Genomic DNA, 224,183 nt, shown 5'->3' on the forward strand with positions numbered 1-224,183 from the left:
TCGCCGCCCACGGAGTACCGGTTCTGCCGGGCGCCGTGGCAAGCACCCCGGAAGAAGCCAAGGCCGCCGCGGAGCAGATCGGCACCCAGGTCGTCGTCAAGGCGCAGGTGAAGGTCGGCGGCCGGGGCAAGGCGGGCGGCGTCAAGCTGGCCCAGACGCCCGACGAGGCGAAGGAGAAGGCGGAAGCCATCCTCGGCCTCGACATCAAGGGCCACATCACGCACCGCGTGCTGGTGGCGGAAGCATCGGACATCGCGTCCGAGTACTACTTCTCCTTCCTGCTCGACCGCGCCAACCGCACTTTCCTCGCGATGGCGTCGTCCGAGGGCGGCATGGAGATCGAGCAGCTCGCGGTCGAGCGCCCGGACGCGCTCGCCAAGATCCCGGTCGACGCGATCAAGGGCGTCGACAAGGCGACGGCGCTCGAGATCCTGAAGGCCGGCAACTTCCCGGCCGAGATCATCGACGAGGCCGCCGACGTCGTGGTGAAGCTGTGGGAGACCTTCGTCTCCGAGGACGCCACCCTGGTCGAGGTCAACCCGCTGGTCCGCGACCCGCAGGACAAGATCATCGCCCTCGACGGCAAGGTCACCCTCGACGAGAACGCCTCCTTCCGCCACCCGGCGCACGAGGACCTCGTCGACAAGCAGGCCGAGAACCCGCTCGAGGCGAAGGCCAAGGCCAAGAACCTCAACTACGTCAAGCTCGACGGCGAGGTCGGCATCATCGGCAACGGCGCGGGCCTCGTGATGTCCACTTTGGACGTCGTGGCGTACGCGGGCGAGAAGCACGGCGGCGTGAAGCCGGCGAACTTCCTCGACATCGGCGGCGGCGCGTCGGCCGAGGTCATGGCGGCCGGTCTGGACGTCATCCTCAACGACACCGACGTGAAGAGCGTGTTCGTGAACGTCTTCGGCGGCATCACCGCCTGCGACGCGGTCGCGAACGGCATCGTCGAGGCGCTGAAGATCCTGGGCGACGAGGCCAGCAAGCCGCTGGTCGTCCGCCTGGACGGCAACAACGTCGTCGAGGGTCGCCAGATCCTGGCCGACGCGAACCACCCGCTGGTCACCGTGGTGGACACAATGGACAACGCGGCCGACAAGGCTGCCGAGCTCGCCGCGGCAGGTGCGTGAGATGTCGATCTTCCTCAACGAGAACAGCAAGGTCATCGTCCAGGGGCTCACCGGCTCCGAGGGCATGAAGCACGCGACCAAGATGCTGAAGTCCGGCACCAACATCGTGGGCGGCGTCAACGCCCGCAAGGCCGGCCAGACGGTCACCATCGAGGGCAAGGACCTCACCGTGTTCGGCACGGTCGAGGAGGCCATCAAGGAGACCGGCGCCGACGTGTCGGTCATCTTCGTGCCGCCGAAGTTCGCGAAGGACGCGGTCATCGAGGCGATCGACGCCGAGATCCCGCTGGCCGTCGTCATCACCGAGGGCATCCCGGTGCACGACTCGGCCTACTTCTGGGCGCACGCGGTCGCGACCGGCAACAAGACCCGGATCATCGGGCCGAACTGCCCCGGCGTGATCAGCCCCGGCAAGTCGAACGCGGGCATCATCCCGGCCGACATCACCGGCGCGGGCTCGATCGGCCTGGTGTCGAAGTCGGGCACGCTGACCTACCAGATGATGTACGAGCTGCGCGACATCGGTTTCTCGACCGCTGTCGGCATCGGCGGCGACCCGGTCATCGGCACCACCCACATCGACGCCCTCGAGGCGTTCGAGAAGGACGCCGACACCAAGGTCATCGTGATGATCGGCGAGATCGGCGGCGACGCCGAGGAGCGCGCCGCGGCCTACATCAAGGAGAACGTGACCAAGCCGGTCGTCGGCTACGTCGCGGGCTTCACCGCCCCTGAGGGCAAGACGATGGGCCACGCGGGCGCGATCGTCTCCGGATCGTCCGGCACCGCCGCGGCGAAGAAGGAGGCCCTCGAGGCCGCCGGCGTCAAGGTCGGCAAGACCCCGAGCGAGACCGCGGTTCTCGCTCGCGAGCTGTACAACAGCCTCGGCTGACCAGCAGCGACTCCACCGGCGGAGGCCGGGCACCGACGCGGTGCCCGGCCTTCGTCGTTTCCGCCCGCAACCGATCCGGCGCTCGGTGCGTCCAACCTCGCGGACGCCAAGGGCGGATGCGCTAGCGTGCAGTCACTCGTGAGCGGGGGACGCCGCCGGCGCGCCCGGGCACCGCAGGATCTCGAACCGCCGGTCGATGAGACAGGAGACCTTCCGATGACCTTCCCCAGTGGCGGGCCCGGCTACCCCCAGCAGGGCCAGCCGTCCCAGGGACCGCCCCCGTCGGGCGGGTTCCCGCAGCAGCCCCAGCCGCAGCAGGGCCCGCCTGCCGCGGGTGCCGGAACGCCGCCGAACCTTCCGCTGCTGCTGTCCCTCGGCGTCGCCGGACTCGGGCTGGTGCAGTACTTCCTCGGCTTCGCCGCCGAAGCGGGCACGGCCGGGCAGGCCATTCTGTTCCTGCTCGTCGGCGGTCTGCTGTCGGCGATGAACCTGCTGCCCAAGGGACCGAAGACGCTGCCGTTCGCGGCGCTGTTCAGCGTGCTCGGCGGGCTGGGCGCGCTCGACAGTGTCATCTCGGGCCGTTCGTCTGCCATCGTGATCGTGGTGCTGATCCTCGGTCTCCTGCAGATGGCCGCGTCGGTCGCCGTGCTGCTGTTCGAATACGGCGTGCTCAAGCCGCCGGTGTCGCAGCCGGCCGCCCCGGCGTACCAGCAGCCCTACGGTCAGCCGGGCCAGTACCAGCCGACGCAGTACCAGCCTGCTCCCGGGCAGCAGTCGCCCCAGCAGGCTCCGGGACAGCAGCCGCCGTCCCCGCAGCAGCCGCCCGCCACGCCGCCTCCGGGCGGACAGGCCACGACGTACGCGCCGCAGCAGGGCCAGTTCTTCCAGCCGCCGGCAGACCAGAACAAACCGGGCACGCCGCCCGGAGGTTTCGGACAGCAAGGCTGATACCCCTTCGCATTACCCACCCGCTGTGACTCTCCGTGTCACAGCGGGTGTTTTTATTGCCCTCGTGCCACGACCGGGTGGGCGTTGGATTCGCCACGTCCGCCGGGCGGCGTGCCTCACCCGGACGGCCGAGCGCGGATGTCATGGTCGGGGACATGCAGGTGCTCACCAGTCCCGGACGCCCCGCGGGCGACGAGCCGGTGGGCGACTCCCTTGACCAGGATGTTCCCCGGTTCCGGGTGTTGCTCTCCGCGGCGCTCGGTCCGCTCGTCACCGGCTACGCGGCGGTCGCCACCCTGCTCGCGCTCGTCACGCTGACCGCCCAGCACGCGATCTTCTCCGCGGGCGGCGTGCTGCTGTCGGCGGGACCCGGCTGGCTGGCCGCCTACCAGGTCGAACTCGGGATCGGCGGTCATCCGCTCGGGATGCTGCCGCTGCTGCCGACGATCGGGGTGGTGCTGCTGGTCGCGCGGGCGGCAGCCAAGGCGGTGCGAAGCCTTCGCTGCGCCCGGCTGCGCCACGCGGTCCCGGTGATCGCCACGATTTCCGGCGCGCATCTGGTGTTCGGCGTGCTGATTTCGCTGCTGTCGATCGGCGAACCGGTACGGGCGAACTTCTGGCTCGCCGCGGTGGTGCCTGCCGTGATCTCTGGACTCGCGGCCACCGGTGGCGTGCTCTGGCGGTTCGGAATGCCGCAGGTGCTCGCCGAACGGCTCGACCCGCTCGCTCTTCGCGGTTTGCGCGCGGGCTTGCTCGGGTTGTTCGCATTGCTGGCCGCTGGTGCTCTGACGCTGACCGCCGCCACGGCGCTGTCCGCGCGGACGGTGTCCAGCCTGTTCGAGCCGTCGTTCGGCGGAAGCTTCGGACTGTTCCTGCTTTCCGTGCTGTACCTGCCGAACGCCGTGGTCGCCGCGATGTCGTTCGTGAGCGGGCCCGGGTTCAGCATCGGCAGCTTCGACGTGCACCTCATCGGCTACCGCGGCGGTTCCGTGCCCGGGGTTCCGCTGCTCGGCGGCATTCCCGAGCACGCCGCGTCGTGGTGGCCGGTGCTGCTGGTGCTGCCGCTGGCGGTCGGGGTGCTGGTCGGCTGGTCGGTCCGCGCGGTGGACGAGGACCCGGCGGCGCGGCTGCGGGTCGTGGTCGTCGCGGGAGCGGTCGTCGGGTTCGGCTGCGTGCTGCTGGGGACGCTCGCCGGCGGACGGCTGGGCGACGGTCCGTTCGACCCGGTCAGCGTGCCGGTCGGGGTGGCGTCGATCGTGGCGTTCTGCTGGATCGTGATTCCGGCGGGGTTCGTGGCGTTCTTCGCGGGGGCGCATTCTCCGATGCGGCCGGTGGGCTCGCTTGAGGTGGAGGACGAGGGCGAGGCTGAGCCGGAAGCCGAGACCGAGTCCGAGCCGGATGCGGCTGAGGACGCTGAGGATGCTGAGGATGCCGAGCCGGAGGAGTCCGAGTCCGATGAGGACGTCGCGGACTCCGAGGAGGACTCGGACCTGGCCGAAGACGCGTCGGACGACGAGGACTTCGATGCCGAGGCCGACGCCGAACTGGGCCTCGACCTGCCGGAGGACGAGCCGGAAACCGACACCGCCGCCGAGGATGACAAGCCCGGAGCCGAGCCCGAAACCCCCGCCGAAGAGCCGGACGCTGTGACCGAGTCCACCGAGGACTCCGGCGACGCGAAGCCCGCCGAGGACGACCGTTAGGGTTGAGGCGACCTGGTGAAGCGCCGTGCGCCCGAGGCGTACCGCCGTGCAAGGAGCCCGTTCTGGCCAGCCGCTTGGAACTGCCCACTCCGGTGAAGATCGTCGTGCTCGCGTCCGGTTCCGGCACGCTGCTGCAGGCGGTGCTCGACGCCGTCGGGCAGCCCGGGTTCCCGGCCTCCGTCGTCGCCGTCGGCGCGGACCGCACCGGAATCGAGGCGCTCACGCGGGCGGAACGGGCCGACGTGCCGTCGTTCACCGTGCGTGTCGCCGACCATCCGGACCGCGCCGCGTGGGACCGCGCGCTCGCCGAGGCCGTCGCGGCTTACCAGCCCGACCTCGTGGTGTCCGCTGGCTTCATGAAGATCCTTGGACCGGAGTTCCTGTCGCGGTTCGCGGGCCGCGTGATCAACACCCACCCCGCGCTGCTGCCGTCGTTCCCCGGGATGCACGCGGTCGCCGACGCGCTGGCCGCGGGCGTGCGCGTCACCGGATCGACGGTGCATTTCGTCGACGCAGGGGTGGACACTGGCCCGGTCATCGCCCAGGAGGCGGTGCCGGTGGAGACCGACGACACCGAAGACGTCCTGCACGAGCGGATCAAAGCCGTGGAACGCAGGCTGCTGGTTGAAACGATCGAGCGACTCGGCCGTGGTGGGTGCACCGTGGACGGACGAAAGGTGAGGTTTTCGTGAGCACAGCACAGGGGCGGCGCCCGGTCCGGCGCGCGCTGATCGGCGTCTCGGACAAGGCCGGCCTGCTCGAGCTCGCGACCGGCCTGCACGCGGCCGGCGTGGAGATCGTGTCGACCGGCGGCACGGCGAAGGTCATCGCGAACGCCGGGGTCCCGGTCACGCCGGTCGAGCAGGTCACCGGGTTCCCGGAGTCTTTTGACGGCCGGGTCAAGACGCTGCACCCGCGCGTGCACGCCGGACTGCTCGCCGACCAGGGCAACGACGACCACGTCGCGCAGCTCAAGCAGCTCGACATCGCGGCGTTCGACCTGCTCGTGGTGAACCTGTACCCGTTCCAGGCGACTGTCGCGTCCGGCGCGAGCCCCGAGGACTGCGTCGAGAACATCGACATCGGCGGTCCCGCGATGGTGCGCGCGGCCGCGAAGAACCACGGCAGCGTCGCTGTCGTCGTGGACCCGGCGCGGTACGCGTGGGTGCTCGAGCAGGTCTCCGCGGGCGGCTTCGAACTCTCGGACCGCAAGCGGCTCGCTGCGCAGGCGTACGCGCACACGGCTGCGTACGACACCGCTGTCGCTTCGTGGTTCGCCAACGCGTACGCGCCTTCGGACGACAGCGGCTTCCCGGACTTCCTCGGCGCGACATGGGACCGTGCGGACGTACTGCGCTACGGCGAGAACCCGCACCAGAAGGCGGCGCTGTACCGCAGCGCGCAGCCGGGCCTCGCGCACGCGGAGCAGCTTCACGGCAAGGCGATGTCGTACAACAACTACGTCGACACTGACGCCGCGCGTCGTGCCGCCTTCGACTTCTCCGAGCCGGCTGTCGCGATCATCAAGCACGCCAACCCGTGCGGGATCGCTGTCGGCACGGACATCGCCGAAGCGCACCGTAAGGCGCATGCCTGCGACCCAGTGTCCGCGTACGGCGGCGTGATCGCCACGAACCGTCCGGTGAGCGTCGCGGCGGCGGAGCAGATCGCCGAGGTCTTCACCGAGGTCGTGCTCGCCCCCGACTTCGAGCCGGAAGCGCTGGAGATCTTGCAGCGCAAGAAGAATGTGCGGCTGCTGAAGCTGCCCGCGATCGAGAACGCGTCCCCGGTGGAGTTCCGGCCGATCTCCGGCGGCGTGCTCGTGCAGACCGCCGACGCGATCGACGCCCCCGGCGACAACCCGGCGAACTGGGAGCTGGCCACCGGCTCGCCCGCCGACGAGCAGACCCTGGCGGACCTGGAATTCGCGTGGCGGGCGCTGCGCGCGGTGAAGTCCAACGCGATCCTGCTGGCGCACGAGCAGGCGACCGTCGGTGTCGGCATGGGCCAGGTCAACCGCGTCGACTCGTCGCGGCTGGCGGTCTCGCGGGCGGGCGACCGGGCGAAGGGCTCGGTCGGCGCGTCGGACGCGTTCTTCCCGTTCCCGGACGGACTCGAGGTGCTGATCGAGGCCGGTGTGCGCGCCGTCGTGCAGCCCGGCGGGTCCATCCGCGACGCCGAGGTGATCGCCGCCGCCGAGGCCGCCGGGATCACGCTGTACCTCACCGGGACGCGCCACTTCGCGCACTGATTTTTTGGTGGCCGGCCGGGACTTTCGGGTCCCGGCCGGTTTTTTCATCCCTCGCGCAGGATCGCGTAGACGACCTCGTCGCGGTAGCCGCCGTCGCGCCAGGTGACCTGGCACAGCAGCCCTTCGCGGTGGAAGCCGGTCTTCTCCAGCGTGTGCTGCCCGGTGACGTCCTCGCTGTCGACGAAGGCTTCGAGCCGATGCGCGCGAGTGTGCCGGAAGAGCTGGTCGACGAGCAGTTGGTACGCCTTCGCGTCGGTGCCGTGGCCGCGATAGTCGGGCAGCAACGCGACGCCGACCCGGAAGCACCCGCCTGCGGGCCCGCCCCGGTCGGCCGCCTCCCAGGTAGCCATCCCGGCGACGACCGAGTCGACTGTCACGGCGACCGCGCTTGAGGCCGGGCTGAGGAACCCGTCCTCGGCGAACCGGCGTCGGGCCTGCGGTCCGGTGAACCTCGTCCACTGGAAGGACCCGGCGCCGTCCGGGTCCGTGGAGAACCGGTCGAGCACCGGCAGGTCAGCTTCGGCGAAACCCCGCAGGGCGATGTGTCCTGTCTTCATCAGGGTTCCCAGTGTAAAGAGCTGTTTTCCTGGTGTCCCGGTGATCTTTCGGGTTCTTCCTCCGTCCGCGCTTGACAGCCGGGGAGGGGGCGAGTGAGACTAGGTGGTGTCGAACGAGTGTTCGATACTGTTCGGCGCAGTGGTGTGTTTTCGGGTGCGATTGTTGGGTGACCGTGCGGATTCCGCGCGGATGAGGATGCGGAACCGCCTTCCCCGCGGTGTGCCGGCGTCCGTCCCGGGCTGGGTTTGACGACCTTGCTCCCGGGGCGGGCTGTCGGTCGATCTCGGAGGAAGGAGGGAACCGGTGACGACCGGAGTGGCTTCGGGGGCTGCTTCTTCGGAGCTTGCTTTTTCGGGGGCTGCTTCGGAGGCCGCGGGAGAGACAGGAGCTTCAGAGGCCGCGGGGGCGGTTTTTGAGGCCGAGGGGACTTCTGCGGACGGTTCGGTCCCGGCTGGTTTTTCTGGAGCGGGTGCGGCTTCGGCGACGGCCGAGGACCTGGATGTGCCGGTCCTGCCTTCTCGCTCTGACTCGACCGATCTCCTTGGCATCGCGGGGATTCCTGCGAAGCCGAAGAAGCCCGCCAGGTCGTCTCGGAAGAACTTCTCCGACGCGGAAGTCATGGCTTCCGCCCCCACGAGCGTGCCGGAGGCGCGGCCGGCACGCTCGTGGGAAGTATCGGTGCCGTGGTCGGCGATCGAAGCGTTGGCGAAGGAGCGAACGCCGGTCGCCGCGATGTCCGCCGGTGTGTCGAGGTCGATGTTCTCGTTGGGGGAGAACGGATCCCGTGCTCGGTTGAGCTCTCTGGACGTGGCGTTCGAGCCATGGATGCCCTCCAGCTTCGGCCGAACGGCAGAAGCCGACTCGCCGACCGGGCTTCGTTCGCAGGCCCAATCCGGTCGCGAACCTCGTCCTGGTGCGTTTCCTGCCAAGGCCGCATCGTCTGCTGACCCGCGCGCGTCCAGCGAACCTGATTCACCGACTCCGCTCAAACCGGCGGCCCAGCATGGTTCAGCTGCCCGCCCGCAGCCGCCTGCTCGAGGTGCCCCATCTGCTGAACGCGATTCTCCGTCTCTGCCTGAATCGGGGAATCCGATCGAACCGCCCGCTCGGCTTCGTCCGGTAGCCCCGGCTGGGTCCGGTTCGGCTACTCCGCCTGACGCTCCGCTCGCTCCTCCGACTCAGCTGCACCCCGCAACTCGACCCGGCCCCGCAGCGCCACCCAGCCCTGCAGCGCCACCCAGTGCCGTAACCCCACCCGGTCCCGCAACCCCACCTGGCTCTGGTCCGAAAACCCCGCCCGAGACTCCGCTCACCCCTCCGACCCCGCTGCACCCCACGACTCCACCCGACCCGGCAACCTCACCCGACCTCGCAACCCCCGACTCCGCAACCTCCGACCCCGCAACCCCCGACCCCGCAACCCCCGACCCCGCAACGCCCAACCCGCCGAAACTCCGCCCCCCAACCCGGCTCCATCCCGCCGACCCGCCCTCACCCTCACCCGCCGACCCGTCCTCACCCGCGGACCCCTCGCACCCGCTGGCCAAACTGACCGCCCTCCCCGGCGTCAGCACTGCCAGCACTGTCGCGGCCGAGCGGGCTTCCCGGGCCGACTGGGGCCACGTCGCCGGGCGGATGCTCCCGGTGGCCCCAGCCCTGGCCGATCTCCTCCCCGGGGCTGGGTTGCGACGCGGAAGCGTCATCGCGGTCCACCACTCCACCTCGTTGCTGTTCGCGTTGCTCGCGGAGGCGACCGTCGCCGGGGCGTGGGCGGCGGTCGTCGGTGCTCCGTCTCTGGGGATTGTCGCGGCGGCTGAGCACGGGGTCGCCGTCTCGCGGCTCGCGCTGGTTCCTCAGCCTGGCGCCGAATACCAAGCCGTGATGGCCGCTCTGCTTGACGGCGTCGACCTCGTGGTCACCGAGCCCCGTTCGGTCCGGCCGGACGTCGCGCGCCGGCTCGCGGCGCGGGCAAGGCATCGCGGGGCGGTGCTGCTTTCGTTGGGGCCCTGGCCTTCCGCCGACGTCGAGCTGCACTGCACCCCGGGCGCCTGGACCGGGGTGCGAGAGCACGGTGCGGGACACCTCCGTTCCCGCCCGGTCGAAGTCCACGCCCGGGGACGCGGCGCAGCGGCCCGCCCTCGGTCGGCGGCGGTGTTCCTGCCCGGCTCGGACGGGCGGGTTTCCCGGGGCGAGAAGCGCGCCGCAGCACGGGAAGAGGCAGTCGGGTGACCAGTAGAGTCCACAAAGGACACAAGGATGCGCGTCGCCATCCGACGCGAATGCTGGTCCTGTGGTGTCCGGACTGGCCCGCGGTCGCCGCCGTCGCCGCGGCGGGGAGTGTGCTTACCCGGCCGGCGGCGGTGTTCCAGGCCAATCGGGTGGTCGCGTGCACCGCGGTCGCGCGGGCGCGGAACATCCGGCGCGGCATGCGGCGGCGAGAAGCGGAATCCCAATGCCCGGACCTGGCGGTGTTCGGCGTGGACGACGCTCGGGACGCGCGGTTGTTCGAGAATGTCGCGGCGGCGGTGGAGGAGCTGGTCGTCGGGCTGGAAGTGGTGCGGCCCGGCCTCCTCGCGGTTCCCGTCGCGGGTGCGGCCGGGTATTTCGGCGGCGAACCGCAGCTCGCGGAGAAGCTGGTGGACCAGGTGGCCGCGGCGGCTGGGGTCGAATGTCAGGTCGGTGTGGCGGAAGGGTTGTTCGCGGCGACCCTCGCCGCGCGGCAGGGTGCATTGGTCGAACCTGGGCGGACTGCCGAATTCCTCGCGCCGTTGCCGGTGCTCGAACTGGACCAGCCAGGCTCTGAGCGAGCGGATCTGGTCGGCCTGCTCGTCCGGCTCGGGTTGCGCACGCTCGGCGCCTTCGCCGAACTCGGCGAGCGGGACGTCGCCGCTCGGTTCGGGCGCACCGGGGTGCTCGCGCATCGGCTGGCCCGGGGGTTGTCCGACCGGCCGCCGTTGCGCCGCAGTCCGCCGCCGGAGTTGTCGCTCGCCGAATCGTTCGATCCGGTGCTTGCCCGGGTGGATGTCGCCGCGTTCATGGCCAAAAAACTCGGCGCGCGGTTCCATGCCGCGCTCGCTGATCGCGGGCTCGCGTGCACACGATTGGGTATATACGCGACCACTGAGAACGGAGAACAGCTCGGTCGCGTCTGGCGTTGTGCGGAACCACTTACGCCGCAAGGGGTTGCGGACCGGGTCCGGTGGCAGTTCGAGGGATGGCTCAAGGCCTCGCCCGGCGAACGGCCCACGGCCGGGGTCGCGCGGTTGCGGCTCGAACCGGAAGAGACTGTCGAAGGGAGGTCATTGCAGCTGGGGCTGTGGCGGGGGAGCGATCCCGGTGCCGGCCCCGGCGAGGACGAGGAAGTGGCTGCCGAACGGGCAGGCCGGGCATTCGTGCGGGTGCAAGGCTTGCTCGGCCCGGAAGGCGTGGTCACGCCGCTGCTCGACGGCGGACGCGATCCGGCGAGCCGGGTCCGGCTCATTCCGTGGGGCGACCCAAGGGAGGCCGTCGGACCGCCGGACGCTACGTGGCCGGCACGGCTGCCCTCCCCGTCTCCGGCGACGGTGCTGGAACAACCGTTGCCAGTCCAGGTCATCGACGAGCAGGGCCGCCCAGTCGGCCTCACCGCGCGCAAACGGCTGACCGCGCCGCCGCACGGGCTTCGCGTCGCGAACGGACCGCCGCGGCCGATCACCGGATGGGCCGGTCCGTGGCCGGTCACGTCGGGCCGTCGGTCGACCGGGCCGCAGCAAGCCCGGCTGCAACTGTTGCTCGCGGCGGGGGAAAACGAGGCACCGGAGGCGGTGCTCGTCCTCTGTTCCGGAACTGAAAATCCAGTGTGGACAGTGGAGGGAAGCTACGACTGAGGAAGCACGGATCCGCACCTGCTCGTAAATATTTGTGACAGCGAAAGGAAACTGATGAACCACGACCTGCCGGCGCCCCGCGTTCCGGTCGAACCCCCGTGCCCGTTCGACCCGGCGCTGATCGCGCTGCTGATCCCGGAACCCCGTCGATCCCCTGAGAACCGGGTGGACTGACGATGGGCTGGAACAACCCGCCGGTCCCGTGGAAGGACCTCGCGCGGGCGTTGTCGGGCGGAATGCCGCCCGGCGACCACGGAGACAGTCCGGCATGGGGACGCAAACGCGAGGCGTACCGCCGCCCGGCCGACATCCCGCCGCCGCGCAGCGACCTGGAAGCCGGGCCGCGAGTGGCGTACGCCGAACTGCACTGCCACTCCAACTTCAGTTTCCTCGACGGTGCCAGCCATCCCGAGGAGCTGGTGGAGGAGGCCGCGCGGCTGCGGCTCGACGCGATCGCGCTCACCGACCACGACGGCATGTACGGCGTGGTCCGCTTCGCCGAAGCGGCCAAAGAGCTAGGCGTCGCAACGGTATTCGGCACCGAGCTGAGTTTTGGGCTGTCCGGTCCGCAAAACGGCGTCGCCGACCCCGAAGGCGAACACCTTCTGCTGCTGGCCCGCGGCGACGACGGCTACCGCAGCCTGTGCCGCGCGATCACCGCCGGACAGCTGCGCGGCCACGAAGACGAAAAAGCGGAGCGTGCCGAAAAAGGCCGTCCGATCTACGATTTGTCCGCGGTGGCAGAGGAAGTCGCCGGGAAATGCGCGGTGCTTACCGGCTGTCGCAAGGGATCCGTGCGATCGGCGTTGGTGCGCGAAGGCCCGGACGCCGCGCTCGCCGAACTGCGCCGGCTGGTCGACCTCTTCGGCCAGACCCAGGTATACGTCGAACTGATCGACCACGGCCAGCCGCTCGACAGCGTGCACAACGACCTGCTCGCCGAGATGGCCAGCGAACTGAAACTGCCCACCGTCGCGACTACCGCGGCGCACTACGCCCGCCCGGAACGCGGCCGTCTCGCGGACGCGCTCGCCGCCATCCGCGCCCGGCGCAGCATCGACGACCTCGAAGGCTGGCTGCCCGGCGATGGCACCGCGTTCTTGCGCTCTGGCAACGAAATGGCCGAAGTCTTCCAGCGGTATCCGGGCGCGGTGCAGCGGTCGGCGTTGCTGGGCATGGAATGCGCCTTTCCGCTTGAGCTTCTCGCACCGGAACTGCCGCCGTTCGACGTCCCGGCTGGCGAGACCGAGACCACGCACCTGCGAAACCTCGTCAAGGCGGGCTTCGAAGAGCGCTACTCGGGCAAGGCCCACGAAGACAAGGCTTGGCAGCAGATCCAGCACGAGATGGAGGTGATCGAGAAGCTCGAGTTCCCCGGGTACTTCCTGATCGTCTGGGACATCGTCCGGTTCTGCAGGGAAAGCGGAATCCTGTGCCAGGGAAGGGGTTCCGCGGCCAACTCGGCGGTGTGCTACGCGCTCGGGATCACCAAGGTCGATCCCATCGAGTACCACCTGCTCTTCGAACGGTTCCTCGCGCCCGACCGCGACGGCTACCCGGACATCGACATCGACATCGAGTCCGACCGGCGCGAGGAGGCGATCCAGTACGTCTACGGCAAGCACGGCAGGCTCAACGCCGCACAGGTCGCGAACGTGATCACCTACCGCTCCCGCTCCGCGATCCGCGACGCCGCCCGGGCGCTCGGCTACTCGCCCGGCCAGCAAGACGCGTGGAGCAAGCAGATCGACCGCTGGGGCGCCTTGCAAAGCACGGAAAAGGACCACGACCACGACATCCCGCGCGACGTCGTGCAGCTCGCCTTCGCGCTCGAAGACTTCCCGCGGCACCTCGGCATCCACTCCGGCGGCATGGTGATGTGCCGGGAACCGGTGAGCCAGGTGTGCCCGGTCGAATGGGCGCGGATGGAGAACCGCAGCGTGCTGCAATGGGAGAAGGAGGATTGTGCCGCCGCGGGGCTGGTGAAGTTCGACCTGCTCGGGCTCGGCATGCTCTCCGCGCTGCACTACATGCTCGACCTGGTCGAGGAATACAAAGGCGAGGTGATCGATCTCGCCGAGCTGGACCTCAACGACGAGAACATCTACGAAATGCTTTGCCGCGCCGACGCGATCGGCGTGTTCCAGGTGGAGAGCCGGGCTCAGCTGGCGACGTTGCCGCGGTTGCGGCCGGAGACGTTTTACGACCTGGCCGTGGAAGTCGCGCTGATCCGCCCCGGCCCGATCCAGGGCGGTTCGGTGCACCCGTACATCCGCCGCAAACAGGGGCGCGAGGAGTGGGAGTACGACCATCCGCTGCTGAAGAAGGCCCTGAAGAAAACGTTAGGGGTGCCGCTGTTCCAGGAGCAGATGATGCAGATCGCCCTGGACGTCGCGAACTTCACCCCGGCCGAGGCCGACCAGCTGCGGCACGCGATGGGGTCGAAACGGTCGCAGCGGAAGATGGAACGGCTGCACAAACGGTTCCTCGACGGAGCCATCGCCAACGAGGTGGACGCGGAGCTGGCGGAGAAGATCTTCCAGAAGCTCAAGGCGTTCGCCAACTTCGGCTTCCCGGAAAGCCACGCGCTGAGCTTCGCGCATCTGGTGTTCGCGAGCGCGTATTTCAAGCACTACCACCCGGACGCGTTCTGCGCGGGTCTGCTGCGGGCGCAGCCGATGGGGTTCTACTCGCCGCAGTCGCTGGTGGCGGACGCGCGCAGGCACGGCGTCACCACGCTCGGTCCGGACCTCAACCTGAGCCTCCCGCACGCGACGTTGGAAGCGTTGCCGGGCAACGGAAAACTCCACGCGGTGCGCGGCGGGCTCAGCACTGTCCGGATGATCGGCGAAACGCTGGCCGAGGAGATCGTGGCGGAACGGCGGGCGAACGGCCGCTACGAGAGCATGTCCGACCTCGGCAGGCGCGTCCGGCTCACCACGCCGCAGCTGGAGGCACTGGCCACCGCGGGCGCGTTCAGCGCGTTCGGTCCGGATCGGCGGCAGGCGTTGTGGTCCGCGGGCGCGGTCGCACAGGACCGGCCGGAGAAGCTGCCCGGCACCGGCGTCGGCGTGGACGCGCCGATGCTGCCCGGGATGGACGGGCTCGACCTCGCCGCCGCCGACGTGTGGGCCACCGGGATCTCGCCGGACAGCTACCCGACGGAATTCATCCGCGACCGGCTCGACGCGCTCGGGGTGATCACCGCCGACCAGCTGCTGAGCCGGGGCGACGGGGAACGGGTGCTCGTCGGGGGAGCGGTCACGCACCGCCAGCGTCCGGCGACCGCCGGTGGAGTCACGTTCCTGAACCTCGAGGACGAGACCGGCATGGTGAACGTGATCTGCACCCTCGGGCTGTGGCAACGGTTCCACCGGATCGCGCGGGGCAGCGCGGCCCTGCTGGTGCACGGAGTGCTCGAAAAAGCGGACAGCGTGGCGAGCGTGCGCGCGCAGAAACTCGAGCAGCTGACGCTGCGGATTCCCACGAAATCACGGGACTTCCGATGACCGGCGGACAGTTCGTGGACACACGCCTTCCGGCGGCTCGCAACCACCCCGTCGACGAGGCGGCGCCGGGGCTGATGTCATCCTGTCGGGGTGACGGAGACCGGCGAGGACTACACCGAAGCACGACTTTCCGGCCAGTGGTGGGAAAAACGCCAGTTCGCGGGTTGCGACTTCACCGAGGCGGACCTGCGCGACCTGCGCACTCGCGGCTGCACCTTCGACAACTGCGACTTCACCAAGGTCGACCTCGCCGGCTCGCGGCACGACGCGTCGGCGTTCCGTTCGTGCACGTTCGACCGCTCGGTGCTCGCCGACAGCCGCTGGTCGTCGTGCTCGCTGCTTGGTTCGTCCTTTGTGGACTGTCGCTACACCGGGATCGCGCTGACCGAATGCGATCTGTCGCTGGCGTCGTTCGCGCGCGGCCGGTTGCGGAAACTGGACCTGTCGGGTCTGCGGATGCGGGAAGTGAATCTCAACGAGACGGATCTGACGGATTCCGATCTGCGGGGCACGGACCTGTCCGGAGCCCGGATGATCGGCGCGAAACTTCCCGGAGCCGACCTGCGCGGCGCGGTGGTCGACGCGAACGGGCTGGTGCAGGCGGATCTGCGCGGCGCGTACGTGGACGTCGAGCTGGCGGTGGCGTTCGCGGCGGCCCATGGCTTGGTCGTCAAGTAGCCCGTTTCCGGGCACGAAAAAGGGGCGAAGCCCGCTGGCCCCGCCCCTCTTCCGCGTCCTCAGTCGATCGGCGGTTCGCCCGGGTCGAGTTCGATCAGGTCGCCCTCGGCGAGCAGCTCTTCGATGCTCGCCGGAAGCAGGTACGCCGACCCGCCGCCCGGCTGGTTGAACCACGGGATCGCCACCCCGGCAAGGGTTTCGAGCGGCCGCTGCACGCGGTACACGTGGTACGGCCGGTTCACCCACTCCGGCACCAGCGAACGCTCCTCGAACGGGGTGCCCGCCGCGTAGGTCAGGTTGCCGTTTGGGCCGCCGAAGCGGTCCAGCTCGCTGCCCGCGGGCAGTTCGCGCAGTTCCTTGCCGCGGAACAGGGTCAGCGGCGGTTCCCCGGACAGCGGCGCGATCGGCCACTGCCCGCTGCCGCCGGTTCCGTTGGCGCGCACCGGTTCCTCGCGCCGCACCGGCGGTTCCCGCCGCTGCGGCGGGCTGACCGGCGGAGCGACCTGGGTGGGCGGAGCGCTGACCGGCGAGGCGATCTGCGTCGGCGGGGCGCTGACCGGAGGGGCCACCTGGGTCTGCGGGCTCACCGGTGCCGCGATCTGCGTCGGCGGGGCAGGCGGCGGGGTCTGCCGGGCAGGCGGTTCGTCGTCGGCCAGCAGCTGATCGGCGGGCGTGAACGCGGTCTGCTCCTGCGGCGGCACGTTCTCGCGGGGCCGGACCGGGAACGAACCCGTCGCGACCTCCGGCGACAACGTCGCCACCACCGGAGGCTTCGGCGCGTCCGCGACGGGCTCAGCCGGCGCGGGAGCTTCCGGCGCGACATACCCGTCGGGGTACAGCAGCACCTTGCCGAGCATGAACGCCGCGGCGTCCTCCGCGTCGCCGAACACGGCCGGGTTGATCAGCTCGCCGTCGTACCAGCCGACGCGCCAGCCTTCGCCCACCTGCTCGACGCTCCACCCGCGTTCGGTGGGGCCGCCGAGCCGGTACGCGGCGTCGGGCACGTTCAGCTCGTCGAGCTTCGCCTGCAGGTCGGCCAGCTCCGGTTCGGCGGGCTGCTCCCGCCGCGCCACCGGAGCCGGTTCGGTCTGCTCCCGTGCCGCGCGCCGCCCGCCGGACAGTGGAGGCACCGGCATCTCCGGCACCGGAAGCCCGCCGGGGATCTCGGCCCCCGGCATGATCATCGCGGTCGGCGGGCCCGAGTCGTACTCGGCCTCGCGGCGGTTGTCGTCCTCGTAACCGCTGGAGTGCGTGAACAGTTCGGCCCGCTGCTCGTCGTCGTCGCGGGACGGTTCGTTGCCGTGCGTGAAGAGCACCGGCTCGTCGCCGGCGTCGACCGGCTCGTGCACGTCGGTGTGGTCCTCGTCGTCCGGGTGTCCCGGACCGGTGCCGTTGCGACCGGGGACGAGGTCGTGGTGGACGTCGGTGTGGTCCTCGTCGTCGTAATGACCGTCGTGACCGTCGTCGTAGCGGTCGTACTGCGCGCCGTCGAAGTCCTGCTCGAACGGCGGCTCCGCGGGACGCTCCGGCGCGGTGCCGTGGCGACCCTCGGCCTCCTTCTCGCGCCCCCGGCCGTGCGCGGCCGCGATCCCGGCCGCAGCCAGGCCACCGGCCGCGGCGATCCCGGCCGCAGCCGCGCCGACGTGACTGCCGTGTTCGTCCGCCGGTTCGGCTTGGCTGTCGGGTTCCGCGCCGCGCCGTCCGCCGCTCTCGGCGTTCAGCCGCACGTCTTCCTGACGGCTGTCGTCCGCCTCGGCATCCGGCTGGGCTCGCCGACGGCCACCCTCCTGGTCGGCGTCCGCTGCCGCGCCGCGACGGCCCGCGTCCGGCTCGGCGGTGTGCCGGTTCGAGGCGGCGGGTTCGTCGGCGGAGTTGTCCGCGCCGATGAGCCCGTCGGCGCCGATGAGGCCATCCGCGCCGACAAGCCCGTCGTCGGTGCGGGGGGCGGCCGGCTGCTCGAACGCGCCGACGCCGGGGATCTTGCTCCCGTGCGCGTCGAGGTGCTCGTCTTCGTAGCCGCTCCCGGCGTCATCGGCGTGGTGCAGCTCGTCGTAACCCGCTTCGCTGTGCCCGTGCTGACCGGCGGCTTCGTCGTATCCGTGCGGCTCGGCGTACTGCTCGTGGGAGGCGGCGTCCTCGTACCCGTGCTGGTCGGAGTAGTCGCCCTCGTGGCCCTCGTACCCGTGCGGCTCGGCGTCGTATCCGCGGGCGTCGTGCGGTGCGGATTCGTCGTAGTCGCCGTGGGAGGCGGAGTCGCGGTAGCCGGACTCGTCGTAAGCCTCGTCGTGCTGGTTGTAGCCCTCGGCGTGGCCGGGCTGGTCGTAGGCCGAGTCGGGGTGACCTTGCTGGTCGTAGCCGTCGGCGTCGTGGTGGCCGGGTTCGGCGTAACCGGCGGGGTCGTGGGCCCGGTCGTCGTAGCCGGACGCGTCAGGGTGCTCGTCGTAGCCGGCCTCGTGCGGGTGGCCGGGTTCGGCGTGGGTGCCGTTCGCGTCGCGGGGGTCGGCCTGCTGGCCAGCCCCGCGCGAGGCAGCGAACCCGGCAGCTCCCACCGCGCCGGCGGCTCCCGCGGCTACACCCAGTCCGTGCGACCCAGCGGGGCTGTCCGGCCCGCCTCGCGTGCCCTGCGGACCGCCCTGCACATCCTGCGCGCCCACGCCCTGCGGACCAGGCCTGTCCGAACCGCCGCGTGCGGCTGGTCCGTTGGGCTCGAAGGGAGCGTCGGAACCGCCACGCGCACCGGGCCCGCCGCGGTCGTCGAAGCCGGATTCATCCGCTGCACTGCGCTCGTCGGGCCTGCCGAACCCGTCGGATCGGCCTGCTGCGTCGGGCCTGCCGGATTCGGGGCCGCCGAATTCATTGGCCGCGCCGAGGCCGTCGTGGCCGAAATCGTCTGGGCCGCTGGCCGCGCGGAGGCCATCGGCTGCGCCGGGCCTGCGGGAACCAGGGGCGCCGTATTCGCTTGCTGGGTCGTAGTTGTCGGGGTCAGCTGGCCGACCGGCCGTGCCGGGCCTGCCGGAGCCCGGGGCGCCGAACTCGCTCGAGTCGAAACCGTCGGGGCCAGCTGGCCTGCCGGAGCCGGGACCGCCGAAGTCGTCGGCGGGGTGGAAGTCGTCCGGCCTGCCGGGATTGCGGTTGTCGAATTCGTCGGCCGGACCGCGCCTGTCGGGGCCGCTGGGCCTGCCGGAGTCGGGGTTGCCGAAGTCGTCGGCGGGATGGAAGTCGTCGGGTCGGCCAGCGGCGCCGGGCCTGCCGGAATCGGGGGCACCGAATTCCTCGGCCTGGTGGAAGTTGTCGGGGCTTCCGCCCCTTCCACCGGCCGCGCCGAGTGCGGCTGCGCCCAGGCCGGCTGCGCCGAGTCCGGCTGCGGCTGCGCCAACTCCGGCCGCGCCAAGGCCGCCGGGTCCACCGGAACCAGCGCTGCCGGAGCCGGGGCCGTCAGCACCACCGGAACCCGGTCCGTGGGAATCGAATCCGCCGGGGCCACCAGGGCCGCCGACGCCGTTCGGTCCCACTGAGCCGTTGGGTCCGCCCGGCGCACCGGCACCGCCGGGGCCGCCAGCGTTACCCGCTCCGCCAGCGCCAGGCCCGCCAGGACCGCCCGGCGCACCAGCGCCACCAGGCCCGCCAGCGCCAGGTCCCCCAGCACCGCCCGGTCCGCCAGCGCCAGGCCCGCTCGGTCCGCCAGGAGCGCCCGGCCCGCCAGCCCCAGGAGCAGGTCGCTGCTGAGGAGCCTGGCTTCCGCGAGTCAGATACGCCGCCGCGCCCTGCAGGGTCAGCTCGTCCACCTGCGGAAGCTGGAACCCGTTGGCCCGGATGTGCTCGATCAGGTCCGCTTCCGGCGAAACGCCATACGTGCGGAGATAGAAGTTCACCGCGGCGGGCCAGATCCAGTGGCCGTCGCTGTGGAAGGCGACCGGCACCGTCGCTTCCGGAGTCTGGGCGAGCCGGTCGATGTCGTAGCCGCGGTCTTGGACCACGACAGGGGCGTGGTCCAGATAATCCAGCAGCCGGTCTTGCTCGTCGACGTCCAGGTCAGGACGGTTGATGACCGGGCGGCCGGCCGGGCCGATGGTGTCGAAGATCCGCGCGATGCGGAAGTGCGGGCCGGGCTGTTCCGGGCCTAGGCCGGACATCCGGCGGATCAGCCACTCGGGCACGTTCTCCTCGGTGCGCGGGAACATGCGCAGCTCGTCGGAGTACGCCTGGGGCGGCGGCGCGAGGTGCCAGCCGGGCTCGTCGCGGTTGTACTCGAGGTTGTAGCTGGAGGGGTGGTCCAGCTGGTAGCGCGCGTTGAACCAGGTGCCGCGGCCGTCTCGGTACATGCCCGCGCGGAGCCTGCCGAAGAGGGTCGCGATGTCGTGCGTCGCGATCCATTCCTGGGCGGTGCCGTCTTCGAGCACGATCTCGCCGGTCAGCTCGTGGTACCTGCCGACGGCTCGGTACTCCGCGGAGACTTTGCGCCAGTCGCGCGGGGCGGCGCGAAGCAGGGCCAGTCCGATCTGCTTGACCAGAGTGTCCTGCTCCGTCGCGTTCAGCTGCGTCGTCGGTTGTGCCACAGAGAACATTTTGACTGTTCGCGCGCGCGAACGCACCCCGCATAGGGCTTTTGCCACCCTCGGGCCGGTGGACGTGGCCGCTGACCTCGGCGGACGCGATATGGCACGGGTCACACGCCAGGGTGGGTGATGCGGTGGAGCCTCTCCAGCTTAAGACGAGGGACGCCTGATTCGACGGAAGACGCGCGGGCCGATCGGGTGGTGTCGCGGACACACAGAGTGCAGAACCCACTCCTGACCGGCAGCCCGCGGCGGCTCTGCGACAATGGCCGCCGTGACGGCGAAGATTCTCGACGGCAAGGCCACGAAGAACGCCATTTTCGCAGAGCTGCGCCCGCGAGTGGCCGCGCTCGCGGAGCAGGGGATCACCCCTGGGCTGGGCACGGTGCTGGTCGGCGACGACCCCGGTTCCCACTCCTACGTGAAGATGAAGCACGCGGACAGCGCGAAGATCGGCGTCAACTCGATCCGCCGCGACCTGCCCGCGGACATCACGCAGGAGAAGCTCGAAGCCGTCATCGACGAGCTGAACGCCGACCCGGCTTGCCACGGCTACCTCGTCCAGCTGCCGCTGCCGAAGCACCTCGACGCGAACCGCGTCCTGGAGCGCATCGACCCCGAGAAGGACGCCGACGGCCTCGCGCCGATCAGCCTCGGCCGGCTCGTGCTCGGCGAAAAAGGCGCGCTGCCGTGCACCCCGTACGGGATCATAGAGCTGCTCAAGCGTCACGGTGTCGAGCTGAACGGCGCGCAGGTCACCGTGGTCGGCCGCGGCATCACCGTCGGCCGCACGCTCGGCCTGCTGCTCACCCGTCGCAGCGAGAACTCCACTGTCACGCTTTGCCACACCGGCACTCGTGACCTCGCCGCCGAGGTGCGCCGCGCGGACATCGTGATCGCCGCGGCGGGCGTGCCCGGGATCATCAAGCCGGACATGGTCAAGCCCGGCGCGGCGGTGCTGGACGTCGGTGTTTCGCATGTGGACGGCAAGCTCACCGGCGACGTCGACCCGGCGGTCGCGGAGGTGGCCGGCTGGCTGTCGCCGAATCCCGGCGGCGTGGGCCCGATGACGCGGGCGATGCTGGTCACCAACGTGGTGGAGGCTGCGGAACGCGCGGCCGCCCGCTGATGGCGATGACCGGTCAACGGCAGCGCAGCGGTCGTCCCTGGCTTGTTCACGTGCCGTTCGCGGTGATCATGCTGCTGCTGGCGGCGGCCGTGGTGCGCGCGCTGCAGTACCACTGGCGCGAGGGAGCGGTGCTCGTCGGCGTGGCCCTGTTCGTGGCCGGTGCGCTGCGCGCGGTGCTGCCGGAGGAGCGCGTCGGGCTGCTCGCGATTCGAGGCAAGGCTGTCGACATCCTCACCTACGGCGCGTTGTGTGCCGCGGTGCTCTACATCTCGCTGACGATCGTCGGCGGCCCGTTCGACGCCTCCTCCTAAACGGCCCCGTCAGGACGCGAGCGCGAGTTCCTTCTGGACTCGCGCCTCGCGCCGGTCCAGCAAACCGGACACCGCGGCGATCGACACCCCGAGCACGGCCAGCAGCGCGCCGACCCAGTTCGGGGCCAGCAGGCCGAGGCCGCCCGCGATGACCAGGCCGCCGAGGTACGCGCCGATCGAGTTGGCGATGTTGAACGCCGACTGCACCGCGGCCGAAACCAGCGACGGCGTGCCGCCCGCCTTCTCCATGATCCGCGCCTGCATCATCGGGCCGATCATGAAGCCCGCGACCCCCACGAAAAAGATCGTGATCGCCGCGCCGACCTTGCCCTGCGCGGTCACGGTGAAGATCGCTAGCACGGTCGCCAGCGAGAGCAGCGCGACGTACAGGCTCGGCATCAGCTTCTTGTCCGCGAGCCGTCCGCCGAGGTAGTTGCCGATCGTCATGCCGACGCCGGCCAGCGAAAGCAGCACCGTGACGTTGGCGGGCGAGTATCCGGCGACGTCGGTCAGCATCGGCGCGATGTAGGACATGCAGGCGAACACGCCGCCGAGGCCGAACATCACGATCGCCAGCGCCAGCCACACCTGCGGGCGGCGGAACGCGCCCAGTTCGCCGCGGATCGACGGATCGGCCGGGCGGCCCTGGTGCGGCACCAGCTTCGCGATGGCGGCGATCGCGAGCAGGCCGATCACCGCGACGACGCCGAACGTCGCGCGCCAGCCGACCTGCTGGCCGAGCAGCGTGCCGAGCGGGACGCCGATGACGTTCGCCAGCGTCAGGCCCATAAACATCATCGACACGGCCTTCGCGCGCTGGCCCGGCTGCGAGAGGCTGGACGCGACGACCGCGCCCGCCCCGAAGAACGCGCCGTGCGGCAACCCGGCGAGGAACCGGAACGCGATGCCGAAGTCTTGGTTCGGCGAGAGCGCGAACAGCGCGTTGCCGACCGTGAACAGGCCCATCATCGCCAGCAGCATGGTTTTGCGCGGCAGCCGGACAGCCAGTGCGGTGAGCAGCGGCGCGCCGATCACGACGCCGAGCGCGTAGGCGGAGATGAAGTAGCCCGCGGACGGGATGTCGATGTGGAAGTCCGCGGCGGTCAGGGGCAGCACACCCATCATCACGAACTCGGTGGTACCGATGCCGAAGGCACCGACGGCGAGCGCGAGCAACGCGACGGGCACGGCTCTCCCTTCCTGGAGAAATCGATTGCTCAGCGCCTGGGTCACAGGCTTCTGAAGCGCTTTAGAACGAGGGCAAAAAACTAGACAGCCCCGACGTCGTCGTGCTGTCTCGCTCTAGTTGAACCGATGGAGGGCGGCCTTGTCATCCCGGTATTCGGGTGAGGCCCGCCACGTAGCGCGACCGCTCAGCGCGGCGCGGCCAGCACGCCGTCGAGCAGGCCGGGGAACAGCACGTCGAGATCGTTGCGGCGCAAGGAGTTGTACCGGGTGGTGCCGACCTGGCGGCCGACGATCACGCCTGCCTGGCGCAGGGTCGCGAGGTGATGGGTGAGTGTGGACTTGGTCACCGGCACCTCGAAACCGCTGCACGAGATCTCCGTTTCGGAGTTCGCCAGCTGCCGGACCATCGCCAGGCGGACCGGGTCGGCCAGCGCGCGGAGCACCGCTTCGACAGTGATCTCGTTGCGATCCGGGTAGACGAGCGGCGGGAGGGGCGCGGAACCGGGCATGCGTCCATAGTACGACGGCTGTCGAAATTGTCGGTGAGGCCGTGTACGGTCGTCATCGAACTACGACGTACGTCGAACTATTCGTTCAGGTCTCATTGGGGGGACATTCATGTCCAGCGTCTCGTCCTCGGCGGCGGCCCGGAACTCGGTGCTCGCGTTCGGGGCCTTCGGCGTCGGCACCAGCGGCTACATCGTGGCCGGGTTGCTGCCGGCGCTGACCTCCGAGCTGCACATCTCCGCGACGGCCGCGGCGCAGCTCGTCACCTCGTTCGCCATCGCGTACGCGGTGGGCTCGCCGTTGTTCGCCGCCGCCACCGGCCGGTGGGAACGGCGCACGCTGCTGGTCGCCGCGCTCGCGGTGGCCGCGGTCGGGAACATCTTCGCGGCCGTCGCGCCGGGGTACACCACGCTGCTGATCGCGCGGGTCGTCACGGCGATCGGGGCCGCCATCTACACCCCGGCCGCCACTGCCGTCGCCGCGGAGCTGACCACGCCGGAACGTCGCGGGCGAGCTGTTTCGCTGGTGTTCGGGGGACTCACCATCGCGCTGATCTTCGGTGTCCCGCTGGGCAGCGTGATCTCCCAGCAGTTCGGCTACGAGGGCGCGTTCCTGTTCGTCGGCATCCTCTCGGCGCTCGGCGCGCTCGGGGTGCGGGTCGCGTTGCCGAAGGTCGCGCCGCCGCCGGTGGTCGGGCTCGCCGAGCGGTTCGCGGTCGCGCGGGACAAGCGGGTCGTCGCGCTGCTGGTCACCACCACGCTCGCCTGCCTCGCCGCGTTCATGGTCTACACGCTGGTGTCGCCAGTGCTGTCCGCCACCGCCGGGGTTTCCGGCGGGACGGTCACGGTGCTGCTGTTCTGCTACGGCATCGGCGGCGCGATCGGCAACTTCGCCGGCGGTCGCGCGGCCGACCGGTGGGGCGCTCGGAAGCCGCTGCTGATCGTGCTCATCGGGTTCACCGCGGTGATGGTGCTGCTGCCGTTCACCGCGACGACCGTGGTCGGGGCCGGGATCACGTTGTTCGTGTGGGGCTTGGCGAACTGGTCGTTCAGCCCGCCGCTGCAGCACCGGCTCATCGAGCTGTCGCCGGGGCACGCCGGTCTCGCGCTGTCACTCAACGCGTCGGCGATCTACCTGGGCGTCGGCCTGTCCGGCGTCGTCGGCGGCGCGGTGCTGACCTCGGCGGGGGCGACTGTCCTGCCGGAGATCGCCGCGATCCTCGCCGCCGCGGCGGCGCTGGTGGTCGTGTTCTTCTGGGGCGCGCGGAAACGGGTTGAGGTCCGCGAGGAGGTCGCAGTCTGAGAAGCTGCCGGGCGTGGCGGAGGTACTGGAGACCGTGCCCGGGCACGGCGGAGAACTGGTGCTGCGGCGCGACGGCGCCGAGTTCGAGGTGATCGAAAACGGGATGTTCCTGATGGACACCCGAAACGGCGAGTCGGAACGGCTGCTCGTGACCGGAGCGGCCGACCGGCTCGCCGCCGGCGCACGAATGCTGATCGGCGGTCTCGGCGTCGGGTTCTCGCTGCGCGCCGCGCTGGATCACGGTGCGGTGGGCCAGGTTGTGGTGGTGGAACGCGAACCGGCGGTGATCGCCTGGAACCGCACCGGCCCGCTGCGCGAGGTCCACGGCGGTGCGCTGGACGATCCGCGGGTGACCGTGGTCGAGGCGGATCTGCTGGAGTGGCTGCGGACGACCGGCGAGACGTTCGACGCGCTGTGCCTGGACATCGACAACGGTCCAGAGTGGACAGTCACCGAGGGGAATGCCTCGCTGTACGCGGCTTCCGGCCTGGAACGGTTGTCTCAGCTGCTGCGTCCGGGCGGGGTGCTGGCGGTGTGGAGCGCGGGCGCGGCACCGGGGTTCACGGCTCGGTTGCGGGAGCGGTTCGCCGAGGTGGATGTGGTGGAGATTCCGGTGCCTCGCGGGGAACCGGATGTGGTTTGGTTCGCGCGGGGCTGAGTCAGTTCGCCTTGGCGGCAGCCTTCGCGGCCTTCTTGAACGCGCGCACCTCGCCGAGCGTCTTCGCGTCCGTCACGTCCGCAATGGACCGGCGGGAGCCGCGATCTCCGTACGCGCCAGCGGCTTCGCGCCAGCCCTTCGGGGCCACCCCGCGCTGTTTGCCCAGCAGTGCCAGGAAGATCTTCGCCTTCTGCTCGCCGAAACCGGGCAGCGCCTTGAGTCGCTTGAGCACCTCTTCGCCGTCCGGCTTGGGGCGGCCGTCGAGCCAGATGCCTTCGGTGCGGCCGTCGTAGTTCTCGATGATGTGCAGCGCGAGCGCGTGCACGCGACGGGCCATCGAGCCGCCGTAGCGGTGGATCGCCGGTGGGACGACGCACATCTCGACGAATGCCTCGACGTCGGTGGCGGCGATCTTCTGCAGCGAGAACCCGTCCATCCGGTCGGCGATCTTCCGCGGGCCCGCGAAGGCGTGCTCCATGGGGTACTGCTGGTCCAGGAGCATTCCGGTGAGCAGGGCGAACGGGTCGTCGTTGAGCAGCTTGTCGGCAGCCGGGTCGCCGGTCAGGTGCAGTTCGCGCAGCATGGGGTCATCTTCGCACAAACCGCCCGGTCAGCCGCGTGCGAAGCGGGCTGGGGTGGTGCCGAGGTAGCGGCGGAAGTGCCGGGTCAGGTGTGCTTGGTCGGTGAACCCGGCGGTGGCGGCCACGGCGGCGGGCGGGGTGCCGTCGAGCAGGAGGCGGCGGGCGTGGTCGACGCGGCGGCCGGTGACGTACCGGTGCGGCGGCAGTCCGAAGCGGCGGCCGAAGGCGCGGACCAGGTGGACGGGGTGTGCGCCTAGGACGGCGGACGCGTCGGCCAGCGTCAGCGAATCGGGCAGGCGTTCGTCGAGGAGGTCGCGCAGGTCGTCGGCCAGGGTGCGATCGGGTGGCGCGACGTCTGGGCGGCCGAGGTGCGTGCGAAGCCGCTGGGCGACTAGCGCGAGGCGGCTTTCGGCTTCCAGGGGTTCGGCGAGCGACTGGTGCAGCTGGTGGATTCTGGTGCGCAGCAAGGGATCCGGCAGGTTCGGCTGATCGACGGCGGCTCCGATCAGGTCGTCGCCGAGCACGTCGGCGTCGAGGTAGAGCACGCGTTTGCGGAAGCCCTGGCTGGTCGCGGCGCGGCCGTCGTGCGCGACGTTCGGCGGCAGCAGCGTGACGGCCGTGCCGAGTGCGCCGTGGTGGTGGCGGTCGAGGTCGTAGCTGATCGCGCCGTCGTCGACGATCAGCAGCGTCCAGGTGTCGTGCGTGTGCGCGGGGTAGGCGTGGTCGGTGAACCGGGCGTGGAACGCCTCGGCGATTCCAGGCACCGAAGGGCGCCAGGCCGACACCGTCATGTTCAGAACGTACAAGACCCGCGCGCGGTGCCGAGCCGATGCTGTCCCGCATGAACCGATTCGACACGAAGATCGCCGTGCTGCTGCGGGACGACCTGGCCTCGTGGCAACGGCTGAACGTCACGGCGTTCCTGGTGAGCGGCGTGGCCCACACGACGCCCGAACTGATCGGCGAGCCCTACCTCGACGCCGACGACACCGAGTACCTGCCGATGTTCCGCCAGCCGGTACTCGTGTTCGCGGGCACCGCCGAGACGCTCGCGCTGGCGCACCGCCGGGCGCTCACGCGGGGTCTGCGGTTCTCGATCTTCACCGACGAGCTGTTCCAGACCGGCAATGACGTCGACAATCGCGCGGCGGTGCGGGCGGTGCCGCGGGAGAAGCTGGCGTTGGCCGGGATGGCTGTGCACGGGCCGAAGAACGCGGTGGGCAAGATCCTCAAGGGCGCTCAGCTGCACGGCTGAACGGCATCGGTCGCGTACGCCGACCAGATCGGGTTCAGCTACACCTCGGAAGCCGGCGCGTACCCGTTCAAGGGCAGTGCTTCGTGGGGTGCGGGCGAGGTTACGGCGTGGGAGTACGGCGACGCGGTGAAGGTGGACGCCGAGCCGGCTGACGGCTGGGACTGGGCCCGGCTGGAACTCAGCGCGCCTGCCGGACAGCAGCTGCACGAGGGAACCTACTCGAACGCCGCTGTCCGGCCGCAGAATTCGCCGCAGCTCGCGACGCCCGGCTTCATCGCGTTTCGCGGGACCCGGGCGGGTGGCACGGGTGCTTGCGCCGAGCCGGGTTCCACCGCCGACTTCACCGTGACCCGCCTGGCCCGCGCGGCCGACGGAGCGGTGACCGACTTCGACGTCACCTTCGTCCTGCACTGCACCTCCGCCGCTGCCACCAACGGCGAGGCGCACTACCACCGCTAGGCCTCCGCGAAGACCGCGAAAACCTGCCGTACCCGGTCACCCTGATCGAGCGTCACGTGCTGTGCCGTCGCCGAGCTGAACCCGGCGTCGGTGGCCAGCGCGGCGGCTTCGTCGAGGGTGCCCGGGACGCGCAGGTCTCGCGGGAACACGTCGGCGAACTTGCCGGTCGGCTTGAAGCGCTCGGCCGAAACCACGCTGAACGCCAGCTTGCCGCCCGGACGCAGCACCCGCCGCCAGTCGGTCAACGCCCGCGCGCCCAGGAAGTGCAGTGCCGAGGCACAAACGACCGCGTCGGCCTCGCCGTCGCCGAGCGGCAGCGGTACCGCGGATCCGACGTGCCAGGAGATCCGTCCGTCCGGGTCGCGGTCGGCGGCTTTGCCCCGGGCGATCTCGATCATCGCGGGGGAGAGGTCGATGGCGAACACCGCGGCCGGGTCCAGGCGCAGCGCCGCGTAGGCAGCCGCGCCGGTGCCCGCGGCGACGTCGACCAGCAAGGTGGGCTTGGGGGCCAGGCCGCCGATCAGTTGCTCGGCCACGTACGGGTGGAAGGTGTCCTCGTCGTATCCCGCCGCGTCGGCGTCGAAAAGTGTGCTCACCTAGCCACCGTAGTGGGCTTGACCAGTGATTATCCGGGCAAGCGGCGACGGCCGGCGAAACCGAGGTCTGCGCGGTGGTACCAGGTCAGCTCGCGGTCGCCTTCGAGCCAGCAGAGCAGCACGTCGTCGCCGTCGAGCGAGGCCGGGAAGTCCACCAGCAGCGGGGCGAACCCCTTCAGCTCGGCCCCGGTCGCCTGGATCGCGGTCATCAGGTCGTCCAGCCGGGCCTGCGCGGCCTTCCACTCCGGCAGGCCGCCGAGACTGGTGTCCCGCCCGCCCGGACGCAGGGACGCGGCGAGCTCGGCGGCGTCGGCGCGGACCCGGATCAGTTCGGCGAGCACGGGAAGCAACCGGGCGAGTTCGGTGCGGGCCTCGGCTACGGTGAACAATCCCATCTGCAAATAGTCTCACCGGGCCCGCGTCGTTCCTCCGCTACCTGCGCCGACGCGTCAGCGTCGCCGCCAGACCCGTGCCGACCAGCAGGAATCCGGCGCCGAGCAGCGCGCCGGACACCAGCCAGCCGCCGAATCCGGCCGCCAGCTCGTTGCCCGGCAGCAGGCGCAGCAGGTCGATTCCCGTCCGCGGCGACACGAGCGTGACCACCCCGGGCAGCACGCCCCAGACCACTCCGCCGACGACCGGTCCGGCCGACGACCACGCTCCGAGCGCGGCCACCCCGACCAGCAGCAGCGCGCCGACCACCATCAGCGCGGCGCCGAGGCCGTCTCCGTGTTCGCCGAAGGTCGCCGACACCTGCGTCTGCTGGCGGTAGCCGCCGAAGGCCAGCACGCCGATCGCGATCGGCGTGAGGACCAGTCCGCACAGGCCGCTCAGCACGCGCGCGGCGGCGCGGCCGGCGGGCTGGCTGACCATCGCCGGTTGGGCGGGGTAGGGCGCGGGGTACGACATGGCGTGGCCTCCCAGGCTGTGGTTACGCGATGGGATGGTCGCCGGGCTCGTCCGGTTCCCCTCGCGGGCGTCTGGATCGTGCCCGGTCGGAGAGCCGCGTCAAGGGTGGTAGAGACTTGATTCCGACCACTTCTGGAACCATCCAGCTCTGTTAAGCAGTACGCTTGTACCGCTATCGGAGAGCGAAGAAGCGAACGCGAAGATCCGCGGAAGGAGCACCGCTGCTCATGGCCAAGATCAAGGTCCAGGGCACCGTTGTCGAACTCGACGGCGACGAGATGACCCGCATCATTTGGCAGTTCATCAAGGACAAGCTGATCCACCCGTACCTGGACGTCAACCTGGACTATTACGACCTGGGCATCGAGGAGCGGGACCGCACCGACGACCAGATCACGGTCGACGCCGCCAACGCCATCAAGCAGCACGGCGTCGGCGTCAAGTGCGCCACGATCACGCCCGACGAGGCGCGCGTGGAGGAGTTCGGCCTCAAGAAGATGTGGGTGTCCCCGAACGGGACCATCCGCAACATCCTCGGCGGCGTGATCTTCCGCGAGCCGATCGTCATGCGGAACGTGCCGCGGCTGGTACCCGGCTGGACCAAGCCGATCATCATCGGCCGGCACGCGCACGGCGACCAGTACAAGGCCACCAACTTCAAGGTCCCCGGCCCGGGCACCCTGACGATGACCTACACCCCCGAAGACGGCTCCGAGCCGATGGAGTTCCAGGTCGCGAACTTCCCCGAGGGCGGCGGCGTCGCGATGGGGATGTACAACTACCGCAAGTCGATCGAGGACTTCGCGCGCGCGTCGCTGCAGTACGGCCTCGACCGCGAGTACCCGGTCTACCTCTCCACCAAGAACACGATCCTCAAGGCCTACGACGGCATGTTCAAGGACGTGTTCCAGGAGGTCTTCGAGACCGAGTTCAAGTCGGACTTCGACGCCAAGGGCATCACCTACGAGCACCGGCTGATCGACGACATGGTCGCCGCGTCGCTCAAGTGGGAGGGCGGCTACGTCTGGGCGTGCAAGAACTACGACGGCGACGTCCAGTCCGACACCGTCGCGCAGGGCTTCGGTTCGCTCGGCCTGATGACCTCGGTGCTGCGCACTCCGGACGGCAAGACCGTCGAGGCCGAGGCCGCGCACGGCACGGTCACCCGGCACTACCGCCAGCACCAGCAGGGCAAGCCGACCTCCACGAACCCGATCGCCTCGATCTACGCGTGGACCCGGGGCCTCGAGCACCGCGGCAAGCTGGACGGCAACTCGGAGCTGATCGGCTTCGCGAACAAGCTGGAGCAGGTCGTCGTCGACACCGTCGAAGGCGGCAAGATGACCAAGGACCTCGCGCTGCTGGTCGGCAAGGACCAGGAATGGCAGACGACCGAGGACTTCCTCGCGACGCTGGACGAGAACCTGGCCAAGAAGATCGCGCAGGGCTGATCTCTCTTTAGCCGTTAACGAGAAGGGCACCTCGGAGGAGTCTTCCGAGGTGCCCTTCTTTTTGTCACTCTTCGTGTTGTGTCGATGACAGGATTGGCACCTCCGGGTGGAATGGGAGCGAGAACCTGTCCGGGCGACGGCGGACTGCCTACTCTGGACGAGGGGTTTTCGCGACTGAGGAGCGGCCGTGATTCTGGGTTTGCCCAAGAAGACACTGATTATTATCGGCGTCATCGCTGCGGTCGTGGTCATCTACGCGTTCGGCCAGAAAGGCCAGGCGGACGCGCAGGGATCCCCGACCGGCTGCAAGGTCTCGGTGACCGCAGACGTGCTCAACGCGCGGGAAACCGCCGCGGGGAACGGGAAAGTCATCGGGAAGTACCTGCGCGGGGCAGAATTCGACGCACAACCCGTGGTGCAGAACGGGTTCCGGAAGATCGCTGACGGCAAGTGGGTCGCGGACAGCTTCGTGACGCCGGTGTCCGGGGCCAAGTGCTGAGTCCGATTCGTACTGGTCTCTGGCCGAGGCGCTGATCGTCCTTTGTGCGGACGCCGGTCCGCGCGGACTGCTTGCGGTGCTTGGGTTCGTGTGGTTGCTGGGTTCGATGCGGCACGTGGTTCGCCTGGGACCGAGCGGTTGCTGAGCTTGGTTTCGGGTGAGTCCGGTCTGGCGCCTCGGCTCCGGCCGCTTTTCGTCTCATGTGGTGGGACGGCTTCGGTTGTCCAGTCGGGATTGCCGCCGATCGGTTGAGCCGATGCCTCCGTGTGGCTCGGAACTTTCGCGATCGCCGGATGCCTTTACGGCACCTGCTCCGGTTCGGCTTGCTTCGGTGAACTGCTCGGTGCCGGCGCGAAAAGGTATGGCGGGTGATCGCGATTTTTATGCGGCGCGCGATTATGCGTGATTCAGCATGAGTCCTTCTTCCGCGGCGAGCACTTCTCCGGAGAACTCGGCGCGGGCTTCGGCCACCGAAACCGCGCGGTCGGAACCTGGCCAGAAATGCGTGAGCAGCAGTGTCGCGACATTCGCCGCTGCGGCGAGCCTGCCTGCTTCCGCGGCCGTCATCAGGTTACGCGGGCCGTCCGGCGGTGTGCCCTGCAGAGTGGCTTCGCAGATGAGGACGTCGGCGTCGCGTGCCAGGTCGGTCAGTTGCGGAGCGGGACCGGTGTCCCCCGTGTAGGCGAGGGTGTAGCCGGGTGTGGTGAGCCGGACCCCGTAATTCGGCACGTGGTGCGGCAGGAGCGCGGTGATGAGCCGGAACGGGCCGAGGCCGGTCTCGGGGCCGAGGTCGTGGAGGTCGAAGATCTCGTCGGGGGCCGGGCTGGGCTCCATCGCGGCGAGCCGGCGCACGGTGCCGGGAGTGCAGTGCATCGGGAGTTTGCGGTCGGTCGTGTAGTGGCGGGCCCGGCCGAGCGCGCTGACGTCGGCGATGTGGTCGGGATGCTCGTGCGTCACGACGATCGCGTCGAGCCGGTCGGCGGCGACGTGCCGGAAGAGCTGCGGCGCGGCTCCGTAGCCGAGGTCGAGTGCGACGTGGAAACCCTCGTGGGACAGCAGGAATCCGGCGCAGGCGCGGCCGGATTCCGGCCAGGCGCCACAGCTTCCGAGGACAGTCAGACGGGGCATGGCGGTCATTCTGGACCTTGCCGGACCTGCCGTGCGCGGAAAATTGTCGGACCCGGCGGGTAGCGTGCGCGGGGTGCTGATCGTCTCCACTGTCAACGTCAATGGTCTTCGTGCCGCCGTCAAGAAGGGCTTCGTCGAGTGGCTGGCCGCCACTGAGGCGGATGTCGTCGCGTGTCAGGAAGTGCGGGCCGAGGCCGCGCAACTGCCCGCGTCCGTCGTCGCGCCGGAGGGGTGGTTCGCCGCGCACGCGCCCTCGGTCGCGAAGGGACGCAACGGGGTCTCGCTGTACAGCCGCGTCGAGCCGGACGAGGTGCGGACTGGGTTCGGCGAGCCCGAGTTCGAGGACAGCGGGCGGTATCTGGAAATGCACCTGCCCGGCGTGGTGGTGGCGAGCCTGTACCTGCCGAGCGGCGACGTCGGCACCGAGCGTCAGGACGAGAAGGAACGCTTCATGGCCGCGTTCCTGCCGTACCTGGTCGAGCTGCGCGCGAAGTCGGCCGCGGAAGGCCGGGAGGTCGTCGTAGTGGGCGACTGGAACATCGCCTACGACACGGTCGACCTCAAGAACTGGCGCGGCAACCAGAAGAACTCCGGCTTCCTGCCCGAGGAACGCGAGTGGATGGGCCGCGTCTACGAGGCGGGCTACATCGACGTCCAGCGTCGGCTCGACGCGGAGGGTCCCGGCCCGTACACGTGGTGGTCCTACCGGGGCAAGGCGTTCGACAACGACTCGGGCTGGCGCATCGACTGCCAGCTGGCGACTCCTGGCCTCGCGGAGAAGGTGACGTCCGTGGTGGTCGAACGGGCAGAGTCCTACGACCAGCGCTGGTCGGACCACGCGCCGGTCACCGCGAAGTACGACGTGCCGTTCCCGGGCTGAGCCTGGTTGTCCCGCTGGTGACCAGCTGGTGAATAACCTGCCGAGAGTAGTTCGGGTTTGTTCTGCGGGGTGATTCTGTCCGGTTTCGCCGGGGTTGAGGACACTGTGCGTGGTTCCGCGAGCCGCGCACAGCGCTGACCACCGACGACACCGAGACGGCAGGGGTGCCCATGGTTACTCCCCGAGTGGGCGCTAGCCTCGGCACCCGAGTTGATCAGATCCGACAGGTCTTGACACGCTCGGTAGTTTTCTGACCAGTAGCACGTCGAGAACTCATCCTTACGGGTGAGACGCTCGCTCAGAACAGTCACCTCGCGGGAGGCACTCCGGTGCGCAACGCAGGCCGGTTCGTGACACGGTCCACGCTGGCTTTTGGCCGTCCAGCGCTTCACGCGTCCGTCACCCCATCGGGGGTGTCCGGCGCGGAGGCGACCGAGCGGACTCCGGTTCGCGGCTCGGTGCGGGACGGTCGCGACGCTTTGGCGGTCGGCAGCACTCGTGCGGCGGCTTCCGGCCGCCGCATGGCGGTCGCGGGCGGACGAGTCCTGGCGGTGCTCGCGACGATCCTGGTCACGGCCGTCGGAACGGGCGCGACGGCCTTCGCGGACACCGGTGTCGTCCGCGCGGAGACGACGTCGACCGCGTTCGGGATGCTCGGACCGGTCGGGCTGGTCGCGGTGGGCTTCGGCATCATCGGGATGGCGCTGGGCGTCGTCCGGCAGCGGCGCAAGGCGCGCGCGAAGGCGATCGAGGCAGTGACCGCCGCCGGGGCTCTCGACGAGGAGCCGGCCCGGCCGCTGGAACCGGCTCCGGCCGCGCTGCCCCTGCGGCAGTCCTGAGCAGAAGGCTTCCGCGAGCCGCGCTGAACCTGGGGCAGTCTTAAGCGGAAGGCTTCCGCGGGCCGCGCTGGACCTGGGGCTGTCTTAAGCAGAAGGCTCCCGCAAGCGCGCCGAACCTGGGGCAGTCCTAGTCAGCGGGCTTCCGCGGCTCCGGAATGCCCGGCGGCGGTGTCTGCCGCCACCGTTTCCGCGCGGCCTGGGCGGTGCTGAATCGCCAGCTAGCCGCGGCGGTCCCGGTCACTCAGCTCCACCTCTGAATCCCCATCGTCTGCTTCCTCCCGAGACAGATACCCGGGCGGAAGCCACCGAAACGTCCCGTCTGTCCGTCCGCGCCGCGAACCGCCGGGCCCGCGGCGCCGCCTCCTCCGCAGCCTGAAAGAATCTCGGCGTGTCCGACGAACAGAACGGGCGCCTGCGGGTGCTTTCCGGGATCCAGCCGACTGCCGACTCCTTCCACCTCGGCAACTACCTCGGCGCCCTGCGTCAGTGGGTGCGGCTGCAGGACACCCACGAGACCTTCTACTGCGTCGTCGACCTGCACGCGATCACTGTCGAGCAGGACCCGAAGGTGCTGCTGGAGCGGACGCGGCGCTCGGCCGCGCAGCTGCTCGCGATCGGGGTCGACCCGGCGCGCAGCGCGCTGTTCGTGCAGAGCCACGTGCCCGAGCACGCTCAGCTGAGCTGGGTGCTCGAATGCCAGACCGGCTTCGGCGAGGCAGGCCGGATGACGCAGTTCAAGGACAAGGCCGCCAAGCAGGGCAGCGACCACGCGAGCGTCGGCCTGTTCACCTACCCGGTGCTGATGGCTGCGGACATCCTGCTGTACCAGACCAACGCGGTGCCGGTCGGCGAGGACCAGCGGCAGCATCTCGAGCTGACCCGCAACCTCGCGCAGCGGTTCAACAGCCGGTTCGGCAAGACGTTCGTGATGCCGGAGCCGTTCATCGTCAAGGACACCGCGAAGATCTACGACCTGCAGGAGCCGACGGCGAAGATGAGCAAGTCGGCGGCGACCGCCAACGGGCTCATCGAACTGCTGGAAGACCCGAAGCGCTCGGCGAAGAAGATCCGGTCCGCGGTCACCGACACCGGCCGCGAGGTCCGGTTCGACCGCGAGGAGAAGGCGGGCGTCTCCAACCTGCTCACCATCTACTCCGCGCTGACCGACCGCACCGTCGAAGACCTCGAAACCGCTTACGAGGGCAAGGGTTACGGCGATCTCAAGAAGGATCTCGCCGAGGTGCTCGTCGACTGGGTCACGCCGCTTCAGGAGAGCGTCCAGTCCTATTTGGACGATGTCGCCGAGCTGGACCGGATCCTCGCCGCGGGTGCCCACCGGGCACGCGAGGTCGCGTCGGCCACGCTCGCGTCGGTCTACGAGCGGATCGGGTTCCTGCCTGCCCGCTGAGCAAGGCGTACACAACAAAGTCCAGGGGGGACGGAATAGCGTGAAATTCACAATTGGTTTGTGGCCGATCAGTGTCGCGACGCTGGTGCTGGTCACGTCGTGCAGCGGAATGTCCGGATCGGACAGCGAGAACGCGAAGGACCCGAACGGCGACGGCCAGACCGTGCAACGGCCGGGTTATGCGAACTCGCAGTATCCGGACCCCGCTCCGATCAAGGAAAAGGCGAACCCGCAAGCGGTGCAGATCGGCGGCAAGCCGGTGGTCCAGGCGTGCAACGTGCTGACGGTTGCCGACCTCGTCGCGCTCGGGATCAGGGTCGACTCGCGGCCGGACCCGAACGGGGCCACCTTCGAGCGCCGCTACCTGGTCGGCGACGGTTCTGGACCGCTGCGGTCGTCCGAAAACACCTACGCCAAGGCGCTGACCTCGGGCGTAAACCACTGTGTGTACAGCCTGCAAGACGACCAGGGCAATCAAACACACGAGCACCTGGCGGTCGCGGTGTCCCAGCCGGCGTACGTGCCGACCGTGGACACCAAGCCCTACCTCGACGACGGGGACCCCAGCCTGACCGTCGGCCCGGTGAAGATCTTCTCGAAGCGCCGCAAGACGGAGAGCCCGTCGGACGCTTCCGGGGACGCCGTGCTGGTCCTGGGAGACACGCTGATCGACTTGGACTTCGAACTGAAGGCGGACAAGAGCGCGGGCAAGCTGCAGGATCTCGGCAAGAAGGTCGCCGAGAACTTCGCGAAGCAGGTGAGCGCGCCGGCCGGGGCGAACGTCATCGGTTACGACAGTGCGGCATTCCCGAAATCTGTCGCGCAGCCCTGCCCGATGCTCACCCCCGACGCGGTGACCCCGGCGATCGGCACCGAGGCTTCGCCGCTGGTCGCCGAAACCCCGGCCACCGCCGTCGGCGACATGATCATGACCAACAGCACCCAGCACAACTACGTGCAGATCGACTGCGAGCGCGGCACCGGCCAGGACAACGGCATCGACCGGCGCGCGCTGCACCTGAGCGCGATCAGTTTCCTCAGCGAAGACGCGGCGAAGAGCTACCTCGGGTCCGCACCGAAGGACGGCCAGTCCACGCCCGCCCAGGTCGGGGACGAGGGGCAGGTGTCCAGCAAGGGCCAGACCAACGGCGAGGTGCTGTTCCGCAAGGGCCGCTTCGTGTTCAAGCTCTACCTCGCCGACCACAACGCCGCACCGGACGGCATCAGCGGCGCGGACGCGACCCGGCTGCTGGTGCCCGCCGCACAGAAGATGGTCTCCGCCTTCCACGAGCAGTAACCGCGCGGGCACGCTCGCGTTGCGGCGCCCGGTCGCCGTGGTTAGCGTTTTCCGGTGGCGAAAGAGACCGGTGACAAGGAAAAGCTGCTGCCCCGGCTGCGGCGGAAGTACCCGTGGCTGGATCACCTGATCCGCGCCAACGACTCCTTCAACGAAAACTACGGCAACCATTACGCGGCGGCGATCACCTACTTCAGCGTGCTGTCGGTGTTCCCGATCTTCATGGTGGCGTTCGCGATCGTCGGCATGGTGCTCGGGCACAACACCGCGGTGATCGACCAGATCACGCACGGGATCGACAGTTCGGTGCCGGAGGGGCTGCGCGGCCTGGTCACGCAGATCACCGACGCGGCGCTGAAGTCCGGCAGCGGCATCGGGATCTTCGGGTTGCTGCTGGCGGCCTACTCCGGCATCGGCTGGATGGCCAACCTCCGCGACGCCCTCACCGCGCAGTGGGGCCAGGAGAAGAAGACGGAACCGTTCGTCAGCAAGACGGTCAAGGACCTGCTGTCGCTGCTCGGGCTCGGACTGGCGCTGGTCGTGTCGTTCGCGATCACCGCGGCGGGCAGCGGCCTCGGCGAACTGCTGCTGAAACTGGTCGGTCTGGAAGGCCAGGGCTGGGCGAAGTTCCTGCTGCACCTCGCGACGATCGTGCTCAGCCTGATCGCCAACGCGCTGGTGTTCCTGTGGGTGATCGCCCGGCTGCCGCGGGAGCACGTCGCGCTGCGGAGCGCGGTCAAGGGCGCGCTCATCGCCGCGGTCGGATTCGTGATCTTGCAGCAGGTCGCGACGGTTTACCTGGCGAGCGTCACGAAGTCCCCGTCGGCGGCGATCTTCGGGCCGGTGATCGGGTTGCTGGTGTTCGCGAACCTGGTGTCGCGGTTCCTGCTGCTGGTGACGGCGTGGACGGCGACCGCGAGGGAGAACCAGCGGCGCGTGGTGCAGCCGCCCGCTCCGGTGTTGCTGGAGCCTCGGGTGACGGTGCAGCACGGGCTGGGGCTCGGTTCCGTGGCTGGCGCGTTCAGCGCGGGCGCGCTGCTGGCGTGGCTAGGCAGGCGGAAGGGTTGACACAAAAGGGCCTCCTTGAGCGAATCAAGGAGGCCCTTTTTCCGCGGTTCGTTATGCGCGGGCGTTGCGTTTCCGCTGATAGCCGACGACGAACCCGGCCACGATGATCACCAGCACGAGCACCGTCAGCACCCAGCCGGTCGTGCCGAACGGGTCCGGCTTCTCCGCCGCCGCGGTCGTCGCGCCCGCGGGGGTGACCTGCTTGTCCGACATCGGGGCGGCGTCGGCGCTCAGCGGCTGGTAGGCGATCTGACCGACTGGCTGCGCGCCGTTCTTCTCCAGCGCGAAGCCGTAGTCGAGCAGCTTCGCCGCCTGGTCGACCACCTTCGTCGGGCGCTGTTCGGCCCGCATCATCACGATCGCGAGGCGGTGGCCTTCGCGTTCCGCGCCACCGACGTAGGTGTGCCGCGCGTCGTCCGTGAAGCCGGTTTTCCCGCCGAGGAAACCGGGATACACGCCGAGCAGCTTGTTGTCGTTGAACACCGGGATCGGCGGCTTCCCGTCGATCGCCGGGATCGTGTAATTCTTCGTCGCGACCGCCTTGGCGAATTCAGGCTGCTTCATCGCGTAGTGGAAGACGAGGCTCAGGTCGTACGCCGAGGTCGACATGCCCGGTCCGTCGAGGCCGGACGGGGTTGCCGCGCGAGTGTCGGTCGCGCCGATGCGGGCGGCGAGCGCGTTCATCTTGGCGACTGCCGCGTCGACGCCGCCCAGCGTGGTCGCGAAGGCGTGCGCCACGTCGTTGCCCGAGTGCATCAGCAGGCCGTGCAGCAGCTGGTCCACCGTGTAGTGCCCGCCCGCGGTGATGCCGACGCAGGTGCACTCCTGCTCGGCGTCCTCCTTCGTCGGGACGATGACCTGGTCCGGCTTCAGCTCGGTGACCACCACCAGCGCCAGCAGCGTCTTGATCAGCGACGCAGGCCGCTCCCGCGCGTGCGGGTCCTTCGCCGCGACGACCGCGCCGGTGTCGAGGTCCTGCAGGACCCACGACGCCGAGGTGTCGCCCTCGGGCAGCGCGGGCGCGCCCGGCGGGAGGATCGGGCCGCAGCCGCCCAAACGGTCGCCGCCGACCGGCTGGGCGGGCACCGGAAGCGGCGGCGGGACGGTCTGGCCCGGCTTCGGCTTCTCCGAGGTGTCCACCGGAGCCGGCGGCGCGGCGTGCTCGGTGCATTGCTCCGCCAACGCCGGTGCGGCGAAGGCGACAGGCGCGGCGACGGCTACGAGGGCTGCGGCGAGTGGTGCGGCGAATGCTCGCAGCGACCGGGCGAAAGCAGGGTGCACCCACGCAATCTAGCGCCGATGGTCCGGCGGCATACTCGAGACATGCGCATTTCACGAGGTACAGCGATGGCCTTGTTCGCTTTCGGCATCTGGTCCTGGATCATCTGGATCACGTTCGCGAAGAATCTGTGGGCCAGCAACCAGTCCTGGGCGGTCGACGGTTCACCCACTGGGTACTTCATCGTGCACGCGGTGCTGACGGTGGTTTCGTTCGTGCTCGGCACCGCGATCGGGGTGCTCGGCTGGCGCGGCATCCGGGCGACGTCGAAGGACCGCGCGAACACCTGATGAGGGGATGAGTCCTTTGGTCGGTGGCGGGACGCGTCCGGGCTGGCTTAGTTTCGGGCGTCCGACCATGGAGGCTAAATGTCCCGTTTACGTCGATTGCTCGTTCCGATCGCGGTGGCTGGGATTGCCGCCGGTGCGATAGCCGTGCCGGCGTCCGCCGCGCCCGCGCCGTCGTGTGACACCACCAGCACGCAGTACAGCTACGTCGTGCTGTACCAACCGGGCGAGAAGCAGCGTTCGGTCGACGCGGAGCTGAGCGCCAAATGCGGCAAGCGGATCGCGTACTACCCGGAGATCGGCGTCGCGGTCGCCAGCTCGCGCAACGCGGATTTCGCCGACCGGCTCGGCGTGAAGCGGGCGTACTCGGCGGGCAAGGACGTCGCCGCGAAGGCCGCCGCCCGAGCCGGATCGCGCTCGGCGATCGGCATGCTGGAGCGGACGGAGAGCGTCGCCGCCGGTGACGATTTGTCGACTCAGCAGTGGGACATGCGCGCCATCCACGCGCCGGAAGCGAACAAGATCAACCCCGGTTCGCGATCGGTCACCGTCGGGGTGCTGGATTCCGGCATCGACGCCAAGCACCCCGCTCTCGCGCACGCGGTGGACCCGCAGTCGTCGACCGGCTGTGTCACCGGCGCGCCTGATGCTTCCGCGTGGACACCGACGAACTCCGACCACGGCACGCACGTCGCCGGCACCATCGCGGGCAAGGACGCGTCGCGAGGTTTCACCGGCATCGCGCCGGGCGTGCGGCTGGCGTCGGTGAAGGTCGTGAACGACGACGGCTACATCTTCCCGGAGGCGGCCGTCTGCGGCTTCGTCTGGGCCGGGCAGCACGGCTTTCAGGTGACGAACAACAGCTACTACATCGACCCCGGGATGTTCTACTGCCGCAACGAAGCGGGCGACGCTGCCGCGTACGAGGCTGTACGGCGCGCTGTCACCTACTCGACGCAGCGCGGGACTCTCAACGTCGCTGCGGCGGGCAACTCCGGCTTCGACGTCCGTACGCAGACTGTCGACCCGAACCGTCCACACAAGATTGACTCTTCGTGCGGCATCCTGCCGAAGGCGATCGACGGTGTGGTGACGGTGTCTGCGGTTGGTTACGCCGGGACGAAGGCCTACTACTCCAACTACGGCTCGGTCACGGTCACTGCGCCGGGCGGCGATTCGGGGCAGGTGCCGCCTTCCGGGCAGGGCGCAGGGTGCCCGCTGTCGACGGTGTTTAACGGCGCATACGGCACTAAGTGCGGCACCTCGATGGCTTCCCCGCACGCGGCTGGGGTCGCGGCTTTGCTGGCTTCTACGCATCGGCACGCGCCGCCGCGGGCTTTGGCGGCTTTGCTTACGGCGGAGGCGGATCCGGTGGCTTGTGATGTTTCGGCGTGCGAGGGGTCGAAGCAGAACAACTCGTACTACGGACGCGGCTTGGTGAACGCGCTGGACGCGGTTCACTGACGCAGCAACGAAAACGGCCCTCGTCCCGAATGCTCGGGGCGAGGGCCGCTTTCACAGCTAAAAAATCAGACGCGCTTAAACAGCAGCGCGCGCTTCACTTCCTGAATCGCCTTCGTCACCTGGATCCCGCGCGGGCAGGCGTCGGTGCAGTTGAACGTCGTGCGGCAGCGCCACACGCCCTCACCGTCGTTCAGGATGTCCAGCCGCTCCTCGGCACCCTCGTCGCGGGAGTCGAAGATGAAGCGGTGGGCGTTCACGATCGCCGCCGGGCCGAAGTACGAGCCGTCGTTCCAGTAGACCGGGCAGGACGACGTGCAGCAGGCGCACAGGATGCACTTGGTGGTGTCGTCGAACCGGTTGCGGTCGGCCTGGGACTGGATCCGCTCGCGGGTCGGCTCGTTGCCGTAGGTGATCAGGTACGGCTTGATCGCCCGGTACGCCTCGAAGAACGGGTCCATGTCGACGTAGAGGTCCTTCAACGTCGTCAGGCCCTTGATCGGGGCGATGGTGATCTCGGTCTTCTTGCCGTTCTTCTCGAGCAGGTCCTTCAGCAGCACCTTGCAGGCCAACCGGTTGATCCCGTTGATCTGCATCGCGTCCGAACCGCACACGCCGTGCGCGCACGAGCGGCGGAAGGAGAACGTGCCGTCGATGTAGTCCTTCACGTAGAACAGCAGGTTCAGCACGCGGTCGGTCGGCTGCGCCGGGACGTCGTAGGTCTCCCAGTGCGGTTCCTGGTCGACCTCCGGGTTGAACCGCAGGATCTTCAGCGTGACCTGGATCGGCGTGTGCTCGTCGGACGCCTTGGCGGAGGGCGCCTCTGGGGTGGCCGTCGTCATCAGTACTTCCGCTCCATCGGTTCGTAGCGGGTGAAGGTGACCGGCTTGTAGTCGAGCCGGATGTCGGACGACAGCCCCTCGCCCTGCTTGTAGGCCATGGTGTGCCGCATGAAGTTCGTGTCGTCGCGGTTCGGGTAGTCCTCGCGGGCGTGGCCGCCGCGGGACTCCTTGCGCGCGATCGCGCCGACGACCAGCACCTCGGCCAGCTCCAGCAGGAAGCCGAGTTCGACGGCCTCGAGCAGGTCGGTGTTGTACCGCTTGCCCTTGTCCGCCACGGTGATCCGCTGGTAGCGCTCCTTGAGCGCCTGGATGTCGGTCAGCGCCTGCTTCAGCGTGTCCTCGGTGCGGTACACCGAAGCATGCGAGTCCATCGTCTGCTGCATTTCCTTGCGGATGTCGGCGACGCGCTCGTCGCCGTGCTCCGACAGCAGCAGCTCCAGCTGTTCCTCGACCAGCGTGGTCGGGCTCTCCGGGAGTTCGACGTGCTCGTGCGCCAGCGCGTACTCCGCGGCGGCGATGCCCGCCCGGCGGCCGAACACGTTGATGTCCAGCAGCGAGTTGGTGCCGAGGCGGTTCGAACCGTGCACCGACACGCAGGCGACCTCGCCCGCGGCGTACAGGCCCGGGATGACGTGCTCGTTGTCGCGCAGCGCCTCGCCGTGGATGTTCGTCGGGATGCCGCCCATGACGTAGTGGCACGTCGGGAACACCGGCACCGGCTCCTTGACCGGGTCGACGCCCAGGTAGGTGCGGGAGAACTCGGTGATGTCCGGCAGCTTGGTCTCGAGAACCTCGACCGGAAGGTGGGTCACGTCGAGGACGACGTAGTCCTTGTTCGGCCCGCAGCCGCGGCCCTGCAGCACCTCCTGGACCATCGACCGGGCGACGATGTCGCGCGGCGCGAGGTCCTTGATGGTGGGGGCGTAGCGCTCCATGAACCGTTCGCCGTCGGAGTTGCGGAGGATGCCGCCCTCGCCGCGCACCGCCTCGGAGATCAGGATGCCCAGGCCGGCGAGGCCGGTCGGGTGGAACTGGAAGAACTCCATGTCCTCCAGCGGAAGGCCCTTGCGGAAGATGATGCCGAGGCCGTCGCCGGTGAGGGTGTGCGCGTTCGAGGTGGTCTTGAAGATCTTGCCCGCGCCGCCGGTGGCGAACACGATCGACTTCGCCTGGAACACGTGCAGCTCGCCGGTGGCCAGCTCGTAGGCGACCACGCCCGACGCGATCGGGTTGCCGTCCTCGCCCTCGGACAGGACCAGGTCGAGCACGTAGAACTCGTTGAAGAACTCGGTGCCGTGCTTGACGCAGTTTTGGTACAGCGTCTGGAGAATCATGTGGCCGGTGCGGTCCGCGGCGTAGCAGGCGCGGCGCACCGCGGCCTTGCCGTGGTCGCGGGTGTGCCCGCCGAACCGGCGCTGGTCGATCTTGCCCTCGGGCGTCCGGTTGAACGGAAGGCCCATCTTCTCCAGGTCGAGGACGGCGTCGATGGCCTCTTTGGCCATGATCTCCGCGGCGTCCTGGTCGACCAGGTAGTCACCGCCCTTGACGGTGTCGAAGGTGTGCCACTCCCAGTTGTCCTCTTCGACGTTGGCCAGCGCGGCGCACATGCCGCCCTGTGCCGCGCCGGTGTGGGACCGGGTCGGGTACAGCTTGGTGAGGACCGCGGTGCGGGCGCGCTGACCGGACTCGATGGCCGCGCGCATGCCGGCGCCGCCCGCGCCGACGATCACCACGTCGTACTTGTGGAACTGCATAGGGAAAGACTCCGCTAGCTAGTGGTGGGTGCGCCTCAGGAGGCAGGCATCTCGGGGTCGAACGTGAAGATCACCATCGTGCCGACGGCCAGGATGAGCGCCATAGAGATGTAGAGCAGGATCTTCAGCCAGAACCGGGTGGAGTCCTTGCGCGCGTAGTCGTCGATGATCGTGCGCAGGCCGTTGCCGCCGTGGATCTCGGCGAGCCACAGCATCGCCAGGTCCCAGAACTGCCAGAACGGCGAGGCCCAGCGGCCGGCGACGAAGCCCCAGTTGATGCGGTGCACGCCGCCGTCGAGGATGTTCATGATGAACAGGTGGCCCAGCACCAGGATGATCAGCGCGAGCCCGGAGATGCGCATGAACAGCCAGCTGTAGAGCTCGAAGTTGCTGCGCCGGGCGGACGGCCGCCGCGGCGAGCGCGGCTTCTCGAGGATCAGAGCGTCGGCCATGGGATCAGGCACCCCCGAAAAGCGTCTCGACGGTGCGCTTCAGCATGAAGAACGCACCCGGAACCATCACGACCACCCACACGACGCCGATGACCCAGAGCATCGTCTTCTGGTACTTCGGGCCCTTGGCCCAGAAGTCGACCAGCAGGACGCGCAGCCCGTTGAGCGCGTGGAACAGCACCGCGCCGACAAGGCCGACCTCGAGCAGGTTCACGATCGGCGTCTTGTACGTCTCGATGACCTGGTCGTAGGTGTTCGGCGACACGCGCACGAGCGCGGTGTCGAGCACGTGCACGAACAGGAAGAAAAAGGTCAGCACGCCGGTGATGCGGTGAAGCACCCAGGACCACATGCCGGGGTCGCCCCGGTAGAAAGTTCCCTGCCGGCGTGAGGCACCCGCCCGATCGCTAGCTCCTGCCCCGCTTTCGGTGGCAGTGCTCGCCGTGGTGGACATCGGTGAACGGCCTCCAACGTCATGACTGTCGTGCCCGGGTGACCGGTGAGGTCCGCACCCGCGGCCGGGGTCGGTCCACTGGGGACAACTCCGGCGACGGTGCCGAGATCAGGGCCATCGAGCGTGGATGCATGGATGCTAGACCCGACCCCTACGCGCGGCTCACCTCCGGGTTCCTCTCTGTGACAGACCAGACACCGGTGACCACGGCAGACCACTCGGACGTGTGGTCTGGAGCACGTCCAAGCGGTCCGTGAGGGGAACCCTGAGGGCCTCTGATTCCCCCAGGGTTCCCTTCACGGACCTTTCCCAGGGAAAGCGGCACCACGGTGAGTGAGCGCGGCGGGCGGGGCGAGGGCTGTTGATCACGGTCGGCGCCGGAATGGTCGCGGATCGAGCCTCCGAGTAAACGTTTGTGTTACGTAGCGTGCCGTTCCTATGGCGGTTACCCGGCGGTTGGGTACGGTCTGCCAGTTGAGCCCGGGCGACCGTGACCGGGCCGTTCCTGGATCGTCCGCTGGATCAGCGGGGAGGGAGACACACGTTGCGTCGCATGCGTGGAACCGCGCTGGCCGCCGCGACCATGGCTGGGGTGCTTGCACTGGCCGGGTGCGCGAAGGACACCGGGGGAAGCAACAACAACGCGTCCGGTTCGGACGGCAATGCGGGCTCGAACTGCATCACCGCCCCGAAGCCGCCCGCCGCCGCTCCGGCCGCCGCCACGAGCAGCAGTGCCGCCTCGGGCAAGGTCGACGGCAGCAAGCTCAAGGTCGGCCTGGCCTTCGACGTCGGCGGTCGCGGTGACGCTTCCTTCAACGACGCGGCCGCCGCGGGCACCGACCGGGCGAAGTCCGACCTCGGCGTCCCGACCGTCAACGAGAGCACCGCGAGCGCGAGCGAGAGCGAAGCCGCCAAGCAGCAGCGCCTCGAGCAGATGGCGCAGCAGGGCATGAACCCGATCGTCGCGGTCGGTTTCGCTTACGCGCAGTCGGTGAAGGCTGTCGCCGCCAAGTACCCGAACACCAAGTTCGCGATCGTCGACGACGACTCGATCACCCTGCCGAACGTCACGCCGCTGGTCTTCGCCGAGGAGCAGGGCTCGTTCCTGGCCGGCGTCGCCGCGGCGTACAAGAGCAAGACGTGCCACGTCGGCTTCGTCGGCGGCGTGAACACCCCGCTGATCCAGAAGTTCGAGGCGGGCTTCCTGCAGGGCGCGAAGGCCGTTTCGAGCAAGATCAAGGTCGAGGACGAGTACCTGACGCCTGCCGGCGACTTCTCCGGTTTCCAGGACCCGCCGAAGGGCAACGCGAAGGCCGCCGCGGAAATCTCCCGCGGCGCGGACGTCGTCTACCACGCCGCCGGCGCCTCCGGTAAGGGCGTGTTCGACGCGGCGAAGCAGAACAACGCGCTGGCCATCGGCGTCGACTCCGACCAGTACAACCAGAAGACGGTCGCCGCCGACAAGGACATCATCATCACCTCGATGATCAAGCGCGTCGACGTCGCGGTGTTCGAGTACCTGCAGGCCGTCGCGAAGGGCGACCTGAGCACGGTGCCGAAGCGCTTCGACCTCAAGTCCGACGGTGTCGGCTACTCCACCTCCGGTGGCAAGGTCGACGACATCAAGGACGTGCTCGACGGGTACAAGGCCCAGATCGTTTCCGGCGCCATCAAGGTTTCGGACAAGCCGGCCAAGTAACGCTCACGACGCGTCAGGGCTCGGAAGGATCTTCCTTCCGGGCCCTCACGCGTTTCGACAGAACGGGATGTCCCCTCCGATGACCGAGATCGAGGCCGAAGCCGTCCCCGACCGGGGCGTGCCGGCCGTCCAGCTGACCGGGATCACCAAGCGGTTCCCCGGCGTCGTCGCGAACTCCGACGTCAACCTCACCGTCGCGGCGGGCGAGGTGCACGCGCTGTGCGGCGAGAACGGCGCGGGCAAGTCGACCCTGATGAAGATCCTCTACGGGATGCAGCAGCCCGACGAGGGCAGCATCGCCATCAACGGCGGCGAGGTGAAACTGCGCAACCCGCAGGACGCCATCCGCGCCGGGATCGGCATGGTGCACCAGCACTTCATGCTCGCCGACAACCTGACCGTCGCGGAAAACGTGTTCTTGGGCGGCGAGGCGCTGCACGGCATCGGCCGCGCGGCGCGGGCGCGGCTGGCGGAGCTGTCGAAGCGGACCGGGCTGCACGCGAAGCCGGACGCGCTGCTGGAGGAACTCGGCGTCGCCGACCGTCAGCGCGTCGAGATCGTCAAAGTCCTTTACCGCGGCGCGAAAATCATCATCCTCGACGAGCCGACCGCCGTGCTCGTTCCGCAGGAAGTGGACGCGTTGTTCGCGACCGTCCGCGAGATGCAGGCCGACGGTTACACCTTCCTCTTCATCTCGCACAAGCTCGACGAGGTGCGCGCGATCGCCGACACGGTCACCGTGATCCGGCGCGGCACCACGGTCGGCACCGCGGATCCGAAGAAGATCACCAGCCGCGAGCTGGCCGAGATGATGGTCGGTTCGGAGCTGCCGAGCCCGGAGACGCGCGAGTCGACGGTGACCGACCGCGAGGTGCTGCACGTGCGCGACCTGCGGCTGTCCGCCGAAGGATCCGAGCGCAACGTGCTGGACGACATCTCCTTCACCGTGCACGCGGGCGAGGTGCTCGGCATCGCGGGCGTCGAGGGCAACGGCCAGACCGAACTGGTCGAGACGATCATGGGGATGCGCAAGGCGTCCGGCGGCCACATCGAGCTGACTCCGCCGGACGGCGAGACGCACGATCTGGTCAAGCTGGGCACGCTGGCCCGGCGCGAGGCGGGCATCGGCTACATCGCCGAGGACCGCACGCGGCACAGTCTTCTGCTCACGCAACCGTTGTGGGTCAACCGGATTCTCGGCTACCAGACGCGTGAACCGGTGTCCGGCGGGCAGTTGCTGAACATCGCGGGCGCGCGCGAGGACACCGAGCGGATCGTGCGCGAGTACGACGTCCGCACGCCCGGCATCGACGTTCCGGCCGCCGCGCTGTCCGGCGGGAACCAGCAGAAGCTGATCGTCGGCCGCGAGCTGTCCGGGAACCCGGTGCTGCTGATCGCTTCGCACCCGACGCGCGGCGTCGACGTCGGCGCGCAGGCGTTGATCTGGGAACAGATCCGTCAGGCGCGCGCGGACGGCCTCGCCGTGCTGCTGATTTCCGCGGACCTCGACGAGCTGATCGGGCTGTCCGACACCATTCGCGTGATGCTGCGCGGGCGGCTCGTGAGCGAGGCGAATCCCGCCACTGTCACTCCGCAGGAACTCGGCTCCGCCATGACTGGCGCCGAAGAAGGTGAAGACTCATGAGTTCGTGGCGCACGCGGCTTTTGCCGCCTCTGCTCGCGATCGCGTTCGCTGTGATCCTGTCCGCGATCGCGCTCGTCATCTCCGGCGCCGACCCGTTGCAGGCGTACGGGACGATGATCGGCCAGCTGTTCAAGGGTTCCACCGCGGTCGACACGGTGAACCTCGCGACGGTGTACTACCTGTCCGGCTTGGCCGTGGCGATCGGGTTCCAGATGAACCTGTTCAACATCGGCGTCGAGGGCCAGTACCGGTTCGCCGCGGTGGTCGCCGCGATCATCGGCGGGGCGCTGCAGCTGCCGCCGGTCATCCACACCATCGTGATCCTGCTGGTGGCCATCGTTTCCGGCGCGCTGTACGCGACGATCCCGGCGGTGCTCAAGGTGACCCGCGGGGTCAGCGAGGTCATCTCGACGATCATGCTGAACGCGATCGTCGCCGGCATCATCGCGTTCCTCATCAACGCCGACCAGTTCGGCGTGCAGACCGGCAACAACATCGGGACCAGGGTGATCGCGCCGTCCGGCCGGATCCCGGGCATCCCGCTCGGTTCGGGCACGCTGTTCGGGTTCGTGTTCATCGCGATCGTGATCGGCGGCGCGTACTGGTTCATGTTGAACCGCACCAGGTTCGGCTTCGAGCTGAAGGCCAGCGGCGAGTCCTCGACAGCCGCCGCGGCCGGCGGCGTGAGCGCGAAGAAGATGACGCTCATCGCGATGCTGCTCTCCGGTGCGGTGGCCGGTCTGGTCGCCATGCCGGAACTGCTCGGCCGCGACTACAGCTACGGCATCACCGCGACCCAGATGTACGGCTTCACCGGCATCGCGGTCGCGCTGCTCGGGCGCAACCACCCCGGCGGCATCGCGTTCGGCGCGCTGCTGTGGGCGTTCCTGGACACCTCCGCGGTGTCGCTGGAGCAGATTCACGTGTCCAAGGAAATCGCGACGATCATGCAGGGCGTCATCGTGCTCTCGGTCGTCGTGGCGTACGAGATCGTGCGCCGGGCCGACCTCGCCGCGGAACAGCGAAGGGTGGGCAAGGCGCTCGCCGGCAACGGCCGCAAGGGCGCCTCGGTCGCGGAAGGCGGTGCGGTGTGACCACCACGACGGAGTTCTCCCGGCCGGGCCCGGAATCCGGGACGCCGATGCCGGTCAAGCGCAAGCGGCAGCGGATTCCCGGCTGGCTGCGCGGCGTGATCTGGGCCGTGGTCGCGATCGCGGTCATGTCCACCGCGTCGTACGCCACCGGCGTTTCGGCGCTGACGTCCAGCAACACCGCGTCGACCGCGCTGCGGCTGGCGCTGCCGATCCTGCTGTGTGCGCTGGGCGGGCTGTGGGCCGAGCGCGTGGGCGTGATCAACATCGGCCTCGAAGGCATGATGATCCTCGGCACCTGGGGCGCGGCCTGGGGTGCGTATTACGGCGGCGCGTGGGTCGGCCTGCTGGCCGCGATCGCGTTCGGCGCGCTGGGCGGCCTGCTGCACGCCGTGGCGACGGTGACGTTCAACGTCAACCACATCGTCTCCGGTGTCGCGATCAACCTGCTCGGGCTCGGTGTCGCGAAGTATCTGGCGAACCTGATTTTCGAGCCGCTGTCGGGAAACCCGCGCCAGTCGCCGCCGGTGCCGAAGTTCGACACCTATTCGGCGGCCGGATTGTCGGACTGGCTTGGCTCGCTGGAAAACCAGCAGCGCGTCGGGCTCTCTGACGTCGCGGGCATTCTGCGCGGGCTGGTGACCGGTGTCGCGCCGCTGACCATGCTCGCGATCGTGCTGGTCCCGGTGAGCTACTGGATTCTCTGGCGCACGCGGTTCGGCCTGCGGCTGCGTTCGTGCGGCGAGAACCCGGTCGCGGCGGAGTCGCTTGGCGTGAACGTGTACCGCTACAAGTACGTCGGCGTGCTGATTTCTGGCGGTTTCGCGGGCATGGGCGGTGCGTCGCTGGTGCTGCTCAAGGGCGGCGCGGACTACCTGGAGAACCAGACCAACGGCCGCGGTTACATCGGTCTGGCCGCGATGATCTTCGGCAACTGGCGGCCGGGTGGTCTCCTCGGCGGTGCCGCGCTGTTCGGGTACTCCGACGGTCTGCAGCTCGCCGGCGGCGGCGACGCAGTGCTGGCGTTGCTGTACGGCGCGGTGATTCTGCTGGCGATCATCGTGATCGTGCAGCTGATCCGGAAGCGTTGGCTCGCGGCTGCGCTCGGCGTGGTCGGTGCTGGGATCCTGTACGCGATCTACTGGACCAACAACACGCTGCCGAGCGACTTGATCCCGTACACCGCGCACTTCGTGACGCTGATCGTGCTAGCCGTTGCGTCGCAACGACTCCGGCCACCCAAGGCGGATGGTGCGCAGTATCGGCGAGGTGAGGGCGACTGATGTCCGAAGTGGACTGGGAGGCTTTGCGCGCGGCTGCGGTTTCGGCTGCTTCGCACGCTTACGCGCCTTATTCGGGCCTGCACGTCGGTGTCGCGGCCATTGTGGACGATGGTCGTCAGGTGACCGGGTGCAACGTCGAAAACGCTTCGTACGGCTTGGGTTTGTGCGCTGAGTGCACAATGGCCGGTCAATTGCGACTTTCCGGCGGTGGCCGTTTGGTCGCGGTGGCTTGCCGCAGTGGTGCTGGCGAATTGCTGATGCCGTGTGGCCGTTGCCGGCAGATTCTGTTTGAACTCGGCGGTTCTTCTTGCCTGGTCGACACTCCTCGCGGGGTGCTGCCGATGTCGGAGGTGCTGCCGGACGCGTTCGGTCCGGAGGATTTGCCGTGACGCCCGCCGACGCACTTCCTCCCGCGGAGGCGGCATCAGACCCAGTTGCGGTAGACGTCATCCGGACCAAGCGTGACGGCGGACGGCTGAGCGACGAACAGATCGACTGGGTCGTCGACGCGTACACCCACGGTGCCGTCGCAGAAGAGCAGATGGCCGCGCTGGCCATGGCGATTTTCTTGCGTGGCATGGACGACGGCGAGATCGCGCGCTGGACCGGCGCGATGATCGACTCGGGCTCGCGGCTGTCGCTGGACGTCGCGCGCCCGACCGTGGACAAGCACTCGACCGGCGGCGTCGGCGACAAGATCACCTTGCCGCTGGCTCCGCTGGTCGCCGCGTGCGGTGCCGCGGTGCCGCAGCTGTCCGGTCGCGGGCTCGGCCACACCGGCGGGACGCTGGACAAACTGGAGTCGATCCCCGGCTGGCGCGCGGCTTTGTCGTTGGACGAGATCGCGGCGCAGCTCAACTCAGTCGGTGCGGTGGTCTGCGCGGCGACCGAGGGACTGGCTCCGGCGGACAAGAACCTGTACGCGCTGCGGGATGTCACGTCGACCGTCGAGTCGGTGCCGTTGATCGCCAGCTCGATCATGAGCAAGAAGATCGCCGAAGGTGCTTCGGGGCTCGTGCTGGATGTGAAGGCTGGCTCCGGGGCGTTCATGAAGACCGTGCCGGAGGCACAGCTTCTGGCACGGACGCTCGTGGACATCGGAACGGCGCACGGGGTGGCTTGCACGGCGTTGATCACCGACATGAGCACGCCGCTCGGGCGGGCGGTCGGGAACGCGGTCGAGGTCGCCGAGGCAGTTGAGGTTCTTCGCGGCGGTGGCCCGGCTGACGTCGTCGAGCTGACGGTGGCGTTGGCTCGGGAAATGCTTGCGCTGGCGGGTATTTCCGTCGATCCGGCCGAGGTGCTGGCGTCTGGCGAGGCTTACGAGGTGTGGGCCCGGATGATCTCTGCGCAGGGCGGGGATCCTTCGGCTGCCTTGCCGCGCCCGGAGCATGTGCACGTGGTCGAGGCCCCTGCTTCGGGAGTGCTGACGTCGCTGGACGCCTACGCGGTGGGTGTTGCTGCGTGGCGGCTCGGTGCTGGTCGGGCGCGTAAGGAAGATCCGGTGCAGGCGGCGGCGGGGATTTTGTGCCACGCGAAGCCGGGGGATGCGGTGGTGGTGGGGGAGCCGTTGCTGGAGCTGCACACGGATACTCCGGAGGCAATCCCGGCGGCTCTTGCTGCACTGGAGAATGGGTTCGCGGTGGGTGCGGAAGCGCCTGCTTCGCGGGAGATCGTGCTGGACACCGTTCGTCCCTGACGCCGTTGAACGACGAAGCCCCCGTCCAGATCCTGGACGGGGGCTTCGGTCATTCAGAGGCGTCAGTCAGTCGACTCGTCCGTGTCGCCGCCGGCCTTGGCCTTCGCGTCGGCGGCCTTCGGCGACCGGCCGTTGCGCGAGCTGGCACGGCGCGGCTGACGCGGGGCGGGCGGCGGCGGGGCGATCTGCTGCACCGCGGGCCCGCCTCCGAGCATCAGTTCCGCGAACGTCGCCATCGCTTCGTCCAGCTGGCCCCCGATGCGGCGGACGGATTCGTCGTTGCTGCGGCGCACCAGCGAGTCGACCGAATCGGTGTCCGGCTGCTTCGACAGCGTGCTTTCGACCTTCGACAGTCCGCTGCGCACCGAGCCGTCCAGGTCGCCGATGCGGCCGGTGACGTCGTCCTCGACCTTGTCGATACGGCCGGACAGGTCGTCGAGACGCTGGGTGATCGTCTCGAGCTTCGTGCCCACCGAGTCGAGCCGGGCGGCCGGGTCGATCATCTCGCCGGTGTCGGAGACCGCGCTCTTGACGGCGTCGGTCGCGGTGGCGATGCGTTCCTTCGTCGCGCGGTCCAGTTCGTCCACGCGCGAGCGCAGTTCCTGGTCCGTGGTCTCGATCCGCTCGCGCAGCGAGGCCTCGGCCATCTCGATCCGGTCGCGGATCGGGCCCTGGGTGGCCTGCGGCAGCGACTCCAGCTTCGCGTCCTGCTTGTCCAGGTGCCCGCCCAGCTCGTCGAGCCTGCGGTGGATGTTCTGCAGCTTGTCCTCGAGCCCGTCCATCCGGCCCGCGACGCCCTCGAACCGCGCCGCCACGCCGTCGAGGCGTCCGTCGAGCTGGGCGAAGGGCTTCGCCAGCTTGTCGACGATGCTCTCCACCGCGTGCGTGAGCGCGGCGATCGCGTTGTCCTGGGACTCCAGCCGCGTCATCGCCTCGTCGAGGCGCTCCGCCAGCACCCCGACCTCGGTCCGGTCCGGCATTTCCGACAGCCGCTTGCGCACCGCGCCGAGGGAGTCCACCGGGGCGAGCCGGGCGTAGATGTCGTCGAGCGCGTCGAAGATCTGCTGCTGCTCGCTCTCACGAACCTCGGCCGCGCGCACCAGCATGTTGCGCATCCGGTCGAACGACGGTGCGGCAATGTGGTTGTCAGTGGTCACTGCGGTGTCCTTCGTCGGCGGGGAAAATGGAAGGGACTGACCCGAGCTTATCGATGAAGAAAATTGCTGTGCGTATGGCCCCCGGGGAACGCGGATAAGGGGCGCGCCACCCGGATGGCCGATTCCTTGCGCACAGTGCTGAGCAGAGGGTTGTTCCGGTGCTCTCGGTTACGGCCAGGTAGGGGAATGACAGCGAGGCTACCGTTGGAGCATGTCGGACGTAACCCCGCTGAGCGCGGAGATCCTGCGCCGTGCCCCCAAGGTCCTGCTCCACGATCACCTCGACGGCGGCTTGCGCCCGGGCACCGTCGCCGAACTCGCCGAGGATCTCGGCTACCGGGAACTTCCCGCGACGGATCCGGACGAACTCGGCCGCTGGTTCCGCGCCGCGGCCGACTCCGGTTCCCTCGTGTCGTACCTCGAAACGTTCGCCCATACGTGTGGTGTCATGCAAACGGAGGAAGCGCTGGTCAGGGTTGCCGCGGAAGCGGTGGAAGACCTGGCCGCGGACGGGGTCGTCTACGCCGAGTCGCGGTACGCGCCAGAGCTGTTCGTGGAGCGCGGACTGTCACTCGATGCAGTGGTTGAGGCCGTCCAGGAAGGCTTCGCCGAAGGGACGCGGAGGGTAGCCGCGGGCGGCGGGCGGATCCGGGTGCGGACGCTGTTGTGCGGGATGCGCCAGCACGCCCGCGCGCTCGAGATCGCCGAACTCGCGGTGCGCTACCGCGACGCCGGCGTGGCCGGATTCGACATCGCCGGACCGGAGGACGGATTCCCGCCCACCCGCAATCTGGACGCATTCGACTATTTGCGCCGGAACAATGCACACTTCACTATTCATGCCGGCGAAGCGTTCGGACTTCCGTCGATCGGCGAGGCAATCCAGTACTGCGGCGCGGAACGGCTCGGGCACGGCGTGCGGATCATCGACGACATCACCACGGACGCCGATGGAAATGTCCACCTTGGACGGTTGGCGGCCTACGTCCGGGACCGGCGGATCCCGCTGGAAATCTGCCCGTCGTCGAATGTCCAGACCGGAACCGTGCCGTCGCTGGCCGAACATCCCATCGGACTGCTCGCCCGGCTGCGCTTCCGCGTCACCGTCAACACCGACAACCGGCTGATGAGCGGCTGCACGATGACCAGTGAATTCGCCGCGCTGGCCGAGACGTTCGGCTTCGGCCTCGACGACTTCCGCTGGTTCACCATCAACGCCATGAAATCCGCGTTCCTCGATTTCGACGAGCGGCTCGAGCTGATCGAGAAGGTCGTCAAACCCGGGTACGCGGCGCTCGGCTGAATCCCGGCTCCTCGAACGCGGCCGCCTCCGAAAGGCGGTTGCGTTCGTTAGCTATGCCAACTATTGTTCACTATGTAAGACGTATTTCTCAAATAGTGAGACGGTGGACGGAATGGCGCAGGTCGAGACCGGGGAGCAGGTGCGGCAAAAGGGCAGCTCGCGGCGGTGGCTGATCCTCGCGCTCGGCCTCGCCGCGCAGACCGCCAGCTGCTCCTTCCTTTACGGGCTGCCGTTTCTCGTGCCCGCCATGCGCGAGGCTGACCATCTGACGCTGGCGCAGGCGGGCACGGTCGTCGCGGCCCCGAGCATCGGGCTGTTGCTGACGCTGATCGTGTGGGGCGCGGCTGCGGACCGTTACGGCGAGCGCCTCATCATGGCGCTCGGCCTGGGCGTTTCGGGGTTACTCCTCGTGTACGCCGCCCTGTGGCACCACCCGGTCAGCCTTCTCTTTGGGGTGTTCCTCGTGGCCGGTGCGTGCACGGCTTCGGTGAACGCGGCGAGCGGCCGGGTCGTGATGGGCTGGTTCGCCAAATCCGAGCGCGGCGTCGCGATGGGGATCCGGCAGACGGCGCAGCCGCTGGGCGTCGGAGTGGCCGCGCTCGGGCTGCCGCCGCTGGCCGCGCAATGGGGATTCCAGGCGGCGATGCTGCTGCCGGCCGTGCTGGCGATCTTCGTGGCGCTGTTGGTCGCGGCCTTCGTCGTGGACCCGCCGCGGCCGCCGCGTGCGGCGAAGGGGGAACGGCCGCCGTCGCCGTACCGCAAGCCGTGGCTCTGGCGCGTGCACGGCGCGAGTGCGCTGTTGGTGGTGCCGCAGTTCGCGGTGTCCGCCTTCGCGCCGGTGTATCTGGTGTCGCAGCATCAGTGGACCGCCGCGCAGGCCGGGGTGTTCGTTGCGGTGGCTCAGGTGCTCGGCGCGCTCGGGCGGCTGGCGTCGGGGTATTGGTCGGACCGGGTCGGCAGCCGGTTGCGGCCGATGCGGCAGCTCGCCGTCGCGAGTGTCGTCGTGATGCTGCTGGTCGCGGTCGGGGACGCGACTGGGCTGTGGCTCGTGTTGGCCGCGCTGGTGCTGGCGGCGGTGATCACGGTGGCGGACAACGGTCTCGGCTTCACCGCGTCGGCCGAGCTGGCGGGGGTCGCGTGGTCCGGCCGGGCGATGGGGACGCAGAACACCGCGCAGAATATCGCCGCGTCGCTGACGCCGCCGTTGCTGGGCTTGGTGATCGGGGACAGCCGGTATGCGCTGGCGTATTGCGTGGCTGCGGTGTTTCCGTTGCTGGCAATAGGTTTGGTGCCGGTACGGGCAGAGTCCGAAAAGGACTAAGCGTGAAGGCCGTCGAGAAAGAACGCCAAGTGCCGTCGCCAGGTTTCGGGTGATTCGCGGAGCAGCGGCGACATCGCGGAGACCAGCGGGGCGAGGTCCGCGGGTTCGAAATCGGTGCGCAGCTGGCCGGATTCCTTTGCCCGGTCAATGATTCGTGCTGCCTGCTCGAACCCGGTGCGGCACGCCTCCAGTACGGCGGGGCTCAGCGGCATCCGTCGGGCGAGGGCGTCGCTGAGTCCGTGATCCTTGGCCTGCAACGCGAACAGCCCGTCGAGGAATCCGGTGAAGCCCTGCCACGGATCCGCTTCCGCCGACGCCTTCGCCGCGAGGTCGTCCAACGCGGCGATTTGCGCGGGCAGGATCGCGTCGACAAAGGCGTCCCGGGTCGGGAAGTGCGCGTACAGCGTGCCGATGCTGACCCCGGCGCTGCGGGCGATCTGCTCCAGCGGCGCGTCGAGGCCGTGCTCGCCGAACGCGCGCGTCGCGGCGGCCAGCAGCTTGTCGCGGTTGCGGGCGGCGTCCGCGCGCAACGGCTTCGATCCGGTGGCCATGGGACCCATCGTACAAAGTCGAGGGCTCCCTCGGGTTTTGTGGTAGCTTGGCGAACGAAGTCGAGGGCGCCCTCGATTTAACTCCGGGGAGGAAGCCATGACCATTCGCCCGACCGCCGTCGTGCTCGGAATCGGCCCCGGCCTCGGGATGTCGATGGCCCGCCGGTTCGCCGACGAGGGGTACAACGTCGCGCTCGTTTCGCGTACCGCTGAGCGGCACCCGGCTTACCTGGCGGAACTCGAAAACGCCGAAGCGTTCGTCGGCGACGTCCGCGACGGGATCGGGGCGACGCTCGACGAAATCACCGAACGGTTCGGCATCATCGACGTCGCCTACTACGGTCCGGCCGCGATCGAACCGGACACCATGCCCACGGACATCACCGAAGCGACCGTTGGTGCCGTCGAGAAGGCGATGAGCTGGGTGTATCCGGCGGTCGAGGTGGTCGGCAAGCTGCTGCCGGGAATGCTGGAGCGCCGCAGCGGCGGATTCCTGTTCGCCGGCGGGCTCAGCGCGGTGCGGCCGATGCCCGCGCTCGGCGCGCTCGCGGTGTCTTCAGCGGCGCTGCGGAACTACGCGCGGACGCTGCACGAGGGGCTGGCCGGGACCGGGGTGTACGCGGGCAGCCTCATCATCGGCGGCCTGATCGAACGCGGCGACATTCACCGGATGGTCGCCGGGCAGCCGGAAAAATACGGCGACGCCGGCGGTCGCACCCTGGATCCGGATGCGATCGCCGGCGTCGCCTGGAAGATGTTCTCCGCCGGTGACTCGGCCGAGAGCGTGTTCGACGCTCTCTGAGAGGTTCAGACCACCGTGAGGCGGTTCTCGAAGTCCTCCACCAGCTTGCGCCAGGCGCTCTGCTCGGTGTCGAACGGAGCGCTCGGCTCGAGCCGGCTCGGGTCCGGCCGCAGCACGAACGACACCAGCCAGCCGAGGCTTTCGTTGGTGGCCAGCGCGGTTTCGACGGTGTCGTCGCCCGCCCATTCGGCGGCGTCGGTGATCAGCTCGACCGCCAGCTCCAGCTGGGTCGGGTCGATCGACTCCGGGCCCTCGGCGATGTCCTCGTCGAGACCGGGGAAGACGTAGGTGTTGTCGGTGTCGATCTCGACCTCCAGCTCGTCGGCCGCGGCCTTTTCCCGCACCTCGTCCCAAGTGGACACGCCGGCGATGTCGGTGTCGGCCAGTTCGTCGCCCGCCTTGATCGCCTTGAGCAGCGCCTTCGGCGAGCTGAACACGTCGATCTCGCCGTCGTTGCCGAGGAACACCGGCTTGTCGTCGAGGTAGCAGCGCAGCGTGTAGTACTCCGCGCCGGAGGTGACGATCTTGATCGGGTCGATGCCGACCTCGCCCCAGAAGCCGACCGGCTCGTCCTCGGCGTCCTCGTCTTCGGAGTCGACCGCTTCGAGGTCTTCCGGACCGCCGTCCTCTTCGCCTGCCTCCGCCTCGGCGGACTCCTCGTGGAAGGCGGCCAGCTCTTCGGCGGTCTGCTCCAGCACCGCGGCGTCGACGTCCGGCACGGTCACCAGGTTGTCGATCGCGTCGAGCACGGTGTCCCACTTCTCGGACACGGCCTTCGACAGGTCGTTCCAGAGCGCTTCGCCCTCGCGCCCGGTGAACGGCAGCCGGCCCTGCTCCAGCAGCGAGAAGCCCTCGTAGGCGTCGAGCACCTCGTGCACCTCGTCCAGCTCGCACACGTCGGCGAGCGAACGCACGATGCCGACGATCTCGGCGAGCTCGCCGATCGTCCACGAATCCGGCTCCTCGGCGACCAGCTCGGGCACGCCGACGAGGTCGTAGGAGTGGTCGTCGTCGGGGATCAGCTCGGGCACGTTCAGCGCGGGCACCGCGTCCCACGCCGGGTGGTCGAGCAGGTCGTGCTGCTCGGCCGTGCGCACGAAGGCGGCCAGGTGCGCGGCGTCCGGGAAGGCGTACAGGTCGTCCTCGTCGCCGAGGAACGCTTCCCACTCCTCGCCGTCCTCCCGCCATCGCGGGGCCCAGAGGGTGACCACGTCGCCCTGCGGCAGCCCGAGCTCGATCGGGATGATGTCCTGTGCCATTGCCGAATCCTCCGCGAGTACCGCCCGTGTGCGCGCCCGCCTGTCCGTTCCCCTCCGGCAGCGCGCGGTACCGGAAGCCTACGGGTTAGGGCAAGCACCCGCGATCTCCCCTGCACCTGCGGCCGGGGCCGGGATGGCACGATGGGTGCCGCGATGACTCTCACCGACCTCCTGCCAGCGGATCCCGACGCAGACGCCCTGTTCGAAGCCTTCACGACGTGGACGGCCGAACGGGGGATCGAGCTGTACCCCGCGCAGGAGGAGGCGGTGATCGAGGTCGTCTCCGGGGCCAACGTCATCCTGTCGACGCCGACCGGCTCCGGCAAAAGCCTCGTGGCGGTCGGCGCGCACTTCACCGCGCTCGCACACGGCAAACGCAGTTTTTACACCGCGCCGATCAAGGCGCTGGTCTCGGAGAAGTTCTTCCAGCTCATCGAGACCTTCGGGGCTGATCAGGTCGGCATGATGACCGGCGATTCGAGCGTCAACGCGGACGCCCCGATCATCTGCTGCACCGCGGAAATCTTGGCGAACATCGCGTTGCGCGACGGCGCCGAGGCCCCGGTCGGCCAGGTCGTCGCGGACGAGTTCCACTTCTATTCGGAACCGGACCGCGGCTGGGCGTGGCAGGTCCCGCTGATCGAACTGCCGAACGCGCAGTTCGTGCTCATGTCGGCCACGCTCGGCGACGTTTCGTTCTTCGAAAAGGACCTGACCCGGCGGACCGGACGGCCGACCGCGGTGGTCACGTCAGCTGAGCGGCCGGTGCCGCTGACCTTCCGGTACGCGCTCACGCCGCTGCACGAAACGATGTCCGAGCTGCTCAACGGCGGCCAGGCTCCGGTGTATGTCGTGCATTTCTCGCAGGCCGCGGCCATCGAGCGGGCGCAGACGCTGATGAGCATCAACGTCACGACCAAGGCGGAGAAGGAAGCGATCGCCGACCTGCTCGGCGACTTCCGGTTCTCCGCCGGGTTCGGCAAGACGCTCTCGCGGCTCGTGCGGCACGGCATCGGCGTGCACCACGCGGGCATGCTGCCGAAGTACCGGCGGCTGGTCGAAACGCTCGCGCAGTCCGGACTGCTGAAGGTGATCTGCGGGACGGACACGCTCGGCGTCGGCATCAACGTGCCGATCCGGACGGTGGTGTTCTCGGCGCTGACGAAGTACGACGGCGTGCGGCAGCGGCATTTGAAGGCGCGCGAGTTCCATCAGATCGCCGGACGCGCGGGCCGCGCGGGGTACGACACCGACGGTTACGTGGTCGTGCAGGCCCCGGATCACGTGGTGGAGAACGCGAAAGCGCTGGAGAAGGCGGGCGACGACCCGAAGAAGAAAAAGAAGATCGTCCGGAAGAAAGCGCCGGAGGGCTTCGTCAACTGGACCGAGAGCACGTTCGACCGGCTGATCGCGGCCGATCCGGAACCGCTCACGTCCAGCTTCCGGGTCAGCCACTCGATGCTGCTGAACGTGATTTCGCGCCCCGGCAACGCTTTCGACGCGATGCGGCACCTGCTGGAGGACAACCATTCGGACCGTCCGACGCAGCGGAAGCTGATCCTGCGGGCGATCGAGATCTACCGTTCGCTGCTGGCCGCCGGTGTCGTGGAACGGCTTCCCGAACCGGACGCCGAAGGGCGCATCGTGCGTCTGACGGTGGATCTGCAGTTCGATTTCGCTTTGAACCAGCCGCTTTCGCCGTTCGCGTTGGCCGCGGTGGAATTGCTGGACATGGAGTCGCCGTCGTACGCGCTGGACGTGGTGTCCATTGTGGAATCCACTGTGGACAACCCGCGGCCGGTGCTGTCGCAGCAGCAGTTCAAGGCCCGCGGCGAGGCCGTGCAGGCGATGAAGGCCGACGGCATCGAGTACGACGAGCGGATGGAGCTTCTCGAGTCCGTCACGTACCCGAAGCCGTTGGAGGAACTGCTTAACGCGGCTTATCAGTCTTATCGCGCCGGACATCCGTGGGTGGCGGATTACGAGCTGTCGCCGAAGTCGGTGGTGCGCGATATGTACGAGCGCGCGATGAACTTCGTGGAATACGTGGGCTTCTATCAGCTCGCGCGTTCCGAGGGTTTGGTCTTGCGGTACCTCGCCGACACCTACGACGCGCTGCGGCACACCGTGCCGGACGAGGCGAAGACCGAACCGTTGCAGGACCTCATCGAATGGCTCGGCGAACTGGTGCGCCAGGTCGACTCGAGCCTGCTGGACGAGTGGGAAGCGCTGCGGCACCCCGACGAGGAAGGTCCGGTTTCGCACCGTCCGCCCGCCGAGCCGCCCGCGGTCACGCGCAACGAGCGGGCGTTCCGGGTGCTGGTGCGCAACGAGCTGTTCCGCCGGGTGGAGCTGGCTTCGCGCCGGGCTTACGACACCCTGGGCTCGCTGGACGCCGGCTCCGGCTGGGACGCGGACGCGTGGGAAGACGCGATCGAGGACTACTTCGACGAGCACGACTCGCTGGGCATCGGCCCGGACGCGCGCGGCCCGGCGTTGCTGCTGATCGAGCAGGAGCCGGATGTGTGGCGGGTGCGGCAGATCTTCGACGATCCGGCCGGGGATCACGACTGGGGGATCAGTGCGGAGGTCGATTTGCGCGCCTCGGACGAGGTGGGCAGCGCGGTGGTCCGGGTCGTGGACGTCAATCAGCTCTGAGGATTCGCGGCCGGACCGTCCAGGATCGGTGGCTGCCAACGGGTGTAGCGCAGCATCGACCGGGCCATCACCGACGACGGCATGGCCCGGAACACCAGATTTCGCACCGCGATCCCGACGGGGTTCGTCAGCTGCTGGCCCATCCGGCCGGTTTGCCGGGCAGCTAGCGCGATGGCCTGGCTGCGCGGACGGCGTTCCGCGTCATACCGGGTGAGCGCGGCGTCGATCTCGGCGGACGACAGCGCGGCAGCCAGCGTCACGGCGTCTTCCAACGCCTGGCAGGCACCCTGGCCGAGATTCGGTTGCATCGCGTGCGCGGCATCGCCGAGGAGAGCGACCCGACCGGACACATAGGACGGCAGCGGCGTCACCAGCTCGTACACATCGTGGTGCAGAACGGCTTCCGGGTCGGTGGCGTCGAGCAACGCGGAGATCGGCTCGTGCCACGAACCGAAGCGACGGCGCATTTCGGCGATCGGGTCGGGATAGCGGGTGTCCGGCGGAATGGTCAGCACCGCGTGCCATTCCGCTCGGCCGTCCGCCAGGACGATGTGGCCGAACTCGACTCCTCGGCCCCAGGTGAGGTTGAAGTCCGAAGAGGACAGTTCGATCGGCTCGGCGGTGATCGCCCGGACGACCGACGATCCACTGTAGACAGAACCAGGGTGTGCGGGGAAGAAGCGCTTGCGCAATCGGCTGTTGACGCCGTCGGCGGCGATGACGACGTCAGCTTCGTGGCGACCGGACGCGGTGACCACGGTGTTGCCCTCGACGGCGGTGACCTCATCGCGCACCACCGGCGAGGGCAGCAGGGACCGCAACAACCGATGCAGTTCGTACCGTGCGATGCCGACGATCGGTGTTCCGGCGACGCGTTCGAGTTCGGCTCCGTCCATGCGGGCCAGCCAGGTGCCGCGCGGGTCGCGGGTGCTCACCGTGCGCTGGAAGCAGCCGGCGGCGCGGAGTGCGTCGCCGGCTCCTAACGCGTCCAGGGCTCGAACACCGTTGGCGGCCAGGGAAATACCGGAACCGGCGTCGTCCAGTTCGCCGGGCAGGCGCTCGAAGACCGTGGCCTTCCAGCCGATCCGCGACAACCCGATCGCCGCGGCCAGGCCGCCGATTCCGCCGCCGACGACTATCGCTGATCCGGGCACCAGGCCAGGATAGAGCGATTCAGGCGCTCATGAGCATGGAACGCGCGTCCAAGCCGTCGAACCACAGGCCGATCGCCAGCCCGGCGGCGGCTTCCAGCAGGGCGGCCCGGTCCAGGCCTCCGGCGGGCAGGGGAGTGCAGCCCAGGTCTTGGACCAGCTCCGTCGCCACGGCGACCGCGTCCGGGGCGCCGCACAGCGGGACGCCGAGCGGGCGGCCTTCGAACAGCGGCGGCGTCATTCGCCAGACGTCCACGTGGGCGAGGTTGAACGCCTTCACCACCGACGCACCCGGGGCGTATTCGGCGATTCGGGCGGCCACCGGTTCGCCGGTCGCGCCGGGGGCGTTGGTGCAGTCGATGAGGACTTTGCCGGTGAGATCCAGCGGTGTAAGCAGGGCTTCGAGGGCGGTGCTGGGGACGGCCAGCAGGATGGCGTCGGCACGGGCGGCGGCGTCGGCCCAGTCCAAGGCCTCGGCGCCGAGTTCAGCTGCCAAGGCGGCAGCGCCGGCGGGGGAGCGGCCGGAGACGGTCAGGTCGTGCTGGGTCCATTGGCCGCCGAGGGCGGACGCCATGCCGCCGGTGCCGAAGAGAGCGATGCGCATGGGAAGGTCTCCTGTCGTCGCGTGGTTGTACGAAAGCGACGTTATGGACCAGGGCAGGAACCGAAAGGTAACCATGGAGTTCATCGCCGACTGCCGCACCCGGCTCGCGTTCGACCTGGTGGCGAATACTTGGCATCCGGTTGTGTTGTGGGCATTGAAGAACGGCCCGCTGCGGCACGGTGAATTGCGCACGCGCATTGGCGGGATCAGCGCGAAGGTGCTCACTGAGGCGGTGCGCAAGCTGGAGCGCGACGGGCTCGTCGAGCGCGCGGAGGGGGCGTATCGGCTGACGGAGCTGGGAGTGAGCTTTCTGGGGCCGATCGAGGGATTCGGGCGCTGGGCGGCGGAGTACGGGGACCGGGTGGTGGAGGCACAGGGGCTCGTGAGTGGCGGCGCCGGTTAGAACCGGCGCCAGCACTCACGAGGGGTCCGGCAACGGCCTCGCGCGGGCCAGTTCCAGCAGTGGTACCGCCGCGGCGGCGTCGGTGACCAGCGTCGACACCAGGCCGGACCGCAGCACTGCGTCCACGGCTTCGGCTTTCGGGCGGCTGTAACCGATCGCGATCACCTCGGGGACCGCCATCAGCTCCTCGTGGCTGATCGCCAGCACGTGGTGCGCCAGTCCGGTGCCGAGCGAATTCCCGTCCGCGTCGAACAGCCGCGCGGCGACCTCGGCAGTCGCGCCCCTCGCGGCGATGGCGGCGCGTTCGGCCTCGTCCAGCGCGTCGTACACCGTCGATTCCCCGGCCTCCCACGAACCGATACTGACCACGGCCTTCGTGAGTTTTCCGAACTGCGCGAACGTTTCCGCGATGCCCGGCTGATGCCGCAGGATCTCCGTCGTCCGCCGGTCGGGCAGGACGAGCGGGCCGAAGATCGGGTAGGAATCGCCGCCGGACACCGACGTCACGCGGCTGACCGTTTCCACCGATCGGCCGCGCATGTCCATTCCGGCCTGCACCCCGCACAGCTGCACGATCGGGCAGCGCGGCAGCGTCCGGATCGCCTCGGTCATCGCGTTGACCGACCGCGCCCAGGACAGCCCGATGACGTCGTCCGGCGTCGCGATCTCCTCCAGCAGCCGGGCTGCCAGCGCGCCGACCTGCTTGCGGACGATCTCGCGCGGCTCGGTCTCGGATGCTCGTTCGAGCACGAGCACGCGGTCGAGCCGGTAGGCGCGGCGGAGGTCGTCGGACAGTTCGACGTCGATCGGCGCGGGCAGGTCGAACTCGATCCGCACCAGTCCGGAGTCGAGTGCCGCGTCCAGCATCCGCGCGACCTTGAACCGGCTCATGCCGAACTCGTCGGCGATCTCCAGTTTCGAGGCGCCCTGCACGTAGAACCGCCTGGCCATGGTCGCCAGCAGCAGCGTTTCGGTCAGCGGCAGTGGCCCCTTTTTCCTGCTCACATGAGCAGGATAGCGCAAAAATGAGCTTTGCCGGTTGACGGATCCGCAGGCAGGGGCCTGTAATGCCTACGCATGTTACCTACGGCATAAGTGAAAATCGCTCAAATGAGCATCTTGGAAGGTGATGACGCATGCGCGCCGCGATCGTGGACCGGCCCGGGGAGATCCGGGTCGGCGAGGTTCCCGATCCGAAGCCCGGGGAGCGTCAGGTCGTCGTGAAGGTGGGTGCCTGCGGGATCTGCGGCACGGACCTGCACATCGCCGACGGGCATTTCCCGCCGACCCCGTATCCCATCGTTCCCGGGCACGAGTTCTCCGGGGAGATCGTCGAACTCGGCGCGGACGTGCCCGCCGAGTGGAAGGTCGGCGACCGGGTCGCGGTCGACCCGTCGATCTACTGCGGATACTGCACCCCGTGCCGCTCCGGGCACGGCAACCTCTGCGCGAACTGGGCCGCCACCGGCGACACGGTCAACGGCGCGTTCGCCGAGTACGTCGCGGTGCCCGCCGACACCTGCCACCGGATGCCCGACTCGATGACCTGGGAACAGGGCGCGCTGGTCGAACCCGTTTCCTGCGCGGTGCACGGCGTGCGCCGGATCGGCGTGGAAGCCGGCGAACGCTTCCTCGTGGTCGGCGCGGGCACGATGGGCCTGATCATGCAGCAGCTCCTGCTCCGCGCGGGCGCGCACGTGACGATGGTCGACCGCAACGCCGCACGGCTGCCTCGCGCGACCGATCTCGGTGCCGCGGCAGTGGCTTCCGATGTGTCCGAATTGGACGATGAACGCTTCGACGCCGCTGTGGACTGCACTGGCGCGGCACCCGCCATCGAAGCCGCGTTCAACGCGCTTCACCGCGGCGGCCGGTTGCTCGTGTTCGGAGTCGCCCCGGCTGAGGCGCGGATTTCGCTTTCGCCGTTCCGCATCTACAACGACGAAATCACCGTCGTCGGTTCGATGGCTGTGCTGAACAGCTACGGCAACGCGCTCGACCTCGTCGCGAACGGCTACATCGACACCGAAGCGCTGATCACCGACACCCTTCCGCTCGAGCAGTACCCCGAGGCGCTGGCGAAGATGCGCAGCGGGTCCGGCCTCAAGATCCAGGTGCTGCCCGGAGGTGGTGGCGGTGCGTAAACTCCTGTGCCTCCTTGCCGCGACAGCGTTGTTAGTGACGGGATGCGCCGGAGCCGGGGCGCTCGGCACCGGCGGGCGGACACTGGTCGTCGCGATCGTGTCCAATCCGCAGATGAAGGACGCCATCTCGCTCAAGGGCGAGTTCGAGCAGGCCAACCCCGGGATCAAGCTGAAGTTCGTCTCCCTGCCGGAAAACGAGGCCAGGGCGAAGATCACCGCGTCCACCGCCACCCAGGGCGGCGAGTTCGACGTGGTGATGATCAGCAATTACGAGGCTCCGCAATGGGCGGCCAACGGCTGGCTGGAGAACCTCGAACCGCACATGAAGGCGACGCCGGGGTACGACGAGGCGGACTTCATCCCGAGCATCCGGCAGTCGCTGTCGTATGAGAACCAGATGTACGCGGTGCCGTTCTACGGCGAATCGTCCTTTGTGGTCTATCGCAAGGACCTGTTCCAGAAGGCCGGGTTGAACATGCCGGCGCACCCGACGTGGCAGCAGATCGCCGATTTCGCCGCGAAACTCGACGACAAGCAGGCCGGTGTCGCGGGAATCTGCTTGCGCGGCAAGCCGGGCTGGGGCGAAAGTCTCGCGCCGTTCACCACGATGGCGAACACCTTTGGCGGACAATGGTTCGACAAGGACTGGAACGCGAAGCTGACCAGTCCGGAGTTCACCCAGGCGGCGAACTTCTACGTGAACCTGCTGCGCGACCACGGCGAGGTCGGCGCCTCCAGCGCCGGGTTCACCGAATGCGGCACGAAATACGCGCAGGGCAATGCCGCGATGTGGTACGACGCCACGTCGATGACCGGCACCACGGAGGACCCGAAGACCAGCCACGTCGGCGGGAAGAACGGGTACGTCGCCGCGCCGGTGGAGAAGACGCAGGCGAGCGGCTGGCTCTACACCTGGTCGCTGGGCATCCCGAAGGTCGGCAAGAACAAGGACGACGCCTGGAAGTTCATGGCGTGGATGACGAACAAGGAATACGCGAAGAAGGTCGGCGAGACCTACGGGTGGAACCGGGTCCCGCCGGGCACGCGCAAGTCCACCTATGAGATCCCGCAGTACAAGGAAGCCGCGAAGGCCTACGCACAGCCCACTTTGGACGGTATCGCGGCAGCCAACCAGCAGAAGACGATGGTGAACCCGGTGCCGTACCCGGGCATCCAGTTCGTCGGGATCCCGGAGTTCCAGGACCTCGGGACGAGGGTGAGCCAGCAGCTGTCCGCCGCGATCGCCGGTCAGACCTCCGTCGCCGACGCGCTCGCGCAATCGCAGAAATACGCGGAATCCGTCGGAAAGTCCTATCAGGAGGTGCAGCGATGAGCACCCTCTCCGTCCCCGCCGGAACCGCGCCGGCGACCGCGAAGCCCGCTGCGAAGAAAGTGACCGGATCGACCGGGAAACGGCGGCTGCCGCTGCTGCCCGCGCTGATCTTCGTGATCGCGGTGACGCAGATTCCCTTCCTGCTCACCGTGTTCTACTCGTTCCAGTCGTGGAACCTGGTGCGCCCTGGCTCGCGGCATTTCGTCGGCTTCCGCAACTACGTCGACGTCTTCACCGACGCGACGTTCCTCGGCGCACTGCTGAACACGGTGGTCCTGACCGTGGTCTGCGTGTTCCTTTCGCTGCTGCTCGGGCTCGGGCTCGCCGTGCTGCTCGACCGGAAGTTTTTCGGTCGCGGATTCGTCCGCACGCTGCTGATCACGCCGTTCCTGATCCTCCCGGCCGCCGGTGCGCTGCTGTGGAAGACGACGGTGTTCGACCCGACTTTCGGGTTGCTGCACTTCGTGTTCGGCACGGACACCGACTGGCTTTCGCAATTCCCGATGGCCGCGGTGATGGCACAGATCATCTGGCAGTGGACGCCGTTCATGACGCTGCTGATCCTCGCCGGACTGCAGAGCCAGTCGAAGGAGGTGCTGGAGGCGGCCTCGGTGGACGGCGCGAGCCGCTGGCGCACCTTCGTGTCGATCACGCTGCCGCACCTGTCGCGCTTCCTGCAACTGGCCACGCTGCTCGGCGCGATCTACATCGTGAACAGTTTCGACGCGATTTTCCTGATGACGCAAGGCGGTCCGGGCACGGCCAGCACGAACCTGCCGTTCTACATCTACCAGCGCGCGTTCGAGGGCTTCGACATCGGACAGTCGTCCGCGATGGGCGTGGTGGTGGTCATCCTGACGATGATCGTGGCGACGTTCGCGCTGCGGCTGATGTTCCGCGCGTTCTCCGTGGACGGAGGAGTCAAGTGAGCACCGCAACCGCCACCGCCTCGCCCGCCGCGACCGACACCGCGCCGCCTCCTCGGCGGAAGGCCAAACGCCGCTACGGTCCGGGCACGCTGACCGTCGCGACCTGGATCATCGCGATCCTCTTCGTTTTCCCGTTGCTGTGGATGATTCTCACCGCGTTCAAACAGGAGAACGACGCCTACACCGACCCGCCGAAGCTGTTCTTCACGCCGACGTTCGACCAGATCTCCGGCGTGCTCAACAGCGGTTTCCTGCCGTACCTGGGAAATTCGGCGTTCGTCACGGTGATTTCGACGCTGCTGGTGCTGCTGCTGGGAATCCCGGCCGCGTACGCGCTGTCGCTGGCCCCGGTCAAGGGCACGAAGAACGCGCTGGGTTTCTTCCTGTCGACCAAAATGCTGCCGATCGTCGCGGCGATCATCCCGCTGTACGTGATCTCGCAGAACACCAATCTGCTGGATACTGTGTGGGCGCTGATCATCCTGTACACCGCGATGAACCTGCCGCTCGCGATCTGGATGATGCGGTCGTTCTTCCTGGAAGTCCCCGGCGAAATGATCGAGGCGGCGCGGATCGACGGGGCGAACCTCCCGACGCTGCTGCGCAAGATCATCATGCCGGTGGTCGCGCCCGGCATCGCGGCGACCGCGCTGATCTGCGTGATCTTCTCCTGGACGGAGTTCTTCTACGCGGTCAACCTCACCGCCGCCCGGGCCGGCACGGTGCCGGTCTTCCTGGTCGGCTTCATCACCAGCGAGGGCCTGTACTGGGCTCAGCTGTCCGCCGCCGCGCTGCTGGCCTCGCTGCCGGTGATGATCGTGGGCTGGATCGCGCAGAACCACCTGGTGCGCGGGCTTTCCATGGGCGCTGTCAAGTAAGGGAGAACGCAGATGTCCGCTGAAGTGATCTACGACAAGGCGTCGCGCGTCTATCCCGGAAACCCGGGCGTCCGCGCGGTCGACCAGTTGAGCCTCGAAGTGCCGGACGGCGAATTTCTCGTGCTGGTCGGTCCGTCCGGGTCGGGCAAGTCCACTGCGTTGCGGATGCTCGCCGGACTGGAGGACGTCAACGAGGGCGCCATCCGGATCGGCGATCGCGACGTCACCGACCTGCCGCCGAAGGACCGCGACATCGCGATGGTGTTCCAGTCCTACGCGCTGTACCCGCACATGACAGTCGCCGACAACATGGGTTTCGCGTTGAAATTGCGCGGTTTCTCGGCGGTCGACATCAAGAAGCGGGTCGACGAGGCGGCCACGATGCTCGACCTGTCTCGTTTCCTCGACCGCAAGCCGAAGGCGTTGTCCGGCGGGCAGCGGCAGCGGGTCGCGATGGGCCGGGCGATCGTGCGCGAGCCGAGCGTGTTCCTGATGGACGAGCCGCTGTCCAATTTGGATGCGAAATTGCGCGTCGAAACCCGGGCCAACATCGCGAAACTGCAGCAACGGCTTGGCACGACGACCATCTACGTGACGCACGACCAGGTCGAGGCCATGACGATGGGCGACCGGGTGGCCGTGCTGAAGGACGGCGTGCTGCAGCAATGCGACGCGCCGCGGTCGCTGTACGAGAAACCAGCGAACTCGTTCGTGGCCGGGTTCATCGGGTCGCCTGCGATGAACCTCGCGACGCTGCCGGTGTCCGACGGCGGCGTGCAGCTCGGTGATCTCGTGGTGCCGCTGCCCACGGCGGTGCGGACAGCGGCGGCTGGGTTGCCGGAGATCGTCTTCGGGATCCGGCCGGAGTCGCTGCGCCTGGTCGGCGAGGCGGACGAGGGCTTCGAGCTGGTGGTGGAGCTGGTCGAGGAACTGGGCGCGGACGCGTACCTGCACGGCAAGGTCGGCGACGACCGGTTCGTGGTCCGGGTCGACGGACGGACGCCGCCGCGGATCGGCGACAACGTCCGGGTGGCGTTGCGCGGCGAGGGCGAGACGCACGCGTTCGACCCGAAGACGACGCTGCGGTTGGGCTGAGCGGGAGTTGTCGGTGCCGGTTGTCCCGGCACCGACAACTAGCTCTCGCGGGGGAGGCGCTTCCCCCGCGCGTCCGATCCTTTCCGGCCCGGTTCGGGCGACGCTTGACGCATGTCGTTGAAGCAAGCCGAGTTGAGCAAATGGCCGGGTTACGTCGCCGCGGCCTGGGGATTGGCGTTCGCGATCCCCAGTTTCGTCTGGGCGACCGGCAACACCTTCGGCGCGACCTCGACGGTGTCGCCGTCGCTGGTCAAACTCGCGCAGGACCGGGTGCCGTGGTTTGTGGCTGTTCTGGTGATTACGGGACTGCTGAAGGTTTTCGGTGCCGTGATCGGCATCAGCCTGACGCGGCCGCGCGGCCAGTGGCTCAGCCGGACGATGGTGTTCTGCGGCGGTGGTGCGGCGATTCTGCTGACCTGGCACGGCGGGCTGTTCGTCGTGCAGGGCGTTCTGGTCAAGACCGGCGCCGTCGCCATCGACCCCGCGCTGTCCGACCTGATCAACTGGTATCTCTACCTTTGGGGCCCGTGGTTCATCGCTGGCGGTCTCGCGTTCGGCGGGGCTGTTGCGCTGTACGTCCGGCACCGCGCGGATCGAGGCACGCTGACGCGTTACGGGGTGGTCGGCGCGCTCGGTGCGTTGGCCCTGTCGGTGGCCGCGGTCGCGACCGGCATTGGGTGAGTCAGCGGAGGACTCCGGCGAGGACGGTGGCCGCCATCTGCCGCACAGCTTCCTCGCTGGGCGGCTCCCCGGTGCGATCGGCGAAGAGCAGATGGCCGGCTCCGATGAGCGTCGGAGCGAGCGTCCGCACGTCCGCGTCCGGAGCGAGCCGACCGAGATCTCGTTCCGCGGCAAGGTAATCCGCGAGCACGTTCGCCGCGTCGGTGGCCAGCGGAATCCCCGGGCCCGGCCGAGCGGCCCGGAGCCGGTGCCGCAGTTCGTCGCGGAAGGTGATCAGCGCGACGATCGACACCGCGACCGGCGAGAAGACTTCCGTGAGCACCTCGGCCACCGTCTCGACCAGGTCGCCGGTTCCGGCCCGCAGATCGTCCGCGCCGGCTTCGAGGCGATGGATCCGGTCGAGCACCAGCGCGGCGAGGAAAGCGTCGAAATCCTCGAAATGCCGGTGCAGCACGCCCTTCGCGCAATCCGCCTCGGCGGTGACGGCGCGGCTGGTGAGGCCGCTTGGGCCCTCGCGCAGCAAAACCCGTTCCGCGGCGTCGAAAAGCTGGGCGCGAACGTCGCGGAGATGGATCCCGGTGGGCAACTCGAAGGTCCTTTCTGGCCATAGTGGGCACTTGCCCACTATGGTGGGCACATGCCCACTTTACCTCGTCCCGAACCCCATCAGCACCGGACCATGGCGGAGTCGTTCGGCGTCGATCCCGAGCGCTACGACCGCGCCCGCCCGCGCTACCCGGACGAACTGGTGACCGCCGTCCTCACGGCGAGCCCGGGGAACGAAATTCTCGACGTCGGCTGCGGAACCGGCATCGAGGGGCGGCAATTCCACGCCCGCGGCGCCGTGGTGCTCGGCGTGGAGCCGGACGCGCGGATGGCGGAGTTCGCCCGGCGCGGTTTCCCGGTCGAGGTCGCGAAATTCGAGGATTGGGACCCGGCGGGGCGGACGTTCGACACCCTCGTGTCCGGGCAGGCGTGGCATTGGGTTGACCCGGTCGCGGGAGCCGCGAAGGCCGCGCAGGTACTCCGCCCAGGTGGCCGTTTCGCCGCGTTCTGGCACGTCTTCATGCCGCCGGAAGAAATTTCGCACGCGCTGGCGGACGCGTTGCGCCGGGCGATGCCGGATTCGCCGTTCAGCGGCAACTACCTGAAAAATCCCAGCGCCGACGCCTATCAGCCGATGCTCGACAAAGCCGCGGCCGGTTTGGCTGAGACCGGTGCGTTCGCCGAAGCGGAGTACTGGCGCTACGACTGGACGCAGGAGTACAGCCGCGACGAGTGGCTGGACCTGCTCGCCACCCAAGGCGGAGTCACCGTGGCGACGCCGGAGCAGCGCGACCAGGTGCTGGCTGAGGTCGGCACCGCGATCGACGCGCGCGGCGGCCACCTGACGACGAATTACTCGACCGCCATGGTGACCGCCGCCCGCTCGTCTTCGTGACCGCTGGTCACTCCTCCAGCGAAAGCGCCTGGCTCGGGCAGATGTTCACGGCCTCGCGCGCCTTCTCGATCAGTTCGCCGTCCGGAGTGTCGTTGAGGACGATGACCGTGCCGTCGTCCTCGCTCTGGTCGAACAGCGCGGGCTCGGTGAGCACGCACTGGCCGGCGCCGACGCACTTGCCGGTGTCCGCGATGATCTTCATGATGGCCTCTTCCTGGCTTGTGGTGGGAGCACTCTGATCTCTACCAGGTCACCGGCAACTGGTACAGGCCGAAGATCGTGGCGTCCTTCTTCACCGGCAGCTCGTCGGCAGGGAGCGTGCACGTGAGCGTTGGGATGCGGCGGAACAGCGTGTCGAACACGATCTGCAGTTCCATCCGCGCGAGGTTCTGCCCGAGGCACTGGTGCGGGCCGAACCCGAACGCGACGTGGTGGCGCGCGCCGCGTTCGAGGTCGAGCTTTTCCGGGCTCTCGAACACCTCCGGGTCCCAGTTCGCGGCGTAGCCCAGCACGAGCACGCCCTCGCCGGCCTTGATCGTGACGCCGCCGATCTCCACGTCCTCGGTCGCGACCCGCGCGGTCGCGCCTTCGACAATCGTGAAGTAGCGCAACAGTTCCTCGACCGCGAGGAGCGTCTTGCCCGGGTCGGCCTCGATCGTCGCGCGCTGCCCGGGGTTCTCCAGCAGCCCGACGGTGCCGAGCGAAATCATGTTCGCGGTGGTCTCGTGCCCGGCGACCAGCAGCAGGAAGGCGAGCCCGACCATCGCGTCGTGGTCGTACTTGCCTTCCTCGCGGCGCTTGACGATCTGCCTGCCGAGGAGGTCGTCGGCCGGGTCCTTTTCCTTCGCCGCGACGAGATCGCTGAGGTATCCGCGCAGCTCCTCGGACGCCTGCTTGCGATCGTCGACGCTGGTGCTGCGGCGGATGAGCGCCATGGTGCGCTCTTGGAAGTAGTCGTGGTCGGCGTACGGGACGCCGAGCAGTTCGCAGATCACCAGCGACGGCACCGGCAGCGACAGCTTTTCCACCAGGTCAGCGGGTTTCGGTCCGGCGAGCAGGTCGTCGATGAGGCCGTCGACGATCTCCTGGATCCGCGGCCGCATCGCCTCGACCCGCTTCACGGTGAACTCGCCGAGCACCTCCCGGCGGGCCTCGCCGTGCTCGGGCGCGTCCATCCCGATCATGGCCTTTTGCTTGGTATTGGTGAGGATCGCGGCCCCGCCCTCGGCCAGGAACGGGAAATTGGGCAGGAACCGGTCGGAGGAAAACCGGCGGTCGCCGAGGATCTGCCGCGCTTCCTCGTGCCGCGCGGCGACCCAGGCCTGCTTGCCGCCCGGGATCTGCACGCGGTGGAGCGCGCTTTCCTCGCGCATCCGGACGTACTGCTCCGGCTGAGCGAAGGGACAGGTGCGGGCGACCGGCATGCGGAGTTCTTCAGTGGCAGTCATCGTTTCCCCTTCACCAGGTCACCGGGAGGCAGTACAGCCCGAAGACGCCGGAGTCGTGTTTGAACGGCAACTGGTCGACCGGCGCGGCGAGACGCAGCGTCGGGATGCGGCGGAAGAGCGTGTCGAACACGATCTGCAGTTCCATCCGCGCGAGGTTCTGGCCGAGGCACTGGTGCGCGCCGAAGCCGAACGCGACGTGGTGCCTGCCGCCGCGGGTGATGTCGAGCCGCTCGGGCTCGGGGAAGACGTCGGGGTCGAAGTTCGCCGCGTAGCTCAGGCCGAGCACGCCTTCTCCCGCTTTGATGGTAACGCCCGCGATGTCGACGTCCTCGAGCGCGACGCGGGTGGTGGCGAATTCCGCGATGGTGAAGTAGCGCAGCAATTCCTCGACGGCGTCGAGGGTTTTGCCCGGATCCTCCTTGATCGCGGCGAGCGCGTCCGGGTTCTCGAGCAACGCGACGGTGCCGAGCGAGATCATGTTCGCGGTGGTCTCGTGCCCGGCGATGAGCAGCAGGAACGCCAGCGACACGAGGTCGTCGTGGACGTAGTCGCCCTCCTCGCGCTTCTTCGCGATCTGACGGCTGAGCAGATCGTCCGCCGGTGCGGTTTCCTTTGCGGTAACCAGATCGGACAGATAATTCTGCATCGCTTCAACCGACTTGCTGCGTTCTTCAAGCCCTGTTTCGCGGTTGAGGAGCCGCGAGCTGTGCTTCTGGAAGAACTCGTGGTCGGTGTACGGGACGCCGAGCTGTTCGCAGATCACCAGCGACGGCACCGGAAGCGAGAGCGCGGACACCAGGTCGGCGGGCTTGTCGCCGGCCAGCATCGCGTCGATGTGCTGGTCCACGATCTCCTGGATGCGCGGCTGCAACGCCTTCATCCGCTTGACGGTGAACTCGCCGACGACGCTGCGCCGTGCCGGTCCGTGCTCCGGCGCGTCCATCGCGATCAGCGACGGACGCAACTTCGGACGGCGTTGCTGGCCGTCCTTGAACAGGACCGGGAAGCCGGGGTTGAACCGGTCTGAGCTGAACCGCGGGTCGTTCAGCATCGCCCGCAGGTCCTCGTGCCGGTTCAGCACCCAGGCGCGCTGACCGCTGTGTTCGAGTTCGACATAGTGCGCGCGAGCGTCGCGGAAACGGTCGTAGCCCGGCGGCGGCGCGAACGGGCACGTCCGCTTCATCGGGAAAGCGGCCTGTTCCGGCTGGGTGCGGCTGGGCTGGGCGACTTCGGTCATCTGAACCCCCTGTGGTGGGTTTGCCCCGTTACGGAATGAATGTGGAGGATTACATTCCGGTTCAGTGCCCAAGGTACCGAAGTGGAGGATCGCCGTCCACTAGCAACGGGGTGACAATTGCTGTCCGGCCCGGCTGGCCGGCAGGCCCCCCGCAGTTGGCCGGGCATGCGAGAATGCGCGCCAACCGGAAGAGGGAAGGCCGGGTTATGAGTGCAGACCCCGAGACGCCGCTGCGGGCGGACGCGCAACGCAACCGCGACCAGATCATCGCCGCCGCTCGCGTCATTTTCGCCAGCCATGGTCCCGAGGTCCCGATGGAGGAGATCGCGCGCGCGGCAGGCGTCGGCGTGGGCACCCTCTACCGGCGCTTCCCGGACCGCGACGCGCTCATCCGCGCGGTGGCGGTGGACAACTTCGCGGGTGTGCTGGAGAATGCCAAGCGGCTGTCGGTGGAGGCTCCGTCCGCGTGGGAAGCGCTGGTGCAGTTGCTGTACCACGGTGCGGAACTGCAGTTGTCGATGCAGTTGGCCATGGTGTCGCAGCGGGCGCACGAAATTCTGAAGGACGATCCCGAGGTTGCCCACCTGCGCGAAGCGGTGCTGCTCGAGGTCGACCGCCTGGTGGTCCGGGCGCAGGCCGAGGGGGCGTTGCGGAAGGACGTGGGCGCGGGGGACGTCGCGGTGGTTTTCGCGCGCATCGTGCGGCAGTTGCCCGCCCATCGGCTGAAGTCCCCGGAGCTGGCGACCGCCCGCAGCATCGCCATCATGATCGACGGTCTGCGAGCCGGTCCGGCCACTCCGTTGCCCGGGCGTCCGCTCGGCAAGGAAGAATTGATCTGACCCTTTCTTCGGACGCGGCGGGCCGTCCGGGGTTGCTCCGATAGGGGTGATCACACAACGGGCCATCGGGATCCGGGCGGGGACGTCTTATCTCGTGAAAGCCGGTGCGGAGCCGCCGGAAAACGCGAGAGGGGACGAGATCATGAAGAACATCCGCCGAATTGCCATCGCTGTCGCAGTCGCCGGGGGCGCTGCCGCGGTCTTCGCCGGGACGGCCGGAGCCACGACCGCGAGCTCGGACTCGTCGGCGCTTCCGTGCACCGCGAACCAGTTCAGCACCAAGCTCGTCTACGGCGGGGCCGGCGCGGGCCAGCGTCAGGCTGCGCTGCAGTTCACCGCGAACGAGGGCGAGCGGTGCGTCCTGTCCGGCCGGGCCGACGTCAACCTGGTCGGCGCGCACGACGTCCTGGTCAACAATGAGGCGCCTGCCGACGCACCGCCGGTGCTGATCGCGAACGGTTCGTCGGCGTACGTGCCGCTGCACTGGACCGCGATCGGGTCCGACGACGAGCAGCAGACGCCGAACGCGGTGACCGTGACCGCTCCGGCGGACTCCAACCCGCACGGCGACCCGATCGACCCGAACGTGACGGTGGACTGGACCTTCGGCGCGGTGGACGCCGGCGCCGACAGCCACACCATCGACGTCGGCGCGCTGACCGCCGGCGAAGCGCCTGCGGCGTAAGGACTATCCGGGCGGGGCTGCGCGGGTGAGGGAATCGAGGACCCGCAGCAGCACCGCCCGGGCGGCGTCGCCCTCGGCCGCGACTGTCCACAGTAGATCCGCGACCTCGTGGTACGGGTCGGCGTCGCTCGCGATGTGCTCGCCCTCCGGGGTTTCGACCATCGCGACGTCGTCGACGACCCAGAAGTCCGCGGTGACCGGATAGGGCAGGACGACGTCCGCGGGGATGATGCCGAAGCGGATGTTCGGGGTGCCGAGCAGCGCGAGCAGCTTGTGCACCTGGGCGATCATCACCTCGTGCGGCGCGTTCGGATAGCGCAGCGCGGCCTCGGAGGTGAGCAGTTCGATGGTCCGGCCGGGTTCGTAGAGGATCTGCTGGCGCTGCATCCGCGCCCGGACCGCCTCGGTGATGTCCTGGGCACCGCCGTGGATCCGGGCGTGGGCGAGCAGCGTATGCCGTGCGTACTCGGGAGTTTGCAGTAATCCGGAGACAATTCGCAGATCGACCGCGCGAATTCGTAGCGCGCGAGCCTCTCTGGCTATGGATTCCTCTTGTCTGGCCCGATGTCCGTCCCGGACTTTGTCTTTCCAGCTGGCGTGCGCGTCGCGGACTCCGACGAGTTGCTCCCGCAGCTGTTCGGCCAGCTCCGGCGGCCCGCCGACGGCGGAGATCCAGGCGTCGAGGTCGTCGTCGCCGACGGTCTGCCTGCCGTTCTCGATTTTGCTGACCTTGGGCGCGTTCCAGCCGATGGCCTTGGCGAAATCCTTTCCAGTCTCGTAGCCCGCGTCGACCCGGAGCCGGCGCAGGCGGTCGCCAAGCTCTGCCCGGCGTTTCTCGAAACTGGTAGGCACTCGCCCTCGCTATCGCATGCGGAATTCCTCGAACCCGATGGCATCTTCCCACACCTGGGGTCGAGTTTCGAGAAATCCTGGGCGACTAGTGCGTCTGAATCGCCGGGAGACCTTGCCTTGGCTGCGCGGGTTCGTCGTGCTCAGGCTTCCTGCGGGAAGAACTTGAGCAGGCCGGCGGGGATTTCGACGGCTGTTTCGGAGTCCGGCATACCGCGTTCGTGCAGCTGCCGCAGCGCCTCCTCGTCGGTGACCCGGTAGCCCTGGACTACGAACGTGCCGCGATTGGTGCGATAAGCGTTGGGGCAGTTGCCGCCCGCGCTGGTGGTTCCGAGGAACTCGAGGGCGAGCGCTTCTTCGGGCTGAGCGGGGTGCAGGGTCATGCGGAGTCCTCCTGACGTGCTGGCGGCGCCTGAACCGGACACGGGGTGTCGAAATTTCCCCAATGACACATGTTGGCAGAGAATTTCGCGAAAGGATAGAGTCGTGGTGCGAAATGTTGCCGCGTCGTGGTCCTGGTTCAGCTGAGTTCGGCCAGCGTCAGCGCCAGCGCGTCGACGAGATGGGAGCGGGTGCCGGAGTAGACGTTGATCTGCAGCCCGCCGGCGCCGTCGGGGCTGACGAAACTCAGCACGCGTCCGCGCCCGGTGAGATCGATCGCGGACAGCGGCGTGCTGTGCGTCCGGCTGCCGTCCGGCCCGCGGACCGCGACGTGCATCAGGTGCACCGCGTCGCGCCGGGCCCGCATCAGGTGCCGCAATTCGTCCGCGCTGGCCGACGATTCGGCGAGCGGATCGGCGGACGCGCTGTCGTAGTAGTCCTTGGGCACCTTGAGCGGCCGGAGTTTCGCGGGATCGCAGCAGGGCAGCAGATCGACCAGGCTGGCGCCGATGTCGCGCGGAGAAACAGGTTCGAGCTGCACGGACCGGTTGTCCGTCACGAGCCGCACCGCCTCCCGCCCGGCCGCCGCGACGAGAATCGCCCCGTTGTCCCCGCGACGGTTGCCGAAATCGCTCCAGGAGTACACCTCGCGCCGGGCCTCGGCGAGAAGTTCGAGAGTGTCGCGCAGCCGCGGGCTGGGCGCGCCGCTCGCCGCGAGGCCGAACCGGGCCAGCAGTCCATACGACTGGATCCGGAGCTTCTCGGAGAACTCGTCGGTCATGAACATCGGCGCGTGCTCGACCACGATGGGCGGGTCGCCGAGTTTCTCGTGGCTCCACACGGCGAGGAACGCCAACCGCGGCATCCGGACCGGTCTCTCGAGGATCGGCATCGTGGCGACCCCCTTAGCCGCCGATGGTCGGAGGGGTCGGAGGCAAGCCGGTGCGGGGGTCGACGGTGCGTTCGCCGTCTTCGTCGGTGAGGGAGAAGGCGGAGTCGGTTTCGAGGCCGTATTTGCGGCGGTGTTCTTTGGAGTCTTCGTCTTTGCCGCGGGTTGGGGTCGCTCCGCCTATGCCTGGCGCGCCTCGGGAACCTTGGGCACCGCTTGTGCCGCGGGAGGTGTTGCTTGCCGCGCGGCCTTCCTCGCCTGCGCCGGTTCCTTTTCCGGTGTCTGGTCGTGCTGGACTGCCCGTTCGGCTGCGGGTTTCGGCGTCCCCGCCAGCCCGGCTGCTTCCGCCTCCGAGATTGCTCGCGTTTCCCCGTCCGCCCTGGACGGGAATTCCGCCGACTGGTCCCGACGTGGTGCCGCTGCTCCCAGGTTCGCCGGTGCGAGGTGTGACGGTGGGCGAATCCCCGGCGGCTGCTGGATCCGGTCTCCATCCGGAGGTCGCGGTCTGATCGCCGGTTCTCGGCCGCGGTGCCACGCTTGGCCCGGGTTTCTCGCCGGACCCTTGCGCTGGGGCGGCTCCCGGCCCGCTTACCGGTGGCGCGGAGGTCGGCGGCGGCCTGTCCGGTGGTGTGGAGGCTGACGGCGGCCTGTCCGGCGGTGCGGAGGCCGGCGGAGGTCCGTCCGGCGGTGCGGAGATCGGCGGAGGCCCGTCCGGCGAGTGCCCAAAGCTGCGAGGTTTCGGGAAATGCGGTGCCGTGTCCGTTCCTTGCCGCGCCTTCATCTGAGAGCCGGCTGTGGTGCTCCGCCCGCCGAAATCGTCGAGCCGTCCGTAGTCGGTTTGCAGCTGCTGGCTGCCCGTGCGGGCGTGCTGGACGTAAGCCTGATAGCGGTCGACGTTCTGCTGGGCTACCGCGTTGTAATGGCTGATCTCCCTCTCCGCGTCGGTCTCCCATGGAGTGGCCCGATCGAGAAAGGTCAGGTGCGGCGGCTTGTCCGGCATCGGCTGCAGGGAGGTTTTCATGGCGTCGAACCCGTGCGCGACGTCGGACAAATTGGCGCCGTTGGTGGTGTAGATCGCCGCGGACACGGACGCGATCTCCGCCAAGGCCCGAATCCGGGTCTGCGCGGCGTCCGCGGCCCGGCCGGTCCAGGCGGATTCCAGGCCGGCGCTCATGCGGGAGACCAGGTCGCTGGCCTCGTGGTGCTGGCTGCTGAGCTGGGCGGCTTGACTGGCACCCTGGTGCCAGACAGAGGTGCCTGGTCCGGTGAGCACCTTCTGAGCCAGCTCAGGAGCAGGTATGGCTTCGGCACCGGCGTCGCCGTGGAGGGCGACGGAGTAGAACTTGCCGAGATCGTCGATATGTTCGCCGACCCAGTGGCCGACGTCCTCGAGAATCTCCACGAAGCCCATCACGAACCCGCCCGTTGCCGAAGATTGGCGATGACCATGTCGGCGACCTTGGCGGTCAGCTCGCACGGGTCGGCTTTTCCCGCTTTGCTGTTGCCGAGGTTCAGCGCTGTATCGACGGTGTAGTCGTCCGCGATCCCCACGCTGACGTCGCAGGAATCATCAACGCCGACACCGGTGTAAATCGAGAACGCGACTGCGGGGAATCCCTGGACCAGCGGAAGCTGCCGCCACGTTGTCGTCTTGGGTCTGGTGTTCTGATAGACCGAGCTCAGGCCCTGGTGAGTGCGGATGTCGTAGAAAACATTCAGCCCGGCACCGGAGTCTGGATGGTCCCACCGGCAGGCTGGCCCGGTGGCCGGGAGGTTTTCGGATTTGGGCGGATTCGTGGCACCGAGGATTTCTTTGAGCTGCCCGGCGGTCAGCGCGTCGTGGCAGGGGTCGCCGGACAAGACCGACGACGGCAGGGGCCGGTCCACCTTCGGTGCTCCTGCGTAGGGCAGGGAAGCCGCCGCTGGCGACGGTGCTGAGGAGGCGGGAATCGCGGGAGCGTTGCCTCCCGAACAGCCCGCGGCGGTAACGACCGTGCCGACGGCGACGAGCAACCACGCTGGCGATCGGCGGTTCATCCGGCGAAACCCGTCGGGTCACCGGTCGCTTTTACCTCGGCCGCCGCGGTTTCATCGGAACTTTCGGTGATCCCGAGCGCTTGCTCCAGCTTCCGGACAAGCTCGTTCGCGTAGCCGCGCATGTGGTCGACATTCGTCAGGCCCGCCCTGAACGCGCCGTCGTCGGAGCCGTTGCCGGTCAAGCGCCTGTTGTAGTCGTTGCTCGCTGGCTCGTCCGCGGGCGGAGTCAGCCTGGCCAGGTACCTCGCGTGGCTCCGCATGTCGTTGAACTGATCGCGAGCCTGTTTGGCCAGGTTGAGCATGCTTCGGGCGTCGTCGCGGCTCATGGTGAAGCCGGGGCCGGGCGGTGCCGCTCCGGTGTCGGTGATGGTGAAGGTGAAGTCCGGCAACCAGTTCTTACCTGCGTCAGCGGCAGGCTGGTCCATGTCCTCGCCCTCCCCAAGACACGGCGGACATTTCGCGCAACGGTCGGTTCGGTGCCTCGCGGCGCTATTCACCGTAACCGATGGGGTGCGATAAGTCGTGGGGGTCGAACGGACTCTCAGGAAATCGGCAACTGATTCGCGAAATTGGGAGAATGCGACTGCGAGGAGGCGAAGCAGCTGCGGAAATCTTTGTGCGAAAAAACGGCGATACGGCTCGCTGGGCGTAGGGCGGTTCACTCTACTCCTTCTTGATCGGCCGCCCAACCTAAGTGCAGAGTCTGCCCTCCGCGCAATTTTTCGGAACGGTGGTAAACAAAGACCGCCGTTCCGGGGTTAACCGGAACGGCGGTCTGGGTGAACTCGGATGGGTGTCAGACGCCCATGGGGTGCCAGACGGTCTTTGCCTCCAGGTAGCGCCGAAGGCGGGACAGGTCCGGCTCGGCGGTCCAGTCCGGTTCGGCGTCGGGGACGGACAGGACTCGTTTCACGGTCCCGGCGGCCTCCTGGGCCAGGGCGACGCGGTCCTCGGGCGTGGCACCGGTCGGGTCGAGGGCGTTGACGTCTCCGTGGGAGGCCAGCCACGGGCCCAGTTCCGCGGCTCGGCCGGTGAGGATGTTGGCGGTGCCGCCGGGGACGTCGGAGGTGGCCAGGACCTCGGACAGCGTGATGGCGGGCAGGGGGCGGTCCGCGCTGGAGACCAGGACTGCTGTCGAGCCGGTGGCCAGGACGGGGGCCAGGACCGTCACCAGGCCCAGCAGGGACGACTCTTGCGGCGCCAGGACGCCGACGACCCCAGTGGGTTCTGGTGTGGTGAAAGAGAAGTACGGGCCGGCTACCGGGTTGGCGGCGCCCAGGACCGACGCGATCTTGTCGGTCCAGCCCGCGTACCAGACCCAGCGGTCGATGGCGGCGTCCACAAGGGACTCGGCCTTTTTCGCGGCGACGCCTTCGCTCGCGGCTACCTCGGCGGCGAACTGGGCGCGGCGGCCTTCCATGACCTCGGCGACCCGGTAGAGAACCTGGCCGCGGTTGTATGCAGTTGCCGACGACCAACCTGGGAACGCCTTGCGGGCGGCGGACACCGCGTCGCGCAGATCCTTGCGCGACGCGTGGGCCGCGTTGGCCAGGAAGGCGCCCTTGGAATCGGTGACGGGATAAACCCGGCCCGATTCCGAACGCGGGAATTTTCCGCCGATATAGAGTTTGTAGGTTTTCGCCACCGAAATTCGGTCAGACATTGAGGTAGGCCTCCAAACCGGTGCGTCCGCCTTCGCGGCCGAAACCGGACTCCTGGTAGCCGCCGAACGGGGCGGCGGGGTCGAAGCGGTTGAACGTGTTGGCCCAGACAACGCCTGCCCGGAGCTGGTTCGCCATCCACAGAATGCGCGAACCCTTCTCGGTCCAGATGCCCGCGGACAGCCCGTACGGCGTGTTGTTCGCCTTCGCCACGGCCTCTTCGGGGGTGCGGAAGGTGAGGACCGACAGCACGGGCCCGAAGATCTCCTCCCGCGCGATTCGCATCGACTGGTGGACTTCGGAGAACACCGTCGGCGCGAAGAAGAAACCGCGGTCCGGCACCGGGCACGGGCTGGTCCAGCGCTGCGCGCCTTCCGCGTCGCCGGATTCGACCAGGCCGCGGATTTTCGCCAGCTGCTCGGCCGAGTTGATGGCGCCGACGTCGGTGTTCTTGTCCAGCGGGTCGCCGAGACGCAGCGTCGAAACCCGGTAGCGGAGTTTCTCCATTACCTCTTCGGCAACCGACTCCTGCACCAGCAGCCGCGAGCCCGCGCAGCAGACGTGGCCCTGGTTGAAGAAGATCCCGTTGACGATCCCCTCCACCGCCTGGTCCAGCGGGGCGTCGTCGAACACCACGTTCGCCGCCTTGCCGCCGAGTTCCAGGGTCAGCTTCTTGCGGGTGCCCGCCACGGTGCGCTGGATCAGCTTGCCGACCTCGGTCGAGCCGGTGAACGCGATCTTGTCGACGTCCGGATGCTCCACAATGGACGCTCCGATGTCGCCGGCTCCCGGCAGGATGTTCACCACGCCCGGCGGCAGCTCCGCCTGCTGGCAGATCTCGGCGAACACCAGCGCGGTCAGCGGCGTGGTCTCGGCGGGCTTGAGCACCACCGTGTTGCCGGTGGCCAGCGCCGGCGCGATCTTCCACGCCAGCATCAGCAGCGGGAAGTTCCACGGGATCACCTGGCCCGCGACGCCGAGCGGCTTCGGGTCCGGGCCGTAGCCCGCGTATCCGAGCTTGTCCGCCCAGCCCGCGTGGTAGAAGAAATGCGCGGCCGCGGTGGGCACGTCGGAATCGCGCGACTCCTTGATCGGCTTCCCGTTGTCCAGCGTCTCCAGCACCGCCAGCTCGCGGGAGCGTTCCTGGATCAGCCGCGCGATGCGGAACAGGTACTTCGCCCGTTCCGTGCCGGGCATTTTCGACCAGACCGACGTGTACGCCTTGCGCGCGGCCTTGACCGCGGTGTCTACATCGGACACTGACGCGGTGCCGACCTCGGCGAGGGTCTCCTCGGTGGCGGGGTTGATCGTCTTCAGCGGTTCGCCCGAGCCGTCGACGAATTCGCCGTTGACGAACGGCTTGTAGTGCTCTTTCAGATTGGCCAGAGCGCGCGATTCCGGCGCGGGCGCGTATTCGAAGATGCCCATGTCAGTCCACCGTCACGTAGTCAGGGCCGCTGTAGTGGCCGTCCACCTGGGTGCGCCGCTGCAGCAGCAGGTCGTTGAGCAGGCTCGACGCGCCGAATCGGAACAGGTCCGGCGTGAGCCACTGCTCGCCCGCGACCTCGTGCACGGCGACGAGGTATTTGATCGCGTCCTTCGTCGTCCGGATCCCGCCCGCGGGCTTGACGCCGCGCAGTTCGCCGGTGCGCTCGTGCCAGTCGTGCACCGCCTGCAGCATCACGTGCGTGACCGGCAGCGTCGCGGCGGGCGACACCTTGCCGGTGGACGTCTTGATGAAGTCCCCGCCCGCCAGCAGCGCGAGCCAGGACGCGCGGCGCACGTTGTCGTACGTCGCCAGCTCGCCCGTTTCGAGGATCACCTTCAGGTGCGCCGAGCCGCAGGCCTCTTTCACGGCGCGGATCTCGGTGAACACCTCCAGGTAGCGGCCTTCGAGGAAGGCGCCGCGGTCGATCACCATGTCGACCTCGTCCGCGCCGGCCTCGACGGCCATCCGGGTGTCGGCCAGCTTGACCTCGCGGCTCGTGCGGCCCGCCGGGAAGCCGGTGGCGACGCTCGCCACCCGCACCCCGCTGCCCGCGAGCGCTTCGACGGCCGTCTCCACCAGGTCCGGGTACACGCACACGGCCGCGACGCGCGGGCAGTCCTGCCGCTCGGGGTCCGGCCGCATCGCCTTGGCGGCGAGGCCGCGGACCTTGCCGCGCGTGTCGGCTCCCTCGAGCGTGGTCAGGTCGACCATCGACACCGCGGTGTCGATCGCCCACCGCTTGGCTTCCTTCTTGATGCTCCGGGTCGCGAGCCCCGCCGCGCGCTGCTCGACGCCGACCTGGTCGACACCGGGCAGCCCGTGCAGGAACCGCCGCAGGCTCGCTTCGTCGCGAGTGACGTCCGTCAGCGGCGACGGGGTGTCCGGTGCCGCTGCCGGGCTGGTGGTAGCTGTCATACCGCTGAGTGTAGGTGCGCGACAGCAGGCGCCGGAGCGCTCACCGGAATCTGTGGACAGCTGGTCACGGGCTTGCGGTTGTCCACAGCCGCGGGCCGGGGGCGGCGGTTTTTGTCGGTGCTGTGTGCAGTCGGGTTCAGGACTCGATCTGCGGCGAGTGCACGTCCTTGGCCGGCTTGCGGTAGACCACGACGCCGCCCCAGAAGCCGAGGCCGTTGATCGTCACGGTCGGGGCGGTCGGCGGCGCCGGCGGCGCGCCGGACTTGTCCTCCAGCAGGAACGCGCCCATGAAGCCGATGCCGGTGACGTTCACGTTGATGTCGTCGGGGACGGTGATCTCGATCCCGCCCATGATCGCGACGGCGGTGATCGTGCAGGATTTCTCCGCGAAGCGGGCGCTGCGCAGGTCGATCTCGGCGCCGCCCCAGAACGCGAAAGTCGTGTGCTGCTGCGGCAGAACCCAGCTGCCCTTGCGCACGGCCCCGGACATCACGCCGATCGACACGGCCGAGCCGGGATGCCCGCCGACGCGGTTGTCCGGCAGCCCGAGCGCGCGCGAGGGGGCGGGCTGCAGCGCGGCCGAAGCGGTGGTGGCGACCGCGGCGCTGCCGGGCAGGTCCGCGGTCACCGGTTTCAGATCGGCGAACGTTTTCGCGGAGTAGACGCTGGAGAGCCGCTCTTCGAGCTCGTTGATCGTGATGCGGCCTTCGGACAGCGCCTGGTGCAGCACCTGCGCGACCTGCTCCCGATCAGCGTCCGAGACGCGCATCTGGTCCGGGCCCGGCGTGGCTGGGTCTTCACTCACCTGGGGCAGCCTAGCCCTGTCGAGACTGGCTCGGGTCCGTCTAACGGTGGATAGGGGGATCATGGGGTGATGGATTCTGCGTTGGTGGGGACTCTCGTGCTTCCGGACGGGGCTCGGTTGCGGGCGCGTGGGCTGGGGAAGCCGAAGCCGGAGGGGCCGGAGCCGGAGTTCGGGTTGTATTTGGGGTCGCGGCGGATGCGGGGGAAGTACGACTCGTCGTTGAGCTGGGAGCGTCGGTGGGTGTTGTGGCCGGACTTTCTGTTGCCTCGGGATTGGGAGGGGGCTCGGGGGGAGATTCTGGGGTTGCATGCTCGGGCGGTTGCTGGGGAGGCGGTGGAGGTGGCTTGTCTTGGTGGGGTGGGGCGGACTGGGACTGTGTTGGCTTGTCTCGTGACTGTGGGTGGGGTGGGGGCTGAGGAGGCTGTGGCTTGGGTTCGGAGGGAGCATCATCCGAGGGCGGTGGAGACGCCTTGGCAGCGGCGGTGGGTTCGGTGGTTTGCTGAGTCTCGGTAGGGGGCGGCTCGTCGCCTGGCGGCGACGTTGCGCCCGGTCGGTTGCGTGGGGCACCCCGAAGCCAAGTGTGCTGACGGTTCGGGGGTGCTTGTCAAGGCGGGAAAGATGCCTTGACAAGCACCCCCGAACCGCAGGGAGGCTTCGTATCGGGGTGCGGGGGAGGGGCTGGGTGCCTCGCGGTTTGGGTGCGCGGGGGAGGGGCTGGGTGCCTCGATGGTTTGGGTGCGCGGGGTGCGGGTCGGGCTGGGTGCCTCGATAGTGAGTGCATCGGCCGCGAGTTGGTGGGTGGGCTGTGAAGGGCTCCTTGAGGGAATCTGATTCCGTGAAGGGGTCCCTCACGACCTGGCGGTGGTCGTGAGGGGAACCCTGGGGGAATCAGGGGCTGTGAGGGTGGCCCTCACGGAAGTAATCGGGCCCACGAAAGGTGTGGGGAATGAGTGGCGGTCCCGCACTCGACAGCTAAGTTGTCGGCATGGATGTGCATGTCGTCGATCACCCGCTGGCCAAGGCTCGTCTTTCGACCATGCGGGACGCTCGGACGGACAGTGCTGCGTTCCGGGCCGCGCTGCATGAGTTGACTGTCATGCTCGTCTATGAAGCCACGCGGGATGCGCCGGTGCGGACTGAGCGCATCCACACTCCTGTCGCGCGCACTGATGCGTATCGGCTGGCCAGTCCGCCGTTGCTCGTGCCGGTGTTGCGGGCTGGGCTGGGGATGGCTGATCAGGCGCACAAGCTCATTCCGGACGCCCAGATGGGGTTCGTCGGGCTCGCTCGCGACGAGGAGACGCTCAAGCCGACTCCGTATCTCGAGTCGCTGCCCGAATCGCTCGCGGACCGGCCGGTGCTGGTGCTTGATCCGATGCTCGCGACTGGTGGGTCGATGGAGTACACGATCCGGCTGCTGACCGATCGTGGGGCTACTGACGTCACCGCGATTTGTGCGCTCGCCGCGCCGGAGGGGCTCGCGCATCTCGAACAGACTGGGCTGCCGGTTCGGGTGGTCACCTCGAGCATTGACGAGCGGCTCAACGACTCCGGGTTCATCGTGCCGGGGCTGGGCGACGCGGGGGATCGGCAGTACGGCGCTAGGTGAGCCAGCCGGAAGCGTTGGCGTGTAAGGCTTTCTCATACGCGTCGGAAACGCTGAAGCCGTCGGGCAGGCGGCCGGACAGTTCCAGCGAGACCAAGCCGTGCACGAAACCCCACAGGCTGACGGTGATCAGTTCCGGCGCGACGTCCTGGAACTGGCCGGACGCCACGGCGGCGTGGACCACTCCCGTCAGCGGGGCGAGGGTGGCTTGGGCGACTTCGTCGGCTTCGGCGTTCGGTTCGAAGCCTGGGACGGAGCGGCTGAACATGATCGCGTACAGGTGCGGGTCGGCCAGGGCGCTTTCGCGGTAGGCGATGCCTAGCCGCACGAGGTCGGTTACTGCGTCGCCGGACAGGGGGACCGTCGCCAGGCGGGCGCCGAAGCGGCGGAAGCCTTCGACGTACAGTGCGTTCACCAGGTCCGGTTTGCTGCCGAACAGCGAGTACACCGCGGTGGTCGACGTGCCGGAGTCGGCGGCCAGTTTTCGCAAGGACAACGCCTTGGGGCCGTCCGCGGAGATCAGCTCGCCCGCCCGGTCCAGGAGCTTCAGCCGGAGGGTTTCGTCGTGGGTACGGGGGCGAGGCATGTACCCAGCGTAACGCAACAACGTTATAAAACGCGACTGTGACCGTCGTTTTAAGATTTGACCTGGAGTGCACTCCAGGTCGTACTGTCAAGCGCATGAGCTACTCGATAGCGGAAGCCGCACGACGTAGCGGCCTGTCGATCGACACCCTCAGGTACTACGAACGGATCAAGCTTCTCGAACCGCCCGCTCGCGATTCGGCGGGGCGGCGCGCCTACTCCGACGAGGACCTGAACTGGCTCGGCTTCCTCACGAAGCTGCGGCTCACCGGGATGCCGATCAAGAGCATGCGCGAGTACGCCTCGCTGCGCAGGCATGGGGTCGCCAGCGCGGGACGCCGCAAGGCGATCCTCGTGGAGCAGCGGCAGTCGGTCGCCGACCGGATCGCCGAGCTGCAGGGTTGTCTCGACATTTTGGACTACAAGATCGCCAACTACGAGCAAATCGAGCGCAAGGCCTTCGGCGTCGCGCCCGAAATGGAGGGAATTTCCGCGTGATCGGTACGAGGAAGCTCGGCGCGCTGGAGGTCGGGGCACAGGGGCTCGGCTGCATGGGGATGAGCTCGGCCTACGGGGTGCGCGTCAACGACGGCGAGTCCGTCGCCACGGTGCACCGGGCGCTGGAACTGGGGGTGACCCTGCTCGACACAGCCAACGTGTACGGCGCGGGGGAGAACGAGAAGCTCGTCGGCAAGGCGATCGCGGACCGTCGCGACAAGGTGGTTCTCGCGACGAAGTTCGGCATCGTGCACACCGACGCGGGCATGACCGCGCGCGGTGACGCCGCGTATGTGAAGCAGTGCTGCGACGAATCGCTGCAGCGGCTGGGGATCGACCACATCGACCTCTACTACCAGCACCGCGTCGACCCGAATGTCCCGATCGAGGAGACCTGGGGCGCGCTTGGTGAGCTGGTCGAGGCCGGGAAGATCCGCTACGCCGGGATTTCCGAGGCGGGGGCGGAGACGATCCGGCGGGCGCACGCGGTGCATCCGGTCACCGCATTGCAGAGCGAATGGTCGCTGTGGACGCGGGGGATCGAAGACGAAATCCTCGGTACTTGCCGGGAACTGGGTATCGGAATCGTGCCGTTCTCGCCGCTGGGCCGCGGGTTCCTGACCGGCGCGGTCACGTCGGTGCAGGAGCTGCCCGAGGGCGACATGCGCCGTGGCCTGCCGCGGTTCGCCGAGGACAACCTCGCGCGCAACATGGCGATCGTTGAGGCGCTGCGTGCGCTGGCCGCGGCCAAGGGCGTCACGGCGGGGCAGCTGGCGCTCGCCTGGGTGCAGGCCAAGGGGGCCGACGTCGTGCCGATTCCGGGCACGAAGCGGCGGAAGTACCTGGAAGAGAACGTCGGCGCGGCCGAGCTGGAACTGTCCGAAGAGGACATCGCGGCGATCGAGAAGGCCGCTCCGGCCGAGGCGATCGCGGGTGCGCGGTATCCGGAGGCGCTCGCGCGCGTCACCGGCAAGTAGCAGCTGAAGCCGGGGCCTCCCGCCCCGCAGTAGTCCGTGAAGGGCCCCTTGAGGGAATCTGATTCCCCAAGGGGCCCTCCGCATCGCGGACCGCGCGGTCGGCGTCCCAGGGACCGGGTACGTTCTGAGGGATTTCTGAGATCTTCCGACCACTCTGATCGCCGTCAGATCAAGGCGACGCGGGAGGTCGGTTTCATGGCGGACGTGCTGGACTACCTGGTGGTCGGAGCCGGGCCGGCGGGATTGCAGCTCGGGCGGCAGCTGGGCGGGGCCGGGCGCAGCTACCTGGTCCTGGAACGCGGGTCCGTGCCCGCCGCGTTCTTCACGCGCTTTCCACGGCACCGCACGCTCATCTCGGTCAACAAGAAGTACACCGGCTGGACCGACCCCGAGCTGAACCTCCGGGTCGACTGGAACTCGCTGCTCGACGACGGGCCCGACCCGCTCGTCTTCACCGATTACAGCGCCGAGATGTTCCCGCCGGCGGAGGCGTTCCTCCGCTACACCGCCGATTACGCGGCGAAACACGACCTCAAAATTCGCTACGACACCGAGGTTACGCGAATTTCGCGTGCGGACGACGTCTTCACGGTCACCGCTGCCGACGGAGAAAAGTTCAGTGCGCGGCGGCTGATCATGGCGACCGGCGTAACCAAGCCGTATATCCCGGATGTGCCGGGCATGGAGCTGGTCGACCAGTACGCCGACTACGACACCGACCCGGAGCAATTCATCAACCAGCGCGTTCTCGTGCTGGGCAAGGGAAACTCCGCGTTCGAGACAGCCGACAGCATCAACGCCTACGCGGCGGTGCTGCATGTCGCCGGTCCGCGGCCGGTGAAACTCGCGTGGCGCACGCACTTCGTCGGACACCTCCGCGCGTTCAACGCCGGTGTGCTCGACATGTACCAACTCAAGCTGCAGCACGCGATTCTCGACGGTGACGTCCGCGAGATCACCAAGGACGACGACGGCTACCACGTCAAGTTCGCCTTCGCGCGTGCCAACGAGCTGGTCAAAGAAATTCGCTACGACCGGGTCATCGCGGCGACCGGATTCCGGTTCGACGCTTCGATGTTCGACGAGGGCTGCCGTCCGGAGATGACGATCAACGACCGGTTCCCGGCGCAGACCTCGTCGTGGGAATCGGTGAATGTTCCGGGGCTGTACTTCGCCGGGACGATCACCCAGGTCCGCGATTTCAAAAAGGCCACCAGCGCGTTCATCCACGGCTACCGCTACGGTGTGCGTGCGCTTTCCAAGGTCCTCGACGAGCGCTACCACGACACCGAATGGCCGAGCACGGCGGTGGCCGGCAAAACCAGCGAACTGGTCGACGCGGTTATCCAGCGGATCAACCGTACTTCCGCGCTGTACCAACAGTTCGGATTTCTCGCCGACGTGCTCGTGGTCGACGGCGACAAGGCTCGCTATTACGAGGAAATCCCAGTCGATCGGTTCAAGGACACCGCACTGGGGGAGAGCGCCAACGCGTTCGTGATCACCCTCGACTACGGGCCGGACCACGACAAGATCGATCCGTTCGACTTCACCGTCACGCGGGCGAGCCAGGACGTCGCGAACGATTCCGGCGAAGGCCATTACCTGCATCCCATCGTCCGGCATTACCAGGGCGGCGAATTGGTCGCGACGCACCACGTCACCGAGAACCTCGAAAACGAGTGGAACCGGCCGGTGCACGTGGACGCGTTGACGGCCTTCTTCACCAAGCAGCTCTGACATGCGCACGATCGCGGAGCTGGAATCCATCGCGCGGGAACGGATGGAACCAGCGCACTACGACTATTACGCCGGTGGTGCGGGCGAGGAAGCCACCTTGCGCGCCAACGAAGAAGAGTTCCGCCGCCGGGTGCTTGTGCCACGAGTGCTGCGCGGAGTCGGCAACCGCGACCTGACGGCGGAAGTCGCCGGGTCGCCGATGTCGATGCCGATTTTGGTGTGCCCGACGGCTTTCCACCGTCTCGCGCATTCGGACGGGGAACTCGCGACCGCGCAAGCCACAGCGGAGGCAGGCACCGTCTTCGTGTGCAGCATGGCCTCAACGACGGCTGTCGAGGACGTCGCCAAGGTCGCTGACGTGCTGTGGTTCCAGCTGTATTCGCAATCAGACCGGGAGTTCACCGAAGCGGTCGTCAGCCGGGCAGTGAATGCGGGAGCGCGGGCGTTGGTGGTGACGGTCGATTCCGCGGTGCGCGGACGGCGGGAACGCGACCACCGCAACGCTTTCCTCGATCTCCCGCCGGGGCTGGCCGCCGAGAACATGCGCGACGCCACCGGTCGCGTGCGGGACATCGAGATGCCCGTCGACCTGACCTGGGACGATCTCGGCTGGTTGCGCGAAATCGCGAAAATTCCGATCTTGCTCAAGGGCGTGGTGCACCCGGAGGACGCCCGTCGTGCGGTGGCAGCCGGAATCGACGGGATTTTCGTGTCCAACCACGGCGGACGGCAACTCGACGGCGCAATTTCGAGCCTGGCCGCCCTGCCGGAAATCGTGTCCGTTGTGGACGGTCAAGTGCCGCTGATCCTCGACGGCGGCGTGCGAAGCGGCGCGGACGTCGTCAAGGCGCTCGCCCTCGGCGCGGACGTGGTCGGTGTGGGCAGGCCGGTGCTGTGGGGGCTCGCTGCGGCGGGGCAGGAAGGGGTCGCCGAAGTGCTGGAACGGTTGCGCGAGGAGACGGACACCGCACTCGGGCTGTGCGGGGCGCGGACCCCGGGCGAGCTGACCGCGGACCTCGTCCGATGAAACGCCTCGTGCTCGCCGGTGCCGCGGGGGCCGCGGGGCTGATCGCGACCAGCCCGAGGTGGCTGCCGGGCCGGGTGGTCGCGATGCGGAACCGGATTTTCGCGCTGGTCAACGGGGACGAGGGCTACCAGGTGCCGGTCGAGGACTTCCGCCGGGTGTACGCCGATCCGGCGGCCGACGGACGCAGCGAGGGCGCCGCGCTGTCCGACCTGTTCTGGTACTGGCTCGCGCCCGGACCGCAGGTGCACCAGGAACATCTGGAGCCGGGCCCGCGGTACGACGAGGTCGCCAAAACCACCCGGAACATCCTGGTCAAGTCCAAGGCCGAATCGCAGGCGCTGACCGAACGGGTCGCCGCGCGCGTGCTCGACCGGATCGAAACCGGGCCGGGACGGCTGCTCCGGCTGCGCGACGAGATGATGCCGGTCTGGGCCGAGCTGTACTACGAGCTGGTGTTCGGGGAGGAGTGCCCGCCGGAAGCCCGGGACCTGATCGTCGGGCACGCCGATGACGTCGTGTCCGCGCTGAAGTGCGTACGCCCGCGCAACATGCGCCGTCGCGCCCGGCTCACTGAGTACCTGCGCCGCCGGCTCGACGACGTGCCGCATCCGCTGCCGAGCCGGCTCACCCGCGAGGAGCGGGTGTTCTACCTGCAGGGCACGTTTTTCAACACCGCGGTCGTGCAGATGTCCGAGGCGATGGCGCACCTGCTGATGGTGCTCGCCGAACATCCGCAGGTGCAGCGCAGGCTCGCGGAAAACCCGGACGACGACGAGTATTTCGACCGCGTGCTGGACGAATGCCTGCGCACCTACCCGCTGTTCGGCATCGCGCACCGCATCACCACCGGCGACATCGAACTGGCCGACCGGACCATCGACGCGGGGACCGTGCTGCTGTTCAGCTACCCGGAGTTCCATCACGCCGGAGTGGACCGTCCGGAGGAATTCGACCCGGAGCGCGGTTGCCCCGCGCACCAGCAGAGAAATTTCTTGCCGTTCGGCGTCGCGCAGAACCGGCCGTGCCCGGCGCGGGGCCTCGCCCCGGTGACGATGCGCGTGGTGACCAGGGAATTCCTGCGCCGGTTCGCCGTCACCACGAGCGCCGCGCACACCCGCTCGATCCCCAACCGCGGACCGGTTTTCGCCACCCCGCGCGGATCGCGGCGAAATCCCCGCTCCGCATTGGCCTATCTGGCGGTACGCGATCGCTGGGAAGACGTGTGGCGCAGCCTCGCGCAACTGGTGTTCGGCACCTACATGGTGCTTGACGCACGCCGGCTTCGGTTGTGCACCAAACACTTCCAGGGAGGAAACCGATGAGTGCCGTAGAAGCCGCACCCGCGTTTTTCCTGGCAGCGGTCGTGATCCTGGTGGCCTGCCGGGCGGTGAACGCGCTTGCCGTACGGCTCGGGCAGCCGCCGGTCGTGGGCGAGATGGTCACCGGCGTGTTGCTGGGCCCGTCGCTGCTCGGACTCCTGTTGCCGGGCGTGCAGGAATGGCTGTTTCCGGACTCGGTGCGCACGCTGCTCTACCTCGGCGGCCAGATCGGGCTGGTCATCTACATGTTCGGCGCGGGCTACGAATTTCGACTGAGCGCCCTGAAGGAAGGGAGGAAAACCGTCGCGGCGGTTTCCGCCGCGGGCACAGTCGTGCCGCTCGCGCTCGGCGTGGGGGTGAGCGTGCTCGGCGCGAACTGGGCCGGGATCCTGAAACCCGGGGTGTCGCCGGTGGTTTCGGCGGCGTTCGTCGCGGTGGCGCTCGCCATCACCGCGTTCCCGATGATGGCCCGGATCATCACCGAACGCGGCTTGGGCAACACCCGGTTCGGCTCGCTCGCGCTGGCCTGCGGCGCCCTCGACGACGTCCTCGCCTGGATCCTGCTGGCCGTCGTCCTCGGCATGCACGCCGGTACGGCCGGTCCGATCGCGATGGCCATCGGCGGCGGAGTGCTGTTCGTCCTGCTGGTGTGGCTGGTGGTCCGCCGGATCGTGGCGCGGGTGATGGACAACCCGCGCGCGCCCGTGGATCAGCGGATGCTCGTCACCGCCATGTTCCTGTTCGGCGCCGCGTGGTTCACCGACGTCATCGGCCTGTACGCGGTGTTCGGCGCGTTCATGCTCGGCTTGGTGTTCCCTCGCGGCGAAGCGTCCGACGCGGTGCTCGCGCGGATCATGCCGGTCGGCCGGGTCGTCTTCCTGCCGCTGTTCTTCACCTATTCCGGCCTCAACACGCGATTCGCGCTGCTCGCCGACCCGAAGCTGCTGCTGTTCGCGGTGGTCTGCATCGCGGTCGCGGTGGTCGGCAAACTCGGCGCCTCGTGGGGCGCGGCCCGGCTGACCGGCGAACCGCAACCGGTCGCGCTGCGGATCGGCGTGCTGGTGAACGCGCGCGGATTGATGCAATTGGTGGCATTGAACGTTGGGCTGTCCGCCGGAATCGTTTCGCCCGCTCTGTTCACCGTGCTGGTGCTCGTCGCGCTCGTCACCACGATCATGACCTCGCCGGTGCTCGGCTGGCTCGACAAACGCGACGCCCGCCGGTACGCCGACGGAGAAATGCCCGAATTTCTCCTGACTGGGCGCAGCTAGCCGATTGCCTACGAAAGTCGAGGGTCGGATGGCCGGATCACTGCGAGTATGGACCTGTGCACGATGAGGCAAAGACCCCGGCGGCTTCCCGGGTGCTCCTGGTCGAGGACGATCGCGATCTCGCCGGGATGCTCGTCGAATTGCTCGCCGGAGAAGGTTACGAGACCGAAGTGGCCCACGACGGACAGCGCGGCCTGCACCTCGGGCTCACCGGAAGGCACGCGGTGGTGATTCTCGACCGGCGGCTGCCGGTGGTCGACGGCCTCTCGGTGCTGGCCCAGCTGCGCCGCCGGGCGGTGCCCGCGCGCGTGCTGGTGCTGTCCGCGCTGGGCGAGCTGGCCGACCGGGTGCACGGCCTCGACACCGGGGCCGACGACTACCTGGTGAAACCGTTCGAGACCGACGAGCTGCTCGCCCGGGTGCGCGCGTTGTGCCGTCGCGACGCGGAGCACGCCGAGTCCCTTCCGCTCGGCGCGGCGGCGCTGGACCTGCAGCGGCACGAGGTCGTACTGCCGCGCGGCGAGCGGGTGACGCTGTCCGGACGCGAGTTCGAACTGTTGCGCACGCTCGCCCAGCGGCCCAAAGCAATCCACCCGCGGGCGTCCCTGCGCGCGGGAGTGTTCACCGAATCCGCCGCGGAGTCCATTGTGGACACCTATGTCTACTACCTGCGGCGGAAACTGGGGCGAGGCGTGGTGAAGACGGTGCACGGCCTTGGCTACCAGATCGGGGCGGTGTGACCACCGTCGTCGCCCCGGAGGCGCGGGCGCTGCGGCGCGCGCGGCGGACCATCGCGGGCCAGATCGCCGTGGTGATCACGATAGTCGTGCTCGCCGCGGGCGTGATCGCGTACTGGGTGCTGCTGCGCGGACAGTCCGCGGAGACCGAGCGGCAGCTGGAATTCGCTTTGGGACACGGGCTTTCCGCGACCCCGCCCGGATGCACCTACCTGGTGACGCCCCAGGGGCACGCGCCTGCCGGGCGGCTGCCGTTCACGCCCCCGCCGGTGCCGCAAGTGCCGCACAACGGTGACGTGGTGACGGAAGAACGCGTGCTCGACGGTGCGACGTACACCATCCGCACGGTGAATCGCGGCGGTGAAATCTGGCAGGCGTACTTCAACGAGCATTACCTGATATCTGACCGCGAACATCTGTTGTTAGGGCTCGGGATGGCCGAGCTGGTGGTGCTGATCGCGTCGGTGATCAGCGGATACCTGCTGGCCGGGCGCGCGATTCGGCCGCTGGGCGAGGCATTGCGCCGGCAACGGACGTTCGTCGCCGACGCTTCCCACGAGCTGCGTGCGCCGTTGACCCGGTTGCACACCCGCACGCAGCTCCTCGCCCGGCGCGGCGGCGCGGGGCCGGACGAGTTGCAAGCCCTGGTCGCGGGCACCCGCGAACTGGGTGCGGTGGTCGACGATCTGCTGTTGTCCGCGCAGGCCTGTGCCGAGCGACCGCAGCTGGAGCCGGTACAGCTGGCGGTGCTGGCGGAACAGGCCGTGGCGGCGGAATCGGTCCGCGCGAACGACCGGCAAGTGGACCTCCGGCTGAGTCGTTCGCCGGGGCTGGAGGACGTGGTGCCGGGCGTGCCGACGGCGTTGCGGCGGGTGCTGTCCGCGTTGCTGGACAACGCGATCGGACACACGCCGCCGGGCGGATCGATCGAGGTGATTCTCGCCAACCCGGACGCCCGGCACGTCGAACTGCGCGTGTGCGACACCGGAACCGGCTTCCCGCAGCATGAAGCAGAGCGGCTTTTCGAACGTTTCGCCCACGGCGCGCACGGCGAGGGGCGACGGTTCGGGTTGGGACTGGCGTTGGTGCAGGAAGTCGTGACGGGACACGGCGGGACCATTGCCGCGTTCGGAAAGCCTGGTGTCGGCGCGACGTTCACGTTGCGCTTCCTACGGGCTTGAGCTTTCGCGCCTGGAATTTCTTGTACAGGAAGAAATAGAGCTTGATGTACTGTCCGACCAGGACGGCGTTGATGATCGTTCCCTCCCGGATGAAATGCGGTCCGCCGAGGAAGATCAGCCCGATGCCCGCCGAAATCGCCAGCAGCGTGCAGTCGAAGACGGTCTTGATGTTTCCCCACTTGCGGCCGGTCTTCTTCTGCAGCGTGTTGACGAACAGGTCGATCGGCATCAGCACCAGATTGGCGCGGATCATCAGGAAGAGCCCGAACGCCAGCATCGCGTCGGCGAGGAACAGCAGCGCGAGATTGGCCGCATAAGGCCCGAGCGAGATCCACTTCGTCGCCATCAGGTTGAAGTCGAGCAGTGCGGCCAGAATCAGCGCCGGTACCAGCGAGAACAGGTTCTGGAGTTTGAACGCCCTTGGCAGCACCAGGAAAGTCAGGGCGAGCATGAGCACTTCGAGCATGAGATTGAACGTGCCCTGGCTGAGCGGCGGGAGCACGAGCGTCATCGTGCGGGTCAGGCTGCTTTGCGGGGAGATGCCGATCCCGGCCCGGATGGCCAGGCCGAGACCGAGCGTCAGCAAGTAGATGCCGGCAACGTAGGTGATCCAGCGCCGGACCACGTTTCCGTTGTCGATTACTCCCGCGTCTTTGTCGTAAGGCACGACCGCGACCTCCTCGTTGAGGGTTACTTCATGAATCCGAAACGGTCGAGCGAGATGAACAGGGTCAGGAGTTTGTTGACGACGGGCTCGCCTTCGTTGCGGTTGCCCAGTTTCTCGAGTGCGGCGTCGACGGAACGGGTCGCGTCGACGAGCTCGGCGAGGTTCATGTCGGCCATCACGCCGTAGAACTCCAGCGGCAGGCAGGCTTTCGTCTCGCCGTCCTCGGTCACGAGACAGCCGCCGACCAGCGTGTCCAACTGCTTGAGGTTGGCGCACATTTCCGCGCTGTCGCTGCCGACGCTCACGAAGTACGCCGACGGGGCGGGCCAGAACGTCGACACCGCACCGCGGTCGAGCGACACGCCCTTGAACAATCCGGTGACGATGTGCCGGTCGCCGGAGGCGTACCGCTGCACGACCGAAATCCGGTTGAGCCGCTCGCCTTCGTACTCGGGCACAACGGTGCCGTCGCGGAACGGCACCCAGATCTCTTGGGCGAACTTGAGATGTCCGCGTCCGTAGACGTCAAACAGCAGCACCTTCGCCTGGTCGCCGTCCGGCGAGATTTCGAGCGGCGTCAGGTCGAGTTGATCGGCGGTCAGATCGGCGAGACCCGGCTTGGGCTCCTTGGCCAGACTGGAGTAATCGATGCCGACGCGGTTGATCAGCTTGCGGTCGCGGGCAACGAGCTCGCCGCCCTTGAACACATACCGCGGGTTGATCTTGGCGAGGCTGTCGGTGAGGACGATGTCCGCGAAGCGACCCGGGCTGAGCGAACCGAGGTCCCGGTCCTTGCGGAACGAGCGGGCGGCGTACAGGGTGCCCATTTTGATCGCCTGGATCGGCGGCATTCCCATTTCGATCGCCAGCGAGATCACCCAGTCGATATGGCCCTGTCGCAGGACGCGGTCCACCGAGATGTTGTCGGCACAGAGCTGGAAGTTCTCCGCGGGCCAGCGCCGTTTCACGATGGCACGCAGCATAGTCCGGATGACCTCGGGACTTCCGACGCCGAACTTGATCTGCGTGTTCAAGCCGTAACGGACGCTCTTTTCGATGTCGTCCTCGTTCCAGACATCGTGATTGTTGTCGACGCCGATCGCGGGCATGTAGTTCAGCAGCATGTCCGACAGCGCCGTGACGCCCCAGTGGCAGTTCACGAACCCGGAATTCGCGCGGCCCAGCGCGGACTTGCGGAAATCGTCGGCGTCTCCGGTCATGTAGGACAGATGCGCCAGTTCGCCCAGCCCGATCACCGGATCCATCTTCAACATGGCCTCGGTGACGTCAGTCGAGGTCTTCTTCCCCGGTGCGAACGCGTAAAGCCGATACGGCAGCTTTTCGTGGTCAGCAAACAACGTTTGGACGGCTTCCACCGCCTCGTCCCCGGCCCCGCTGGCGAAGTCCAGGGTTTCCCCGAAGACCGTAGTCGTTCCACTCGGGACGATCGCCTCGCCGAACGCCGCCGGATGCGCCAGCTGCGACTCGAAATGCAGATGCGCGTCGATCAATCCGGGGATCGCGTAAAGCCCTTCGCCGTCGAAGACCTCGCGCACCCGCACGACCGACTCGTCGGGGTTCAGCGCGACGATCCGCTGCCGGTAAACGAGAAGCGAGCCGGGATAGACACTTTCCGTGTGCACGTCGACGATGTGGAGATTGCGCAGCAGCAGGTCCGCCTCCTGCTCGCCGGCGAGAATGCCGAAGACCGTCCGCACGTGATCTTCTTGCGCGGCAACGTCTTCGGCCGGGATCGGGGGATACGTCGTCGGATCCTGCACAGTGTCCTCGCTTCGCTGTCGTTGGTGCACTGATAGAACCCGGCGCATACCGTTGCTGACAAGCATTCATTTTCGTACGACGTGTACTCTTTTTTCGTACGCTAAGGAGGTCTGCCCGTGCTCCACTCCCGATTGCTGCAGTACATCGACGAAGTGGCGCGCCTCGGCTCGATCCGCGCTGCCGGGGCGCGGCTGCACGTCGCACCGTCGGCGATCAACCGGCAGATCCTGCTTCTGGAAGCGGAACTCGGCCAGCCGCTGTTCGACCGGCTGCCGCGCGGGATGCGTCCGACGCCGGCCGGGGAAGCGCTTCTCGCGCACGTCCGGCGCACGCTGCAGCAGTACCGCGAGACCGTCGCCGACATCCGCGACCTGCACGCGCTCGGCAGCGGCGAGGTCGTGATCGCCACGATGACCGGCCTCGCCAGCAGCGTCGTCGCCACCGCCGCGGCGGCGTTCCGGACCCGGCATCCGCGAGTCCGGATCTCGATCCGCACGATGACGACCCAGGACATCCTGCACGCGGTCGAGGCCAGCGAAGCCGACCTCGGGCTCGGCTTCAACGTCCCGCCGTCGGCGCACCTCGAGGTGTGCTGGCAGATGAACACCCGGCTCGGCGTCGTCGTCGCCCCGCACCATCCGCTCGCCGGCGCGGACCCGATCCCGCTCGCGCAGTGCCCGCCCTACCCGCTGATCTTCGCCGACCGCTCGATGGTCATCCACGGCATCGTCGCGGAAGCCTTCGCCAAAGCCGGTCTCGACATCGAACCGGCCTTCCACACCAACTCGATCGAGACGATGAAACGGCTCGCCGCCTCCGGCGACGCCATCGCGTTCCTCAGCGAATTCGACATCGCCGAGGAAATCCGGGACGGCCGACTCGTCTTCCGTCCGGTGCGCGACGCGTTCAGCAACAACGTCGTTTCGTTGGTACGACGGGAAAAACACGGCCACGGACTGGCGAGTCTCTTGCTGGCCGAGGACATCGTGGGAGCACTTACCCCCGCGCAGACTCCGCGGCCGTAACGCTCAATCGGTGAGAGTGTCCGTCGGCAGCAACGCCCGTAACCGCCGGGTCGTCGCCTCGTATTCGACGTACGCCCGCGAGTTTTCCGGACCGCCGGCCGCCATCAGTTCGTCGTGCGCGAGCGCTTGCTCGGCGATCACCGACGCGAGCTGAACGAGAAACCGCACCGACCGTTCGGAGCGGACCGCCATCTCGGCGGAACCAGGCAGGCCGCGCTCGGCGAACCCCTCGAACACAGCGGTGTTCTCACGCTGCTTCTCCGCCAGCAACCGGCAGGTCGCCGATTGCTGGCGGAGCTGGTCGGCATAAGCCGCCTGCGGCGAAGCGGCATCCCCGGGCTGGCTCACGCCCGACATGATGCCCGTTCTCCGCCGCGGACAGCCACCGGCTCGGTTTTTAGAGCACGACCACCGTGAAGACCGCGGAGACAGCGGCGGTGAACAGGGTGGATTCGGGGTGGAAGACCCGCAGCGTCAGACTCCCGGACACGTTCAGCCGGACGCCGAGGTCGAAGTCGTTGTCCGGCGAGCACGAGGTGGAGACGAGATTCACCCAGACTCCGGCCTGGGTTTCTTCCTGCAGGTACAGGATTCCGCCTTCGTCGGCGCGACCCGCCGGGCCGGTCGCGAAGTGCCCGTGGATCCGCAGTTGCTCTCCCTTGCGCACCTTGGCTTTGACCGGTCCGGCCTTGATGTGCACGGGTGTCTTCTTCCCCGCCTGGTGCGCGGCCGGAGCCGCCGGGGCGGCCTGCGCGGGCAGGGCGGTCGAGCAAAGGCCGCCGAGGGCGAGGGACAAGGCGAGACCGGCCCATCGGGCGCGTCGCCGCATCGAGGTCGTAGTCATGAACTTCAGCGCAGTCCACCGCCGCTCGCTTCGCCGCTCAAATCCCTCGACGGTCGGGGGACAGCCACCGGCAAGAGGGACGGCGTGACCGTCTCCAGAAGTTTCGTGACAGTGTTTTAAAACAGTGTTATGGTCGCTTTCGCACCCCAAGGAGGCGACCATGCACGGCCCAGTCCAGTTGTTCACTGTCATCGCGCTCGTATCGCTGCCGACCGTCATGTACGGCGGCTACGCGCTCGGCGGCGTCCTGCGCCGCGGCGACCTCACCGAGAAGCAGCGCGGATTTTTCCGCGCCGGACACGCGCACGCCGGTGTCCTGCTCGTCCTCACGCTCGCCGCGTTGCAGCTGGTCGAGCACGGCGGTCTCGGCGACACCGCGCGCTGGATCGTCTGCTTCCTGCTGCTGTTCGGCGTGCTCGCGCAGTCCGGCGGGTTCTTTCTCGCGATGCTGCGCACCCGCGTCGGCATGAGCGTCACCACCGGCGGAGCGGTGCTGCTCGGCGCGGCCATGCTGCTCACCGCCTACGGCGTCGCGTTCCCCTGACGAAATCGCTGGCGCCGGGTCGTTAAGCTTGATGACGTGCCTGAATACCTGTCAACTGCGCCTGTCAAGGGGACCCGAGACTTCCTCCCCGCCGAAATGTCCGTCCGCATGCAGGTGTTCGGCCATCTCTACGACGTGCTGGAGCGCTACGGCTACCTCCGCTACGACGGCCCGGTCCTGGAGCAGGCGGAGGTCTACGAGCGGAAGTCCGGCCAGGAGATCGCCGACCAGCAGCTGTACACGCTCACCACGCGCGGCGGCGAACGGCTCGCGCTGCGCCCGGAGATGACGCCCTCGGTGGCCCGGATGATCGCCGGCCACGCGAAATCGCTGTCGTTCCCGGTGCGCTGGTACAGCCACCCGAACTGCCACCGCTACGAGCGCCCGCAGCGCGGCCGGGTGCGCGAGCACTGGCAGATCAACGCCGACATCTTCGGTTCGGAAAGCGCGAATTGCGAGATCGAGATGTTCGAGCTGATCCACGACCTGATGGGCGCGGTCGGCGCGAGCCCGGACATGTTCGCGGTGCGCGTGAACGACCGGAACCTGCTGTCGTCGGCGCTGACCGACGTCGTCGGGATCTCGCCGGACCACCTGTCGCAGGTGTTCGCGCTCGTCGACCGGTGGGAGAAGACCTCGGCCGACGAGCACGCGGCGAGCGCGGCCGAGATCGGGTTGTCGGACAAGCAGTACGAGAAGCTCGCCGAGACGCTCGGCGCCGGCCCGGCGCTGCTCGACGAGCTGCCCGCGGAGGTCAAGGCCGAGTCGAACCTGGTCAAGGTGCTCTCCAGCAGCGCGGCGAGCCTGGTCCGGTACGAGCCGCTGATCGTGCGCGGGCTGGCGTACTACACGTCGACCGTGTTCGAGGTCTTCGACACCTCGCCGCAGAACCGCCGCGCGCTGTTCGGCGGCGGCAGGTACAGCAACCTCGCCTCGATGTTCACCAAGGAACAGATCTCCGGCATCGGGTTCGGCATGGGCGACGTGACGCTGATGGACTTCCTCGACACGCACGGCCTCACGCCGCAGCCGCGCAGCGAGGTCGACGTCACGGTCATCCCGGTCACCGAGGACCTGGCGGACCCGGCCCGCGACGTCGCGACGGCGCTGCGGAAGGCGGGCCTGCGCACGTCGACTCCGATCGAACTGCGCAAACTGGGCAAGGAGCTCACTCGCGCGGACAAGGCGGGCGCCGTCGCGGTCGTCATCGTGGGCGAGGAGGACTGGGCGGCGGGCCGGGTGACGGTCCGGAGCCTGGCCACCCGCGAGCAGCAGCAGGTCGCGCTGGCGGACGTGCCGGCGGCAGTGCGGGCGATGGTCTCGCCTGCTTGATTTTCCCTGAGGCGGGCGTCGGTCTCCGGACCGGCGCCCGCCTTCTTTGTCCGCCGAGTGGCGGATCCGGTGCGGTTTCGTCACTCACGGCAGTCGGGTGCCGATGAGTCGGCCACCCGGCTGGACGCTCCACAATGGACAGTCAAGATCGCCGCGCTCGCGCCGCGCGCCGCGGCCGATGGTCCACTGACTGGGACGACGGCCGGGCCAGATCCAGGTTTCTCCGGCTTCGCGGCCCTGGTCGGCGCCCTGGGCGTTGAATCGAGCACGCTTGGTTGCCGTTGCGGGGTCGTCATGATCGGTTCTTTGTAGTACCCTTGCGTAGTCGAGGTTGATCGCCTTCGTTGCGAACCCTTGACTTGGCCTGTTGCCGGAGGTCGACCCCCAGGGCTTCCGGTGACAGGCCTCTTTACTTCTCCCGCACAGGCTTTCGGCCCTGCTCAGCGGAGCGATCGCTGCTCACATGAGCGTCGCGGCAAGGGTTCCGCCGAGTTCGGTCACCGCTTCCAGCGCGGCCTTGTCCGGTTCGCCCGTGACGAGCACGGGCTCGGCCACCCGGGTCCAGCCGAGCCCGGTCGTGATCGCGTCGAGTTGCCGCACGGTCCCGGACGTGTCGTTGTTGCCGTGCACGTACGCCCCGAACGGACGGCCTTTCGTCGAGTCCAGGCACGGGTAGTACACGGTGTCGAAGAAATGCTTCAACGCACCGCTCATGCTGCCGAGGTTCGCCGGAGTGCCCAGAAGGTAGCCATCGGCGGCCAGCACGTCGGCCACCGTCGCGCCGAGCGCGGGACGGCGGACGACGTCGACGCCTTCGATGTCCGGATGCTTCGCACCGGCGAGCGCGGCCTCGAACATCGCCTGCATCGACGGCGACGGCGTGTGGTGCACGATCAGCAACGTTGGCATGGTTCTCCCGTCAGCGCAGCAGCGCGGTGATCTCCTCGCGGACCGCGTCGAGAACTTCCGTCGCGCTGCGCCGCGCGTCGGCCAGCTCGCCGGTCACCGGAGCCACCACTTGCAGGTACGCCTTCAGTTTCGGTTCAGTGCCGGACGGCCGCACTACGACGCGCACGCCGTCGCCGCTCAGCCGGAGGACGTCGGCGTCCGGCAGGAGGTCTTCGAGCGTCACCGGCACTCCGCCGAGCGTGGCCGGCGGGTTCGAGCGCAGCGCGGCCATGAGGCGTCCGCGCACGGAAAGGTCGGTGACCCGCAACGACACTTGATCGGTGAGGTGCACGCCGTGCCGGGTCGCGATCTCGTCGAGGACGTCCAGCAGGGTGCGGCCTTCGGCCTTGAGCGTGGCGGCCAGGTCCGCGCCCGCGACCGCGGCGGAGATGCCGTCCTTGTCGCGAACAAAACTCGGGTTCACGCATAGTCCGAGCGCTTCCTCGTACGCGAACACCAAACCCTCGCCGGCGCGGACCAGCCACTTGAACCCGGTGAGCGTCTCCGCGTAGCGCGCGCCCTTCTCCTTCGCCACCTCGCCGAGCAGCGACGAGGACACGATCGTGGTGGCCACCAACGGGTCTTGAATGTCCGTTGTGGACAGAACGTGCGACCCGAGCAGGACGCCGGTCTCGTCGCCGCGCAGCATCCGCCAGCCGTCGGGGCCGCGGACGCCGAGCGCGCACCGGTCGGCGTCCGGGTCGAGCGCCACCGCGAGATCAGCGTCCACTTCGGACGCCAGTGCCAGCAGGAGGTCGGTCGCGCCGGGTTCCTCGGGGTTCGGGAACGAGACGGTGGGGAAGTCGGCGTTTGGCTCGGACTGTTCGGAAACCAGGTGTACGTCAGTGAATCCGGCCCGCGAAAGCGCGGCACGCAGGGTCTCCGCGCCGACGCCGTGCAGTGCCGTCGCGGCGATCCGCAGCTCGCGCGTCGTGCCGCGCGGCAGCGCGCCGACCGCGGAAAGGTATGCCTCGCGCGGATCGACGACCTCGGCCCCGGGCTTGCGCGGGATGCTCCGGGTGGCCGGGGCAGACTGGATCGCGCGCTCGATTTCGCCGTCGGACGGCGGCACGATCTGCCCGCCGGTGGCGTCGTAAAGCTTGTACCCGTTGTCCGCGGGAGGGTTGTGCGACGCGGTGATCTGGATGCCCGCGACGGCGCCGTAGTGCAGCACCGAGAACGCCAGCACGGGCGTCGGCAACGGTTGCGGCAGCACCTTCACTGCGAATCCGGCGGCGGTCAGGACTTCGGCGGCCGCGGTGGCGAACGCTTCGGAACCGTGCCGCGCGTCGCGGCCGATCACGACCACGCCGCCCGCGTGCCCCTGCGCGGCGAGCCACGCGGCGACGCCCGCGGTGGTCCGCGTGACGACCGCGACGTTCATCCCGTTGGGACCCGCGCGCACCGGCCCGCGCAGACCAGCGGTGCCGAACTCCAGCGGTCCGGCCATCCGGTCGGCGATCTCCTCGGCCGCGCCGGGCTCCTTGCCCATCGCGCGGGCGAGAACGGCGGTCAGCTCCTCGCGCGACGCCGGATCCGGGTCGTCGGTGATCCAGCGGTAGACGGAATCGCGCAGGCGGGAATCGAGGCTGTCAGACACCCGGGCCAGCTTACGCGGATCCGGAAACTGGGTGGTGGCTGGCGATACGCTCGGGTGGTGCGCATTCTTTTCACTTCCCTCGCGTCTTACGGACACCTCTATCCGTTGCTGCCGCTCGCCGTCGCCGCGCGCGACGCCGGCCACGACGTGGTTTATGCGACCGCCCCCGACTTCCATCCGACGCTCGAGAAAGCCGGCCTCGAAACCGCCGCCGCCGGGATGACCCTGCAAGAGGCGTTCGGCCACCTGTTCACCGGAGACACCCGAAGCCGCCACGAGATCCCGGAAGCCGAGCTGAACCAGGCGATCGGCACGGGGTTCGGACGGCTGATGCCCACGCGGTTCATGACCGATCTCGGGCCGCTGATCGCGGAGCGGAAACCGGACCTGGTCGTGTACGAAATGGGCAATCCGGGCGGCGCGTTCGCCGCTCACCGGGCCGGGATTCCCGCGATCGGACACGGCTTCGGCCGGGTTTCCTCCGGCGGCCTGGTGGGGCACATCAGCGAGCAGATCGACGCGTTCGCCGCCGAACTCGGCCTCGCCGGCGACAGCAGGGTTTTCTGGGGCCAGCCGTTCGTGGACATCTGCCCGCCGTCGGTGCAGGCACCGGAATTCATCGCCGGGGCCCGGCGCGTGCCGCTGCGTCCGGTCGGCTGGAGCGAACCGGGCGAGTTGCCGTCCGGCATCGAAGGCCGCGACCGCAGTCGTCCGCTGGTGTATCTGACGCTCGGCACCACCGGAGCCAGCCAGGCGCATCTGCTGACGTCGGCGTTGCAGGGCCTGGCCTCGCTCGACGTGGACGTGCTGGTGGCCACCGGTCCGTCCGTCGACGTCGCCGCGCTCGGCGAGGTGCCGTCGAATGTGCGGCTGGAGGCGTGGGTGCCGCAGTCGGAACTGTTGCCGCACGTCGATCTGGTGGTGCACCACGGCGGAAGCGGAACCACGCTGGGCGCGTTCGCCGCGGGGGTGCCGCAGCTGGTGCTGCCGCAGGGTGCGGACCAGTTCACCAACGCTGCCGCGGTGGTCGAGGCCGGTGCGGGCGCGAAGCTCGTCGGCGACGAGCTGACGACGGACGCGGTTCGGGAGGCGGCCGGCCGGTTGCTGGGAGACAGCACGGTGGCGGACGTCGTGCGCGGGCTGGCGGCGGAGGTCGCGGGGATGCCTTCGCCGGAAGAAGTAGTCGCGCAGCTGCCGCAGTACGTCTGAGCGAGTGTTGGCGCCGGTTTGTCCCCGGCGCCAACACTCAACGCAGGCTCACGCGCGGGAGACGAGTTCCTTCAGCAGCGAGCCCATCCGCGTCGCCGACTGCCGTCCGGCCTCGAGGACTTCCTCGTGGTTGAGCGGTTCGCCGGTCATGCCCGCGGCCAGGTTCGTGACCAGCGACAGCCCGAACACCTCCAGCCCGGCCGCGCGGGCGGCGATCGCCTCCAGCACGGTCGACATGCCGACCAGGTCCGCGCCCATGGTGCGCAGCATCCGGATCTCGGCGGGCGTCTCGAAGTGCGGCCCGGGCAGGCCCGCGTACACGCCCTCTTCCAGCGAATCGTCGATCTCCCGCGCGAGGTCGCGCAGCCGCTTGGCGTAGAGATCGGTCAGGTCGACGAAGTTCGCGCCGACGATCGGGGAGCGCGCGGTGAGGTTGAGGTGGTCGGAGATCAGCACCGGCTGCCCGACGCTCATGCCCTCCCGAAGCCCGCCCGCCGCGTTGGTGAGCAGCACCGTCCGCGCGCCCGCCGCCGCGGCCGTGCGCACGTTTTGCACGACCGGGTCGATGCCCTTGCCCTCGTAGAAATGCGTACGGCCGAGCAGGATCAGTGCACGCTTGTCGCCGATCCGCAGCGACCGCACCGTGCCGCCGTGGCCGACGGCTCCGGGCGGGGTGAAGCCCGGCAGTTCGCCGAACGGGATCTCCGCGTCGGCGGTTCCGATCACGTCCGCGGCCGGACGCCAGCCCGAACCCAGCACCACGGCGATGTCGTGCTTCTCGACGCCGGTGCGCTCGGCGATGACGGCGGCGGCCGCCTCCTCCAGGTTGCTCATGCCGCCGAGCGTATCCGGGCGCTGCGCACCGCGAGGAACGCGACCAGGCCGAACGGCGACAGGAAGATCGTCAGCAGGAGAAGCGGGCTGAGCACCCACCACGGGATCCGGTGCGTGCGCGCCTCGAAGAACATCCAGCGCGCGATGAACAGGTCGAACGCGATGAGATGCGCCCAGACCAGCGCGGCCCCGTACGACGTGCCCAGAAACCCTTGCAGGACACCGAGATCCGGCCGTTGCATGGCGTGCCACAGCTCCCCGAAATGCGGGATGGCCAGCACGAAGTACCAGACCAGCGGCAGCAGCGGCACCCACGGCGAGGCCAGGATCCGGCGGGTGCCGCGCCAGCCGGGCAGGAAGATCATCAGCGCCCAGAACGGCACCGCGACGGGGAACGTCCAGGCGAAGACGGTCAGGTCGCTCACCGGACCGCCTTCCGGGCGGGCACCAGCACCGACGCCGCGGCAGCCGCCGCGACGACACCGACGAGCAGACCGGCGGCGGCCAGCGTCGTGCCGCTCGGGTGGATGAGCGGTTCGCCGCGTTCGGCCTGCCACAGGATCAGGCCGACGAGACCCGCGTAGCCGACCGAACCCGTCCACACGAGCCGCACGCGCACCGCGCTCTCGCGCAGCCGGGGCAGCCGGGCAGCGAGCACCGCGAGGCCGAAAGCCAAGAGCGGCAACGCTTGCAGCGCGTGCAGGCCGATGAAGTGCGGGATGCGCAGGTCGCCGCCGGTAGTGCTCCAGCCGAGCAGCGGAAGGCCCGGACCGCCGTCCGCGACGCCGACGCTGTGCGCGCCGATGAGGTCGGAATGGCCGGTGGCTTTGATCGCGGCCCGTTCGATCGGAGTCGGCTGGGTCATGGTCGCGCCGAGGCCGGCGCCGATCAGCGCGACGACCGCGCCGGTGCGCACCGCCCAGTACACCGCGCGGTCCTCGATCCGGGTGAACATGAGCACGACGGTGCCCACGAGCGTGGCCAGCCAGAGCCCCGCCACCATCACGCCCATCACCTGGAACAGCGCGGAGTCGAACGGGGACGTGTTCGCGAAGTGGCTCGGCCGGACGCGGGCCGCCTGGAAGGCCATCGCCACGTACTCGGCGGCGAACAGCACGACGGCGACGGTCGTGGCGACGCTCGCGACCTTGCGCAACCGGCCGCGCAGCAGCGAGACGAGCCAGCTCCAGGTGAAGAAGTAGAGCGCACCGGACACGGCGAACTTGAACAGCTTCGCCCACACCGGCGCGCCGAGCAGGGTCCGGTGGTCGATCAGCATCGCCGCGACGGACAGCACGGTCGCGACGGCCATCGCCCCGGCGAACCACAGCGACGGGCGGTGCCAGGTGCGCATCCGTGCGGTGTTCAGCCTCGCGGGCGGGTGGGTCGCGGGCGGGTCGACGGTGGTGGTCATGAGGTCCTCCCAGGATGGATAGTGATGCTCTCCACTATGGGAAGTTAAACTATCCATCCTGAGATGTCCTCAGGGTTTTCCCCGGAAGTCCGGAAGTAGGGTCGAGCGGGTGCGGATGGCAGAGCTGAGCGCCGAGTCCGGGATTCCGGTGGCGACGATCAAGTACTACCTGCGGGAGGGGCTGCTCCCGGCCGGCGAGCGGACCAGTCCGAACCAGGCTCGCTACGGCGAGGAGCACGTGCGGCGGTTGAAGCTGATCCGGGCGCTGGTGGAGGTCGGCGGGTTGTCGGTGGCGACGGTGGGGGAGGTTGTCGCGGCGGTTGATTCGGATCGGGCCGCCTACAACGTGCTGGGGGTGATGCAGCGGGCGTTGACCAGGTCCGCGGTGGATGTTTCGGCTGAGGATCGCGAGTGGGCGATGGGGGTGTTGTCCGAGCTGGCCCGGGAGCACGGGTGGAAGTTCGGGGCCGACAATCCGGTGGCGGATTTGTTGGTGGGGACTGTGTGCACTATTCGTGCGTTGGGGCATCAGCCGTTGCTGGATCAGATCGGGCGGTATGCGGATGTTGCCGATCGGATTGCTCGGGTTGATTTGGATACTATTGACGCGGTGGGGTCTATGGATCGGATTGTCGAGGCGGCGGTGGTGGGGACTGTGCTGGGGGATCGGTTGTTTGAGGGGTTTCGGAGGTTGGCTCAGGCTGCGGAGACTGGGCGGCGGTATTCGGAGGGGTGAGTTCTGGGCGGCTCGTCGCCTGGCGGCGACATTGCGCGCTGTTTGGTGGGGGCACCCCGAAGCTCATTGTGATGACGGCCGGAGGGGGTTTGTCAAGGCGGGAAAGATGCCTTGACAAACCCCCTCCGGCCGCATTTTTGGCTTCGTATCGGGGTGCGGGGTGGTGTGGGTGCGCTGGTGGGGGTGGGTGCGCGGGCTGCGGTTGGGGCGTGGGGGGGGTTAGGAAGTTGCTGGGAAAGAGAGGGTTGGGGCGATTTGGGTGAAGGTGGTGGAGGCGGTGTCTTCTTGTTCGGCTGGGACGGTGAGTGACAGTAGCCAGAGGGCGTTGTCGGTCTGTTTGATTAGGGCGAATGTTGCGCGGGTGATTACGGCATCCGGTTTGGCGGAGCGGTCTTGTGCGCGTTCGACCGAGCGGTAGGTGATTTCCAGGCCGTTGGGGGTTTGAACCGCGCCTCGGGCGACGCTGAATGAATCAGGCGAATGGGAGGTCGGAAGGGCTTCTATTCCGTCGGTCAGGGAATATTTTCCGGGGGAGCTGGGGATTCGTTCCAGGCGCAGGGATTGGCGGCCGTCCTGGGAGACGTATTGGACTACCGTGGATGTGCCGAAGGATGATTTCCTCGACGCGATGAAGCGTTTCCATCCTTCGGGCACCGAGACGGTGTATTCGCTGTCTCGCGAGACGTTCGCTGTCGAGCTTGCGTTGCCGTGCTGGGAGACCAGTTTCAGGGGCTGCGAAGAGCCTGCGACTGTGCCCAGGGTGGCCAGCGTTCCGGTTTCCGGGCCTTGTGGCGGCAGCAGGTTTTGGCCGCTCACCACGCGGGCCAGTGCGAAGCCTCCGCCGCAGGCCAGGGCGAACAGGACCATCGAGGCGACGGCCAGCATCGCCGTCGCCTTGCTGCTGCGGCGCGGGGGTGGCGGCGGCAACGGGGCGGGCAGCGGTGGCGGGGCTGGCAGCGGGGGAGCGGGGGTGAAGGCGGGCGCGGCGCCGGTGTTTCCCGAGCGCATGAACGGCAGCGGGCCCGGGTCCGCGGCGAGGGCGGCTGGCTGATCCGGGGTCGAGGGCTTCGGGGCGACCGTCTTGATCACCTGGGTGTCGGTGGCGTCCAGGTGCGCGGCCGTCTTCTTGCCGTCTGGGGTGCGGAACAGTTCTGGGCCGAACAGGTCGAGGGCGGCCTTGTTCTGCATCGGATACAGCCGGTGGCGCACCTCGCGCAGCGAGATCCGCTTTTCCGGCTCCTTCTTCATCAACGCGGTGATCACGTCAGCCAGCGGACCCGGCTTCGGGCGCGGGACCTTGCCGTTGACGACCTTGCCGACGGTTTCCAGCGGGTCGCCGTCCGCGTCGTACGGGGGTGCGCCTTCGACGGCGGCGAACAGCGTCGCGCCGAGGCCCCACAGGTCGGCATTAGGGGTGACTGCGCCGCCGGAAGCGACTTCCGGCGAGATGTAGGCGGGCGAACCGAGCATGATTCCGGTCCGCGTCATGGTGGCTTCGGAGACGTTGCGGGCGATGCCGAAGTCGGTGAGCTTGATCCGGCCGTCGCTGGCCACCAGGACGTTGCCCGGTTTCACGTCGCGGTGGGTGATGCCTGCGTCGTGGGCAGCTTCGAGCGCGGCGGCCACCGCGATGCCGACCGCCGCGGCCTGTTCGACGGTCAGGGGTCCGTGGTCGCGCAGCAGGTGGGCGAGGCTGCGCGACGGCAGCAGCTCCATCACGACGAACGGCGCGTCGTTCTCGCGGGCGACGTCGTGCAGCGTGATGACGTTCGGATGCGACAGCACCGCGATCGCGCGTGCCTCGCGCAGCGTGCGCTCGCGGAGTTCGTCCGCCTGTTCGGCCGGGATGCCCGGCGGCACCTTCATCTCCTTGACCGCGACCGGGCGGTGCAGGAACTCGTCGTAGGCCGACCAGACCGTGCCCATCGACCCCGACCCCAGAACCGACCGCAGGCGGTAGCGCCCGGCGACTACCCGCGGCTGGTCGCCGCCGGTCGACGGCTCGGCGTTCGCGGAGCCGGTGCTGTCGGTGTTGCCGGGCTGGTCCAGGTCGCTGTTCTCCGAGGGCACCCCATGATTGTGGCCCAAGCCGCCGACACTCTTCGACTCAGCACCGCTACCCCTGAGTTCACCCGTACGGGGGGCGAGCAGAGTCACAGGTGCGGGTGGTGGCCTGCCTCTACCATCACTGGGTATGACGAACGTGGCTGGTCCGGAGTCGGCGCCGACTTCCGAGCCCGGGCTCGCGCTCGCGGCGGAGTTCCCGACCGCGGACCGCGCCCAGTGGCAGGAGCTGGTGGCGGGAGTGCTGCGCAAGAGCGGCAGGCTCCCCGAGGATTTCGCGGGTGCGCCGGAGAGCAAGCTCGTCTCGCGCACCTACGACGGCATCGAAATCCAGCCGCTATACACCGCCGAGGACAACAGCGGCGACCTCGGCTTCCCTGGGTTGCCGCCGTTCGTGCGCGGGGCCCGGCCGGAGGGTGTCGTCGACACGGGGTGGGACATCCGGGTCCGTCACCAGCGGGAAGACGTCCGTGTGGCCAACGCGGCGATCCTCGCTGACCTCGAAGGCGGCGCGTCTTCGGTATGGCTGCGGCTCGGCGAGGGTTCTCTCCCGATCTCCGCGCTCGCGGACGCGCTGAACGAGGTGTACGTCGGCCTCGCGCCGGTCGTCCTCGACGCCGGTGCGGAGTACGAAACCGCAGCTCAGGCGCTTCTCGACCTGATCGCCGAGCGCGAGGTCCCGGCCAGCGAAGCCGTCGGCACGCTCGGTGCGGACCCGCTCGGCACCACGGCGCGCACCGGGCAGGCCCTGCCGCTTGGCCCGGCCGCCGAATTGGCCGCGAAGGTTGCCCCTAAGTACCCCAAGGTCCGCACGATCGTCGCCGACGGGCTGCCGTTTCACGAGGCTGGCGGCTCCGACTCGCAGGAACTCGGCGCGACGATCGCGTCCGGCGTCGCTTATCTGCGCGCGCTCACCGAGGCGGGCCTGGACGTCGCCGCGGCGGCCGCGCAGCTCGAGTTCCGGCTCGCCGCGACCGCCGACCAGTTCCTCACCATCGCCAAGTTCCGCGCCGCGCGCCGGCTGTGGGACCGGGTCCTCGAAGTCTCCGGCGCGGCCGCGGACGCGCGCGGGATGCATCAGCACGCGGTCACGTCGCCGTCGATGTTCACCCAGCGTGACCCGTGGGTGAACATGCTGCGCACCACCGTCGCCTGTTTCGCGGCCGGTGTCGGCGGCGCGGACGCGGTCACCGTGCTGCCGTTCGACGCGGCGATCGGCCTGCCGGACACGTTTTCCTCGCGGATCGCCCGCAACACCAACGCGATCCTCATCGAAGAGTCGAAGCTGGGCAGCGTGATCGACCCGGCGGGCGGCTCCTGGTACGTCGAGAAGCTCACCGACGAACTCGCCGAAGCCGCGTGGCGCGAGTTCACCGCGATCGAAGCGGCGGGCGGCATCGAGGCCGAGCTGGCGTCCGGCGCGCTGGCCGGACGGCTCGCACAGACCTGGGAGAAGCGCGCGAGCCGCCTCGCCACCCGGCGCGATCCGCTCACCGGTGTCAGCGAGTTCCCGAACCTGGACGAAAAGCCGGTCACCCGCGACCCGCTCCCGTCCACTGTGGACGGCGGGCTGCCGCGGCACCGGTACGCCGAGGAGTACGAGAAGCTGCGCGACGCCTCCGACGCTTACCTCGCCGAGCACGGCGAGCGGCCGAAGGTTTTCCTCGCCACGCTGGGTCCGGTCGCCGCGCACACCGGCCGCGCGTCCTTCGCGACGAACCTGCTGCAGGCGGGCGGTATCGAGGCGGTGAACCCCGGTGCGACCGACGATCTGCCGGGCGCGTTCCGCGAGAGCGGCGCGAAGGTGGCTTGCGTCTGCGGTACCGACGCGGCGTACGAGGAACAGGCCGCATCCGTCGCGGCGTCGCTTGGCGCTGACAGCGTTCTGTTGGCGGGCAAGGGAACCTACGACGGAATCAACGGCAATTTGTACGCCGGGTGCGACGCGCTCGAAGTCCTGACCAGCCTCCACGCACAGCTGGGAGTCGCTCAATGAAAACCATCAGGAAGCGTGAGGCAGCAATGCGCTCCGGCGCGTGTCTAAAGACGGTGATTTGATGAGCATCCCGAATTTCGCCGACATCCCCCTCGGCACGCCCGAGCCCGGCGACCGCGCGGCGTGGGCACAGGCCGTACAAGACGCCACCGGCAAGGGCCCGGACGCGCTGGCCTGGGAAACCCCCGAGGGCATCGGCGTGAAGCCGGTCTACACCGCCGCCGATCTGTCCGATGTGGACTTCCTGGGCACGTACCCGGGCATCGCGCCGTACCTGCGCGGGCCGTACCCGACGATGTACGTCAACCAGCCCTGGACGATCCGCCAGTACGCCGGATTCTCCACCGCGCAGGAGTCGAACGCCTTCTACCGCCGCAACCTCGCGGCCGGGCAGAAGGGCCTGTCGGTCGCGTTCGACCTCGCGACTCACCGCGGCTACGACTCCGACCACCCGCGCGTGTCCGGCGACGTCGGCATGGCGGGCGTGGCGATCGACTCGATCTACGACATGCGCCAGCTGTTCGACGGCATCCCGCTGGACAAGATGTCCGTCTCGATGACGATGAACGGCGCGGTGCTGCCGGTGCTCGCGCTGTACGTGGTCGCGGCCGAGGAGCAGGGGGTGAAGCCGGAGCAGCTCGCGGGGACGATCCAGAACGACATCCTCAAGGAGTTCATGGTCCGCAACACCTACATCTACCCGCCGCAGCCGTCGATGCGGATCATCTCCGACATCTTCGGCTACACCTCGCAGCACATGCCGAAGTACAACTCCATCTCCATCTCCGGCTACCACATGCAGGAGGCTGGAGCGACCGCCGACCTGGAGCTGGCGTACACGCTCGCGGACGGCGTCGAGTACATCCGCGCGGGCGTCGAGGCGGGGCTGGACGTCGACAAGTTCGCGCCGCGGCTGTCGTTCTTCTGGGCTATCGGCATGAACTTCTTCATGGAGGTCGCGAAGCTGCGTGCTGCGCGACTGCTGTGGGCGAAGCTGGTTAAGCAGTTCGAGCCGAAGTCTCAGAAGTCGCTGTCGCTGCGTACGCACTCTCAGACGTCCGGCTGGTCGCTCACCGCGCAGGACGTCTTCAACAACGTCACGCGTACGTGCGTCGAGGCGATGGCCGCGACCCAGGGACACACACAGTCGTTGCACACCAACGCTCTCGACGAAGCGCTGGCGCTGCCCACCGACTTCTCCGCGCGGATCGCGCGCAACACACAGCTGTTGCTGCAGCAGGAATCCGGCACCACGCGCGTCATCGACCCGTGGGGCGGCAGCGCGTTCGTCGAGAAGCTCACCTACGACCTCGCGCGCAAGGCGTGGGGACACATCACCGAAGTCGAAGGCGCGGGCGGCATGGCGCGCGCGATCGACGAAGGCATTCCGAAGCTGCGCATCGAAGAGGCGGCCGCGCGTACGCAGGCGCGCATCGACTCGGGACGACAGCCCGTCATCGGTGTGAACAAGTACCAGGTCACCGACGACGAGCAGATCGACGTGCTGAAGGTCGACAACGCGGGCGTACGCGCACAGCAGCTCGAGAAGCTGCGTCGGCTGCGCGAAGAACGCGACCCGCAGGCCACCGAGGACGCGCTGCGCCGTCTCACCGAAGGCGCGCAGAACAACGGCAACCTGCTTGAGCTGGCCATCAACGCCGCGCGCGCGAAGGCCACCGTCGGCGAGATCTCCGACGCGCTGGAAAAGAACTGGGGCCGCCACTCCGGCCAGATCCGCACGATCTCCGGCGTCTACCGGGAAGAGGTGGGGAAGTCGGACAACGTCGAGAAGGCCCGCGAGCTGGTCGACAAATTCGCTGAAGAGGAAGGCCGCCGGCCGCGCATCCTCGTCGCGAAGATGGGCCAGGACGGCCACGACCGCGGCCAGAAGGTCATCGCGACCGGCTTCGCCGACCTCGGCTTCGACGTCGACGTCGGCCCGCTGTTCTCCACCCCGGCCGAGGTCGCGCGCCAGGCTTCGGAAGCCGACGTGCACGTGATCGGCGTGTCCTCGCTGGCCGCCGGGCACCTGTCGCTGGTGCCCGCGCTGCGCCACGAGCTGGCCGAACTGGGCCGCGAGGACATCATGGTCGTGGTCGGCGGCGTGATCCCGCCGCAGGACTACCCCGAGCTGCGCGAAGCGGGAGCGGCGGCGATCTTCGGCCCGGGCACGGTGCTCGCGGACGCCGCGATCGACCTGCTCCAGCAGCTGGCCGCGCAGGAGTCCTGAACCTTGCCGCGGCGGATCGACGTCGGCGAATACGCCAAGGGCGTGCTCGCGGGCGACCGGGGGACCCTGTCCAAAGCCATCACGCTGGTCGAATCGCATCGGGAGGACCACCGGCGGCAAGCCCAGGAACTGCTGGTCGAGCTGCTCCCGCACGCGGGCGGCGCGAAACGCGTCGGCATCACCGGCGTGCCCGGAGTCGGCAAGTCGACATTTATCGACCAGCTCGGCACCGACCTCACCACGGCCGGGCACCGGGTCGCGGTGCTGGCCGTCGACCCGTCCTCGACCCGCACCGGCGGCTCGATCCTCGGCGACAAAACCCGGATGGCGCGGCTGGCGGTCGATCCGAAGGCGTTCATCCGGCCGTCGCCGACGTCCGGCACGCTCGGCGGCGTCGCCCGCGCGACCCGCGAGACGATCGTGCTGATGGAGGCGGCCGGCTTCGACGTCGTGCTGGTCGAGACGGTCGGGGTCGGGCAGTCCGAGGTGACCGTGGCGAACATGGTCGACTGTTTTCTCTTCCTGACCCTCGCGCGCACCGGCGATCAGTTGCAGGGCATCAAGAAGGGCGTGCTGGAGCTCGCCGACGTCATCGCCGTGAACAAGGCCGACGGCCCGCACGAACGCGACGCCAAGCGTGCCGCGCGCGAGCTGCAGGGCGCGCTGCGGATGATCTACGGCAAGGACGCGCTCTGGACCCCGCCGGTGCTCACGTGCAGCGGGCTCGAAGGCAGCGGCCTCGACGAGGTGTGGGCGGCGATCGGGAAACACCGCGAGGTGCTCACCGAATCGGGTGATCTTGGTGAACGGCGCAAACGACAGCAGGTTGACTGGACCTGGTCGATGGTCCGCGAGCAGCTGCTCGACCGGCTCACCGCGCATCCCGCCGTCCGCGCGCAAGTCGCTGACGTGGAACGAGCGGTGCGCGACGGAGAACTCACCGCGACGCTGGCCGCGCAACGGATCTTGGCCGCGTTCGCCGAGCCTTCTTCTTGAACGTTGTCCAAGAAGGGAAAACGCTCTGCGCACAAGTGTCTTTTGACCGTCCCGGGGGCTCATTGCGCCCGACGGTCGTCAGCATGGGGCGAGCGGACCCGGCTCCTCCGCGTGGCGGCTGACGCGCCGAAGCTTCGGCGGGCACAATGCACGGTGACGGCGTAGAAGGGAAGTCATGGCGAAGGTGCGGGGACTGCTGCTGGCCGGTTTGCTCGGCGTGCTGCTCACCGGAGTGGCGCCGGCGGCTGCGTCCGCGGCGACGCCGGCTCCCGCCGCGGTGACCGTGGCTGCTGAGACGGCGATCACGCAGGTGAACGCGGTCCATCAGGCACCGCCCGGCCCGGTGCTGGACCCGACCCAGACCGACAAGGCCAACGCCGACAAGACGAAGAAGAACCTCGTCGCGGGCGGGGCCGCGGTGGTGCTGCTCGCCATCGTGTTCTTCGGCCGCCGCCACCGCATCAAGCGCCGCAAGGCCCAAGGCGGCTGAGCTTTCCGGCGTTCACCCACGCCGAACTTCGTCAGCCGTTCGCCGCAGATCCGCTACCGGCCGTCTGGGTCGAACGGCAGCGCACCGCCGCTTGCCACCTGCATGGTGCACGATCGACTGCAATGCGTAAGACAGATCGATCGGCACGTTGCGTGTTCCCCTGCGCTCGTGTTGCGGGAGGAGGTGCGGCGTGACGGTGCTGGATTCACGGCCGGACGTTCCAGGTGACCACAACCCGATCGCGGCGCCCGGCGCGCTGCTCTCCGAAGCCGGCGTCAGCATGGCTCCGGTGGAAGACCTTGGCGCGGGCCGCGGCCCGTTCTGGCTGGACGACTGGCTGCGCGCGAACGCGACCGACGTGCTCGCGTGGCGGCGGCACATCCACGCCCACCCCGAGCTGTCGCGCGACGAGTACGCGACGACCGAGCTGATCGTCTCGCTGCTGCGCCGCGTCGGCCTCAAGCCGTGGGTGCTGCCCGGCGGCACCGGCGTGGTGTGCGACATCGGCAAGGGCGAGCGCTGCGTCGCGCTGCGCGCGGACATCGACGCGCTGCCGCTCACCGAGGACACCGGCCTGCCGTACTCCTCCACCACCGAGGGCGCGGCGCACATGTGCGGCCACGACGCGCACACCGCGATCCTGCTCGGAGCCGGTCGCGCGCTCGCCGGCGCGCCTGAGCTGCCCGGCCGCGTGCGGCTGATCTTCCAGCCCGCGGAGGAGGTCATGCCCGGCGGCGCGCTGGACATGATCGCCGCGGGAGCCCTGGAGGGCGTCGAGCGGATCTACGGCCTGCACTGCGACCCGCGGCTCGAAGCGGGCAAGGTCGGCACCCGGGTCGGCGCGCTGACGTCCGCCGCCGACCTCATCGAACTGCGCCTCACCTCGCCGGGTGGCCACACTTCTCGGCCGCACCTCACCGCGGACCTCGTGTACGCGCTGGGCACGGTCATCACGTCGCTGCCTTCGGTGCTGTCCCGCCGCGTGGACCCGCGGTCCGGCACGGTGCTGGTGTGGGGCGCGGTGCACGCCGGACAGGCCGCGAACGCGGTGCCGCAGGACGGTGTCCTGCGCGGCACGCTGCGGACCGCTGACCACGAGGTGTGGAAGTCGCTGGAGCCGCTCGTCGCGTCGTCGGTGGAATCGCTGCTGGCCCCGACCGGTGTCGGCTTCTCGCTCGACTACCGGCGCGGCGTGCCGCCCGTGGTCTCCGACGCGGAGTCGACCGCGCTGATGCGCGCCGGCGTCGAGGCTGCGGTGGGCGAAGCGGGGCTCGCCGGGACGGAACAGTCGTCCGGCGGCGAGGACTTCGGCTGGTACCTGGAGCACGTCGGCGGGGCCTTCGCACGGCTCGGCGTGTGGTCCGGTCCGCCCGCTCCGCAGGCCGACATCCACCGCCCGACGTTCGTGCTCGACGAGCGCGCGCTGCTCGTCGGAGTCCGCACTTTGGTGCACACCGCACTGGCCTCGCTGGCCTGAGTTATCCACAGGCGTCGCGCCGATGTGGATAACTCAGGCGGGTGAGAGGTACCCCTCGTGCGGGGGTGTCAGCGGGGAGTCACGCACTGTGGTCTAGACCGCCAGTGCCCTCGCCGCCGACCGTTTACCGAGAGTCATTTCAGACTTTTGCGCTGTCCGGGATCGACGGTTGGCCCTCGTCTGCCTCTGGCGGATTTCGTGTTGCGCGGCAACGGCTTCAGCGGAATCTGTGGCTGTCCGGGCTGATTCTCTGTCCTGAATCGTGCCGCCGTTTTTCGTAACGCGCTGCGATTTTTCCTGCGCTCCGCGGTGCCGGATGCCCGTGTGGGTGAGCCTCTGCCGTGTGGTATTGGGCGGCTGTCCGGTCGGGCTGTGGATCGTCCGGAGACGCAGAGTTATCCACAGGGCGGTGTCGTTGGGGACAATCTCGGGCCTCGGCTGGGGACGGTCCGGCGGGGCTGTGGATGACTCGGAAAACGAGCGTTCCGGGCTGCCGCCGCGAGGCTGGGCCGGTGCCGGAAGCGCGGGTTGGTTCGCCTCTCGAACGGCTGAAAGGCCGTGAGGGGAACCCTGGGGGAATCAGAGTCCGTGAGGGTGGCCCTCACGGACCGTCAAGACGGCAAGCGTCAGCCGCTGATCCCGGTGCACGGCCGGGTGCGTAGATCGTCGACGTAATCCACTGGGGCGCCGGCCGCCTCCGCGGCGTCCGCGAGCACCCCGAGATAGCGCGCCGAGGGCAGCCCGCCCTCGTAGGCGTCCAGGACGTAGAGCCAGGCCAGCACCGATCCGTCCATCGTCTGCACCCGCAGCCGGATCTTCGTGTGCATCCCCAGCTCGCCGCCTTCCCAGCGGTCGAGGCGTTCCTCGTCGAGCGCGGTCACGTCGTAGGTCACCACGAACACCCGCGACGACGGGTCTTCGACGATGGTGGCCAGCGCGCCTTCCCACCCGATGTCCTCGCCGCCGAAGGTCAGCCGCCAGCCTTCCAGCCAGCCGGTTCCCGCCATGGGCGAGTGCGGGGCGCGCTCCAGCATCTGGGCGGGCTCCATGTTGGATCCGTAAGCGGCATACAACGGCACGCGGCACAGCCTAGCGACCCATGTCCGCCGCGAATGGATGCACATGCCGTGTCCGGGCACTTCGTTTGCCGGTCAGGTTCGCCGCGTAGGGTCAGGACCACCGCCAAGCACGCGTACATAGGAGGACCCAGGTGACCAGGATCGTGATCATGGGTGGCGGCCCGGCGGGCTACGAAGCCGCCTTGGTCGCGGCGCAGCACGGCGCCGACGTGACGATCGTCGAGCGGGACGGTCTGGGCGGCGCCTGTGTCCTCTACGACTGCGTGCCGTCGAAGACGTTCATCGCCTCGTCCGGCGCGCTCGCGAAGATGCACGACCTCGGCGAGCTCGGCATCAACACCGACATGGCGGACACCACCGTCGACCTGCCGACTGTGCACGGCCGGGTGAAAGGCCTCGCGCTCGCGCAGTCGGCCGACATCCGTGCCCGCGTGCAGCGTGAAGGCGTGCGCGTGATCACCGCCGAAGCGCGGTTCGCCGACGACGAGCCGGGTTTGGCCACCCATACGGTGGAAGTCACGCACGCCGACGGGAAGGTGGAATCCCTGTCCGCCGACGTCGTGCTGATCGCCACCGGCGCGACCCCGCGCGTGCTGCCCGGCGCGGTGCCGGACGGCGAGCGGATCCTGGACTGGCGTCAGCTGTACGACCTCACTGAGCTGCCCGAGCACCTCGCGGTGATCGGATCCGGCGTCACCGGTGCCGAGTTCGCCTCCGCGTACACCGAGATGGGCGTGAAGGTCACCGTCGTGTCCAGTCGCGACCGCGTGCTGCCGCACGAGGACGCCGACGCTGCCGCGGTGCTCGAAGAGGTCTTCACGCAGCGCGGCACCACGGTGGCCAAGCAGGCCCGCGCGGAACGCGTCGAGCGCACCGAGAAGGGCGTCGAAGTTCACCTGGCCGACGGTCGCGTGATCGAGGCAAGCCACGCCCTGATGACCGTCGGGTCCGTCCCGAACACCGCCGACATCGGCCTCGACCGCGTCGGCATCGAACCCGGCCCCGGCGGCTTCATCGCGGTGGACCGGGTGTCGCGCACGAGCGTCCCCGGCGTCTACGCGGCGGGCGACTGCACCGGCGTGCTGATGCTGGCGTCCGTGGCGAGCATGCAGGGCCGCATCGCGATGTGGCACGCGCTGGGCGAGGGCGTCGCGCCGATCAAGCTCAAGACCGTCGCGGCGAACGTCTTCACCCACCCGGAGATCGCGACCGTCGGCATCAGCCAGCAGGCGATCGACTCCGGCGAGGTCCCCGCGCGCACGATCATGCTGCCGCTGGCCACCAACGCGCGCGCGAAGATGGAAGGCCTGCGCCGCGGTTTCGTGAAGCTGTTCTGCCGCCCCGCGACGGGTGTGGTCGTCGGCGGCGTGGTGGTCGCGCCGTCGGCGAGCGAGCTGATCCTGCCGATCGCGCTGGCCGTGCAGAACCAGTTGACCGTGGACCACCTCGCGCTGACATTCTCGGTGTACCCGTCGCTGTCCGGCTCGATCACCGAAGCGGGCCGTCAGCTCATGCGGCACGACGATCTGGACTGATTTTTCTCCTCCGGGCAACCCCGTGTCGCACACCGCGTCTAGCGGGATGAAGACGTGTGGCACGGGGAAGGAACGAGGGTGCGCAAAAGCGCGATTTTCGCGATGGCGGCGGCGATCGGACTGGCCGGGACAGCGGTCCCGGCGGTAGCGGCGGACGGTCCGGCCCCTGATCCGGTGACCGTGCAGCTGAACCAGGACACTGCGGTGCTGCACGGCCAAGTGAACGCCTACCAGCGCGGCTCGGACCCGAACCTGGCGCTCGCCTACTGCCCGGGCGCGAAGGCCGGTACGGCGACGTTCAGCTCGCCCGCGCTTGCGTTCTCTCAGTACTTCTACGGCGAGATGGTCGGGGTGAAGGCCACGATGAGCGCGCACGCGAACCTGGTGCCCGGCACCAAACCCGGCAGCTATCCGCTCACCGTCACGTGCGACGGGAAGCAGTACAACGCGACGTTCACCGTGCCCGCGGCGCAGGTTTCTCGGGTGCCCCAGGGAGCGGCGAAAGCGGGCGACGGAAGCCTCGCCAGCTAATCGTCCATGCTTCGAAAAACCGCCGGAAAATTGCTTCCGGCGGTTTTTTCGTTCCCGGGGCAACCCCGCTGCGGGTGGAGACGTCTTGGTTGTTGTCGGAACGAAACGCCCGAGCCGCAGGGGGAACTGCTGGCCGGGCGCGCATTCTCCGCCGTCCGCATGCGGCGGGAATTGCATTTTCATCAAGGGGAGTGTCATGAAGCGTACCGTTGTTTTCTCCGCCCTGGTCGCCGCCGGAATGCTTTCGGCCGCACCGGCTTTCGCCGCCGAGGCGCCCACCACGCCCACCACGCCGCCCGCGACGAGCACCGCCGCGCCGTCTTCGTCTCCCGCCGCAGAGGAGCCGACGGACGACAACGCCGGCGTGCCCAAGGCGTTCATCCGGGTGCTGCCGTCGTCGGGCCACGCCGGGGACCGCGTCACGGTGCGCGTCGGCTGCGAGGCCTCGGAAATCAAGAACCTGAACTCGGCGGCGCTGCAGTTCGGCAAGCTGCACCCGGTCGGTGCGCAGAACGACCCGTCGAAGGCTCCGATCTCGCAGGGCACCGCGACCGTCCGCGCGGGCGTGAAGCCCGGTGTGTACAAGGTGGCGTTCTCCTGCGGCAGCGCGGACCTCAGCACGAAGTTCACCGTGATGGGCGCGAAGCCCGCTCCGAAGCCGACGACTCCCGCGCCGAAGCAGGTCAGCAAGGTCCCGTCCGGCGCGCCGCAGACCGGCGGCACGGACGGTCCGGTCGTCGACAGCCAGTCGAACCTCGGCCTGCCGATCGCGGCCGGCGCGATGGGCGTGCTCGCACTCGGCGGCACGGGGCTCGTGGCGGCGCGTCGTCGCCGGCGTGGCTGACTAGTCTCCTGGGCCTGGCTGCTTTCTCGCGGCCAGGCCTGGGCGGATCGGGGGAATGATGATCAGGAAGACAATCGCCGCGTCGGCCGTCGCGCTCGCCGCGCTGCTGTCCGGATGCTCAGTCGGCTCGATGAGCGCGGCACCCGTTTCCAGCGTTCCGTCCACCTCGTCGGCCGCGATGCCGAAATCGCAACCGGTGTCGCTGGACATCCCGAGCATCGACGCGCATTCCAGCCTGGTGCCGCTCGGCCTCAATCCCGACAATTCGGTGCAGGTCCCGCCGGTCAGCACGCCGCTGCAGGCCGGCTGGTACGAAAACGGCCCGACACCCGGCGAGGTCGGCCCCGCGGTCGTGCTCGGACACGTGGACGGGAACAAGCACAAAGGGATCTTCTACCGGCTCAAGGAAATGAAGCCGGGAGACGACGTCGACATCGCCCGCCGCGACGGCTCCACCGCGCATTTCGAGGTGACCAAAGTGGACCAGGTGCCCAAGGACGTCTTCCCGAGCGACGCGGTCTACGGGGACACCTCGGATCCGCAACTGCGCCTGATCACCTGTGGCGGCGCGTTCGACCGGGCCGAGCACAGCTATGTGGACAACATCATCGTGTACGCCCACCTGGTGAACGGCGGGCATTGAACGGACGATTGAACGGGCATTGAACAAGACGCCCCCGATTTTGTCGGTCCCCGGTGCGACACTGTGGCGGTCGGCACAATTCCGGGAGGCGCGCATGATCACCAGGACTGAACCGTGGCCCGCGGGCACACCGTGCTGGGGCGACCTGATGGTGCCTGACCGCGACAAGGCGGTCACGTTCTACGAGGGTCTGCTGGGCTGGAAGGTCGAATCCGGCGGCCCGGAGACCGGTTTTTACGGAATGGCGCAGATAGCCGGAAAACCGGTCGCGGGCATCGGCCAGATCCCGCCGGAGCAGGCGGGCATGCCGCCGATGTGGACGACGTACCTGTCAGTGTCCGATGTGGACAAGACGGTGTCCGCGATCGCGGAGGCGGGCGGACAGGTCATCGCCCCGCCGATGGACGTCTTGACTGAGGGCCGGATGGCCATCGCGACCGACCCGACGGGCGCGACGTTCGGGCTGTGGCAGCCCGGTCGGCATTCCGGAACGCAGGCCACCCTCACGCCCGGTGCGCCCGCGTGGAACGAATGCATGACGCGGGATTTCGCCGCGGCTAAGCAGTTTTACGGGGATGTGTTCGGGTACGGGTTCGGGGACATGTCCGGGCCGGGCTTCACGTACGCGACGCTGGACGTGGACGGCCGGCCTGTCGGCGGCCTCGGCGAATTGTCCGCGGACAGCCCGGCGCAGCCCGGGTGGGCGACGTACTTCTGGACGTCGGACGCAGATGCGTCCGCGGCGCGGGTTATGGAGCTGGGCGGGACGGTGGTGAACCCACCGGTGGATACACCGCACGGACGGCTGGTGGTCGCGACGGACGACCAGGGGGCGGGGTTTTCGTTGATGGCGCCCAACGCCCAGTCGGGGACGCAGGACGGGTGGGGGTGAGGTTGGGGAGAGGCTTTGGGGCTCGCCGGACCGGCGGGGCGAGGTGCGGGGCTGGGTAAGGCGAGGTGCGGACCGGCAAGACGAGGCGAAGTGTGGGGCTGGGCTGGGCTGGCGACGTGCCGGACCGGCAGAGCGAGGCACCAAACCGGCAGAGCGAGGCGCAGGGCTGGGCGTTGAGAGGCGCCGGACCCGCTGGGGAGGCACCAAATCGGCAGAGCACCGGTGCGGGGCTGGGCAGAGAGAGGCACCGGACCGGCAGGGCGAGACGCCAAACCGACAGAGCGAAACGCGGGGTCGGGCAGGGCGAGGTGCCGGACCGGCAGGCGAGGCGCGGGGCCGGGCATTGCTGGGTGGCATTGCTGGGTGCGGCACCGGCTGAGCTGAGCCGACTGGTGCTGTGCGTTGGCGGGCCGAGCCGGATTGGCGCTGGGCCGAGCCGTGCGGCGGGTCGAGTCGTGCGTCGGCGGGCCGTGCCGTGCCGTGCGGTGCGGTGGCGGGTCGAGTCGCGCGGCGGCAGACCGAGCCGTGCGGTGCTGTGCCGAGCTAGCGCTGCGCCCCACTAGACCGTGTCGTGCCGGTCGTGCCGACTCGCGCGGTGCTGGGCAGGGCGAGTCGCGGCGAGCAGAGCAGGCCAAGCTGGTCCGTGCCGTGCCGTGCCGTGCCGTGCCGTGCCGTGCCGTGCCGTGCCGTGCCGTGCCGTGCCGTGCCGTGCCGTGCCGTGCCGTGCCGTGCCGTGCCCGCGCATGGGCATGGGCAAGAAGTCCGTGAGGGGAATCCCGAAGGAACCACCGTCCCTCAGGCTTCCCCTCACGTCCCTTCACCCAGCCAAACCCACCAGAAGGATCAGTCCTCCACCCAGTCGAAGGTCTTCGTAACCGCCTTCTTCCAGTTCCGGTATTCCTTCTCACGCCGCGACTCGTCCATCGACGGGTCCCACTGCTTGTCCTTCGCCCAGTTGGTCCGGATGTCGTCCTCCGACTCCCAGAACCCCACCGCCAGCCCGGCCGCGTACGCCGCTCCCAGTGCGGTCGTCTCGTTCACCACGGGACGGATCACCGGCACCCCGAGGATGTCCGCCTGGAACTGCATCAGCAGCTCGTTCACGACCATCCCGCCGTCGACCTTCAGCGACTTCAGCGGGACACCCGAGTCGGCGTTCATCGCGTCGATCACCTCTCGCGACTGGAACGCCGTCGCCTCCAGTACCGCCCTCGAGATGTGGCCCTTGTTCACGAACCGGGTCAGGCCGACGATCGCGCCGCGGGCGTCCGAGCGCCAGTACGGGGCGAACAGGCCCGAGAACGCCGGCACGAAGTACGCGCCGCCGTTGTCGTCGACCGTTCGGGCGAATTCCTCGATCTGGCTCGCCGACGAAATCAACCCCAGGTTGTCCCGCAGCCACTGCACGAGCGAACCGGTGACCGCGACCGAACCTTCCAGCGCGTACACCGTGTCGTTCGAGCCGATCTTGTAGCAGACCGTCGTCAGCAGGCCGTTTTCCGACAGCACCTTCTCCGTGCCGGTGTTCAGCAGGACGAAGTTCCCGGTGCCGTAAGTGTTCTTGGCCTCGCCCGGCGAAAGGCACGCCTGGCCGAACGTCGCCGCCTGCTGGTCGCCCAGGATGCCCGCGATCGGCACCTCGGCCAGTGCTCCGCGCGGGCGGACCTTGCCGTACACCTCCGACGACGACCGGATCTCCGGCAGCATCGACAGCGGGATCCCCATCTCCGCCGCGATGTCCTCGTCCCACTTCAGGGTGTCGAGGTCCATCAGCAGCGTGCGCGACGCGTTCGTCGGGTCGGTCACGTGCACGCCGCCGTCGGTGCCGCCGGTCATGTTCCACAGCACCCAGGTGTCCATGTTGCCGAACACCAGGTCGCCCGCCTCGGCCCTGGCCCGCGCGCCCTCGACGTTGTCGAGGATCCACTTGATCTTCGGGCCGGAGAAATACGTCGCGAGCGGCAGGCCGGTCTTCGAGCGGTAGCGCTCCTGCCCGCCGCCGAGCGCTCCCAGCTCAGCAGCGATCTTGTCGGTGCGGGTGTCCTGCCAGACAATCGCGTTGTACACCGGCTTGCCGGTCTTGCGGTCCCACACGAGCGCCGTCTCGCGCTGGTTCGTGATGCCCACCGCGGCGATGTCGGTCGGCCGAAGGTCGGCCTTGGCGAGCGCGCCCGCCGCGACCGCGCGGGTGTTTTCCCAGATTTCCTCGGCGTTGTGCTCGACCCAGCCCGCCTTCGGGAAGATCTGCTCGTGCTCGCGCTGGTCGACCGCGACGACACGGCCGGAGTGGTCGAAGATCATGCAACGCGTCGACGTGGTGCCCTGGTCGATCGCGGCCACGTACGAAGTCATGGATTTCCTCCAGGAAAGGGGATCAGGTCAAGTTGTGGACGGCGAGCCACACCACCGCGGCCAGCGCCGCGCCGACGAGCGGCCCGACGACCGGCACCCACGAGTAGCCCCAGTCGGGGTCGCGCTTGCCCTTGATCGGCAGCAGGAACGCGTACGCGAGCCGCGGGCCGAGGTCGCGGGCCGGGTTGATGGCGTAGCCGGTCGGCCCGCCGAGCGAGATGCCGATCACCAGCACGACGAACGACACCCCGGCGTAGCCGAGCGCCGAGTTGCCGAAGTCCGGCCCGGACGCGGCGGTCTTGAAGACCGGGGTGAACAGGATCCAGCCGACCAGCACGAAGGTGCCGATGATCTCGGTCACCAGGTTCCACGCCTTGTTCCGGATCTGCGGGGCGGTGGAGAAGATGCCGAGCGTCTCCTCGGGATTCGGGTGGTCGTCGAACTGGAGCTTGTACGCCAGCCAGCACAGCACCGCGCCGAGAATCGCGCCGAGCATTTCCCCGATCAGGTAATACGGCACGACCGTCCACGAGACTTTGCCCGAAATGGCGAGCCCCAGCGTGACCGCCGGGTTGAGGTGCGCGCCGGTCGGCGCGGCGATGCTGGCTCCCGCGAACACCGCGAAGCCCCACCCGAAAGTGATGAACAGCGTTCCGGCTTGGAAGCCGTTGTTCTTGCGCAGCACGACGTTGGCCACCACGCCGTTGCCCAGCAACAGGAGCACTGCTGTGCCCAGCAGCTCCCAGACGATGATCGCGCCCGGACTCAGACTTACGCTCACGCTCTCCGCACCTCCACACTGGACAGTCTGTGCAGGGCCGAACACGTCCGGCCACAGCCCCGTCGCCGACCCCAGTCCGCGGCACGTTACCGCCGCGTACGCGCGCAATCCATAAGCCGGGCGAAGCAATGTGACCATGATCGTCATGGGTTCCGCCACACGTGTCACCTCGGGGTCAGCAGACGATCACGCAAGCGTGCGATGCTGGGGAAGGTGGAGCACGAGGAGGAACGAGTGGTGACGAATCCGCAGAACGGCAGCGAGCCGGCCCAGCTGGGCCCGGCGGGCCGGGAGGAATCCTGGCGGCGCTTCGGCGACGAGACCTTCGACCTGGTCGTGATCGGCGGCGGCGTCGTCGGCGCGGGCACGGCGCTCGACGCGGCGACCCGCGGCCTGCGGGTGGCTCTCGTCGAGGCCCGCGACCTGGCGTCCGGCACGTCCAGCCGGTCCAGCAAGCTCTTCCACGGCGGCCTGCGGTATCTCGAGCAGCTCGAGTTCGGCCTGGTGCGCGAAGCGCTGCACGAGCGCGAGCTGATGCTGACGAAGATCGCGCCGCACCTGGTGAAGCCGGTGAGCTTCCTGTATCCGCTGACGCACCGGATCTGGGAGCGTCCGTACACCGCCGCCGGCTTGCTGATGTACGACACGATGGGCGGCGCCCGGTCGGTGCCGGGCCAGAAACATCTCACCCGGGCGGGTGCCCTCCGAATGGTCCCCGCGCTCAAGCGGTCCGCGCTGATCGGCGGAATCCGGTATTACGACGCGCAGTCGGACGACGCGCGGCACACGATGACCGTCGCGCGCACCGCCGCGCATTACGGCGCGGTGGTCCGGACCTCCACCCAGGTCGTCGGCTTCCTGCGCGAGGCGGACCGGATTTCCGGCGTGCGCGTGCGCGACGTCGAGGACGGCCGCGAGACCGAGATCCACGCCGGCGCGGTGGTCAACTGCACCGGGGTGTGGACCGACGAACTGCAGCGGCTGTCCGGCGGCCGCGGCCGGTTCCGCGTGCGCGCCAGCAAGGGCGTGCACATCGTGGTTCCGCGCGACCGGATCGTGTCGGAGTCGGGGATGATCCTGCGCACCGAGAAGTCGGTGCTGTTCGTGATCCCGTGGCGCAACCACTGGATCGTCGGCACCACCGACACCGACTGGAACCTCGACCTCGCCCACCCGGCGGCCACCAAGCACGACATCGACTACCTGCTCGAACACGTGAACTCGGTGCTCGCGACGCCGCTTACGCACGACGACATCGAAGGCGTGTACGCGGGGCTGCGCCCGCTGCTGGCCGGAGAGAGCGAAGAGACGTCGAAGCTGTCGCGCGAGCACGCCGTCGCGCGGGTCGCGCCGGGCTTGGTCGCGATCGCGGGCGGCAAGTACACGACGTACCGGGTGATGGCGGCTGACGCCGTCGACGCCGCGGTGGTCGACCTGCCGGGCCGCCCGCCGTCGTCCATCACCGACAAGGTCCCGCTGATCGGCGCGGACGGCTACCACGCGCTGGTCAACCAGGCGGATCACCTGGCTGCGGAGCACGGGCTGCACCCGTACCGCGTGCGGCACCTGCTCGACCGCTACGGCTCGCTGGTGCACGAGGTGCTGGCGCTCGCCGCGGACCGGCCGGAGCTGCTCAAGCCGATCGAGTACGCGCCGGATTACCTCGGCGTGGAGGTCGTGTACGCGGCGAGCCACGAGGGTGCGCTGCACCTGGAGGACGTTCTCGCCCGGCGCACGCGGATCTCGATCGAGTACGCCCACCGCGGCGTCGACTGCGCCGAGCAGGTCGCTCAGCTGGTGGGCGGCGTGCTGGGCTGGTCGGAGGAAGAGACGAAGCGCGAGGTCGAGGTCTACCGGGCGCGGGTCGAGGCGGAGCGGGATTCGCAGCTGCAGCCGACGGACGAGTCGGCGGACGCGCTGCGGGCGGCGGCTCCGGAGGCCCGGGCGGGATTGATCGAGCCGGTCAGCTGAGGTTTCCTCGTGAGTGCCGGAGAGATCCGGCGCTCACGAGGGCTTGAGCACCCACCGGATGAGCGTCTCCCCGCTGGGCGAGGGCCGGTCTTCGGGTCCGACGCGGCTGAATCCGGCGCGCCGGGCGACGATCTCGGACGCGGTGTTGCTTTCGTCGTGCCGGTAGGCGATCTCGTGCAGGCCGAGCCGGGCGAACCCGAACTGGATCGCGGCCGAAAGCCCCACTGCCGCAATGCCTTTGCCCCGTTCGGCCGGATGCGTCCACACCGATGCCTCGGCGGTGCCGAAGTCGAGGTCCAGGTCGCGCAGCCCGACCTCGCCGAGCAGCCGGCCGGTCGCCGGTTCGGCCACGGCCCACGAGCAGCGTTCGTCGCACGCCCACTGCGCGGCGCGCAGCGTCACGTATTCGGTGGCTTCGTCGGGCGTGCGCAGCCGGTAATTCAGCACGTACCGCCGATGCCGCGGGTCCGCGAACGCCTCCATCAAGGCGGGCCGGTCGTCGAGCTTCCGGTCCGCGCGCAGCTGACGCAGGTAGTACGCGCCCGCGTTGATTTCCACGGGTTCCACAACTCGAGCCTAACCGTCCGGAACCGGGAAACGGCTGCGTGCCGCGTCACCACCGGGGCGGACGAAGGGTGAAAAATCCTTGCCGTTTCGGGCAGCGCTGAGGGAAAAGCCGTCGCGGGCGATGATCACCCTGGCAGCGTTGCGGGTTATGCCGGACAATCTGACCCAGTTTGCCGTCGACCATTCCCGTCTGCACGGATGGGACGACCTTCCCGCTTTCCTCGCCGACGGCCGGACCTGGACGTTCGCCGAGGTCTACGCCGGGGCCGCGCGCGTCGCCGGCGGTTATCGCGCCGCCGGGCTGCGCCGCGGCGATCGCGTTCTGCTCGCGCTTCCGGACAGCATCGAAATGGTCTGGTGCCTGCTCGGCGCGTGGCAGGCCGGAATCGTCGCGATTCCGGTGAATGTCCAAATGAGCCACGACGATCTGACCCGCGACATCCGCACTGCCGAACCCGCGTTGATCGTCGTCGACCCGGAAACCGCGGGCTGGCTCGACGACGCCGGTCTCGCCCCGACCACCGGCGCGGATCGGCTGGCGAAGGCGGAACCGGAGACGGAGTTCGCGCCGGGCGGCGATCATCCGTCGCACGCGATGTTCACGTCCGGGACGACCGGTGCGCCCAAGCTGTGCTTCTACCTCCACCGCAACTTCGACCCGGCGATGCTCCGCACGGACGGCGTCGGGACGGTCGCGTTCTCGGTGTCGCGCATGTATTTTGCCGGCGGCCTCTACTCCTCGGTGATGGCGACGATCTGCACCGGCCAGACGTCGGTGCTCTCGCGACCGCGCGCGACCCCGGCCGCCGCACTGGAGTTGATCCGCCGCCACGACGTCGCGACGCTGTTCGCGCAGCCGAGTTTCTACGCACGTCTGCTGCAGGAGCCGGGGCACGCCGAGACGCTCGGGCAGCTGCGTGGCGCGATGTGTGCTGGCGAAGTGCTTTCCGCGCGGCTGCGCGAGAAGCTGGTGCCGATTTTCGGCGACCGGCTCACGAATCTTTACGGTTCCACCGAAGGGGGCGGATACGCCGTTGGCCGACCGGCGGACTACGCCGACCCCTCGGCGGTGGGGCCGGCTTTCGAGGGGCGCTCGGCGCGTGTCGTGGTCGACGGGCAGGAGGTGGCCGCCGGTGTGCAAGGCGAACTGCAGGTTCTGGTCCCCTTCGCCACAAGGGGTGTCGTTCGCGGCAGCCTCGGCCCGGATCAGGTGACCGACACCTGGTGGTCGACCGGAGATCTCGGGTCGATCGACGCACAGGGCGTCATCCACGTCTACGGACGGCTGGACGACGTCGAGGTGATCGGCGGGCAGAACGTGGTTCCCGGCGAGGTCGAACGGCTACTCGAAAGCCACCCGAAGGTGCGTGAAGCGGCGGTCAGCGCGGTGCGGCGCGAGGCAGGGGACACGACGCTGCGCGCGTACGTGGTCGCGACCTCGGGGCCTGGCGACGACGATTTGGGCGCTGAGTTGGTCGCGCTGACTCGCGAGCACCTGTCGTGGTACAAGGTGCCGCAGGACGTGACCTGGCTGGAAGCGTTGCCGCGCAACGCAAACGGCAAGGTGTTGCGGCGGCAGCTCCGTACCGCAGGCGGTCAATGACCTAAGCCAGGCGAAGGGATCGCCGGGAACTCCGCGTGCACGGCGGTCCCTTCTCCTCGCGCGGACTCGATAGTCAGCGCGCCCGCGACCCGTTGCACACGCTGACGCATCGCTTCGAGGCCGAAGCCGGTGCCGTCGCCGCGATCGCCGGGGGCGAAACCCCTTCCGTCGTCGCGGATATCGAGCATGACCAGGTCGTTGGTATAGGTCAGCGTGATGCCGATCCGGCGGGCACGCGCGTGTTTTTCCGCGTTGGCCAAGGCTTCCTGCGCCACCCGGTACATCGCCACCTCCAGCTCCGGCAGCAACGGACGCGCATCGCCTTCGACGTCGGCGGTCACCTTGGCACCCGAGGTGTCGGACACGCGATTCGCCAAGCCTGCCAACGCTTCCGGCAGGTGCGAGTCCGCCAATGGCTCTGGCCGTAATGCCTGTACCGCTCGGCGCGCCTCGGTGAGACTGTCCTTCGCCAGCGTGTGCACGTGGGCGAGATGCCGTTGCCGATCCGCGGCTTCGGTGGCCTTGTCGGCGGCTTGCAACTGCGTGACGATGCCGGTCAGTCCTTGGGCGACGGTATCGTGGATTTCGCGAGCCATCCGCTGTCGCTCGTCGAGCACCCCTGCCTCGCGGGCTTGAGTGAGCAGTTGTGCGTGCAGCGCCGCGTTTTCCGTCAACGCCGTTTCCAGCTGTGCGTTCGACTGCGCGAGTTTTTCGTTGGTACGACGGCGTTGCTCGTTCTCCGCACCGACGAACCACGCCACATACAGAATTGGCCCGACGATCGACACTGCGGTGATCCACGGCGGCGACGGCTGCCAGATTCCCTTGGCCAGCAACGGAACCACCGCTGTCGCCGCCGCGGCGAAGATGCTCCAGCGAGTTGGGAACAACACGAACGCGATCGGGTAGCCGATCGAGGCGAAGGCGGTGAACGGATCCAACCGTGAGGTGAGCACGGTCGCGCCGGCCAGCAAAACGACGAAGAATCCGATGGCCAGCCAAGGCTTTCGCGTGCGCTGCGGGAAAACCGGAATCAGTACCAGCAGCCACAGCCCGCTCACCGCGGCGAGAAGCAGCGTGGTGCGCCACTGCGCGGGAGTGCCGTGCGGCTGACCTGCGGCGATGATCGTGCACACCGCGAGCGCCACAATCCCGATCCCGGCGAACACCGGGCCCGCCCATCGCTCGGCCTTCGGATCGACCGAACCCGGCCGCAGCCCCATCATCGGGCTGAGCCGCGGTCCGCGTTCTCGCGGGCTCAGCGGCGTCGCCATCCGCTGAGCAGGATCAGCAGCAGCGGCAGTGCGAACACGATCAGCAGCCGTCCGCGCGTCACGATGAGCACGACGACCGCCAAGGCGATCGAAAGCGGCACCGAATAGCGCATCACGAACGAACCGAGCCTGCCGTTCCCGGCAGCCGGTACGACCGGTTGCGGCCGGGCCGTGGCCAGCAGCGCGCTCGGGCGCGGCGAGGGCAGGTCGTCGAACAGCGGCACCAGTTCGCTCACCAGCTTGGCTGACGTGACCTTCGCCGAACGGCTGCCGTATTCGTCGATGTCGAGGCGTCCGGTGCGGACGTGCTCGGAGAGGACGTCGAGCGCGTCCTGCCGTTCGTCGTCGCTCAACCGCAGGTCAGCCATGGTCCGCCTCAGCGGTCCAGACGGCGCTGCCGCCGGTGTTCGTCACGCATCGCCCGGAACTCCTCGCGGCGCTCCCGGTGCCGGTCGTGGTGGTGATGGTCATGGTGCTCGAAACCCTTGCCCCAGAGCGCGCGGCCGACGGCGGTGAGCGCGATCGGCGCGAAGATCACCGGCCAGCCCGCGGTGCCGGTGGCGATCAGGGCGATCGCCGCGATCCACACCAGCGGAATCAAGGCGGCGACGGCGCGTTGCCCGGCCGACCACTCCGGCTGCCGTGCGGCCACCTCGCCGGAAGCCGCGGGCTGCGGCACGGGCATCGGGGGCGGTGGCGCGGCCGACTCTGGCGCGGCGGTCGCGCCCGCGCCGAACACCGGATGCGGCACCGGCAGGTCGTTGAACAGCTCGCCCAGTTCTCCCCGCGTCTTGGCCGCGGTGATCCGGGCGGAACGTTCGCCGAACTCGTCGATGTCGATCCGCCCCGCGCTCATGTGCTCACCGAGCGCATTCAGCGCGGACTCTCGCTCCTGGTCGCTGATCCGCAGCTGCGGAGACGGAACCTCAGTCACGTAGTCGATGGTAGGCCGCGCGGGGGCGCGGCACCCACGACATTCAGCACAACTTCAGTCCTTGAGCTCCAAGAGTTGCGTTCCCTGCGTGACCGCGGAGCCGATCTCGACCGAAAGCCCGGTGACAGTGCCCGCTTTGTGCGCGGTTACCGGGTTTTCCATCTTCATCGCCTCGAGCACCACGATCAGCTCGCCGGCTTCGACGTGCTGGCCTTCCTCGACCGCGATCTTCACGATGGTGCCCTGCATCGGCGCGGTGACCGCGTCGCCACTCACCGCTGCCTTCGCGCCGCCGGCCCGCTTGCGGGGCTTGGCTTTCGTCGCCGCGGGCGCGCCGCCGCCTTCGAGAGCGAAGCCGCCCGGCAGCGACACCTCGAGCCGGCGTCCGCCGACCTCGACCACGACGTTCTGCCGCGGAGCCTCTTCCTCGGCCTCGATGTCCGGCGCGACGAACGGCTCGATCTTGTTGTCGAACTCGGTCTCGATCCAGCGGGTGTGCACGCTGAAGCCGTTGTCGTCGCCGATGAACGCCGGGTCGTTGACGATCACGCGGTCGAACGGCAGCACCGTGGCCATGCCCTCGACTTCGAACTCGGCCAGCGCGCGACGGCTGCGCTCCAGCGCGTTCTGCCGGTCCGAACCGGTGACGATGAGCTTGGCGAGCATCGAGTCGAACTGGCCGCCGATCACGCTGCCGGATTCGACACCGGAGTCGACGCGCACGCCCGGCCCGGACGGGGCCACGAACTTGGTGACCGTGCCCGGTGCGGGCAGGAAGCCGCGGCCGGCGTCCTCGCCGTTGATGCGGAACTCGATCGAGTGGCCGCGCGGCGTCGGGTCCTCGGTGATCCGCAGCTTCTCGCCGCGCGCGATGCGGAACATCTCGCGGACCAGGTCGATGCCGGTGGTCTCCTCCGACACCGGGTGCTCGACCTGCAGCCGGGTGTTCACCTCGAGGAACGAAATGGTGCCGTCGACCGCGACGAGGTACTCGACGGTGCCCGCGCCGTAGTAGCCGGCCTCTTTGCAGATGGCCTTGGCGGACTCGTGGATCCGGGCGCGCTGGTCGTCGGACAGGTACGGCGCGGGGGCCTCTTCCACCAGCTTCTGGTGGCGGCGCTGCAGCGAACAGTCGCGGGTGCCGACGACGATCGCGTTGCCGTGCTGGTCGGCCAGCACCTGCGCTTCGACGTGCCGCGGCTTGTCGAGGTAGCGCTCCACGAAGCACTCGCCGCGGCCGAACGCGGCCACCGCCTCGCGCGTCGCGGATTCGAACAGCTCGGGGATTTCTTCGCGGGTACGGGCGACCTTCAGGCCGCGGCCGCCGCCGCCGAACGCCGCCTTGATGGCGACCGGCAGGCCGTGCTCGTCGGCGAACGCGATGATCTCGTCGGCGTCCTTCACCGGCTCCTTGGTGCCGGGCACCAGCGGCGCGCCCGCGCGCATCGCGATGTGCCGCGCGGTCACCTTGTCGCCGAGGTCGCGGATCGCCTGCGGGCTCGGCCCGATCCAGGTCAGGCCCGCGTCGAGGACGGCCTGGGCGAACTCGGCGTTCTCGGAAAGGAAGCCGTAGCCGGGGTGGACCGAATCGGCACCGGCACGCTTGGCGGCGTCGAGGATCTTGTCGATCGCGAGGTAGCTCTCGGCCGCGGTGTTCCCGCCGAGGGCGAAAGCCTCGTCGGCGAGGCGCACGTGCGGAGCGTCGCGGTCCGGGTCGGCGTACACGGCCACGCTCTGCAGGCCCGCGTCCTTCGCGGCCCGGATCACGCGAACCGCGATCTCGCCCCGGTTCGCGACCAGGATCTTGGTCACCGGACCGCCTGTGCTCGCGGTGTCCTGCTCGCTCACCACATACCTCCCGTGCCCGTCGCCGCGCTGCTGGTCAACCGGGAGTCTACGGATCCAGGCAGGGCCTGGATTGAGAGGTGGACCACCCAGTTCGGTCCTGTTTATACCCGTCCGGCGGGAGCCTGATGCCGCAGTTCGGCCGGTAGTTCAGAGTCGAGCACGATGACGTCGTAGGGGTTGACCTGGTGCACCAGCGCCAGGTTTTCGGTGTTGACCAGGATCCACGGCTGGTGCTCGCCGCAGCAGTCGACGAGCCGGTCGAGCGCGGTGAAGGCGACCAGCGCGGTGCGGCCGTCGGGGGTGCGGCGCAGTTCGACGTTGGCTCCGGTCTGGCCGTCGGTGGTCGGGCCGGTGGGGCCGGTCGGCAGGTAAAGGGCCGGGGGCAGATTGGGGTTCGTCACTCCGACAACATAGACGGACACGGTGCGCAAGGTCGCTTACAGTCTCGGATATGGGGACTTGGCCGAAGCGCATCCCGCGATCCGCGCTGCTCACCGCCGTTCTCGCGGCGGTGGTGACGGCGGCGGCGCTCGTGGTGGTCGTCGCGCTGCGCCCGAAACCGGACGGCGCGGTGACCATGCCGCCGCGCGAGCCCGCGGCGGCTCCGGTCGAAGCACCGTCCTCGACCTGTGGAAACGGCCCGTGCCGCCAGTTGGCCGCGGTCAGCGTCGGCGGTACCCCGGTCATGTTGCTGGCCGACGCCGCGGGCAGCTGGGGCCGGGTCCAGATCGGGCAGCAGCCGTTCGAACTGGCGATCACGAACCTGGGCGCGAAGCTGACGGCAGGCTCGCTGCGCTGCGTCGACGGCGCGACCGCCGCGTGCCTGATCCGCGGCGACGCGGCCGGCGGCTCGTACGGCGAATTGCTCACCGAGTCCGGCGGGGTCTGGCGCGACTACGGCAAACCGTATTTCTCCGACGCGGGTTCGCTCTCGCTCTACGACGTCAGCCAGGACGGCCGTCCGGACGTGATCGTCGTCCGGCACGAATGCCCCCAGGCGGTCTCCGGAACGCCGCGCTGCCAGGCGGCTCCGGTGGTGGCGGAGGTGTACGAACTCGACGGCGAGGTGATGGGGTGCACGAGCACCGTCACCTCGCCGTCGAATTTCCGGGGCTGGCCGGACGTCGAGCTGAAGAAATCCCAGCTGCGCCGGTGTTCCGGCAACTCCTGAGCGGCGATTCCGGTTCTCACCGGCGTTGCCGCGCACGAGACGTCAGGCGGTCGCGGGACGGGCGGCGCCGCCCTCGTCGCGGTGGTTCGGGCGAGCGGTCTGGGTATTGAGGATTTCGTCGTCGAGCAGCCCTTCGCTGCGGGCGACGATCGTCGGGACCACGATCTGGCCTGCGACGTTCGTGGCCGTGCGCATCATGTCCATGATCGGGTTCACCGAGTAGATCAGCGCGATGCCGAGCGCGACCTGCTTGGCGTCGAGGCCGATGAACGCGGTGGTCAGGGTGAGCGCGGTCAGCCAGCCGGTGGTGCCCGCGGTGGCCAGCGCGCCGACGACGGCGACGACCACGATGCCGACGTACTGCCCGAAGCTCAGCGGCACCCCGGCGAGGTTGGCGATGAAGATCGCGCCGATCGCCGGGAACACCGCGGCGCAACCGTCCATTTTGGTCGCGCTGGCGAGCGGGGTGGCGAAGGCGGCGTACCCGGGGTCGACGCCGAGGTTCACCGCGGACTGCCGGGTCAGCGGGAGCGTCGCGGAGCTGGACTGCGACGCGAACGCGAACTGGATCGCGGTGCCAGCCTTGGCGAAGAACGTCAGCGGGCTCACCTTCGCGACGAGCTGCAGCAGGATCGGGTAGACCACGAACAGGATCAGCAGGCAGCCGACGTACACCGCGATCGTGGTCGACAGCAGCGGGCGGAACAGCGCGTCGCCGTAATTGGAGACCGCGGCGCCGATCAGGCCGATGATGCCGATGGGCGCGAGCCGCACGATCCAGCCCAGGTAGCGCTGGACGATTTCGAAGACGCTCGTGGTGAAGTCGACGAACGGCTTCGCCTTGTCGCCCAAGCTGTAGGCGGCGGCACCGATCACCACGGCCAGAAAGAGCACCTGCAGAGTGCTGCCCTCGGCGAAGGCGGAGAAGAAGTTCTCTGGCAGCAGGCCCTTGATGAAGGCGTCCCAGGAACCCCAGTGGCTCATGCTCTTCGCGGCCTTGTCGGCGTTCTTCGCGGTGGCCGCGACGCCCTCGCCGAGCCCGCCGGAGCCGGGGTTGAACAGCTTGCCGACCGCGATCCCGATCAGCGAGGCGATGAACGACGTGATCGCGAACCACAACACGGTCTTGCCGCCGAGCCGCGCGGCGGTGCGGCCGCCGCCGAGGCCGCGGAGGCTGTTGATGCCGACCACGATCGCGGTGAAGACCAGCGGGATCACCGCGATCTGAAGCAGGGTCGTGAAGATCGTGCCGATGTGGTCGAGGGTGTCGGTCAGCCAGCCGGCTTCAGTCGTCCGCGCGAGCACGCCGAGGCCGGCGCCCACGACAAGCGAGCCGAGCACGGCCGCGGCGAACACGCGCGGTTTGGTGTACGTCCCGATGAAGGACATGAGCCACCCCAGGGAGGTCGAGAGTTTCCGCTGGCCCGGGTGCGGGCCGGAATCGACTTTCCCTGATCACTCGTCCGAGTGACACATCGTCCCAATATGTGAACTATTTCCACATCTCGGTGACGCTGACGCCGACTTCGGCGAGGAGCTGCCGCAGAAGCGGGAGGCTGATCCCGATCACGCTCGACGGGTCCCCTTCGACGCCCTCGACAAACCACCCGCCGAGCGCGTCGAGCGTGAAGGCTCCCGCGACGTGCAGCGGTTCGCCGGTGGCGACGTAGGCGTCGATCTCGGCCTGGCTGGGGTTGGCGAAGTGCACGGTGGTGGACCGGGTGCCGGAGGCTTCCTTGGTGCGCTGCCCGCCGTCGAGCCGGACCACGGCGTGCCCGGTGAGCAGGACGCCGGAGCTTCCGGCCATCCGAGCCCAGCGCTGCTTCGCGACCTCGGCGTCGGCGGGCTTGCCGACCATCTCGCCGCCGATGGAAAGCATGGAATCGCAGGCGACGATCACGGCGTCGGGTTCGGAGACCATCTCGACGACAGCGTTGGCCTTGGCCTTGGCAAGCGCCGTGACGAGCTCGGCGGGCGCCGGGTCGGTGAGCGAGGCGGCGACGGCGTCCTCGTCGACACCGGACACGACGACGGCCGGGTCTAGACCGGCGCTGCGGAGTACGGAGAGGCGGGCGGGGGACTGGGAGGCGAGGACTAGACGCACGTGCGAACGCTACCTCGGTGGGGAGGGCGGGGGTTCGGGGGCGTGGCCCGGGGTGGAGGTGCCGTGTTGGGCGGAATCCGGGGGCGGGGTCGGATGGCAGGGTGCTGAGTTGGGCGATTCCGGTGTGCGGCGCGAGGGGCGACGGGGCGGTGCGCGGTGCGAGGGGGCGGTGCGACGGGCGAGGGGCGTGGGAGCGGTGCGGGGATGAAGGCGCGGTGCGAGGGAACGGTGCGCAGGGCAACGGCGCGGTGCGACGGGCGCGGTGCGACGGGCGATCGCGAGGGGTGGGGAGTTGCGAGGGCAACGGTGCGGTGCGAGGGGTGTGGGAGCGAGTACGAGGGGCGGGCTGCGATGTTGCTGGGCAGCGGGAGACCTCGCGGCCGCGTACGTGGCAGTCGCCGCAGACAGGTTTTGTGTTTCACCGCAACACCGCAACACCGCAACACCGCAACACCGCAACACCGCAACACCGCAACACCGCAACACCGCAACACCGCAACACCGCAGCTGCGTGACGCGGGCCGCGCTCGGGCCCGGACCCGGCTCACCCCGCCGGGCCTCCTGCTCGCGTTGCCCCTCCCTCGTCGCCTTCCCCGCCCCGGCTGGGTTCGCCCAGCCGGGGCCGTCGAGGTCAGGCGTTCATCGGGCCGGTTCCGGAGCGGGAGCGGTCGGTGCTGGCGTGTGCGACCGGGGCGTCACCCGGCGCAGGGCGGCTGCCGACAGGACTCCCAGCACCAGCACCGCGATCGGCAGGATCAGCGTCGCGCGGGCGGCGTCGGTGAGTCCATTGTGGACTACCTCGCCCGCGAGGCGGCCCGCTTGGGCGGCGAGGTCCGCCGGGAGGCCGGGGATCGGGGCCTGGCCGCCGGAGCCGCCGAATTCGCCGGTGGAGGCGGCGGCGTGGGCGATTCCTTCGGTGAACGGTGCGCGGTATTGCTCCGGCAGTTGCTGGGCCGCGGTGGTGGCCTCGCTGGTGATCGACGCGCTGATCCGTGCCTGCAGGAGCACGCCGATCGCGGCGCTGCCCAGGACTCCGCCTACCTGGCGGGCGGTGTTGAAGATGCCCGAGGCCGTACCGGTGAGCCGCGGTTCTACCGACGCCATCGTCAGGTTGCTCATCGGCGAGAAGATGCAGCCGACGCCGAGACCGCACACCAGCAGGGCCGGGATCAGTGCCCACGGGCTCGTGTCCGGACGTGCTTGCAGCGCGATGATGCCGACGCCCGCGGCCAGCAGGGCGAGGCCGCCCATCACCAGGTATTTGCCGTTGATCCGGTCCGAGGCGCGGCCTACGAACGGAGCGATCACGCCGGACAGCAGCGACATCGGGGCGGTGAGCAGGCCGGCCATGGTGGGGGACAGGCCGAGCACCGTCTGGATGTAGATGATCAGCGGCAGGAACATGCCGGTCATCGTGAAGCCGACCGTGGTCGCGGTGAGCGTGCCCGCGGAGAAGTTGCGGTTCGCGAACACTGCCAGCGGGACCAGCGGTTCGCGGCGGTTGTAGCGCTGCCACAGCACGAAGGCGACCAGCAGCACTACTCCGGCGCCGATGATTTCGAAGACCGTGATGCCGCCGAACACCGTGCCCCAGTCGTACTGCTGTCCATTTTGGACACCGAACACGATGCAGAACAGCCCGGCGGCGGACAGCAGAATGCCGAGCAGGTCGAACGAGTGCGAATGCTTCGGCTGCCAGTCCGGCACCAGCCACAGCGTCAGCGCGATGGCGACGACGCCGATCGGCACGTTCACGTAGAAAATCCACTCCCAGCCGAGGTGCTGCACCAGCACGCCGCCCAGCAGCGGGCCGGTGATCGTGGCCAGGCCGGCCACGCCGCCCCACGCGCCCATCGCCGCGCCGCGCTTCGCGGGCGGGAACAGGTGGCTGATGAACGCCAGCGTCTGCGGCGTCATCAGCGCCGCGCCGAGGCCTTGCACGGCACGGGCGGCGATCAGCATCTCGACGTTGCCGGACAGACCGCACCACAGCGACGACGCGGTGAACACGACGAGCCCGGCGACGAAGACGCGCTTCGGGCCGAAGCGGTCGCCGAGGCGGCTGGTGAACAGCATCGGCACGGCGTAGGTCAGCAGGTAGACGCTGATCACCCACACCACGGAGTTCAGCCCCGCTCCGAGGTGCTGCAGCATGGCGGGCACCGCGATGGACACGATCGTGGTGTCCAGCAGGATCATGAAGAACCCGATGCAGAGCGCGCTGAGCGCGGCCCACGGGTTAACCGGTCTTGCGTTCATGGTCTTCCTTGAGCTTGAGTTTCTTGTCCTGGAAAGGGATCCGGCCGCTGTCGAGGTCCGCGGACAGCTGCTCGATCCACGCGAGCTCGAACTTCCGCTGCGCCGCGCTGTAGCGGAAGTCGAGCCAGTAGATGTCGGGGGTGCCGTCGGATTCCAGCCGGTCGATGAGCACCTCGTCGGAGGCCACGGCCGCGCGCAGCCGGGTCAGGCGGTGCTCCAGTTCGAGCAGCGCCACGTCGCGCCCCAGATCGTCGATCACGGCGAGCCCGCTGAGTATGTCGCTGTAGTCCGGCACCACGTCGCCCAGCATTTGCCGGGCTCGTTCCTGGAAGGCGTCTTTGCCCGCGTCCGTCATGGCGTAGACCGTGCGCTCCGGCCGCCTGCCGTCTCGCTGGGTTTCGACGACGTCGACGAAACCGTTGCGCTGCAGCCGATCCACCGTGTGATAGAGCGAGCCGGCCTTGAGCTTCACGCGGGTTTCGACGTGTCGTTCCCGCATGAGCTGTGCCATTTCGTACGGATGCATCGGCCGCTCGTGCAGCAGCTCGAGCACGGCGACGCCCAGCGCCGTGAGCTTGGCCGCGACCATGACGGTGTTCCTCCAGGGATCCGATCGAGTGATACCAAGCGGGTTATTCCATGTGGACTATACGGTGTGGAGCAAGCTGTGGTCCAGTGTGATCTGCGCTGGTGAGCAGCTCGTGGCTGACGGTGATGGGTGCTGCGTTGATGGGGCGAGCGTAACCAGGACCACCGACGAAAACGGGGGATCGCCTGTTCGACGGCTACTTCCGGCCGGTGCGAGGCGGGCGGGCGGACTGCCGTGACCGGTGCCAGTCAACCCGGCCCGTTGCATGCGCCAAGAGGGCGATTACGCGGATGCCCGCCGGCGGTAAACTGAGCGACGGCGCAGGGCTGCCGCGCTGGGGGAGGGACTCTGATTCCCAGGCGGCCAAGGAGCGGGTGTTGGTGACTGCGCTGTCTTCAGGGGTGCTCTGGCCGACCGTCACGGTCGTCCTGGTTCTTGTGGTGCTGCTTGCGGTGTCCGGTTGTGTGGCGCTGGTTTTGCTGGCCAAGGCTTTGGCGTCACCGAAGGGGGAGAGTTCGGTCCGGGTCCTGGTGCGGGTGGTTCCGTGGCTCCGGATCGAGGTCGAGGCCAAGGCCGGAACGGACCGCGCGCGACGATGACGATCGCCTAGTCGACCGCATCGTTGCCCGGAATCGGCAACCCGGGCCAAGCTCGGCGCATGGGCAGTCGGCTGGGAAGGTTTCTTCAACACCCGAGACCTCGGCGGTCTCCCGACTCGATCCGGCAGCGACACCGGATCCGCGCGGTCCTACCGGTCCGCCGACGAACAGCTCGACGGAACCCCGCTGTACTGCCGCGTTTTCCTTGACCGCAAAGCAGAACGCTGCGCGACCGTCCTGGCCGACGTCGCCCGGAAACCATCGCCTCCGACTACGCCCTCTCGGCCGAAGCCGTACTGCCGCTGAACAAAGCGATGGGCGTCGAAGACCAAACCGCTCGCGACTACCTCGTCCGCGCCGGAATGGCCGCGGACGAGGTAGACCGTCTTCGGGACCGGCTCAGTCGGTGACCTCATGCAGCCGCCGCGCCCGGCGGCTGCCCAGCGAATACCAGCCAGCGATCCCGGTTCCGACGGTGAGCGCGGCCGCGCTGAGGCCCAGCGACCAGTGCACCCCGACCGCGGAACCGAGCAGCCCCACGGTGAATCCGCTGCCCGCGCGAAGGCCGTTGGCGGACACGCTGTACACGCCGATCACCCGGCCGCGTTCCTCCGGTTTCGCCAGCAACTGCACGACGGTCTGGCCGATCGACATCGACGCCAGGTTCGCCACGCCGCCGATCACCAGCAGCGCCACCGCGATCGGGTAGCTGGCGGTCATCGCGAAGAACAGGCTCGAGATCCCGTAAATCGCCGTGCTGATCACCGCCGCGGGCACGTTCGGTTTGATCTTTCCGGTCGCCTCCAGCAGGATTCCGCCGATCACGCCGCCCGCGCCGTTGGCGAACAGCAGCACGCCGTAGGCGGTTCCGGCGCTGCCCGCGCCGAGGTCCTGCGCGAAGATCGGCATCGAACTCTGCATCGAAGCGCCGACGAAGAACGCGCCGAGTCCGGCGAGGATGATCATCCCGACCATCGTCGGATTCCCGCTGATTTCCTTCAGTACCCGCACTGAATCCATCAGTCCGACCCGTGGCCGGCGGATGATTCCGCCGTCTCGCGTGTGTCCGGTGAACTTGGTGCGGAACAGGAACACGGTCAGCGGCAGGTAGAACGCGACGTTCACGAAGATGCCCGCCACCGGTCCGAGCCCGAGCAGCAGGGCCGAGCCGACGACCGGGCCGAAGAGAATGCCCAGGCTGCGGAAGGTGGCGTTGAGCCGGACCGCGCTGGGCAGTTCAGCGGGCCCGACGAAATCGTGCAGCATCAACTGTTCGCCCGGCCCCCAGATCGCGCCCGCGCAGCCGTGCAAAATCAGCAGTACGCAGGCACTCCACACCTCGAGGGTGTCGGTGAGGATCAGCACGCCCCACGCCGCGGACACCGCCATGAACAGCACCTGCGCGGCCTGGATGATCCGGCGGCAGTCGTGCCGGTCGGCCAGCCCGCCGAAATACACCGAGAACAGCAGGAACGGCACCCAGTGGCTGATGACCTCGAACCCGGTCAGCGCGGGCGACTGGAACTTCTCCCACAGCACCCAGTAGGTGATGACGTGTTCGACGTTGTCGGCCATCATCGCCAGGCCGGTGCCGATCAGGTACGGACGGCAATCCTTGTTGTAGAGCGCCGCGAATTTGCGCGGGGCTGCCGGGGCAGCCTCGACTTCGGGTTGGTGCGCCGGCACCCCGCACGCGGAACACATGACTGAGAACCCCCTAGTGAGCTGGTGCGCTCAACGCTAGACGAGACGTTGCGTCTTGGCTAGACTTCTTCACGTGGGCGACGTCACTGAGCCCGGCGAGCGCCGGCATCACGGGAACCGCTACGGCCGCAGCGAGAACGCGCGCCGCGCGGTGTTGCACGCGGTCGACGATCTGCTGGTGGAGGTCGGGTTCGCCCGGCTCACGATGGAGGGCATCGCGGCCAAGGCGGGAGTCGGCAAGCAGACCGTCTACCGCTGGTGGCCGTCCAAAGTGGACATTCTGCTCGAAGCCCTCGGCGACGACCTCGTCGAGGAACTCTCCCCGCCCGACTCCGGCGACCTCCGCAAGGACCTCTGCGCGCACCTCGCCGCGATCGCGTCCTTCCTGACCACCGCCGACGCCGGTGCGGTGTTCCGCACGCTGCTCGGTCAGGCCCAGCACGACCCGGATCTGGCGCGACGGCTGCGCGAGGACCACATCCGCGGCCAGCATGCGCGCGACCGGCTGCCCTTCGAACGCGCTGTCGCCCGTGGCGAACTGCCGTCGGACGTCGACCTGGACAGCGCGGTCGAGCAGCTCGTCGGGCCGATCCACTACCGCGTGCTGGTCACCGGCGCGCCGGTGCCGCCGGAGTTCACAGATGGCCTGGTTGAGCGATACCTCCGGGAGCATCAGCCCGAGTAGGCTCCTGGAAACATGGGAACGGTCTGGTGGCTGATCGGTCTGGCTGTGGCCGCCGTGGTCATGGCCGGGATTGTCTGGATTTTCCGAGACCGCGCGGGCGGTCTCGATCAACGGTTGCGCGCGGCCGAACAGGCCTCGCGCTGGCGATTCCTGCAGCAGCGGTGGGAATCGGAACCGATGGCGCGGCTCGCGACCGTCCAGCAGGTGCACGCGCTCACCCAGAACGGCGGCTGCCAGGTCCGGATCGTCTGGACCGACAGCTATCACGCCGAGGACGTCGAGATCGAGCACGACCAGGCCGACGCGGGCGACTATCTGTTGCTGCGCGGAGTCGGCCCGCTCGGCTCGATCACCCGGGAGGAGCTGCTGGCGCACGCGGGTGCGGACGCTCCGGAGTGGGCTCAGCGCGGACGTTGAATCACCAGCCGCTCATCCGCTGCCACGTGTCGATGACGCGGCCGTTCTCCACGATGCGGTAGCCGCCGTGTTGTGCGGCGGTGGCGCAGGCGTGGTTGGGCAGGACGCGCAGGCGGGTGCCGATCGGCAGGTCGGGCAGCGGATGTCCGGCGCGGGCGGTGAGGATTCCGTGTTCCTGGCTCGCGCCGGTCACCACGAGGCCGGGCACCAGGGCGCCGTCGAGGTCGGTGACCAGGCCGTATTCCTGGTCGACGGCTTGGTTCGCGGTGCCTCGGTCGCGCGACAACGCCATCCAGCCGCCGTCCGTGAGGATCCAGCCGTGCTCGGGGCGGTGTCCGATCACGGTGACAACTACGGACAGCGCAAGGTCTTCGACGCGGCAGACGCCCAGTCCGGCCATCACCAGGTCGAAGAAGACGTAGTTGCCAGCGCGGACTTCAGTGACGCCGGTGAGGTCGTCGGCTGCGTGTGCGGTGGGAGTCGAGCCGACGCTGACTGTGCCTGCGTACAAGCCTTCGTCGCGAAGGCGTTGTGCTGCAGCGACAGCGACGTCTCGTTCGTGCGCGGCGGCTTCGCGTTGCGCTGCAGGGGTTGTCGCGAAGTAGGACTCGCCGGCGTGTACGAGGACGCCGTCGAGACAGTCGTGCAGCTGTCGTCCGATGGCAAGCAACGCGGGGTCTTCGGGAAGTACGCCGCCACGGTGACCGTCGCAGTCGACCTCGATCAGCGACGGAATCCGTAACCCAGCTTCCCGTGATGCAGCGGTTATCGCAGAGGCTTGCGCGACGCTGTCCAGTAGCACGCGCACGGTGATTCCCCGTCGCAGCAACGCAAGCACGCGCGGGAGCTTGTGCGGATCGATGCCGACGGCGTACGTGATGTCGGTGTAGCCGCCGTCGGCGAAGGCTTCTGCCTCGGCCAGCGTCGACACCGTGATCGGGCCTGGCTTTCCGCCGTGCATCAACGCGGTCGCGGGTAATGCCTTCGCCGTTTTCGTGTGGGGGCGCAGGGAAACGCCGAGTTCGCGCATCCGCTGAGCGAGCCGTTCGGCGTTCCGCTGGGCGCGCGAAAGCTCGACGACGGCGAACGGAGTGTCCGGATCAGCCAGGGTTTCCTCAGACGGCGGCAATTGCCTGCACCTCGACCTTCGCTCCAAAGTGGAGGGTGCTTGACCCGGCGACCGCGCGCGCCGGGCGGTGGTCGCCAAGCCAGGCACGGTAAATCCGGTCGAACTCCGGCCAGTCGCCCATGTCGGTCACGTAGACGGTGACCGACACCAGCCGATCCCGGCTCGTGCCCGCCGTGGCGAGACACGCGTCGAGGTTGGCCAGAACTTGCTTAGCCTGCACGGAAAACGGCTCGTCCACCAGCCGGGTCCCGTCGCTGGTGATGGGCAGCTGTCCGGAGACGAACGCCATCCCGCCGTATTGCGCGGTGTGCGAGTAATGCCCGCCGGGCACCGACAGCTCAGGGCTGTCCCGCAGGACGATTTCGGTCATCGACGTGCTCATTTCGCGTAGTTGTAGACAGTCGCCCGGGATACGCCGAGCAGGTCGGCGATGATCTGGGCGGCGTCGCGGGATTCGAAGTACCCCTCGTCGCGCAGCCGGCGGACCAGGTCGCGTTTGGCTTGGCGGGAAAGGGAACGCGGGCTGCCGCCGGCCGCGCGTTCGATCCGTTCCCGCAGTTCGCGCGACGTGCGGGAACGCAGGTCTTCGACGACACCGGGCTGCCCGGCGTCAGTGGCGACCAGGCTGGTCAGCGTGTGCGAGAGCGGCGAAAGCACCGAGACGTCGAGGTTCAGGCACAGTGCGGCGATGTACTCGCCGTCGGCGTTCTTGATGCCGATCGACGTGCTTTTGACCGGCCGCCCGTCCGGGAACTGGTTCGCGTAGTTCTGCAGGACGCTCGGGTAGTCCGGGTCGCTGATCCGCTGCAGCCCCAGTTCGGTGGCCGGATCGCCGACCTCGCGGCCGGACAGGTTGTTCTCGATCGCGCGGATCGCGTGGTCCGGATCCCGCAGGTCGTGCAGCACGACCTCGCACAGCCCGGGGAACATCCGGCCGACCGCGACCGCGATCTTCTCGGTTTCCCGGATGAGGTGCTCGTCCATGCCGCCGCCTTTGACTCATTGTCCAACTTTAGAAAATGAGTCTAGCAGGTGGGCAAAAAGTTGATCCCGGCTCTCGAACCGGGATCAACAGGGACTTCAGCGAGGCAACGAGGAGGCGCGCCAGGCCCCGTCACCAGCGGCGATCGGCGCGTGCACCGCGGCAGGCCGGTCGCCCCACCACGACGTGCGACGCCGTGCAGGAGCAGGCGCCGAGGCCGAAGCGACAGTGGCCACCACCGCGGTGAGCGCGGCGAGTTCGGCGTCGTCCGGGTTGCCGCGGACGACGCGGAGCAGGGGAGTGTCCGTCATCGCGGCCTCACAGGGGGATGTTGCCGTGCTTCTTGGGCGGCATCGATTCGCGCTTGGTGCGCAGCAGGCTCAGCGCCTTGGCGACGTGACCGCGGGTGTGCGCGGGCACGATCACCGAGTCGACGTAGCCGCGTTCGGCTGCCGCGTACGGGTTGAGCAGCGTGTCCTCGTACTCCTGGATGAGGTCCGCGCGCAACGCGTCGACGTCCTTGCCTTCGGCGGCAGCGTTGGCCAACGTCTTGCGGTGCACGATGTTCGCCGCGCCCTGCGCGCCCATCACCGCGACCTGCGCGGTCGGCCAGGCCAGGTTGATGTCCGCGCCGAGGTGCTTGGAACCCATGACGTCGTACGCGCCGCCGTAGGCCTTGCGCGTGATCACCGTGATCAGCGGGACGGTCGCCTCCGCGTACGCGTAGATCAGCTTCGCGCCGCGGCGGATGATGCCGTTCCACTCCTGGTCGGTGCCGGGAAGGAAGCCGGGAACGTCCACAAAGGTCAGAACCGGGATGTTGAACGCGTCGCAGGTCCGCACGAACCGCGCGGCCTTCTCGGACGCGTCGATGTCGAGGCAGCCGGCGAACTGCGTCGGCTGGTTCGCGACGACGCCGACGCTCTGCCCGTCGACCCGGCCGAACCCGACCAGGATGTTGGGCGCGAACAGCTCGTGCACCTCGAGGAACTCGCCGTCGTCGAGCACGCGGGTGACGACCTCGTGCATGTCGTACGGCGTGTTCGGCGAGTCCGGGATGAGCGTGTCGAGCTCGCGGTCGGTGTCGGTGACGTTCTCGAAGAACCCGGCGGGCGGCGCGTCCGCGTCGAACTCCGGCGGCTCGGACAGGTTGTTCTGCGGCAGGTAGGAGAGCAGTTCCTTGACGTAGGCGATCGCGTCCTCGTCGTCGGAACCGAGGTAGTGCGCGACGCCCGACTTGGTGTTGTGCGTGCGCCCGCCGCCGAGTTCCTCGAAGGTGACGTCCTCGCCGGTCACCGTCTTCACGACGTCCGGTCCGGTGATGAACATCTGCGACGTCTCGTCCACCATCACGACGAAGTCGGTGAGCGCGGGGGAGTAGACGTGCCCGCCCGCGTTCGCGCCCATGATCAGCGAGATCTGCGGGATCACGCCGGAGGCCATGGTGTTGCGGCGGAAGATCTCGCCGTAGAGGCCGAGCGACACGACGCCTTCCTGGATGCGCGCGCCGCCGCCCTCGTTGATGCCGATGATCGGCCGGCCGGTCTTGATCGCCAGGTCCATCACCTTGACGATCTTCTCGCCGTAGACCTCGCCGAGCGCGCCGCCGAACACGGTGACGTCCTGGCTGAACACGCACACCGGACGTCCGTCGACGGTGCCGTACCCGGTGACGACGCCGTCGCCGTACGGGCGGTTCTTCTCCAGCCCGAAGTTCGTGGAGCGGTGCCGCGCCAGCTCGTCCAGCTCGACGAACGAGCCCTCGTCGAGCAGCAGGTCGATCCGCTCGCGGGCGGTTTTCTTGCCCTTGGCGTGCTGTTTCTCGATCGCGCGCGCCGAACCGGCGTGCACGGCCTCGTCGTAGCGGCGGTAGAGATCCGCGAGCTTGCCGGCCGTCGTGTGGATGTCCGGTTCTCCCTCGGGCGGCGTCCCGAGCGGCTGCGTCGCACTGCTCATGTGGCGGAGCTTAGCTACTGCGCGGTTGCCGCGCGTGTGGCGTAGGACTCCCTCTCGCGCGCGGCGCAGACCAGCACGCGTCCGTCGAGCGTGCCGATGACGAGCCGGTCCGGGGCTTGCGCGCTCAGCGACAGCGGGACGACCGGGTGTCCGTTGACCTGCAGGTGCTGCCGTCCGAGTTCGCGACCGTCAGCTGCGTCGAGGGCGACGAGCTCGCCGGAGTTGAACGCGACGTAGACGGTGTACCCGATGGTGTCTATCGCGGTGACCTGGTGATCGGCGGTGTGGACCCACTGGGCTTTTCCGTCGGGGTAGGAGCGGCGGACGACGCAGGAGGTGCCGGGTTGGAGCCCCGACCCGTGATGGACCGAGGTCGCATGGACGATCGAACCGTCGACGAACACGCCGGGGCCGCCGAAGAGGTGCCTGCCTTGGGCTGCGTCCCATTCCAGCGGAAACAGTCGCTCGGTTCGCTGCCGTGCGGGATCGAAGGCGACGACCCATTTGTCCTGGTGCGCTCGCGGGCCCATGCCTTGCAGGAACAGCAGCGCGGGCGCGCGGCGGATGTCGAAGAAGTGGTTGAACAGGTCGTAGCCGCCGAGGTCGACGCGGCTTTCCGAGGGCAGCACCTCGGTCGGCCCGGAAGGCGGACGGATGGCGAGCCGTCCGGTTTCGTCGGTGCTGAGCACGGCGGGGTGATCGAAGGTCCGGAACGCTTCGGAGCGTCCGTCGGCGAGCTGGACGCGTTCGACAGTCGAGCTGGAGAGGGTCCAGCCCGCCCAGGTGCTGAGGACAGCAGTGTTCTCCTCGATGTCGACGTAGAGCTGGCAGCCGACACCCGAGGCGGGCACGGACCATTCGCGTTCGCCGGTGGCCGACCAGCACTCCACGGCGACGTGCTCAAGGCTGGCGAGAATCCGTCCGTCGCTCAGCGCGGCGACTGCCCACACCTGCCGCCGGTGGTTTCCCTCGGCAACTGCGGCGAGTGGTTCGGCGGGTTCGGTCGCGAGGCCGTCGACCTCCAGCGAACGGGCCTTCACCGCTCGCCAGTCCGGTACGGCGATGGCGACGGCCATCGTGGAGAAGCCGCGCTGTTCTTCCTCCTGCTCGTCGAACACGGACACTTTTGCTTCGAGAGTCCGGTGATCGCGCCAGCGAAGTTCGGTGATCTCACGGCGTTCGCGCAGCAACGAGGTTGCGCGGCCGGACTCGAGGTCGAGGACGGTCAGCTCGCCTTCGTAGAAATAGCCGCCGTCGTACGACCCGGAGCCGATGGCCAGGATCGGCAGCTCAGGATGGAAAGCCAAGGCATTGACCGGCCAATGCAGGCTCACCAGGTGAACGCATTCGAGCGTGTCGGCGCGGTAGACGCCGACGCGGTTCCAGGCGGTCGGCTCGGACGAACTCTCCACGCTGTGCCCGGCCCACAGCGGACGCCCCAGCGCACCCCCGACGGCCACATAGCCCGTGCGGGCATCGGTCTCGGTCAGCCGCACCTCGCCGACTTCGGCGAACCGGTCGTCGCCGAGAACCTGCTGGACAGTCAGCACTTCGGAGTCGGTCACCAGCGAAGCCTATGCCGGGCGTCAGTTGAATTTTCGGCGTCGGCCTGGCCTTCGGCGGCGTTGTCGGGCCTAGGGTGGGGGGCGTGCTGCTCGCCGACGCCCCGGTCCGCTCGCTCGGGCCCGCCGACCTGTCCGCTTGCCTCGACCTCGGAACCGATCGCGGGTGGCCGCGCGAAGAGCGGAAATGGGCAATGTTGCTGGACGTCGGCCGCGGATTCGGCATCGACGCTCCGGACGGCGGCCTCGCCGCGGCGGCGGTGCTCACCCGGACCGGGCCGACCGCGAGTGTGTCGATGGTCGTCGTCGCGGAGCGATTCGCGCGGCAGGGGCTTGGCCGTCGCGTGACCGCGCGGGCGCTCGACGAAGCCGGTGACGCCGTGGTTTCCTTGCACACCACGGAAACCGCGCGTCCGCTGTACGAATCGATGGGCTTCGAATTCGACGGAGGCTGCAACGACCACCGTGGCCGATTCACCGACGACGACGGCCCGGCGGCACGGCCGATCGGTCCGGCGGACGTGGCGCGAGTGTACGAATTGGACAGTGCGTCGCAAGGCTTCGCGCGGCGGGAGTTGTTGAACCGCATGCTGTTCGAGGCCGAGCACGTCCACGTGACTGACGACGGATTCGCGCTCGGCACCGCGCAGGCCGGGGTGCTGGTGATCGGTCCGGTGGTGGCTGTGGACGAGGATCAGGCCCGCGCGCTGATCCGCGGCATCGCCCGCACCACGTCCGGCGATCTCCGGCTGGCGGTGGACCACCGGTTCCCGAAGCTGTCGGCGTGGTGCGAGGCGCGCGGGCTGGCCGTCCACGGTCCGGCGCCGCGGTTGGTGCTTCACGGAAAAGCGTTGCCTGGGCCTGCCGAGCTGCGTTTTTCGCCGTACAACACCGCTCTCGGCTAGCTGTATCGCTTCCTGACCTCGGCCCGCCGCTCCGCCGACCACGGCTCCAGTTCCACCTTGAACGTCCCGGCGAACAACGCGTTCAGCTGTTCATGCCGTGCCGTCAGCAAGTCCGGCAGCTGATCGGCAAGCTCCGCCGGAACGGTCTGAGTCAGCTCCAGCCGCACCCCGTCCAGCGGATCTGCCGTCACTTCCCACCGCACGCGTCCAGCCGGTTTTCCGTTGTGCAGCCAGGTGTAGGCCAGCACCTCCGGCGACCGCGACTCCAGCACCTCCGCCCCGTCTTCCGGCTGGGGCAGCCGCTTCCAGACGTCCTCGGCCGGCGGCCAGACCAGGTCGCGGCGAAAGCGGATCGTCCCGCCGTCCAGGACTTCGCCGTCCTCGAGACCGAATTCCTCGATGTAGTGCACCATCCGCGCGTGCCAGTCGGTCGGCATTTCCGGCGTCCGGCCGTCGAGCGAGGCTTCGAGGGAGTCCAGGCAGGCGACCCAGCCGGTGACGTGCCGTCCCGCGCCGAGCAACGCGAGGTCCGGCTCGCCGCGGTTGAAGACGTGCGTGAACGCGAGCTTGCTGCCCGTGCCGTCGGCCGACACCTCGATCCGGATCAGGTCCGAGTTCCAGGTGAACTCGAAGACCTCCGGCGGCCGGTAGCCGACGATCTCGCCCTCGCTGACGTCCCCGGTTTCGGTGAAGGTGAACGTGATCTTCCCGCCCGGAGCCGGGGCGTCGGGCAGGGTGACGGCGGCCGGGAACCAGTGCGCCAGCTCGCCGGGCGAGGTGACCGCGCGCCACACCTTCTCCGGCGGATGGGCCAGGGTCCGTTCGAGTTTCACGCTCGGTCGTCCGCCGGGAGTGGTTCGCAGGATCGCCATGCCCGTATATAACCACGGAGGTATATACGGGTCAAGCCGTCAGATGCACCCCGTACCCGGTCTGACCTGGGGCGACCTCGGGCAGCAGGACGAGCCGCCGGTCGTAGTCGCCGCCGTCCTGCGTGCGGTAGGGCAGCGGATCGGTCGTTTCCAGGGAGTGCAAACGTTTGCGCAGCTGCTCGGCGACGCAGTCGAACTTCTCCGGCGTCATGCGGTTCGTGCCGGTCACCTTGAGCGGTGGGAGGACCGTCATGCCGGTGTAGAAGAGCGTGGCGTGCTGGACGTTGAACAGCAGGTCGTCCAGCGAACCGTGCGCGCCGCGCGGGCCGAGGCTGTCCTCGTGCGCTCCGGCGGTGACGATCACCATCGCGCGTTTCCCGGCCAGCACGCCGTTGCCGTAGCGCAGTGTGTGGCCGGTTTCGTCGCGGTAGTCGTAGCCGTATCCCTGCACGAAAACGCGGTCGAACCAGCCCTTCAGGATGGCCGGCGTGTCCGCCCACCAGAGCGGGAATTGGACGACGACGGTGTCCGCCCAGTCGAGCTTTTCGTGCTCGATCCGGACGTCCTCGGGCACGGTCGCGATCTCGTCGACGATCGGGTTCCAGCGCATCGCGTAGAGATCGGATTCGCGCACGTCGTGGCCGAGGTCGCGAAGGGTGGTGACGCCCTCGTCGCGGAGCGCGCCGTTGAGCGAGGCGGGGTCGGGGTGGGCGTAGATCCACAAGACGTTCATGAGGCCAGGGTGCAACCGGCGAAACGGCCAAAACAGTGGCCCGATGGCCACCTTGTGCAAGAATCGGGCCATGGCTGTCTTTCGTCATCCGGAGCGGCACAAGGTCGCGGTGCTGGTACGGCACGGCATGCTCGTGATGGAGCTCGGCATCGTCCACCGGCTGTTCGGCCAGGCCAGATCCGCGGACGGCGAGCGGCTGTACGAGGTCGTCACCTGCACGCCGGAGCCCGGCGACATCCGCACCGATTCGGACTTCACGATCCCGGTCGCGCAGGGGCCGGAGGCGGTGGCCGAGGCCGACACGGTGATCGTGCCCGCGTCGTCGCTCGAGTACGAGCCCACCGGACGGCAGCTGACCCCGCAGCTCAAGCACGCGATGAGCCTGGTGTGCCCGGACAGCCGGATCGCCTCGATCTGCACCGGCGCGTACGTTCTCGCCGCGATGGGTCTGCTCGACGGCCGGCGCGCGACGACGCACTGGCGTTCGGCGTGCGAATTCCAGCTCGAATACCCGCGCGTGCAGCTCGACCCGGACGTGCTCTACACCGAGGACGGCAACGTCTTCACCTCGGCGGGCGTCGCGTCCGGCATCGACCTTTGCCTGCACCTGATCCGGCGCGATTTCGGCGCGGCGGTCGCCAACGAGGTCGCCCGCGGCACGGTCGTCTCGCCGCATCGCGAGGGCGGTCAGGCCCAGTTCATCCGCCGTCCGGTGCCGGAGCCGCGGTCGTCGTCCACCTCGGCCGCGCGGGCGTGGGCGCTGGAACACCTCGACCAGCCGATCACGTTGCGCGACCTGGCGGTGCGCGAGTCGATGAGCACGCGGACGTTCACCCGGCGGTTCCGGGACGAGGTCGGGATGTCCGCGCTGCAGTGGCTGACCCAGCAGCGAGTGGAGCGCGCGCGGCAGTTGCTGGAGGAGTCGGAGCTGCCGGTGGACCGGGTCGCCGCGGCGTGCGGATTCGGTACGGCGGCGTCGCTGCGTCAGCACCTGCAGGCCGCGCTCGGGGTTTCGCCGAGCGCCTACCGGACCACATTCCGCCGTCCGGCCTGAATGCGGCGGTCCGTGGCAGCGCTCTGTTCGCAAGCTGCCACGGACCGACCCCCAGCGGCACTCATCCTCGCGAGCGGGCTGGGGTGTTCGGTACCCCGGCGACCAGGTCTTACAGAATCTGACAGGCGTCAGGAGACGACCGTCACCAGTACATACACCGGGCGGCGGGTCGAGAAGAACTCCGCGCCCTTCGCGTCGACCATCTTCCAGCCGATCCAGCAGCGCCCCGGCGCGGGCGAGGCGATCAGCGGAACGCTCACCATCACGTGGTCGCCGGGCGGGGTGTCGCCGATCAGCACCCGGTCCGGGGTGCGGCACGAACCGGGGCTCGGCGGCAGGTCCATCCGCTGCAGGTACCGCTGATGCCAGGGCACCGAGCCGGTGTTCTGCAGTTCCCACACCTTCTGGACGGTTTCGCCGACGTGGATCACGGTGCCGTCGGGCACGGTCACGTCGCCGACGAACTTGGAGTTGTCGCCGGGGACTCGCGCACCGACGTCGACCAGGCTGCCGCTGTTCAGCTTCGGCACCACGATCGCGGCGACGGCGGCGAGCAGCACGACGACGAACGCGACCGCGGCCAGCGCGTACTTGCGACGACGCCGGGGTTTCTCCGGGGCGACCGGGTCCGAGGTGATCAGCACCGGTTCCGCCGACGCGACCGCGGCCGTTTTGACGATCTCGACTTCGGCCGTCGGGGCTTCAGGCTCGGACGGCACGCCCTTCAGCTCTTCCCAGCGTCGCCGCCACTGCTGTTCGTCCGCGTCGCATGCCCGGACGAACTCGCGCGTGGTGTCCCACGACGGGAACCGGGTGCCGCGAACTGCCTCGTGCAGCGTGGTGTGCGAGATCCGCCCGGAGCGGTCGGCCATCTTGCGAAACGACGGATTCCCGGCCCGCGCGCGGAGCGCCGCCAGTTCCGCGGAGAGCACCTTGGCGGCAGATTGCCCGTCGCCCATCGCTCTCCCTGGTTGTCAGATCCGCTGGTCGGACCAGTCTGACATTCCAGTTCGGCACAGCTGGGCGCACCCCGGTCGCGGCCCCGGCGAGGCAGCCGCGACCGGCGCGCGTCACTGCCAGGCGTCGGAGATCGGCGTCTCGTTCGCCGCGTTGCCGAGGCCGGGCAGCCCGTTCGCGGCCTCCATGGTACGCAGCACGGTGTAGTGGTTGATCGTCTCCGAGTAGTCGCCTTGCTTCACGTGCGCGCCGGTGAAGCTCGTGTAGATCTGGTTCGTCGAGGTGCCTTCGTCCTCGTCGAAGGTCACGATCAGCAGGCTGTTGTGCGTCTTGGCCCACTGTGCGTAGCCGTCGAGGTTGTTCTTCAGCCAGGTGTCGCCGGTGCCGACCGAGCAGTCGTGCATGTCGTTGCACATGTTCGGGGTCACGAACGCGACGCTGGGCAGTTGCGAGTAGTCCGACGGGAACTGCGAGTAGCGCAGGTTGCTCGACGCGGGCACGTTCGAGAAGTCGACCCAGCTGTTGTGCTTGCGCCGGTACTCGCCGGACGAGCAGCCGGTGTAGCCGTCGGACGGCATGGACTCCGAGTAGCCGGTGAAGGTCTTCCCAGCCCCGGCGAGCTGCGAACCGAGGTTGTCCACCGCGCCGAGGTTCTGCGGACAGGTGTCGTCGGTGACGCCCTGGGTGTCGCCCGAAAACAGCGCGACGTAGTTCGGCTGGCTCGGGTGGGTGATCGCGTGGGAGTCGGTGAAGTTCGCGCCTTGCGCGGCGAGCGACGCGAAGTAGGGCGCGGTGGTCGAGTCGATCGAAGTCGACGATTCGTTCTCGAACATCACGAGCACGACGTGGTCGAAGGTGGGCACGGACGCCGCTGCTGAGGCGGGTTGGGCGGCGGTTGCCGCACCGAGAATTGCCGTCGCGACGGCGGCCACGATCCGCTTGCGGAACACAGGTCCTCCAAGATCGGTCGGGAAATGCGCTCAGGTGGGAGCGGCATAGACCGTGCCACGGCGGAGGTGTCCCGGAGAGCGGTCGGTGGGTGAATTACTGGCGACCACTCGTCCGGGGCACGACTTTCGAAGGGTCAGCGTGCGAGCAGGTCCCGCAGTGATTTCGTAACGCTGGCAGGGGAAGTCTCGGCCATGAAATGTCCACTGTGTACGGTTTCGTGCACGAGGTCCGGTGCCCACGTCCGCCAGAGTGCGGCCGCGTCGAAGCCCAGCGCGTCGCCCCAAGCCTGCTGCAGCACCGTGGTCGGCATCTTCAATTGGGTGCCCGCGTCCCGGTCGGCGCGGTCGTGTTCGAGGTCGATGCCCGCGGAAGCGCGGTAGTCGGCGACGATCGACGGGACTGCGTTCCGGCTCGCTTCGAGGTACCGGGCGCGGATGTCGGCCGGGATGGCCTCCGGGTCGGCGCCCCATTGGTCGAGGAAGTAGCTGAAGAACGCGTCCGGGGCACCGCTGATCAGCTGCTCGGGAAGGCCGGGTGGCTGCGCCATCAGGTAGAGGTGGAAGGCGACGGCCGCACTGACGCCGTGCAGCACGTCCCACATGTCCAGCGTCGGCAGCACGTCGAGGATCGCCAGGTGGGACACGTGATCCGGGTGGTCGAGGCCGGCGCGGATCGCGACGAGGGCGCCGCGGTCGTGCCCGGCCAGCGCGAACTGTTCGTGGCCGAAGGCGCGGGCGAGGGTGACGACGTCGGCGGCCATGGTGCGCTTCGAGTAGGTCTCGCCGGTGTCGGCGGGCTTGTCGCTGTCGCCGTAGCCGCGCAGGTCCGGGCACAGGACGGTGTGGTCGGCGGCGAGGTCGGCGGCGACGTGCCGCCACATCAGGTGGGTCTGCGGGAAGCCGTGCAGCAGGACGATCGGCGAGCCGGAGCCCGCGACCGCCACGTTGAGGGACACGCCGTCCGCGACGGGCACCCGCTGGTAGTCGAAGTTCATGCGACCCAGCGTGCGCCGGGCCGATCAGCAACCGATCAGCAACGACCGAGCTGATTACAGTACGGAACCGATGACCATCTCGTTCTCGGTACTGGGCCCGCTGACGGCCCACGACGCGCGCGGGCCGGTGCCGTTGCCCGGGCCGCGGCATCGTGCGGTGCTCGCGCGGCTGCTCGTCGCGCGCGGACAGGTGGTTTCGACGGACGCGCTGGTCGACGCGTTGTGGACCGAGCCGCGTGCGGGCGCGCTCGGCGCGGTGCAGACCTTCGTCGGCGCGCTGCGGCGTTCGCTCGAACCGGACCGTCCGCCGCGGACGCCCGCGAAGCTGCTGGTCACCGAGGGGCCGGGGTATGCGCTGCGTGCTGAACCGGAGCAGGTCGACGCGTGGCGGTTCGAGGCGTTGCTGCGGGGGACGCCGTCGGTCGCGCAGTTGGACGAGGGCCTCGGCTGGTGGCGAGGCGAGCCGTACGCGGAGTTCGCCGACGAACCGTGGGCGCGCGCGGAACGGGCGCGGCTTGACGAACTGCGGTTGCTCGCGTTGGAACGGCGGGCCGCTGGCTTGCTGGATCTTGGCCGCGCTGCCGAAGCGGTGCCGGATCTGGAGTCCCTTGTGGACGCTCATCCGCTGCGCGAGGAAGCGTGGCGGTTGCTGGCGCTCGCGTTGTACCGCGCCGGGCGTCAGGGTGATGCGCTTGCCGCGTTGCGTCGGGCGCGGGCCGGGCTGGCGGCGGAGTTGGGGGTCGACCCTGGACCGGCGTTACGGCAGGTAGAGCAGGACATCCTTGCGCAGGCTCCGCAGTTGGTGCCGTCGGTGCACAGTCGGTTGGCTGGACGGGAAGCGGAGCTGGCGCGGCTTGCTGAAGTCGCGGCGGAAGTGGCTGACCGCAAGCGATTCCGGCTCGTGCTGGTGTCCGGTGAAGCGGGGGCGGGCAAGACTGCGTTGGTGGAGGAATTCGCCGCGCGGCTGGGCTGGGCCACGGCGTGGGGCGTGAATCCGGACGGTGCCGGGGTGCCGCCGGCCTGGCCGTGGACGCGGATTCTCGCCGCGCTGGGCGAACCGGTCCCGCCGCGGTCGACGGGCGGCGATCCGGCGGTGGCGCGGTTCGAGTGGCATCAGGCGATGACCGCGCGGATCGCGGACGTGGCGCGCCGGGGTCCGCTGCTGCTCGTCCTCGACGATTTACATTGGGCGGGCGAGGAAACCCTGGCATTGCTGACGTCGATGACCGCGGAATCGGTCCTCCTGATCGCGACGTATCGGACCACCGAAGTCTCCGCGGAACTGACTGCGACGCTGGGCAGGCTCGCGCGTGCCGACCCGGTTCGGCTGTATCTGAGCGGGCTTTCGGTCGAGGCAGTGGCCGAGTTGGTCGGTGCCGAGTCTGCTGCGGTGATTCACCGGCGGTCCGGAGGGAATCCGTTCTTCGTCAAGGAACTCGCCCGCGCTTTGGATGCCGAGGGCGGCCTTCCGGACGGAGTGCGCGACGTCGTCCGGAACCGGATCGCCGCGCTGCCCGACCACGTGCGTGCGGTTCTCGGAAAAGCCGCGGTAATCGGTGCGGACGTCGACCTCGGTCTGCTCGGCGACGTCCTGGATGAGCTGGAAACCGCTGTGCAGGCGGGATTCCTGACCGAAAGCGGACCGCGAGCGTTCCGGTTCGCGCATTCGCTGGTCCGCGACGCCGTGTACGACGACCTTTCGCTGGCTCAGCGCGCGCAGCTGCACCGGGAGGTCGGCGAGGCATTGGCCAGCCGTCGACCGTCCGAGATTTCCTTGCTGGCCCACCACTTTCTGCTCGCCGGAGACGATCGCGGTACCGCCTACGCACAAACAGCCGCGGAACGCGCTGAGCGAGAGTTCGCGCCGCACGAAGCACTTCGGCTCTGGCAAGCCGCTTTGGCGCAAGGGCCGCGTACTGTCGAATTGCTGATGGGACTCGCGCGGACCTCCGCGTTCACCGGTTCCTTGGCCGCCGCGCGCCGTTACCGCGCCGAGGCTTTAGACCTTGCCGGAGACGATTCCTCGTTGATCATCAGGGTATTGACCGCGTTCGACGTGCCGGGAATCTGGACGGAGAACGACGACCCGGTGCTGGCGCGCCGGATCGCCGACGCCGCCGAACGCGTGCATGCCACTGATCCGCACGTCCGCGCCCGGTTGCTCGCGACCATCGCGTTGGAACTGCGCAACGAAGGCGGTCAACGCGCCCACGACGCGGCCGTCGAAGCGGAGAAACTGGCTCGGTCCACGGAAGATCCGGCGCTGCTCGCGTTGGCGTTGAACGCCCGCTGGACGCAGACCTTCACCCGCGCCGGCCTGGCTCCGGAACGCGCCCGGATCGGCGAAGAACTGGTCGAACTCGCCGCCCGGCACCGGTTGGTGACGTTCGAGGTGCTCGGCCACCTGGTGCTGATGCAGGCCCGCTCAGCACTCGCCGACTTCGCCGCCGCCGACACCCACGCGACCGCGGCGGATCGGTTGGGGGAGCAGTACGACCTCCCACTCGTCAGCGTGTTCACCGACTGGTATCGCGCGCTCCGCCTGGCCGTCACCGGCCCGGTCGCCGCCGCGGAAGCCGCCTATCGCAGCGCTGCGGCCAGGTTGTCCGGCAGCGGAATGTCCGGAGTGGACCGTGGCCTGCTCCCGCTGGCCCGGCATTGCCTCTACGTCCAACACGGCCTGGAGTCCACAGTGGACTTCACGCTCCCGCCGGATCGCCCGGACCTGTTCCTGGAACTGCGCGCTTGCCTCATCTTCTCGACCGGGGACGCGGCTGAGCTTTACGCGCGACTGGCTCCGGCGGAGAACGAACTGGCAGGCGCCGGTTCCGGTGCGGTGACGCTGGGCCCGGTCGCCTATTACCTAGGCGAGCTGGCAGTCCGACTGGGATTGCCGCCCGAAGAGCACTACCGCAAGGCCGCCGAAGTGGCCCGCCGCGCCGGTGCCGTGCACTGGGTCAGTCGACTACGTACCATTTGCCGCCGCGCTTCCCCATAACCACGTCGCCGATGTCGCTTTTGGCGAACTTGACGGACGCCTTCACCGCGCTCGCCGGAATCTCGACCTTGTCGGCCCCGTCCTTGATCTTGGACCGGTCGACCGTCGCGGTCAGCATGGCCTTCTTCTGGGTGTCGGAGAGCATCTTGAACGACATCGGCATCGTCTTCTCGCACGGCCCGAAGCCCTCGTCTTCCGCCTTCTTGAGGGCCGGGCCGGCGATCTCGCACACCGTCGCGAGGTCTTGCTTGCCCGCCGCGTGCAGGAAGGTCTCATACCGCTCGACCGCGTCACCGCCGGTCGCCGCCGCGGCGGATGATGGCGCGGAGGACGACGGCGCGGCCGAGGCCGACGCCGGGGCGGACGTCGAGGGCGGTGCCGCGGAGGAGTTCGCGGGGGCGTTCGAGGATGCCGGAGAGGCCGTGCCGCCGCTTTCGCCGGAGCAGCTGCTGATCAGGAGAGCAGCGCCTACGGCGAGCAAAGGGAGCATACGAGCGGACATGGCGTGCCTTTCACGTCAGGAAGAATGCCCGGAGCATATGCGACAGACGGGCCCTGCGTGCGAAAACGGAAATCTTGCCGCTTGCGCCGAGCGCTCCCGCTAAGTGCAGCCGCGGCGATCCGCTCCGCCGCACAAGCGGTCGACCGGCTGCGCGGACACGGTGCGGGCGGACACGGTGCGGGCGGACATGGCGTGGGCGGACATGGCGTGGGCGGACATGGCGTGGGCGGACACGGTGCGGGCGGACGCGGTCTCAGCACGGGCGCGCTCGATGTCCTCGCCAGGCTGAGCGCCGGCCCCGAAGCGGGCCTCAGCATCGGCGAGCTCGCTCGCGCCGCAGGGGTCAGCTCGCGGAACGTCACCGGCTTGGTCGACACCCTCGCCCGCGATCAGCTGTCTTCCTTCCGCGAACCGACGCAACGTGCGATGGCCGCCCTGTTCCGCGGCTTCAGCCCGGAAGAACTCGCCCAGTACCGGCACTTGTGCCTTCGCCTGGCGGAAAACCAGCGCCAGATCGAGCACCATCTTTCCCAGGAGACACCATGACCGCGGAAACCCGACGCACCGTCCGGGCCTATCACGAAGCCCGGTTCCGAGGCGACATCGCGGCGGCCGCGGCCCAGATCGGCGAGGGTTTTCGCTTTCGCAGCCCGTTCATCGCCTCGGAAAGCGCGACGGGCCACCTCGACGGAATCGACGGAATGCTGTCCATAGTCACCGGCGTCGAGCTGATCAGCGAGCTGTACGGCGACGCCGAAGCGACCTTGGTCTACGACGTGCACACCGCCTCGCCGGTCGGCACCCAGCGCACCGCCGAACACTTCCGTCTCGCCGACGGGCGCATCACGTCGATCCTGCTGATTTTCGCCGCGACCCCGTGGCAAGCCGTGATGGCCGCGGCCGGACCCGCCTGAGGTCAGTTCGCCGGATGCCCCGCCCCGGCGTAATCGTCCCCGGGCCGGTGGAACGTGTGGATCTGGATCGCCTGGCCTTCGGTCGGCGCGTTGATCATCAGGCCGTTCCCGAGATACAGCCCCACGTGATGAATGTGCGCCGGGCTGCCGTAAAACACGAGATCGCCCAGCTGCGGTTCCTGCCCGCCCGGAACCGGCGGCATGGAACGGAACTGGCTGTCCGCCGTGCGCGGCAAGGAAACCCCGGCACTGTCGTAAGAAGCCTTGGTGAGACCCGAGCAGTCGAACCCGGCCGCGCCCGAGTCGGGACCGTTGCCGCCCCACACGTACGGCAGGCCGAGCTGTCCGAGCGCGAACCGCGCGGCGCGCACCGACGGTGCGTTCGACTTCGCCGGGTCGAGGGAAAGCGTCGCGTACAGCTGGGCGTAGCCGAGCACTCGCTGCCGGAACAGCTCCATGCCGCTGCCGCTCTCGTACCCGGCCAGTGCCTTCCACCAGCCGTTGCCCGCGGACAGGTCGACGCCGCTCGCGCACAGTGCGCGGCCCGCGGCGACGGAGGCGGCTGACGGGTCGGACAACGCCGGGTTCGCGATGCCGGGAATCTGCGCGCCGTACTTCTTCCACTGCGGCGTCGAAAGCCCCATCGCGGCACCGTCTCCGCGGCCGTGGTTGTTGCCGGCGACGCCGAGGCCCGCCAGCGTGACCCACGAGAGGTGGCAATCCGGACGCTCCTTGCGCATGGTCAGCTCGCCGTTGGCGTACCCGAGCAACGCGGGCGCCGGGATGTCCAGCGGCCCGGCGAGCGAATCCGCCCACTTCTGCAGCGGAGCCGGACCGCCGCCTCCGCCGGCCGCGCCCTGCGCCGGTTCCTGCGCTTGCACCGGAGCGCTCGCCTGCAGCACCGACGGACCGCTGACGGTCTGCGCGGGCACTGGCGCGGTGAGCGCGGCCTGCGCCGGAACGGGAGCGGGCTGATCGCGTCCGGCGACCAGCCAGCCCGCGGTGGCGAGTCCGGCGACCAGCGGCAACGCCACGAGCCCTCGATACAGCGCGCCACGAGCCCAAGTGGGCTTCTGCGGCGCGTCGGCGGTGGGGTTCTCCGGCGTCACGGCGTCCAATCTAGAAGAGCGCACCTCTGGGTAACGAGCGAACGGCTTGCACGTTAGGGGGACTCTCATATTGTGGGCACATGGCTGAACTCGACGCGGCGCGGCTGCGGGACGGACTCGGCGGCCGCTACGCCCGCCTCGACGTTGTGGAGACGACCGGTTCCACCAACGCTGACCTGCGGGAAGCCCTCACCGCGGGTGCCGAGGACCGGACCGTTTTGCTCGCCGAACACCAGACCGCCGGCGTGGGACGGCGGGCTCGCTCGTGGAGTTCGCCGAAGGGGGCCGGGCTGTACCTGAGCATCGCGCTGCGCCCTGCGGGAGTGCCGTTCTCCGCGCTCGGCTCACTGTCAGTTGTTGCCGGGCTCGCGGTACACGCGCTCGCCACCGATCTGGGGGTCGATGTCGCCCTCAAATGGCCTAACGACGTGCTCGCCGGGCCGGACCGGGCCAAGTGCGCGGGCATCCTCGCCGAGGCCGTCGGCACCGGCGACGCGGCCGTGGTGCTCGGAATCGGGCTGAACGTTTTGCCGCTCGGCGACGACGTCCCCGCCGGCCCGGGCGGCCTGCCCGCGACCTCGCTCGCCGAGCAGGGCGCGACGACCACCGACCGCACCGAGGTCGCGCTCGGCCTGCTGACCAGGTTCGACGATCTCGAACGCCGCTGGCGCACCGCGGGCGGAGACCTCACCGAGGCAGGCTTGCTCGGCGACTACCGCGCCCGCTGCGCGACGCTCGGCCAGGACGTCCAGGTGCAGCTGCCGGACGGGTCGACGCTCACCGGCCGCGCCGCGGACCTGGACGCGTCCGGCCAGTTGCAGGTCGATGTCGCCGACGGCCGGCGGCTGACCGTTTTCGCCGGTGATGTGGTGCACGTCCGCCCTGCTTGACCGGAACGGCGCGCGCCCGCGGGAGGCTCGCGCCGGTACGGTGGATCCACCACATCGGCACACATTCGCAGGGGAGCGCCCGCCGTGGCCTATCCGGACGATTTGCTCAGCCAGAACGAGCGCGTGGTGGTGCACAGCCACCCGCACTTCAAGATGCTGATCTTCCCGTTCCTGGCGTTCGTGATCACCGTCGGCGCGGCGGTGTGGCTGTTCCTGGTCACCAAGGGCCTGGCCGCGCCGTGGAACAACGTCTCGATGATCGCGATCGCGGTGGTGGCGCTGGTCCTCGTGGTCTGGCTGTTCCTCTCGCCGCTGGTCCGCTGGCGCACGACGCACTTCATCGTGACCACCGACCGGCTGATCGCGCGCGAGGGCGTGCTCAAGCGCACCGGCATCGACATCCCGCTGTCGCGGATCAACAGCGTGCAGTTCGAGCACGGCCTGATGGACCGGATCTTCGGCTGCGGCACGCTCATCATCGAGTCGGCCTCGGACGAGCCGCTGCGCTTCGATGACATTCCCCACGTCGAGCACGTGCACACGGTCATTTACCGCGAAGTCAACGACAATCCCTACGACGACTACCACGGCGCGCCCGGTCCGCAGGACACCGAACCTCTGCCCCCGCGCGGCCGGGAACCGCGCGGAAGGAGACGCTGACGTGGGTGCTCGAGAGGTCGGCCTGCCGGAACGGGTCCCCGCGGGCGGATTGCCGCCGCGGGTCGAGATCTGGGAGGTCGGGGCGCGCGACGGGCTGCAGAACGAGAGCTCGGTCGTGCCGGTCGAGGTCAAGCTCGAATTCCTGGACCGGCTCGCCGGCGCCGGGCTGACCACTCTCGAGGCGACCAGCTTCGTGCACCCGAAGTGGGTGCCGCAGCTCGCCGACGCCGAACAGCTGCTCGCCGGGCTGGACCGCCATGAAGGTGTCCGCTATCCCGTGCTGGTGCCGAACGACCGCGGCCTCAACCGCGCGCTCGACGCGGGCGTCGACCACATCGCGATCTTCGCCAGCGCCACCGAGACCTTCGCCCAGCGCAACCTGAACTCGACGTTCGACGACCAGTTCGCCATGTTCGAACCGGTGGTCACGCGGGCCCGCAAGGAGGGCATCGAGGTTCGCGGCTACCTGTCGATGTGCTTCGGCGACCCGTGGGAAGGCGTGGTCGCGGCGGAGCAGGTCGTGCGCGCGGGCAAGCGGCTGCTCGACTTCGGCTGCTCGCAGCTCTCGCTCGGCGATACCATCGGCGTCGCCACCACGAACCAGGTCACCCGGCTGATCGAGGCGTTCGGGGACACGTCGGCACTCGCCGTGCACTTCCACGACACCTACGGCCAGGCGCTGGCCAACACCGAGGCCGCGCTGCGCGCTGGAGTGTCCACTGTGGACTCGTCAGCAGGCGGTCTCGGCGGCTGCCCGTACGCCGAGTCGGCGACCGGCAACCTGGCGACCGAGGATCTGGTCTGGCTGCTGGAAGGGCTGGGCGTGGAGCACGGTGTCGACCTCGGCAAGCTGGTGGAGACCAGCGTGTGGATGGCCGGGCAGCTGGGCCGCCCGTCGCCGTCGCGGGTCGTGAACGCGCTTGCCGGATAACGCTCCCGAATTCGTCCCGCTCGGGGCCGAGACCTGGCCGTTGTTCGAGCGGCTCTTCGGCCCCGGCGGGGTGCAGGGCGGCTGCTGGTGCTCGTTCTTCCGGCTCAGCGGTCCGGACTACAAGGCCGCTGGCCGCGAGGGTCGCAAGGAGCACGTCCGCGGCGAGGCTCAGGACGGGAAACCGTTGGGGCTCTTGGGAATCGTGGACGGTGAACCGCTGGGCTGGGTGGCCGTGTCGCCGCGGAAGGACAATCCGCGGCTGGCGCGGTCGCGCGTGATGGCGTCGGACGAACCGGGTGCGGTCTGGTCGATCACCTGCTTCTACATCCACCGCCGCGGCCGTCGGCGCGGGCTGGCGACGGCGTTGCTGCGGGCTGCCGTGGACTACGCCGCCGAGCAGGGAGCGGAAAGCGTCGAGGGGTATCCGGTGGAGGCCGGACCTAAGTCGACCTCCTCGGACCTCTATCACGGCAGCACCGGCATGTTCACCGACGCGGGGTTCGAGGTGGTCGAGAAGCGCGGCCTGGCCCGCGCGTTGGTGCGGCGGCGCCTCCCCGTCGCCCGATAAGGTGGGTTTCCCGCTCGCGCGGAACCGTTCGTCGCGAGCAGGCGTCCGACCCGGTGCCGGCACGACCGAGAAGAGGGTGCCAGTGTCCGACCTGCCCGAACCCGCAGACACCGACGTCGCCACCGGCCCGGTGCGCGTGCCCGCGCAGTACGGCGGGTTGCTCGAACGCGGCTTCGACGAGGTGCCCACTCCGCCCGCGGGCACCGGCGTGCGGCCCGCGTACAGCCGTCCGCCGGTCGGTTCTCCGCGCACGGACCGGGAAAGCGTGCTCGCGCTGTTCGCCGTGCACATGTTCCCGCTCGGGCATTTGCCGGTGGCCGCGGACCGTCCGGACCGGCAGTTGCCGCTGCCCTCGGACGGGGTCGCCCGGCGTCCGCTGTTCGATCATCCGGAATCGGCGTTGCTGGACGACACCGCGGTGCTCGGCTACGTCAAGCAGGGCTTCCGCCGTTCGCCCGCGCCGCCGATAGATCCGGAGCCGCCCCAGGCGGTCGTCGAAGGCTATGCACCGCCGGAAGGTTCTGAGTGGGAGCGCCGGTTCGTGGTCGGCGCCGAGTACGTGTGGCCGCCTGCGGAAGGCGGCGTCGAAGAGCCGAACCCGGTGGTACTGCCGGAAAACACGCTGTTGGACCGCTTCGGCAGCGACCACGGCCGCGTGTTCGCGCCGGACGGCACGCCGTTCGCGGAGCGCGCTTTGCCGCCCGCCGCGCTGCGTTCCGGCTACCGCCGCTACCGCGTGCTGAAGCCGATGCCGGTGTGGCAAGCCACGTCGGCGGAGTGGTTCGACGGGCCGGGCGGCGGAATCCGCTACCGTGCGGTGCTCTCCGCGGACGAGTTGGTCACGCTGGGATTCCTGGTCGACGTCACGCGGGAGGCACGATGAACACCCAGTCGATTCGGAAGTGGCTGGACGTCATCGGAGTACCCGAGGAAGTCGTCTCGATCGGCCGGGAAGCGGACAACACGTGGTGCCTGCTGCCGACCTCCGACGGAGGCTGGGAAGTGTTCTGGCGCGAGCAGGGCAACCGCTACGACTGGGCCGCGTTCACCTCCGAACAGGTCGCCTGCCACTACCTCTTCGGCAGGCTGACCTGGTCACAGGTGGCGCGCGGCGCGGTCGGCGTGCTGCCCGGCGCTCACTGACGGCGCAGGATCGCCAGCGCCTCGTCGTGCAGGAGGCCGTTGGTGGACAGCGCTGAGCCGCCTTCGTAGGTCTCCGCGCCGGAAAGATCGGTGAACCGGCCGCCTGCTTCGGTGACGATCACCTGCGCGGCGGCGACGTCCCACGGGTTCACGATGCACTCGGCCGCGACGTCCATCGCGCCCTCGGCGACGAGGCAGTGGCTCCAGAAATCGCCGAACGCACGGGATTCCCAGCACGCCTCGGTGAGTGCGAGGTATTTCTCGCGGGAGTGGTACTCGGTCCAGCTGTTCAAGTCCGTCGTGGACAGATAGGCGTCGCCGAGCGTCGCCACCTTCGACACCGACATGCGCCGTTCGCCCGCCGCGTCGCGCAGGCGCGCGCCCTCGCCGCGAGCCGCCCACCAGCGCCGGCCCAGCAACGGCGCGCTGATCATGCCGACCACCGGCGTGCCGTCCTCGACGAGCGCGATCAGCGTCGCCCACACCGGGACGCCGCGCAGGAAGTTCTTGGTTCCGTCGATCGGGTCGATCACCCACGCCCGGCCTTCGCTGCCCGCGGTGCCGCCGCGCTCTTCGCCGGCGACGGTGTCGCCGGGCCGTTCAGCCGCGAGGATTTCGCGGATCGCGTCCTCGACGGCGGTGTCGGCGTCGGTCACCGGCGTGCGGTCCGGTTTCGCGGACACCGCGAGGTCGAGCGCACGGAAGCGGGCAGTGGTCAGCGCGTCGGCGGCGTCCGCCAGCCGGGTGGCGAGAGCGAGGTCATCCGAGTAGGCAGGCACGGTCACGATGGTTTCACGCCCGTTCGCCGTAAGGTTGGCCAGGTGAGCATGGTCCTACTTGCCGAAGACGATCCGGCCATCGCCGAGCCGCTGTCGCGCGCGCTGCACCGGGAGGGGTACGAGATCGAGGTCGTCACCGACGGACCGGCGGTGCTGGCCGCGACCGCCGCGCACCGCGTCGACCTGCTCGTGCTCGACCTCGGGCTGCCCGGGATGGACGGGCTGGAGGTGTGCCGCAGACTCCGCGCGAGCGGCACCGAACTGCCGGTGCTGATGCTCACTGCGCGCACCGACGAGGTCGATTTCGTCGTCGGCCTCGACGCGGGCGCGGACGATTACGTCGCCAAGCCTTTCCGGCTCGCGGAACTGCTCGCGCGGATCCGCGCGCTGCTGCGCCGCCGGGTGCCGGAGGTGCTGGAAGCCGGCGGCGTCCGGATGGATCTCGGCGCGCGACTGGTCACTGTGGACTCGCACGAGGTGCAGCTGGCGAACAAGGAGTTCGAGCTGCTGCGCGTGCTGATGAGCAGGGCCGGGCAGGTCGTCAGCCGCGACGAGATTCTCGCCGAGGTGTGGAACGACCTCGAGTCCAAGACGTCGAAGACGCTCGACATGCACATGTCCTGGCTGCGCCGCAAACTCGCGGTCGCCGCCGACGAGGCGGCGGGCAGGCAGGCGAAACCGGCGCACTCCGACGCCGAACGGCGCATCGCGACCGTGCGCGGCGTGGGATTCCGGTTCAATGTCGAGTAGCCGCCGATGAGCATGCGCCGCCGGATCCTGCTGGCGATCCTCCTCGCCGTGCTGGTGACCGCGGCCGTGCTGGGCATCCCGCTCGGCGTCACCGCGTGGCGGCTGGTGGAGAACCTCAACCGGGAAAGCCTGGCCGAACGAGCCCGCAACATCGCCGCGACGGTCGATACGCAGGTAGCGAACGGCCAGGAAATCGACCTGGAGCAATTCCGCGTCGGCGTTCCCGAGGGCGGCATGCTGATCGTGCGCGCCGAGGGCTTCAGCGAAAAGCACCTCGGCGCGAACCCCGGCCCGAACCCCGTGGTCGAATCGGTCCCGACCGCTCGCAGCGGCACCGTGATGCTGGCGATCCCGAGTGGTCCGGTGCGGACGAAGCAGACGCAGGTGACGCTGCTGGTCGTGCTGCTGGTTGTCCTTTCGGTCGGCACTGGCACGGTGGTGGCGACAGTGACCGCACGCCGCCTGGCGAAACCGCTGCGGCACGTCGCAGACCGCGCGTCCCGCCTGGGCGGCGGCGATTTCCGCCCCGACCCGAGCCGGTATCGCGTGGCTGAGCTGGACATGGTCGCGGAGGCCCTGGACACGTCGGGGTCCGCGCTGGCACAGCTCGTGCAGCGGGAACGGCAGCTGGTCGGGGATGTCTCGCACCAATTGCGCAGCCGGCTGACCGCTCTGCAGCTCCGGTTGGAGCCGTTGACCGGCCATGAAGATCCAGACGTCGCCGAGGAATCCCGGGCCGCGCAGGAACAGGCGGACCGCCTAGCCCAGGCCTTGGATGAGCTTCTGGCCGCCGCCCGCGCCGCCCGCGAGGTAGATGCCGAGCCGGTCGATCTGCCGGTGGCGCTGCCTGCTGTCGCGGAGGAATGGCGTCAGCTGCTGCGGGTTGAAGGCCGAAACCTACGCCTGAAGGTCGCGGACGGCTTGATGGTGCGAGTGACTCCGGCGCGGCTGCGCGAGGTGATCGGGGTACTGCTGGACAACGCCCTCCGTCACGGCGCGGGGACGGTGACCCTGTCGGCCCGCCGCGGCGATGCGGAGGGCACGGTGGTGATCGAGGTCGCGGATACCGGATCCGGAGTGCCGGACGAAATCGCACCGCACATTTTCGAACGCGGTTTTTCTGGCGGTGGTTCGACTGGAGTGGGCTTGGCTCTGGCACGTGCGCTCGTCGAGGCAGACGGCGGACGGCTGGAACTGTCGAATAAGCGTCCGGCGATTTTCAGTCTGTTCTTGAAGGTCCCGCGCCCGGACGAGGTGGGAGAATTGCGGTGGCCCGCGGAGCCGGTTCCTCGTTGAGCAGCAGGCGGACGGCTTGCCGCAGGTCAGTTGCGGTGCGGTGAGGCGGTTGCTGATCTTGCGGCCACGTGCGGCGGTGGCTGATCCAGAGGGTGCGAATTCCGGCGTTATGCCCGCCTGTGATGTCGAGGCGCGGGCTGTCGCCGATGAGCCAATCGTCGGGTGACAGCGTGGTTCCGCAGATTTGTGCGGCTCGATGGAAGATGCGCGGATCCGGTTTGCGCAGGCCGACGGCGTCGGAAATGCAGTAACCGTCGACCGCTTCGGCGAGACCGGTGCGCTGGAGTTTCGCTAATTGGTTGTCCTGCATCCCATTGGTGACAATGCCGATTCGCCACCCGGCGGCGCGCAGGGTGGCGAGATCGTCCAGCGCGTGCGGGAAGAGCCGCACCAGCTGCGGGATCCTCGCGCGGTAGTTCGCCCACAGCTGTTCAGCTGGCTCGGCTAAAGCGAACCTCTGGCGTACTTCGGCGAAGAACCGGTCCATCGGGCCTTCGCGCCGCGCGGAGACCAGCCAGGCCACCGCGTCCTCAGGAAGCCGGTACTGCGCGACGAATTCCCTGACCCAGCAGGAAAACGCCCCGCTGAGATCTGTCAGCGTGTCGTCAAGATCGACCAGCGCCAGCCGGGTCACCGGGGAAGCCGGGTAACCCCGTCCTTCCGCCGTTCTCCCAGCTCATCCGGGAAAACCCACTTCTTGAACCCCCAGAACCGGAACACCATCGCCAGCAGCATGCCGATGATCGACCCGCTCGCGAAGTCCGCGACCTCCTGCACGAAGCGCGACACGTTCGGCACTTCCAGGTGCAGCCAGTAGCGCGAGATCAGCAGCGGAATGAGGTTCACCACCACCGCGACCCCGCTGATCACGAAGAACAGCGTCGCCTCGTGGGCGCGTTCGCGGCCGCCCCGGGTGCGGAACGACCATTCGCGGTTGAGCACGTACGACACGATCGTCGCGACGATGATCGCGATCGCCTTCGCCGTGGTCGGTTTCGACTCCAGCACGCTGAGCTTCAGCACGTACCAGACGCCGTTGTCGACCAGGAAGGTCGTGCCGCCCACGATCGCGAACTTCAGCAGCTCCCGGTGCTTCACGAGCACGGAGCGCAATGGCTCGGGAGTGCGGGCGAGCACGGTTTCGACGACGGTCACGTATCGCAGTCTAGAGAATTCGAGGTCACGCCTGGTCTCAGGCGGCCTTACGGTCCGGAATATCCGGATTGTCATTCCGCCCCGGTTCCGTCCGGGCGCCCTCCGTAGGGAATACCCACTTCTTGAACGCCCACCAGCGGAACAGCGTCCCGAGCAGAGTGCCGATGATCATCCCGCTGACGAAGTCGGCGACCTCCGTGCCGACCACGCTCACGTGCGGCACCTGCAGCTGAAGCACGTACCGCGAAATCCACTGCGGCAACGCGTTCAGCCCAAGCGCGACCCCGCTGATCAGGAAAAACAGCGCGGCCTCGTGCGCGCGTTCCCGTCCGCCACGAGTGCGGAAGGCCCATTCGCGATTCGCGACGTAGGAAAAGATCGTGGCGACCAGCACACCGACGATCAGCGCCGTGACCGGATGCGTCCGCAGCACGGTGAACTTCAGGACGTAGGTGATCGTCAGCGTGATGACGAAGCTCGTGCCGCCGACCAGGGCGAAACGGACCAGCTCACGGTGCTTCGCCAGAAGTTCGCGCACCTGGCGGACGCTACTCCGTGAACCAGCCGAAGAACCCCCGGGGTTCGACCGACGGCGGACGGTTGTCGTGGTTATCGGGTTTGCCGGGCTTGCCGTTCGAACCCGGGTTCGGCGGCGCGCTCGTGGTGGTCGACGGGGTGCTCGGCGTCGAATCCGGCGTCTCGTCGTCGGGGGACGTCGAGGTCGGCGGGGTGGTGCTCGGCTTCGGGTGCTTCGAGGAACTCGGCGCGTGGCTCTTCGACGTCGAGGGCGACGTCGTCGGCAACGGCACCGACGTGGACGAGAGCGGTCCGATCGTCGGCTCGTGACACATGTCCCACCAGCAGTCGAGCGGCACCGAAACCGGTTTCGCCGAGGCGCTGCCGAGCGATGCGTTGACCGTGACGGCGAGCGAGCTGTCGAACGGCTCGCGGTTCACGCCCACCCACAACTCCGCCGTCTCGCCTGGAGCCAGCGGATTGACGCTGGTGCAGCTCAGGCTCGCATCGCCGGACGTGCACTTGAACCGCTTGACGCTGAACGGCCCCGTGGCACGGTGGTCGAGGGTGATCGTGACGGGTTTCGTGCTCTGTCCGGTGTTCTGAACGTTGGCCCTGACGACCGGATGGAACCAAGGGCCGAGCTTGTCGGCCGTCAGCGACAACGCGTCCTGCGGGGCCTTGACCTTCACCCGGACATTGACGTCGACCTTCACCGAAGCACCCGCAGTGACCGAACCGGTCACCTCGCCGCCCTTCGCGTTCTCGTCCGCCTGCAACCGGAACATCAACACAGCCGACTGTCCAGGCTGCAATCCGCTGCCGGTCTTGCACGTGACCGTGCCCGTGCCACCTGGGCACGCGATCTGCATCGGCCCGGACTGCGCGGCCGCTTCGCTGAAGTAGGCACCGACCGCGCCGCCGCCGTTTGCCTGGACGGCCCGCACGCCAGACGGCAGGTCCAGCGTCGCCTTGACGGGGTCGGACACGGAGTTGCCGCTGTTGCGCACGGTGATAGGCAGCGCGACCGGTCCGCCGCCCGGCTGGAGTTCGATCCCGTTCGGCGGCAGGGAGGTGGACAGGTCGGGCTTCCCAGCAGGCGGGTTCGGGGCTGGTTGCTGTGCTGGCGGCGCAGCCGGAGGTGCCGCAGGCGGCTGCACGGCCGGAGGCGCGGGCTGAGCAGGCGGCGGGGCCTGCGGAGCCGGGGGCGCGGCAGGAGGAGCGGGGGGAGCGGGCTTCGGCGCAGGTGCGGGCGCAGCGGCCGGCGGCGCGGGTGCCTGCTGAGCAGCCGGAATGGTCTGTGTCCCACCACCAGCGGCCAGCGCAACAGCAACCGCGGCCACCATCGCGGCCCCGGACATCGCGACCCCGGCGAACTGCCGCGGCGCGGACGCAGCTGCCGCCGCGCCTGCCTTGGCTCCGCCTGCCGCAGCCGCGCCAGCGCCGACCGCGGCGGCACCGGCAGTAGCCGCGCTCGCCTTGGCCGCGCCGATCGTGGCCAGGTAGCCGAGTGCGGCGCCGCCCAGGACGATCGGGGCGATGATCGCGCGCAGGCTGCCGTTGACGTCGGCCAATTCGGCCGCCAGCATCCGGCATTCGTCGCATTCGTCGAGGTGGTTTTCCACCTGGGAGCGTTCGCGCTTGGACAGCCCGTCGCGCGTCCAGGCACCGAGCCGCTCGGCCGTCGCGCGGCAGCGGTCGGCACCGTTCTCCTGCAGGTGGACCTGCAGATAAGCCTGGCGAAGCCCTTCCCGGGCGCGGTACGCGAGCGCGGACACGCCGTTCGCGGTCAGCCCGAGCAGCGGCGCGACCTCAGCCGGGCTCTGCTGCTCGATTTCGGTGTGCCACAGCACCGCCTGCCAGCGTTCGGGCAGCCGCGCGAACGCTTTCGCGGCCATCGTGCGCTCGAGGCCGGCGACGGCGGTGTCGGAGAACGGCACGGTGAGCGCCTCGCCGGCGGTGCCGCCGACGTCGCTCATGTCCTCGTTGAGGTCGATCCGGCGGTCGCGACGGGTCTTGTCATACGCAGTGTGACGCAGCGCAGTAAGCAGGTACGCACGGAAGGCGCTGTCCGGACCCTTTCCGCCACGCAGCGTGTCCAGAACCTTCGAGAACGCCTCCGACACGAGGTCGTCGGCCTCCGAACTGGACCGCGCGAGCTGGCGGGCGAGGTTGTGCGCGGCACCGCTGTGCCGCTCGTAGAGCGGACCGTAGGACGCGATCTTTCCCGCGCGCACCTCTGCGATCAGCTCGGCGTCACTCTTACCGGAGAGATCGGCGGGAACGGTGGACACGGGGCTCCTTTAAGGCTGCGCGCGCGGCGGACTCCACGCGCCTTACTCCTTACAACGCACACCAAGTGTGACGGATGCGGCGACACTCGTCACGCCGTGGTCCGACAGATGCCTCAGTAGGCCCAACGAGTTCACCTTCTCGTCTGGTGATTAGGCGAAAAAGATCGGGGAAAACGCGTCACGAGAGGAGTTCCCCCGCGTCCCCTCCGTGATTGGGGACAAGATCGACAGATACCGGAAGGAGCTGGGGGTTCGGTGGACGTACCGGCGACCGGGGCGCGGTTCGGCTCCGCAGGCGACTCGTCGGGGGACGAGACGCGTGCGAGGTTCGAGCGGGACCGCCATTTGCGGGCATTGCGAGCCCGCTGGCGAACAGCGAGCCTCGCGGCCGGCTGGCGTTTCCCGAGCGACTGGGCACTGCCCGAAGTAGACGCGGTGTGCGCGGCAGTCGTGCGGCACGGTTCGACCGGCGCGGAGAACGCGCTGGCCGGACTGGGCCGGGCGCGAGCGGCGGCGGGAGCGGGGCTGTCGGAAACGCTGTCCGACCTGGCCGCCCTGCACGCGGTGCTCGCCGACCCGCACGCGGTCGACGGATTCGTCGCGCCGGATGTCGACGCCACTCCGGCCCGGCTGCTCCGCGTGACCGCGCTGGCCTGGGCAGATGTCGCCACCGACCAGCTCGTGCACACCGAGGTCACCGATCCGCTCACCGGCCTGCCGTCTGCGGCGTACCTGCGGACCCGGCTCGGCGAGATCTACCGCGGCGGCCTCAACGAAGCGAACGTGCTGCTCACGGTCTCACTGGACTTGACGGCGGTGTCCGGCTGGCCTCGGCTGACGGCGATGATCCTCGCCGCGGACGCTGTCCGAGCCGTGTTCGACACCGGCGAGTGCTACGCGACGATCGGTCCGTCCGCGGTCGCGGTGCTGGCCGAACGCAACGAACGCCTGGCCACGCGCGGGGTCGCGTTGCGAAGGGCGCTCAACGAACGCCTTTCGGTGGATCCGCAGCTGCGCGACGTCGCCCGTCCGCTGGTGTCGGCCGTGCGGCTTCCCGGGACGCATGACCGGGCGTGTGAGCTGCTGACGGAACTGGCGCACAGCTGAGCCCCGGTCCCCCTTCCCGACCAGCATTCCCGCGTTCATGCTTTCCTGGTGTGGTGACCAGGACCGTACCCTCCGCTGCCGACGGCGAAGCTCCGGTGAATCGATCCGGGCAGCCCCGGCTGGCTCTGCGCCGATCTCTGGCACGGCTGTCCGTGCGCCCGCGTTCGATGCTCGTGTTCGCGGTGTTCCCGCTGCTCGCGATCGCGGTCGGGTTCTGGGGCTGGACGCACGACTGGAACCTCGGCGTGGACAGCGCGGTCTACCGGGCAGGCGCGCTTCAGCTGTTGCGCGGCGACAACCTCTACGACGCGAACACGCTGCCCACCGAACCCGGCTGGGCGCTGCTGCCGTTCACCTACCCGCCGACCGCGGCGCTGCTGTTCGCGCCGCTCGCGCTTGTTCCGGTGCAGGTGGCGTGGGGTTTCCTCACCGTGGTGTCGCTGGGCGCGCTCGCGCTGTCGGTGCGGATCGCGATCGGCGCGTTGCCCCGCCCGGCCGCCGACGGCCCCCGCTGGTGGGCCTCGCCCGCCCGGTCGACCATCGTGTTCTTCCTGGTCTTCCTCGCCCTCGAACCGGTGTGGCGGACGATCTTCCTCGGCCAGATCAACCTGATCCTGATGGCGATGGTCCTGCTGGACATGCTCGTCATCGGCGCGCGCGGCAGCCGCTGGGGCGGTGTGCTCGTCGGGCTCGCGGCCGCGATCAAGCTGACGCCCATCGTCTTTCTCGGCCACCTGCTGGTCACCGGCCGCTGGAAAGACGCTTTGCGCGGACTCGCGACGTTTGTCGGAATGCAGGCGCTGCTGTTCCTGATCAACCCGCACGATTCGTGGAAATACTGGACCAAAACGCTGCCCGACACCGGCCGGATCGGCCCGGTGCACTGGGCGGGAAACCAGTCCCTGAACGCACTGATGAACCGCGCCACCGACCTCGCCCCGTGGGCCTCCAGCGCGGCGACCGTCATCGGCCTGGTGCTGGCGATTCCGGCGCTGTGGCTGATGTTCCGCTTCCACCGGCGCGGACAGGCGCTGGCCGCGCTGCTCGTCACGGCGTTCTGGATTTTGCTGATCTCGCCGATTTCCTGGACGCACCACTGGGTCTGGGTCGCGCCGCTGGTCGTGCTCCTGGTGTCCAGGTTGCCGAAAACCACCCCGGCGACCGCGTGGAAACGGTGGCTGGGGACGTTCCTGGTGGCGTTCGTGTTCGTCAGTTGCGTATTGCTGATCTTGCCGAACGGCCGGAATGTCGAGCTGCATTGGAAGGTGTGGCAGAACATTCTCGGCGACGCCTACATCCTGATGCCGGTGGTGCTGGCCGTCGCGTTGATCCTGCGGTGGGGTTTGCAGCGGCGTGCCCGCAACCGGGCCGAACAGGAGTCTTCCTAGTCTTTCCGCTGGTCAGGGGCTTGCTGGCGGTTTTTGTCGGTGGTGGCGGTTACTGTCTGAATCGCGGTGGTTACGCGGCCGTCCGGAGCCTGACTCGCGGATGGGCACGGCCATCGTTCTGACCCGGCGTGTGCCCGGGCGGATCAACCGAATAGTGAGCCCTTACTCCGCTTGCCCGCCGTAGAAGTCGCCGAGGGCGGTGCGGGTGTAGCGGATCAGCAGATCGGCGTGCGTGAAGTCGTCCGGAAGACAGTCGCGGGCCGCGGTGAGCAACTCGTCGAACCGGAGAGGCGGCGTGACGGTCTTGGCGAGTGGGTGCCGTTCGCGGAGCTGCTTCATCAGCTCGGCGAGGTAGACGACGGCTGAGTTGGAGTCGGTGGTCCAGAGCCAGGCGAGCACTTCGCCGAACCCCTTGGGGAAGGTCAGCGGGCGGGTTTCGCCAGTGAGCATCCCCGTGGCCACGCCGGGGAGGCTGGCCTGGCGAAGGGCGTGAAGAACCGGACGCGGGAGAGTGACGGATTCCATTCGGCCATCCTGCTGCAGCGGGGCTGGTTGGGGTGGGGTTTCGGTGCCTGGGTGTTGCCGGGGTGTCCCGCTTGAGATGTCGGGTTTTGTCGCGGTGGTCCGGATTGGACGGGAGCAGGCCTGTTTGGACACTCAGCCGGGCCGGTTCTCCGGACGTGCGCGTCTTCCTGACTGGTTCGGCTGACTGCGGCCTGGTGAACGCGGCTGACGCCGACTCAGCTTGTGCGATCTGGTCCGGCTGGCCGTCTTCGCCTGGGCTTCTGCTGGGAGGCGTCGGTGGAACGGAGATGGCTCTGGGCATCGTGCGGCTGATCCACGGGACGCGCGCCACTGCAGCCGGTTTCCGCCGACCCGGCCCGGCTTGTCGCGCCCAGTCGTCCTGGTCCGTCCCGTATCTGGTTGCCCGGCCGCGTTAGCCGCGCGCTTGCCGAGCTCTCGGTGGGAGGCGTGGTCCCGTCGGGCGCTGTCCGGCCCGGTTCACCGATGTGCCCGCCAAGCCCGGTCGTCTCGGTTCGTCGCGCATCGGCTGGCTAGCCGCGTAGTCCGCGAGTCTGCCGAGACGTCGATGCGCGACGAGATGGTCCCGGGCACCGTCCGGCCCGCTCCATAGACGCGCCCGCGGCCTCCGCCGACCCGACCCGCCGCGCCCAGTCGTCCCGGCCCAGCCGCCTCGACCTGCCCGCGCCCCGCCCACTGGCCGCGTTCACCGCGCTCCTGCCACCGGGTCTCCGCCGAAACGAGATCCACTCACCGTCCAGCCGGTCCCGCGAGCGCGCCACCTCACCCGGTTCCCGCCAACCCCGCCCACCCACCCCGGCGCCCACCTCACTCCGCCGCAGGTCGCCGATGGTCCGCCAGCTCCCGCCCAGTAACCTGGTCTCCGCTATGGACAAACGAACCGGTCTTCCCATCGTCGGCATGGTGGGCGGCGGGCAGCTCGCCCGCATGACGCAGCAGGCGGCGATTTCCCTCGGCCAGTCGCTGAAGGTGCTGGCGGCCGACGAGGGCGACGCGGCGGCCCTCGTCGCCAGTGACGTCGTCATCGGCCACCACGCCGACCTCGACGCGCTGATCGACTTCGCCCGCCAGGTCGACGTGGTCACCTTCGACCACGAGCACGTGCCCGGCGAGCACCTGCTCACCCTCGCCACCGAGGGTTTCGTCGTCCGTCCCGCGCCCACCGCGCTCGGGTTCGCGCAGAACAAGCTCGTGATGCGCGAGATGATGGCCGGCCTCGGCGTGCCCGGTCCCGCCTTCGCTGAAGTGTCCACTGTGGACGATGTGGTGACGTTCGGCGGCGAGCACGGCTGGCCGGTGGTGCTCAAGGCGTCGCGCGGCGGGTACGACGGCCGGGGCGTCTGGATGCTCGACACCGCGCAGCAGGCCCGCGAGACAGTTCCCGAACTCCTCGAAGCCGGAACGGAGCTGCTGGTCGAGGAGAAGGTCGCGATGAAGCGCGAACTGTCCGCGCTGGTCGCGCGCTCCCCGTTCGGCCAGGGCGCGGCGTACCCGGTGGTCGAGACCGTGCAGACGAACGGCATCAACACCGAGGTCCTCGCCCCGGCGCCGGGGCTGGCCGAGTCGCGGGTGCACGAAGCGCAGGAGCTGGCGCTGCGCATCGCGTCAACGCTGGACGTCACCGGCCTGCTCGCGGTCGAGCTGTTCGAGACCGAGACCGGTCTGCTGGTCAACGAGCTGGCGATGCGTCCGCACAACTCCGGGCACTGGACCATGGACGGCTCGCGCACGTCGCAGTTCGAGCAGCACCTGCGCGGCGTCTTGGACTACCCGCTCGGCCGCACGGACCTGATCGCGCCGGCGTGCGTGATGGCGAACGTGCTCGGCGCGGACGTTTCGCCGCAGATGAGCCCGGACGAGCGGGTGCACCACCTGTTCGCGCGGTTCCCCGAGGTGAAAATCCACCTCTACGGCAAGCGGGACCGGCCCGGTCGCAAGCTCGGGCACGTCAACTTCGTCGGCGACCGCATGGACGACCTGCGCAACCGCGCGCTGCTGTCCGCGCACTGGCTGTCCCACGCCGTCTGGCTCGACGGCTACGAGATCCACTGAAGGGGAACACAATGGCGCCGCAGGTGGGCGTGATCATGGGCAGCGACTCCGACTGGCCGGTGATGGAGGCCGCGGGACAAGCGCTGGACGAGTTCGGCGTCGAGTACGAGGTCGGTGTCTACTCGGCACACCGCACCCCGCAGCGGATGCTGGACTACGCGAAGTCCGCGGCCGACCGGGGCATCCGCACGATCATCGCGGGCGCGGGCGGCGCCGCGCACCTGCCGGGCATGGTCGCGTCGGCGACGGTGCTGCCGGTGATCGGCGTGCCGGTTCCGCTGAAGTACCTGGACGGCATGGACTCGCTGCTGTCGATCGTGCAGATGCCCGCCGGTATCCCGGTCGCGACCGTGTCCGTCGGTGGGGCACGCAACGCCGGTCTCCTCGCGGTGCGCATTCTCGCCGCCGCCGACCTGCAGTTGCAGGCGAAACTGACGCAGTTCCAGGAAGACCTGGAGCAGTTGGTGCTCGACAAGGACGCCAAACTCCGCGAAAAAGCCGGCAAGTAGCTCGGGCGAGCGGATGCCGGCCCGAAACCGGCATCCGCACGCACCGCTGGCTCAGGCCGGGTCGGGCAGCTGCTTCCGCAGTTCGCGCTTCAGCACCTTGCCCGCCGCCGACACCGGGATCTCCGCCACGAAATGCAGTTCCCGCAAGCGTTTGTACGGCAGCACCTTCTCGTTCACCGCCGCCATCAACTGCTCGGCGTCCACTGAGGAATCCGGCTGCCGCACCACGAACGCCACCGGCAGCTCGCCGACCTCCGGGCTCGGCCGGCCGACCACCGCCGCCGACAGCACGCCCGGCGAGGCGCTCAGCAGCTCCTCCAGCTCGCGCGGAAAGACGTTGTATCCCTTGTACAGCAGCATGTCCTTCTTGCGATCCACAATGGACAGATAACCGTCCTCGTCGAGCACGCCGATGTCGCCGGTGTGCAGCCACCCGTCGACCAGCGCGGCGGCGGTCTCCTCCGGACGGTTCCGGTATCCGCGCATCACCTGCGGCCCGCGCAAGCACACCTCGCCCTCCTGCCCGGGCGGCAACGGCTCCTCGCTGCCCTCCGCGACGAGCTTGACCTCGGTGTCGAAGATCGGCCCGCCGACCGACCCGACCTTGCGCACGCCGGACCGGTAACTCGGCGAGATCACCGCCCCCATCGTCACCTCGGTGAGCCCGTACCCCTCGGCGATCACGACGTCAGGGAACCGCTGGTGCAGCGCGCGGATCATCTCGTGACTCATCGGCGCGGCGCCGGAGCCGATGTTGCGCACCGACGACAGGTCGGCAGTGTGGAACGCAGGCGTCGCCAGCAACGCCGCGAACAGCGCGGGCGCGCCGCCGATAGTCGTGACCTGCAGCCGCTCAGCGTCCGCGACATACGCCGCCGGATCGAACCGCGCATGCAGCACGGTCGTGCCGCCGCCCATCAGCGGGCCGTTGAGCCCCGCGATCACCCCCATCGCGTGGAACCACGGCGTCAGGTTGATCGCGGTGCCGGTGCCAAGCCGGGTCGGCCATTCGTCCGGGCTGCCGATCTGGTCGATCGTCAGGTCGCCGTTCGCGTCGAGCGCCGGTACCGAGCCAGTCGACCAGCACGTGTGCTGCAGCGTATTCGTGACGACGTTGCGATGCGTGAGCTCGACGCCCTTGGACCGCCCAGTCGTGCCACCCGTGTAGGCGAGATGCGCGAGGTCGTGGTCCACGTCGATCGCCACATCAGGCCTGGTCGCAGGCTGGTCCGCGAAGAACTCGCGGAACTCGACGCTCCCCTCGCCGAGCTCGCCGGCAGGCGCGACGACAATGGTGAGCCGCGCCGGAATCCGGTCGGCGACCGCCGCGAGCGTGCCCGCGACCGGTCCGAACGTCACCACCGCGGCAGCCCCGCAGTCAGTGAGCTGGAACGCGAGGTCGTCCGGCGGAAGCAGCGGATTCGTCGGACTGAACGTCGCTCCCGCCAGCAGGATGCCGTGGTAGGCGATCGGATACGCGAGACAGTTCGGCAGATGCACCGCGACCACGTCGCCCCGCCCGATGCCGCGGGCGCGCAACGCCTGCGCGAATCGGCAGGCGGCCTGCCAGGTCTGAGCGAACGTGAGCTGGTCGTCGCCCATCGCGAACGCGACGCGGTCGCCGTAACGTGTCGCGGCGCCGGCGAGCACCGAACCGATCGGCACCTGGGGGTAGTCAAGGGAAGCGGGCAATCCGGGCGGCGGGGTCGACGCAGTGGCAGCCATCACTTGACCATACGAACGGTGAGGCCGAGGACACAAGCAGCGAGCCGCCGCGTCCGGTGTGAACGCGGGCTAACATCGGGGGACTTTCTCCCGTTTCGCTGCAGAAGAGGTGACTGAAGGTGGCCGAGGGCCTGTATCAGCTGGCCGAAGAGCACGAGGAACTGCGGGCCGCGGTCCGGGCTCTAGCCGAAAAGGAGATCGCCCCGTACTCGGCGGAGGTCGACGAACAGGAGCGCTACCCGAACGAGGCCAACCAAGCGCTCGTCAAGGCGGGTTTCAACGCCGTCCACATCGGCGAGGAATACGACGGCCAGGGCGCCGACGCCATCGGCGCGTGCATCGTGATCGAGGAAGTCGCCCGCGTCGACGCGTCGGCGTCGCTCATCCCGGCAGTCAACAAGCTGGGCACGCAGCCCATCATCCTGTCCGGTTCGGAAGCCCTGAAGAAGCTGGTCCTGCCGTCCATCGCTTCAGGCGAGGCATCCGCGTCCTACGCCCTGTCCGAACGCGAGGCCGGTTCGGACACCGCGTCAATGCGCACCCGCGCCCGCCTGGACGGCGACCACTGGGTCCTCAACGGCACCAAATGCTGGATCACCAACGCCGGCGAATCGTCGTGGTACACGGTCATGGCCGTCACCGACCCGAACGCGGAAAAGAAGGCGAACGGCATTTCCGCATTCGTCGTGCACAAAGATGACCCGGGCTTCTCGGTAGGCCCAAAGGAAAAGAAGCTCGGTATCAAAGGCTCCCCAACACGGGAGATCTATTTCGAAAACTGCACCATCCCGGCCGACCGCATCATCGGCGAACCGGGAACGGGCTTGAAAACCGCCCTGCGCACCCTGGACCACACCCGCCCGACCATCGGCGCGCAGGCCCTCGGAATCGCCCAGGGCGCCCTGGACGCAGCCGTCGCATACGTCAAGGAACGCAAGCAATTCGGCAAGGCAATCGCGGAATTCCAGGGAATCCAGTTCATGCTGGCCGACATGGGAACGAAAATCGAAGCCGCCCGTCACCTGGTGTACGCCTCCGCCGCATCCTCCGAGCGCGGCGACAAGCGAGCCAGCTTCACCGCATCGGCAGCGAAGGCCTACGCGTCCGACGTGGCAATGTCGGTAACCACAGACGCAGTGCAGCTGTTCGGCGGCGCAGGCTACACCCGGGACTTCCCGGTGGAGCGGATGATGCGCGACGCGAAGATCACGCAGATTTATGAAGGCACGAACCAGATTCAGAAGGTCGTGATGGCGCGGGCCTTGCTGAAAGGCTGAGCTCCCGACGATCCCCTGAAGAGCCCCACTACCCGGATCGGGTGGTGGGGCTCCTCTTTGCCGCCGAACCTGCCGCCTCGAGATGCGTGACTGGCTACAGTTACGACTGGAGATCGATTCGCAGGGGGAGACTGCCGAATGAAGGTGCGGTTCGCAAGCTTGATCACTGTTGCAATGGCCGGAGCCGTGTCCATGGCGGGCTGTTCCAGCGGCTCTACGCCAAGTCAGGATGTTGGCGCAACGAGTTCTTCGCCGTCGACCGCCGGGAAGACGCTGCCGTATGCAGGCGCACCGAAGGTAGAGCGCCCGTTGCCGGATTCGGTGCTGTCGACGCATCCGTGTGATAGCGCGCTTACTGCAGATCAGCTGGGCAGGATTCTGAAGCAGGTACCGCAGGGCGAGCACGATGATATGGATGCGCTTGGTGCGCAGTGCCATTGGACTAACAGTGTCGCTGGCGCGATTGTGAGTGTCTTGTACACCACGAAGACCACTGATGGTTTGAGTGCGGTTTACGCAAATACAAAGCCGCGTTCCGCAGTGTGGCAACCACTTCCTCCCATGCGGGAGTTGCCTGCCGTTGCTCACTCGACCTACAGCCCCGAAGGGTCCAAGTCGTTCTGTCAGGTAAGCGTTGGAGTCACTGACCAGCACACCGTCGACGTGTCGATCACCCTCGGCCAGGCGAAGGTCGACAAGGCGGCACCTTGTGAGGTCGCTGCTCGGATCGCCGACATGGTCGTCGCCAATCTGAAGCAGAGGGCAGGTGTGTGATCAACCTAGATCTGGGGAGCGGGACGGTTTGCCCTGCTCGTCCTGGTTCACAGTGGGGTGAGTTCGCCGGTTTCCGCCACCCCGCTGTGAGCAGTTGGTTACAGTGACAGCCGGAGGGGCCTCGGGCTGGTTTGCCTGGTCAAGAGGCGGTGCGCGATGCAGGGGAGGGGCGGGCATGGCTGAGAACGACCCGGGAAAAGCGATAGAAACGACCGGCTGGCTGACCGGGCTGCCGATCACCGTCGTGGGGGCGGCGATGAACGTGGCCAAAGGGGTGTCGGACGCCGCTGCGGTGGCATCTGCCACGAAGGCGGGGGCTGGGTTCACCTTGAGCCGCGACGAGGCGCAGTCGCTACTCGAACGGGCCAAGCGGCTCCGGAGCAATACGCGGGCGATGCTGCCAGGCGCGGAGGCGTTGACGCGACTTACTCCGCCAGCTGCCGACCCGGGTAGCACCGGGTTCAATCAGCAGGCTGTGCAGACTTTCGGGAACGGCAAGAATTCGCTGGATGCGATGTATCGGTACATGACGGAACTGATCGCCCGCCTTGAGAAGGCGTTGGGCATTGTCGGCGAATCGGATAGCCAAGCGGCTGCGGATGTGAAGACCGCGGGTAACAGCGACCAGGGTAAGGGGCTTCTCGGATGAAGGCGCGGTTCTCGATGTCGGTTGCTGGCGTGGCGGTGGCCATGCTGGCGGCAGGATGTTCTGGAGGTTCGACGCCCGGGCGGCCAACTGGTTCCGCGTCTTCCCCGGCGCAGTCGTCCGCGCCGGGGAAGACGTTGCCGTATGGGGGTGCGCCAAAGGTGGAACATCCATTGCCCGCATCAGTGTTGTCGACGCATCCGTGCGATAGCGCGCTTACTCCAGACCAAGTGGGAAGCCTGCTAGGCCAGAAGCGGCAAGGCACGCACAAGGATGAACCCTCGCTCGGTCCGGAATGCCAGTGGCCGAACGACGATACTGGTGCGTTGGCAACCGTCTTGTATGCCACTAAGGTTTCTGACGGACTCAGTGCGGTCTATGCGAACAGCAAACCGCAAGCAACTGTGTGGCGTCAACTGCCTTCCGTGCAAGGTTTTCCTGCCGTGGCCCACTCGACCTTTAAGCAAGAAGCAACAGTGAAGTCGTTCTGTCAGGTCAGTGTTGGTATCAGTGACCAGACAACAATTGATGCCTCAGTATCGCTTGGCGATTCGAAGGTCGGCAAACAAGACCCGTGTGATGCTGCGGCGACCGTGGCCGACATGGTGGTCACCAACCTGAAGCAAAAGGCGGGTGCGTGACCGATGGGGTTCTTTGATGTCATCGGCGAGGGTGCGAAGTGGATCGGCGACCGCATCAGTGATGCGGATGACTGGGTCAACGATCGGCTCAAGGATGCTGGCGGGTGGTTTTCCGACTTCTACCACGGCAACCTCGGCGATCAGGCTGTTCCGGCACCGGCGATTGTGCAGCAGGTTCAGCAAGGTCCGGGGACGTCATCGTGGGACAGTGGCAGTTCTACGGTCCAGAAGATGATCCAGGAGCACCACCAGAACAGCGACGACGCGCAGCAGATCACCACCATGCTGGAATCGGTCTGGACCGGCGACGGTGCGGATGCGGCTCGCGCTCGGCTCAGGCCGTTGTCCGACGCATCTTCCACCTCCGCGCAGGCTTACGTGGTCAATGGGCAGAAGCTGGTCGACACCACGCACGGCTACAACGACATGAAGATCGCGCTGCAGTCGATGCCTCCGACACCTCCGCACAAGAATCTTTGGGACCAGGGGACTCCTTGGGACACCGACACCGAGAAACAGATCAACGAATACAACGCGGCGGCGAATCACAACGTCGAGCGGTATCAGAAGTACGCGGATCAGGCCAAGACCAATGGTCAGGGGCTGAACAGCGATTACGGTCAGGTTTCCGGGTTCGACGGGCAGAATCTCAAGATCGATTCCGGTGGCGATCACACTCGGAGCAAGAGCGGGCCGCACGAGAAGGCTTACCGTGGGCCGGGGCGGGATTCTGGTGGGCCGGGGGGCGATGGCGGGGTCGGGAACTGGCCGGGAGGCCCTGGGCCCGGGACCAGTGGGCCGGGAGTCAGCGGACCTGGAGTCAGCGGGCCTGGAGTCAGCGGGCCGGGAAGCGGCCCGGGGAGTGGGCCGGGGAGTGGGCCGGGGGCGGTTGGTGGAACTGGTGGGGTGCCATTCCACCCGGGGAGCACTGGAAGCCACCAGGGGAGTTCGGGCGGCGTCACGCCGCCCGGCGGGTGGTACCCGGGGAGCAGTGACGGGACTTCGACCTCCGGGTGGACGCCGCCGTCGGTTGATCGGGTTGGTGGGGCTGAGTGGGCCCCGCCACCGTCGACCTCCGTGGGGACTGGGGGCGGTAGTGGCGGCAACAGCGGTGGTGGTTGGACGGCGGGTGGGTTTGGGCCGCTCGGAAGCGGCGGAAGCAGCGGCAGCGGCAGCGGCGGCGGCGCAGGCGGAATAGGAAGCGAAGGGGGCCGCACCGGCGGGATTGCGGCGCGGCTTGGCGGGGGAGCTGGTGTAGGAGCCGGAGCGGGCGTGGGCGAAGAGGGGCGCGGGACAGCAGCAGCGGCGGCGGGGAAGGGCGCGGCCGGAGCCAAGGGAAGCCCGGGAATGGGTGGCATGGCCGGCGGCGGCAAGGGCAAGGGCGAGGAAGACAAAGAACACCAGCGCAAGTACGGAATCGAAGACGACTCAGCGTTCTCTCTCGTCGACGAGAACGGCGAGCGCGCCCTCGACCCACGCACCGGCCTGCCCCCGACACCCCCGACGATTGGCGGTTGAGGGGCTCGATGACGATCATCGACAGACCGCTGCGGATGCCGCGGTCGGTGTTTTTGGCGCTGTGGCACGCGGAGGATCTCGGGAAAGTACCGGTGGTCGTCGAGGACACACCGATGTACCTGACCGAGGAAGGCGCGGCCGAAAGGGCGAAGCGGACGCGGGATCTTCTCAACGAGCTTGGCGAAACAGCAGCGGAAGCGTTGCGCGGCACGCTCAAGCTGCTCGCTACCGCGCGGCATGAGGTGTACGGCTGGACTGACTTCGGCACCCATCAGGAAGACAACGGGGCGATTCTCGTCGCGGCGACGAGGCAGGAAGCCGTTCGGTTGATTACCGACGCGGAGTTCGTTCAGCTGGATCCGGTGTCGCCGCATGAGCTGGCGGCTTGTTTGGTCATGGCGATGCCGGAATGCTCGCCGGCGGCGGTTCGGGTGATGCGGGTGCGGCGGGAGTACTACGACAACGGCGGGGCCGATCCGCTGGCGGAGGAAGGCGGCGACGCGGACGAGGTGCGGTATCTGATGCGGGCGCCGCGTGACGCGGTGCATCAGTTGCATGCCGCGGTCCGGGACGAGAGGGGCGAGCGGAGCTACAGTTCGCCGTTGTCCGTCATCGACCTCAGGGGGCGGGGGCGGGTGCTGAGCTTCCAGAGCACCAGGGACGGCGCCGCGCAGATCAGTGTCTACCCGGGAAACCGGGCGTCCTTGATCGATGCGGTGGACCGAACGCTCGCCGGTTTGCGATAAAAACTAGTAACCGCGTTTCCCTTTCTCGTGTTCCGCGTTAACCACTGCGTCGGGTTCACAGAGAGGTGAAACGGTATGGGCGTACGCGCGTTCGGACGGGGCATGGTCCTCCTGGCGGCGACGGTGGTCGCGCTCGGCGGCGGCACCGCGGTGGCATCGGGGGCGACCGGGCAAGAACCGACCGGTCCAGTGCAGCCGAACATCATCGCCGCGGCGATCTACTCGGTCGGGCAGCCGACGATCGCGCCGCCGGGGGCCAACGACTGGAACTGCAAACCTTCCGCCGAGCATCCGAACCCGGTGCTGCTGTCCAATGGCACCACCGCCAACGCGTACGAGAACTGGGCGAATCTGTCCCAGAAGCTCGCCAACGCGGGGTACTGCGTGTTCGCCGGCAACTTCGGCGGGTCGCCGGGGGCGTTCCTGCAGACGGTGGGGCCGGTGGCGGGGACCGCGGGGCAGCTCGCGACCTTCGGGGACAAGATCCTGAAGGCCACCGGGGCCTCGAAGCTTGACGTCGTCGGGCATTCGCAGGGCGGGATGAACCCGCGCTACTGGATCAAATACCTCGGCGGCGCGAGCAAGATCGGCAAGCTGATCGGGCTTTCTCCGTCCAATTACGGCACCAATCTGTTCGGTCTGCTGACCGCGATCCAGGCGATCCCGCCCGCCCGCGACATCGTCGGCATCCCCTGTCCGGCCTGCAACGAACAGTCCACAGGGTCCGCGTTCCTCAAAGATCTCAACGCGGGCGGCGACACCGTCCCTGGCGTCGACTACACAGTCATCCAGACCAGGTATGACGACGTTGTCACGCCCTACACCAACGCCTTCCTCAAGCCCGCGCCCAACGTGAAAAACCTCGTCCTCCAGGACGTCTGCGGGCTCGACTACACCGACCACCTCGGCATCACCTACGACCCGATCGCGCAGCGCGAGGTGCTCAACGCGCTCGACCCGCAGCACGCGAAAAAGCCCAGCTGCGTGTTCGTGCCCCCGGTGATCAGCTGAGATACCCCCGCCCCGGGGTAAAAACGCGAACACTTTCGCCGAGTTGGTTGTGCGGACTCCGGCCGCGATGTCACAGTCGGTGACATGTTCTGGCTGCTCCCCGACACCTGGACGCCGCACGACGAGGCCGAGCTGGTCGCCGGATGGCGGCTCTGGCTCGAGCTGAGCGACCGCGCGTGGCCCACCGCGTCGTGGGACGGCACCCCGTCCGGCGCGGTGGGCCCGTTGCGCGAGCTGCTCGACGCGTGCGACGAAATCGAGAGCGCGTGCCGGGAAACGGCCGAGCCGTCCGCGGAGTTCACGGACCTCGTTCAGCCGCTCGTACTGTGCGCGAGCGCGGTCATCTGCCTGTGGTGGGACGACCACGCCCCGCTCGACTCCACCCGCGCGAAGGCGCTCCACGAGGACCTGCGCCGGTTTTCGGCCCTCGCGGAGCGCGTCCTCACGCTGTTGTCCGCCCACGGCGGCTGGACGGAACTCGACGCGGTCCGCCGCCACCCGGCTTGAGCCGGTATTCCGCGAAGCTGCTCACGAGCGTGCCCTCGCCTTGGGTGAGTGCGGGCAGCGCCTGTTCCAGTTCGTGCGCGGAGGCGGCTGGGAGATGACCGTCCACAGTGCACCGGTCACCGGCGAGCACTGGTTCGTCGGGCACTGCGCGAAGTTCCACTAGCTTGCGCAGAACCGCGCTGACCGAGGAAGCCGGTGCTTCCAATTCGAAAGCGTGGACCGGTTCGTACACCCGCGTTCCGGCCTGACGCAAGGCTTCCTGCAGTACCAACCGGGTCATGCCACGGAAATCTCCGGCGGTGCTGACTGGCGGGTAGAACGCGGTATCGGTGAGGGTGACCACGCAGTCGATCACTTCCCGGCCGTGCAGACCTTCTCGCAGGATCTCGTGCACGGTGTCTTCGACGGCTTTGTGAAACGACAGCGGCAGCGAGCCGAGTTCGACTTCCAACCGGTAGTCGGTGCCGGAACCAGGTGGGCCAGGATCGACGCGAAGTCCGACTGTGGCCCAGAAGAACACTCGCTCATCCGGTGCGGGGTGGCGCACGCGATGTCCGGTCCCATGTAGACGTTCGACCAGCAGCGGGCGCGATTCCTCGAACTCGGCGGCAATTCCGAACTCTTCGGCGAGCGTCGTCCGGATTACTTCCTTCTGCACCTCGCCGTACAAGCGGACGGTGATTTCCTGGTCCTGGCGGCGGATGCTGATCAACGGGTCCTGTTCGGACAGTCGGGTCAGCGCGGTGTACAGGGCGCTGGTTTGGTCTGGATCGACCGGGTACACCAGCGTTTCGAGGCTCGGCGGAGCGAAGAATCGGTTCTGGGAAAGGTCGGCGCTTTCGCCCAATCGGTCGCCGATCCGGATCTCCGGCAAACCCCAGACTCGCGCGACATCCCCGGCCAACGCCTCGCCGGACACCGGGGTCGCGCCGTGTTCGAACACTCGCACTGCGGAGGGGCGGCCGACGCCTTCCGTGCCTAGGCGTCGGAACGGCACCGGTCGGCGTGCTGTCAGCGAGCCGGAAAACATTCGCACATAAGCGATTTTCTCGCCAGAACGGCCGCGTTCGATCTTGAAGACGGTGGCGTCGAGTGGTCCGTCCGCACGTCGTTCGCGGGACGGCAGCAGTTCGTAAATCCCGGCGATGAGGTCAGCGACGCCAGCTCCGGTGACTGCGGAACCGAAGAAGACCGGATACACCGAGGCCGCGGCGACCTGACGCGTCAAAGCTTTTCGGTAATCCATTGAGGACGCCGTACCAGCCACATAGGACTCAAGGAAGACGTCGTCTCCGGCCAGTGCGTCGGCTAAGCGTTCGTCGAAGGGCAACGGCTTCGGGCGGGCGTCGGCGGTGCCGATTCCAGTCACCGTGCTCATCGCGACACAGTGCGGGGAAAGCTTGGTACGCAAGGATTCCAGCAACGTGGCTTCACGAGCGCCGGTGCGGTCGATCTTGTTCACGAACACGAGCGCCGGAATGCCGAGCCGGACGAGCGTGCGCATCAGCACACGGGTCTGGGCTTGCACCCCTTCCACCGCGGACACCACGAGCACCGCGCCGTCGAGCACGCCGACGGCGCGTTCGACCTCCGCGATGAAATCGGGGTGGCCGGGGGTGTCCACGAGGCTGAGCCGGTGGCCGGGCGTGCTGACCGCCACGACGGCGGACTTGATGGTGATGCCGCGCCGGCGTTCGAGTTCGAGCGAATCGGTTTGGGTGTCGCCGTCGTCGACGCGACCGGCGTGGTCGATCACGCCGGTCTCGAACAGCAGACGTTCGGTGAGGCTGGTTTTACCTGCGTCGATGTGCGCCAGGATGCCGATGGTCAGTGCTTTCATGCGTACGGAGGTCCTCAGATACGGGAGACAGGCCGAACTGGGGTCGATCGGACTGTCGGCGCATCGGGGCTCCTCGCAGGTCGAAAACACGTCCGCGAGCAGGCGACACTCACGGATATTCGGACGGTACCGCCGAGCCGCGAGCGGTGTACAGCGAGTTTTCGGTGCCTGTCGGTTTCCTGTCGATCACTGGCTGACACCCCCGCGGCGGTGTTCGGTGCCCTACCGTGGGCCGGGTCAGTTGAATTTTCACCTATCGGGAGCTGTCTCCATGTTGACTCGAGTCAAGGACGTCGCGCTGCTGCTCGGCCGGATCGGCATCGCGGTGGTGTTCTTCGCCCACGGCCTGCAGAAATGGAACAGCGGCGTCGGCGCGACCGCCGACATGTTCAGCCAGATCGGCATCCCGCTGCCGAGCGTCGCCGCGTTCCTCGTGATCGTGCTCGAACTGCTCGGCTCGATCGCGTTCGTCGTCGGCTTTCTGCTGCCGGTGGTCGCCATCGGCTACGCGATCAACATGGCCGGCGCGCTGATCTCGGTGCACGCGGCGCACGGCCTCACCGGCGAGGGCGGCTACGAGCTGGTGCTGGTGCTCGGCCTCACCGCGCTGGCGCTGGGCTTCAACGGCGGACGGCTTTCCCTGGACCACGTGCTGTTCCGGCGTCGCCGCGAGAGCGCGAACGAGCTGCAGACCGCCTGAGAACCGCGGTGAGTGCTGGCCCGGTTTTAGTCGCCGCCAGCACTCACGCGGTCAGGTCGGCGGTGGTGCGTTCGGCCTCGCGGCGGGCGGCCAGTTTCGCCGGGTCGGCGTTCGTCACCTGGACCAGGTGCGCGCCGGCGGCGAGCGGGACGAGCAGGCCGTCGAGTACGCCGTCCGGCACCGTCCAGTCCATCGTGGACAAAACTCGGTCTGCCGCGGTCAGGCCGAGTTTTGCCGCGCGGGCAGTGGCTTCCGCCCACACTTCGTCCACAGTGGAGGAAACGAGCGCCGGGGTGTCGCCGGGAGTCGGCTGCATCGGGAAGAACTGGTCGCCGGACATCCGGGCCTCGTTGAGGTAGTCGAGCGCTCCGCCGGACGGCGGGGCCGACAGGCCGCGGCCCATCGGGTCGAGCGACACCACCGCGACGGCCGGGGCGTCGATCTCCTCGTCCGGGCTGGTGAACACGACCCGTGCGCCGTCCGGCTCCGCGACCACGCGGGCCCCGCACCACCACGCGCCGAGCAGCACGCCCGCGGTCTGCCAGTGCGCGGGCAGCCGCACCGCGACGGCGTCGCCCTGCTCCACGTCGAACTCGTCGACCAGCCAGTTCGCCGTTTTCGCGGCCCAGTTCTGCATCGTCGCCACGGACAGCTCGACCCGGCTGCCGAGCCGGTCGTCGTAGTGTGTGACCAGCGGTTTCGCCGGCGAGGCCAGAAGCGGGCGCAGCAGCTGCTCGGTGAGGCTCATGTCTTCAGGCTAGCCGCGGCGTCAGTCGACGCAGGGCACGCCCGGGATTCCGGAGTCCAGGCCCTGAGGTGCCGCTCCGGCCGCCGCGCCGCCGCCTCCGGAGCTGGTGCGCCCGGCCAGGCCCGCGACGAACTTCTGCACCGTGGCCGGGTCGACCTCGACGATGCTCTGCCCGTCCTCGCTGCGCCCGTTCGTGGTGATCACCGGGATCGTCGCGAAGGTCAGGTCGCCGGACGCGAGGCCCTTCACCTGCTGGGCGAACTCGAGCACGTCGAGGTTGTCGTCGAGCACGATCGACCGGTGCACGGCGTCCATCAGGCTGTTCAGCATGCTCGGGTTGGTGAGCGTGCCCGCCGACAACACCTTGTGCACCGCGGAGGACAGGAACGCCTGCTGCCGCTTGATCCGGTCCAGGTCGCCGTTCGGCAGGTTCTTGCGCTGGCGCACGAAAGACAGCGCCGCACCGCCGGTCACGGTCTGCACGCCGCGGCGGAAGTCCGCGCCGGAGTCCTTGTCGGACGTCGCGTGGTTGAGGCACACCTGCACGCCGCCGACGGCCTCGGTCAGCAAATAGAAGCCGAGCAGGTTGACCTCGGCGTAGTGGTCGATGCGGACCTGGGTGAGGTCCTGCACGGTCTGGACCAATGCGCGCCGGCCGGCCCCGTCCGAATCGCGCGCGATCTTCGCCTGGTCGTGCTCGCCCTGCGCGCGTTCCTCCTCCGCCGCGTGCGCCTTGGCGACGCCGTACGCGGAGTTGATCTTCGCCTTGCCGCGGCCGGGCACGTCGACCCAGGTGTCGCGCGGGATCGACATCGCGGACGCTTTGCCGCCGTTCTTCGGGATCCGCACCAGGATGATGGTGTCGGTGTTGATGCCGGACGTTCCCTCGGTGCGCAACGACTTCAGCATGCTCAACGGCAGCAGGTTGCCCTGCTGGTCGGTGCGCGCGTCGCTGCCGACGAGCAGGATGTCCGTGCCGCCGTCGTCGGCGGGCGGCGCTGGCGGTTCGCCCGCGCGCGGCGTGAGGACGTCGGTGGTCGCGACGTTGTCCTGCAGCTTGTCCTTGGTGACGTACGCGTAGCCGGTCGCGCCCAGTGCGAGCAGGGAGACCAGGCCGATCGCGACGCGGCGGGTGATCCGGGTGGCCCGGCCCGTGCGGCGTCGCGGTTCCGGTGCCGGGTTCGACGGCTGGGGAAGTTCGACGCGTGGGTGTGGGGAGGGCTTCCACTCGGAAGCGGCCTCCTCGGCGGGGGTGCCCACGGAGCTGGCGGCAGCCTCTGCGCTGGCGGCGCCCTCGGTAACCGGCTCGGCTTCCTCAGCCGCGGTCTCCCCGGTCGTCTCTTCGGCGACCGGCTCAGCGGCGGCGTGCTTCGGCTCCGTCATTCCGTCGGATCCGCGGTCCGAGGCGTCGGAAACCGCCGGACTGTCGGCGGAATCCGCCGTCCGGTCCGGTTTATCCTGGTTTTCACTCACCCCGGTTACCTCCCCGCTCACCAGCGTACGGCCTGCGGTGCGCCGCCACGCTGGGTGCTCGACTCTAGTTGACGCAGGGGACATCGCCCGCCGTGATCAGCGGTGCGGGTGAGTTCGAAGGTCCGGAAGAAGGCGGCGCGGACGGCGAGGACGAGGGCGGTGCCGCGGGAGGGGCCGACGAGGTCGTGGCTGATGCGTTCGCGGTGTCCCGGGAGTCCTTGCCGAGGATCACCCGGACGTGTCCGGCGGCGACGTCGGCGTCCGGCTCGGCCTGTGCGTTGGTGCCGAGAGTCTGGCGGACCAGGTCGGCGGACGCCTCGTCCGACGGGTGGTAGCGCAGCACGGTGGTCGCGCGGGTGGACAGCTTCGTGCTCGTGCCGAGCTGGAAACCCTTGCCCTGCAACAGGCTCTGCATCTGTTCGGCGGCACCGGAGCCGGAACCGTCGAACAACTCGACGGTGACCTTGTCGGCTCCGGGCAGCGGCGCGTTGCTGGGCTCCGGCGCGCTGCCGTCGGAGGTCAGCCGGTTGATCTCGGCGCGGACCTTCGCCTGGTCGACGCGCAGCACGTCCGCGCCGCCCATCACCGCGTTGCCCTCGGTGGGGATGGTGTGGAATTCGACGTTGCCGCCGGTCAGGCCGCGCATCTGCTCGACGAACTCCGACAGGTCCCAGCCCGCGGACAGCACCACGGACTTCTTCACCGCCTCGATGAGCTGCGCGATCCGCACCGGGTTGGCGAGCACGTCGGACGAGAGCACCTTGCTCGCCAGCCCGGACAGGAACGCCTGCTGGCGCCCGATCCGGTCGAGGTCGCCGTTCTGCAGGCCGTAGCGCTGCCGGACGAACGCGAGCGCCTGCACGCCCTCGATGGTCTGCTTCCCTGCGGGCAGGTCGACGCCCGACTTCTTTTCCTTCACCGGGTTCTTGAGGCACACCTGCACGCCGCCGATAGCCTTCGTGACCTCGTAGAAACTGGCCAGGTTGACCTCGGCGTAGCGGTCGATCATGCCCGGTTTGCCGATGAACTTCTCGAGCGTGGCGACGAGGTTCTTGCGTCCGGCGAGCTTGGCCTTCTCGTCGACGTCCTTGAGGTCGGCGTTGCCCTTGGCCTGCAGCGTTTTGGCGGTGTCGTTGTAGGCGTAGACGTACGCGCTGTTGAGCTTGTGCTTGCCGAAGCCGCCGGTGATCTCGACGTAGGAGTCGCGCGGGAAGGAAATGGCGATCGCGTGCTCCCCGTTCTGCGGGATGTGCACGAGAATCATCGTGTCGGTCTGCTTCTCGCCGTCGGACTCTCCGGCGTGCAGCATGTCGAGCACCTCGCGCGGCAGCGGGTTGCCTTGCGCGTCGGTGCGGCTGTCCTGGCCGACCAGGAGGATGTCGATCGCGCCGTCGAGCGGTTTCGCGTGCGGTTGCTGTTCGCCGAAGATCGCCGTGGTGGAGAAACCGGACTGCGGGTCGCCGATGAACTGCCAGCCGTACCAGGTCAGCGCCAGCACGACCACGGACACGACGGACAGCAGGATCTTCCCGCTCCGCCGCAGCACGACGACCACGCCGCGACCGCGGTGCACCGGCAGCGGTGTCCCCGGCCATTCGGCCACTGTTCCTCCCCAGGATGCGCGCGCGTTTCGCGCTCAGTCGAACTCTACCGACCCTCGAGTGAGCCACCCGTAGGCTGGTGGAGAGAATGCCCGGTCGGGCGGAAGGGTGGATGAGGATGCGGGTCCTGGTCACCGGCGGTGCCGGGTTCATCGGTTCGCACTACGTGCGGCAAGTGCTGTCGGGGGCGTATCCGACGCTGGCCGACGCCGAGGTCGTGGTGCTCGACAAGCTCACCTACGCGGGCAGCGAGGCGAACCTCGCCCCGGTCGCGGACAGCCCGCGGCTGCGCTTCGTGCGCGGCGACATCTGCGACACCGCACAGGTCACCGAGCTGATGCGCGGCGTCGACCTGGTCGTCCACTTCGCCGCGGAGTCCCATGTGGACCGCTCGATCCTCGGTTCGGCGGACTTCGTGCTCACCAACGTGCTCGGGACCCAGACGTTGCTGCAGGCCGCGCTCGAGGCGCAGGTCGGGAAGTTCGTGCACGTCTCGACGGACGAGGTGTACGGGTCCATCCAGGACGGTTCGTGGTCGGAAGACCACGTGCTGGAGCCGAATTCGCCGTACTCGGCCTCGAAGGCTTCGTCGGATCTGATCGCGCGCTCGTACTTCCGCACGCACGGTTTCCCCGTGTGCGTCACGCGGTGCTCGAACAACTACGGCCCGTACCAGTTCCCGGAAAAGGTCATCCCGCTCTTCGCGACGAACCTGCTGGACGGCAAGAAGGTCCCGCTGTACGGCGATGGTCTGAACATCCGCGACTGGCTGCACGTGGACGACCACTGCCACGGAATCCAGCTGGTCGCCGACGGCGGCCGTCCCGGCGAGATCTACAACATCGGCGGCGGGACCGAGCTGACCAACCGGGAACTGACCGAACGCCTGCTCGCGGCGACCGGCGTCGGCTGGGAAATGGTCGAGCCGGTGGCCGACCGCAAGGGCCACGACCGGCGGTACTCGGTCGACATCGCGAAGATCAGCGCCGAACTCGGTTACGCTCCGCGGGTGTCGTTCGAGGACGGTCTGGCGGAGACGGTGCGCTGGTACGCCGGCAACCGGTCGTGGTGGGAGCCGCTGAAGGCCCGCGCCGCGCTCGGCACGTCCTGAAACCCTTGTCGTAGTAGGAGGTACGCCGGTGCGGCTGGCAGTGCTCGTGCCCGGCGGTTCTGGCCAGCTAGGCCGGGACCTGGTGAATTCCGCGGGTCCGGAAACGGAAGTGATCGCGCCTTCGTCGGCGGAGCTGGATGTCACAGCGACCGGACAGGTGATCGCGGCGGTCGGGGACCTGGCGGAGCGAGCAGCGGCTGCCGATGCGGTGCCGGTAGTGATCAACGCGGCGGCTTATACGGCGGTGGACGCCGCGGAGTCGGATGAGGCCAGGGCGTTCGCGGTGAATGTGGACGGGCCCCGGGTGCTGGCTGCGGCTTGCACCTCCCGGCGCGTGCCGTTGATTCACGTCTCGACGGATTATGTCTTTCCGGGGGATGGGGATCGGCCTTACGAGGTGGACGATGCGCTGGGACCCAAGAACGCTTATGGGCGGACTAAGGCCGCGGGCGAGGATGCGGTTCTCGGGTCTGGAGCTTCGGCGTGGGTGGTGCGAACCGGTTGGGTCTATGGGAAGGCCGGAGCCAATTTCGTAGAGACGATCCGAAGGCTGGAATCTGAGCGGGACCAGTTGTCGGTGGTGGACGACCAGGTAGGAGCACCTACCTGGTCGGCTGATTTGGCCAGCGGCCTGTGGGAGCTGGCCGGGTTGATTGCCGCCGGACAGGGACCGAAGGGGAAGATCCTGCACTGCACCGGCGCAGGAAAGACTTCCTGGTACGGCTTCGCCCAAGCCATCTTCGAGGAAATCGGCGCAGACCCCAGCAGAGTCAAGCCCTGCACAACCGAAGAATTCCCCCGCCCAGCCGGCCGCCCCGCCTATTCCTTGCTCTCCAACGCCTCATGGCAAGCCGCAGGACTAACTCCCCTAAGGGATTGGCGCGCGGCTTTAAACGCATACATCCACGCCTAAAAAGAGAAAGCCCCAGCCCCCTCCCCGCACCCCGATACGAAGCCTCCCTGCGGTCTGTGGGTGCTTGTCAAGGCATCTTTCCCGCCTTGACAAGCACCCACAGACCGTCAGCACAATTCCGGCTTCGGGGTGCCTTTCTCCGGGCTTCTTTCCCGGCTTCGCCGGTTCTTTCCCCGGCTTCGCCGGCCCCGGCGAAGCCGGGAAAACCCCGGCGAAGCCGGAAAAACCCCGGCGAAGCCGGAAAAAGCAGTAAGTGGCCCCCCACCCCGATCCATTAATTGTCACTACGGTCTGAGGTGCTTGTCAAGGCGGGAAAGAGTACCTTGACAAGCACCTCAGACCGCGTGGGAGGCGGGGATCGGGGTTGCGGGAGGGGGGTGGGTGTTGCCCGTTTATGTGTTTGGCTGCCGGTTTTTTATGCTGCCGAGTTACGCTTCTGTTGCCTGGCGATATGCATCTAGTGTTCGTAGTGCGGTGTTGTGCCAGGTGAAGCTTGCTGCGTGGGTTCTGCGGGCGGTGGAGGTTGCTAGGCCGTGGGGGTCGGTTACGGCTTGGCGTAGGGCTTCTGCCAGGCCGTCTACGTCGTCGTAGGGGACTAGGGTGGCGCAGTCTCCTGCTACTTCGCGTAGGGCGGGGATGTCCGTGCAGACGACTGGGACATCTGAGGCCATTGCTTCCAGGACTGGCAGGCCGAAGCCTTCGTCTCGTGACGGGAGCACGAGGGCTGCGGCGCCGGCCACTACGGTCCGTAGGTCTACATCGGACAGGTAGCCGGTTTGTCCTGACCTTGGCAGCCTGGGGAATGGTCCGGGGCCTGCGAAAACCAAGGGTGGCAGGTCTGGTGCGGCGGCGTGGGCCGCTGCTAGCCAGTCCAAGCCCTTGCGGGGTCCGGCGGCGCCGGCGAACAGCAGGTACTTGTCCGGCAGGCGCAGTTTTGCCCGTACTCCGTCATCTGGCGGTCGGGCGGTGAACCAGGCCGGATTCACGCCCAGCGGGGTGGCGATGATCTTCGATCGATCGACGTCCAGCTTCTCGGCGACAGCATCCGCGACGGCTTCGGTGGGCGTGCAGACGACATTTGCTCGGTGCGCGCCGCGCCGGACCAGTTCGGGCAGGGTTCGGTCGGAGTGGGCCAGTTCCTGTGGGGCGTCGATGAAGGCAAGGTCGTGGATGGTCAGCACTCCGGCGGCGCGGAGGCGGCCGGGGAGGACGAAGTTCGTGCCGTGTACGACATCCGTGGGGCCGGCGAACAGTTCTACCGGCGGCATCTGGGTGTGCAGCCAGGTCGCCCGCAAGAGTCGGGCGGAGACCGGCATTCCTCGGGCCTGAACCCCATGCGGCAGCACATGTCGTAGTTTTCGCCAGCCCCGCAAGGTGAACGCGACCGCGCGAAGGTCCACTTCGGACATCGAAGCCAGCTCTTCGCTCAACGCGGCCGTGTACCGGCCGATCCCCGTCCGGGAACCGAGCAGAGGGGTGCCGTCCAGCAGGACGCGCAGCGGACGATCAGCCACGGCGCAACCGTTCCCGCGCCACCTTCGTGACCCGTCCCGCTGCTCGCCTCGCCAATTCGCCCGGGCCGCCGGCGGCGAGGTATTCCCGTACCAGAGCCAAATCGCGCCGTACCAGTGCGGAGCCGCGTACCGGGTCGCTGACCGTCAGGTCCGCGCCGCCGGGCAGCCGGTCCGCGGCGGGGCGCGGGTTGCGGCAGAATTCGACCAGCGGTTTCAGTGCCTCCGGCCAGGCGTATCGCTGCGCGACCACCCGGATTCGTTCGACGCAGGCGTCGGCGAATTCCCGGTCGTACAAGGACTTCTCCAGCGCGTCTGCCAGTGCGGCGGCGTTTTCCGCGGGGACCACGACGCCGAGGTTTTCCGCGCGGACGAGGTCGGCGAAGGCGTCGCCGTCTGTCGTCACGATCGGCAAACCGGCCCACAGGTAATCCAGGACCCGGGTGCGGAAAGCGAAAGTGGTCTCGACGTGTTCGTAATGCGTCGTGACACCGCAATCGGCGTCGAGAAGCCAGTTCTGGCGGTCCGAGTACGGAACCCACTGTTCGTTGAAGAAGACGTTCTTGTCCGTGAGGCCCAGAGAATCCGCGAGCCGCACCGTCCTGGCGCCGATGTCCATTTCGGCGACCTCGGGGTTCGGGTGCTTCATGCCGAGGAACACGAGACGGGCGTCGTCGCGGCGGTGGCGCAGCAGGTCGAAGGCGCGGATCAGGGTCAGCGGGTCGAACCAGCTGTAGACGCCGCCCGCCCACAGGACGACGCGGTCCGATTCGCCGATGCCGAGAGCGGAACGCAGGCCGGGGCCGGTGCGCGTCGGGGCTTGGGGGGAGAGACCGAAGGGGACGACGGCGAGCAGCGACTGGGTGGTCGGGTCCGCGTCGTAGAGCCGCGGGGACAGGCGGCCGAGTGCGGCCAGGTGGCCCAGCCAGAAGTGTCGCTGGCGTTCTGAGGCGCAGAGGAAGAAATCGGCGCGTTCGAGCTGGGCGTCCAGGACTCGGGTGACGCCGGCCAGGTCGAGCGCACGCTGGTCGTCGGGGGCGTCCTTGCCCTGTTCCAACAGCTCGAGGTGCATCGGGTCGTAGACATCCGCGACCACAATTTTGTTCTCGTGCTGCTTCTTCAGCGACGGCGCCAGTTCCAGCACGTGGCCCTGCAGGATCACGACGTCCGCCCATTCGATGGGACCGTCGAGATCGCGGTGCTTGCCCGAGCTGACCTGGAAGGCCGCGGGCGGCGGCGAGACCAGCGGGTTGGTGGTCATGAGGTGCACGTCGTGCTCGGCGGACAGCGTCGAGGCGATGTTCCACGCCCGGATCGCCGGTCCGGCCATCCGCTCGGTGATCGAATCCCCGGTCAGGACGAGGATCTTGCGCCGCTGTCCGAAAACGTCCTTGATGCCGAACGCTTCGACCAGAATCTCGTGCGCGCGCAGGTAGTCCGGCAGCGGGTAGGCGGGCTCAAGTGCCTTGCGCAGCAACGGAAGCAGGTCGGCGTCAGTGCGGACGCGGGCGGCTTGCTCGATCGCCCGGGACTCGGCCAGCGAGGGCATCATCTCGACGAATCGGTCCACCGCCAGGACTCCGGCGAGGGTGGTGCGCGGGACCGCGACGGCGGAGGTGTCGACGGGGCCGACGCCCTTCTCCAGGTTCAGCTGCTCCGGATCGATGCCCCCGCGCGCGGTCGCGCGGCGGACGGCCAGCGCGAGTGCTGCGGGCAGGGCGCGGGCCAGGGATTCGTCGGAGAGGTTTTTGTACAGCGCGGCCAGTGCGTTGCGTTCCAGCAGGAAGGTCTCGCGGCCGGTGTCCGGTGCGTCGACGGCGGACATGGTGCCGTGGTGGCGGTGGTAGGTGAGCGATTCCGGCACGTAGCGGACGCGCCAGCCGCGCAGGTTGAGCCGCCAGCCGAGGTCGACGTCCTCGTAGAACATGAAGAAGCGCTCGTCGAAACCGCCGAGTTCGGCGAATACCGAGGCGCGCACGAACAGCGCCGAGCCGGTGCCGAAGAGGACGTCCTTGGCGACGTCGTGCTCGGCCTCGGGCACATCGGCGAGCGGGCTGCCGGCGTGGCGTTTGTAGCCCATGCCGAACCAGGTCAGACCCGCGTCCACGAAGTCCGTGCCGGTGCCCTCCCAGTCGACGACCTTGCTCGCCACCGCGGCGACGGTCGGCTGCGCGCGCAGTTCGGCGACGGCCGCGGAGACCCACGCCGGAGCGGGGCGCGCGTCGTTGTTGAGGAAGCCGAGGACGGTGCCGTTCGCGTGCTGCGCGCCGAGGTTGCAGCCGCCGGCGAATCCGGTGTTGACCGGCGATTCGATGAGCTGAACGTCCGGCACTGCGGCGCGGATCCGGGCCGCGTCGTCGCCGCCGGAAGCGTTGTCGACGCAGATCAGCTCGACATTCGCGTAGTCCAGGTCGGCTCGCAGCGCCCGCAGGCAGGTGATGGTGTCGTCGGCGCCGCGGTAGTTCACCACGATCACCGAGACGAGCGGTTGCGGGTCCCCCACTGCCAAGACGAGCTCCTCCGTCGAATTTCCGCCCAGCTTAAAGGCCAGCCCAGGCTTCCCAGATCGCGCCTCGGCCCAGCGCCGAGATCCGGCTTACGCGACCGCGCTCCCGCAGCGTGCGGGGGAGCCGGAGAACGATCTCCGCCAGTACGCGCAACCGTAGTGCCGGGTCGAAGTTCGCCGCGTCCGGACGGTGTCGGCGCAGCGGTAGCAAAGCGGTGATCGCGGCGAAGCGGGCCAGTTCGCGGAATGCGACTTTCGCAGGTGCGCAGCGCAGCAACATGAGCAAACGATTGCGTTCGTTCCAGCGGTGAAATTGAGGTGACCCGGGCTTCGTGCTGGCTCCGTGCAGGTGCTGGACGCGTGCCTTCGGCGCGGCGGCGACGTGCCAGCCGGCCAGTCGAAGCCGCCACGCGGTGTCGGTGTCCTCGTAGTAACAGAAGAAGCTCGCCGGGACGCCGCCGACCGCGCGGACGGCCTCGGTGCGCAGCAGCGCGGCGCCGCCGCAGAAGCCGAAGACCTCGTCGCTGGGTTCGGTGAGGTCAGCGCCGTGGCCGTCGGCGGTGAGCCGGACGCCGGTGGACTGGGTGCTGCCGTCGGGCAGTTCGAGCCGGGACGTCACGGCGGCGGCGAGCGGCTGGCTGTCGAGGGTGTCTTCGAGGACCGCGAGCCAATCCGGTTCGGGAGCTGCGTCGTCGTTGAGCCAAGCGACGCGCGGGGTCTCGATGCGGTCGAGAGCGTGGGCCATCGCGCCGGCGTATCCGATGTTCCGGCGGAGCCGGAGGACCTCCGGACGGCTTGGGTGCGCGGCCAGAATCGTTGCGGTGCCGTCGGTTGAGGCGTTGTCGACCACGAGTGTCCGATGTGGACTGTCCTGGGCGGCGAGCGCGTCGAGGCACGCGGCGAGGTGGTCTGCCCCACGCCAGGTCACCACGACGACGGTGGTGCCGGATTCCTCGCTGGTCACCTGGGAGAGAATAGCGGCGTGCCCGAACTGGTCGTGATCGCCGAGCAACTGCTCGCCCCCGTTCCGGGTGGCACCGGCCGGTACACCGCCGAACTGCTGCCCGCGCTCGCCCGCACCGCGCCGCCCGGCTGGACCGTGTCCAGCGTGGTCGCGCGGCACGCGGACGTCTCCGCGGCGCGGATCGAGGGCGTCGACGGGCCTCGCGTGCTGCCGCTGCCGCCGAGGGCGCTGGTCGCGCTGTGGCAGCTGGGCCTGCGCTGGTGGCCGGGCGGTGACGCGGTGCACGCGCCGACCCCGTTCGCGCCGCCCCGGGCCCCAGCTGGGCGAACGCTGACCGTCACGGTGCATGACACCGTGCCGTGGACGCATCCGGAGACCCTGACCGCACGCGGAGTCAGCTGGCACCGGTCGATGATCGCGCGGGCCGCGCGGCGGTCGTCCGGGCTGATCGTGCCGACCCGGGCGGTCGCCGACGAGTTGGCGGTGCTGCTCGATGTGGACGTTCCGGTGCGGGTCGTGCCGCACGGGGTGACCGTGCCGGAGGGGTCTGCTCAGCTTGACCTGCCGTCGCGGTACGTGCTGGCGGTCGGCACGATCGAACCGCGCAAGGGCATGGACGTGCTGGTCGACGCGGTGGCGCAGCTCGACGGCACGGACGAGGTCGGCGACGTCGGCCTCGTGCTCGCCGGCCAGCCCGGCTGGGGCGGGATCGACCCGGTGCGGCTGGCGGCCGACCGCGGCCTGAAATCGGTGCGGGTGCTGGGGAAGGTGACCGACGCGCAGCTCGCGACGGCGATGCGCGGCGCGAGCGTGCTGGCGATGCCGAGCCTCGCCGAGGGCTTCGGGCTGCCGCTGCTGGAAGCGATGGCGATCGGGGTGCCGGTGGTGCACACGGACGTCCCGGCGCTGGTGGAGGTGTCCGGAGGGGCGGGGCTGGTGGTGCCGCGCGGGGACGCGGACGCGCTGGCGCGGGCGCTGAAAGAGGTGCTGCTGTCGCCGGACAAGGCGGCGGAGATGTCGAAGCTGGGCCGGGAACGGGCGCGGACGTTCACGTGGCGGGCCGCGGCGGAGGCGGTGTGGGCGGCGCATCGGCGGGCGAGCTGATCGGGTTCAGGTTGTGCTCGGAGTGCCGGTGGCGTGGGGCGACGGGTCGCGGTGCGAAGCTGGGCTGCGGCTGAGGCGGTGTGCCGGGCATTGGCGGTCGGGCTGACTGGGTTGAGGCTGTGTTCGGAGTGCCGGTGGCGTGAGGTGACGGGCCGCGGCGCGAAGCTGGGCTGCGGGCGTCGTCTGGCGGAGGCCGCGTGGGCCGGGCATCGGCGGGCGAGCTGACAGTCAGGCAGAACCTCCGAGGTCACACGGTCGGGTGAACCCAGACGGGTGAGCGCAGGTGGGCGAGGTCTGTCAGCCCCGGAGTTGGCGGCAGTTTGCCGGTTCCTGACCTGTGCGGTGGGTGATCGCCGTACGCTGCACTCGTGACCGGTGATCCCCGTGTGCTGATCGACGCGACCGCGGTGCCCGCGGATCGGGGCGGGGTCGGCCGATACGTGGACTCGCTCGTCGGCGCGCTCGACCAGGACGGGGCCCGGTTGACGGTGGTCTGCCAGCCGCGCGACCTGCCGTTGTACGACCAGCTCGCGCCCAACTCCCGGATCGTCGCCGCGTCGCCCGCGACCTCGACGCGCACCGCGCGGCTGACCTGGGAGCAGGCCACTCTGCCGCGGCTCGTGCGCCGGCTCGCCGCCGACGTCGTGCACTCGCCGCACTACACGATGCCGCTCGGCAGCGGGGCCGCTTCGGTGGTCACGTTGCACGACGCCACGTTCTTCACCGACGCGGTCCTGCACTCGTCGGTCAAGGCCCGTTTCTTCCGCGCCTGGACCACCACGGCGCTTCGGCGGGCGACACTCTGCGTAGTTCCCAGTCACGCGACAGCGGTAGAACTGGCGCGAGTGAGCCCGGTGCGGCGCGCGGAGTTGGAGATCATCCATCACGGCGTCGACAGCGAACGGTTCCACCCGCCGTCCCCGGAGGAGATCGCGGCGGCGCGGAAGGCGGTCGGGCTTGGAGCGACGCCGTATATCGCGTTCCTGGGGGCGCTCGAACCGCGGAAAAACGTGCCCGCGCTGATCCGCGGGTACGCCCGCGCGGTCGCCGGGCAGCGAGACGCCCCGGCCCTCGTGCTCGCCGGGCAGCCCGGCTGGGACACCCAGGTGGAGCGCGCGCTGGACGCGGTGCCGCACCGGCTTCGGGTGATTCGTGCCGGGTACCTGCCGTTCGGCACGCTCGCCGGATTCCTTGGCGGAGCGGAACTCGTGGCGTACCCGAGCCTTGGCGAAGGTTTCGGGCTGCCGGTCCTCGAAGCGATGGCCTGCGGCGCTGCGGTACTGACCACGCGCCGTCTTTCGTTGCCGGAAGTCGGCGGCGACGCGGTGGCGTACTGCGGGGTCGGGGCGGGCGATGTCGCCGCGGCGTTGACGGAATTGCTGGCCGATCCGTCGCGTCGCTCAGTGCTGGCTTCCGCGGCGCAGCGGCGCGCCAAGGAATTCTCGTGGACGACAACGGCGGATCGGCACCGCGAGGCTTACGGAAAAGCCTGGCACCAGCATTTGCGCAATCGTTAGCGGAGGCGGTAAAGGGCTTCCGCGTTGGCGTGCGCGATCTTTTCCCGGTCTTCCTGGTTCGGCACTTGCTCCAGGAATTCCGTGATGGCCGCGGCCTTGATCTGATGGAACGGATAATCGCCGGACAGCAGAATCCGGTCGGCGGTCGTGTATTCGAGTGCGTTGCGCAGCATTCGCGGGACTAGCATTCCGCTGGTCGCCAGGTGAATGTTGGTGCGGAAGTACTCGGAGACGCGACGTTCGAGATGCGTGGCCGTGTGCGACAGGCTGTCGATGCGGTCGAGCGCGAACAGGACCACCTCGCCCCAGTGGCCGAGGACGACTTGCAGCTCCGGGTGGCGGTCGAACGTTCCGCGCAGGATCAGCCGGATGACGGCGAGCCCGGCCTCGTAGTGCCAGCCGAGGCCGTAGGTGGCCAGCCCGAGGTTGAGTTCCGGGCTGAATCCGCTGTACGAAGCCTGCCGCACTGACTCCACCGGGATCTGCGGGTGGACGAAAACCGGCCGCCCGAGCGCGGCGGCCGCGCCGAGCAGTTCGTCGTACGCGGGATCGTCGAGGGGGCGATCGCCGCTGCGGCCGTACGACATGATTCCGACGTGCGCTGGATCTTTCGCGGTCCGGTGCAGTTCGGCGAGCGCGGAGTCCGGATCGGACATCGGCAGCGTTGTCATGGCCCGGAAGCGATCGGGGTGCTTCGCGACGGCCTCGCTGGCGAGATCGTTCGCCTCGCGACTCAGCTCGATGCCTTGCGGCACTGGGCATCCGTGTGTTCCCGGCGGCGCGATCGAGAGGATTTGGACGTCGATGCCCGCCTCGTCCATCCACGCGACGCGCTGGTCGCCGATGTCGAGCAGGCGTTCGGTGAGGTCGCCCCGGTCGTTGTGCGCGATGCTGGGATCGCCGGATTCGGTGCGCAGCATCCGGTCGATGCCGGGGGTGGTCCAGTGCTCCTCGATGGCGACGGTTTTCATCGGCCTCCTCGTCAGGGCTGGTGGTTTCGAGATTACCAGTTTTCCGTTAACGCACTTCCGGCGTTGCGCGGAAGTGGTGCGCGATAGCGACGGCGACTCCGCTCGCGACGAAGAATGCGGTGACCGCCGGATTCATGGATTTAGACAAACTGGGCGCGCTTTCCGGACTTAACGCCCAGAGCGCGAGGACTCCGAGATAGACCGCGGCCAGTCCGGCCGACCACCAGCGCAGGGCGCGCGGCTGGGAATTGCGCAGGCTGGAGACGACGAGTGCGATCAGCGGGATGCCGGAGAGCAATGCGAACTGCCCGAGAACGAGGGCGGGCACGGACCATGCGGTGATCAGGACGGGCAATGAGGCACGGGATGCGGTCATGACGATTCTCCTTCGCGGGGTTGTGGCGGGGTTGCGGTCAGTGGCGGCAGTGGGCTTCGGCGGCGGTCTTCAGATCGGCGAGCCACAGGTCCAGTCCCGGAGCGAGGTACTTGATCGCGGTGGCCGGGTCGGCCTCGATCTGCGGCCCGGTCCAGCTTTCTTCGGTGCGCACGACGACTCCGCCGCGCACCGGGACGAAATTCCAGACGTGCGTCCCCTTGTCGATCCGCAGGCCCTGGCCGATCGCGGGGCCGGACCAGCGGATGCACTGGCCGGGCTTGACCTGGTGGACGGTCGACGTGATGACCAGCGTGGTGGCCGGCGTCGACGGCGTGGCCGGGGCGGGCGTGGTCCAGCGGAACTGCGAACCGGGGTGCAGCCTGCCCGGGTCGAGGCGCTTCATGCTCGTGACCGGCTTCTGCCAGTACGGCCAGCTTTCGACGTCCGTGTGCAGCCGCCACACGGTGCTCAGCGGGGCCTTGACAAAGGTCTCCGCGCGGTGGTGGAGCTGGGCCGTCCGGTCGATGCCTTTTCCTTGGCAGGTAAGGGAATCCGGGTGCGCGGTCGCGGCTTGGGCGGGTGCGGCGCCCAGCAGCCCGGCGGCGATCGGAAGCGCGAGGAGGGCGGCGCGCAGGCTGCGACGGCGGGGCTTGGTGTCCGACATTGGTGAACTCCATTAGCGGTAGTTAATGACCTTAACTCTGATTAAGACCGTACAACCTCGCCCTCGTGAACGTCAATAGCGGAAGTGAAGGGGCTTAACTACACTGGACGGAGAGAGCGAAGGGGAACGGCCGATGACCGAACAGGCACCGCGGGAGCGTTACCGCGAGCAGGTGCGCGAGGAGATCAAGCAGCACGCGCGGAACCAGATCGCCGAGGCGGGGCTGCCGGCGTTGTCGCTGACCGCGATCGCCAAGCAGATGAGCATGACCGTGCCCGCGCTGTACCGGTACTACCGCGGCCGGGACGAGCTGATCACCGCGCTGATCCGGGACGCGTTCCGCAGCCTCGCCGACACCGTCCGGGCGGCGGCGGATTCCGGCGCGGACCTGCTGGCCCTGGCGCACGTCATCCGGGACTGGGCCAAGGCCGATCCGCAGCGCTACTTCCTCATCTACGGCACGCCGGTGCCCGGCTACCACGCGCCGCCGGACACGACGGCGATCTCCGGCGAGGTCATGGAGGTCCTGATCGAGGTGAACTCGGGGCCGGGCGAACCGGCGTCGGCGTTCCGCGCGCACCTCGAAACCCATCGCGAGTGGGCGGGGGACGACAGCGTCGATACCGACGCGCTGCACCGCGCCCTGTCCTTCTGGACCCGGCTGCACGGGGTGCTGTCGCTCGAACTGGCCGGCCACTTCACCGGGATGAAGTTCGACCCGGCCCTGCTGATCGACGACGAACTTGCCGGGCTGAAGGCGTAATCGGGAGTGACTGCGGGTGACCGGTTCGGTGGGCTGACGTAGCCGTCCGTGAGCAGTGGACAATGGCGCGGTGACTGAGCAGCGCACGTATGGTGACCGCGTCGGCGTCGTGACCGTGACGTACTTCCCCGGCGAAACGCTCGAGAAGTTCCTCGACACGCTCGACAAGGCGACTGACCGCGACGTCCACGTCGTCGTCGCCGACAACGCGTCCACCGACGGCGCTCCGGAGAAGGCCGCCGAACGCGAGAACGTGACGCTCGTCAGCATCGGCGAGAACGTCGGCTACGGGACGGCTGCCAACCGCGGCGTCGCGGCGCTCGACGACAGCTACGGCTGGGTCGTCGTGGTCAATCCGGACCTCGAATGGGAGCCGGGTTCGCTCGACGCGCTGATCGAGGTCGCCGGGCGCTGGCCGCGCGGGGCCGCGTTCGGGCCGTTGATCCACGACCTCGACGGGACCGTCTACCCGTCCGCACGGCTGCTGCCGTCGTTCGGACGCGGGATCGGGCACGCGGTGTTCGGCAAGGTCTGGCCGGGCAACCCGTGGACGCGCGAATACCGCCAGGAGAACGCCGCGCCGACCGAGCGCACGTCCGGCTGGCTGTCCGGCTCCTGCCAGCTCTTCCGGCGCGAGGCGTTCGACTCCGTCGGCGGCTTCGACACCCGCTACTTCATGTACTTCGAGGACGTCGACCTCGGCGACCGGCTCGCTAAGGCGGGCTGGCAGAACGTCTACGCCCCGTCGTCGAGCGTGATGCACATCGGCGGCCACTCGACGGCGCGCGCGTCGGCGAAGATGCTGCGCGCGCACCACGCGAGCGCCTACCGCTACCTCGCCGACCGGCACCAGGGGCTGTTGTGGAAGCCGGTGCTGGCGGCGGTGAAGCTCGGGCTGGCGCTGCGCGTGAAGCTGGAGACCCGCAAGGGCTGAGGGTCCGCAAAGGACAGCCGGGCAGCCGGCGTGCCTTCGCGGCCGTGCGGATGCTCAGCAGCCGCAACACTTTGCGGTAGTAAAGATCGCTCGCGGGAGACACGACCTCCCGCACGGGAAGCCTCCCCGGGCAATCCGGGCAACCCGGACCGGGGGAGGCCCCGCGCGGATCACAGTCCGTCGAGCCGCCGGGACAGGTTGGACCGTCCGCTGTTCTGCTTCACCGTCGGGACCAGGCCGGTCATTTCTTCCTCGGCCGGTTCCTTCAGCGGGCTCGCCACCGGCTTCGCCTGCGGGCGCGGGACCAGCGGCGTCGTCGTCTGCGGACCGGCCGGGCTCGGCACCGTCGGCTGCGGCAAGGTGTTCTGCGGGCCCGGGACCTCGAGCGGCCGCGTCGGCGTCGGCTGGGCCAGCGGATGCGGCGACGGCTGGGTCTGCGCGCCGCGGGCCAGCGGATGGTCGTTCTCTTCGATCAGCGACGCGGGCAGCTGCGTCGTGGTGTCGGGGTCCAGCCCGGAGACCACCGCTCTGGAGATCTGCTGCGTGCTGGAGGAATCCATCGGAGACGTCATGTTGTCCGGCGTCACCACGAAGGCGCCGCGGGATCGTGCGCGTGCGAGCAAAGCGTCCGCGCGATCGCGGGGGTCCATTCCCCTCGGCCTCCCGACTGACCCGGGGCCTCTGGGGAAAGGCCCGCCTGTTTCCTGTCTAGGGTAGGCCCTCGGGGCCCGCGCCGCCCACGTTTCCCGCGGCTTGTCGCTCAGCGGTGCGTGATACAAAGGAGATTTCTGTGACGTCCGAGGTCGAGGTCGACGCCGTCGTACTGGTCGGCGGCCAGGGCACGCGGCTGCGCCCGCTCACGCTGTCCGCGCCGAAGCCGATGCTGCCGACGGCGGGCACGCCCTACCTGAGCCATCTGTTCTCCCGCATCCGCGCGGCCGGCATCCGGCACGTGGTGCTCGGCACGTCGTACCGCGCCGAGGTGTTCGAGGAGTACTTCGGCGACGGATCCGCGCACGGCCTCGAGCTCGAGTACGTGGTGGAGGACGAGCCGCTCGACACCGGCGGCGCCATCCGCAACGTCTACGAACGGCTGCGCGCGGACCACGCGATCGTCTTCAACGGCGACATCCTCTCCGGCGCTGATCTTCACGCCCAGCTGCGCACCCACCTCGACTCCGGCGCGGACGTCACGCTTCATCTGCAGCGCGTCCCCGACCCGAGCCGCTTCGGTTCGGTGCCGACCGACCCCGACGGACGCGTCACCGCTTTCCTGGAGAAAACGCCGAACCCGCCGACGGACCAGATCAACGCCGGTTGCTACGTCTTCCGCCGTCCGGTGATCGAGACCATTCCGGCGGGGCGGCGGGTGTCGGTCGAGCGCGAGACGTTCCCAGGGCTTCTCGAGAATGGCGCGCATCTGCACGGATTTGTCGACTCTTCGTACTGGCTCGACGTCGGCACCCCGGAAGCCTTTGTCCGCGGCAGCGCCGATCTGGTGCGCGGCGTCGCGCCCACGTCCGCGCTGGCCGGGCCGACCGGCGATTCTCTCGTGCTGGACGCGGCTTCCATCTTCACCGGAGCGAAGCTCACCGACGGCACGACGATCGGTGCGCGAGCCATCGTCGGGAAGGGCGCCACGGTGTCCGGCTCGGTGGTATTCGACGACGCGGTGATCGGCCCGGACGCGATTGTGGAGAATTCGGTGCTGGGCCGCGGAGCTCAGGTCGGCGAGGGCGCGGTGCTGCGCGGCGTGGTGCTCGGCGACGGCGCGTCGGTGGGGGCTCGCTGCGAACTGCTCGACGGCGTGCGGATCTGGCCCGGAGTTTCGGTGCCGGACGGCGGCATCCGGTTTTCGAGCGACGCGTGATGGAGTGGCGTCCGGGGTTTCCGGTGGACCTGGCCGAGGTGCTGGGTCCGCTGAGCCGTGGGCGCGGTTCGCTGAACTTCCGGCGCGACCGCGGCGTCTGGTGGCTGGCCGCGAACACGCCCGGCGGCAAGGGAACGCTGGCGCTGCTGCACCGGCCGGACGGGGTCGTCGAGGCCGAGGCTTGGGGCGACGGCGCGGATTTCCTGCTTGAGGGCGTACCCGCGCTGCTGGGCGCGGACGATGACGACACCGGATTCGTCGCGCACCACGACGTGATCGCGCAAGGCCGCCGCGACGCGCCCGGGCTGCGGCTCGGCTCGACCGGTCGGGTGTGGGACGCGCTGGTGCTGGCGATCCTGGAACAGAAGGTGAGCGGCAAGGAAGCGATCCGGTCGTGGGCGGAGCTGTGCCGGTGGTTCGGCACGCGCGCGCCCGGCCCGGGGCCGGATTTCCTGCGGGTGCCGCCGGATCCGGACGCCATTCGGTCCATTGTGGACTGGAACTGGCACAGGATCGGCGTGGACCTCAAGCGCCGCACGGCGTTGATCGAGGCGGCCCGGGTGGCTCCGCGGCTGGAGGAAGCGGTGCGGCTGCGCGGGGTCGAAGGGCGCGCGTGGCTGCGGAAGGTGCGGGGCATCGGCGTGTGGACGGCGGCGGAGATCGCCCAGCGCGCGTGGGGCGACCCGGACGCGGTCAGCTTCGGCGACTACAACATCCCGGCGATGGTCGGGCACACGCTGCTCGGACGGAAGATCGACGACGAGGAGATGGCGCGGGTGCTCGCGCCGTACGCTCCGCAACGGCAGCGCGCGATCCGGTATCTGGGCGCCGCGGGGGCTCGGAAGCCGAGGTTCGGGCCGCGGATCGAGCTGCGGGACTACCGGGCGATGTGAGTCAGCGCGGCGGGTACGGGTTCTGCGACTGCGGCGGGACGCCGGGCGGCGGCGGGTACTGGCCTGGCTGCTGGCCGGGTCCCGGCGGCGGGTACTGGGGCGGGTACTGCTGACCGGGCTGCTGCGGGCCTGGCGGGGGATAGCCCTGCTGGCCGGGGTTGTTCTGGGCGGGATAGCCCGGATAGGGCGGACCGGCTGGGGGATAGCCCTGCTGCGGCGGGAAATAGCCCGGCGGCGGGCCTTGCTTCCGCCGGGACGAAGCCCGCACCGCGGCCACGATCGCGACCACCAGGCCGGCTAGCAGCAGCAGGATGATGAGATGCCAAGGCTGCAAAGCCACGGTGAAGACCCTCCCCTGGTCGAGGCTTTATCGTAGGACGGCTCAGCCGGGAAAGTGAGTCAGCCCTGCGGGTTTTGCGGCGGGTACTGCTGGCCGGGATGCGGCGGATACTGCTGCTGGCCGGGCTGCTGCGGGTACTGCTGCTGCGCACCCGCCTGCGGGTACTGTCCCTGCGGCGGAAACTGCTGCTGCGGCTGCTGACCATACGGCGCGCCCGGCCCCTGCTGTCCCGGATACTGCCCCGGCCCGGCCTGCGGAGGCTGCTTAGGCCGCCCCACCGTGAATTTCAGGACCAGGACGACCACCAGCAACAGGATCAGCGCGCCCGGCAGGACGAGGTTCAGCATGAATTTCCCATCGAGTCGGGCACGGACAAAACCACATGCTAATTCCTCGCCGCGATCAGCGCAGGGCAGCTGCCGCGATCGCCACGCCTTGTTCGGCCGACAAACCCAGCCCCCGGATGACCTCGGCGTACGTGGCCGCGGCGGCTTGCGCGCGCGACAGCGTCTCGTCGCCGGTCGCGCCGACGAAAGTGCCTGCTCTGCCTCGGGTTTCCAGCAGACCGGCTTCCTCGAGTTCGCGGTATGCGCGCGCCACGGTGTTCGGCGCGATGCCCAGGTCCGCGGCAAGTCCGCGCACCGTAGGGAGTTTCGTGCCGACAGCAAGGGTGCCGTCGTTGATCTGGTTCGCCAGCGAGGTCCGGACCTGTTCGAACGGCGGGACAGCCGAAGCCGGGTCGTAGCTGATGCTCATCGTTGCCGCCGTTTCTTCCGGATGCTCACCACAATGCCCAGCGCCAGCAGTGCGAACGCCACCGCGAAGCCGATCAGCACCACCCATCCGCTGATGGCGACGCCGGTGTCGCCCGGGTGCAGGTGGGGTCGCGCCAGGTCCATGCGCCCAGGTTAACGGGCCGCCGCGATCAGTTCGGCCAGATCTTCCGAACCCGCGGGCAGCGCGTCGACCGGCCACCAGCGCAGGTCGTCGGATTCCTCGCTGCGCACCGGTTCCGCGCCGGGCGGGGCGTGCACGGCGTACCGGACGTCGAAATGCCGCGTGGGGACGCCGAGCGAGCAGGTGATCGGGTGGACGTCCAGGTGCACCGGCGTTTCCCCGATCACCAGGCCGTTCATGCCGGATTCCTCGGTCGCCTCGCGCAGGGCGGCTTCGGACAGCGACGCGTCCGCCGGTTCGCAGTGCCCGCCGAGCTGCAGCCAGCGGCCGACGCGCGGGTGCAGGGTCAGCAGGACCTGCGTGCCGGTCGAGTCGAGGACTACCGCGGACGCGGTCAGGTGCCCGGCCTCGCAGGAGCGCTGGCAAGTGTCCGGACGCGACGCCAGGAATCCCAGAAACGCTTGCCGCAGCGACTCTTGCGCCGGGGCCTCGGGCTTCCAGTCGGTCAGCGTGGCGAGGGCGGAGGCGTGCAGGGTCATCGTTCGATCAGCCAATCGCCGGTGGTGAGCGGTCCGCGCGGGGGAGCGGGTTCGGCCGGGTGCCCGATCGCGACCGCGCCGAGCGGGTGCCACTGGTCGTCCAGGTCCAAAGTGGACCGGACGAGGTCGGCGGCGAAGATGGTCGAGCCGATCCAGCACGAGCCGAGGTCCTCGGCGGCCAGCGCGACCAGCAGACCCTGCACCGCGGCGCCGGCGGCGACGGTGAACATGGTGCGCTCGTGCCGGTTTCGCCGGTCGTCGCGATAGGTGTGCGCGCCTTCGGGGAGCAGGAACGGGATCACGAGTTCCGGCGCGCGGTAGAGAATGTCGCCGCGGGAGAGGCGTTTCGCGATCTGTTCGGGAGTGAAACCGTCGCTGGTCAGATCGGCTTCCCAGGAGGAGCGCATCGCGTCGAGGAGTTTGCGGCGCAGGCCTTCGTCGCGCAGCCAGATGAATCGCACGGGGTGCGTGTGGTGCGGCGCGGGCGCGGTGAGCGCGGCCGCGACGGCGCGACGCATTGCCTCGGGATCCACTGGGTCGTCGCTGAATTGCCGGACGGAACGCCGGTGCGGGACCGCTTCCCGACGGCCCTGCGCGATGGATTCGTTGGTGCCCAAGCGAAAGAGGTCGACCTCGATCGGGCGGATCAGGTCGCGGGCGGTGGAACCGTCGTCGTGGATCTGCAGTCCGCGCACGACCGCCACCGGCAATCCGCCGAGCTTGCCCTTCACCAGATCCGCGGCGGCGGCGATCTCGTCCGCGATCGCGATTTCCGTAACGGCCAGCTCGTTGCCCTGCGAATCGATCTGTCCGGCGTACCCGTGCAGCACGCGCAGGCCGGACGCGCCGATCGCGGCGTCCGTCTGGCCGACCCGCCAGGCCCTGCCCATGGTGTCGGTGACGACCACGGCCACCTCGACGCCCAGCCGTTCCCGCAAACCGTTGCGCAGAGCCAAAGCGGACGCATCTGGGTCGGCGGGCAGCAACGCGACCTCGTCGCCGCGCACGTTCGACGCGTCGATCCCGGACGCCGCCTGCACGATGCCCAGGTTGTTCTCGGTGATCAGCGTGCGCGCGATCCGGGCGACCACCCGCACCGATTCTTCCTCGACCAGCTTGCGCCGGGCCGCGTCGCGCTCCTCGGGATCGCTCGGCACGCGTACCAAGCGCCCCTCGATCTTCGAGAAAGCCTTGCTGGTCACCACGACGACGTCGCCGGAACGCAGCCACGGCGCGGCGGCCACGATCGCCCCGGTCAGGTCGTCGCCGGGACGGAACTCCGGCAAACCCGGGACCGGCAGGATCTCGATCTTCTGGGAAGCGTGGTCAGTCAAGAGAGACTCCCGCTACGTCGAGCGCCGCGCGGACCATGTCCGCCGTCGCGTCCACATCGGACATCAGCAGCGGTACCGCGCGCACGCCCACGCCGGGCACCGTGACCTCGTGATCCTCCGGCGCGACGAGCCACCCGTCGAGCACGCCGCCGTCGGAACGCGCACCGTAATGCCGGCCGACCGCCTCCGCGGAGGTCTCCACGCCGATCGCGGTGAGGCACGCGTCGGCCATGCCGCGCAACGCTTTCCCGCCGATGATCGGCGACACCCCGACGACCTTCGCGCGGGATTTCCGCAGCGCGTCGCGCACCCCGGGCACCCCGAGCGTCGTGCCGACCGACACGACCGGGTTCGACGGCGCGAACAGCACGACGTCCGCCTCGGCCAGCGCGTCGAGCACGCCGGGGCCGGGCTTGGCCTCGTCGTTGCCGACCGCGACGATCGAATGCGCCGGAACGCTCGCCCGGTAACGCACCCACCACTCCTGGAAGTGCACGGCCTTCTGCTGGTCCGGCTGCTCCGGATCGTCGATCACGACGTGCGTCTCGACCCGGTCGTCCGACATCGGCAGCAGCCGCACGCCGGGCTGCCAGCGATCGCACAGCGCCTCGGTGACCTGGGACAGCGGATAGCCCGCGCGCAGCATCCGCGAGCGGATCAGGTGCGTCGCGATGTCCTTGTCGCCGAGCCCGAACCAGGTCGGCTCCGCGCCGTAGGCGGCGAGTTCCTCCTTGACCGTCCAGGTCTCGCCCGCGTGGCCCCAGCCGCGTTCGGAGTCGATGCCGCCGCCGAGGGTGTACATGCAGGTGTCGAGATCCGGGCAGATGCGCAGGCCGTGCATCCACACGTCGTCGCCGGTGTTCACCAGCGCGGTGATCTCGTGCGGGGACTCGCCCGCGCCGATCGCGGGAAGTCCGAGTGCGGTCTTGACCCCGAGCAGGAAGCGGGCGCCGCCCACCCCGCCAACCAGTACGACGATCTTCACGACTGGCGATCCTCGCACGTCCGCGGCGCCGGGCCCCAGTACCGGTACCTGTGGTGCTCCGAACAGCCCAGCGCGGAATACAACGCGAGTGCGCCGGTGTTGCCCACCGCCACCTGCAAGACCCAGTTTTCGGCTCCGTGCGCGCGGCCCCAGTCCGCGAGCGCGTGCAGCACCGTCGTGGCCAGTCCGCGGCGGCGAAACGCCGGTGCGACCGCGAGACGGGAGACGTGCAGCCAGTCGTCCACGATCGCACCGCGCACCGCGCCCGCGGTGGTTCCGTCGGCCAGAACCACGCCGTAGCCGACCTTTCCGGTGGTCACGACGTGCCACTGGGCGGAACTGGGCTCGGTGGTGTTCTCGGCCAACTCCCACCATTCCGGCGTCGCCTGGTCGAGGACCTCAGCGCCGCGCGAAGGCCCGGACGGCAGCGGACCGGTCAGCACCGACACCTGGTGCCCGGCGGCGTGCTCGACCTGCTCGCGCCAGCCCGCCGCGGCCACCTCGCGCTCCAGTTCGCTGTCTTCCAGCACCTGGACGGCGGGCGGAATGCCGCGGGCGTGGGCGAAGTCACATACGGCTTCGAGCGCGTCCGGGAGGGGACGGCCGGGGTCGCCGACGGCGAGTGTGCTGTTCGCGCGCCCGGTGAAGCCGTCCGCCCAGCGCAAAGTCCATTCTCCGAGCGGCTCCTCGACCACCGCCGGCCATGCTTTCGCGCACACGATTTCGAGCTTTTCCCGGGAGTTCACGGTTAGATTGTGACGGAGAGACCTGTCCCGTTCCGCAGGAGAACCCCATGAGCTACGCGCGCAAGGACGACCGGCACAACGACGAGCTTGTCGACGAGATCGCCGATGGCTTCAAGCGGACTCTCGAGGAGAAACGCGAGGACGGCAAGCCCGCCGCCGCCTCGTTCACGATTACCGGCGATGCCCGGAACGCGCCGAAACCGCGTCGCCGGGACCGCTGAGCGGCGCGGATCCGCCCCGTTTCCAGGGGTGGGATAAGGGTCGCCTAACCACCACCGGGGGCCGGGGAAGCGCGTAATGTCCGCACCGACCGGCCCAGCAGGAGAAGCCAGGAGTACGCAGTGACCTACGTGATCGCCGAGCCCTGCGTCGACGTGCTCGACAAGGCGTGTATCGACGAGTGCCCCGTGGACTGCATCTACGAGGGCGAGCGGATGTTGTACATCCACCCGGACGAGTGCGTCGACTGCGGCGCCTGCGAGCCGGTCTGCCCGGTCGAGGCCATCTACTACGAGGACGACGTCCCGGACAACTGGTCCGACTACACCAAGGCGAACGTCGACTTCTTCAACGAGCTGGGCTCGCCCGGCGGCGCTTCCAAGGTCGGCAAGACCGCGCACGACCCGGGGTTCATCAAGGCTCTGCCCCCGCAGGGCGAATGACCCGGCTGCCCGACTTCCCCTGGGATTCGCTCGCCGAGGTCAAGGCCCGCGCGCAGGCGCACCCCGGGGGCATTGTCGACCTCTCCGTCGGCACGCCCGTCGATCCGGTGCCGGACTCGATCCGCGCCGCGCTCGCGTCGGTGTCGGAGATCCCCGGCTACCCGGCCACGCACGGCACGCCTGAGCTGCGCGAAGCGGCCGTGACGGCGCTGCAGCGGCGGTACGGGATCACCGGCGTCGAGCCGGACGCCGTGCTGCCGACGATCGGTTCGAAAGAGGCGGTGGCCTGGCTGCCGCGGCTGCTCGGCTTCGGGCCGGGCGACGTGGTGGTCATCCCGGAGCTGGCGTACCCGACGTACGAGGTCGGCGCGCTGCTGGCGGGTGCCGAGGTGGTGCGCGCGGACGGGCTGACCCAGCTCGGCCCGCGCCGCCCGGCGATGATCTGGCTGAACTCGCCGTCGAACCCGACCGGCCGCGTGCTCGGCGTCGACCACCTGCGCAAGGTGGTCGAATGGGCGCGCGAACGCGGCACCGTCGTGGTGTCCGACGAGTGCTACCTCTCGCTCGGCTGGGAGGCGGAACCGCTGTCGGTGCTGCATCCGTCCGTCCACGGTGGACAGACGGACGGCCTGCTCGCGGTGCATTCGCTGTCCAAGTCGGCGAACCTCGCCAGCTACCGCGCCGGATTCGTGACGGGCGATCCCGCACTGGTGAAAAACCTGCTGGAGGTGCGCAAGCACGCCGGCATGATCGTGCCGCGGCCGGTGCAGCAGGCGATGGTGGCCGCGCTGACGGACGACGAAGCCCTTGCCGCGCAACGTGAACGTTACCGGGCGCGCCGGGTCGTGCTGCGGAAAGCGTTGCAGGACAGCGGGTTTGAGATCACCTACTCCGAGGCTGGACTGTATCTCTGGGCCACGCGCGGGGAATCCGCTCAGGCCACCGTGGAATGGCTTGCCGAGCGCGGGATTCTGGTCGCGCCGGGCACGTTCTACGGGCCTGCGGGCAAGGAGCACGTGCGGGTCGCGCTGACGTCGACGGACGAGCGCATCGAGGCGGCTGCGGAGCGGCTGGCGCAAGGCTGACCGTGTCCCGAATCCTCACAATCGCCGGACTCGTGCTGCTCGCGATCGCGGGGCCGGCGCTGCTGGTGCTCGGCAGTGTCCTGAACAACCGGGACAACACGTTGCGGGCGCAGGGAACGCACGCGCCCGGGGTGATCGTCCAGTTCTCCGACGCGATGAGCGCGCGGCACCGGAAACTCGAGGTGCGCTACACCGACGAGGCCGGGACTGAGCACCAGGTCGAGGCCGCCGCCGGGTCCGACCAGCATCCGAAATCCGGCGATCCGGTCGAGGTCGTCTACGACGCGGCGCAGCCGGGCCGGGCGCTGGTGACCGGATACGAGACTTCGAACGTCGCGGTGCTGGGCATCGGGACGGTGCTGACGCTGCTGGACGTGGGCTTCCTGCTGATGGTGCTGATCGGGCGGCGTCGGCGGAAGAAGCGGCGGGTCGCTCAGTAGTCGCGCCCGGTGAAGCCGCGGTAGATGAACCGCGTCAGTGCTTCCACCGCTTCCTCGTCGGACGGCTGATTCCAGCCCGCGGGCGGCGGGGTCAGCAGCCACATCTGCGCGAAGTTGTCGACCAGCTGGTACATCATCGCGATGGTGAGCTGAGTGCTCGCCGGGAGTCGCAAACCGGCCGCGGTGACGTGTCCCAGGTGGCTCTCGACGTCTGAGGCCTGAGTGGCGCCGAAATTCGCATACGCGGCGGCGAAGTCTTCGTTCACCATCGCCGCCTGGCGCAGCGCGAGCATCGTGGGCGCGTTGGCGCGGTAGAAGTCCCAGTACTGCCGCACGTGCCAGCGGACCGCGGCCGGATCGCTGAAATCGGACAGATGGTCCTCGGCCGTGGCCTGCCGGTCGCCGTCCTCGGCCAGGTCGGCCAGCAGAGCGAGCAGCAGTTCTTCCTTGCCCGCGAAGTGGTTGTAGAACGACCCCGCAGCGCGGCCGGCTTCCTTGGTGATGTCGGTGATCTTCGTGTTCAGGTAGCCCTTGGCCGCGAACACGCGCTTGGCCGCTTCCTTCAGCGCCGTTTCCGTTTCGGCGGCTTTGTCCTTGCGGCTCGTCGCCGTCATCCGGCACCTCCCTTGACTCGAACGCTATCAGCGGGCATTCTGAATCTAAATTCACTGAATGATAATTCACCGAGAGGGGCGAGGGACATGACGGTACTGGTGGCGGGAGCGGGCCCGACCGGGCTCACGCTGGCGATCGAGCTGGCGCGGCGCGGGGTCGGCGTGCGGGTGGTGGAGAAGGCGGAACAGTACTTCGCCGGTTCGCGCGGGGACGGGCTGCAGCCGCGCACGATGGAGGTTTTCGAGGATCTGGGCGTGCTGGACGCGGTGCTCGCCGCGGGCGCGCCGCCGTATCCGATGCGGGTGCACCTCGACGGGGAGTTCGCCATGACGCGGTGGATGGCCGAGCCGGTCGAGCCGACGCCGGCGGTGCCGTACCCGACCGCCTGGTTCCTCGGGCAGTCGCAGACCGAGGGGATCCTGCGGGACCGGCTGGCCGAGTTCGGCGTGCGGGTGGAGCTGAACACCGCGCTGACCGGCTTCACGCAGGACGACGAGGGCGTCACCGCCGAACTGTCGACCGGGGAGACGGTGCGGGCGGAGTATCTGGTCGGCGCGGACGGCGGGAAGAGCTTCGTCCGCAAAGCGCTGGGGATCGCCTTCGAGGGGACCACCGACGAATCGATCCGGCTGCTGCTGGGCGACGTCTCGGCGGAGGGGCTCGACCACGATTCGGGGTACTGGTTCGCGACGGCGGACGAGCCGATGTCCGGCGTCGCGTTCACGCCGCTCGCGGGGACGCCGTACTTCCAGTTCTCCTCCCCGCTCGGCGACGGCGACGCGGAGACCTCGCTGAGCGCGTTGCAGGCGCATCTGGACCGGGTGTCCGGCGGCGGGATCCGGCTGCTCGACCTGGCGTGGTCCACGGTGTGGCGGCCGAATATCCGGCTGGCCGCGGCATTCCGGAAGGGCCGGGTGTTCCTCGCCGGGGACGCCGCGCACGTACACCCGCCGACGGGAGGGCAGGGGCTGAACACCGGCGTGCAGGACGCGTACAACCTCGCCTGGAAGCTCGCCGACGGATCGCCTGCGCTGCTGGACAGCTACGAGGCGGAACGGCGCGCGGTCGCGGCGCGGGTGCTGGGGGTGAGCAGTGCGTTGCTGGAGAAGTACAAGGAGGGTGCGGACGACGCGCACGAGCGCGGTCCGGAGACTCAGCAGCTTGACCTGACTTACCGGGGCGGGCCGCTGTCGTCGGTTGGTACGGGTGCGTTGCGGCCGGGGGATCGGGCGCCGGACGCGCCGCTGGTCGACGGGAATGGCAAGAGCGTGCGGCTGTTCGAGCTGTTCCGGGGTCCACATGCGACAGAACTGGTGTTCGGCGAGGGAGAGCTGGGGACGGAACATCCGGCGTATCGGATTTTGCCGCAGGGGTCGACGGGGGAATTGGTCGACGCGGGCGGGCACGCGTATGCGGCGTATGAGGGTGCGCCGGGCAAGCGGGTGCTGGTGCGGCCGGACGGGTACGTCTGGTCGGTCAAATGACCGCGTGCTCGGCCTTTTCGATGCGATGCCAGACATCAAGCCAGGCAGCCCGGGCTCGCGCGCGCTTGGCCAGCTCGTGCTCGACAATCCGGCCGGCTACGAAGCCGATCTCCGCGTCCGCGTTGGCCAGTGCGCCGCGCACCTTCTCGGCGGCGTAGACCGCGTCCTGGTGATCGCCTAGGACGGTCTGGAATTTGCGGGTCGCCTTGATCAATTCGGACAGCTTCTCGGCCTGTTTCTTCTTCGCCGCCGAGCGGGCCAATTCGGCGGTGTAGCGCAGTTTCTTGCCGTGGATGCGCAGCGCGTGCAGGTCGTCGTCCGGCGGGTTCGGCGGAAGGGCGGCGACCGCGCGGGAGAGCTTTCGGTACGGCTTCCGCACGTCGGCGGCCAACTTGGGCTTCTCGGACGGAGTCTCGTCGATCTCGTGCTCGGCGGTGCGGGACAGCTGGGCGATGCTTTGCAGCAGGGTCGCGTACCGCGGGCTCGACAGCGCCCGGTTCAGCCGGCGGCGTGCGGTGGTGCGTTCGGCGACGAAGCGGGACACCAGCCGTCGCCCGGCGGCCTGGTCGCGGACGTCGAAGCCGGCGATCACCTCGCGCAGGTGGCCGATCAGCACGTCGTAATCGCGGACTTCCCCGAGGACCTGGCCCAGCCAGCCGAGATCGGCGCGCACCGGTTCCGCGGTCGCCCCGACCAGCGCGCTGGACGATTTCAGCACGCTCCGCATCCGCCGTTGCGCCACCCGCATCTGGTGCAGTTCCTCCGGATCGGCACCGGCCCGGGTGCCGGGTTCGCGGGACAGCAGTTCGCGCAGTTCGTGGTCGAGTTTGGCGCGCACGTGCGCGGCCGCCGGTGCCTCGGGTCCCGCTTTCGCCGGTTCGGCGGGGAGCCCGAGTGCGGCCGGCGTCGTCGGTTCCGGAGTACGGCGGCGGCTGGTCGCTTCGGAAGTCACCTGGTTAATGGTAGGTGAACAACGAGCGGATAGGAGTCCGCCGAAACAGCGAGAGGGTGCGTTCCCGTCGCCGGGAAGCGCACCCTCTCGAAGGCTGGATCAGTTGGCGTGCAGTGCTTCGTTCAGCTTGATGCCGACGCCGCCGCGCGGCACGACCTCGACCGCGCCGGTCGCCGAGTTGCGCCGGAAGACCGCGCCGGAGATGCCGGACAGCTCGCGCGCCTTGACCGTCTTGCCGTCGACCTCGACCTTGGTGCCCGCGGTGATGTACAGCCCGGCCTCGATCACCGAATCGTCGCCGAGGGAGATGCCCGCGCCGCCGTTCGCGCCGATCAGGCAGCGCTCGCCGATCGAGATCACCTCGGTGCCGCCGCCGGACAGCGTGCCCATGATCGACGCGCCGCCGCCGACGTCGCTGCCGTCGCCGACCACCACGCCCGCCGAGATGCGGCCTTCGACCATCGACGCGCCGAGCGTGCCCGCGTTGTAGTTCACGAAGCCCTCGTGCATCACGGTGGTGCCGGATGCGAGGTGCGCGCCGAGGCGCACGCGGTCCGCGTCGGCGATGCGGACGCCGGTCGGCAGGACGTAGTCGACCATCCGCGGGAACTTGTCCACGCCGTACACGGCGACCGCGCCGCGCGAACGCAGCCGCAGCCGGGTCTGTTCGAAGCCCTCGACCGGGCAGGGGCCGTGGCTCGTCCACACGACGTTGGCCAGCAGGCCGAAGATGCCGTCGAGGCTCTGCTCGCGCGGCCGGACCAGCCGGTGCGACAGCAGATGCAGGCGCAGGTAGACGTCGTGGGCATCGGCGGGCGCGGTGGCAAGGCTGCCGATCGTGACGCGCACCGCGACGACTTCGACACCTCGGTCGTTGTCCGGGCCGAGCAGCGCCGCCGCCGACTCGCCGAGCAGCTCGGTGGTCTGCTCCGCGGTCAGCCGTTCGGTGCCGCTGGTGCCTGCGTCGACCAGCTTCGGGTGCGGGTACCAGGTGTCCAGCACGGTCCCGTCGGACGTGACGGTAGCCAGCCCGACGCCGACGGCGCCGGTCGTTTCGGGGTCAGGGGTCTGCTCGCTCACGCTGGTCACGGTAGCCGAAGCGGGCCGGATCAACCTGTGGTGGCCAGCTGGTTCACCTTTTGCTTGACCTCGGTCAGCGCGGTCGAGATGGAGACGAGCGCCTGCGTGCACTCCCCGCCCGGCGAGGGGACGGTGGTGCAGCCTGCCTGGCGGAACGCACCGACCGCCTGGTCGATCGCGGTCGCGTCGCGGTCGAGCGGCTGGTTGACCGTCTTGCCCGCTTTCGCCAGCTTGTGCACCGAACCGGCGGTGTTGCCGACCTCGGTGACGTATTTCTCACAGCCCTTGGGCAGCTGGGTCTGCGGGCCGGTGAAGCAGGCGTCGGCCGAGAGCGCCTCGAGCTTGGTCGGCAGGGCGTCCGGACCCGGATCGCCGGCTCCCGGGCGGGCCTTGGGCCCGGCCTCGGTACCGCAGCCGGTGAGGACGAGGGCTAGGACGCCGAGAGCGACCAGGGAGCTTCGCGTGCGCACGTCCTCACGGTAGCCCCCGTCCTGGCTGGGTACGGTGCCGGTATGACCTCCCTTGACCTGCGCGCCGATCCGGCCGAGCTCACCGCTGCCCTTGTGGATGTGTTCAGCGTCTCCGGGGAGGAGGGGAAGCTCGCGGACTTGGTGCAGGCCGCGCTTGCTGAGCAGGCTCCGCATTTGGAGGTTGTGCGGAATGGGGATGCTGTTCTTGCCCGGACTAATCTGGGGCGGGCTTCCCGGGTGATTCTTGCGGGGCATTTGGATACTGTTCCGGAGAATTCCAATTTGCCTTCTCGTCGTACTGGGGCTGGGGACGACGAGGTGTTGCACGGGCTGGGGTCGGTGGATATGAAGGGTGGGGATGCGGTGTTCTTGCATCTCGCCGCGACCTTGCCGGAGCCTCGGCACGATGTGACGTTTGTGTTTTATGACAACGAAGAGGTTGAGGCTGTTCGGAATGGGCTTGGGCGGATTGAGCGGGAGTTGCCGGGGTGGCTCGTTGCTGATCTGGCCATTGTGGGGGAGCCGTCCAATGGGGTGATTGAGGCTGGGTGTCAGGGGACGTTGCGGGTTGAGGTTCGGACGTCTGGGGTTCGGGCGCATACGGCTCGGGCTTGGATGGGGGTCAACGCAATTCATGCGTTGGGGGAGCCGTTGCGGCGGTTGGAGTCTTATGCGCCGCGGGTGGTGGAGATTGATGGGCTGACTTATCGGGAAGGGTTGCAGGCTACTGCGATTTCCGGTGGGGTGGCTGGGAATGTGGTGCCGGATTCGGCTGTGTTGACGGTGAATCATCGGTTTGCGCCGGATCGGGGGGCGGGGGAGGCTGAGGCTCATGTGCGTGAGGTTTTTGACGGGTTTGATGTGACGTTGGTGGATATGTCGCCTGGGGCGTTGCCGGGGTTGTCGGCGCCTGCTGCGGCGGAGTTGGTGGCGGCGGCTGGGGGGAAGGCTGCGGCGAAGTTGGGGTGGACGGATGTGGCTCGGTTTGCCGCGTTGGGGATGCCTGCGGTGAATTTCGGGCCTGGGGATCCTACTTTGGCGCATACTCAGCAGGAGAATGTTCGGGTGGGGGAGATTCGGGGGGTGGCGGAGGTTTTGAGGCGGTTCCTTAGCTGAGGGGCGGCTCGTCGCCTGGGGGCGACATTGCGCCCGATCGCTTGCGTGGGGCACCCCGAAGCTTGATTGTGCAGGGAGGCTTCGTATCGGGGTGCGGGGGAGGGGCTGGGTGCCTCGCTGGTTTGGGGGCGTGGGTGCGGTTTTAGGGCTGTGAGGGGAACCCTGGGGGAATCAGATTCCTTCAGGGGTCCCCTCACGGAGGCTGGTTTGGGGGGAGGGCTGCTGGGGGAGTGTCCTGGCGGCCCGTTTTTTTGTGAGCTGAGGCCGGGGCGGCGCTTTGCGCAGCACCCCGGCCCACAGCGGTTTTAGCGGCCTTGCAGCGATTTGACGTTGTCGCCGAAGGTCCAACCCCTTGAGCCGTCCCAGTTGATTGACCAGTCCATGAGGCCTTTGAGGCCGGGGACGCTTTGGTAGGCCTGGGAGACCAGGCCGGGGTCCATGTAGCCGCCGCCTGCTCCTGGTTGGGCGGGGAGGCCGGGGACCTGCTTTTCCAGCGGCACCTGGATGGTGGTGCCTTGTACGGTGAGGCCCTTGTCCAGGCACTGGGTCTGCACGGTGAATCCTTGTACCGTTCCGGCTTCGTAGCTGTCGCCGGAGCAGCCGTACATGGAGCCGTTGTAGTACTGCATGTTCAGCCACCACAGCTGGCCGTTGTCGGCGTACTTCTTGATGATCGGCAGGTATGCGCCCCAGATCGAGCCGTAGGTGACCGAGCCGCCGGTGACGTACGCCGTTTCCGGTGCCATGGTCAGGCCGAAGCCGGAGGGCATTTGGGACAGCACGCCGTCGATGATGCGTTCCAGGTTTTGCTGCGAGGGGGACAGCGAATTGATGTCGCCGCTGCTGGACAAGCCCGTTTCGATGTCGATGTCGATTCCGTCGAAGTTGTACTTCTTCAGGATCGGCACGATGGTGCTGACGAACTTGTCGGCGACCGAGCTGGACGACAGGTCGATGCCTGCTGCTGCGCCGCCGATCGACATCAGGATGGTGGCGCCTGCGTCTTTGGCGGCGCACATCTCAGCGGGAGTGGAGACCTTGACGGTGGCGTCCATGCCGTCTTCCCATTGCACGGTGCCGTCGGAGAGGATCACCGGGAAGGCAGCATTAATCACGTTGTAGCCGTGTGCGGCCATGCTGGGGTCGTTGATCGGGACCCAGCCCATGCCGGGGTGGACGCCGTTCGAGGCTCCGTCCCAGTTTTCCCAGTAGCCTTGCAGCACCGAACCGGACGGTCTCGGTTTTACCGCGCAGGTGTCCGATTGCGGCGCGGCGGCCGCTGAGGCGGGGGCGACTCCCGCTAGCGGCAGTGCGAGCAGGGCCGCCACGGCGGTCCCGAACCAGCGCGATTTCCGTTCGAACATCACGGCTCCCGTCCCCGATAACGGTGTTGCCGCAACGGTAAGCGGCGGGCCGGGGGATGCCTACCCCCGATCGTATGGTCTAGACAAATTCAGGGCTGGTGGTCTGGACAAGCCCGAACAGAGACCAGCCGGGCACGAAGCGCCGTGCCCGGCTGGTCTTGGGGGGACTAGGGAGTGCTTACTGCGTCAGCAGGCCCCGCTGTCGGTCCAGACGGCCCAGGAACCGGGCGCACCCGGCTCAGCGCCGACGGAGTACCACGTCGAGGTCCACTTGTGGTTCTTGTACGAAACCACGTCGCCGGGGCCGTAGAAACCGTTCGAGTCCCACGCTGCCACGCCGCCGCAGCCGCCCGGGTTGCCGGAGCCCACGGTGAGCGTGAAGTCGGCGGTGTGGGTGGCGTTCGCGCCGGTGGCGGTGATCGTGACCTTGCTGGTGCCGTTGGCGGTGCTCGCCGTGGTGGCGATCGTCAGGGTCGCGGTGCCGCCGGACTGCACGGTGGCCGGGTTGAACGTCGCGGTCGCGCCCGAGGGCAGGCCGCTCGCGGTCAGCTTCACCGACTGCGCGTTGCCGTTGGTGATCTTGGTGGTCACCGTCGACGTGGCCGAC

Annotated in this window: 222 protein-coding genes and 1 pseudogene (2 of these 223 running past the window's edge); 116 read left to right on the plus strand and 107 right to left on the minus strand. The window is 68.8% G+C overall.

The window, feature by feature from the left end; all coding sequences use genetic code 11:
* From sucC to purH, 6 genes are all read left to right on the plus strand, one after another.
* A protein-coding gene (gene sucC / locus ACZ7OI_RS31415) for an ADP-forming succinate--CoA ligase subunit beta (RefSeq protein WP_470267718.1) crosses the window boundary here: on the plus strand, positions 1-1,136 show its 3' portion. The gene continues 34 nt to the left of window position 1, outside the view; only the last 1,136 of its 1,170 coding nucleotides appear in the window; the start codon falls outside the window, past its left edge; it ends in the stop codon at positions 1,134-1,136.
* A gap of 1 nt (position 1,137) precedes the next feature.
* On the plus strand, positions 1,138-2,028 hold the full coding sequence (gene sucD / locus ACZ7OI_RS31420; RefSeq protein WP_470267719.1) for a succinate--CoA ligase subunit alpha: 891 nt from the start codon (positions 1,138-1,140) through the stop codon (positions 2,026-2,028).
* 216 nt (positions 2,029-2,244) lie between these two features.
* Positions 2,245-2,976 (plus strand): DUF5336 domain-containing protein, encoded by a 732-nt coding sequence (locus ACZ7OI_RS31425; RefSeq protein WP_470267720.1) that lies wholly within the window; start codon positions 2,245-2,247, stop codon positions 2,974-2,976.
* Positions 2,977-3,131: 155 nt separating this feature from the next.
* Positions 3,132-4,679, plus strand: coding sequence for a cell division protein PerM (locus ACZ7OI_RS31430; RefSeq protein ID WP_470267721.1), 1,548 nt, complete (start codon positions 3,132-3,134; stop codon positions 4,677-4,679).
* Between the two features lie 74 nt (positions 4,680-4,753).
* Positions 4,754-5,371 (plus strand): phosphoribosylglycinamide formyltransferase, encoded by a 618-nt coding sequence (purN, locus tag ACZ7OI_RS31435; protein WP_116205966.1) that lies wholly within the window; start codon positions 4,754-4,756, stop codon positions 5,369-5,371.
* On the plus strand, positions 5,368-6,930 hold the full coding sequence (purH, locus tag ACZ7OI_RS31440) for a bifunctional phosphoribosylaminoimidazolecarboxamide formyltransferase/IMP cyclohydrolase (RefSeq protein WP_470267722.1): 1,563 nt from the start codon (positions 5,368-5,370) through the stop codon (positions 6,928-6,930). The genes purN and purH overlap by 4 nt, the downstream gene beginning before the upstream one ends.
* Positions 6,931-6,974: 44 nt before the next feature.
* Here the strand turns inward: purH and ACZ7OI_RS31445 are convergent, their stop codons facing one another.
* Both ACZ7OI_RS31445 and ACZ7OI_RS31450 read right to left on the minus strand, forming a co-directional pair.
* Entirely contained in the window at positions 6,975-7,487 is a 513-nt protein-coding gene (locus tag ACZ7OI_RS31445; protein ID WP_470267723.1) for a GNAT family N-acetyltransferase, read from the minus strand.
* 99 nt (positions 7,488-7,586) lie between these two features.
* Complete coding sequence (locus tag ACZ7OI_RS31450; RefSeq protein ID WP_470267724.1) at positions 7,587-8,417, minus strand: hypothetical protein; 831 nt, start codon at positions 8,415-8,417, stop codon at positions 7,587-7,589.
* A 706-nt stretch (positions 8,418-9,123) separates the two neighbouring features.
* On the opposite strand from ACZ7OI_RS31450, the gene ACZ7OI_RS31455 reads away from it, so the two are divergent.
* The 4 genes from ACZ7OI_RS31455 (at position 9,124) to ACZ7OI_RS31470 (ending at position 15,541) form a co-directional block, all read left to right on the plus strand.
* Positions 9,124-9,717, plus strand: coding sequence for a hypothetical protein (locus ACZ7OI_RS31455; RefSeq protein WP_470267725.1), 594 nt, complete (start codon positions 9,124-9,126; stop codon positions 9,715-9,717).
* Between the two features lie 50 nt (positions 9,718-9,767).
* The gene (locus ACZ7OI_RS31460) at positions 9,768-11,354 is read left to right on the plus strand and encodes a DNA polymerase Y family protein (protein WP_470268044.1); all 1,587 of its coding nucleotides are present in this window, start codon (positions 9,768-9,770) and stop codon (positions 11,352-11,354) included.
* A 176-nt stretch (positions 11,355-11,530) separates the two neighbouring features.
* A complete protein-coding gene (locus ACZ7OI_RS31465; RefSeq protein WP_470267726.1) occupies positions 11,531-14,863 on the plus strand; it encodes an error-prone DNA polymerase in 3,333 nt (1,110 codons plus the stop codon).
* Between the two features lie 90 nt (positions 14,864-14,953).
* Entirely contained in the window at positions 14,954-15,541 is a 588-nt protein-coding gene (locus ACZ7OI_RS31470) for a pentapeptide repeat-containing protein (RefSeq protein WP_470267727.1), read from the plus strand.
* A 59-nt stretch (positions 15,542-15,600) separates the two neighbouring features.
* Here ACZ7OI_RS31470 and ACZ7OI_RS31475 read toward each other — a convergent pair whose 3' ends face one another.
* Positions 15,601-20,097, minus strand: a complete 4,497-nt coding sequence (locus tag ACZ7OI_RS31475; protein WP_470267728.1) for a glycohydrolase toxin TNT-related protein — start codon at positions 20,095-20,097, stop codon at positions 15,601-15,603.
* Positions 20,098-20,371: 274 nt separating this feature from the next.
* On the opposite strand from ACZ7OI_RS31475, the gene ACZ7OI_RS31480 reads away from it, so the two are divergent.
* Both ACZ7OI_RS31480 and ACZ7OI_RS31485 read left to right on the plus strand, forming a co-directional pair.
* On the plus strand, positions 20,372-21,226 hold the full coding sequence (locus ACZ7OI_RS31480) for a bifunctional methylenetetrahydrofolate dehydrogenase/methenyltetrahydrofolate cyclohydrolase (RefSeq protein WP_470267729.1): 855 nt from the start codon (positions 20,372-20,374) through the stop codon (positions 21,224-21,226).
* The gene (locus ACZ7OI_RS31485) at positions 21,226-21,537 is read left to right on the plus strand and encodes a DUF3017 domain-containing protein (protein WP_470267730.1); all 312 of its coding nucleotides are present in this window, start codon (positions 21,226-21,228) and stop codon (positions 21,535-21,537) included. The genes ACZ7OI_RS31480 and ACZ7OI_RS31485 overlap by 1 nt, the downstream gene beginning before the upstream one ends.
* Positions 21,538-21,546: 9 nt before the next feature.
* Here the strand turns inward: ACZ7OI_RS31485 and ACZ7OI_RS31490 are convergent, their stop codons facing one another.
* Together ACZ7OI_RS31490 and ACZ7OI_RS31495 are read right to left on the minus strand one after the other, a co-directional pair.
* The gene (locus ACZ7OI_RS31490; protein WP_470267731.1) at positions 21,547-22,725 is read right to left on the minus strand and encodes an MFS transporter; all 1,179 of its coding nucleotides are present in this window, start codon (positions 22,723-22,725) and stop codon (positions 21,547-21,549) included.
* Between the two features lie 185 nt (positions 22,726-22,910).
* A complete protein-coding gene (locus ACZ7OI_RS31495; RefSeq protein WP_470267732.1) occupies positions 22,911-23,234 on the minus strand; it encodes an ArsR/SmtB family transcription factor in 324 nt (107 codons plus the stop codon).
* 109 nt (positions 23,235-23,343) lie between these two features.
* Between ACZ7OI_RS31495 and ACZ7OI_RS31500 the strand changes: the two genes are divergently transcribed.
* Together ACZ7OI_RS31500 and ACZ7OI_RS31505 are read left to right on the plus strand one after the other, a co-directional pair.
* Entirely contained in the window at positions 23,344-24,534 is a 1,191-nt protein-coding gene (locus ACZ7OI_RS31500) for an MFS transporter (RefSeq protein ID WP_470267733.1), read from the plus strand.
* A gap of 13 nt (positions 24,535-24,547) precedes the next feature.
* Positions 24,548-25,192 (plus strand): spermine/spermidine synthase domain-containing protein, encoded by a 645-nt coding sequence (locus ACZ7OI_RS31505; protein ID WP_470267734.1) that lies wholly within the window; start codon positions 24,548-24,550, stop codon positions 25,190-25,192.
* A gap of 1 nt (position 25,193) precedes the next feature.
* Here ACZ7OI_RS31505 and ACZ7OI_RS31510 read toward each other — a convergent pair whose 3' ends face one another.
* Positions 25,194-25,775 carry an HhH-GPD-type base excision DNA repair protein gene (locus ACZ7OI_RS31510; RefSeq protein ID WP_037816165.1) on the minus strand — a complete coding sequence of 194 codons (582 nt, stop codon included), beginning with the start codon at positions 25,773-25,775 and terminating at the stop codon, positions 25,194-25,196.
* Positions 25,776-25,802: 27 nt separating this feature from the next.
* On the minus strand, positions 25,803-26,564 hold the full coding sequence (locus ACZ7OI_RS31515; RefSeq protein ID WP_470267735.1) for an AraC family transcriptional regulator: 762 nt from the start codon (positions 26,562-26,564) through the stop codon (positions 25,803-25,805).
* A gap of 50 nt (positions 26,565-26,614) precedes the next feature.
* On the opposite strand from ACZ7OI_RS31515, the gene ACZ7OI_RS31520 reads away from it, so the two are divergent.
* Entirely contained in the window at positions 26,615-27,028 is a 414-nt protein-coding gene (locus ACZ7OI_RS31520; protein WP_470267736.1) for a DUF2000 family protein, read from the plus strand.
* A 126-nt stretch (positions 27,029-27,154) separates the two neighbouring features.
* Positions 27,155-27,487, plus strand: a complete 333-nt coding sequence (locus tag ACZ7OI_RS31525) for a hypothetical protein (RefSeq protein ID WP_470267737.1) — start codon at positions 27,155-27,157, stop codon at positions 27,485-27,487.
* Here ACZ7OI_RS31525 and ACZ7OI_RS31530 read toward each other — a convergent pair.
* Genes ACZ7OI_RS31530 through ACZ7OI_RS31540 form a run of 3 tightly spaced genes read right to left on the minus strand, consistent with a single transcriptional unit; the run spans position 27,484 to position 28,992 of the window.
* Positions 27,484-28,083: a class I SAM-dependent methyltransferase gene (locus ACZ7OI_RS31530; RefSeq protein WP_470267738.1), complete on the minus strand. Its 600-nt coding sequence runs from the start codon at positions 28,081-28,083 to the stop codon at positions 27,484-27,486. The two genes, ACZ7OI_RS31525 and ACZ7OI_RS31530, sit on opposite strands and share 4 nt — an antisense overlap.
* 29 nt (positions 28,084-28,112) lie before the next feature.
* Positions 28,113-28,478, minus strand: a complete 366-nt coding sequence (locus tag ACZ7OI_RS31535) for a DUF2203 domain-containing protein (protein ID WP_116201667.1) — start codon at positions 28,476-28,478, stop codon at positions 28,113-28,115.
* A 37-nt stretch (positions 28,479-28,515) separates the two neighbouring features.
* A complete protein-coding gene (locus tag ACZ7OI_RS31540) occupies positions 28,516-28,992 on the minus strand; it encodes a hypothetical protein (protein ID WP_470267739.1) in 477 nt (158 codons plus the stop codon).
* A gap of 227 nt (positions 28,993-29,219) precedes the next feature.
* Here ACZ7OI_RS31540 and ACZ7OI_RS31545 point away from each other — a divergent pair, with 227 nt between their 5' ends.
* Together ACZ7OI_RS31545 and ACZ7OI_RS31550 are read left to right on the plus strand one after the other, a co-directional pair.
* Positions 29,220-30,443 (plus strand): NADP-dependent isocitrate dehydrogenase, encoded by a 1,224-nt coding sequence (locus ACZ7OI_RS31545; protein WP_470267740.1) that lies wholly within the window; start codon positions 29,220-29,222, stop codon positions 30,441-30,443.
* A gap of 187 nt (positions 30,444-30,630) precedes the next feature.
* Positions 30,631-30,942 (plus strand): SH3 domain-containing protein, encoded by a 312-nt coding sequence (locus tag ACZ7OI_RS31550; protein ID WP_370932097.1) that lies wholly within the window; start codon positions 30,631-30,633, stop codon positions 30,940-30,942.
* A 396-nt stretch (positions 30,943-31,338) separates the two neighbouring features.
* On the opposite strand, the gene ACZ7OI_RS31555 is transcribed toward ACZ7OI_RS31550, so the two are convergent.
* Positions 31,339-32,070 (minus strand): MBL fold metallo-hydrolase, encoded by a 732-nt coding sequence (locus ACZ7OI_RS31555; RefSeq protein WP_470267741.1) that lies wholly within the window; start codon positions 32,068-32,070, stop codon positions 31,339-31,341.
* Between the two features lie 64 nt (positions 32,071-32,134).
* On the opposite strand from ACZ7OI_RS31555, the gene ACZ7OI_RS31560 reads away from it, so the two are divergent.
* The 5 genes from ACZ7OI_RS31560 to yhjD all read left to right on the plus strand — a co-directional run bounded on the left by ACZ7OI_RS31560 (position 32,135) and on the right by yhjD (position 37,562).
* On the plus strand, positions 32,135-32,950 hold the full coding sequence (locus ACZ7OI_RS31560; RefSeq protein WP_470268045.1) for an exodeoxyribonuclease III: 816 nt from the start codon (positions 32,135-32,137) through the stop codon (positions 32,948-32,950).
* A gap of 413 nt (positions 32,951-33,363) precedes the next feature.
* Positions 33,364-33,789 (plus strand): hypothetical protein, encoded by a 426-nt coding sequence (locus ACZ7OI_RS31565; protein WP_470267742.1) that lies wholly within the window; start codon positions 33,364-33,366, stop codon positions 33,787-33,789.
* Between the two features lie 388 nt (positions 33,790-34,177).
* Entirely contained in the window at positions 34,178-35,197 is a 1,020-nt protein-coding gene (trpS, locus tag ACZ7OI_RS31570) for a tryptophan--tRNA ligase (RefSeq protein ID WP_470267743.1), read from the plus strand.
* Between the two features lie 40 nt (positions 35,198-35,237).
* On the plus strand, positions 35,238-36,494 hold the full coding sequence (locus ACZ7OI_RS31575) for a hypothetical protein (protein WP_470267744.1): 1,257 nt from the start codon (positions 35,238-35,240) through the stop codon (positions 36,492-36,494).
* A gap of 54 nt (positions 36,495-36,548) precedes the next feature.
* Positions 36,549-37,562 (plus strand): inner membrane protein YhjD, encoded by a 1,014-nt coding sequence (gene yhjD, locus ACZ7OI_RS31580; RefSeq protein ID WP_470267745.1) that lies wholly within the window; start codon positions 36,549-36,551, stop codon positions 37,560-37,562.
* A gap of 51 nt (positions 37,563-37,613) precedes the next feature.
* Here yhjD and ACZ7OI_RS31585 read toward each other — a convergent pair whose 3' ends face one another.
* Positions 37,614-38,843 (minus strand): D-alanyl-D-alanine carboxypeptidase family protein, encoded by a 1,230-nt coding sequence (locus tag ACZ7OI_RS31585; RefSeq protein ID WP_470267746.1) that lies wholly within the window; start codon positions 38,841-38,843, stop codon positions 37,614-37,616.
* Between the two features lie 42 nt (positions 38,844-38,885).
* Here ACZ7OI_RS31585 and ACZ7OI_RS31590 point away from each other — a divergent pair, with 42 nt between their 5' ends.
* Entirely contained in the window at positions 38,886-39,131 is a 246-nt protein-coding gene (locus tag ACZ7OI_RS31590; protein WP_470267747.1) for an SCO4848 family membrane protein, read from the plus strand.
* 78 nt (positions 39,132-39,209) lie between these two features.
* A complete protein-coding gene (locus ACZ7OI_RS31595) occupies positions 39,210-40,592 on the plus strand; it encodes a S8 family peptidase (RefSeq protein WP_470267748.1) in 1,383 nt (460 codons plus the stop codon).
* A 65-nt stretch (positions 40,593-40,657) separates the two neighbouring features.
* On the opposite strand, the gene ACZ7OI_RS31600 is transcribed toward ACZ7OI_RS31595, so the two are convergent.
* From ACZ7OI_RS31600 to sdhC, 4 genes are read right to left on the minus strand one after another with little or no spacing between them, the layout of a single operon-like run.
* Entirely contained in the window at positions 40,658-41,431 is a 774-nt protein-coding gene (locus tag ACZ7OI_RS31600) for a succinate dehydrogenase iron-sulfur subunit (protein ID WP_470267749.1), read from the minus strand.
* A complete protein-coding gene (gene sdhA, locus ACZ7OI_RS31605) occupies positions 41,431-43,185 on the minus strand; it encodes a succinate dehydrogenase flavoprotein subunit (RefSeq protein ID WP_470267750.1) in 1,755 nt (584 codons plus the stop codon). Before sdhA ends, ACZ7OI_RS31600 begins: the two co-directional genes overlap by 1 nt.
* Before the next feature lie 35 nt (positions 43,186-43,220).
* Positions 43,221-43,637 (minus strand): succinate dehydrogenase hydrophobic membrane anchor subunit, encoded by a 417-nt coding sequence (locus tag ACZ7OI_RS31610; protein ID WP_470267751.1) that lies wholly within the window; start codon positions 43,635-43,637, stop codon positions 43,221-43,223.
* A 4-nt stretch (positions 43,638-43,641) separates the two neighbouring features.
* Positions 43,642-44,091: a succinate dehydrogenase, cytochrome b556 subunit gene (sdhC, locus tag ACZ7OI_RS31615; protein WP_078870582.1), complete on the minus strand. Its 450-nt coding sequence runs from the start codon at positions 44,089-44,091 to the stop codon at positions 43,642-43,644.
* A 553-nt stretch (positions 44,092-44,644) separates the two neighbouring features.
* Here sdhC and ACZ7OI_RS31620 point away from each other — a divergent pair.
* From ACZ7OI_RS31620 to ACZ7OI_RS31645, 6 genes are all read left to right on the plus strand, one after another.
* Positions 44,645-45,790 (plus strand): BMP family lipoprotein, encoded by a 1,146-nt coding sequence (locus ACZ7OI_RS31620; RefSeq protein ID WP_470267752.1) that lies wholly within the window; start codon positions 44,645-44,647, stop codon positions 45,788-45,790.
* A 79-nt stretch (positions 45,791-45,869) separates the two neighbouring features.
* Positions 45,870-47,435, plus strand: a complete 1,566-nt coding sequence (locus tag ACZ7OI_RS31625) for an ABC transporter ATP-binding protein (protein WP_470267753.1) — start codon at positions 45,870-45,872, stop codon at positions 47,433-47,435.
* Positions 47,432-48,529, plus strand: a complete 1,098-nt coding sequence (locus ACZ7OI_RS31630) for an ABC transporter permease (protein ID WP_470267754.1) — start codon at positions 47,432-47,434, stop codon at positions 48,527-48,529. Before ACZ7OI_RS31625 ends, ACZ7OI_RS31630 begins: the two co-directional genes overlap by 4 nt.
* Before the next feature lie 47 nt (positions 48,530-48,576).
* Positions 48,577-49,809, plus strand: a complete 1,233-nt coding sequence (locus ACZ7OI_RS31635) for an ABC transporter permease (protein WP_470268046.1) — start codon at positions 48,577-48,579, stop codon at positions 49,807-49,809.
* Positions 49,809-50,198: a cytidine deaminase gene (locus ACZ7OI_RS31640; protein ID WP_009072565.1), complete on the plus strand. Its 390-nt coding sequence runs from the start codon at positions 49,809-49,811 to the stop codon at positions 50,196-50,198. Before ACZ7OI_RS31635 ends, ACZ7OI_RS31640 begins: the two co-directional genes overlap by 1 nt.
* Positions 50,195-51,508, plus strand: coding sequence for a thymidine phosphorylase (locus ACZ7OI_RS31645; RefSeq protein ID WP_470267755.1), 1,314 nt, complete (start codon positions 50,195-50,197; stop codon positions 51,506-51,508). Before ACZ7OI_RS31640 ends, ACZ7OI_RS31645 begins: the two co-directional genes overlap by 4 nt.
* A 62-nt stretch (positions 51,509-51,570) precedes the next feature.
* Here ACZ7OI_RS31645 and ACZ7OI_RS31650 read toward each other — a convergent pair whose 3' ends face one another.
* Entirely contained in the window at positions 51,571-52,665 is a 1,095-nt protein-coding gene (locus tag ACZ7OI_RS31650; RefSeq protein WP_470267756.1) for a PA containing protein, read from the minus strand.
* 211 nt (positions 52,666-52,876) lie between these two features.
* On the opposite strand from ACZ7OI_RS31650, the gene ACZ7OI_RS31655 reads away from it, so the two are divergent.
* A complete protein-coding gene (locus ACZ7OI_RS31655; protein WP_470267757.1) occupies positions 52,877-53,968 on the plus strand; it encodes an adenosine deaminase in 1,092 nt (363 codons plus the stop codon).
* Between the two features lie 103 nt (positions 53,969-54,071).
* On the plus strand, positions 54,072-55,289 hold the full coding sequence (locus ACZ7OI_RS31660; RefSeq protein WP_470267758.1) for an MFS transporter: 1,218 nt from the start codon (positions 54,072-54,074) through the stop codon (positions 55,287-55,289).
* Here the strand turns inward: ACZ7OI_RS31660 and ACZ7OI_RS31665 are convergent.
* Entirely contained in the window at positions 55,286-55,840 is a 555-nt protein-coding gene (locus ACZ7OI_RS31665; protein WP_470267759.1) for a TetR/AcrR family transcriptional regulator, read from the minus strand. The genes ACZ7OI_RS31660 and ACZ7OI_RS31665 overlap by 4 nt on opposite strands.
* Before the next feature lie 97 nt (positions 55,841-55,937).
* Here ACZ7OI_RS31665 and ACZ7OI_RS31670 point away from each other — a divergent pair, with 97 nt between their 5' ends.
* On the plus strand, positions 55,938-56,642 hold the full coding sequence (locus ACZ7OI_RS31670; RefSeq protein WP_470267760.1) for an SDR family NAD(P)-dependent oxidoreductase: 705 nt from the start codon (positions 55,938-55,940) through the stop codon (positions 56,640-56,642).
* 5 nt (positions 56,643-56,647) lie between these two features.
* On the opposite strand, the gene ACZ7OI_RS31675 is transcribed toward ACZ7OI_RS31670, so the two are convergent.
* A complete protein-coding gene (locus ACZ7OI_RS31675) occupies positions 56,648-57,901 on the minus strand; it encodes a primosomal protein (protein ID WP_470267761.1) in 1,254 nt (417 codons plus the stop codon).
* A 153-nt stretch (positions 57,902-58,054) separates the two neighbouring features.
* On the opposite strand from ACZ7OI_RS31675, the gene ACZ7OI_RS31680 reads away from it, so the two are divergent.
* Positions 58,055-60,559 carry a DEAD/DEAH box helicase gene (locus ACZ7OI_RS31680; protein ID WP_470267762.1) on the plus strand — a complete coding sequence of 835 codons (2,505 nt, stop codon included), beginning with the start codon at positions 58,055-58,057 and terminating at the stop codon, positions 60,557-60,559.
* On the opposite strand, the gene ACZ7OI_RS31685 is transcribed toward ACZ7OI_RS31680, so the two are convergent.
* Together ACZ7OI_RS31685 and ACZ7OI_RS31690 are read right to left on the minus strand one after the other, a co-directional pair.
* Positions 60,550-61,713: an FAD-dependent monooxygenase gene (locus ACZ7OI_RS31685; protein ID WP_470267763.1), complete on the minus strand. Its 1,164-nt coding sequence runs from the start codon at positions 61,711-61,713 to the stop codon at positions 60,550-60,552. The two genes, ACZ7OI_RS31680 and ACZ7OI_RS31685, sit on opposite strands and share 10 nt — an antisense overlap.
* Before the next feature lie 19 nt (positions 61,714-61,732).
* Positions 61,733-62,314 (minus strand): NAD(P)-binding domain-containing protein, encoded by a 582-nt coding sequence (locus ACZ7OI_RS31690; protein WP_470267764.1) that lies wholly within the window; start codon positions 62,312-62,314, stop codon positions 61,733-61,735.
* Between the two features lie 73 nt (positions 62,315-62,387).
* Between ACZ7OI_RS31690 and ACZ7OI_RS31695 the strand changes: the two genes are divergently transcribed.
* Positions 62,388-62,717, plus strand: a complete 330-nt coding sequence (locus tag ACZ7OI_RS31695) for a winged helix-turn-helix transcriptional regulator (protein WP_470267765.1) — start codon at positions 62,388-62,390, stop codon at positions 62,715-62,717.
* A 15-nt stretch (positions 62,718-62,732) separates the two neighbouring features.
* Here ACZ7OI_RS31695 and ACZ7OI_RS31700 read toward each other — a convergent pair whose 3' ends face one another.
* Positions 62,733-63,668, minus strand: coding sequence for a sugar-binding transcriptional regulator (locus tag ACZ7OI_RS31700; RefSeq protein WP_470268047.1), 936 nt, complete (start codon positions 63,666-63,668; stop codon positions 62,733-62,735).
* A gap of 185 nt (positions 63,669-63,853) precedes the next feature.
* Here ACZ7OI_RS31700 and ACZ7OI_RS31705 point away from each other — a divergent pair, with 185 nt between their 5' ends.
* From ACZ7OI_RS31705 to ACZ7OI_RS31730, 6 genes are all read left to right on the plus strand, one after another.
* Positions 63,854-64,861 (plus strand): zinc-dependent alcohol dehydrogenase family protein, encoded by a 1,008-nt coding sequence (locus ACZ7OI_RS31705; protein ID WP_470267766.1) that lies wholly within the window; start codon positions 63,854-63,856, stop codon positions 64,859-64,861.
* A complete protein-coding gene (locus ACZ7OI_RS31710) occupies positions 64,848-66,194 on the plus strand; it encodes an ABC transporter substrate-binding protein (RefSeq protein ID WP_470268048.1) in 1,347 nt (448 codons plus the stop codon). Before ACZ7OI_RS31705 ends, ACZ7OI_RS31710 begins: the two co-directional genes overlap by 14 nt.
* Positions 66,191-67,123: a carbohydrate ABC transporter permease gene (locus tag ACZ7OI_RS31715; RefSeq protein WP_470267767.1), complete on the plus strand. Its 933-nt coding sequence runs from the start codon at positions 66,191-66,193 to the stop codon at positions 67,121-67,123. Before ACZ7OI_RS31710 ends, ACZ7OI_RS31715 begins: the two co-directional genes overlap by 4 nt.
* An 89-nt stretch (positions 67,124-67,212) precedes the next feature.
* Positions 67,213-68,001, plus strand: coding sequence for a carbohydrate ABC transporter permease (locus tag ACZ7OI_RS31720; RefSeq protein ID WP_116201681.1), 789 nt, complete (start codon positions 67,213-67,215; stop codon positions 67,999-68,001).
* A 12-nt stretch (positions 68,002-68,013) separates the two neighbouring features.
* The gene (locus ACZ7OI_RS31725) at positions 68,014-69,096 is read left to right on the plus strand and encodes an ABC transporter ATP-binding protein (RefSeq protein ID WP_470267768.1); all 1,083 of its coding nucleotides are present in this window, start codon (positions 68,014-68,016) and stop codon (positions 69,094-69,096) included.
* Positions 69,097-69,207: 111 nt separating this feature from the next.
* Positions 69,208-69,777, plus strand: coding sequence for a DUF3995 domain-containing protein (locus ACZ7OI_RS31730; protein WP_470267769.1), 570 nt, complete (start codon positions 69,208-69,210; stop codon positions 69,775-69,777).
* A gap of 1 nt (position 69,778) precedes the next feature.
* On the opposite strand, the gene ACZ7OI_RS31735 is transcribed toward ACZ7OI_RS31730, so the two are convergent.
* The gene (locus ACZ7OI_RS31735) at positions 69,779-70,363 is read right to left on the minus strand and encodes a TetR/AcrR family transcriptional regulator (protein WP_470267770.1); all 585 of its coding nucleotides are present in this window, start codon (positions 70,361-70,363) and stop codon (positions 69,779-69,781) included.
* A 51-nt stretch (positions 70,364-70,414) separates the two neighbouring features.
* Between ACZ7OI_RS31735 and ACZ7OI_RS31740 the strand changes: the two genes are divergently transcribed.
* Positions 70,415-71,218, plus strand: a complete 804-nt coding sequence (locus tag ACZ7OI_RS31740; RefSeq protein ID WP_470267771.1) for a class I SAM-dependent methyltransferase — start codon at positions 70,415-70,417, stop codon at positions 71,216-71,218.
* A gap of 7 nt (positions 71,219-71,225) precedes the next feature.
* Here the strand turns inward: ACZ7OI_RS31740 and ACZ7OI_RS31745 are convergent, their stop codons facing one another.
* From ACZ7OI_RS31745 to ACZ7OI_RS31755, 3 genes are read right to left on the minus strand one after another with little or no spacing between them, the layout of a single operon-like run.
* A complete protein-coding gene (locus ACZ7OI_RS31745) occupies positions 71,226-71,420 on the minus strand; it encodes a ferredoxin (RefSeq protein WP_116201635.1) in 195 nt (64 codons plus the stop codon).
* Between the two features lie 40 nt (positions 71,421-71,460).
* Positions 71,461-72,666 carry a cytochrome P450 gene (locus ACZ7OI_RS31750; RefSeq protein ID WP_470267772.1) on the minus strand — a complete coding sequence of 402 codons (1,206 nt, stop codon included), beginning with the start codon at positions 72,664-72,666 and terminating at the stop codon, positions 71,461-71,463.
* 10 nt (positions 72,667-72,676) lie between these two features.
* Positions 72,677-73,903, minus strand: coding sequence for a cytochrome P450 (locus ACZ7OI_RS31755; RefSeq protein WP_470267773.1), 1,227 nt, complete (start codon positions 73,901-73,903; stop codon positions 72,677-72,679).
* A gap of 206 nt (positions 73,904-74,109) precedes the next feature.
* On the opposite strand from ACZ7OI_RS31755, the gene ACZ7OI_RS31760 reads away from it, so the two are divergent.
* A complete protein-coding gene (locus ACZ7OI_RS31760; RefSeq protein WP_470267774.1) occupies positions 74,110-74,742 on the plus strand; it encodes a TetR/AcrR family transcriptional regulator in 633 nt (210 codons plus the stop codon).
* A gap of 46 nt (positions 74,743-74,788) precedes the next feature.
* Positions 74,789-75,427, plus strand: a complete 639-nt coding sequence (locus tag ACZ7OI_RS31765) for a DUF4232 domain-containing protein (RefSeq protein ID WP_470267775.1) — start codon at positions 74,789-74,791, stop codon at positions 75,425-75,427.
* Between the two features lie 3 nt (positions 75,428-75,430).
* On the opposite strand, the gene ACZ7OI_RS31770 is transcribed toward ACZ7OI_RS31765, so the two are convergent.
* From ACZ7OI_RS31770 to ACZ7OI_RS31815, 10 genes are all read right to left on the minus strand, one after another.
* The gene (locus ACZ7OI_RS31770) at positions 75,431-76,279 is read right to left on the minus strand and encodes a helix-turn-helix domain-containing protein (protein WP_470267776.1); all 849 of its coding nucleotides are present in this window, start codon (positions 76,277-76,279) and stop codon (positions 75,431-75,433) included.
* Positions 76,280-76,419: 140 nt separating this feature from the next.
* Complete coding sequence (locus ACZ7OI_RS31775) at positions 76,420-76,659, minus strand: hypothetical protein (RefSeq protein WP_470267777.1); 240 nt, start codon at positions 76,657-76,659, stop codon at positions 76,420-76,422.
* A gap of 137 nt (positions 76,660-76,796) precedes the next feature.
* Complete coding sequence (locus tag ACZ7OI_RS31780) at positions 76,797-77,549, minus strand: ESX secretion-associated protein EspG (protein ID WP_470267778.1); 753 nt, start codon at positions 77,547-77,549, stop codon at positions 76,797-76,799.
* Between the two features lie 13 nt (positions 77,550-77,562).
* A complete protein-coding gene (locus tag ACZ7OI_RS31785; RefSeq protein ID WP_470267779.1) occupies positions 77,563-78,948 on the minus strand; it encodes a hypothetical protein in 1,386 nt (461 codons plus the stop codon).
* An 8-nt stretch (positions 78,949-78,956) separates the two neighbouring features.
* A complete protein-coding gene (locus tag ACZ7OI_RS31790) occupies positions 78,957-79,583 on the minus strand; it encodes a DUF3558 domain-containing protein (RefSeq protein WP_470267780.1) in 627 nt (208 codons plus the stop codon).
* The gene (locus tag ACZ7OI_RS31795) at positions 79,580-80,008 is read right to left on the minus strand and encodes a hypothetical protein (RefSeq protein ID WP_470267781.1); all 429 of its coding nucleotides are present in this window, start codon (positions 80,006-80,008) and stop codon (positions 79,580-79,582) included. The genes ACZ7OI_RS31790 and ACZ7OI_RS31795 overlap by 4 nt, the downstream gene beginning before the upstream one ends.
* 371 nt (positions 80,009-80,379) lie before the next feature.
* Positions 80,380-81,246, minus strand: a complete 867-nt coding sequence (locus ACZ7OI_RS31800; protein ID WP_470267782.1) for an aldehyde dehydrogenase family protein — start codon at positions 81,244-81,246, stop codon at positions 80,380-80,382.
* The gene (locus tag ACZ7OI_RS31805) at positions 81,239-82,672 is read right to left on the minus strand and encodes an aldehyde dehydrogenase family protein (protein WP_470267783.1); all 1,434 of its coding nucleotides are present in this window, start codon (positions 82,670-82,672) and stop codon (positions 81,239-81,241) included. The genes ACZ7OI_RS31800 and ACZ7OI_RS31805 overlap by 8 nt, the downstream gene beginning before the upstream one ends.
* 1 nt (position 82,673) lies before the next feature.
* Complete coding sequence (deoC, locus tag ACZ7OI_RS31810; protein ID WP_470267784.1) at positions 82,674-83,648, minus strand: deoxyribose-phosphate aldolase; 975 nt, start codon at positions 83,646-83,648, stop codon at positions 82,674-82,676.
* Positions 83,649-83,784: 136 nt separating this feature from the next.
* Positions 83,785-84,417, minus strand: coding sequence for a DUF1707 SHOCT-like domain-containing protein (locus ACZ7OI_RS31815; protein ID WP_470268049.1), 633 nt, complete (start codon positions 84,415-84,417; stop codon positions 83,785-83,787).
* A gap of 105 nt (positions 84,418-84,522) precedes the next feature.
* On the opposite strand from ACZ7OI_RS31815, the gene ACZ7OI_RS31820 reads away from it, so the two are divergent.
* Positions 84,523-84,966, plus strand: a complete 444-nt coding sequence (locus ACZ7OI_RS31820) for a protein-tyrosine phosphatase family protein (RefSeq protein ID WP_470267785.1) — start codon at positions 84,523-84,525, stop codon at positions 84,964-84,966.
* Positions 84,967-85,438: 472 nt separating this feature from the next.
* Complete coding sequence (gene upp / locus ACZ7OI_RS31825) at positions 85,439-86,062, plus strand: uracil phosphoribosyltransferase (RefSeq protein WP_116205731.1); 624 nt, start codon at positions 85,439-85,441, stop codon at positions 86,060-86,062.
* Here upp and ACZ7OI_RS31830 read toward each other — a convergent pair.
* Complete coding sequence (locus ACZ7OI_RS31830) at positions 86,055-86,645, minus strand: TetR/AcrR family transcriptional regulator (RefSeq protein WP_470267786.1); 591 nt, start codon at positions 86,643-86,645, stop codon at positions 86,055-86,057. The genes upp and ACZ7OI_RS31830 overlap by 8 nt on opposite strands.
* Positions 86,646-86,740: 95 nt before the next feature.
* Between ACZ7OI_RS31830 and ACZ7OI_RS31835 the strand changes: the two genes are divergently transcribed.
* The 8 genes from ACZ7OI_RS31835 (at position 86,741) to ACZ7OI_RS31870 (ending at position 95,394) form a co-directional block, all read left to right on the plus strand.
* On the plus strand, positions 86,741-87,142 hold the full coding sequence (locus tag ACZ7OI_RS31835; protein WP_009072633.1) for a MerR family transcriptional regulator: 402 nt from the start codon (positions 86,741-86,743) through the stop codon (positions 87,140-87,142).
* The gene (locus ACZ7OI_RS31840; RefSeq protein ID WP_470267787.1) at positions 87,139-88,119 is read left to right on the plus strand and encodes an aldo/keto reductase; all 981 of its coding nucleotides are present in this window, start codon (positions 87,139-87,141) and stop codon (positions 88,117-88,119) included. The genes ACZ7OI_RS31835 and ACZ7OI_RS31840 overlap by 4 nt, the downstream gene beginning before the upstream one ends.
* 195 nt (positions 88,120-88,314) lie before the next feature.
* On the plus strand, positions 88,315-89,859 hold the full coding sequence (locus ACZ7OI_RS31845) for an NAD(P)-binding domain-containing protein (RefSeq protein WP_470267788.1): 1,545 nt from the start codon (positions 88,315-88,317) through the stop codon (positions 89,857-89,859).
* A gap of 1 nt (position 89,860) precedes the next feature.
* Positions 89,861-90,886 (plus strand): alpha-hydroxy acid oxidase, encoded by a 1,026-nt coding sequence (locus ACZ7OI_RS31850; RefSeq protein WP_470267789.1) that lies wholly within the window; start codon positions 89,861-89,863, stop codon positions 90,884-90,886.
* Positions 90,883-92,208, plus strand: coding sequence for a cytochrome P450 (locus ACZ7OI_RS31855; protein ID WP_470267790.1), 1,326 nt, complete (start codon positions 90,883-90,885; stop codon positions 92,206-92,208). Before ACZ7OI_RS31850 ends, ACZ7OI_RS31855 begins: the two co-directional genes overlap by 4 nt.
* On the plus strand, positions 92,205-93,476 hold the full coding sequence (locus tag ACZ7OI_RS31860; protein ID WP_470267791.1) for a cation:proton antiporter: 1,272 nt from the start codon (positions 92,205-92,207) through the stop codon (positions 93,474-93,476). The genes ACZ7OI_RS31855 and ACZ7OI_RS31860 overlap by 4 nt, the downstream gene beginning before the upstream one ends.
* A 92-nt stretch (positions 93,477-93,568) precedes the next feature.
* Positions 93,569-94,216: a response regulator transcription factor gene (locus ACZ7OI_RS31865; RefSeq protein ID WP_037816092.1), complete on the plus strand. Its 648-nt coding sequence runs from the start codon at positions 93,569-93,571 to the stop codon at positions 94,214-94,216.
* A complete protein-coding gene (locus ACZ7OI_RS31870; protein WP_470267792.1) occupies positions 94,213-95,394 on the plus strand; it encodes a sensor histidine kinase in 1,182 nt (393 codons plus the stop codon). Before ACZ7OI_RS31865 ends, ACZ7OI_RS31870 begins: the two co-directional genes overlap by 4 nt.
* On the opposite strand, the gene ACZ7OI_RS31875 is transcribed toward ACZ7OI_RS31870, so the two are convergent.
* Together ACZ7OI_RS31875 and ACZ7OI_RS31880 are read right to left on the minus strand one after the other, a co-directional pair.
* On the minus strand, positions 95,369-96,061 hold the full coding sequence (locus ACZ7OI_RS31875) for a YczE/YyaS/YitT family protein (RefSeq protein ID WP_470267793.1): 693 nt from the start codon (positions 96,059-96,061) through the stop codon (positions 95,369-95,371). The genes ACZ7OI_RS31870 and ACZ7OI_RS31875 overlap by 26 nt on opposite strands.
* A 23-nt stretch (positions 96,062-96,084) precedes the next feature.
* Positions 96,085-97,842, minus strand: a complete 1,758-nt coding sequence (locus tag ACZ7OI_RS31880; RefSeq protein WP_470267794.1) for an adenine deaminase C-terminal domain-containing protein — start codon at positions 97,840-97,842, stop codon at positions 96,085-96,087.
* Between the two features lie 117 nt (positions 97,843-97,959).
* Between ACZ7OI_RS31880 and ACZ7OI_RS31885 the strand changes: the two genes are divergently transcribed.
* Positions 97,960-98,868 carry a LysR family transcriptional regulator gene (locus tag ACZ7OI_RS31885; RefSeq protein ID WP_470267795.1) on the plus strand — a complete coding sequence of 303 codons (909 nt, stop codon included), beginning with the start codon at positions 97,960-97,962 and terminating at the stop codon, positions 98,866-98,868.
* A 3-nt stretch (positions 98,869-98,871) separates the two neighbouring features.
* Here ACZ7OI_RS31885 and ACZ7OI_RS31890 read toward each other — a convergent pair whose 3' ends face one another.
* Positions 98,872-99,225, minus strand: a complete 354-nt coding sequence (locus ACZ7OI_RS31890; protein ID WP_470267796.1) for a hypothetical protein — start codon at positions 99,223-99,225, stop codon at positions 98,872-98,874.
* 40 nt (positions 99,226-99,265) lie between these two features.
* Complete coding sequence (locus ACZ7OI_RS31895; protein WP_470267797.1) at positions 99,266-99,712, minus strand: hypothetical protein; 447 nt, start codon at positions 99,710-99,712, stop codon at positions 99,266-99,268.
* Between the two features lie 160 nt (positions 99,713-99,872).
* Here ACZ7OI_RS31895 and ACZ7OI_RS31900 point away from each other — a divergent pair, with 160 nt between their 5' ends.
* Positions 99,873-100,256 (plus strand): hypothetical protein, encoded by a 384-nt coding sequence (locus ACZ7OI_RS31900; protein WP_470267798.1) that lies wholly within the window; start codon positions 99,873-99,875, stop codon positions 100,254-100,256.
* 36 nt (positions 100,257-100,292) lie between these two features.
* Complete coding sequence (hisS, locus tag ACZ7OI_RS31905; protein ID WP_470267799.1) at positions 100,293-101,588, plus strand: histidine--tRNA ligase; 1,296 nt, start codon at positions 100,293-100,295, stop codon at positions 101,586-101,588.
* Positions 101,589-102,047: 459 nt separating this feature from the next.
* On the opposite strand, the gene ACZ7OI_RS31910 is transcribed toward hisS, so the two are convergent.
* A complete protein-coding gene (locus tag ACZ7OI_RS31910) occupies positions 102,048-102,497 on the minus strand; it encodes a flavodoxin family protein (protein ID WP_470267800.1) in 450 nt (149 codons plus the stop codon).
* A gap of 10 nt (positions 102,498-102,507) precedes the next feature.
* Complete coding sequence (locus tag ACZ7OI_RS31915; RefSeq protein ID WP_470267801.1) at positions 102,508-104,136, minus strand: phospho-sugar mutase; 1,629 nt, start codon at positions 104,134-104,136, stop codon at positions 102,508-102,510.
* A gap of 57 nt (positions 104,137-104,193) precedes the next feature.
* Here ACZ7OI_RS31915 and ACZ7OI_RS31920 point away from each other — a divergent pair, with 57 nt between their 5' ends.
* Positions 104,194-105,345, plus strand: a complete 1,152-nt coding sequence (locus ACZ7OI_RS31920) for a glycosyltransferase (protein WP_470267802.1) — start codon at positions 104,194-104,196, stop codon at positions 105,343-105,345.
* A gap of 48 nt (positions 105,346-105,393) precedes the next feature.
* On the opposite strand, the gene ACZ7OI_RS31925 is transcribed toward ACZ7OI_RS31920, so the two are convergent.
* From ACZ7OI_RS31925 to ACZ7OI_RS31935, 3 genes are read right to left on the minus strand one after another with little or no spacing between them, the layout of a single operon-like run.
* The gene (locus tag ACZ7OI_RS31925; RefSeq protein WP_470267803.1) at positions 105,394-106,179 is read right to left on the minus strand and encodes a purine-nucleoside phosphorylase; all 786 of its coding nucleotides are present in this window, start codon (positions 106,177-106,179) and stop codon (positions 105,394-105,396) included.
* Positions 106,176-106,604: an ABA4-like family protein gene (locus ACZ7OI_RS31930; protein ID WP_470267804.1), complete on the minus strand. Its 429-nt coding sequence runs from the start codon at positions 106,602-106,604 to the stop codon at positions 106,176-106,178. Before ACZ7OI_RS31930 ends, ACZ7OI_RS31925 begins: the two co-directional genes overlap by 4 nt.
* The gene (locus ACZ7OI_RS31935) at positions 106,601-107,593 is read right to left on the minus strand and encodes a hypothetical protein (RefSeq protein WP_470267805.1); all 993 of its coding nucleotides are present in this window, start codon (positions 107,591-107,593) and stop codon (positions 106,601-106,603) included. Before ACZ7OI_RS31935 ends, ACZ7OI_RS31930 begins: the two co-directional genes overlap by 4 nt.
* A 115-nt stretch (positions 107,594-107,708) precedes the next feature.
* On the opposite strand from ACZ7OI_RS31935, the gene ACZ7OI_RS31940 reads away from it, so the two are divergent.
* Positions 107,709-108,329: a MerR family transcriptional regulator gene (locus ACZ7OI_RS31940; RefSeq protein WP_470268050.1), complete on the plus strand. Its 621-nt coding sequence runs from the start codon at positions 107,709-107,711 to the stop codon at positions 108,327-108,329.
* Positions 108,330-108,548: 219 nt separating this feature from the next.
* On the opposite strand, the gene ACZ7OI_RS31945 is transcribed toward ACZ7OI_RS31940, so the two are convergent.
* Positions 108,549-110,255: a serine/threonine-protein kinase gene (locus ACZ7OI_RS31945; RefSeq protein ID WP_470268051.1), complete on the minus strand. Its 1,707-nt coding sequence runs from the start codon at positions 110,253-110,255 to the stop codon at positions 108,549-108,551.
* 268 nt (positions 110,256-110,523) lie between these two features.
* Here ACZ7OI_RS31945 and ACZ7OI_RS31950 point away from each other — a divergent pair, with 268 nt between their 5' ends.
* The 5 genes from ACZ7OI_RS31950 to ACZ7OI_RS31970 all read left to right on the plus strand — a co-directional run bounded on the left by ACZ7OI_RS31950 (position 110,524) and on the right by ACZ7OI_RS31970 (position 117,582).
* Complete coding sequence (locus ACZ7OI_RS31950) at positions 110,524-112,389, plus strand: methylmalonyl-CoA mutase family protein (protein ID WP_470267806.1); 1,866 nt, start codon at positions 110,524-110,526, stop codon at positions 112,387-112,389.
* A 61-nt stretch (positions 112,390-112,450) separates the two neighbouring features.
* Positions 112,451-114,619, plus strand: coding sequence for a methylmalonyl-CoA mutase (gene scpA / locus ACZ7OI_RS31955; protein ID WP_470267807.1), 2,169 nt, complete (start codon positions 112,451-112,453; stop codon positions 114,617-114,619).
* A 3-nt stretch (positions 114,620-114,622) separates the two neighbouring features.
* Positions 114,623-115,615 (plus strand): methylmalonyl Co-A mutase-associated GTPase MeaB, encoded by a 993-nt coding sequence (gene meaB, locus ACZ7OI_RS31960; RefSeq protein WP_037816077.1) that lies wholly within the window; start codon positions 114,623-114,625, stop codon positions 115,613-115,615.
* Positions 115,616-115,790: 175 nt separating this feature from the next.
* Positions 115,791-116,105 (plus strand): hypothetical protein, encoded by a 315-nt coding sequence (locus ACZ7OI_RS31965; RefSeq protein WP_470267808.1) that lies wholly within the window; start codon positions 115,791-115,793, stop codon positions 116,103-116,105.
* A 190-nt stretch (positions 116,106-116,295) separates the two neighbouring features.
* Entirely contained in the window at positions 116,296-117,582 is a 1,287-nt protein-coding gene (locus tag ACZ7OI_RS31970; protein WP_470267809.1) for an amidohydrolase, read from the plus strand.
* 626 nt (positions 117,583-118,208) lie between these two features.
* Here ACZ7OI_RS31970 and ACZ7OI_RS31975 read toward each other — a convergent pair.
* Positions 118,209-118,661, minus strand: a complete 453-nt coding sequence (locus ACZ7OI_RS31975) for a gamma-glutamylcyclotransferase family protein (protein WP_470267810.1) — start codon at positions 118,659-118,661, stop codon at positions 118,209-118,211.
* Positions 118,662-118,792: 131 nt separating this feature from the next.
* On the opposite strand from ACZ7OI_RS31975, the gene ACZ7OI_RS31980 reads away from it, so the two are divergent.
* The 5 genes from ACZ7OI_RS31980 to ACZ7OI_RS32000 all read left to right on the plus strand — a co-directional run bounded on the left by ACZ7OI_RS31980 (position 118,793) and on the right by ACZ7OI_RS32000 (position 123,106).
* Positions 118,793-120,196 carry an NAD(P)H-quinone dehydrogenase gene (locus ACZ7OI_RS31980; RefSeq protein ID WP_470267811.1) on the plus strand — a complete coding sequence of 468 codons (1,404 nt, stop codon included), beginning with the start codon at positions 118,793-118,795 and terminating at the stop codon, positions 120,194-120,196.
* A 78-nt stretch (positions 120,197-120,274) separates the two neighbouring features.
* Entirely contained in the window at positions 120,275-120,727 is a 453-nt protein-coding gene (locus ACZ7OI_RS31985; protein WP_470267812.1) for a hypothetical protein, read from the plus strand.
* Between the two features lie 196 nt (positions 120,728-120,923).
* Positions 120,924-121,571, plus strand: a complete 648-nt coding sequence (locus tag ACZ7OI_RS31990; protein WP_470267813.1) for a hypothetical protein — start codon at positions 120,924-120,926, stop codon at positions 121,569-121,571.
* Positions 121,572-121,629: 58 nt separating this feature from the next.
* A complete protein-coding gene (locus tag ACZ7OI_RS31995) occupies positions 121,630-122,214 on the plus strand; it encodes a class F sortase (protein WP_470268052.1) in 585 nt (194 codons plus the stop codon).
* 94 nt (positions 122,215-122,308) lie between these two features.
* Entirely contained in the window at positions 122,309-123,106 is a 798-nt protein-coding gene (locus tag ACZ7OI_RS32000; protein ID WP_470267814.1) for a VOC family protein, read from the plus strand.
* 843 nt (positions 123,107-123,949) lie between these two features.
* On the opposite strand, the gene glpK is transcribed toward ACZ7OI_RS32000, so the two are convergent.
* Together glpK and ACZ7OI_RS32010 are read right to left on the minus strand one after the other, a co-directional pair.
* The gene (gene glpK, locus ACZ7OI_RS32005) at positions 123,950-125,458 is read right to left on the minus strand and encodes a glycerol kinase GlpK (RefSeq protein ID WP_470267815.1); all 1,509 of its coding nucleotides are present in this window, start codon (positions 125,456-125,458) and stop codon (positions 123,950-123,952) included.
* A 22-nt stretch (positions 125,459-125,480) separates the two neighbouring features.
* Positions 125,481-126,227 carry an MIP/aquaporin family protein gene (locus ACZ7OI_RS32010; protein ID WP_470268053.1) on the minus strand — a complete coding sequence of 249 codons (747 nt, stop codon included), beginning with the start codon at positions 126,225-126,227 and terminating at the stop codon, positions 125,481-125,483.
* A gap of 213 nt (positions 126,228-126,440) precedes the next feature.
* Between ACZ7OI_RS32010 and ACZ7OI_RS32015 the strand changes: the two genes are divergently transcribed.
* A complete protein-coding gene (locus ACZ7OI_RS32015; RefSeq protein WP_470267816.1) occupies positions 126,441-128,210 on the plus strand; it encodes a glycerol-3-phosphate dehydrogenase/oxidase in 1,770 nt (589 codons plus the stop codon).
* Positions 128,211-128,243: 33 nt separating this feature from the next.
* On the opposite strand, the gene ACZ7OI_RS32020 is transcribed toward ACZ7OI_RS32015, so the two are convergent.
* Complete coding sequence (locus tag ACZ7OI_RS32020; protein ID WP_470267817.1) at positions 128,244-128,777, minus strand: GNAT family N-acetyltransferase; 534 nt, start codon at positions 128,775-128,777, stop codon at positions 128,244-128,246.
* 79 nt (positions 128,778-128,856) lie between these two features.
* Between ACZ7OI_RS32020 and ACZ7OI_RS32025 the strand changes: the two genes are divergently transcribed.
* On the plus strand, positions 128,857-130,380 hold the full coding sequence (locus ACZ7OI_RS32025) for a class I adenylate-forming enzyme family protein (RefSeq protein WP_470267818.1): 1,524 nt from the start codon (positions 128,857-128,859) through the stop codon (positions 130,378-130,380).
* Here ACZ7OI_RS32025 and ACZ7OI_RS32030 read toward each other — a convergent pair.
* From ACZ7OI_RS32030 to ACZ7OI_RS32050, 5 genes are all read right to left on the minus strand, one after another.
* Complete coding sequence (locus tag ACZ7OI_RS32030) at positions 130,374-131,654, minus strand: histidine kinase (protein WP_470267819.1); 1,281 nt, start codon at positions 131,652-131,654, stop codon at positions 130,374-130,376. The two genes, ACZ7OI_RS32025 and ACZ7OI_RS32030, sit on opposite strands and share 7 nt — an antisense overlap.
* A complete protein-coding gene (locus tag ACZ7OI_RS32035) occupies positions 131,639-132,022 on the minus strand; it encodes a DUF1707 SHOCT-like domain-containing protein (protein ID WP_470267820.1) in 384 nt (127 codons plus the stop codon). Before ACZ7OI_RS32035 ends, ACZ7OI_RS32030 begins: the two co-directional genes overlap by 16 nt.
* A gap of 8 nt (positions 132,023-132,030) precedes the next feature.
* Positions 132,031-132,588, minus strand: a complete 558-nt coding sequence (locus ACZ7OI_RS32040) for a DUF1707 SHOCT-like domain-containing protein (RefSeq protein ID WP_470267821.1) — start codon at positions 132,586-132,588, stop codon at positions 132,031-132,033.
* A 54-nt stretch (positions 132,589-132,642) separates the two neighbouring features.
* Positions 132,643-134,436: an acetyl/propionyl/methylcrotonyl-CoA carboxylase subunit alpha gene (locus ACZ7OI_RS32045; protein WP_470267822.1), complete on the minus strand. Its 1,794-nt coding sequence runs from the start codon at positions 134,434-134,436 to the stop codon at positions 132,643-132,645.
* Between the two features lie 101 nt (positions 134,437-134,537).
* Positions 134,538-134,837, minus strand: coding sequence for an SAV_915 family protein (locus ACZ7OI_RS32050; protein ID WP_037816056.1), 300 nt, complete (start codon positions 134,835-134,837; stop codon positions 134,538-134,540).
* Positions 134,838-134,887: 50 nt separating this feature from the next.
* On the opposite strand from ACZ7OI_RS32050, the gene ACZ7OI_RS32055 reads away from it, so the two are divergent.
* Complete coding sequence (locus tag ACZ7OI_RS32055; RefSeq protein ID WP_470267823.1) at positions 134,888-135,607, plus strand: hypothetical protein; 720 nt, start codon at positions 134,888-134,890, stop codon at positions 135,605-135,607.
* Positions 135,608-135,649: 42 nt separating this feature from the next.
* Here ACZ7OI_RS32055 and ACZ7OI_RS32060 read toward each other — a convergent pair whose 3' ends face one another.
* The 4 genes from ACZ7OI_RS32060 to ACZ7OI_RS32075 form a co-directional block, all read right to left on the minus strand.
* The gene (locus ACZ7OI_RS32060; RefSeq protein WP_470267824.1) at positions 135,650-136,996 is read right to left on the minus strand and encodes a dicarboxylate/amino acid:cation symporter; all 1,347 of its coding nucleotides are present in this window, start codon (positions 136,994-136,996) and stop codon (positions 135,650-135,652) included.
* Between the two features lie 103 nt (positions 136,997-137,099).
* The gene (locus tag ACZ7OI_RS32065; RefSeq protein WP_470267825.1) at positions 137,100-137,711 is read right to left on the minus strand and encodes a Maf family protein; all 612 of its coding nucleotides are present in this window, start codon (positions 137,709-137,711) and stop codon (positions 137,100-137,102) included.
* A 639-nt stretch (positions 137,712-138,350) separates the two neighbouring features.
* Positions 138,351-139,970: a DHA2 family efflux MFS transporter permease subunit gene (locus tag ACZ7OI_RS32070; RefSeq protein ID WP_470267826.1), complete on the minus strand. Its 1,620-nt coding sequence runs from the start codon at positions 139,968-139,970 to the stop codon at positions 138,351-138,353.
* Positions 139,951-140,559 carry a PadR family transcriptional regulator gene (locus ACZ7OI_RS32075; RefSeq protein ID WP_470267827.1) on the minus strand — a complete coding sequence of 203 codons (609 nt, stop codon included), beginning with the start codon at positions 140,557-140,559 and terminating at the stop codon, positions 139,951-139,953. The genes ACZ7OI_RS32070 and ACZ7OI_RS32075 overlap by 20 nt, the downstream gene beginning before the upstream one ends.
* 380 nt (positions 140,560-140,939) lie before the next feature.
* Here ACZ7OI_RS32075 and ACZ7OI_RS32080 point away from each other — a divergent pair, with 380 nt between their 5' ends.
* Both ACZ7OI_RS32080 and ACZ7OI_RS32085 read left to right on the plus strand, forming a co-directional pair.
* Positions 140,940-141,158, plus strand: coding sequence for a hypothetical protein (locus ACZ7OI_RS32080; RefSeq protein WP_470267828.1), 219 nt, complete (start codon positions 140,940-140,942; stop codon positions 141,156-141,158).
* 114 nt (positions 141,159-141,272) lie between these two features.
* A pseudogene (locus ACZ7OI_RS32085) lies at positions 141,273-141,464 on the plus strand (hypothetical protein); the annotation flags it as partial.
* 93 nt (positions 141,465-141,557) lie between these two features.
* On the opposite strand, the gene ACZ7OI_RS32090 reads toward ACZ7OI_RS32085, so the two are convergent.
* Positions 141,558-142,862 carry an MFS transporter gene (locus ACZ7OI_RS32090; RefSeq protein ID WP_470267829.1) on the minus strand — a complete coding sequence of 435 codons (1,305 nt, stop codon included), beginning with the start codon at positions 142,860-142,862 and terminating at the stop codon, positions 141,558-141,560.
* A gap of 73 nt (positions 142,863-142,935) precedes the next feature.
* Here ACZ7OI_RS32090 and ACZ7OI_RS32095 point away from each other — a divergent pair, with 73 nt between their 5' ends.
* Together ACZ7OI_RS32095 and ACZ7OI_RS32100 are read left to right on the plus strand one after the other, a co-directional pair.
* Positions 142,936-143,547 (plus strand): TetR/AcrR family transcriptional regulator, encoded by a 612-nt coding sequence (locus ACZ7OI_RS32095; protein WP_470267830.1) that lies wholly within the window; start codon positions 142,936-142,938, stop codon positions 143,545-143,547.
* Positions 143,548-143,559: 12 nt separating this feature from the next.
* Entirely contained in the window at positions 143,560-143,964 is a 405-nt protein-coding gene (locus ACZ7OI_RS32100) for a hypothetical protein (RefSeq protein WP_470267831.1), read from the plus strand.
* A 1-nt stretch (position 143,965) separates the two neighbouring features.
* Here ACZ7OI_RS32100 and ACZ7OI_RS32105 read toward each other — a convergent pair whose 3' ends face one another.
* From ACZ7OI_RS32105 to ACZ7OI_RS32130, 6 genes are all read right to left on the minus strand, one after another.
* Complete coding sequence (locus tag ACZ7OI_RS32105; protein ID WP_470267832.1) at positions 143,966-145,093, minus strand: alanine racemase; 1,128 nt, start codon at positions 145,091-145,093, stop codon at positions 143,966-143,968.
* The gene (locus ACZ7OI_RS32110) at positions 145,080-145,463 is read right to left on the minus strand and encodes a RidA family protein (RefSeq protein WP_470267833.1); all 384 of its coding nucleotides are present in this window, start codon (positions 145,461-145,463) and stop codon (positions 145,080-145,082) included. Before ACZ7OI_RS32110 ends, ACZ7OI_RS32105 begins: the two co-directional genes overlap by 14 nt.
* 8 nt (positions 145,464-145,471) lie before the next feature.
* The gene (locus ACZ7OI_RS32115; protein ID WP_470267834.1) at positions 145,472-146,077 is read right to left on the minus strand and encodes a helix-turn-helix transcriptional regulator; all 606 of its coding nucleotides are present in this window, start codon (positions 146,075-146,077) and stop codon (positions 145,472-145,474) included.
* 96 nt (positions 146,078-146,173) lie between these two features.
* Positions 146,174-146,386 (minus strand): acyl-CoA carboxylase subunit epsilon, encoded by a 213-nt coding sequence (locus ACZ7OI_RS32120; RefSeq protein WP_470267835.1) that lies wholly within the window; start codon positions 146,384-146,386, stop codon positions 146,174-146,176.
* A 7-nt stretch (positions 146,387-146,393) separates the two neighbouring features.
* Complete coding sequence (locus ACZ7OI_RS32125; protein ID WP_470267836.1) at positions 146,394-148,031, minus strand: acyl-CoA carboxylase subunit beta; 1,638 nt, start codon at positions 148,029-148,031, stop codon at positions 146,394-146,396.
* 14 nt (positions 148,032-148,045) lie between these two features.
* A complete protein-coding gene (locus ACZ7OI_RS32130; protein WP_470267837.1) occupies positions 148,046-149,596 on the minus strand; it encodes a hypothetical protein in 1,551 nt (516 codons plus the stop codon).
* An 83-nt stretch (positions 149,597-149,679) separates the two neighbouring features.
* On the opposite strand from ACZ7OI_RS32130, the gene ACZ7OI_RS32135 reads away from it, so the two are divergent.
* A complete protein-coding gene (locus tag ACZ7OI_RS32135) occupies positions 149,680-150,498 on the plus strand; it encodes a GNAT family N-acetyltransferase (protein ID WP_470267838.1) in 819 nt (272 codons plus the stop codon).
* On the opposite strand, the gene ACZ7OI_RS32140 is transcribed toward ACZ7OI_RS32135, so the two are convergent.
* Positions 150,495-151,370 (minus strand): SRPBCC domain-containing protein, encoded by an 876-nt coding sequence (locus ACZ7OI_RS32140; protein WP_470267839.1) that lies wholly within the window; start codon positions 151,368-151,370, stop codon positions 150,495-150,497. The two genes, ACZ7OI_RS32135 and ACZ7OI_RS32140, sit on opposite strands and share 4 nt — an antisense overlap.
* A gap of 31 nt (positions 151,371-151,401) precedes the next feature.
* Complete coding sequence (locus ACZ7OI_RS32145; RefSeq protein WP_470267840.1) at positions 151,402-152,103, minus strand: NAD(P)H-dependent oxidoreductase; 702 nt, start codon at positions 152,101-152,103, stop codon at positions 151,402-151,404.
* 70 nt (positions 152,104-152,173) lie between these two features.
* Between ACZ7OI_RS32145 and ACZ7OI_RS32150 the strand changes: the two genes are divergently transcribed.
* Positions 152,174-153,157: a GlxA family transcriptional regulator gene (locus tag ACZ7OI_RS32150; protein ID WP_106961292.1), complete on the plus strand. Its 984-nt coding sequence runs from the start codon at positions 152,174-152,176 to the stop codon at positions 153,155-153,157.
* A 128-nt stretch (positions 153,158-153,285) separates the two neighbouring features.
* Here ACZ7OI_RS32150 and ACZ7OI_RS32155 read toward each other — a convergent pair whose 3' ends face one another.
* From ACZ7OI_RS32155 to ACZ7OI_RS32165, 3 genes are all read right to left on the minus strand, one after another.
* On the minus strand, positions 153,286-154,116 hold the full coding sequence (locus tag ACZ7OI_RS32155) for an NBR1-Ig-like domain-containing protein (RefSeq protein ID WP_470267841.1): 831 nt from the start codon (positions 154,114-154,116) through the stop codon (positions 153,286-153,288).
* Positions 154,117-154,227: 111 nt separating this feature from the next.
* Positions 154,228-154,977, minus strand: a complete 750-nt coding sequence (locus ACZ7OI_RS32160) for an alkaline phosphatase family protein (RefSeq protein ID WP_470267842.1) — start codon at positions 154,975-154,977, stop codon at positions 154,228-154,230.
* A 221-nt stretch (positions 154,978-155,198) separates the two neighbouring features.
* Positions 155,199-156,059: an alpha/beta fold hydrolase gene (locus tag ACZ7OI_RS32165; RefSeq protein WP_470267843.1), complete on the minus strand. Its 861-nt coding sequence runs from the start codon at positions 156,057-156,059 to the stop codon at positions 155,199-155,201.
* Between the two features lie 70 nt (positions 156,060-156,129).
* Here ACZ7OI_RS32165 and ACZ7OI_RS32170 point away from each other — a divergent pair, with 70 nt between their 5' ends.
* A complete protein-coding gene (locus ACZ7OI_RS32170; RefSeq protein WP_470267844.1) occupies positions 156,130-159,057 on the plus strand; it encodes a BTAD domain-containing putative transcriptional regulator in 2,928 nt (975 codons plus the stop codon).
* On the opposite strand, the gene ACZ7OI_RS32175 is transcribed toward ACZ7OI_RS32170, so the two are convergent.
* Together ACZ7OI_RS32175 and ACZ7OI_RS32180 are read right to left on the minus strand one after the other, a co-directional pair.
* The gene (locus tag ACZ7OI_RS32175) at positions 159,017-159,559 is read right to left on the minus strand and encodes a hypothetical protein (protein ID WP_470267845.1); all 543 of its coding nucleotides are present in this window, start codon (positions 159,557-159,559) and stop codon (positions 159,017-159,019) included. The two genes, ACZ7OI_RS32170 and ACZ7OI_RS32175, sit on opposite strands and share 41 nt — an antisense overlap.
* 99 nt (positions 159,560-159,658) lie before the next feature.
* A complete protein-coding gene (locus ACZ7OI_RS32180; RefSeq protein WP_470267846.1) occupies positions 159,659-160,084 on the minus strand; it encodes a hypothetical protein in 426 nt (141 codons plus the stop codon).
* A gap of 17 nt (positions 160,085-160,101) precedes the next feature.
* Between ACZ7OI_RS32180 and ACZ7OI_RS32185 the strand changes: the two genes are divergently transcribed.
* The gene (locus ACZ7OI_RS32185; protein WP_470267847.1) at positions 160,102-160,473 is read left to right on the plus strand and encodes a nuclear transport factor 2-like protein; all 372 of its coding nucleotides are present in this window, start codon (positions 160,102-160,104) and stop codon (positions 160,471-160,473) included.
* A 2-nt stretch (positions 160,474-160,475) separates the two neighbouring features.
* Here the strand turns inward: ACZ7OI_RS32185 and ACZ7OI_RS32190 are convergent, their stop codons facing one another.
* The gene (locus ACZ7OI_RS32190) at positions 160,476-161,582 is read right to left on the minus strand and encodes a C40 family peptidase (protein ID WP_470267848.1); all 1,107 of its coding nucleotides are present in this window, start codon (positions 161,580-161,582) and stop codon (positions 160,476-160,478) included.
* 80 nt (positions 161,583-161,662) lie between these two features.
* On the opposite strand from ACZ7OI_RS32190, the gene ACZ7OI_RS32195 reads away from it, so the two are divergent.
* The 6 genes from ACZ7OI_RS32195 to ACZ7OI_RS32220 all read left to right on the plus strand — a co-directional run bounded on the left by ACZ7OI_RS32195 (position 161,663) and on the right by ACZ7OI_RS32220 (position 165,774).
* Complete coding sequence (locus ACZ7OI_RS32195) at positions 161,663-162,472, plus strand: biotin--[acetyl-CoA-carboxylase] ligase (protein WP_470267849.1); 810 nt, start codon at positions 161,663-161,665, stop codon at positions 162,470-162,472.
* Between the two features lie 84 nt (positions 162,473-162,556).
* Positions 162,557-163,132 (plus strand): PH domain-containing protein, encoded by a 576-nt coding sequence (locus ACZ7OI_RS32200; RefSeq protein WP_470267850.1) that lies wholly within the window; start codon positions 162,557-162,559, stop codon positions 163,130-163,132.
* A 1-nt stretch (position 163,133) separates the two neighbouring features.
* Positions 163,134-164,063: a hydroxymethylglutaryl-CoA lyase gene (locus ACZ7OI_RS32205; protein ID WP_470267851.1), complete on the plus strand. Its 930-nt coding sequence runs from the start codon at positions 163,134-163,136 to the stop codon at positions 164,061-164,063.
* Positions 164,053-164,631, plus strand: coding sequence for a GNAT family N-acetyltransferase (locus ACZ7OI_RS32210; protein WP_470267852.1), 579 nt, complete (start codon positions 164,053-164,055; stop codon positions 164,629-164,631). The genes ACZ7OI_RS32205 and ACZ7OI_RS32210 overlap by 11 nt, the downstream gene beginning before the upstream one ends.
* An 82-nt stretch (positions 164,632-164,713) precedes the next feature.
* A complete protein-coding gene (locus tag ACZ7OI_RS32215; protein WP_470267853.1) occupies positions 164,714-165,514 on the plus strand; it encodes a TNT domain-containing protein in 801 nt (266 codons plus the stop codon).
* Positions 165,511-165,774, plus strand: coding sequence for a hypothetical protein (locus tag ACZ7OI_RS32220; protein ID WP_344288791.1), 264 nt, complete (start codon positions 165,511-165,513; stop codon positions 165,772-165,774). Before ACZ7OI_RS32215 ends, ACZ7OI_RS32220 begins: the two co-directional genes overlap by 4 nt.
* On the opposite strand, the gene hisN is transcribed toward ACZ7OI_RS32220, so the two are convergent.
* The gene (gene hisN / locus ACZ7OI_RS32225) at positions 165,768-166,559 is read right to left on the minus strand and encodes a histidinol-phosphatase (protein ID WP_470267854.1); all 792 of its coding nucleotides are present in this window, start codon (positions 166,557-166,559) and stop codon (positions 165,768-165,770) included. The two genes, ACZ7OI_RS32220 and hisN, sit on opposite strands and share 7 nt — an antisense overlap.
* A 42-nt stretch (positions 166,560-166,601) precedes the next feature.
* On the opposite strand from hisN, the gene ACZ7OI_RS32230 reads away from it, so the two are divergent.
* Both ACZ7OI_RS32230 and ACZ7OI_RS32235 read left to right on the plus strand, forming a co-directional pair.
* Positions 166,602-167,303 (plus strand): response regulator transcription factor, encoded by a 702-nt coding sequence (locus ACZ7OI_RS32230; RefSeq protein WP_009072764.1) that lies wholly within the window; start codon positions 166,602-166,604, stop codon positions 167,301-167,303.
* A gap of 12 nt (positions 167,304-167,315) precedes the next feature.
* Positions 167,316-168,599, plus strand: a complete 1,284-nt coding sequence (locus ACZ7OI_RS32235) for an ATP-binding protein (RefSeq protein ID WP_470232315.1) — start codon at positions 167,316-167,318, stop codon at positions 168,597-168,599.
* On the opposite strand, the gene ACZ7OI_RS32240 is transcribed toward ACZ7OI_RS32235, so the two are convergent.
* From ACZ7OI_RS32240 to ACZ7OI_RS32255, 4 genes are read right to left on the minus strand one after another with little or no spacing between them, the layout of a single operon-like run.
* Positions 168,523-169,233, minus strand: a complete 711-nt coding sequence (locus tag ACZ7OI_RS32240; RefSeq protein ID WP_470267855.1) for an HAD family hydrolase — start codon at positions 169,231-169,233, stop codon at positions 168,523-168,525. The two genes, ACZ7OI_RS32235 and ACZ7OI_RS32240, sit on opposite strands and share 77 nt — an antisense overlap.
* On the minus strand, positions 169,230-169,754 hold the full coding sequence (locus ACZ7OI_RS32245; protein WP_470267856.1) for a GtrA family protein: 525 nt from the start codon (positions 169,752-169,754) through the stop codon (positions 169,230-169,232). The genes ACZ7OI_RS32240 and ACZ7OI_RS32245 overlap by 4 nt, the downstream gene beginning before the upstream one ends.
* Positions 169,755-169,791: 37 nt before the next feature.
* The gene (locus ACZ7OI_RS32250) at positions 169,792-170,292 is read right to left on the minus strand and encodes a GtrA family protein (RefSeq protein ID WP_470267857.1); all 501 of its coding nucleotides are present in this window, start codon (positions 170,290-170,292) and stop codon (positions 169,792-169,794) included.
* 10 nt (positions 170,293-170,302) lie between these two features.
* Positions 170,303-172,564, minus strand: coding sequence for a sigma-70 family RNA polymerase sigma factor (locus ACZ7OI_RS32255; RefSeq protein ID WP_470267858.1), 2,262 nt, complete (start codon positions 172,562-172,564; stop codon positions 170,303-170,305).
* A gap of 255 nt (positions 172,565-172,819) precedes the next feature.
* Here ACZ7OI_RS32255 and ACZ7OI_RS32260 point away from each other — a divergent pair, with 255 nt between their 5' ends.
* Positions 172,820-173,671, plus strand: coding sequence for a GGDEF domain-containing protein (locus tag ACZ7OI_RS32260; protein WP_470267859.1), 852 nt, complete (start codon positions 172,820-172,822; stop codon positions 173,669-173,671).
* Between the two features lie 53 nt (positions 173,672-173,724).
* Positions 173,725-175,059 carry a glycosyltransferase 87 family protein gene (locus ACZ7OI_RS32265; RefSeq protein WP_470267860.1) on the plus strand — a complete coding sequence of 445 codons (1,335 nt, stop codon included), beginning with the start codon at positions 173,725-173,727 and terminating at the stop codon, positions 175,057-175,059.
* A 162-nt stretch (positions 175,060-175,221) separates the two neighbouring features.
* On the opposite strand, the gene ACZ7OI_RS32270 is transcribed toward ACZ7OI_RS32265, so the two are convergent.
* On the minus strand, positions 175,222-175,584 hold the full coding sequence (locus ACZ7OI_RS32270; protein WP_470267861.1) for a hypothetical protein: 363 nt from the start codon (positions 175,582-175,584) through the stop codon (positions 175,222-175,224).
* A gap of 885 nt (positions 175,585-176,469) precedes the next feature.
* Between ACZ7OI_RS32270 and ACZ7OI_RS32275 the strand changes: the two genes are divergently transcribed.
* On the plus strand, positions 176,470-177,654 hold the full coding sequence (locus ACZ7OI_RS32275; RefSeq protein WP_470267862.1) for a 5-(carboxyamino)imidazole ribonucleotide synthase: 1,185 nt from the start codon (positions 176,470-176,472) through the stop codon (positions 177,652-177,654).
* Positions 177,655-177,665: 11 nt separating this feature from the next.
* Positions 177,666-178,163 (plus strand): 5-(carboxyamino)imidazole ribonucleotide mutase, encoded by a 498-nt coding sequence (purE, locus tag ACZ7OI_RS32280; protein WP_101435814.1) that lies wholly within the window; start codon positions 177,666-177,668, stop codon positions 178,161-178,163.
* 51 nt (positions 178,164-178,214) lie between these two features.
* On the opposite strand, the gene ACZ7OI_RS32285 is transcribed toward purE, so the two are convergent.
* Positions 178,215-179,888 (minus strand): class I adenylate-forming enzyme family protein, encoded by a 1,674-nt coding sequence (locus ACZ7OI_RS32285; protein ID WP_470267863.1) that lies wholly within the window; start codon positions 179,886-179,888, stop codon positions 178,215-178,217.
* Positions 179,889-180,007: 119 nt separating this feature from the next.
* On the opposite strand from ACZ7OI_RS32285, the gene ACZ7OI_RS32290 reads away from it, so the two are divergent.
* From ACZ7OI_RS32290 to ACZ7OI_RS32325, 8 genes are all read left to right on the plus strand, one after another.
* Positions 180,008-181,165 (plus strand): acyl-CoA dehydrogenase family protein, encoded by a 1,158-nt coding sequence (locus ACZ7OI_RS32290; protein ID WP_470267864.1) that lies wholly within the window; start codon positions 180,008-180,010, stop codon positions 181,163-181,165.
* 138 nt (positions 181,166-181,303) lie between these two features.
* Positions 181,304-181,939, plus strand: coding sequence for a DUF3558 domain-containing protein (locus tag ACZ7OI_RS32295; protein ID WP_470267865.1), 636 nt, complete (start codon positions 181,304-181,306; stop codon positions 181,937-181,939).
* Positions 181,940-182,114: 175 nt separating this feature from the next.
* Entirely contained in the window at positions 182,115-182,588 is a 474-nt protein-coding gene (locus ACZ7OI_RS32300; protein ID WP_470267866.1) for a hypothetical protein, read from the plus strand.
* A 41-nt stretch (positions 182,589-182,629) separates the two neighbouring features.
* Positions 182,630-183,226, plus strand: coding sequence for a DUF3558 domain-containing protein (locus tag ACZ7OI_RS32305; protein WP_470268054.1), 597 nt, complete (start codon positions 182,630-182,632; stop codon positions 183,224-183,226).
* Between the two features lie 3 nt (positions 183,227-183,229).
* On the plus strand, positions 183,230-184,744 hold the full coding sequence (locus ACZ7OI_RS32310; protein ID WP_470267867.1) for a hypothetical protein: 1,515 nt from the start codon (positions 183,230-183,232) through the stop codon (positions 184,742-184,744).
* A gap of 8 nt (positions 184,745-184,752) precedes the next feature.
* Positions 184,753-185,490 (plus strand): ESX secretion-associated protein EspG, encoded by a 738-nt coding sequence (locus ACZ7OI_RS32315; RefSeq protein ID WP_470267868.1) that lies wholly within the window; start codon positions 184,753-184,755, stop codon positions 185,488-185,490.
* 75 nt (positions 185,491-185,565) lie between these two features.
* Positions 185,566-186,501, plus strand: a complete 936-nt coding sequence (locus ACZ7OI_RS32320) for an esterase/lipase family protein (protein ID WP_470267869.1) — start codon at positions 185,566-185,568, stop codon at positions 186,499-186,501.
* A gap of 84 nt (positions 186,502-186,585) precedes the next feature.
* The gene (locus ACZ7OI_RS32325; protein ID WP_470267870.1) at positions 186,586-187,008 is read left to right on the plus strand and encodes a hypothetical protein; all 423 of its coding nucleotides are present in this window, start codon (positions 186,586-186,588) and stop codon (positions 187,006-187,008) included.
* Here ACZ7OI_RS32325 and ACZ7OI_RS32330 read toward each other — a convergent pair.
* Entirely contained in the window at positions 186,944-188,848 is a 1,905-nt protein-coding gene (locus tag ACZ7OI_RS32330) for a GTP-binding protein (protein WP_470267871.1), read from the minus strand. The two genes, ACZ7OI_RS32325 and ACZ7OI_RS32330, sit on opposite strands and share 65 nt — an antisense overlap.
* 271 nt (positions 188,849-189,119) lie before the next feature.
* On the opposite strand from ACZ7OI_RS32330, the gene ACZ7OI_RS32335 reads away from it, so the two are divergent.
* Positions 189,120-189,548, plus strand: a complete 429-nt coding sequence (locus ACZ7OI_RS32335) for a DoxX family protein (protein ID WP_470267872.1) — start codon at positions 189,120-189,122, stop codon at positions 189,546-189,548.
* Between the two features lie 43 nt (positions 189,549-189,591).
* Here ACZ7OI_RS32335 and ACZ7OI_RS32340 read toward each other — a convergent pair whose 3' ends face one another.
* The 3 genes from ACZ7OI_RS32340 to ACZ7OI_RS32350 all read right to left on the minus strand — a co-directional run bounded on the left by ACZ7OI_RS32340 (position 189,592) and on the right by ACZ7OI_RS32350 (position 193,372).
* Positions 189,592-190,296, minus strand: a complete 705-nt coding sequence (locus ACZ7OI_RS32340) for a TIGR03089 family protein (protein ID WP_470267873.1) — start codon at positions 190,294-190,296, stop codon at positions 189,592-189,594.
* A gap of 21 nt (positions 190,297-190,317) precedes the next feature.
* Positions 190,318-191,769 carry an LCP family protein gene (locus tag ACZ7OI_RS32345; RefSeq protein ID WP_470267874.1) on the minus strand — a complete coding sequence of 484 codons (1,452 nt, stop codon included), beginning with the start codon at positions 191,767-191,769 and terminating at the stop codon, positions 190,318-190,320.
* A 64-nt stretch (positions 191,770-191,833) separates the two neighbouring features.
* Positions 191,834-193,372 carry an LCP family protein gene (locus tag ACZ7OI_RS32350; protein ID WP_470267875.1) on the minus strand — a complete coding sequence of 513 codons (1,539 nt, stop codon included), beginning with the start codon at positions 193,370-193,372 and terminating at the stop codon, positions 191,834-191,836.
* Between the two features lie 116 nt (positions 193,373-193,488).
* Here ACZ7OI_RS32350 and rfbB point away from each other — a divergent pair, with 116 nt between their 5' ends.
* Both rfbB and rfbD read left to right on the plus strand, forming a co-directional pair.
* Positions 193,489-194,481, plus strand: coding sequence for a dTDP-glucose 4,6-dehydratase (gene rfbB / locus ACZ7OI_RS32355; protein ID WP_470268055.1), 993 nt, complete (start codon positions 193,489-193,491; stop codon positions 194,479-194,481).
* Between the two features lie 28 nt (positions 194,482-194,509).
* Positions 194,510-195,394 carry a dTDP-4-dehydrorhamnose reductase gene (gene rfbD / locus ACZ7OI_RS32360; RefSeq protein ID WP_470267876.1) on the plus strand — a complete coding sequence of 295 codons (885 nt, stop codon included), beginning with the start codon at positions 194,510-194,512 and terminating at the stop codon, positions 195,392-195,394.
* Positions 195,395-195,822: 428 nt separating this feature from the next.
* On the opposite strand, the gene ACZ7OI_RS32365 is transcribed toward rfbD, so the two are convergent.
* The 3 genes from ACZ7OI_RS32365 to ACZ7OI_RS32375 are packed head-to-tail and all read right to left on the minus strand — an operon-like array spanning position 195,823 to position 200,375.
* Positions 195,823-196,908: a glycosyltransferase family 4 protein gene (locus ACZ7OI_RS32365; RefSeq protein WP_470267877.1), complete on the minus strand. Its 1,086-nt coding sequence runs from the start codon at positions 196,906-196,908 to the stop codon at positions 195,823-195,825.
* The gene (locus tag ACZ7OI_RS32370) at positions 196,901-199,414 is read right to left on the minus strand and encodes a glycosyltransferase (protein WP_470267878.1); all 2,514 of its coding nucleotides are present in this window, start codon (positions 199,412-199,414) and stop codon (positions 196,901-196,903) included. Before ACZ7OI_RS32370 ends, ACZ7OI_RS32365 begins: the two co-directional genes overlap by 8 nt.
* A 31-nt stretch (positions 199,415-199,445) precedes the next feature.
* The gene (locus ACZ7OI_RS32375) at positions 199,446-200,375 is read right to left on the minus strand and encodes a glycosyltransferase family 2 protein (RefSeq protein ID WP_470267879.1); all 930 of its coding nucleotides are present in this window, start codon (positions 200,373-200,375) and stop codon (positions 199,446-199,448) included.
* 18 nt (positions 200,376-200,393) lie between these two features.
* Here ACZ7OI_RS32375 and ACZ7OI_RS32380 point away from each other — a divergent pair, with 18 nt between their 5' ends.
* Complete coding sequence (locus ACZ7OI_RS32380; RefSeq protein ID WP_470267880.1) at positions 200,394-201,479, plus strand: glycosyltransferase family 4 protein; 1,086 nt, start codon at positions 200,394-200,396, stop codon at positions 201,477-201,479.
* A 386-nt stretch (positions 201,480-201,865) separates the two neighbouring features.
* On the plus strand, positions 201,866-202,996 hold the full coding sequence (locus ACZ7OI_RS32385) for a glycosyltransferase family 4 protein (RefSeq protein WP_470268056.1): 1,131 nt from the start codon (positions 201,866-201,868) through the stop codon (positions 202,994-202,996).
* On the opposite strand, the gene ACZ7OI_RS32390 is transcribed toward ACZ7OI_RS32385, so the two are convergent.
* From ACZ7OI_RS32390 to ACZ7OI_RS32400, 3 genes are read right to left on the minus strand one after another with little or no spacing between them, the layout of a single operon-like run.
* Positions 202,993-203,967 carry an amidohydrolase family protein gene (locus tag ACZ7OI_RS32390; protein WP_470267881.1) on the minus strand — a complete coding sequence of 325 codons (975 nt, stop codon included), beginning with the start codon at positions 203,965-203,967 and terminating at the stop codon, positions 202,993-202,995. The two genes, ACZ7OI_RS32385 and ACZ7OI_RS32390, sit on opposite strands and share 4 nt — an antisense overlap.
* 46 nt (positions 203,968-204,013) lie before the next feature.
* Complete coding sequence (locus ACZ7OI_RS32395) at positions 204,014-204,343, minus strand: hypothetical protein (RefSeq protein WP_470267882.1); 330 nt, start codon at positions 204,341-204,343, stop codon at positions 204,014-204,016.
* A gap of 37 nt (positions 204,344-204,380) precedes the next feature.
* Positions 204,381-205,007: an SRPBCC family protein gene (locus tag ACZ7OI_RS32400; RefSeq protein ID WP_470267883.1), complete on the minus strand. Its 627-nt coding sequence runs from the start codon at positions 205,005-205,007 to the stop codon at positions 204,381-204,383.
* Between the two features lie 133 nt (positions 205,008-205,140).
* Here ACZ7OI_RS32400 and ACZ7OI_RS32405 point away from each other — a divergent pair, with 133 nt between their 5' ends.
* Together ACZ7OI_RS32405 and ACZ7OI_RS32410 are read left to right on the plus strand one after the other, a co-directional pair.
* Complete coding sequence (locus ACZ7OI_RS32405; protein WP_470267884.1) at positions 205,141-205,770, plus strand: TetR/AcrR family transcriptional regulator; 630 nt, start codon at positions 205,141-205,143, stop codon at positions 205,768-205,770.
* A gap of 70 nt (positions 205,771-205,840) precedes the next feature.
* Positions 205,841-206,704, plus strand: coding sequence for a glycosyltransferase family 2 protein (locus ACZ7OI_RS32410; RefSeq protein WP_208865410.1), 864 nt, complete (start codon positions 205,841-205,843; stop codon positions 206,702-206,704).
* Between the two features lie 170 nt (positions 206,705-206,874).
* Here ACZ7OI_RS32410 and ACZ7OI_RS32415 read toward each other — a convergent pair whose 3' ends face one another.
* A complete protein-coding gene (locus ACZ7OI_RS32415; RefSeq protein WP_470267885.1) occupies positions 206,875-207,354 on the minus strand; it encodes a hypothetical protein in 480 nt (159 codons plus the stop codon).
* Positions 207,355-207,494: 140 nt separating this feature from the next.
* On the opposite strand from ACZ7OI_RS32415, the gene manB reads away from it, so the two are divergent.
* On the plus strand, positions 207,495-208,574 hold the full coding sequence (manB, locus tag ACZ7OI_RS32420; protein WP_470267886.1) for a mannose-1-phosphate guanylyltransferase: 1,080 nt from the start codon (positions 207,495-207,497) through the stop codon (positions 208,572-208,574).
* Positions 208,574-209,467 carry a DNA-3-methyladenine glycosylase family protein gene (locus tag ACZ7OI_RS32425; protein WP_470267887.1) on the plus strand — a complete coding sequence of 298 codons (894 nt, stop codon included), beginning with the start codon at positions 208,574-208,576 and terminating at the stop codon, positions 209,465-209,467. Before manB ends, ACZ7OI_RS32425 begins: the two co-directional genes overlap by 1 nt.
* Before the next feature lies 1 nt (position 209,468).
* On the opposite strand, the gene ACZ7OI_RS32430 is transcribed toward ACZ7OI_RS32425, so the two are convergent.
* The 8 genes from ACZ7OI_RS32430 to ACZ7OI_RS32465 are packed head-to-tail and all read right to left on the minus strand — an operon-like array spanning position 209,469 to position 214,308.
* Entirely contained in the window at positions 209,469-209,807 is a 339-nt protein-coding gene (locus tag ACZ7OI_RS32430; protein ID WP_470267888.1) for a hypothetical protein, read from the minus strand.
* Positions 209,808-209,866: 59 nt separating this feature from the next.
* Positions 209,867-210,154, minus strand: a complete 288-nt coding sequence (locus ACZ7OI_RS32435; RefSeq protein WP_470267889.1) for a hypothetical protein — start codon at positions 210,152-210,154, stop codon at positions 209,867-209,869.
* A gap of 55 nt (positions 210,155-210,209) precedes the next feature.
* Positions 210,210-210,563: a GntR family transcriptional regulator gene (locus tag ACZ7OI_RS32440; RefSeq protein ID WP_470267890.1), complete on the minus strand. Its 354-nt coding sequence runs from the start codon at positions 210,561-210,563 to the stop codon at positions 210,210-210,212.
* Positions 210,560-210,706 (minus strand): LPXTG cell wall anchor domain-containing protein, encoded by a 147-nt coding sequence (locus ACZ7OI_RS32445; RefSeq protein ID WP_451995527.1) that lies wholly within the window; start codon positions 210,704-210,706, stop codon positions 210,560-210,562. The genes ACZ7OI_RS32440 and ACZ7OI_RS32445 overlap by 4 nt, the downstream gene beginning before the upstream one ends.
* A gap of 9 nt (positions 210,707-210,715) precedes the next feature.
* On the minus strand, positions 210,716-211,243 hold the full coding sequence (locus ACZ7OI_RS32450) for an NUDIX hydrolase (RefSeq protein ID WP_470267891.1): 528 nt from the start codon (positions 211,241-211,243) through the stop codon (positions 210,716-210,718).
* The gene (locus ACZ7OI_RS32455) at positions 211,240-212,577 is read right to left on the minus strand and encodes a coenzyme F420-0:L-glutamate ligase (protein WP_470267892.1); all 1,338 of its coding nucleotides are present in this window, start codon (positions 212,575-212,577) and stop codon (positions 211,240-211,242) included. The genes ACZ7OI_RS32450 and ACZ7OI_RS32455 overlap by 4 nt, the downstream gene beginning before the upstream one ends.
* Positions 212,570-213,562, minus strand: coding sequence for a 2-phospho-L-lactate transferase (cofD, locus tag ACZ7OI_RS32460; protein ID WP_470267893.1), 993 nt, complete (start codon positions 213,560-213,562; stop codon positions 212,570-212,572). The genes ACZ7OI_RS32455 and cofD overlap by 8 nt, the downstream gene beginning before the upstream one ends.
* Positions 213,559-214,308 carry a GNAT family N-acetyltransferase gene (locus ACZ7OI_RS32465; RefSeq protein ID WP_470267894.1) on the minus strand — a complete coding sequence of 250 codons (750 nt, stop codon included), beginning with the start codon at positions 214,306-214,308 and terminating at the stop codon, positions 213,559-213,561. Before ACZ7OI_RS32465 ends, cofD begins: the two co-directional genes overlap by 4 nt.
* Before the next feature lie 47 nt (positions 214,309-214,355).
* Here ACZ7OI_RS32465 and ACZ7OI_RS32470 point away from each other — a divergent pair, with 47 nt between their 5' ends.
* The 4 genes from ACZ7OI_RS32470 to ACZ7OI_RS32485 all read left to right on the plus strand — a co-directional run bounded on the left by ACZ7OI_RS32470 (position 214,356) and on the right by ACZ7OI_RS32485 (position 216,495).
* Complete coding sequence (locus ACZ7OI_RS32470) at positions 214,356-214,529, plus strand: hypothetical protein (RefSeq protein WP_470267895.1); 174 nt, start codon at positions 214,356-214,358, stop codon at positions 214,527-214,529.
* A 120-nt stretch (positions 214,530-214,649) separates the two neighbouring features.
* Positions 214,650-214,970 carry a ferredoxin gene (fdxA, locus tag ACZ7OI_RS32475; protein WP_009072848.1) on the plus strand — a complete coding sequence of 107 codons (321 nt, stop codon included), beginning with the start codon at positions 214,650-214,652 and terminating at the stop codon, positions 214,968-214,970.
* Positions 214,967-216,055 (plus strand): succinyldiaminopimelate transaminase, encoded by a 1,089-nt coding sequence (gene dapC / locus ACZ7OI_RS32480; RefSeq protein ID WP_470267896.1) that lies wholly within the window; start codon positions 214,967-214,969, stop codon positions 216,053-216,055. The genes fdxA and dapC overlap by 4 nt, the downstream gene beginning before the upstream one ends.
* Positions 216,056-216,057: 2 nt before the next feature.
* Positions 216,058-216,495 (plus strand): DUF3592 domain-containing protein, encoded by a 438-nt coding sequence (locus ACZ7OI_RS32485; RefSeq protein WP_470267897.1) that lies wholly within the window; start codon positions 216,058-216,060, stop codon positions 216,493-216,495.
* On the opposite strand, the gene ACZ7OI_RS32490 is transcribed toward ACZ7OI_RS32485, so the two are convergent.
* Entirely contained in the window at positions 216,489-217,109 is a 621-nt protein-coding gene (locus ACZ7OI_RS32490; RefSeq protein ID WP_470267898.1) for a TetR/AcrR family transcriptional regulator, read from the minus strand. The two genes, ACZ7OI_RS32485 and ACZ7OI_RS32490, sit on opposite strands and share 7 nt — an antisense overlap.
* 87 nt (positions 217,110-217,196) lie before the next feature.
* Between ACZ7OI_RS32490 and ACZ7OI_RS32495 the strand changes: the two genes are divergently transcribed.
* A complete protein-coding gene (locus ACZ7OI_RS32495; RefSeq protein ID WP_470267899.1) occupies positions 217,197-218,594 on the plus strand; it encodes an FAD-dependent monooxygenase in 1,398 nt (465 codons plus the stop codon).
* Here ACZ7OI_RS32495 and ACZ7OI_RS32500 read toward each other — a convergent pair.
* The 3 genes from ACZ7OI_RS32500 to ACZ7OI_RS32510 form a co-directional block, all read right to left on the minus strand.
* Positions 218,587-219,546, minus strand: a complete 960-nt coding sequence (locus tag ACZ7OI_RS32500) for a CHAD domain-containing protein (protein WP_470267900.1) — start codon at positions 219,544-219,546, stop codon at positions 218,587-218,589. The genes ACZ7OI_RS32495 and ACZ7OI_RS32500 overlap by 8 nt on opposite strands.
* A gap of 99 nt (positions 219,547-219,645) precedes the next feature.
* A complete protein-coding gene (gene dapD, locus ACZ7OI_RS32505) occupies positions 219,646-220,626 on the minus strand; it encodes a 2,3,4,5-tetrahydropyridine-2,6-dicarboxylate N-succinyltransferase (RefSeq protein WP_470267901.1) in 981 nt (326 codons plus the stop codon).
* Between the two features lie 29 nt (positions 220,627-220,655).
* The gene (locus ACZ7OI_RS32510) at positions 220,656-221,096 is read right to left on the minus strand and encodes a hypothetical protein (protein ID WP_470267902.1); all 441 of its coding nucleotides are present in this window, start codon (positions 221,094-221,096) and stop codon (positions 220,656-220,658) included.
* Between the two features lie 42 nt (positions 221,097-221,138).
* On the opposite strand from ACZ7OI_RS32510, the gene dapE reads away from it, so the two are divergent.
* Positions 221,139-222,212 (plus strand): succinyl-diaminopimelate desuccinylase, encoded by a 1,074-nt coding sequence (gene dapE / locus ACZ7OI_RS32515; RefSeq protein ID WP_470267903.1) that lies wholly within the window; start codon positions 221,139-221,141, stop codon positions 222,210-222,212.
* A 305-nt stretch (positions 222,213-222,517) separates the two neighbouring features.
* Here dapE and ACZ7OI_RS32520 read toward each other — a convergent pair whose 3' ends face one another.
* Both ACZ7OI_RS32520 and ACZ7OI_RS32525 read right to left on the minus strand, forming a co-directional pair.
* Entirely contained in the window at positions 222,518-223,576 is a 1,059-nt protein-coding gene (locus ACZ7OI_RS32520; RefSeq protein ID WP_470268057.1) for a chitinase, read from the minus strand.
* A 186-nt stretch (positions 223,577-223,762) separates the two neighbouring features.
* On the minus strand, positions 223,763-224,183 hold the 3' end of the coding sequence (locus ACZ7OI_RS32525) for a M4 family metallopeptidase (protein WP_470267904.1). Its footprint extends 1,670 nt past the window's final position; only the last 421 of its 2,091 coding nucleotides appear in the window; its start codon lies beyond the right edge, outside the window; the stop codon is at positions 223,763-223,765.

It is taken from the genome of Amycolatopsis sp. NPDC114503 (genome assembly GCF_055633655.1).

Coding starts and splice junctions, on each gene's coding strand:
- dapC (WP_470267896.1), top strand. CDS start 214,967: ATGACCCGGCTGCCCGACTTCCCCTGGGATTCGCTCGCCGAGGTCAAG.
- ACZ7OI_RS32435 (WP_470267889.1), bottom strand. CDS start 210,154: ATGCTGAACCTCGTCCTGCCGGGCGCGCTGATCCTGTTGCTGGTGGTC.
- ACZ7OI_RS31590 (WP_470267747.1), top strand. CDS start 38,886: ATGCGCATTTCACGAGGTACAGCGATGGCCTTGTTCGCTTTCGGCATC.
- ACZ7OI_RS32235 (WP_470232315.1), top strand. CDS start 167,316: ATGCGCCGCCGGATCCTGCTGGCGATCCTCCTCGCCGTGCTGGTGACC.
- ACZ7OI_RS31995 (WP_470268052.1), top strand. CDS start 121,630: ATGATCAGGAAGACAATCGCCGCGTCGGCCGTCGCGCTCGCCGCGCTG.
- ACZ7OI_RS32100 (WP_470267831.1), top strand. CDS start 143,560: ATGGGAACGGTCTGGTGGCTGATCGGTCTGGCTGTGGCCGCCGTGGTC.
- ACZ7OI_RS32315 (WP_470267868.1), top strand. CDS start 184,753: ATGACGATCATCGACAGACCGCTGCGGATGCCGCGGTCGGTGTTTTTG.
- ACZ7OI_RS32000 (WP_470267814.1), top strand. CDS start 122,309: ATGATCACCAGGACTGAACCGTGGCCCGCGGGCACACCGTGCTGGGGC.
- ACZ7OI_RS32140 (WP_470267839.1), bottom strand. CDS start 151,370: ATGGCGATCCTGCGAACCACTCCCGGCGGACGACCGAGCGTGAAACTC.
- glpK (WP_470267815.1), bottom strand. CDS start 125,458: ATGACTTCGTACGTGGCCGCGATCGACCAGGGCACCACGTCGACGCGT.
- ACZ7OI_RS31625 (WP_470267753.1), top strand. CDS start 45,870: ATGACCGAGATCGAGGCCGAAGCCGTCCCCGACCGGGGCGTGCCGGCC.
- ACZ7OI_RS32180 (WP_470267846.1), bottom strand. CDS start 160,084: ATGGTGCTCGATCTGGCGCTGGTTTTCCGCCAGGCGAAGGCACAAGTG.
- ACZ7OI_RS32185 (WP_470267847.1), top strand. CDS start 160,102: ATGACCGCGGAAACCCGACGCACCGTCCGGGCCTATCACGAAGCCCGG.
- ACZ7OI_RS32295 (WP_470267865.1), top strand. CDS start 181,304: ATGAAGGTGCGGTTCGCAAGCTTGATCACTGTTGCAATGGCCGGAGCC.
- ACZ7OI_RS32125 (WP_470267836.1), bottom strand. CDS start 148,031: ATGAGCAGTGCGACGCAGCCGCTCGGGACGCCGCCCGAGGGAGAACCG.
- ACZ7OI_RS31640 (WP_009072565.1), top strand. CDS start 49,809: ATGTCCGAAGTGGACTGGGAGGCTTTGCGCGCGGCTGCGGTTTCGGCT.
- ACZ7OI_RS31850 (WP_470267789.1), top strand. CDS start 89,861: ATGCGCACGATCGCGGAGCTGGAATCCATCGCGCGGGAACGGATGGAA.
- ACZ7OI_RS31665 (WP_470267759.1), bottom strand. CDS start 55,840: ATGGCCACCGGATCGAAGCCGTTGCGCGCGGACGCCGCCCGCAACCGC.
- ACZ7OI_RS32015 (WP_470267816.1), top strand. CDS start 126,441: ATGCTGGGGAAGGTGGAGCACGAGGAGGAACGAGTGGTGACGAATCCG.
- ACZ7OI_RS32120 (WP_470267835.1), bottom strand. CDS start 146,386: ATGACGGACACTCCCCTGCTCCGCGTCGTCCGCGGCAACCCGGACGAC.
- deoC (WP_470267784.1), bottom strand. CDS start 83,648: ATGACAGCTACCACCAGCCCGGCAGCGGCACCGGACACCCCGTCGCCG.
- ACZ7OI_RS31795 (WP_470267781.1), bottom strand. CDS start 80,008: ATGGACCAGCCTGCCGCTGACGCAGGTAAGAACTGGTTGCCGGACTTC.
- ACZ7OI_RS31845 (WP_470267788.1), top strand. CDS start 88,315: ATGGCGGACGTGCTGGACTACCTGGTGGTCGGAGCCGGGCCGGCGGGA.
- ACZ7OI_RS31855 (WP_470267790.1), top strand. CDS start 90,883: ATGAAACGCCTCGTGCTCGCCGGTGCCGCGGGGGCCGCGGGGCTGATC.
- ACZ7OI_RS31780 (WP_470267778.1), bottom strand. CDS start 77,549: ATGCCGATCCTCGAGAGACCGGTCCGGATGCCGCGGTTGGCGTTCCTC.
- ACZ7OI_RS31800 (WP_470267782.1), bottom strand. CDS start 81,246: ATGTCTGACCGAATTTCGGTGGCGAAAACCTACAAACTCTATATCGGC.
- ACZ7OI_RS32270 (WP_470267861.1), bottom strand. CDS start 175,584: ATGGAATCCGTCACTCTCCCGCGTCCGGTTCTTCACGCCCTTCGCCAG.
- ACZ7OI_RS32075 (WP_470267827.1), bottom strand. CDS start 140,559: ATGGTCGCGGCCAAGCTCACGGCGCTGGGCGTCGCCGTGCTCGAGCTG.
- ACZ7OI_RS31750 (WP_470267772.1), bottom strand. CDS start 72,666: ATGACTGCCACTGAAGAACTCCGCATGCCGGTCGCCCGCACCTGTCCC.
- ACZ7OI_RS32495 (WP_470267899.1), top strand. CDS start 217,197: ATGACGGTACTGGTGGCGGGAGCGGGCCCGACCGGGCTCACGCTGGCG.
- ACZ7OI_RS32445 (WP_451995527.1), bottom strand. CDS start 210,706: ATGGACCTGGCGCGACCCCACCTGCACCCGGGCGACACCGGCGTCGCC.
- ACZ7OI_RS32175 (WP_470267845.1), bottom strand. CDS start 159,559: ATGTCCGCTCGTATGCTCCCTTTGCTCGCCGTAGGCGCTGCTCTCCTG.
- ACZ7OI_RS31500 (WP_470267733.1), top strand. CDS start 23,344: ATGTCCAGCGTCTCGTCCTCGGCGGCGGCCCGGAACTCGGTGCTCGCG.
- ACZ7OI_RS31620 (WP_470267752.1), top strand. CDS start 44,645: ATGCGTGGAACCGCGCTGGCCGCCGCGACCATGGCTGGGGTGCTTGCA.
- ACZ7OI_RS31600 (WP_470267749.1), bottom strand. CDS start 41,431: ATGACGACGGCCACCCCAGAGGCGCCCTCCGCCAAGGCGTCCGACGAG.
- ACZ7OI_RS31715 (WP_470267767.1), top strand. CDS start 66,191: ATGAGCACCCTCTCCGTCCCCGCCGGAACCGCGCCGGCGACCGCGAAG.
- ACZ7OI_RS31965 (WP_470267808.1), top strand. CDS start 115,791: ATGGCGAAGGTGCGGGGACTGCTGCTGGCCGGTTTGCTCGGCGTGCTG.
- ACZ7OI_RS31760 (WP_470267774.1), top strand. CDS start 74,110: ATGAGTGCAGACCCCGAGACGCCGCTGCGGGCGGACGCGCAACGCAAC.
- ACZ7OI_RS31835 (WP_009072633.1), top strand. CDS start 86,741: ATGAGCTACTCGATAGCGGAAGCCGCACGACGTAGCGGCCTGTCGATC.
- ACZ7OI_RS31990 (WP_470267813.1), top strand. CDS start 120,924: ATGAAGCGTACCGTTGTTTTCTCCGCCCTGGTCGCCGCCGGAATGCTT.
- ACZ7OI_RS32170 (WP_470267844.1), top strand. CDS start 156,130: ATGACCATCTCGTTCTCGGTACTGGGCCCGCTGACGGCCCACGACGCG.
- sdhC (WP_078870582.1), bottom strand. CDS start 44,091: ATGTCCACCACGGCGAGCACTGCCACCGAAAGCGGGGCAGGAGCTAGC.
- ACZ7OI_RS32275 (WP_470267862.1), top strand. CDS start 176,470: ATGGACAAACGAACCGGTCTTCCCATCGTCGGCATGGTGGGCGGCGGG.
- ACZ7OI_RS31675 (WP_470267761.1), bottom strand. CDS start 57,901: ATGGCACAGGACATCATCCCGATCGAGCTCGGGCTGCCGCAGGGCGAC.
- upp (WP_116205731.1), top strand. CDS start 85,439: ATGGATGTGCATGTCGTCGATCACCCGCTGGCCAAGGCTCGTCTTTCG.
- ACZ7OI_RS31520 (WP_470267736.1), top strand. CDS start 26,615: ATGAACCGATTCGACACGAAGATCGCCGTGCTGCTGCGGGACGACCTG.
- ACZ7OI_RS32155 (WP_470267841.1), bottom strand. CDS start 154,116: ATGGGCGACGGGCAATCTGCCGCCAAGGTGCTCTCCGCGGAACTGGCG.
- ACZ7OI_RS31630 (WP_470267754.1), top strand. CDS start 47,432: ATGAGTTCGTGGCGCACGCGGCTTTTGCCGCCTCTGCTCGCGATCGCG.
- ACZ7OI_RS32230 (WP_009072764.1), top strand. CDS start 166,602: ATGGTCCTACTTGCCGAAGACGATCCGGCCATCGCCGAGCCGCTGTCG.
- ACZ7OI_RS32405 (WP_470267884.1), top strand. CDS start 205,141: ATGACCGAACAGGCACCGCGGGAGCGTTACCGCGAGCAGGTGCGCGAG.
- ACZ7OI_RS31745 (WP_116201635.1), bottom strand. CDS start 71,420: ATGAAGATCATCGCGGACACCGGCAAGTGCGTCGGCGCCGGCCAGTGC.
- ACZ7OI_RS31610 (WP_470267751.1), bottom strand. CDS start 43,637: ATGGCCGACGCTCTGATCCTCGAGAAGCCGCGCTCGCCGCGGCGGCCG.
- ACZ7OI_RS32440 (WP_470267890.1), bottom strand. CDS start 210,563: ATGAGCATCAGCTACGACCCGGCTTCGGCTGTCCCGCCGTTCGAACAG.
- ACZ7OI_RS32305 (WP_470268054.1), top strand. CDS start 182,630: ATGCTGGCGGCAGGATGTTCTGGAGGTTCGACGCCCGGGCGGCCAACT.
- ACZ7OI_RS32195 (WP_470267849.1), top strand. CDS start 161,663: ATGGCTGAACTCGACGCGGCGCGGCTGCGGGACGGACTCGGCGGCCGC.
- ACZ7OI_RS31460 (WP_470268044.1), top strand. CDS start 9,768: ATGCTGGTCCTGTGGTGTCCGGACTGGCCCGCGGTCGCCGCCGTCGCC.
- ACZ7OI_RS31690 (WP_470267764.1), bottom strand. CDS start 62,314: ATGCGCATCGCTCTCTTCGGCACCGGCGGCATGGCGTCCGCCCTCGGC.
- ACZ7OI_RS31495 (WP_470267732.1), bottom strand. CDS start 23,234: ATGCCCGGTTCCGCGCCCCTCCCGCCGCTCGTCTACCCGGATCGCAAC.
- ACZ7OI_RS31790 (WP_470267780.1), bottom strand. CDS start 79,583: ATGAACCGCCGATCGCCAGCGTGGTTGCTCGTCGCCGTCGGCACGGTC.
- ACZ7OI_RS32310 (WP_470267867.1), top strand. CDS start 183,230: ATGGGGTTCTTTGATGTCATCGGCGAGGGTGCGAAGTGGATCGGCGAC.
- ACZ7OI_RS31935 (WP_470267805.1), bottom strand. CDS start 107,593: ATGACCACCACCGTCGACCCGCCCGCGACCCACCCGCCCGCGAGGCTG.
- ACZ7OI_RS32220 (WP_344288791.1), top strand. CDS start 165,511: ATGAACACCCAGTCGATTCGGAAGTGGCTGGACGTCATCGGAGTACCC.
- ACZ7OI_RS32520 (WP_470268057.1), bottom strand. CDS start 223,576: ATGTTCGAACGGAAATCGCGCTGGTTCGGGACCGCCGTGGCGGCCCTG.
- ACZ7OI_RS32490 (WP_470267898.1), bottom strand. CDS start 217,109: ATGACGGCGACGAGCCGCAAGGACAAAGCCGCCGAAACGGAAACGGCG.
- ACZ7OI_RS31755 (WP_470267773.1), bottom strand. CDS start 73,903: ATGACCGAAGTCGCCCAGCCCAGCCGCACCCAGCCGGAACAGGCCGCT.
- ACZ7OI_RS31455 (WP_470267725.1), top strand. CDS start 9,124: ATGCTCCCGGTGGCCCCAGCCCTGGCCGATCTCCTCCCCGGGGCTGGG.
- ACZ7OI_RS32285 (WP_470267863.1), bottom strand. CDS start 179,888: ATGGCTGCCACTGCGTCGACCCCGCCGCCCGGATTGCCCGCTTCCCTT.
- ACZ7OI_RS32035 (WP_470267820.1), bottom strand. CDS start 132,022: ATGGCTGACCTGCGGTTGAGCGACGACGAACGGCAGGACGCGCTCGAC.
- scpA (WP_470267807.1), top strand. CDS start 112,451: ATGAGCATCCCGAATTTCGCCGACATCCCCCTCGGCACGCCCGAGCCC.
- ACZ7OI_RS32335 (WP_470267872.1), top strand. CDS start 189,120: ATGTTGACTCGAGTCAAGGACGTCGCGCTGCTGCTCGGCCGGATCGGC.
- rfbB (WP_470268055.1), top strand. CDS start 193,489: ATGCGGGTCCTGGTCACCGGCGGTGCCGGGTTCATCGGTTCGCACTAC.
- ACZ7OI_RS32070 (WP_470267826.1), bottom strand. CDS start 139,970: ATGAACGCAAGACCGGTTAACCCGTGGGCCGCGCTCAGCGCGCTCTGC.
- ACZ7OI_RS31695 (WP_470267765.1), top strand. CDS start 62,388: ATGGAGTTCATCGCCGACTGCCGCACCCGGCTCGCGTTCGACCTGGTG.
- dapE (WP_470267903.1), top strand. CDS start 221,139: ATGACCTCCCTTGACCTGCGCGCCGATCCGGCCGAGCTCACCGCTGCC.
- ACZ7OI_RS32415 (WP_470267885.1), bottom strand. CDS start 207,354: ATGGACCCCCGCGATCGCGCGGACGCTTTGCTCGCACGCGCACGATCC.
- ACZ7OI_RS32145 (WP_470267840.1), bottom strand. CDS start 152,103: ATGAACGTCTTGTGGATCTACGCCCACCCCGACCCCGCCTCGCTCAAC.
- ACZ7OI_RS31680 (WP_470267762.1), top strand. CDS start 58,055: ATGACTCTCACCGACCTCCTGCCAGCGGATCCCGACGCAGACGCCCTG.
- ACZ7OI_RS32470 (WP_470267895.1), top strand. CDS start 214,356: ATGAGCTACGCGCGCAAGGACGACCGGCACAACGACGAGCTTGTCGAC.
- sdhA (WP_470267750.1), bottom strand. CDS start 43,185: ATGCAGTTCCACAAGTACGACGTGGTGATCGTCGGCGCGGGCGGCGCC.
- ACZ7OI_RS31700 (WP_470268047.1), bottom strand. CDS start 63,668: ATGGCCAGGCGGTTCTACGTGCAGGGCGCCTCGAAACTGGAGATCGCC.
- ACZ7OI_RS32425 (WP_470267887.1), top strand. CDS start 208,574: ATGGAGTGGCGTCCGGGGTTTCCGGTGGACCTGGCCGAGGTGCTGGGT.
- ACZ7OI_RS31925 (WP_470267803.1), bottom strand. CDS start 106,179: ATGAGCAACCTGGAGGAGGCGGCCGCCGCCGTCATCGCCGAGCGCACC.
- ACZ7OI_RS31940 (WP_470268050.1), top strand. CDS start 107,709: ATGGCAGAGCTGAGCGCCGAGTCCGGGATTCCGGTGGCGACGATCAAG.
- ACZ7OI_RS31515 (WP_470267735.1), bottom strand. CDS start 26,564: ATGACGGTGTCGGCCTGGCGCCCTTCGGTGCCTGGAATCGCCGAGGCG.
- ACZ7OI_RS31705 (WP_470267766.1), top strand. CDS start 63,854: ATGCGCGCCGCGATCGTGGACCGGCCCGGGGAGATCCGGGTCGGCGAG.
- ACZ7OI_RS32400 (WP_470267883.1), bottom strand. CDS start 205,007: ATGTCGGACACCAAGCCCCGCCGTCGCAGCCTGCGCGCCGCCCTCCTC.
- ACZ7OI_RS31860 (WP_470267791.1), top strand. CDS start 92,205: ATGAGTGCCGTAGAAGCCGCACCCGCGTTTTTCCTGGCAGCGGTCGTG.
- ACZ7OI_RS31465 (WP_470267726.1), top strand. CDS start 11,531: ATGGGCTGGAACAACCCGCCGGTCCCGTGGAAGGACCTCGCGCGGGCG.
- ACZ7OI_RS32110 (WP_470267833.1), bottom strand. CDS start 145,463: ATGACCGAAATCGTCCTGCGGGACAGCCCTGAGCTGTCGGTGCCCGGC.
- ACZ7OI_RS31555 (WP_470267741.1), bottom strand. CDS start 32,070: ATGCCCCGTCTGACTGTCCTCGGAAGCTGTGGCGCCTGGCCGGAATCC.
- ACZ7OI_RS31545 (WP_470267740.1), top strand. CDS start 29,220: ATGGCCAAGATCAAGGTCCAGGGCACCGTTGTCGAACTCGACGGCGAC.
- ACZ7OI_RS31830 (WP_470267786.1), bottom strand. CDS start 86,645: ATGCCTCGCCCCCGTACCCACGACGAAACCCTCCGGCTGAAGCTCCTG.
- ACZ7OI_RS31485 (WP_470267730.1), top strand. CDS start 21,226: ATGGCGATGACCGGTCAACGGCAGCGCAGCGGTCGTCCCTGGCTTGTT.
- ACZ7OI_RS32300 (WP_470267866.1), top strand. CDS start 182,115: ATGGCTGAGAACGACCCGGGAAAAGCGATAGAAACGACCGGCTGGCTG.
- ACZ7OI_RS31895 (WP_470267797.1), bottom strand. CDS start 99,712: ATGACTACGACCTCGATGCGGCGACGCGCCCGATGGGCCGGTCTCGCC.
- ACZ7OI_RS31510 (WP_037816165.1), bottom strand. CDS start 25,775: ATGCTGCGCGAACTGCACCTGACCGGCGACCCGGCTGCCGACAAGCTG.
- ACZ7OI_RS31540 (WP_470267739.1), bottom strand. CDS start 28,992: ATGTCGTACCCCGCGCCCTACCCCGCCCAACCGGCGATGGTCAGCCAG.
- ACZ7OI_RS31805 (WP_470267783.1), bottom strand. CDS start 82,672: ATGGGCATCTTCGAATACGCGCCCGCGCCGGAATCGCGCGCTCTGGCC.
- ACZ7OI_RS31945 (WP_470268051.1), bottom strand. CDS start 110,255: ATGGGCACGGTCTGGTCGGCCTACGACGAGTTCCTGCACCGCCCGGTC.
- ACZ7OI_RS32060 (WP_470267824.1), bottom strand. CDS start 136,996: ATGTCCTTCATCGGGACGTACACCAAACCGCGCGTGTTCGCCGCGGCC.
- ACZ7OI_RS31655 (WP_470267757.1), top strand. CDS start 52,877: ATGTCGGACGTAACCCCGCTGAGCGCGGAGATCCTGCGCCGTGCCCCC.
- sucD (WP_470267719.1), top strand. CDS start 1,138: ATGTCGATCTTCCTCAACGAGAACAGCAAGGTCATCGTCCAGGGGCTC.
- ACZ7OI_RS32115 (WP_470267834.1), bottom strand. CDS start 146,077: ATGGACGAGCACCTCATCCGGGAAACCGAGAAGATCGCGGTCGCGGTC.
- ACZ7OI_RS31635 (WP_470268046.1), top strand. CDS start 48,577: ATGCCGGTCAAGCGCAAGCGGCAGCGGATTCCCGGCTGGCTGCGCGGC.
- ACZ7OI_RS31775 (WP_470267777.1), bottom strand. CDS start 76,659: ATGACCCTGCACCCCGCTCAGCCCGAAGAAGCGCTCGCCCTCGAGTTC.
- purE (WP_101435814.1), top strand. CDS start 177,666: ATGGCGCCGCAGGTGGGCGTGATCATGGGCAGCGACTCCGACTGGCCG.
- ACZ7OI_RS32340 (WP_470267873.1), bottom strand. CDS start 190,296: ATGAGCCTCACCGAGCAGCTGCTGCGCCCGCTTCTGGCCTCGCCGGCG.
- ACZ7OI_RS32165 (WP_470267843.1), bottom strand. CDS start 156,059: ATGAACTTCGACTACCAGCGGGTGCCCGTCGCGGACGGCGTGTCCCTC.
- ACZ7OI_RS32090 (WP_470267829.1), bottom strand. CDS start 142,862: ATGTGTTCCGCGTGCGGGGTGCCGGCGCACCAACCCGAAGTCGAGGCT.
- ACZ7OI_RS31740 (WP_470267771.1), top strand. CDS start 70,415: ATGCCCACTTTACCTCGTCCCGAACCCCATCAGCACCGGACCATGGCG.
- ACZ7OI_RS31725 (WP_470267768.1), top strand. CDS start 68,014: ATGTCCGCTGAAGTGATCTACGACAAGGCGTCGCGCGTCTATCCCGGA.
- ACZ7OI_RS31430 (WP_470267721.1), top strand. CDS start 3,132: ATGCAGGTGCTCACCAGTCCCGGACGCCCCGCGGGCGACGAGCCGGTG.
- ACZ7OI_RS31950 (WP_470267806.1), top strand. CDS start 110,524: ATGACGAACGTGGCTGGTCCGGAGTCGGCGCCGACTTCCGAGCCCGGG.
- ACZ7OI_RS32030 (WP_470267819.1), bottom strand. CDS start 131,654: ATGGCGACGCCGCTGAGCCCGCGAGAACGCGGACCGCGGCTCAGCCCG.
- ACZ7OI_RS32325 (WP_470267870.1), top strand. CDS start 186,586: ATGTTCTGGCTGCTCCCCGACACCTGGACGCCGCACGACGAGGCCGAG.
- ACZ7OI_RS31535 (WP_116201667.1), bottom strand. CDS start 28,478: ATGGGATTGTTCACCGTAGCCGAGGCCCGCACCGAACTCGCCCGGTTG.
- ACZ7OI_RS31890 (WP_470267796.1), bottom strand. CDS start 99,225: ATGTCGGGCGTGAGCCAGCCCGGGGATGCCGCTTCGCCGCAGGCGGCT.
- ACZ7OI_RS32150 (WP_106961292.1), top strand. CDS start 152,174: ATGGCTGTCTTTCGTCATCCGGAGCGGCACAAGGTCGCGGTGCTGGTA.
- ACZ7OI_RS31900 (WP_470267798.1), top strand. CDS start 99,873: ATGCACGGCCCAGTCCAGTTGTTCACTGTCATCGCGCTCGTATCGCTG.
- ACZ7OI_RS32390 (WP_470267881.1), bottom strand. CDS start 203,967: ATGAAAACCGTCGCCATCGAGGAGCACTGGACCACCCCCGGCATCGAC.
- ACZ7OI_RS32450 (WP_470267891.1), bottom strand. CDS start 211,243: ATGACCCTGCACGCCTCCGCCCTCGCCACGCTGACCGACTGGAAGCCC.
- ACZ7OI_RS31595 (WP_470267748.1), top strand. CDS start 39,210: ATGTCCCGTTTACGTCGATTGCTCGTTCCGATCGCGGTGGCTGGGATT.
- ACZ7OI_RS32395 (WP_470267882.1), bottom strand. CDS start 204,343: ATGACCGCATCCCGTGCCTCATTGCCCGTCCTGATCACCGCATGGTCC.
- ACZ7OI_RS32055 (WP_470267823.1), top strand. CDS start 134,888: ATGGGGACTTGGCCGAAGCGCATCCCGCGATCCGCGCTGCTCACCGCC.
- ACZ7OI_RS31670 (WP_470267760.1), top strand. CDS start 55,938: ATGACCATTCGCCCGACCGCCGTCGTGCTCGGAATCGGCCCCGGCCTC.
- ACZ7OI_RS31445 (WP_470267723.1), bottom strand. CDS start 7,487: ATGAAGACAGGACACATCGCCCTGCGGGGTTTCGCCGAAGCTGACCTG.
- ACZ7OI_RS31910 (WP_470267800.1), bottom strand. CDS start 102,497: ATGCCAACGTTGCTGATCGTGCACCACACGCCGTCGCCGTCGATGCAG.
- ACZ7OI_RS31815 (WP_470268049.1), bottom strand. CDS start 84,417: ATGCGCGTCTCGGACGCTGATCGGGAGCAGGTCGCGCAGGTGCTGCAC.
- ACZ7OI_RS31820 (WP_470267785.1), top strand. CDS start 84,523: ATGGATTCTGCGTTGGTGGGGACTCTCGTGCTTCCGGACGGGGCTCGG.
- ACZ7OI_RS31425 (WP_470267720.1), top strand. CDS start 2,245: ATGACCTTCCCCAGTGGCGGGCCCGGCTACCCCCAGCAGGGCCAGCCG.
- ACZ7OI_RS31730 (WP_470267769.1), top strand. CDS start 69,208: ATGTCGTTGAAGCAAGCCGAGTTGAGCAAATGGCCGGGTTACGTCGCC.
- ACZ7OI_RS32320 (WP_470267869.1), top strand. CDS start 185,566: ATGGGCGTACGCGCGTTCGGACGGGGCATGGTCCTCCTGGCGGCGACG.
- ACZ7OI_RS32330 (WP_470267871.1), bottom strand. CDS start 188,848: ATGAAAGCACTGACCATCGGCATCCTGGCGCACATCGACGCAGGTAAA.